Genomic DNA, 225571 nt, shown 5'->3' on the forward strand with positions numbered 1-225571 from the left:
GGGTCGCGGAAGATCAGTTCGTTGGGCCGGAGCGAGGAGACCACCATCCACAGGAGCGGGTAGATCATCAGGGCGCCGGCGAGGATCAGGATGCCGTGTTTGGCCAGGGCTTTGGTCCGCTGTTTCCGGCTGAAGGCCAGGGTCCCGAGGGACTCGCGGGGTTTGGCGGGCTTGCGGCGGTTCGTAGGCTTGCCGGCGCCGGGAGTGTTCTTATCCGGGGCGGGCAGCGTCTGCAGGTCAGTCGTCATAGAACACCCAATACTTGGAAGCGATGAAGTTGATGGCAGTGAAGATGCCGATGATGACCAGCAGGAACCAGGCCATCGCGGAGGCGTAGCCCATGTCGAACTGGCCAAAGCCCTTCTGGTACAGGTAGAGCGTGAAGAACATGGTCGAGTCCGACGGGCCGCCGTTGCCGCCCGAGACGATGAACGCCTGGGTGAAGGACTGGAACGAGCCGATGATCTGCAGCACCAGGTTGAAGAAGATGATCGGGCTCAGCATCGGCAGGGTGATCTTCCAGAACTGCTGGAGTGTGGTGGCGCCGTCAACCTTGGCGGCCTCGTAATACATCACAGGGATCTGCCGCAGGCCGGCGAGGAAGATGATCATCGGGGCGCCGAACGTCCAGACGTGGAGCAGGATGATCGAGCCCAGCGCCGTGCTCGGATCCGAGATCCAGCCCGGGCCCTGGATGCCGAATATTGCCAGGACCTGGTTGACCAGGCCGGTGGTGCCGAAGATCTGCTTCCACAGGATCGCCACGGCAACCGAGCCGCCCAGCAGTGAGGGCAGGTAGAACACCGAACGGTAGAACGGCAGCCCGCGGATGCCCTTGTCCAGGACCAGGGCGATCAGCAAAGCCACGCCCAGCTGCAGCGGGACACCGACCAGCACGTAGGTGAACGTGACGCCCAGGGAGTTATGCAGCCGGGCGTCGCCGAACATCCTGATGAAGTTATCCAGGCCCGTCCATTCCGGCGGCTGGAGCAGGTTGTAATCCGTGAAGGACAGGTACAGGGACATCAGCATGGGTCCGATGGTGATCGCCACCAGACCCACCAGCCACGGCAACAGGAAAATATACGCGGCCTTGTTATCCCGGCCGTTGGCCTTCTTCTCCGCAGCACTCATCGGCCCCTTCCGGCGCTTGAGCGTACTGAGTTCACTGATCGCGCTCATAGCGGGATCTCCATTTCACGCAGCAGGCCCGCCGGCGCCGGCAAGCGTGCCGGGCAAGGCGTCCTGTGGGGATAGGGGAGGGCACCACTGCAGCGTGCATCCAACCCGGCAGTGGTGCCCTGACCATGGCTATGGGGTGGGTGACCCTATTTGATTTCCGAGTTGGCTTCGCTGATCAGATCCTTCGCAGCATCGTCAGCTCCCCGTTTCCCGAACAACACGTCTTGGGAGTAGCGTCGCAAAATGTCCTGGAATGAACCTGCGCCCACCGGGGGCGAAGCGGGCGGAGGGTTCAAGGCAATCTTGCTCAGCTCATCAAGGAAAGCGATCGAATCCGTATCTGCTTTGGTCAGACGGCCGCTATCAACCAGGTTCTGTCGCGTCTTGCTGTTGGCGGGGGCGCCGCGTTCTGTCAGCAGGATGTCACCGGCCTTTTGGTTGTTCACCATGAAGTCCATGAACTTCGCGACCTGTTCGGGGTGCTTGGTCTTTGCCGAGGCGACGTACCAGCCGGTGCCAATGGCGAACTTGCCTTCGGATGCCTTGCCGGCAACGGTGGGCGGCTTGAGCAACTTGAGTTCGACGCCCGAAACCTTGTTCAGGTTTGAGAGCTGATTTGATGCCCACCAGCCCAGCGCATACCTGCCTGTCGCGGTGCCCGACTGCTCGAGGGCGATGCCGGTTTCCTCAGTGACCGTACCCGCCGGAGGAATGGCGCCGTCGTCGCTCATCTTCTTAAGGAGTTTCCAGAAGTCCGCCAATTGCGCCGGGTCGATACCGAGCTTTCCGTCGGCGGTGAAGAGTTCGCTTCCATGCTGCCTGAGCCAAATAGCGAGTCCGTTCTGGTCAAGGCCAAAGGCCGCTGATCCAAATTTTCCGTCGCCAAGCTTCTCGGACAATTCTGAAGAGATTCGTGCATAGTCATCCCAGGTCCACGTGTTGTCATCCGGGATTGCGACCCCTGCTGCTTCGAAGAGCTTCGGGTTGGCGACCACACAGTGTGTATTGACTCCGGATGGAACACCGTACAGCTTGCCTTCGGATGTTCCGGTATTCCACACGGCATCGGCAATGTTGGAGTGATCGATGTTGAGTTTGGTGAGATCAAGGAGGGCCCCGCGGCCCAAGTATTCTGTGAAGAAACCGTCCGGCATCTGGATGATGTCGGGGGCGTTTCCGGCGGCAGTTTGAGTCGCAAGCTTGTCGAAGTAGCCGTCGAAGGAACCCATTTCCGGGGTGATGGTGATGTCAGGGAAATCCGTTTGGAAGGCACCGATGACCTCCTGGGTCATCTTGTTGCGAAGCTCTCCGCCCCACCATGTGAATCGGAGGGCAACTGGTCCACCGGCCGGGTTGCTCGAGGCTCCCCCGCCGCACGCTGTGATCGCAACTGCTGCAGCAGCGGTCAAACCGCCGATCAGGATGGTTCTTCTGGAATATGTCAAGGTAAGTCCTCTTCGACTGGTTTGTTTGCTAAGCCTGGACGGGAGCGTATATGACGACGTTAGGTCACCGCGTTCGTGCAGGTCCAAGCCCGATTTGGAATGGATTCATGTCCGCAACAACATCAAAGAGCTGCGCCCGAGGTTCTTTACAGAACGCGATTGTCATGCGTAGTGTCAGCGGGATGAGAAAACGTTTCCTCGTTTTCGGTCGAGACCAAGGAGTGGCATGACTTCGCCGTTGTTCAGAGATCCGATCCATGATGGGGCGGCCGATCCGACGCTGATTTGGAACCGTGAGGAAAGACTCTGGTGGATGGTGTACACCAACCGGCGCGCAGACGCGCAAGGGCCGCGGCAGTCCTGGTTTCACGGCACCAAACTGGGCGTTGCCTCGTCGCCCGATGGAGGAGTCACCTGGACATACCGCGGGACCCTTGACGGGCTGGACTTTGAGTGGGGCCACAATACGTTTTGGGCGCCCGAGATCCTCTGGCACGAAGGCATCTATCACATGTACGTGAGCTACATTCGGGGGGTGCCTTCCTACTCAGGCAAGGATCCCCGGAGCATTCACCACTACACGAGTAAGAATCTCCGGGACTGGGAGCATCACGGGGACATCAAACTGGACACGCGCCAGGCGATCGATGCCTGCGTGACGCAGGTTCCGGGCGGGGGCTGGCGCATGTGGTATAAGGATTCGGTGGCGGGCCAGCACACTTATGCCGCAGACAGCCCGGATCTCTATGAGTGGACAACCACCGGTCCGGTCATTGCAGACGGGCCCCACGAAGGGCCGAACGTCTTCGACCTTGGGGGATACTCCTGGATGATCGTGGACGCCTGGGACGGGCAGAGGGTTTACCGGTCCGACGATAAATCGGCTTGGGAATACAACGGCGTAATCCTGGGTGATTCAGGATACCGTCCGGATGATTCCGGCCCTGCCCTCCATGCCGACGTGGTGGTCAACGGGGCTGCGGCGTGGGTGGTTTACTTTACGCATCCCGACCGGAAGGGCAAAGCCGAGGCGACCTATTCAGACAGGCGCTCGGCTATCCAGATCGCCATGGCTACCGTCCAGAACGGAAACCTCGTGTGCGATCGAAACGCTGAGGTCGAGATCGATCTCGGAACCCCCTCACTGAACTGATGTCCACAAGGGGTAGCCCTGGACGCCCGTTCCAGCCGGGTACTGCTCGTCATCGGGGGTGCTGGCTGCGAATGTCACTGCTGGCTACTGCTGTTTCAGCGACAGGCGAATGAGTGCCCAGGGTTAGAGGCCCTCCACCATGTTCAGCCGGATGGCCATGTACTGCCGTGCCGGAAGTGCAACGCGGAAGATCCCGCTGCGCTGCCCGTCCAGGGTCTCGATGGTCATGTTCCAAGTGTCGATGATGTCCACCGTGCATGCTGTGTCCGGCGGGAGCATGATGGTCCGGTAGCTGGGACGGTTAAACCCGAAGTAGATCAGTTCGAGGACGCCTGGCACTCCGCCGCGGGGAGCGTCCCAGTCGCCCGGCAGTGGGTCCAGTACTCCTCCGGGAGCCTGTTCGAGGATTTCGGCCAGGAACCCGATCCGTTCGGGGCTGCTGCCCACGAGGTTTCCGCCCTTGGACCACCACAGTTCTTCGGATTCATTCAGGTACGTCTCGCCGTGGCCCACGTAGCCGCCGCGAACGGCGCCTTCCCAGAAGCGCCGCACCATTTCTTCGCCGGTGATGTTGCCCCAGCCCTGATCGATGTCGCCTTCGTAGGCGCACTCATCGATGACCACGGGTTTGCCCCAGGTTTCCCGCCACTGGTCGGTGTTTTCGGCGGTGCGGTAGACGTCAATCCGCTGGGTGCTGGCGTGGGTTATCCATGGTTTGGAGTAGTCGTAAAAGCCGAAGCAGTTGTGGATGGACAGCAGGTGCCCGGTTGGATCGTTGGTGGTGATGACCTCGGCCATGCGCTCCCAGTCGTCCGTGGTCTTGGTGCGGAGGAGATCGTATTCATTGGCGAGTGACCACCAAATATTGCGGTGGGCGGCTAGCCTGCGAACGACGTACCGGACGAATTGATCGTCTGCGTAGGCGCCCATGTCTGAGAAACCCCAGCGGTCATAGGCGTGGAACAGGATGAGGTCCGCTTCGATGCCGAGCGCGGCCAGCTGTTGGATCCGGCCTTCCAGGTGCCGGAAGAACTCGGGTTTGAATCGGGTGAAATCCCAGCCGTCTGCAGTGCGTTCGTAAGGAAAAAGGTCCGGTTCATTGGCGTTGAACAGGTAGGATTTGGGGAACACGCACATTCTGATCTTGTTGAAAGGGGACCCTGCCAGCGTCTGGAGTGTGCGTTCCTGGACCTCGGCCGGCTGGTGCGTCCAGGCGTATGCGGTGGTGCCGATCGGGCTGTAGCGGCGGCCGTCGGCATGCGCGAAATGGAACTTGTCGGCCACCTTGACCGGGCCAAGGTTGCCAGGCGAGGGAGCGGAACAGTCGAAGCTGCCTTCAATCCCATCCAGGGAACGGGCATTCGAGCTCGTCCGGAAAGTCCAGTTCCCGGGTTTGTCGGGCATGAACCGGACTTTGTACGTTCCGTCGCCGTCGTAGAACCCGCCAATCCGCTGCTCCGAGGAATTCGCGTGGGCAAAGACGGCTGTCAGATCCACATCAGTGAATGGGTTGCCGTGCCCCGGCCCATCGATGACCACCTCGAATACATCCCAGCACGCGGCGCTGTCAGCGTAACTGGTCGATGCGGAAGCTTTTCCAACGGATGAGGGCTCATAATCACGCATTGGGGTTCTGGGGTGGACGACTTTTAAGTGACTGCGGGCCTTAGGGAGGTTGGCCAGCTGGCGCCAGAGGTTCGCCAGTTCGTCCGGCCTGTTCGCCAGTTCTGCATTGAGGCCCATAACCTGGCTGATCGGCAACTCTTTGAGCTGCTGCAGCATGGGCGAGTTCAGGATGCCCGCAAGGTACTTTTCGAGAATTGCCCGGGCCTCTCTGTGGTCCAGAACCTTGCTGAGCGAACTGTCGGGACTTAGCATGAATACCTCATAACGGAACGGCGAAGAATGGAAACGGGTCTATTGGCGGTTTAGCCCTTGGGGGACCTGGACAGTCCAGCGTGCTAGAAGGTTATCGAGGTGGAGCTCGAACAGCCCCACGAGGTCCAGTTCGGGCCGGAGGAGCCACTGTAATTCGATGCCGTCCATCAGTGCCACCAAGCCCCTCGCCTCGCTCTCGATCTGTTCCGGGTGCAACTGGAGCTGCCCTGCGGTGACAGCTTGGCGTAGATGGTCGCTCAGATTTGCCACCGTGGTCTCATAGCGGCTTACGATGAATCCCCTCGCAGGGTGTTGGGAATTTGATGCCTCCGTGGCCAGGGTGAGGAAGAGTTCTATGAGGCCACGGTGGGTGAGGTGATAGGCCATGAGAGCGGGGAGCTGACGGATGTGGTCCAACCCTGTGGCGTCGTTGCCTGCGGCCCTGGACTCTTGGTCCCAGTACTCGAGCACGGCCATAAGCAGGGCCTCCTTGTCGCCGAAGTGCCTGATCAGGGCTGCGCTGGTGACTCCCACGTCGTCGGCGATGTTTCGCAGGGAACCTGCATGGTAGCCGTACTGGGCAAAGATACGCGCCGCTGCCCTGATGATTTGTTTCCGGCGCTCTACACCTTTGGGATAGGTGCCTTTCGGGGTTGGCTCCGGTGCCACGTCCGTACCGTCTCTCTCTGGTCTTTTTAAGAAGCTCTTGTCAAAAAGTTACCAGTCGCTTAGTATTTTGAAAAGTAAGCGATCGGTGATTATTTGCCGACCAGCTGTGCCTGGCACTCCCATCGGCCAGAGAAGGGGGTGTTGTCCTACCACAACGGAGTCTTAGGAAGAGAAACGATGAGCATCAGAAGGCGATTTGTCACCACGGCGGTGACGGCAGTGGTGTCCGCGTTGGCTTTCACTGGTTGCAGTGGCACGCCGCAGGAATCGACCACAACACAAGAAGGGCCGGCGACGGCGCCTCTTCTGAAGATCGGTTCCCTTCAGGAGCCGCAGAGCTACGACCCGGCCCAGGCGAACGAGGGGCATCAGGCCCCGATCTACCAGGCTGTCTATGACACCCTCATCAAGCGGGAAGCGGACGGTTCGCTGAGCCCGATGCTGGCCACTTCGTGGGAGGCCGGCGCGGATGGGTTGTCCTACACGCTCAAGCTGCGTGAGGGTGTTAAGTTCAGCGACGGCGCCGTTTTTGATTCGGCTGCGGTGAAGGCGAACCTGGAACATTTCGTGAAGGCGAACGGTCCCCTGGTGGGCACCGCGCGCACGGTAACGGGTGTGGACACACCGGATGCTTCCACGGCAGTGGTAAAGCTCTCTGCCCCTGATCCGGGGCTGCCTTTTTCACTGACAAATGCTGCGGGCTACATCGCCAGTCCGAAGGCGCTGGACACTGAGTCCATCAAGACCAAGCCGGTCGGATCTGGTCCGTACACCCTGGATTCGGCCAACACTGTGTCGGGTTCGAAGATCACTTATGTCCGCAACCCTGATTACTGGGGCGACAAGCTCCCGTATGACAAGATCGAGTTCCAGGTCCTGGCGGATGAAACAGCACGGCTTAATGCGCTGAAGTCCGGGCAGGTTGACGCAGCGGTGCTCAACCGGGCCTCAACCGCCGTCGAGGCCGAAGGTGCGGGCCTCCTGCACAAGCCGTACGCCACTAACTGGGAGGGCATTTTCTTCTTCGACCGTGACGGAACGAAGTTGCCGCAACTGAAGGATGTCCGGGTCCGCGAGGCGCTGTCCTTGGCGATTGACCGTGAAGCACTTCTGCAGGCCGTTGCCCTGGGAAAGGGCGAACTGACGAGCCAGACCTTTGGGCCTCTGACCCAGGGCTACGATAAAGAACTGGACGGCAAGTACACCTACAACCCGGACCGCGCCCGCGAGCTCCTGAAGGAAGCCGGTGCGGAAAACCTCGCGGTGACGCTGCCGGTCAGTGCCGTCTTTGACCCGTCGATATATGACGGGATCGAGCAGAACTGGAAGGACGTCGGAGTAAACGTCACCCGTCACCAGTGGGGACCGGGCCAGGCCATACCCTCGATGCTTCGCGCTGATTTCCCGCTTGCCTACATGTCCCTGGTACAGCGTGATGACTGGCGGCACACACAGCTGCTGATCGCACCGACAGCGCCGTGGAACGCGTTTAAGACCGAGCGTCCGGAACTCACCGCTCTGATCAACAAGGCACAGACCGGCGACGAGAAGGCCATCGGCGAAGCGGCGAAGGAAATTAACCAATACGTCATCGATGAGTACTGGTTCAGCCCGATCTACCGGCTCGAGCAGCATTTCTACCACAGCGACAAGGTAGCCGTGGAAAACCAGGCCGAGCAGGCCGTGCCGTCCATCTACAACTACAAGCCCACCGGCAAGTAGCAGTCCGCGCGATGCCGGGGCCACTGCTCCGGCGTCGCACGGCTACCAGGACATAGGAGTCCCAAGTGATTACTTTTCTGCTGCGGCGTTTACTCTCGGCCGTGGTCCTGCTAGCGGCCGTTTCGTTCCTGGCCTATGTGCTGCTCTATCAGGGCACAGGCGACGTTGCCCGCAACGTCCTCGGTGAGAACGCCTCCGAGGCCCAGGTCGCGCTCAAGAATCAGGAACTCGGCCTGGACCAGCCCATCCTGATCCAATACTTTGCCTGGCTTGGCAAAGCTGTTTCCGGAAACTTTGGTGTCTCGTTCTTCAGCAGCCAGCCGGTGTGGGACACACTGATGATCCGGCTGCCTGTGACCCTCAGCCTGGTAGTCGTGGTGACCCTCCTGACGGGCATCCTCGCTTTCGCGGCCGGCATTTACGCCGCGGTGCGGAAAGGCTGGGTGGACCGTACCTTGCAGATCCTGGCCACCCTTGGTGATGCTTTACCATCGTTCATTGTGGCACTGTTCCTGGTGGCGTACTTCGCCATCCAGCTGAAGATGTTCCCCGCCACGGGCTTCATCCCGCTGACTGAGTCCCCGGAAGGCTGGGCCAGAACCATCACCCTTCCGGTCATCGCCCTCGCGATCGGCGGCGTCGCAGGGGTGGCCCAGCAGGTCCGCTCAGCAACCCTCGGGGTACTCCGCAATGACTACATCCGCACCATCCGCAGCCGCGGACTGTCCGAGCGCAGGATCATTCTGACCTCGGTGTTGCGCAACGCCTCCACAAACGGGCTGACCAGCCTGGCAGTCCAGGTGGTGGGCATTCTTGGCGGGGCCGTCGTCATCGAAGCCGTCTTCGCCCTGCCCGGGCTGGGTTCCCTCACGGTCGAGGCCGCCAGCCGGACCGATCTGCCCCTGATCGTGGGTGTAATTCTGGCCCTCATGCTCATCGTTGTCGCCGTCAACCTCATCGTCGATATCCTCGTCGCCTGGCTCAACCCGAAAGTCCGACTGTCATGACACTTGCGACCGAAGTACCCGCCGACGTCGAACCCGTCGTCCCCCGCTCAGGTATGGTTCGGCGCTTTCTCCGCAACCCCCTGGGGCTGATCTCCATCCTCGTGCTCCTTGCTGTCATCGTGATCGCCATCCTGGTGCCCTTCCTGGGCTTGGCCGACCCCAACGGCGTCAACCTCCGTGAAGCCAACCGCCCGCCAGGCCCCGCGCACCTGCTGGGCACCGACGGCTCCGGCCGGGACATCTTCAGCCGCATCATGTGGGGCACACAAGTACTCCTCATCGGCTCCGGCATCGCCCTGGGCATCTCCCTAATCATCGGCGTGGCCACCGGCCTGATGGCGGGCTACTACGGCGGCTGGTTCGACAGCGTAGCGTCCTGGGTCAACAACCTGAGCATGTCACTGCCCGGCATCGTGGTGGTACTGGCTGTGACCGCCGTCGTGGGACCGTCCGTCTACGTCGCAATGGCCGTCTTCGGCGTCCTCCTCACACCGGCGTTCTTCCGGGTAGTCCGCGGCGCAGTCCAGGCAGTGCGAAACGAACTGTATGTCGACGCCGCCCGCGTCTCGGGCCTCAGCGATGCGCGGATCATCGCCCGCCATATCCTCACGGTGGTCCGGGCACCGGTCATCATCCAGGCGGCACGTGTGGCAAGCATCGCCATCGCCATCCAGGCCGGACTGGAATTCCTTGGCGTGACCGACAATGCGGTCCCGTCCTGGGGCAACATGCTCAATGAAGGCTTCCGTAAGATCGCGCTGAGCCCCGGTCTCATCCTCTGGCCCAGCATCGCCCTGGGCCTGGTTTCGATGGCCCTTATCCTCTTCGGCAACGCACTCCGCGACGCTTTGGAAGACCGCGGCCACAGCACCACACGGGCGGTCCGCCTCCCGACGAAGAGTGCCGCTGGACCCGCCATCGGAACAGCAACCGCAACAGTACCGGTTCCCGCCCATCCGGAAAACGCACTCCTGTCAGTCCAGAACCTCAAGGTCGCCTACGGCACCGGCGGCGGGCAAAAGGAAGTGGTCCACGGTGTCACCCTCCACGTCGAACCTGGCGAAGTCCTGGGACTGGTCGGCGAATCCGGATCCGGCAAGACCCAGACCGCATTCTCCGTTCTTGGCCTCCTGCCCGAGGGCGGCCGTGTCTCCGAGGGGTCCATCCTGTTTGACGGGAAGGAACTCACCACCCTCGGCAACAAGGACCGGACCGCCCTGCGCGGAACAGATATTGCGTACATCCCGCAGGAACCGATGAGCAACCTGGACCCATCCTTCCGGATCGGACAGCAGCTCACCGTCCCCATGCGGACAAAGCTCGGGTTGACCAAACAGGAAGCCACCAGCCGCGCCCTGGCACTGCTGGCCAAGGTGGGGATCGCGGATCCCGAGAAGACCTTCAACTCCTACCCCCACGAAGTCTCCGGCGGCATGGCCCAACGCGTCCTCATTGCCGGCGCCATTTCCTGCAACCCACGCCTGCTCATCGCCGACGAACCCACCACGGCCCTGGACGTCACGGTACAGGCGGAAGTACTAGACCTGCTCCGGGACCTGCAGCGGGAAACAGGAATGGCCGTGGTCATGGTCACGCACAACTTCGGCGTGGTGGCGGACATCTGCGACCGGGTGGCCGTGATGCAGTCCGGGCGCCTCGTGGAAGTGGGCCCGGTGGAGAAAATCCTCACCGAGCCGTCCCAGGCCTACACCCAGAAACTCCTCGACTCCATGCTTGAAGACGGCCCGGCCCGGCCCTATCCCTTCAACGACGACGACCTCGCGTCGCCCCTGAAAGCCAAGGAATAACCCATGACGAACACGAACCGGCTCCTTGACGTCGCGAACCTTGCCGTGGAGTACCCCGGCCACGGCCGCAAACCGGCTTTCCGCGCCCTGGAGGACATCTCGTTCTCCATCCGCCAGGGCGAAACACTGGGCCTGGTAGGCGAATCCGGCTCCGGCAAGACCACCATCGGGCGGGCCATCCTCGGCCTGGCCAAACCCTCCGCCGGACGGATCGTCTTTGACGGCAAAGACATCACCCACGCCGGCCGCAAGGACCGGCGCGCCCTCAGCCGCGACATCCAAGTGGTCTTCCAGGACCCGTACACCTCCCTGAATCCGTCCATGACAGTGGAAGACATCCTCTCCGAACCACTCACCATCCAAGGCGTCAACAGGAAAGACGCCCTTGAGCGTGTCCGCGGGCTCCTTGACCGGGTCCACCTTCCCGCCAATTCGGGCGGCCGCCTGCCCCGCGAGTTCTCCGGGGGCCAGCGCCAGCGAATCGCCATCGCCCGCGCCATCGCCGTCAAGCCGCGCCTGATCGTGTGCGATGAACCGGTCTCTGCCCTGGACCTCACCACCCAGGCCACGGTCCTGGACCTCCTGGTCGAAATCCAGGAAGCCACAAAAGTCGCCTACCTCTTCGTTTCCCACGACCTCAGCGTGATCCGCCACATCAGCCACAACGTCATCGTGCTCTACAAGGGACACATCGTCGAACAGGGCCGCGCAGCCCGGGTCACCTCCCAACCAGTCCACCCCTACACCCAAAAGCTCTTCATGTCCGCACCCGTGCCCCATCCCGCCCAGCAGCGCGAACGCCGTGAAGCACGCCGCCAACTCGTCACTACAACAGCCGAGCAGGCAGCATGAGCGTGGACCTCGCGCCCGAATTCCAGCGCACACCAGACGGAACCGTATTCCGGGACCTCAACGGCAACGGCACCATGGACCCCTACGAGAACCCGGGCCTTCCCGTTATGGAGCGGGTCGAGGACCTCCTGGGCAGGCTCTCGCTTGAGGAGAAGGCCGGCCTCATGTTCCACACCATAGTCAGCGCCGCGGATAGCGGCAGACTGGCAGACGATGAGTCCCGGCCTGGTCGCAACGGGGCGCAAGAACTCGTGTCCGGGAAACTCATCAACCACGTCAATGTCCATAATCTTCCCGTCCCAACGGTTGCAGCTCAGTGGGTAAACGAGTTGCAGCGACTGGCTGTCTCTGCGAGCCCTCATGGCATCCCGGTGACCTTGTCCACAGATCCTCGCCATTCCTTCGCGGAGAACTGGGGCGCCTCGTTCACGGCCGTTCACTTCTCTGCTTGGCCCGAGCCCCTCGGCTTCGCCGCAATAGGTGATGAGCAGCTGGTCCGCCAGTTCGCGGGCATAGCCCGGGCGGAGTACACGGCAATTGGCATACGCGCCGCCCTCCACCCCACACTCGATCTTGCGACCGAACCGCGGTGGGCGCGGCAATACGGCACCTTCGGTCAGGACAGCGACGTGGTGGCCCGCCTCGCACTGGCGTATCTGGATGGATTTGAGGGCGAGCAGCTTGGCGGTGAGAGCGTGGCCTGCATGGCCAAGCACTTTCCCGGCGGCGGACCTCAGCAAGACGGAGAGGACCCGCACTTCCCGTATGGCCGTGAGCAGGTCTACCCCGGCGGGATGTTCGACTATCACCTCGAGCCCTTCCGCCGGGCCATCGAGCGGGGTGTTTCGGCGATCATGCCTTACTACGGTATGCCGGTCGGGCTCGAGCTCGATGGAGCGCCTGTCGAGCAAGTCGGCTTCGGATACAACCGACAGATCATCACCGGCACCCTGCGCGAAAAACTGGGGTACGACGGCGTCGTGTGCACGGACTGGGGTCTGGTGACGGAGTCTAACCTTTTCGGCCGTCAACTGTCTCCCCGGGCATGGGGCGTGGAACACCTCTCCGTTGAGGAGCGGGTCCTCAAGATTGTTGAGGCAGGCTGCGACCAGCTAGGGGGAGAAGAGTGCCCGGAGATAATCGTTGGCCTGGTGCAAAAGGGTTTGGTGCGGGAGGAACGGATCGACGCCTCAGTACGCCGGCTGCTGAGGGTAAAATTCGACCTGGGACTGTTCGACAATCCCTATGTGGACGAGAGGCAGGCGCAGTCAAGGACGGCCCTCCCCGAGTACGTGGAAGCTGGCCAGCGCGCCCAGGCCAGATCTGTCACGGTCCTAAAAAATGACAAGGTAAACGGTGCATCTCTTCTGCCGCTCGCCCGCGGGCTTCGGGTTTACTCCTCGGAGATCAGTCCAGAGGCCCTGAAAACGGCCGGGTTCCTGCCATCGACAGCACCCGGGGACGCCGACGTCGCCATTGTGCGCGTCAACGCCCCATTCGAGTACCGCGACCACTACATGCTGGAAGCCAGCTTCCACGCCGGTGATTTGGACTTCGCAGATGACACCGTTCGCATGATCAGGCGCATTGCTGAGCAGGTTCTTGTCATTTTAGTTCCACACCTGGACCGCCCCGCGGTCCTCACGCCGCTGGAACCGCACTGCGCCGCGATCGCCGCCGTCTACGGGGCATGTGACGCCGCCGTCCTTCGAGCACTGACCGGTGAAATCAATCCCGTCGGCCGCCTTCCGTTCCAGCTTCCCCGCTCAAACGCTTCAGTGGTGGCGTCTCGGCCCGATGTCCCCGGGGATGCCGGAGACCCCCTTTATGAGTACGGATTTGGGCTAAGGCTTTGACAGCGTGCAGACAAAACCTTCCTTATTCAAAAGTGCATTCCGGCCCAAATGCCGCTCCCGGACGCCCCAGCAGACAGGCTTGACATGAACAACCAAAAGATTCCGCGCATTAACAAGAACCGTCGCCTCGGAGTCGGATTCCTTGGAGCCGGGCCGGTAACACAGGCGATCCACCTGCCCAGCCTTGCCCGACTCGGCGACCTTTTCACCGTGAGTCACGTCATGGACGTCAATCCGGCTGTAGCCGAGTCGGTTGCCGGACGTGTGGGTGCCCGTTCCTCGTCCTCAGTGGAGGAATTGCTGGCCGATGAGTCAGTTGAGGTTGTAGCGATTTGCAGCCCCCACCAGTTCCACGCCGAGCAGGTCATTGCCGCCTGCCGGGCTGGGAAAAAGGCCGTGCTCTGCGAGAAGCCCTTTGCAGTATCCGCAGAGGAGGCGGCAAAGATATCAGAGGTGTCAGCAGAGATGGGAGTGCCCGTCATCGTTGGCGCCATGCACACTTTTGACCCGGGCTGGCTGGCCGCTGAAGAGCTCTGGGGCGATCTGCCCGATACAGCGCACTACATACGATCCTCGATTGTCCTGCCGCCCAACGCCCGTTTTGAGGACTTCGCAACCGAGGTAATCACCCGTCCTTCCATGCCCAAACCCGATTACAGCGACCCGGCCGTCGTCAGGGCCCGCTTCGAAGGCATGGTGCTCGGCTTGGCCATTCACGACCTGCCGCTCGTCCGGCGTTTCGTGCCACGGTTCGATGACCTTCAGGTACTGCACGCAGCCATAGCCAAGCCCTTTGGCTACTCCATCACGTTACGAGCGGGCGGTCGCACGATCGAGATGTTGGCATCGATAAACCGGACCTGGAAGCCCGAGTGGACGTTCGAGGCCTATGGTCCAGCCTCAGCGATGAAGGTCACCTTCTCGCCGTCCTACGTCCAGGCCGGTTCCGCGGTCGTGGAATACACCACCGAGGCGCGAAAGGTTGCCGCGGGTCCCTTCAAGCACAACGGATATGAGGGGGAGTGGCGCCACATCTGGGACGTCATCGCCGGGAGCGCCACGGCTCCAGCAGCCCAAACCCTGATCGACGATTTGGGCTTTGCCATAAAGATAGCCAATGCCGCCGGGGAGGCAGCCATAGCCGGGCTTGCCCCGGCCCTAAAACCAGAGGAGGCTCGCGCATGAGCAACCAGTTCTCCGTGGGAGCAGACGAAGCAGCGCGCAAGACAGGCGCCATCGACAGCGTGGTGGCCTCGCTTCCCCTGTCACTGGCCCATGCCACAGCACAACCCGACATCGTCGCCGTCGACGGAAGCGTCCCTGCATGGAGCGAGCGGGCGCAGGAAGCGCTCGACAGCGGAGCGCGGGTGACAGTCATCATCTCGCCGACGCTGATGACTGGTCTGGCGCCTCAGGCAACCGCCCAGATGGTGTTTGACTGGGCGTTTGCCTCCAATCCCGCCGTCCAAAAGGCAGCGGAGGCAGCAACCGCCCTCATCCCGCATATCACGCTCCTCGAGTCCCGCCTCGTTCTACCAGCTGGGGCAGACCTCGACCAGTCCCTGATGGACCAGTTGACAGCAATAGCCCAAATCACGGGAGACAGCGCACTCGCTCCCGGTTCTCTTCGCTGCCTCTTTGCGGATCAGCACGGATACCACTTCGCCGGGGCCCTCAACAGCGGTGCTCCGGTGACTGTTTCTGCAGTCGTCAGTGCCGCGACCAACCCACACCTCGGAATCCGGCTTCTAACTGTGGAAGAGAGCATGACCGTCTACATTCCTGCTCCGGACACAGCAGCGCCGGCCGAAGTCCGCGTGACCACACACGAGGGGGAGCTGCTCCTGCCAACGGAATATGAGGCAGCCCACCGGACCACGTGGCGACGCGCCATCCGGCTGCTCACGGAAGAGACCGATGCAGAAGATTACGCCCAGCTCTTGAAAACTGCATCCGTCCTGAGGAATAGACTCGATCCGTGAATGGATTGCCGCCGAACTGTGGTGCCGTGCTTGAGTGGGGCATCCGTGGGTCGCTGCTGTCGTATATGGAGCGTGACCCTGCTTTCGAGATCGAAACGACGGGCGGGGCCACGTTCTCGCTGAAGGATGGCGTGCACATGGACGGCCGCGTGGACGCCGAAGGTGTGCTGTTCCTCGACGGGTCGGTTGTGCTGCGTGCCCACGCCGGCGCCCTGATCGTGCCTCTGATCGGCGTTCAGGTGAACCGCGAGGCGCTCACGATCGATGACCCGGGGGAGGACCGTGACGAGTTGGCGGCGAAGCCCGGCCGGCTCGCGCTTGTCAAGCTCGAGGAGGTCGCGGGGGCGGATGATGGCACACTCGTATACGGGACGCGCCTCGCCGCAGAGGCGGATGCGCTCTTTATGTTCAACTACATTCCCGACACGCCGTTCGACCCGCTGCGCATCAGACTCAGCGTCCGGTGACGCTTCCGTCGGCCGCCGTCTCAGTGCCTGGTTGGCCATTTCCGTCACCGGCGAGCATCTCTGCCTCGTAGCGCTGCATCGTCTCGGCCGAACTCAGCATCCGAACCAGCAAGGAGTTCAGCTGCACAACTTCTTCGGGAGTCAGGCTCTCGTGGAGGATCTCCTGGCGTTTAAGCGCGATCGGCATGAGGTCGTCATGGACGCGCGCGCCCTCGGCGGTGAGGTAGAGGTGGCGTGATCCGCGGGGGCCATTGATCTGCGCGACGAGGTCGCGACCAAGTAGCACGTTGACGCTCTTGGATGCGATCGACTTGTTGATCCCAAGGATCTCGCAGAGCTCCCCAGAGGTTGCGCCCGGGTGGTTGCCGAGACCGCTGATGATGCGCCACTCATTGGTTCCCACGCCGTGCACGTGATGGATGACGCGGGAGCCGCCCCAGACGAGCACATTGGAGAGCAGCCCAAGCAGAGCCGGAGTGTATTCATCGCGCACGATCGTACCCGGCAGCCTCTTGGTGACGAGACCCTGGCCGGCGGCCCGCAAGTCCACTTCGTCCGATGCTCCTGTGCGCTCGTCCATGTGCTTAACGTCCCTTCGGTGGGCGCTCTCGCCCTCGACATAATTCTACATAGTTTAACTCTAATCATGATTGAATCTGAACAAGATTATATGTACTCTTGTGGTACCTCAGTCCGCGTGAGTTAAGTCACACATGGCCGAACAATGGAGTTTGTATGCAGGACCCGATGATTGCCGGCGATGTTGTCGTCCTTGACGTTGACCCCTTCTCTCGAGAGGGGCTGACCTTTCCGTTCACGATCGACACGGCGATCCGCGAATCAGGGCCCGTGGTCTGGAGTGAGCAGTACGGGGTGTGGTTCACGGGCCGATACGACGTCGTCGACCAGGTCTTCCGCGATTATGAAACCTTCGAATCCTCGGCCGGGACAGGCATCACGAACACGAAGAAGACCGGGAACTGGCGCAAGCCCAGCGTCATCCTGGAGAACGACCCCCCTGCGCACACAAAGTACCGCCGGATCATGACGTCGATCCTCAGCCAGCGAGTCGTCCGCCGCCTCACCGACAGCTTCCAGCAGCAGGCCGACGAACTGGTTGACTCCGTGGTCGGCAAGCTTGAGTTTAACGCCGCGACTGAACTCGCCGAAAAGTTCCCGCTGACAGTGCTTCCCGACGCGGTAGGGTTCCAGCCGGAGGGGCGTGAGCACCTGTTGCCTTACTCCAACCTCAACTTCCAGTCGATGGGACCACGAAACGAGTTTTACGCCGCCGCACTGGCCGCCGCCGACGAGGCATCGACTTTCGTGAACTGGCAGATGCGCCGCGAGGCACTCGCCCCTGGCGGCCTCGGCCATACCATCTACGGATACGCCGACGAGGGAGAGATTACCGAAGAAGATGCCGGGATGCTGGTGCGCACCTTCCTCTCGGCGGGGGTAGACACCACAATCTTCGCCATCCAGTTCGCCCTCAAGGCTCTCGCCGAACATCCGGAGGCTTGGGCGGCCCTGCGGGACGACCGGAGCCTCGCGCGCAAGGTCTTTGAAGAAGCGCTGCGCTGGAGCCCGCCTAGCCCGTACATCGGTCGAACAACGTCGAAGACAACCGTGCTCGCCGGTGTCCGAATCGGTGCCGGCGAGAAGGTCATCATGGCGTTGGCTGCGGCCAACCGTGATCCGCGGCGCTGGGAGAACCCGGACTTATTCGACCTCTCCCGCGACCCCAGCGGGCACATGGCATTCGGCACGGGTATCCACGGATGCGTCGGCCAGATGATGGCGCGGATGGAAGCCACCTGCCTTCTCTCCGCGCTCGCCCGACGAGTCGACACCATCGAACTTGCAGGGGAACCCGTGCCGTTCTTCTCGAACTGGTTGCGGGGATTCGAAGACCTGCCCGTGCGGGTCACCCTCCGATAGCCGCAATCGCCGATATACCGAATCCTCACGTCACTGCACCAACACACACTAGGAGATACCACATGAAGCGACCAGCAAAGATGCTGACCGGGCTGGGCGCGGTCCTCGCCCTCGCCCTCACGGCTTGCAGCTCCGGTACGCCGGAGTCAACAGCGACCACCCCGGGCGGCAGTGGTGGGCTGCAGACCGTGAAAGTCGTTGGCGTACCCGTCGTAGACATGGCTGCCCTGTATGTCGGTGAAGATCAGGGCTTCTTTGCCGAGGAGGGGCTAGACCTGAACATCGAGTTCGGGCAAGGCACCGCCGCGATGATCCCGGCATTGCTCAACGGGCAGTATGACATTCAGTACGGCGGTTCCGTGAACTTGCTCCAGGCTGCCGATGCCGAGCTTCCCGTCGTGGCAATTGCGGCTGGCGGCCGCACGACCGGCGTCCAGGGAGACGACCATGGCGCACTCCTCGTGCTCGAGAACAGCCCCATCCAGACGGCTGCTGACCTTGAGGGCAAGACGCTGGCAGTGAACGCCCTCCGGGGACTCCACGAGGTGGCGCTGTGGGCGTCGGTGCGCAAGGCCGGCGGCGACCCGACAAAGGTCAAGTTCGTCGAAATGGCTCTTCCTGACATGGGTGCAGCGCTGGCAAACGGCCAGATCGACGCCGCATCCGTCTCGGAGCCCTTCCTGGGAGTGATAGAAGGTCAGGGCGCGCGCGTCGTCACTAGTCTGTATGTCGACGCCGATCCTGACTTCGTCACCGCGCTGTACTTCGCGACAGCGGAGAAAGCCGAGAAGGATCCCGCCATGATCGAACGGTTCAACCGCGCGCTCGAGAAGTCATTCGCTTACAGCACCGAGAACCCCGATGCCGTGCGTGCGCAACTGGGTAACTTCACGCAGATCAACTCCGGTCTCATCGAGACAATGATCCTCACGAACTTCAAATGGGGCCTCACGTCCGAGGACCTGCTCCTGGTAGCGAACCTCTCAGCAGACGCCAACTCGTTGGAGGACCCCGAGGGCGCTGCACAGCGGGCCGCTGCCTTCATCGACAGCAAATAGTTACCTACCTTCGTTCGAGAGAACAGCCACACTATGAAGAAGATCATCAACGCCCCCGCGGCGGTTATCGAGGACTACATCAGAGGCTTGGTCGCGGCAAATCCGCACCTGGGCCGGGTTGCAGGCCTCCCCATCATCGTGCGCTCGCCTGAGTCAAAGAAGCAGGAAGACCGAGTCGCCCTGATCTCCGGCGGCGGATCCGGACACGAACCGGCGCACGCCGGATATGTTGGGACGGGAATGCTGGATGCCGCTGTTCTGGGTCCTGTGTTCACATCGCCGTCCGTCGACAACGTGTACGCAGCCATCGTCGCGACCGCGACGAACGCGGGGGCTCTGCTCATCGTGAAGAACTATACGGGGGACAGGCTGAACTTCGGTCTGGCCGCCGAGATGGCGCGCACCGAGGGTATCCCGGTCGAGATGATCATCGTCGCGGACGACGCGGCCCTGGGGGACTCCTCCAGGGCCGGTCGCCGCGGCCTCACCGCCACCGTGCTCGTCCACAAGATTGCGGGGGCGGCCGCGGAGCGCGGATGGTCACCCGCCCGGATCGTCGCAACCATCGAGCGGCTCCTGGCGCGGACGGCCACCATGGGCGTCGCCCTTGGCCCCTGCTACCTCCCGGGCGCCACTGCACCGAACTTCGCCCTTGGCGATACCGAGATCGAGTGGGGCCTTGGCATCCATGGCGAAGCCGGCAGCGAACTTGGCCAGCTTGCCACGTCGGCCGAAATCGCTGAGCGTCTTGTCGGCACCATTGTCGCGGATCGCGGACTGTCCGTCGGCACCGACGTGGTCGCCCTTATAAATTCTCTGGGCGGCACGCCCGACCTGGACCTGCGCATCCTGCAGGGTGACGTCCTCGCGGCACTCGCCGCGCGTGATCTGAAGGTACAGATGACGTGGGCCGGGCCTTTCCTCACATCCCTCGAGATGCCCGGTGTCTCCCTCACCGTTGCCAGCGTCGATGCTGAACTGCTCGAACTGCTCGCCGACGACGCCCGCGTCGCGGCTTTCCCGCAGACGACGCCGCTTCTCAACCCCACGGGTGCGATAACGGTCCCCGCCCCCGAACTTTTCGAGACTGACACCGACGGGGGTGCCTCATCGCTCGATGTCGCTGACATCCATGAGTTCACCGAGGCAATCGCGGGCGCGCTGATAGATGCCGAGTCCGAACTCACGGATCTTGATCGACAGGTCGGTGATGGGGACCTCGGAACGAACCTCGCACGCGGTGCAAGGGCGGTGCGCGCGGCATCCTCACGCCTTCGCACCCAGCCGGACGCCGCGCGTTACCTCACCGCCGTCTCCGATATCGTACGTCGTGAGGTGGGGGGAACGTCCGGTCCTCTGTACAGCCTGCTGCTGCTGGCGATGGCCGAAGGTCTTTCCGGCATCGATGGCGCGCCGAGCGCCGAACACTGGTCGGCAGCGCTCGCCGCTGGCTCTGCGCGGGTGCAAGTCGTGGGGGGCGCCGCTCCGGGCGACAGCACGATGGTCGACGCTCTACACCCGGCCGCCGAATCTTTCGCCACGGCTGGCGCAGCCTCTGCACGCCAGCGGACGATTGATGCCGCCCATGCCGCGCGTTCGGGCGCAACGTCCACCGCGAAGCTTAGGCCGAGCCTTGGCCGCAGCAGCTACGTCGGAGACAGGGCCATCGGTATCCCTGACCCAGGCGCCATTGCCGTTGCTCTCCAATTCGAAGCTCTCGCGCAGGCGTTGGCGATGTCAAGCACACCGACGAACGGAACGGTGCGATGACCGCGACATCGGTGATCGTAACGTCTGTTAAACGGGAGGGTCGGTCTGTCACCCTGGCGCCGTTCCTCTATGGCGCCGCCGGGATCCTGACCCTCGGCGTGCTGCTCGAAGTACTGCCGCAGATCGGGGTCGTCAATCCCCTATACTTTCCGCCACTGCATGAGATCGCGGAGGCGCTGGGCGACCAGGTCCAGTCGCTGGTTTTCTGGCAGTCCCTTGGCGCCACTGTCAGCGGCTGGCTGATCGGCCTGCTGGTAGCCGTGGTTGCCGGGACCGTGCTCGGTGTGGTGATTGCAAGTGTTCCAGTCATCGACCGGATGCTTGCTTCCACCATCGAATTCCTGCGCCCGATCCCCTCGGTCGCGCTAGTACCGATCGCTGCGCTGCTATACGGGACGACGATGCAGGCCACCCTGCTGCTCGTTATCTTCGCGAGTATCTGGCCCGTACTGCTGCAGGTGATCTACGGTGTGCGCGACGTGGACCGCGTCGCCATCGACACGGCCATGAGCTACCGCCTGGGCCGCGCGCGCACCATCCTTCGCGTTGTCTGGCCGAGTATGATGCCGTACCTTATCGTCGGGATCCGGCTCTCAGCCTCTGTCGCCCTGATCCTTGAGATCACCGGCGAGCTGGTGATCGGTTCCCCGGGACTGGGCAAGCTCATTGCAAATGCTCAGTCCTCGGCGGCCGTCTCGAACATGTATGCCCTGGTGCTTGTCGCTGCACTGCTTGGCGTTGTCATCAACGCGGGCACCCGGCTGATCGAGGGCCGAGCGCTGTTCTGGCACGCCTCCGTACGTGCGGAGGTGGTGTGACCATGAAAGCGCCTCGCTGGATCTTCGTCACCTTCGCAGTCCCGGTCGTGCTGATCGTGCTGTGGACGCTGTACGCCGAGATCTCCCGTAGCCTCTACTGGCCCTCTCCCACCGCGATCGTCGGGGTGTTCCCGAAGACGTGGCTGGCCGGCCGGCTCAGCGCAGACGTGTTCCCGAGTCTGCTGCGCCTGTTGATCGGCTACATTTGCGCGCTTGTCATTGGCATCGCCATCGGTATGGTCGTGGGGTCGTTCCGGCGGCTGCGGCTGTACGTCGAGCCAGTGTTCGAGCTCTTCCGGGCGATCCCGCCGCCGGTGCTCGTACCGGTCGTGATGCTCGTCACCGGGATAGGCGCGAACATGCAGCTCACCGTGATCGCCTTTGGCTGTGTCTGGCCGATTCTGATCAACACCGTCGAAGGGGTGAGAGGCGTCGATCTGACACAGATCGATACCGCGAAGTCCTACAGGATCGGTGGCTGGCGGCGCCTCGCGACCGTGGTGCTGCCCGCGGCATCCCCCAAGATCTTCGTCGGTGCCCGCCAGTCGCTTTCGATCGGCATCATCATGATGGTAATCAGCGAAATGTTCGCCTCGACTAACGGCATCGGCTTCAACATCATTCAGTTCCAACGGCTCTTCCAATTCAAGGAGATGTGGAGCGGAATAATCCTGCTTGGCATTATCGGCGTCGCCGCGAACGTCATCTTCAAATTCATCGAGCGTCGAGTGCTGCGTTGGTACGTGGGCATGCAGACCCAGGAGAGGTGAGGGCAATGGCCCAGAACGAAAGCAATGTCATGCTGCACGTTGACAATCTGCGCAAGGTCTACGGATCGGGCAGCGGGGCGGTCGAAGCGATCGGAAACCTCGACTTCACGATCGGAAAGAACGAGCTTGTCTGCATCGTCGGACCCTCGGGCGCCGGTAAGACGACCTTCCTGCGTTGTGTCTCCGGGCTGCTCGCCCCGACATCCGGTCAGGTGCTGCTCGAGGGCAAGCCGGTCAACGGACCGCCCGAGGGCATGGCCGTCGTGCTCCAGGAATATGGTCGCAGCCTTTACCCGTGGCTCACCGTCCACGACAACGTCGAGCTGCCCCTGAAGGCCAAGGGGATCAAGAAGCCCGAGCGTACGCGCCTCGTCACGCACGCGTTGGAGGCCGTCGGTCTGGCCGGTGCCGGCAAGAAGCACCCCTGGCAGCTGTCCGGCGGTATGCAGCAGCGCGTCGCCATTGCGCGGGCGATCGCCTACGAGCCTCACATCCTCGTGATGGACGAGCCCTTCGCGGCCGTCGATGCGCAGACCCGCGCCGAACTCGAGGACCTCGTGCGGCACCTGTGGAGGCAGCTTGGCGTGACAGTACTGTTCGTCACACACGACATCGACGAATCGGTCTATCTTGCGCAGCGGGTGCTCGTGCTCTCGCACGCGCCGACGTTCGTGCTGAAAGAGGTGCCGATCGACTTGCCCACTGACCGCGACCAGCTCACAACCCGCTCGCTCCCCGAGTTCGCTGCGCTCCGTACCGAGGTCTACGAGCTCATCCAACAGGCAAAGAACGTCAATTACCGCACTGCGCAGACCGCACTCAGTGAGTCAACAGCGCGCCCGAAGGGAGAACACGATGCTGACCCTGCAGGTCTCCTCAAGAATCTCTGAGGCAAGCGGGATTGCCGGCCTCGTCCTCACAGACCCACAAGGCAGGGCACTTCCGGAGTGGACGCCGGGGGCGCACATCGACGTGCACATCGACCGCCCGGGGGAGCCGGCGTTTGTGCGCCAGTATTCGCTCTGCGGCGACCCTGCCGACCGTGCGGCTTACCGCATAGCGGTTCTTCTCGAGGAGGCGGGCGAGGGGGGCAGCCGGCACATCCATTCCCAGGTGCGTCAGGGGCAGCTCGTGCGTGTGTCTGCCCCACGGGACCTGTTCGGCTTTGCCGTCTCGGACCGCATGGTCTTCGTGGCCGGCGGCATCGGCATCACCCCGATCCTGCCGATGATCGCCGCAGCCGAGGCTGCGGGCGCGGATTGGCAGCTGCATTATGCGGGCCGTGAGCCTTCGACGATGGCGTTCGGCGCCGACCTTGAGCCCTACGGCGATCGTGTGCGCGTGTACGTGGGCTCGGAAGGCGAGCGGATGGCGCTGCCTGCGATCGTGGCGGAGGCCGCCGGTGCCGCGCTCTACGCCTGCGGTCCTTCGCGGCTCCTGGATGCGCTGGAGGCGGTTGTCGACGGTACGGATGTCGATCTGCATGTGGAGCGCTTCACGAACGAGAACATCGTGGCGAGCGAAGCAGACCACCCGTTCGAGGTGGAGCTGTCGCTGCTCGGCAAGACGATCACGGTCATGCCCGGCGAATCGATCCTGGATCGTGTCGCCGAGGCAGGTGTGGCGGCGCCGTCCTCGTGCCGAGGCGGCACCTGCGGCACGTGCGAGACCTTCGTGCTGGAGGGCGAGCCGGACCACCGCGATGCCGTGCTGAATGCCAAGGAACGCGAAGAGTCCGAGGTCATGATGATCTGCGTCTCACGCTGCAAGGGCAAGAAGCTGGTGCTCGAGCTCTGACTCCCTTCCGCAAGGCCTGTAAGCCCACGCGGAGACAGAAACGGCAGGGGGCCGCTGCGGCCTGGAACTCATCGATCCCTCGAGGAGGCTTCCGGGCCACAGCGGCCCCATGCTGTTTGGTGCCCTAACTGCCGGCATACCTTTGGCGCAGGTCCGCTTTGCGGATTTTCCCGCTGGCAGTCCGCGGCAGGTCGTCCACTATCACCACGGACCTGGGGATTTTGTAGCGCGCCAGGCGTCCGTCCAGGTGGGATCTGACGTCCTCCTCGGTGATGGTGTACCCGCCGCGCACTGTGATGACTGCCTTTGGTACCTCGCCCCACTTCTCGTCCGGGACGCCGATGACGGCCACGCTGCCCACGCCGTCGAGTTCGACGATGATCTGCTCCACCTCGGCCGGGTAGATGTTCTCCCCGCCGGAGATAATCATGTCTTTGAGCCGGTCCGAGATGTACACGAACCCTTCCTCATCGGCGAATCCCATGTCCCCGGACCGGAACCACTCGCCGTCGGCAAAGCTGACTTCGGTGGCGTCGGGCCGGTTCCAGTATTCGCGGATGACGTTGGGGCCCGTGACCTGGATTTCCCCCACGTCGCGGGGGCCTTGGCGTCCGCCGAGGGGATCCATGATGCGGACGTCGGTGAAGAAGTGCGGCAGGCCCACCGAGCCCATCTTGTCCCGGCTCCGGCTCGGCTGCATGCTGGTGGCACCCGGCGCGGTTTCGGTCATGCCGTAGCCGCCGGAGAAGGACAGACCGCGGCTTTCGTAGGCTTCCATCACGCGGACGGGCACGGCCGAGCCGCCGCAGGTGAGCTTCTGCAGCGAGCTGATGTCAGTGGATTCCCAGGTTTCGTGTTCGGCCAGCATCTGGTAGGTCGTGGGGACACCGCTGATCATGGTGGCCCTGTATTTTTCGATCAGGGACAGTGCCCGGCCGGGCACAAAGCCCGGTTCCAGCAGCAGCGTTCCGCCCTTGAGCAGCACAGGCAGGACAGCCATGCCCAGCGAAGCCACATGGAACATCGGCGAGATAACCAGGGCCACGTCGGTACTGAGCACGTCGTAATCCACGAGGACGTTGTAGGAGTTCCAGGTGATGTTGCCGTGGCTCAGCACGGCGCCTTTGGGACGGCCGGTGGTGCCCGAGGTGTAAAGGATGATGGCGCTGTCATCCAGGCTGACCTTGACATCGATGCGCTCAGCAGACGCAGCGGCCAAGGCATCAGCGTAGTCCTGGGAGCCTGCGGAGACTTCGTTGGATGCCGCCTCCCGCACCACTAGCCGGCACCGGACCCCGGTGTCCTGGGAGCCCGAAACGGCCAGCTTGTCCAAGGCTTCGGCGTTGACGAGGGCCACGGCTCCGGAGTCCTGCAGTGCGAACTGGATTTCCGGTGGGGCGAGGCGGGTGTTGAGTGGTACAAAGATGGCGCCCAGGATGCCTGCGGCGAATAACGTTTCTAAGAAGGAGGGATCGTTTTCGCCAAGATAGGCTACCCGGTCGCCCTGCTGTACGCCGCGGTCCCGCAGTGCGTTGGCCAGCCGGTCCGCGCGGTCCGCCAACTCCCCGTAACTGGTGGGGGAGTCGCGGTAGATCAGAGCGGTTTTGGTGGCGGATTTCGGCCTGCGTCGATGCAGCCAGGAACCCACTCCTTGGTTGTACATGTGAGCGTAGCCTTCCTATGAATAGAGAACGGGAGGCGGAGGCCCCGCAACTTTGGCGGCCCTCCGTAATGCGGCGACTGCTAGGCGTAGAAGCGGTAAAGGGAGTGCGCGGCGACGGCGGGCTTGGTGCCGCCTTCAACCTCGATGGTCTGGTCCACGCCGATCTGCACGCCGCCCGCAATTTCGGTGACGCTGGCGATCTTCGCAGTCATGCGGATCTTGGAGCCCACCTTGACGGGGGAGGGGAAGCGGACCTTATCCAGGCCGTAGTTGACCTTGGTCTTCACACCCGTCACGTCCAGCAGTTCGGTCCAGAATGGGATGGCCAGGGACAGGGTGAGGAAGCCGTGAGCGATGGGGGCCCCGAACGGGCCGTCCTTGGCCTTCTCCGGGTCGGTGTGGATCCACTGGTGGTCGCCAGTGGCGTCGGCGAACGTGTTGATCTGGTCCTGCGTTACCTGGATGTAGTCGGTGTAGCCCAGGTCGTGGCCTTCCATGCCGGCCAGATCTTCGAAAGTTACGGTGGTGGTGCTCATTTATGCTCCTTGGATGTTGTTGATGATGATCAGCGGAATGCGCCGAAGCCGGTCAGGGCCCGGCCCACTATGAGGGAGTTGATTTCGTGGGTGCCTTCGTAGGAGTAGACGGCTTCTGCGTCAGCGAAGAATCTGCCCACACTGTTGTCCAGGATGATGCCGTTGCCCCCGCAGATTTCGCGGGCCAGGGCGGTGGTTTCCCTAGCCTTCGCGGCGCACCACATCTTGGCCAGCGCCGAGTTTTCGTCCTTGTAAATGCCGTCTGCCTGCTGCTGGGTCAGACGGACCACCATGCCAAGGGACGCGGTGACGTTGCCCAGCATGGCGGCGAGCTTTTCCTGGATGAGCTGGAACCCGCCCAGCGGCCGGCCGAATTGTTCACGTTCCTTGACGTAGCGGAGGGCGGCCTCGTACGCCCCGGCCTGGAGGCCGGTGGCGATCCATGCGACGTCGGAACGCATGTTCCGCAGAAGGCCGGCAACGTCAGGGAAGCCGTTCACCCTCTGTAGCCGGTGGTCTTCCTGCACCGCAACATCGGTGAGCGTGATGTCCGCGTTCTGCATGATCCGAAGGGACATTTTGCCCTCGATTTTGCGGAGCGCGACGCCAGGGGCGTCGGTTCGGACCAGGAAGGCCTTGATTTGATGGTCTGCCTCGTCGCGGGCAAAAACAGCCATGTAGTCTGCGGTCGACGCGCCGCCGATCCAACGTTTGACGCCGTTGACCACCCAGGTGCCGCCGATCCGGCGGGCACTGGTCTCCAGACCGCCGGCGATGTCTGAGCCGTGGTCGGGTTCGGTCAGGGCGAAAACGCCGCTCATCGTGAAGCTGCGAATGAGCGGGTCCCACGCTGCTGCCTGTTCCGGGCTGCCGCCGAGGCTGACCGCGGTGCGGAACAGCCCGGACTGGGCGTTGTAGAAGGTGGCCACCGATGCGTCCGTGCGGGCTAGTTCAAAGTTCCGGAATCCTCCGTACAGTGCTCCTGGAACGGCACCGTCCCGTGTCAGTTCCGGGGGTTCCATCAGGTTCAGGTCAACCAGCGGTTTGATGATTTGGTCCGGGAATTCACCACGTTCCCAGTAATCGGCCAGCAGCGGCTGGACTTCATGATCAAGGACAGCGCGCAGCCGGCCCAGCACCTGGCGTTCGTCCTCGCTGAGGAGGGTGGAGTAGCCGTACTGGTCAGCAGGGTAGAACTCAGTCATGATGCCGCCAAGGCATCCAGCCCCAACAGCCGGACGGCATTGTCCTTGATGATCTTGGGCCGCACTTCGTCCTTGATGGCGAGGTTGCCGAAATCGTTCATCCAGCGGTCCGGCGAAATCAGCGGGAAGTCCGAGCCGAACAGCACCTTGTTCTGCAGGACCGTGTTGGCCTGCCGGACCAGGATTTCCGGGAAGTATTTTGGGGACCAGCCGGACAGGTCGATCCACACATTGGCCTTGTGTGTGGCAACCGCAATGGCCTCTTCCTGCCACGGCACCGACGGGTGCGCCATGATGATCTGCAGTTCCGGGAAGTCTGCGGCCACGGCATCCAGCAGGATCGGGTTGGAAAGCGCAAGCTTCAGACCAAATCCTCCCGGCAGTCCGGAACCGATACCCGTCTGCCCCGTGTGGAAGATGGCCGGAAGCCCAAAGGACTGCAGGAGCTCCCACAGCGGGTAAAACTGCTGATCGGAGGGATCAAAGTTCTGCACCGTGGGGTGGAACTTGAATCCGCGGACGCCGAAGTCTCCTGCCAGGAGACGGGCCCTTTCAATAGCTTCTGTCCCGGTAGTTGGGTCTACGGAGCCGAAAGGAATCAGCACGTCGTTATTGCGGGCAGCACCCTTTGCGATTTCTTCGCTGCTGTTGGGCTTGTGTCCCAGCGCCCGACGGGCATCCACGGTGAAGACGACGGCGGCCATCTTGCGTTCGCGGTAAATGTCCGCGATGTCGTCCAGCCCCGGGCGAGGGCCGTCCGTCTTGAAGTACTTGCTGGCGGCGTCCACCAATTTCTGCGGGAGGGCGTTATGCCCGTGATCGTCCACCTCCACGTGGACGTGCATGTCGATCGCTGTCAGCGACTCAAGATCGATTGCGGATACGTAGCTCACTTCGACTACTTGACCGGAACGGGCTCGGGACGCAGCTCCGCGGGCAGTTCGGGGAAGTCCTCGCCAACGGGCTGGAGCTTGTCGCCGAAAAGACTTTCAAAGGAGGAGATAAGGTCTTCGTAGCCCCAACCGCCTTCGTGATATTCAGTGGCTGCTGCCTCCGGGTGGGTCCAGAGCTGCAGCCGGTCCCCGCCGGCGCCGATGACTTGGCCGGTGACGCCGGCGGCGTCGTCCGAGGCGAGAAAGGCAATGAGGCCGGCGACGTCGTCGGCCGTGCCAAAGCCGAGATCTTTACGGAAGAAAGTGGGCATTGCCTCGCCGCGCTCTTCGGCTTCTACAGCTTTTTGGAAATACGGGACCGTCTTTGTCATGGCGGTGGCGGCCACTGGGATGACGGTGTTGGCGGTGACGCCAACCTTCTTCATTTCCAGCGCCCAGGTGCGGACCATGCCCACGATGCCGGCCTTTGCTGCGGCGTAGTTGGTCTGGCCGAAGTTACCGCGCTGACCCGTTGGCGAGCCGATGGTGATAATGCGGCCGGCGACGTTGTTTTCCTTGAAATGGGCGAAGGCCTCACGGACGCAGGTGAAGGTGCCCTTGAGGTGGACGTTGATCACCAGATCGAAGTCCTCATCGGTCATCTTCAGCAGGGACTTGTCCCGCAGGATGCCGGCGTTGGTGACCAGAATGTCCAGGCGCCCGAACTTTGCCACGGCCGTCTCCACGAGATGCTTTGCTACTTCACTGCTGCCCACGGGGGCGACGACGGAAACCGCCCGGCCGCCGTCGGACTCGATGAGCGTCACAGCGTCTGCAGCCACGGCCGCGTCCACGTCATTAATGACGACGGCGGCACCCTGGTTGGCGAGTTCCCGCGCGTACGCGAGACCAAGGCCCCGTCCGCTACCGGTGACGATTGCTACTTTTCCTTCGAGGCTCATTTGTCTCCATGGGTTCTACTAAACGTGCCGGGTCACTTGTGCGCTCCGCGACGCACAATGAGTTCGCCTCAATGACAACCCACATAGTTCAAGATGTCAATCATTTGATTTGAAACTATTCCAAAACGAAAGATCTTGTATCCTAGATATAGCCATTTCAGAGGTACGTGAGCTACACGCAAACGAGGGAAGCATGACAGATGTGAATATGGAGACTATGGAGAACCGCAATGCGGCCGCATTTCCCGCGTCGGACCACCTGCTCGCCAGTGAACTGGTCAGTGAAACCGAGTTCCTCGCAGCAAGGACAATCAGCATCGGAACGACACGGGCGAACGAAATGTTGGCGCCGTTGGATCTGAAGGTCAGGCCCTATTCCGTGTTGGCGCTGGCCACCACTGCCGACGGCCCTACGCAGAGAGAAATGGCTGATTTCCTCTGCCTGGCGCCCAGTCAGATCGTGGCGCTTGTGGACGATCTCGAACAGCGCGGCCTGGTGGAGCGCCTGAACGATCCGAACGACCGGCGCTCCAAAGTCATCAGGGCAACCGTTTCGGGCAAGACGCTGTACAAACGTGCACGTGAAAGTGTTCGACAAGCCGAAGACATCTCCCTTCAAGAACTTACTGCCGAGGAGCGCGACCAGCTCCGCAGCCTGCTCCGCAGGACTGCATTCACTCCGGACCGGCCGGAATAGCCACGATGAAAGGTTCTGGTCAGGAACCCTTCGCCAATGAGTCGATCAGCTCCAAGCCATGGCGGGCCCAAGCTATTTCTGTCTCCGCGCGGGCTATCAGGCCTTCGTACGTAAAGATCTTGTACTCAGTGGTGCGCTGATGCTCTGTCTTCGGCGAGACAGCAAGCCGGCGGGCCAGCATGACACTTGTGCCGTTGCGTAGTTCCTCGATCATGCCCTGCCACTGTTTGCGCCGCAGTGCGTGATATTCAATGTGGGCTTCCATATGTGCCCTGGCTGAGTCCGGCTCCGCCCACTCCAGGTAGGCCGCCTTCAGGTGAACCGGATCGCGCTCGCGGAAGTATTCCACCGGTGCATTGACCCACTCCCGGAAGGCTGCCGCACCCTCCGCGGTGATCCGGTATTGGGTCTTCTTGCCGCGTTGTCCCCAGGCAACCTCTTCCCCTTTTAGAAGCCCGCAATCTTTCATGCGGCGTAGCTCGGGGTAGATCTGCGAGTCAGGTGCGTGCCAAACGTAGGCAACGGAGGACTCAAACAGTTTCGATAGGTCATAACCCGTCATGGGTTCGACGGTCAGGAGTGCCAAGAGCGCGTAGCGAAGACTCATACCGTGATCTCAATTCCTCGCAGTTGCAAATAACTATATCCATAGATACTCTGTGGCCCAAGTCATTATTTGGGAGTCGAGCTGGTGGAAACTACAGCGAATGTCCAGGGTCCCGCCACGGGATCCGTGACACTGCGGGCCTTGCGGCTGCTGGAGGCATTCCTCCCGGGTCAGGAAAGCCTGACTTTATCCGATATGGGCCGTTCAGCTGGTCTGCCGCTGAGCACCACTCACCGTTTGGCTCAGGACCTTACTGAGTGGGGTGCTCTGGAACGGACCGACTGCGGCCGGTACCGCATAGGTAGCAAACTGCGTCAGGTCGCCTCGATGGCATCCCGCGGCCGGCTGCTGCGGGAGCTCTGCTTGCCGGTGATGGAGGATCTGGCGGCGTCGACGGGCTACACCGCGCTGCTCGCCGTGCTGGAGGGAAGTGATGTCGCTTTCATCGAAAATGTGAGCGGGCCAAAATTCGATTTCCGTCCGGCAGGGCGGCGTGGACTGGCACTTACTACGGCCGCCGGCCGGGTGCTCGTCGCCTTTTCCAACGCGTCGGTGCAGCGGGAAATCCTGGAAAAAGCGATTCCCGTTCACTCCGGCAGGACTGTCACTTCCCCAAGTGTTTTACGGAAAGAACTGGCGGAAATCCGGCGTACGAGACTCTCGTTTGCGGACCGCCAATCAAGCGAGGCGTTCATCGGTGTCGCCGCACCTATCACCGGCGAGACCGGTAACGTCGTTGTCGCGGCCTTGTCGGTGGCGATGCCCTTCGACGCACCCGACGCCGAGACCGTCGCAGCACTATGTGCCGCGGCCGCCCGAACCGTCTCGCGCTAAGGCGAAGGACACAGGCCTTGTGGGCTTCCGGATGCTGGAAGATGATACGGCGTATTCCGGCACCCGGAATTTCTACCCGTTTCAGCCCGCGGAACCGGTACACCAGAGCTAAGGCTCACGAATGTCGGTCCCTGACCCGCAGGACGTTCGCCCAAGGAAAACCTACTGGAGGGAAAACAATGACCGAGAAACTTGTACCAGCCCCGGAGCGCACTGCGCGTATGACTACGGGGGTCATCGAACGCCTCCGACGGATCGTGGGCGACGACGGCCTCGTACTGGACCAGGAGGAGATGGCAGACCCTGCGTGGCCGCTCAAGGACCCTTACTGGATCCCGGGCGACAGCACCTACGACCCGTCAGTTGCCGTCCTTCCGGAGGACGTTGAACAATTGCAGAACGTCATCCGGCTGGCCAACGAGGAAAAGCTGCCCGTCTGGACTCACTCCCAGGGCCGTAACAACGGTTACGGCGGCCCCTCCCCGCGGGTAGGGGGCTCCGTTAGCATCAGCCTGCGGCGGATGAACCGCATTTTGGAGATTAACGAGGAACTTGCCTACGCGGTTGTCGAACCCGGTGTCCGTTGGTTCGATCTCTACGACGAATTACGCCGGCGAGGTTCACGGCTAATGGTTTCAGTGCCCGATCTGGGTTGGGGCAGTGTCGTGGGGAACTCCCTGGACAACGGCGTCACGTACCTGCCCTATGGCCCGGACTTTGCAGCGCCCTGTGGGATGGAGGTGATGCTGCCCGACGGCGAAATCATGCGCACTGGCTTCGGGGCCATGGAAGGTAATCCCTCGTTCCATCTCTACAAGCGTGGTGCCGGACCCGTGCTTGATGGGCTCTTTATGCAGTCCAACTACGGCATCGTGGTGAAGATGGGACTGTGGCTGATGCCGCAGCCCGAGACGTTTGCGCCGCTGACCCTTACGGTGGCCAACGACGCCGATCTGGCACCGGCAATCGACGCCATCCGCGAGCTCAGGCTCAAGAACCACCTGCGGGGCACCCCATGCCTTTACAACACCATTATGGCGGCGACGATGACGGGGGTCCCCGACGTTATCGCGGCAGGCGACCGCGGCATCATGACGGAAAAGGAAATCGACCGGATCGGTGAGGCGACCGGGCTGGGGCGCTGGTACGTCCGCACAGCCATGTGGGGAGACCGGGAAGAGGTGGATTTCCAGCTGCGCAGCATACGGAAGGTCTGGGAAGCCATACCGGGGGCAAAGGCAACGGTCTCCGGCTACTATTCCCCGGAGGAATACGAGTCGATCGAATCCATCTCGGACCGCATCCTTGCCGGGGTCCCGAACCTGGACGTCATCAAGTACAAGGACAACAGTTTCGCGCACATTGGGATGTCTCCCCTCGTACCGATGCAAGGCGGGAAGGTCATGGAGGTCGTCAATCTGCTCCGTGAGATCACGCATTCCGAAATGGGGCTGAATTTCAAGGCCGGAATTCTGGTGACCGGAGAACGCGCCTGCGCCGTCGTCTCCAGCATCAACTTCGCCCGCGACAATGCTGAGGAGGCCAGGCGCGCCTACGACGTCGCCCGGATCATGATCGGCAGAGTAGCCGACCTTGGCTATTCGGAGTACCGGACGCACGTTGATCTGATGGATGACGTTGCAGAACTTCTTGATTTTAACGACCACTCTTACCGGCGGTTTTGCGAGAAGATCAAAGATGCTGTGGACCCAAATGGCATCCTCTCGCCAGGCCGGTACGGTATATGGCCTGGCCGGGACACCTAGCGGCGGGAGGATCATTGCCTCGCCTGTTGCAAATACCTATCCCCATAGGTAGTCTGTGATCCAGCACACTATCTATGGAGATAGCTAGTCATTGATGGGGTGGCATCGAATTCTCCACGTATCCAGCGGGCGGCGTCACTGCAGACGTTGCCCGCCGAAAGGAAGGAAGAACCGTGACTGCTGTCCGGCCCCAAAGCTCCACCACTAATAAGGTCCTCGGCTACCCGCTGAACGTCTGGTACGTCGCCGCCTGGGACAAGGAAGTGACCCGCAAGCCGATGTCGCGCAAGGTTGCCGGGCGCCCGCTTGCCATGTACCGCACGGAGGACGGCAAGGCCGTGGCCCTGGCCGACGCGTGCTGGCACCGGCTGGCCCCGCTGTCCATGGGCAAGACCCTCGGCAAAGACCAGATCCAGTGCCCGTACCACGGAATCGTTTACAACGCTGCGGGCCGCTGCGTCTCCATGCCTGCACAGGAGACCATAAACCCCTCCGCCACGGTGCCGTCTTTCCCCATTGTGGAGCGCCACCGCTACGTATGGGTCTGGCTCGGGGACCCTACCAAGGCTGATCCTGCACTGGTGCCGGACATGCACCAGCTGGATTCACCGGAATGGGCGGGCGACGGCGAAACCATCTATGCCCCGTGCAACTTCCAGCTGGTCCTGGACAACCTGATGGACCTCACCCACGAGGAATTCATCCACTCTTCCTCGATCGGCCAGGACGAGCTGAGCGAGTCCGACTTTGTGGTCACGCACGACGACGGCACTGTCACGGTGACGCGGTGGATGTTCAACATTGATGCTCCGCCGTTCTGGCTCAAAAACATGCGGGACAAATTTCCGGGCTTTGAGGGCAAGGTGGACCGCTGGCAGATCATCACCTTCCGCTCGCCGTCGGTCATCAACATCGACGTAGGAGTGGCCAAGGCGGGTACCGGCGCTTTCGAGGGCGACCGCAGCCAGGGCGTCAACGGTTTTGTCATGAATGCGATCACGCCCGAGAGTGACAAGTCCTGCCACTATTTCTGGGCCGTCATGCGCAACTACCGGCTGGACAGCCAGCTCATCACCACCCAGTTGCGCGACGGCGTACACGGCGTCTTCGGGGAGGACGAGGCCATGCTCACCGCGCAGCAGGCCGCCATTGATGCCAACCCGGACTATGAGTTCTACAACCTGAACATCGATGCAGGCGGCATGTGGGTCCGCCGCCTGATCGAACGCCAGCTCGAATCCGAAGGCCGCCTGGTCCCGGTCGCCTAGCCCGGGAACAGACAGCAACGAGAACAGGTCTTAAACAGCCATGGCAGCAACAAACATTGAGGTCTGGCAACTGGGAACAGTTGTCGAGGTCCGGGACATCGCCACCGACATCCAACGCATCGTGATCGAACCATCCCTGCCCAAAAAAGCGGAACCGGGCTCCCACATAGATGTGCAGGTGCGCATCGACGGCCACACGGACACACGCTCCTACTCCGTGGTCGAGTCCAGCGAGGACGGCACCCGACTGGCAATCAGCGTGCTGAAGGCACCGCTGTCCCGCGGCGGCTCAGTCTTCATGCATACCCTCCAGCCGGGGGACCAGTTGGAGATTACGCAGCCGTTGCAGAACTTTCCCCTCCGGGTGGGAGCGGAACGCTACATCCTGCTGGCGGGAGGCATCGGCATCACGGCCATGATCAACATGGCCCGTGTCCTGAAAAACCTGCGGCTGGAATACACCTTCGTTTATGCAGGCCGCAGCCGCGCAGCCATGGCGTACCTGACGGAATTGCAGGAGCTGCACGGAGAGAATCTCGTGGTCCACGTCGATGATGAGGGAACATCATTGGACGTAAAACGGCTGGTCGGCGGCGCAGCGGAGGACACCGAACTGTACATGTGCGGGCCCATCCGGCTTATGGACGCAGTGCGCCGCACCTGGACCGAACGCGAGCTCAGCTACCCCAACCTGCGGTTCGAAACGTTCGGCAACAGCGGCTGGTATGACCCCGAAAAATTTGTCGTAAAAGTGCCCCGCCTGAACCTGGAAGTGGAAGTGCCTCAGCACCGGTCCATGCTCGAAGCCCTTGAGGATGCCGGAGCTGACATGATGTTCGACTGCCGCAAAGGTGAATGCGGGCTCTGCGAGGTCAAGATCCTCAAACTCGAGGGCGCCATTGACCACCGCGATGTTTTCTACAGTGCCAGGCAGAAAAATGCCACCGAGAAGATGGCATGCTGCGTCTCGCGGGCCGTCACTTCAAAAACCGGCCTGATGGCCGGGGCGTCTGTCGCCGGCCCGGCAGTGGTGACCATCGAGGTCTCCTGATCCCACCCGTGTTAGCACATCGAAAAGGAATGACGACGGCGGCAGCCAGTGGCGTCGTCATTGGTCTTGGCTGAATTAGGGTCTAGCGCTGTCCTCTCCGACGCCGCGTCAGGCGACGACCAAGTGATTCTGCCTGCCCGGAACCAGCCAGATTGACAGTCTCAATTTGAGACAAATCAGCCGCGAACTGCCACATAGTCTATGTGAGACGCCTCACAGTGGGCTGACGGAGCAACGCGGCTCCGAGTGCGAAAGGTTGTTTGTCAGGCTATGACACAGACCATGGAAACCATGGAATCCCGGGTGATGGAAAAAGTCCGGATTCGAATGCGGGACGGCATTGTCCTTGTCGCTACGGCGTACCGCTCCTTGTCAGCAGAGCCCCAGCCGGTGCTTCTGGTCCGGACTCCGTATGTGGAATCGATGGCGCGGACGCTGCCCGTGGCCCCGGCGCTGGCCGCCGGCTTCGCGGTCGTCGTCCAGAGCTGCCGCGGGACCGCAGAGTCCGGTGGTGTGCTCCATGCCTTTGAAAACGAGTCGGACGATGGCCTTGACACTATTGCCTGGCTCATCGACCAGCCCTGGGCAAACGGACAGGTGTGCATGTTCGGAGCGTCTTACCTTGGGATGGCGCAACTTGCTGTCAGCGGGAAGAACCCCGAAGGACTGGCCGCGATCGTCCCGATCGTAGCGACCAACAACTACCGGGACGGACTGGTCTACAGGCAGGGAGCCATGCAGCTCGGTCAGGGCCTGGGGTGGCACATGCTCAAGACGGCTCAGACGCTGGGGGAGCGCGCACAGCGCGGGCAAGATATTGCTGCGCAGATGGGTGCGTTCCTGGGCATGACACGGGACATGGAAGCGACCTTCCGCACCTTGCCGCTGACTGATCTCACAGCGGTCAGTGATGTCCTGCCCAGCTGGACGACGTGGCTTGAGAAGGAAACTGATAGTGGTTACTGGGACGGGATCAACTACACCAAGGACCGGACTCGAACAGCCGTACCGGCCCTGCACGTCGGCGGCTGGTTCGACCTGTTCCTTGCAGGCACCCTGGACAACTTCACCGCGATTGCCCAAGGAGCCGAGACCGCGGAAGCCCGAAGTAATCAGCATCTGGTCATCGGGCCCTGGACGCACGCGGACCAGTCCGGGGCGGCCGGAGAGCTGCACTTCGCGGCAGGCGCAGCACAGGTTATCCGCTTGGAGGAGCAACAGATGCGCTTCCTTCGCGAAAGTGTCGACAGCATCCCGAGTTCGATTCCGCCCGTCCAGATCTTCGTGATGGGAGCCGACCGCTGGAGGTCGGAGGAGGAATGGCCGCTGGCGCGCACCGACTGGCAGAAGTGGTACCTGCAGCCGGACGGCTCGCTCGGTGACACGGTGCCGGCAGGCAACGCTTCCCCTCTGCAGTACGTCCATGACCCCCATGACCCCGTGCCTACCGTCGGCGGCGGCACCCTCATCAACGGCGGGCCCGACGGCGGCGCGGGCTACATGCCCGGGTCCCGGGACCAACGTGTGCTGGACAGCCGCGATGACGTGCTGCGGTTCTCCAGCTCTGTCCTGGAGCAGGACATGGAGGTGACCGGCCCGCTGAGCGTCACGTTGTTCGCGGCAACTTCGGCCGAGGACGCGGATTTCACTGCGAAACTCGTCAACGTTTTTCCCGACGGACGAGCCATGGGAGTGGCGGACGGGATAGTTCGTGCGCGCTACCGCAATGGCATGGATGCCCCCTCAACCGTGGAACCCGGGGAAGTTTATGAATACACCATCGACCTGGTCGCGACGAGCCAGGTGTTCAAGAAGGGCCATCGAATTCGCATAGACATCGCAAGTTCGAATTTCCCGTGCTTCGACCGCAATTCCGGCACCGGCAAGCTGGCCGGGCATGTGACACAGGACGACTTGTCGCCGGCAACCCAATCGGTCTTCTGCACGTCAGTTTTTCCTAGCCATGTTGTATTACCCGTAATTTCTTCAAAGGAGAAGTAAAATGACTGCTCGACGACGCGCCCTTGCTTTGGCGGCTACCGCCGCACTCATGCTCACCGGCTGTGCCGGCACTGCAGTATCCAATAACGACGCCGGTTCAGCAGGCCAAGGTGCCAAGGCTTTGGTCAGTGTCCCCGGCTTCGACGCCGGGACGAAAACGATCACCGTTGGCTCCATGGTGCCGACGTCCGGCATCTGGGCCCCGGCAGCCACGAACATCACCGGCGCGGAGGCCTACTTCCACAGGGCTACCCAGCCGGGCGGTCCCCTGGAAGGCTTTACCATCAAGGTCAAGAACGTGGACACCGAGTACAACCCCTCAGTTGCAGTTCCTTTGTACAACTCGCTTAAGAACAACGTCCTGATGTTCACCAATGTGCTGGGAAGCAGCATTACGTCCGCGTTGCTTCCGCAGATGAAGACGGACAACATTCTCGCCGTGCCGGCGTCCTCGGACGAAAAGCTGATCTCCAATCCGAACCTCGTTCCTTTCGGACCGTTCTATGCCACCTATCACGCTGCGGGCCTCCAGTACCTGGCGGAAAAGGAAGGCCTCAAAGACGCGACGTACTGCGCCCTGCTGCAGGACGATGACTTCGGAACACAGGTTGAGAACGGCTTCACCTTTGCCGCCAAGGAACTGGGCCTAAAGACCGGCGCAGCCGTGCGTTATCCGAGTGGACTCCAGGATTTCACTCCGCAGATTTCCAAGCTGAAGGAGGCCGGCTGCGGGGTTGTTGACCTCGGCGGAGCCGGCGCCACCATCCAAAACGCGGCCGTTCGCGCCGTGCAGCTGAACTTTGACGCCCGCTGGCTGGCCGGCAACACCGCCTACAATGCCAGCCTCGCAACCGGGCCCGCCGCCGACTACATCAAGCAGAACGCCCGCTTCGTGGTCACCGGCACGGAGTGGGGCGACGCCTCCGCCGAGGGCCAAAAGATGATGGAAGCGGACATCGCGGCCATCAACCCTGAGGCGAAGCCCATGGCCAACAGCTACCAGACAGGGTACATGGCGGCAGTCACCACAGTTGCCGTCCTCGAAAAGGCCGTCAAAGCAGGTGACCTCTCACGCGAGAAGTTGCTCGACGTTGCAAAGTCGCTGGGCACCGTGGACGACATGGGCCTTGCCGGCGGCGCCTTCAACTACGGCCAGAACCTGAACGAGCGAACGTCCGGCAACACCGTCTCGATCTTCACCGTCGACGGGTCCGCCAAGACCGGCCTGAAGCTGTTGGAATACGGCTTCCAGTCCGAGGTGGCGCAGAAATATAACACCTCCGTTCTCAGCAAGTAATCCCATGAGCCTGATATGGCACCACAAGGAGAAACCATGAACAGCGAGAGACGGACCGCACGGCAGAGTCCCGACCGCTCACACGCCGCCAAGGTGCTGTCGGTTGACGACCTCTCCGTCGCCTACAGCGGCGGCGCGATATCCGCCCTCGAGAGTGTGAGCCTTGACGTCTTCGAAGGAGAGATTGTTGCTCTCCTGGGGGTCAACGGGGCCGGGAAGACAACCTTGCTGCGTGCCATATCAGGGCTTTTGGGAATCCATGGCGGCACGATTGCGGGCGGTGCGATTCGATACCGGGACAGCGATGTCTCGGGCCAGAGCGCCTGGGCCCGGGTTCGCAAGGGAATTTCCATCTCCCTTGAGGGAAGGCGCGTCTTCACGGACCTCAGCGTGCGGGACAACCTCAAGGCCGGCGGCTACATCCAGTCCAAGGTGGCCGCCGCGAGGGCCTACGAGAACGTGGTGGACCTGTTCCCTGTCCTGGCGCGGAAGAAGGACCTCCCTGCGGGGCTGCTCTCCGGCGGCGAGCAGCAGATGCTGGCAGTAGGACGTGCGCTCATGCAGGGGCCCCGGCTGCTCCTGCTCGACGAGCCGTCCCTGGGGCTGGCGCCACTGATTGTCAACCAGATCAGGGACATCATCGTTGAAATCAATGGACAGGGCTGCAGCGTCCTGCTCATTGAACAGAACGTGGCGACGGCGATGTCAATCGCCGACTACGCCTACGTCCTGGACAGCAGGCGGGTCCAACACCAGGGCACGGCGGCAGCGTTGCTCGAGGACGACACCCTGCGTGATCTGTACCTCGGAATCGCCGCCCCGGCAGCCGGCCAAAAAATTGAGAACGGAGCAGGTCACTGATGCTGAACGTGGAAGCGGTGAGGCTCGAATTCGGCGGAGTGGTTGCGCTGAAAGACGTGACCTTCGATGTAAAAAAGGACGAGCTCTTTGCCATTCTGGGCCCCAACGGTGCCGGCAAGACGTCGCTGTTCAACTGCCTGAGCGGACTCGTCAGTCCCACCGGGTCGATTCAGATCAACGGGCAGGAGCTCACCGGCAAGAAACCACATGAGATTGCCGGTATGGGCGTAGCGCGGACATTCCAGAACCTCGGGCTGTTCGGGTCAATGACAGTTGCAGAGAACGTCCTGGTCGGCGGTCACCTGCAGATCCGTGGCGGGGCCGTAGCGGCTGCCCTCCGTTGGCCAAGCGTCTTCCGCTCAGAACGGCAGGCCCGGCAACGGGCCGACGAGCTCATGGAACTGATGGCACTGCAGGAGCACCGCAACACCGTCGTGGGCACCCTGCCGTACGGTATCCGGAAACGCGTGGAGATCGCCAAAGCGGTGGCCTCCCAGCCCGAGCTGGTGCTGCTGGATGAACCCGTAGCGGGCATGAACCACGAAGAAACCGCGACGTTCATCGATTATGTGCTGGAGCTTAAGGAACGACTTGGCCTCACTGTAGTGCTGATCGAACACGATGTAGCCATGGTGATGAAAATTGCCGATCGCATCCTGGCCCTTGATTTCGGCGAAGTGATCGGCCTGGGCACGCCGGCGGAAATCCAGCAGAACGAGCGGGTGATCGCTGCCTATCTGGGCGCGACTGATGAGGCCAATGTGCAAACCAAGCTGCTCCTGGAAGGGGCCACCAGTGAATAGTTTCATCCAGCTGACGGCGTCCGGCGTCTCCCTGGGCATCTTGTATGCCCTGGTGGCCATCGGATTCGCCGTCCTGCTCAAGGCCACAGGCCACTTCAACATGCTGCCGGGAGCATTGGTTCTCCTGGGCGCCTACCTGACCTACCAGTTCCACGTGCTGTGGAAGCTCGATTTCACCCTGGCCGTGGCGCTGGCGGCGGTGGGTTGCGCGGCACTGGGGGTGCTGGGGGAGCGGTTCCTCTTTTCACGCCTTAGCGGAAAGGGCCACAAGTCAATCGAGCACATGTCCGTGTTGCTCGTCAGCCTCGGCTTGATCTCCATTGCGCAAGCCGCGGTGGTAAGCATCTGGGGCCCGTTGAACTATCTCATCGAGGACCCGTGGGGCTTGGACGTGGTCCGCCTGGGAGGCATCGCCATCGCTGTGCGGGATATCTGGTGTGTGCTGCTAAGCCTGATGCTGCTGGGCGTTTTCTACTACATCATCCAGCACACGAGGATCGGCGTGGGCATGCGTGCCGCGGCCAATGATCCCGAAGCGGCACGGGCACAGGGCATCAACCCCCATGTAATTTCGGCAACTGCCTGGGCCATGTGCGGCGCCGCCTCGGCTTTGGCGGGAATGATGCTTTCCACCGAGATCGGCGGGGGACTGGTGGCCAACCTGGACCAGGTGGCGTTCACCGCGCTTCCGGCGCTCATTCTGGGCGGGCTCTCATCGCTGCCGGGCTGCGTTTACGGCGGACTGACACTCGGACTGGCGCAGACTTATGCCGCCGGATATGCACCGGACACCTTCGGACAAGGATTCGCCACCACCCTGCCCTGGGTGGGCCTCATTCTGCTGCTGTTGGTCAAGCCGGACGGCTTCGCCAAAAAACTCGAAACTAGGAAGGCGTGATCCCCGTGGCCGTTACCGACCTGGTCAAGCCCCTGACACCGCACCAACCGGCACCCCGCGGCCGGCGTGACGAATCCCGCCTCTGCCGTTCCACCGGCCAGCGAATCATGCTGGGAGTGGCATTCCTGCTCATTCTCATCATTCCGCTCAGCGTCGGCAGCCCCTTCCTGCTCTCCCTCGGCGGCACCATCGGCGTCTTTGCCATCGCCGCGATCGGGCTCAACGTGCTCTCCGGCTACGCGGGGCAGATCTCCCTGGCACAGAGCGTGTTCGTGGGCATCGGTGCCTTCACCGGCGTCGCGCTCGGCAGCATCGCGGAGTTGCCGCTCGTAATCTGGCTTCCGGCAACCGCCATAGGGGGTGGACTGGCAGCAGCCATCATTGCACCCCTGACCCTGCGGCTCAAAGGAGTGTTCCAGATTGTTCTCAGTCTGGGCCTGATCTTCGTGGGCAACTACATCTTCGTCAATACACCTTTCTTCACCGGCGGAAATGCCGGCATTTCCGCGGCCCCCAGCATGTCCCTGGGCTTCGTCGACTTCGGCCAACTCACGATCGGCGGGATGAAGTACACCTACGAACAGGGCCTGTTCATCCTGGTGTGGCTCTGCGTGGCAGCCAGCATGGTGGCCGTGGTAAACATGCACCGAACCCGCTTCGGCCGGTCGATGACAGCCATCCGCGAGGCGGAAACGGCCGCCCAGATTGCCGGCATAAATGCGGGCAGCGTCAAGATGAAGGCCTTCATCATCGCCGGTGCTTTTGGGGGCCTCGCCGGAGGACTCCTCCTTGCCCAGCTGCGCTTTGTCCAGGCAGAGCAGTTTGGCATCAGCATGGGCCTTGAGCTGCTGATTATCGTGGTGGTGGGCGGCTTGGGCTCCACGTGGGGGCCTGTGGTCGGAGCCGCCATCATCAGCTCGATCCCCGTCCTGGCCACGCAGTACGCGGAGTACATCCCGTTTCTACAGGAAGACTTCAGCCAGTCAGGGGCCATTGGCATCCCGGTTGGGCAAGTCGGCCTGCTCGTCTACGGTCTTGCTCTGGTCCTCGTCATGGTCTTTGAACCGCGAGGTGTTTCGCATTTGCTCCGCAGCGGTGGCCGGAAGATCCGCTCCCAGGCACCCCGCAGGCGAAACAGCCCCTGACGGCGTGACCCCCGGCAGGGCAGCAGTTGCAACATTCAATTCAGACGCCGGGCGCCCCTGCGCACGGCTGCAACCTGAAAGGTCCCCGTGATTAATATGAAGGCCGCCGTGGTCAACCAAGCCGGCGGAGATTTCGAACTCGAAGACGTGATGCTGGACGAGCCGCGGGCCGATGAGGTCCTCGTCAAACTCGTGGCGACGGGGGTCTGCCATACAGACCTAAGCGTCCGGAACGGAGTCCAGGCGCCCCAGGTTCTCGGCCACGAGGGTGCAGGCATCATCGAAGCTGTCGGTGAGGACGTCCGCGGACTGGCTCCGGGAGACAAGGTGATCATGTCCTTCGCCTCCTGCGGGGACTGCGATAAGTGCTTTACGGGCACTCCGGCTCACTGCCGCGGCTTTATCCCACTCAATATGTTCGGGACCCGCCCCGACGGAAGCCGCAGCATCCGGCGGGAGGACGGGCAGAAGATTGGTGGAAACTTCTTCGGGCAGTCCTCCTTCGCGGAATACTCCCTGGCGGGACCACGCAACATAGTGAAGCTTCCGGACAACACGCCGATTGAGCTGCTGCGTCTTCTTGGCCCGCTCGGATGCGGCATCCAGACCGGCGCCGGCGGCGTCCTTAACAGCCTGAACGCCCGGGCGGGGAGCTCCATCGCCATCTTCGGTGCCGGCGGTGTGGGCCTGAGTGCGCTCCTCGCTGCGGTTGTCAGCGGCTGCACCACCATTGTCGTCTGTGACGTGAACCAAAGCCGGCTTGAGCTGGCACTGGGCCTCGGTGCCACCCATGTGGTCGACGCGCGCGCTGCGGACGTTCGGCAGCAGATCATCGACATCACCGAAGGCGGGGCCGACTACTCAGTCGAGACCAGCGGAAACATGACCGCTGTTCGGAACGCCGTGGACGTGCTTGATGTCGGGGGCACCGCCGGACTCATCGGGCTCGGCCGGCCAGGCTCGGAGATCATACTGGACCACAGCGTAATGGGCTTCGGACGCCGTCTGGTGGGCATCGTGGAAGGCGACGCCGTGTCGCAAAAGTTCATTCCGGAACTCATTGCCCTCCACCAGGCAGGGCGGTTCCCCTTCGAGCGGTTCGTGGAGCTCTACCCGTTCGACAAAATCCAGCAGGCAGTTGAGGACAGCGCGGCAGGACGCACCGTCAAGGCAATTGTGACCTTTTGAGGAGAAACGGCATGAACCGAACAAAGATGTTTATCGGCGGCGCATGGCAGGCAACCGTGCAAGGCATCCAACATGACCTGGTGAATCCCGCCACCGAGGAAGTCTTCGGGCAGGCAGTGATAGCCACAGCCGAGGACGCCGGGCCAGCCGTTGAGGCAGCGCACAGCGCACTAACCTCCTGGTCGATCACCTCCGGCGCAACACGGGCGGAACTGCTGGAACGCATAGCCCTCGCATGGGAGGAACGGGGTGACGAAATCGCGCATCTGGTCACCAGGGAAATGGGGATGCCTCTGAGGGACTCAGCATTCAATAACGTCGCGGGGCCCGTGGCCGTGTTGCGGTACTACGCCGGGCTCGCCAGAAACCTACAACGGGAGGAACGGCGTGCTCCCTTTGCCTTCACAGGCGAGGTGATCGTGCGAAAGAGCCCGGTGGGTGTGGTCGCAGCCATCGTGCCGTGGAATTATCCGTTGATGCTTATGGCCACCAAGCTGGGCCCAGCGCTGGCTGCCGGCTGCACGATGGTCATCAAACCGGCGGAGGAAAATGCTCTGAGCAGCTACTTGGTCGCCGACATCATGACCGAAGCGCAGGTGCCGCCGGGCGTGGTGAACATCGTGGCCGGCGGACCTGACTTTGCGCGGGCGCTCGTTGCGCACCCGAAGGTCGGGAAAGTCGCGTTCACCGGTTCGACTCCGGTGGGAAGGAGCATTGCCAAGGAGGTCGGCTGGCGGCTCGGCTCGGCTAATCTGGAGCTTGGCGGCAAGTCTGCCGCGATGGTGCTGGATGACGCAGACGTTGTGCACACGTTGTCGCAGCTGCCGACGCTGTCCTTCCTCAACGCGGGGCAGACATGCTTCGCCCAGACCCGAGTTATTGCCACCCCAAAGGTCTACACGGAAATCGTGGAAGGGTACCGGCTCTACGCAAAGTCCCAGGTCCTCGGTTCCCCACTGGACGAGGGCACCACGATGGGGCCGGTCGCATCGGCAAGACAACGGCAGCGGATAAATGAGTTCATTGACCAAGGCGTCTCGGCGGGTGCCCGTTTGGTAAGTGGCGGTATCACTGGCGAGGTTCCCGAAAAGGGCTTCTACGTGAGACCCACCGTTTTCGCTGACGTGGACAACGCGTGGGCCTTAGCGCAAGAAGAGATCTTTGGCCCCGTCGTCTGCATCATCCCGGCCAAGGACGAGGATGACGCCGTCCGCATCGCCAATGACTCCCCTTATGGCCTGGCCGGTTCGGTGTGGACCCGCGACGTGGAACGGGGACTCGCTCTGGCCCGCCGGATCGAGGCAGGATCCTTCGGCATCAACGGCTACCTGCCGGACATGGCCGCGCCCTGGGGAGGCATCAAGGCCAGCGGCTCGGGGCGCGAAAACGGGCCAGAGGCCGTCGAAGACTTCCTGCGCGCCGACACCATTTACAACTTCGACGCCGGGGCCGAGCCGACCGCCTGAGGCTCTCTTTCGCGGAATTCCGGCCCTGCAGGCCGGCTTCTTGACAGTCTCAAAGTGAGACGCAGGTGAGCTTGAGCCGCCGATATTGTGATATCAAATACATCACCTAGTGATGTGGATTACAAAACTTCCACCCACTGAAAGGAACTGTTCGATGCTGAACATCGGGATCAACCTAGGCTTCGGAAAATTGGACGAAAGCCTCACTGACGAGGAAATGTACGACGGCGAGCTCGACCTCGCGGTGCGCGCCGAGGCCTTGGGCTATGACAGCGTGTGGGCCGTCGAGCACCACTTCAGCGATTACTCCATGTGCCCCGACAATCTCCTGCTGATGGCCAACATTGCCGGACAGACCAAGGACATCAAGCTCGGAACCGGCGCCATCATCGTGCCTTGGAACGACCCGCTGCGCGTGGCCGAGAAGGCGCTGATGGTGGACACCCTCTCCAAAGGCCGCCTGCTCCTGGGGGTGGGGCGGGGCCTGTCCCGCAAGGAGTACGTGCCGTTCCGCATCCCCCTGGAAGAAACCCGCGAACGCTTCGACGAAGCGTCCGCGATGATCTTCGAGGCTGTCGAATCCGGTGTCATCGAAGGCGATGGCCGCTTCTACCCCCAGCCCAGGGCTGAACTCCGGCCGGGACCGCGCGGCTCCTTTGCGGACCGCCGCTACTGCGTGGCAGGCTCCCCGGACTCCCTCGTTTCCGCCGTGAACCTGCGTGCCCGGCTGATGTCGTTCATCGTTCGTCCTGTCCCGGACCTCATGGGCAACTTCACCACTTACCGCGAAATGTACGAGGAAAAGCACGGCGTGGTGGCCCCCGCCATCTGCCTGAACGTGAACATGTACTGCCACGAGGACAACGAACTTGCCCAGGAGCGACACTTCGAATACATCTCCCGGTTCTTCCACTCCAACGTGGACCACTATGAGATGGCCGGCGACCACTTCGCCACCACTAAGGGCTATGAGCGCTACGCAGATACGGCAAAGCGCATCCAGGAAGCCGGGCTGCAGGGCGCTGCCGATAAGTACGCCGAAACGGCCCTGTGGGGAAACCCGGAGCACATCCTGGGCCAGATCGAAGCGATCCGGGACACGCTCGGCGATTTTGAAATCATCATCGCACCTTGCTTCGGCGGCATGCCCTACGACCAGGCCCGTGCCAGCCTTGAGCTGTTTGCCCGCGAAGTCATGCCGAAGGCCCGCAGCCTGAACGGCCAGAAGCTCAGCGTGGCAGTCTAGGCCAGGCAGATGCCAGGTGCCCGCCGATGTAGGTCGGCCGGCACCTGGCACCAGAACCCTACGATCGGGCACGGACGAATGAGAGGCATGGAAATGACACAGGACGACAGGACGGCAGGGCATCGCAGCCATGACTGAACAGCCGCGCGTTCTCGGGCTTCCCGTGCCCTCCAAACCAGAGCAGTGGGATCGGATCGTCGAAATCAAGCTGGATGTGATCCAAAAGGATCCGCTGCTGCTGGACCCGCATGACTATCCGGAGGTCCGCCGCGACGTCCTGCTCTCCTGGAAGCGGTCGCTGTTGGCCGGCGTGGACCCTGGGTCCACGGTGATTCCGTTCGATGAGGACTTCACGCCGAAGAGCCGGCTCGCCCAGGTCGCCCAGCCCATCATGAACCGGCTCGAGGACCAGATCTCCGATCTCAGCTCCTGGGGCTTCCTCACCGACCGGGCGTGCAGGCTCCTCACCGCCGTGGTTGGCGATTCGCCGCAAGCAAAGCGCATGCGGCAGGTGGACCTGCGGCCCGGGCTGTGCTTCGCTGAGGACCAGATCGGCACCAACGGCATCGGCTGCGCGCAGGAACAACAGCAGTCCTTCATCATTTCCGGCACCGAGCACTTCCAGATGCACACGGGGATCATCACCACGACAGGCGTCAACATCCGGGACCCCTATACGAAGAGGTTTGTCGGAACCCTGGGGGTCCACTGCCGCCGGGAGTACGGATCAACGGCCCTTCTGCCGCTGGTGGCTGAAATCGGCAGGTCCATCGAGGCCCAGCTGCTGGCCAGCCGGGCTGACGGAGAGCGGGTCTTTTTCGACGTCTTCCTTCGGACGCAGCGGCGCTTCCGCGGCGCCGTCGTCGGCATCACGAAATCTTTGTTTATCACCAATACCCAGTCCAGGGAGCTCGTCGGGGAGGCCGATGAGGAACTCTTGCGCCGCCTCGCCGAAGAGGCATGCGCCCGGTCCAAGCCCCGCACGGTGCGGCGGCGCCTGAGCTCAGGGATTGTCGCATCAGTCCAGATCGCCCCCGTGGAACAAGCTCGGGGGGACTTCGCAGCAGTGCTGACGTTCGAGCCCGAATCCGCCAACCCCTCTGCCCATTTTACCCTGGGCGGCCGCGACCTCGCAGAGCTGGACCGCCCGGACGCGCGGCGCCAGCTCGGGCAGGCCCTGGCGGCGGGCCACTCCGTACTTCTTACCGGCGAACGGGGAACCGGCAAACGGTTCATCGGATCGGAGGCGCTGCGGCGCAACTCGCCCAGCTCCGACGTCGCAGAGATCGACGGCTCCGTGGCACACCTGGATGAGGACCGGTGGCTCAAAGCACTGCAGCAGTCAGTGGAGGACGCGGACTCCATCGTCCTGCTCAGCCACATTGAAGAAATCCCGCTGAGGCTGATGACCACCGTGTCCGACCTCGTGGCGAGGGCCACGTGCTCGCTGGTGGGGACAACGTCGGAACAGGTGGACGACGACAGCCCGTCGGTTTTCGTTCGCGAAAGTTTTCCGGTTGTGGTGCCGGTTCCGCCGCTCAGGGACCGCGCCCACGAGTTCAACGAACTTTGCCGGGACATCCTCCACGAGCTGGAAGGATCCGATGGCAGAGCCAGTTCCCTTGCAGCGAAGTCTGTTGCGGCCCTCGTGGCCAGCGACTGGCCCGGCAACGTCCGTCAGCTGCGCCAGGTACTGGCCACGTCGCGCATTCGTGCGGCTGGCCGTGAGATCAAGCAGGCAGATCTTCCTGCCCGGTACGGCCGCGGCCAGGCCGGCCGCTCCATCGGGGAGATGGAACGCATGGAGCGGCAGGCCCTGATGGTGGCCCTCCGGGACGCGGAAGGCAACCGAAACGTTGCGGCGGAAAGGCTCGGGATGTCCCGGGCAACGGTCTATCGCAAGCTCAAGCGCTACGAACTGCACTGATGCAGGACAGAGGAGAAGTGGACATGAACAGAACCGTGGAATTTTCCGGAGCGACGGCGGTCATCACCGGAGGTGCCTCGGGCATCGGAAAGGGCATCGCCAGGACCTTCCTGGCCAACGGCTCGAACGTGATCATCGCCGACATTGATGACGCGGCCCTCAGGGCTACCTCGCAGGAGCTCGGAGTCCTGGGCGTGCGGACCGACGTGACCGATGCCGAGAGCGTGCAGGCGCTGGCCGACCGGGCGGTTGCCGAATACGGGGAGGTCCACGTGATTTGTAACAACGCCGGTGTTGGGCCAATGGGCCCAATGTCAAAACTGACTCTCCAGGACTGGCGGTGGATGCTGGACGTCAACCTCTTCGGGGTCATCCACGGCGTGCATTCTTTCCTGCCCATTCTGAAAAGGAACCGGGACTGGGGCCAGATCATCAACACGTCTTCAATGTCGGTGCTCTCCCCGCCCTCCAATCTGGGGGCCTACGTGGCGGCTAAGGCCGGAGTTCTGAGCCTCACGGAAGTGCTGTCCATGGAACTGGAGGAAGAGGGGTCGGTGGTTGGAGCCACCGCCCTTATCCCTGGGCCCGTGCGGACAAACATCGCGAACAGCCTGCGCACCAAGCCCGAGTCCGAGTCCAGCTCGCTCTACGACGTGGATATTTCGGGCAACGGCAAGGGCTTCCGTTTCCTGGAAGTGGAAGAGGTCGGAGAGATCGTGTTGGACGCCATCCGCGCGAACCGGCTCTACGCGGCCACCCATGCGGAGTGGCTGCCCCAGGTGGCCAGCCGGCATGCGCTCATCCAGGGCGGATTCCCCGCCCTACAGAACATCTGAATTCGCGGCCCGGCACTGAGGCCGGTCACCGCATCGTCACCGGAGGAGAGAGAACAATGACGAACACCACCACAGACATCCAGGCGGATTCCGCCGCACTGAGCACCCGCGTGCGCGGCGTGCACAGACAGTACCCGACAGGGGTTACCGTCGTCACCGCCGCCGTCGACGCAAAGCCGTACGGCCTGGCCGTGAATGCCTTCTCCAGCATCTCACTGGACCCGCCGCTGGTGTTGGTTTGCGTGAACGAATCCTCCAACTCCTACGGCGCAGTCTTTGCAAGTTCCCACATTGGAATCAATATCCTGGCCGCGGACCAGATTGACGTGGCCAGCGTTTTTGCCAAATCCGGCGGCGACAAATTCACCGAACTGAAATGGGAGTTGAGCGAGCTGGGAGTTCCTGTCCTGGCCGGTGTTGCGGGACATTTCGAGCTGGAAGTCAAATACAAAATCCCGGCATACTCGCACACGATCTTCGTCGGTCAGGTGGTCGAGGCCGCCTCGGCGGACAAGGCGCCGCTGGTGTACCAGGCCGGTCAATTCTTTGACGGGACGCGGCTTGAACCGGTCCGGTAGCGGGCCCTCGACCGAATCAGCAATGGAGAAAATGATGATGAGCATTGACCCGAAGACAACCGAAGAGAACAACCGCCGGCACCTGTTGCTGGCCCTGAGCCACGACGGCCCGCAGGAAGCCATTGAATCCCTGCAGCACTACTACGCCGCGGATTTCGTCCGCCACGGCGACAAGGGCGACTACGACAAAGAACGGCTCGCCGTCGGCTTGAGCAAGCTCTATGCAGGCTTCCCGGATTTGAAGCGGACGCAGCATGACGTAATCGTCGACGGCGATCGTGCGGCCTACCGCTGGGAAGCCACCGGTACCCACAGCGGGGAGTACATGGGCGTCCGTGCTACCGGCAGGCCGATCACGGCGCAGGGTATTGTGATGTGCCGGTTTGAGAATGGGCAGATCGCCGAAGAGTGGGCCTCGTGGAACAAGGCGAGTCTGCTTCATGACCTGGGCATCATTCCACTGGGACGTTAGGGAGACCGGCAAATGAAAGAGTTCAACGGCAAAGTCGCCTTCATTACCGGCGGCGCATCCGGAGCGGGGTTTGGCCAGGCCCAGGTCTTCGGCCGCGCGGGCTGCAGGATTGTCATTGCTGATATTCGCCAGGATGCCCTGGATGAAGCAACGGCGCGGTTGAGCGCTGAAGGCATCGACGCGCATTCCATACGCCTCGACATTTCGGACCGCAAGGCCTACGAGGCAGCCGCCGATGAAGTGAAAGCCGTCTACGGCGGACCGCCCCAGCTGCTGTTCAACACCGCGGGCGTCAACAGTTTCGGCCCGCTTGAGCAAGCCACGTATGAAGACTTCGACTGGATCCTTGGCGTCAACCTCCACGGGGTCATCAACGGCATGCAGACCTTTGTGCCCAGGATGATCGCAAGCGGCCGTGACGGCCATATTGTCACCACCGGCTCGATGGCCGGATTTGAGGGAAGCCCGACGGCGGCCATCTACTCGGCCACGAAGGCGGCGGTCTTCAACCTCATGGAGAGCTACGCCATGGCGCTGCCCAAACACGGCGTGGGTGTGTCCGTCCTGTGCCCCGCGAGCATCCGCTCGAACATCGCGCACGCCCAGGAGACCCGCCCCGAGCACCTGGCCAGCAACAGCGGCTTCCGTTCGGATGAAGAGTTCATCGCACTGCAACACCAGCTGTACAGCAGCGGCATGGACCCGGTGGTGCTCGCGGGGCACGTGAAAAAGGCCATCGAGGACGACGAGCTCTACATCCTTCCATACCCGGAGACGAAGGGCGGACTTCGCAGCCACTTCGAGAAAATCCTGGATGCTTTTCCGGATCTGAACAGCGACCGGGAGGGCGCCGAACAGCGGGCCAAAGCCTTTGCCGACTACCGGGCTGAGGCAGCCAGGTCCGCCGACGCTGAAGCCCGGTTCTAAAGCATTTTGGCCCTTAGCGGCCCGCGCGACCGGATCTGCCGTTGGCGCCGGCCGGGAGCCGACTTTTTAACAGCCCAAACGAAGGAGTTTCCATGGCTGTTGTGCCTTTGAAGGACATCGTGCAGCGCGCATTCGATGAACGCTACGGCGTGCCTGCAATCAACATTTTTAATGACCTGACCCTTGAAGCCGTGCTCGCAGGTGCGGTTGAAGCGAACTCCCCGGTGATCGTGCAGACCTCGGTCAAGACCGTCCGGGCAATCGGGTCCGATGTTTTGTTCAGGATGTGGGAAGGCATGACGGCGGGGATCGAAGTGCCCGTTACCCTTCACCTTGACCATTGCCCCGACCGCGGGGTGATCACTGAATGCCTGGAGCGCGGCTGGAATTCGGTGCTCTTTGACGCCTCTGAACTGCCGGTAGAGGAAAACCTTCGCCAAACTGTGGACGTGGTGGCCGAGGCCCGCAGGTTCGGGGCTCACGTAGAGGGCGAGATCGAAGCCATCACGGGCATGGAGGATGGCATCGGCTCCAATGAGGAGGGCGTGCGCCAGCCGCTGGAAGTGGCGCTGGACTTCATCAGGCAAACCGGCGTGGACGTCTTCGCCCCCGCGATCGGCAACGCCCACGGCACATACAAGCGCGAACCGGTGCTGGATTTCCAGCGGGTCAGCGACATTGTGTCCGCCCATCAAGTCCCGATCGCACTGCACGGCGGAAGCGGGCTTTCCGATGCTCAATTCACCGACTTGATTGCCCGCGGCTGTGCCAAAGTCAACATTTCCACGGCCCTGAAGGTCGAGTACATGCGGTCCAGCCTCGATTTCCTTAAACGCGCCGAACAAACTGACAAGTGGGATCCGCCGTCGTTGTTCCAGCACGTGGGAGCGGACATTACGGACCTGACCGTCTCCCTGGCGAAGCAGTTCGGCAGCGCAGGGAAGGGGTGGTGACCATGCCCGCGCTGATATTCGACTGCGACGGTGTCCTCGCGGACACGGAACGCTACGGGCATCTGCCGGCGTTCAACCGAACGTTCGCCGACTTTGGACTGCCGGTGCACTGGAGCGAGGCCGATTATGCCGACCTGCTCCGCATAGGCGGCGGCAAGGAACGCATGGCCAGCCTGCTGACCCCAGACTTCGTGGCTGCCAACGGACTTCCTGCCGCACCCGAAGCCCAGAAGGAACTGCTCGCGGCCTGGCACAAGTCAAAGTCCCAGCACTATGCGGCAGCGGTTGAGGACGGACAGATGCCGGCACGGCCCGGCATTGTCCGGATTGTCGACGAAGCCCGTTCCGCCGGCTGGCAGCTGGCGGTCGCCTCGACCTCTGCCGAATCATCCGTCCGGGCGGTACTGGAACACGTTGTAGGGCCAGAACGGGCCGCCGGCTTCCGGATCTATGCCGGCGACGTCGTGGCGAGGAAGAAGCCAGCCCCCGATATCTACGAACTTGCCATCGAGGACCTCGGCATCAGCACGAAGGACGCGGTGGTGGTGGAGGACAGTGAAAACGGGCTTCGGGCAGCGCTCGCCGCTGGTCTGAAGACCATCGTGACAGTCAGCAGCTACACCGCCGGAGAAAACTTCGGAGGAGCCGCCCTCGTGGTTTCCTCCCTGGGGGAGATCGACGAGCCGGCCGATATTCTCAGCGACCCGCTTGCCCTCCGCCCGCGCGGGGAAGTCACTCTGGCAACACTCACCGCAATCCTGGAATCACTGGAGGCCAAGGCATCATGACCGCGCAGAGCTTCGTAGACACGGAATTCATTGTCAGGACCATCGCCGAGACGGCGGTCGAGAAGGAGCAGGAGTTCTGCGACTTGGACGCCGTTGTGGGGGACGGCGATATGGGTTATTCCCTGGCCCGCGGCTTTGAGATGGTTCTAAGCAGTTGGGACACCTTCGACCGCAGCGACGCTGGTGCCTTTCTGCGGAGCGTCGCGATGGTGATCTCTGCACGGATCGGCGGCACGTCGGGCCCGATCTGGGGCACAGCCTTCCTCCGCGCCGCCGCCGTCGCAAAGGGCAGACAAGAGCTCACCGGAGCCGACGCCGTCGCGATGCTGCGCGCTGCGATCGAGGGCATCATGGTCCGCGGCGGGGCAGCCGTCGGCGACAAGACCCTGTTGGACGTTCTGGTCCCCGTTGCTGATGCCCTACAGCAAGCGAATACCGATGGCAGGGACGCCTCCAGCGCCGTCGAAATTGCAGCGAAGACCGCACGTGCCGCGGCTGAGGCGACGAGTGCACTGACCGCACGACGCGGCCGGGCCAGCTACAGCGGGGAGCGCAGCATCGGGTCTCCGGATGCCGGTGCCATGGTGATCGCCATCATCCTTGAACGGGCCAATGCCCAGTGGCTCGACCGCCGTCCCCGAATCACCCCTTAACACTCACAACGAAGTGGAGTTTGCTATGAAGAAGTTCGTCAACGATCCGAAAAACTTCGTGCCCGAGATGCTCCAAGGCATCGCGCTGGCCAACCCCGACACACTGGCCTACCTCCCCGAGTACAACCTGATCATGCGTAAAGACGCACCACGCGACGACAAGGTCAGCGTCATCCAAGGCTCAGGGTCCGGACATGAGCCTGCGCACGTGATGACAGTGGGCAGGGGAATGCTCGACGGCGCCTGCCCGGGTGATGTCTTTGCCGCCCCGCCGGCCCATTACGTTTACGAAACGGCCAAGACGCTCGCCTCGCCGAAGGGGGTGCTGCTACTTGTGAACAACTACACCGGCGACCGGATGGCATTTGAAATGGCCCAGGAATTGGCCGAGGCCGACGGGATCAAGGTCCGGATCCTGTTTATCAACGACGACGTTGCCGTGGAAGATTCCACCTTCACCGTGGGACGTCGTGGGGTTGCCGGCAATTTCTTCGTTATGAAAGCCGTGGGTGCAGCCGCCGAGGCCGGCGCGGAGCTCGAGGAGCTCGTACGTATCGGAGAAAAGGTCAACGCCCGCACCCGGACAATGGGCGCGGCGTTGACCGCCTGCACCCCGCCGGCCAAAGGATCCGCGCTGTTCGAGCTTGGCGCCGACGAGATCGAGATGGGAGTGGGAATCCATGGGGAACCGGGCAGGCGCCGCGCCCCAATGACCACCGCGAACGAGATCATCGACGAGCTTCTGGACAGTGTGGTGGAGGACCTGCCCTTCACGGGCGGCGACAGTGTGGCCCTGATGATCAACGGGCTTGGAGGCACCCCGGTCAGCGAGCTATACGTGCTCTATGGGCGGGCTCACGAGCAGCTTGCAGCCAAGGGAATCGCGGTGGGCCGAAGCTATGTGGGAGAGTACTGCACTTCGCTGGACATGGCGGGAGCGTCGGTGACATTGGTTCAGCTTGATGATGAGATCGAGGAGCTGCTGGCGGCGCCGGCGGAAATCGCCGCCCGCATTTTCTGAGCGGTGAAGTGCCCGCACTCGGCAATACCTTCGGGCTGACAGTCCAGGATGGGTCGGGTACCAAGAGAAATCAGTTTCACCCCCGCAGAGAGTCTCTGCACGAATTTGCGTCCGCGCTATGAGTGGCCCATAGGAGTGCCCATGTCAGGAAACCGAGCAGTTGCATACAAGAAGCCGGGCGTCGTCGAGGTAATTGACACCGAATACCCGACATTTGAGCTTAGGGATGGACCCGGTGTTAACCCTGCCAACGTCGGCAGGAAGGTGCCGCACGCAGTCATTCTGAGGACGGTAACCACCAATATCTGCGGCTCGGACCAGCACATGGTAAGGGGCCGCACCACTGCCCCTCAGGACCTGGTTCTCGGCCACGAAATCACTGGTGAGGTGGTGGAAGTTGGCCCGGATGTGGAGTTTATCAAGGTCGGCGATATCGTCTCTGTGCCGTTTAACATTTCGTGCGGCCGGTGCCATAACTGCAAGGAGCGCAAGACCGGGATCTGCCTGAACGTGAATCCGGACAGGCCCGGCAGCGCCTACGGATACGTGGACATGGGTGGCTGGGTGGGCGGCCAGGCCGAATACGTGCTGGTTCCTTACGCAGACTGGAACCTGTTAAAGTTCCCGGACCGTGACCAGGCCCTGGAGAAGATCATGGACCTGACCATGCTCTCGGACATCTTCCCCACCGGATTCCACGGTGCAGTCACAGCCGGCGTCGGCGTGGGCTCCACCGTTTACATCGCCGGGGCAGGCCCGGTCGGACTGGCGGCGGCTGTCGGAGCCCAACTTCTTGGAGCTGCTGTCGTCATTGTTGGAGACATGAATGAGCAGCGGCTCGCGCAAGCCCGCTCCTCTGGGTGCGAAACGGTGGACGTATCCAAGGGTCACCCGAGGGACCAGATTGAACAGATTCTCGGGGTGCCGGAAGTTGACTGCGGTGTTGACGCTGTCGGATTCGAAGCCCGTGGCCACGGCAAGGACGCTTCGCACGAAGCCCCTGCCACGGTCCTGAACTCGCTTATGGACGTCACCGCCGCCGGCGGCGGCCTGGGCATCCCTGGCCTTTACGTCACGGGAGATCCGGGAGGAATCGACGAGCCTGCAAGGCACGGGTCACTTTCGCTCTCGCTGGGCACGGGGTGGGCGAAGTCGCTTTCCTTTGCCACCGGACAGTGCCCAGTCATGAAGTACAACCGGCAGCTGATGATGGCCATTCTGCACGACAAAGTCCAGATCGCCAAGGCAGTCAACGCAAGGGCTATTTCGCTCGAGGACGCTCCCCGCGGTTACGCGGAATTCGACGCGGGAGCAGCAACCAAATTCGTGCTGAACCCGAACGGCTACGTCAAGGCGTAGGTCCTGAATCCGGAGTTTTTCGCTTATCGACGGCACCAAGCGCACTGCTTGGGTGCTGATGGTCTGATGCTGTGGATCAACGGGTTCCGACATGACTTCAGCACCCGAGGAGGCGTCCGATCTCGTCGTCGGCGTTGCCGCCGCCCACTTGTCGTTGGAGATAGCGCAGGAATGATTGCCGCGCACCTCGCTGGACTTTAGCCGCGTAATACTGTGGCCGAACTAGTGAGGTGAGCGAAGGAGGTGTCTGCCGCCATGAAGTCTTTCCTTGTTGAGTCGCCCCGCTGGCATTGGATCGTCCGTTGCCGGCGGGCGGCGTCGACCACAACCAGGACGGGGCGAATGGTGCTGTAGTCCCGGCGCAAACAAGAACCGCGTTCCCACAGTGGGGGAGCGCGGTTGTTGTTTGGTGTCTGCAGCACGCCGACTTTGGGGGGTGCGGACATTGTCCACACTTTGGGTCTCGGACCGGGTCGTTTGAGGGTCGGAACGAGCCGAATTCCTTATGTTTCCGCGGGAGACTAGCCTTTGCAAGGCTCGGAATGCAGTTCGAGTCCCACCTCGGGCACAGTGTTTCCAAAGGTCAGGGGCTTATTGGCCTGACTAGTGTTGACAAAGCTTGACATTTCCCGATTCGGGTGCTCTGTCAGTCATTGATAAGTAGGATGCGGCCGCCCCGCGTAGGGCTACAACCTGCCGCCGACTCTGCAACGTGCGGTAGCTTTCTGGCTGCCGGTCCGATGTGTGGTGCCTGAGTAGGCCTTTTTTGAGGCGATAGAGGTTGCCGGCCAAGCGTCGTGTCGCGACGCGCCTCCAAGCACCTCTTGCGCAGACTATCGTTGCGTTTGAGCTGCATCCGGTCCGGGTGCACTAGAGCGTCCCTCGACGACACGCAGAAATACTGGCACGGAGAATGAAGCGCACTCTAGTCCACAGTCGGGAAACTGCTGGTCAAGAGGTGGTTCCGTGTCAGCCAAACCGCAAGATCAGGGCAGCGATTACGATCGAGACGCCGCCCGCACAACCTGTGAACATGGATAGCTGCACCCACCGATGCTTCTGCCAGGCTATGTCAGCCATGACCACGATCTGCCGGCTGATTACTGGCAGGATCTCGCGTTCCTTGAGTGCAACCTCTAGGTCTGTCGCCTCCCAGTGTTGAGCATGCCCGAAGTAGATGTAGTTGTCCGGTGCTTTGGCCTTCACGCCATCCGACTTGAGTCGAGGGATAACTGCTGTGACGGCGAAGAGCGCGCCGATCAAGATAAGACTTAAACCAATGCCATAAAACCAGGCAGCGGACAAGTCGCTCAAATCACCGAATAGGCGGCCCTTTGCGCTGAGGGCCACAACTGCCACGATGGCTGCTGACTCCAAGCCGAACGCAAAAGATGCTTTGGCGTCAACCTTGCCTGTCCAGTCGGCTTGAGCCGCGTGGATCTTCCAGGCATTGTCGATGGACTCCTTGACCTCCACTCAGACTCCCCAGTAAGCGGAAGAACGGTAGATCATTTCGTTTACTCCGCTGTCGTTGCGGTTGTAGGCCTGATGCCATAGCCGGTTGCCATTGGGCATGAAAGCAACCTCGTTATCCATTGCTTCATAGACGTCTTTGGTAATACTTAGCTGCATATTGCCACGGAGTTCGCTGAGTTTCGCAGCACGGTTAGGTGCTTTACCGACAGAGATCAGGTCGTTGTTGTCACGTACGCCGCCGCGGACAATCAAGGCCTCGCCGGTGTCGATACCTACCCCATGAGTGATGTCGGAGAATTTCTCTCCATCAGACCAGTTCGCCATGATCTTCGGGCGCAACACTTCGAAGACTGCCCAGTTGATGGCCAAGGCTGCACGCACGGCCTTCGTTTCTTTATCTGCCCCGATGAATAAGGCCATGACTCGGTCACCATCGAAGCTCCGGATTTCGCCGCCGAAGTTGCGAAGAATGCGAGAAGCGGTGTTGATGTAGGCACGGATTATCTTGGCCGTCGCCTCTTTACTTAGCGTGTTTGCCATCTTCGACGAGCCGGCCAAGTCGGAGTATAGGTACGTTGCGTCAACGAGCCTTCCACCGTTCTTCATCACGATGTCTTCGGTCTTTGGTACAACACGTCCGTCTGTGATGGACCAAGCCGCCGTAAGGATGTCGCTGACGCTGCTCTCGATTGTCGGATACATGGTTCCCCCTTGTTGATCTGTTGAATCAAGCCTAGTGAGAGCCTCCGACATTCCTGCAACCCTGCGTATCAGTCCGGTGGCCACCGTAACCTTCCACTCCTGGATGCCGGCGATCTGCTGAGGCCCCCAGACGTTCTTCGCTCCGTTGACCATGTCGTATACCGCGGGGCTTTGGCATTCTCGCTGAGATCGATGCCGCCATGGGGCGTACGACGAACCAGGTCCGGCAGTGGCAGCACGCTCATGAGCTCAGCAGACACTTCTTCGGTCATCACCGAGGGTGCGTGTTTGAAGTAGTACCAGGACGCCGCGAAGACGCCGTAGAGGTGCGGTCCGAACTGCGCGTAGTTGAAGTAGAGCTCCATGACATGCTTGGGTGAGAGGGTGTAGCTGAGCTAGTTAGCAAGCCCCGCTTCCAGGCCCTTCTCGTCCTTCATGTAGGCATCAACGCGGGCCTTGCCGGCCCCCCACTCAAATGCGAGCAGCAGTGGCAGCAAAGTCCACGCACCCAGGTGGAAAGTGCAATGAGAACAGTCGTCACGTGCACAGCCCTCGTCTGTAGTTCCACCGAAATTCATTGCGCCGCGACTTTTGTCACTGTTGCCCTTTATTCTTGCGTCCAGACAAGAATGATGTGTCAGGCGGAGCTATCGGATTGGAAATGGGGGACAGGATGCCTCGTGCAAGGGTATTCGCGGGTAATAAATGCGACGTTTGCGGACTGACAATTCCGGCAAATGGCACTACTGTTGCGCAGCAACGCAAGGCACGGTTCTGTTCAATGGCATGCCGCCGGGCCGCGTCCACCCGTCGCGATTCAATCTGCGAGCACTGCAACAAAAGCTTCAGCGTTACAGACTCCATTTCGAAGCAACGTTTTTGTTCTGTTGCCTGCCGCATCGCTTCCGGCCGGAGAGACATAACGTGCGAGCATTGCGGCAAGACGACGAGTTTCAAGGCTAATCGGGCAAGAATCCAACGGTTCTGTAACCGAGCTTGCATGTTTGCCGCCTTGGGCTGTGCGATATGTTCCAAGATCCGGCCAGCCGCCAGACAAGCTGCTGGAGACAAGTATTGCTCTGAGGACTGTGCGCTGACAGCTCGGCTTGAGCAAATCGCGGGCGAAACCGGGACTGTGTTTGCGCGATGTGGCGGATGCAGCAAAATCCGCACCGCGGACCACTTTACGAAAGAACGCAGCAATCGAAACGGGCTGTCAGGTACATGTAAGGACTGCGCCCGTGGCTATTACGAGAAGAATAAGGACAGCTACCGCCTCCGCCGCTACGGCTACCAAGCGGCTCCCGGTGGTGTCGTTATCGAGTTCACGGCAGCTGAAAAGGCATCACGTTTCGAGCTATGGGGTGGGCGGTGCTGGATGTGTGGAATCGAGGCCGCAACTCAAGAAGACCATGTGAAGCCGATTTCGAAGGGTGAATCTCATTGTTTGGCCAATTTGAGGCCTATATGTCACTCCTGCAACTCTTCAAAGGGCGGACGCTGGCCTCTTGGAAAGGCTGAGCTAAGGGCAAACTTCCTGCATCCCTGTCCACGAGCAGGAAAAGACGAGAAGGCTTCCCGGAGACCCCGCGTCACGTGGACTTGCCCGCAGTGCAAGGTAACCTTACTCATCAGAGCGCACCGGATGGAGACCATCAAGTACTGCTCCAAGACATGTACCGATGACGCAAAACGCGCGCAAGTAGTAGTGAAGACGTGTCGGAACGCGCTATGCGCCAAAAAGTTTGAACTGCCGAAGCGAAAAGACACAACGAGCCGGAAGTTTTGCTCTAAAGAGTGCCCCTGGATGGCCCGAGATCGGCCGGCTCACTGGGGCCCAATCGTGGAGGGTCAACTCCTACTGTTCTAGCATCGCAGGCGACCCACAGCACCAAGGCACCTCTAGTCAGCCTTGATGCTGGCAGGGGACGAGCTTCAGATCACCACGCGGGGGACTGCCCCAAACTTAGGGTATATGCGCATCTGACGCGAACGGATTGACAAGCTGTATATCCCTGCCGCCGTAGCCCCTCAGATCGGCGCTTAAGTCAGAAGCGAACGCGTACGACGACCTTGTGATTGCAGGAACCAGAGGGCACGCTCGGCTGGGTAGGTGCTGTAGCGACTAAACTAGGCACCTGCCCCACCTCTCTAACCGAAGGATCGGCTCCTTTTCATGACTTCTTTGCTGCCCGCCACCGAGCTTAGACCGCCGGAGCGGACCTCCGTTGAGCAGGTGTACGGCCACGAACTGCAGAGCCTTGGTGCCCTGCCGACGCGTACTAAGAACTGAGTTACCCCAGTGCCTTCCATCTCCTTTAACTTCACACCTGCCGCGCTGCGCCTTCGGGTCAACGAGCCAGAGACGCCAACAGAGCCTGGTTCAGATCCAGATCCAGCAGCTGACGACGAGGTGAATTATCCCCACGAGCAGCTCAAGCTAGTCCACGCCGAGGTCACAAGGCAGAGGACTGCTGTCGCAACGCGCCTCGGCAGCATGCATACGCGAGGGGTCATTCTGGTGACCGCTTCAGGTCTGACCACCACGGTACTTGCGAATAGCTGGATATCTGGTTGGCAGTTCATCGGCGTTCTGCTCACCCTGGCTGCAGCGATTCTGGGCCTTTGGGCAGTACGCCCCTCTAAGGGCATTGACGCCAATGTGACCCTTCATCTGAACGAGCGACTTCAAGCTGAGCCGTACGAGACCGAACACAGCATCGTCATGGATAGTATCGCGGGCCTTAAGGACGACATGGAGAAGGTCGAGCTTCTCGGAAAGCAGATCGTAGTCGGCTATGGGATACTTGTGGCGAGTTGGATTGCTATGCCCGTCATGGTCGTCCTGGTGAACGCAAAAATTATTTAGAGGATCGCCAATGGGGAAAGACGATAAGTCGCCAAAGTATACGATTGAACCCCGTACGAGGATTCCATCGACTACTGTGCGGGTAACTAAAGAATCGGACTTCTCGAGCAGGGAGCCCAAACAGTATCCGCCGAAGGATACGAAAAATAAGTAGCAAAAAGCTGCACCTCACGATCTTGTCGGGGTGCAGCTTTTGTTTTCAGTAGCAGCGCATAGAATCTACGCGAAAACTCGCCCCGTTGCCCGATAGATCGGTGAAGTCCAGCTGTGCTTGCTCTCCAATATGAAGAGTGCCGGTGCTCCCGACCGAGCTGTACACGGAGAGCCCATTCGCGGCCAGGAATGATACGTTCACACTTAGCCCGGACAGACAGCCGTCCGGTTGCTTGCTAGTGGTGACAACGAAGGATGCGCAGCCGTAGCGGCCAAAGTGTTCGGACTCTGTATCAAGCTGAAGCCGGATTACCGATGGGGCTTGGAACCGCGTGGATCCGAAGAAGGCCAATGCCACAGCCGCCCTGGCACTGTGCCCTAATGCGCCAGACGCTGCCATCCTGCGGGACGTCCTGACCGCCGTGAAGGTCGTCGATGGGACCCACGTCGTCGGTCAACGTATGGAGCCCGGCACCTACCGGACCAAGCCCGCAGCGAATGACTGCTACTGGTCCCGGACCAACGGCGGAGGAGACATCATCACCAACAACTTCATCGGGTTCGCGCCTGAAGGGGTCACCGTCACCGTATATGTCGGAGAAGGCTTCGAATCCCAGCGCTGCGGCGTGTGGACAAAGATCGGCTAAGTCGCCCCAACCAGCTGGAGTAGGAGGGGTTTCTTATGCATTGTGGTAGGTGTAGATGCGTCTCCATGAATTCGGTCGTCCCGGAATCGGGCTTGATGGGACAAGACGAGGAACCAACTCTTACTTCGGAAGCGTTCTGTGGTCCGAGTCTTATGGGGCGAAAATGAAGTGTTGACGATGTCAACACTTTTCCTGTCGGTCTGGGACCTACAGCCGCCAGACTGCCCCTATCTGCGCATGTTCTCGTGTGTTCCCAGTGTTTTCCAGGCCAAGAATGCAGTTCGAGTCCCACCTCGGGCACAGTGTTTCCGCAGGTCAGAGGCTTTTTGTCTTTTTGCTGTTGACAAATCTTGACTTTTGAAGTTAGGCGCACCGTGGCGTTATGTTTTCTGGCGAGGTTGTGCCGCCCTGTCTGATACAGCCTTCGGGCGCACGCTGAGTGTTATTCCTTGACGAGCGTCAAATCCGTTGCACCCCACCGTGCAGATCAACGCATCGTAAGGATCGCATTCAGTTAGAGGACTCGGTTAGATCGATGCGGCGGTTGAGCAGGCTGGCCAAGGCCAGTACTACAAGGCCAGTACTACAAGGCCAGTACTACAAGGCCAGTACTACAAGGCCAGTACTACAAGGCCAGTACTACAAGGCCAGTACTACAAGGCCAGTACTACAAGGCCAGCTGCGGGTCTTCTTCCCTGAACAGCTCATGAGCCTTCGGGTTGCCGATGCCGACCATTGTGCCCCGGAACAGCGCCATGAAACCCTCGCGTTCATCCTGACCGCTCCTTCCGTCCTCTGTGGCGACATCAAGAACGGAGGACTTGGGAGACCGACCGCTTATTTGCCCTACGTATTAGACGGGCGCCCCTTCATCTGTGCGATCCGCTCCAGTTGGATTTCTTCATCCGGCCACACAACCTCGCGGTGATCGATGTAGGCACGCATGGCGACCTGTGTGCGACCCAGCCAGATCTGAACCTGTTTCTCTGCGTTGGTGATCGCAGCCGACTTCTCGTCCTCTGAGCGCATCGAATTTCGAAATGCGCTCTTCTCGATGAGCATCTTGGAAACATTCTTCTTGGTTGCATAAACGTGGCGGTAGACGTCAGGAGCGATGAGACTTACCTCTTGAACCATCGCTTCAAGCTGGTCTTGCTGCTCACCGTAGGACTTGAACGTCGCGTCGGAGATGACGTTGGCCCACGCTTCCTTGCGTTCGATCTCCTGGACTGTGGAGAGGAACCGAACGAACAATGCTGCCTTCTGGTCCATGTTGCGGTCCCGGCGTTTGGCCACAGAATCAAATTCCCATCGCACTTCATCAGCGAGGGCCTTCTTCTTTTCGCGCTTCGCAGTGAAGATCGCGGCCACTATTTGTGCTCCTATTGCACCCGTAGCGCCGACGCCGGCTCCACCTAGTGCAAGCATGATTGCTTCTTGAGTAATTTCCCCGGCCATCTGCTGACTGTATCAACGGAGGGAACTAGAGCACTTGAATCTGGCGCTCGTAGTACCAATTTAGCCAACGCTCTACATCAAGCCCGGCAGACCTTCATCAGATCATCCTCGACAATGAAGAGAGAGCGGCCCAGGTGGATGCCTTCGCTCTACCTGTCATCGGTCTAGGCATCCTCCTCAGCGGCGTGCCGGCTGATCTTGCCGCCGTTCCCTGGCTGGGTGTTTCACTTACGTACCTAAGCCTCTACGCCACCTTTGTTGTGGCCTTACTTGGCGTTAGACGAGGTGCCTGGTCTGCCAAGCTGTCCTAATGGCTGGGGGAGCCTCATCAGTGGAGTCCTAGGGAATTGAATCGCTCTGTTCGTTCGACCCGGCGACCCGGCTTCGCCATCAATACGAACACTGTGGACGAGTTGCCCTGTTACACGTAGTTGAGCCCTCCCGATCTCCACGATGAAAGCTTGTAGAGTCCAGAAATGACGAATGACTTCACCGCAGAAGCGGAACAGCTAACAGGGGTATGCCGCAAGATCTTCGGTGACGAATCTAGGTGGATAACCGCTGACGGTTATCGACATAGCCTGGCTCTGTCCATCATCGATTCCATCTACTCGACTGGTTCGAACTACCAGGCCGTGATCAACGTGGTGAACGAGTACCGCGCATATCGGCGTGCTCAAGGCGGCGACGCTGACCGTGATGGCACGGTGGAGCTGTTGACCACCTTCAAAGAGGCAGGAAGCAGCGGGGGATGGGCTGAGCTAGTCAATAACCGCAAGCCCGCCCACACCAAGGCGAATGCTCCGTTAAAAGCGGAAGTTATCCGTCAAGCCGCCGAAGTACTGCAGAATGAGCTCGGCTATACGACACGAGAAGACCTTCACACCGCCTACGCAAAGGACGACGAGCTGACGGCTTTGAAGGAAGCCTGGCTTCATCTGCCGAGTCAGAGATCCGGCGTCACTTTTAACTACCTGCTGATCCTGGCCGGCTTCCAGTCCGTTAAGCCCGACCGCATGGTGATCCGCTTCATTGAAGAACATGCTGAACTCGGTGGGCGGCGTCCGACTCCCACCGAGGCCGCAGAACTCATCAAGAAGGTGGCCGAGCTTTATCCGACGCAGCCCCGACGGCTTGACCACGTCATTTGGCGCCATGTTTCGGGACGAGAGGTCTTCAGGGAAGAAGAAGTGACTTCTGTTGTGGGTGAGCCTTCCAAGTGACAGACGATGAATGGGCTGATTTGGCCCGACAGCTTATCCAGGCACTACAAGATGATGCGCCTAGTGCCACTGACTGGATCTCAGCAGTCTCCACGGCTGCGACGCTGTTGATCGCGATCGTTGCCGCCGCGATTGCCCTCTTTCAGTTGATACAGGCGAAGAAGCTAGAGCTCGATAAGTCCCAGCCGTACGTTGTCATGACTATGGAAGAGAGCATCGGTCCTGAGTTCATTGACCTAGTCATCAAAAACTACGGCAAACGGCGGCCTATGACGTGAGAGTGGAACTCAGCCCGTCACCGACGAGGGTTCAACAAGGTGCGGAGGACGTGCACCTCCCGGAGGTAATTCCGGTCATGGCTCCCGGTCAAGAATGGCGCACCCACTGGGACTCGGCTAGTGACAGGTATAGTTCTGACCTGCCTGACAGGCACGAAGGAACTATCACTTACTTCGGCGAGAAGGATGTTTACAAAAAACAAATCTCTTCCAAAGCAATCCTAGATTGGTCCATCTACAAGTCGCGACGTCGGATGGTGAAGTATGGAGTGCACGACTTGGCGAAAGCCGTTAGGGGAATCCGCGCTAACCAAGAAAAGTGGACTGAAGATGGGCGAGGCAGCCTAAGCGTATACACGCGCAGCGGTCACGAAAAGGACGGTAAGCTCCGGCAGCAGTATCAAGAGCATCTCCGACAGGAGGAAGCAGACGGCACGGCACCACCGACTCGCCGTCGAGCAATTCGCCGGGAAGAACCATCCAGCGAAAACACAGAGTAACTCCTAGTTCATTAGAAGGCGTCGGAGTTCGGACGCTTTCTTTAGGTCCGTGCACTACGGCCGCTCGACCGAGCGAGGAAAAGACCCGACTAAAGAGTGTCGGCCCCCGCAGGTAAACTTCCGATCTAGTACAGATCCACGCACGTTAGGTGTCTCGAAGTAAATGATCGATCTAGAAGACGCTGCAAAGTCCCCATCAACGCTTCGGCAGGTGCATCTCCTTGGCGAGATCTATCGGCTGTCTGTAGGCTGGAAGCGACGCCAGATTCCCACAGCCGACCTGTACAACGAGGGGCAAGACTGGGGGATTGATGTCTCCGCACTCCGCAGCGACTTCACCGCACTGATGGCTGCTGGCTGGCTCTACTTTGAAGCGAGTGCTGGCGGCGTAGATGAAATCCTTATCACTCAGGAGGGCATTGATGTTGCCTTGGAGTACCAGGCGAAGCGGAGCACTCCTCGCCAGCGAGCTTCGTCACTAAAAACTGCACTTCTAAACTGGCTCTACGATCAGTACCTCGCGGGGGAGGAACCGAAAGACTTTGCGTCCTTCAGGGCCGATTCCGGGGGCAGCTATCTAGGCCTTGCTTACACCGATGATGAGATCACACGTACGGCTAAGTGGTTGAAGGACAAGGGCTACATTCAGGCGTGGACTCCAATAAATGGGGAGGTCATGTCACCCAGAGTCACGGCCAGCGGCATGCACATCGTCGAACTGACAGAATCGGCCGGATCAGCAGCAACGCCCGAAGGAATGATCGTGAACAACAACTTCAACATCCGTGACTCCCACTCGATGAACTTTGCGCTCAACAGTCCTGGCGCTGTGCAAAGCAACACACTCAATGCTGCGCAGGTTGATGAGGCTCGTAAGGTTGTCACTGCGTTTCGTCAGATGTTGCCGATCCTTGGTGTTCCCGAAGACAGCCACGATAAAGCCGTACAAGTAATAGCGGACCTTGAAGAAGAAGCCTCGGCTCCAGAGCCGAAGCAGAACCGCGTCAAGAACCTTCTCTTCAAGTCCTTGGAGCTCATTGCACTTGGCACAGCCGGCGGTGCGGCTGACGCGCTGGGCGCTATGACACAGTCCGCCATCGACGGCTTGGGCTAAGACTCCTCAGCCTGCGGCAAATTATCCAGGGCCTTACCGGTGAACTCGCCAGCCTTCTTACCTGCTTCCCATCCTCCGCTGAGACCAAGTGCGGCGACAATCTTTTCCAGGTCGGGGTACTCCGTGTTGATGTTCAAGATGAAGCACGTGACTGCCATCATTACTGTGAAGCGTACGAACCAGATCGCAACCCTTCGGTCGGTTTTAGACAGCACATACAGGGCGGGAAGCTCTTCGATGGATTCCGCGAGGTCGGGGTGATTCTCGAAGAAGTCATCGGTCAAGTCATCAAGATGCTGCTCAGCTAGTTCGGCGTGGAACCTGATTGCGTCGGCCAGGACGCCGTTGATGTAGGAGGTGTCGATGGATGCAGCTAAGGACTTGGTAAGTGCTGCAACAGGCAACGGGAACCGCTCTTGCAAGCCCAAGCCAGCCACCATGTTGAGCGTAGGATAGAGCCCGCGCATCATCTCGGTGTGGGAGTCGAGGAACATCTTCGCGACGTTACTCACGCCGGAAGCGTCGATGATCATCTTCTGGATGCCGACAAGTTGGGCCGATGGGTATGCCATTTCTATCGCCGATGCCACGGTCTTCGAGATGTCTGCAAGCAGTGGCGACATCATCTTGTTGTAGTCGGGCATGAGGGAGCTCATGTCAAACATGAAGGGCTTCGCCAAAAGAGGTGACGCGTCCATCGTTGCCCACACGCTGGCACGACCGGTCGACGTGGCTGAGTTGAGGATGGAGTTTGTCCCGCGCAGCGGATCATTTGAAATCACCCTTCAAGCGTACTGACGGGTACCGACATATGTGGGACGACTACCTCTGCCGACTGAAGCTTTTGTCGACGTGGAGGCCGCGGCGCATAGTTGGAGACGTCCTGCCTAGGCCGGGTCTTCGCATCTCCGGAAGACTGGAACAACCAGCAAGGCCAACGCCCGGCTCGTCAGGCGGGCTGCCCGTCGGACCTGCTCGCTGCGGACACGGCGGCCATGCTGGCGCTGCCACCGGTTACCGGCTTCACCGCAAGGGTCCGGCTCCCAAGGGATTACTACGTCAGGATGGGATCCAACGACTACTCCGCCCATCCACAGGACATCGGCCAATTCGTCGATGCCAGGCAGTACGTTAGTCTGTGCTCAAAGTCCAAGAAGTGTAGGAGGTAGTCGGGGTTGATTCCTTCGCTGATCCCGGGGGGAGGGGGTCACCAGGTTCTTCCTGCTGGCGCACACATACTCACCTGGCCCGAACTGATGGAGGCGTTTGCCTTTGGACGTCCAGACGAAATGCTGAGACTGTCCCAGCTAAAGGACCTTGGAGACTACGTTCGTTTGATTGGGATGCACGGTCTGACTGTCTCCAGTGTGCTCATTGACGGTAGCTTTGCGTCCGACAAGACGGGACCAAGCGACATTGATTGTTCGCCCATTATCGAGGGCGCTACCTCGTCACCTATCGCAGAAATCAGAAGCCATATCACCGACAATTGGATCGCACCGAGGGACCGCTACAAGCGAATCCCCGTACCGGGTCTTGGGAGGATTGTCAGTCTCGACATCTATGGTGTTGTCAGGATCCCAGCGGACCATCCCAACTACGCTGTTGGGGTCCAGAATGAGATTCACTGGCGTAAGTGGTGGCAGTGTGAAGAAGGTTCCAAAGGTACTGCGACCAAAGGGTACGTGGAGGTGATACTCGATGCCGCATTCTGATCCGGCGCTGAGCCGTTTTCTGCGTGATGTCGAGGACAACCTTGCGGCAGCACAGCTCGTCCCAGGGGATTGGATGTCGGAAGCTACGGTTTCGAGCGTGGCCGCGATTCATGAGCAGGTGCAAGACGCCTGGATTGCCCAAAGGAAGGGTCTCCGGGCGCGATTCCATGCTGGGGCCGTCGTGGGCCACGCCGGACCGGCGAATCAGATTCTGAAGGCCGTCTTGTCACTCAATGAACTCATTGTCCAGACGGTGAATCGCTCGCTCGAGAAGCCGTACAAAGAGATTACAGACACCGTTCGTGAGCAGCTGGGGATGTGGGTAGTGCCTGCCACTCGTGGTTCAGTTGTTCTTGAACTCGTCTGCCCTCCGCCTGCGGCGTCGAGCGATGCTGACACTCACAATGCTGAACCAGGCCAAACTACCGTCGCCGAACTCATCGACGTATCGACGCCAGCAGACGCTGCAGTCGATACGGTCCTTGCTGTTCTCGACACCGTTGTGGCGACTCGAGCTACCGGCCCTGCTCTGCTGGAGGAGAAGCTCATCGAGATTGGGGCGGCCTCAACATCGCAATTAAAGAAGTTTGCCGAGCGATGCGTAGAGCTCGGCGTTGACGTCGATATTGATGACCGCCGGGGCCACGCTCCGGTCTTACTAACGGCAGCGGACAGCCGGTACCTTCGTGACACAATTAGAGCCCTTGGGCTTGATCAAGTTCCTCTTACGCGAGAGGGTGAGTGGCGCACCGGAAGTTTCGAGCGGAACCTCTTCGATCTTAAACTTGAAGACGGCACAGTCATGTCAGGTACGTTACCCAAGAGTCTTCGCGCGCAATCAGCGTCAGCGCTTGGCCGGTTCGTCCAGGTCGAAGTGATGGAATACCACCATGGAGGGGCGGGGCAATCGTCAGTGCGTCGCGTTCTTCAAAGCGTGCACGTTCTCGCGCCGAGTCCGCCTCCAGGCTGGGGCGTAGCAGTCGACAAGGCCCCTGAGTAGCCCGTTTTGGGCAGTGCCCGATCGCCGGGACACCGTCAGGACGATCTCCATCCCTTTGCAACAGCGCTCCGCAAATTCGATAGGCAAGGCCCAAGGGGCGGGATCCGGTTCGGGAGCTCAGTGCATTTCCTGAGAAAACCGGCGGCAGCAACTTACCGTCGTTGGTCCTATGGCTATGTTGTCCTTCGGTCAACCTGAGGCGGGGATGGGTCGCCTTTTGAGGGAGGCGCTGATGCGTTCGGTGCTTGTGAACCAGGAGAGTAGTTGCGGGTCGATGGAGCCGATGACGGTTCGCATGTTGACGAGTTGGGCTGGGACATTGCTGTTGATGATGGGTTCCAGGTGGGCTATCCGGTTCCGGAGGTGATAGACGCCTTCGACTGCGCGTTCGAGCTCTCGGGGAGTCCGGCGTAGATGAGGAAATGCCGTGCGGAGCGCTTCGTCCCACAGGCGTTGTTTGCCGGCGTCATGGCGCCCGGGCAGGATGAATCGCCAGGTTCCGAGGGACATTGCGGCAAGGATGTCTTCGTGTAGGGGTTCACGATGGCCCTGTGGCCTGCGTGTGGTCGATTTCAGTGCGCGACGTCGGGCATCGGGGATGTCGCGGCCTGCGATGCGGAGCAGCAGCGCACTTGGATCGAGGAGCCAGTCGGAAGAGTGCAGTCGTCCGCTCTCAGGTTCGGGCTGGGTGGCGTTCCAACTACAGAGCTGCTCGTCGATGGCATTGCGTAGGACGACTTCGAAAACGTGTAGGGCTTCGTAGACGGCGCCTGAGAGATCTATGTTCCACCTGTAGAGCCGGATGGCTTCATGCAGGGTGGGTGTCTCGCGGATGTACGGTGCCAGGCGCTCGGGGCTGATCCTGTGATGAAGGACCAGTTCGATTGGTGTTTGGTGCGCTGCGGCCATAGGACTAAACTGTAGAGGAAGACAGGGGCAGGTTCCCTGTTATGGATTACTGAGGGTCCCGCGGCCAGGCGCCGCGGGGCCCTCAGCCGTTAACTGCGACTGCAAAATAATGGTCGGCGGATGCCTGGCACGAGTCAGCGAGCGTCCGAAAGCCACCCTTCTCTTTCGGGGCAGTGGGCCTCCTCCGCCAAGGGAACCGGAGAATGTCATAGGTCAGTTTTAGTCTGATGCCAGCCCGCAAGTTTGCGGGTCTAACAGCAGGAGGCCTCATGCTCGTCAGTCCGTACTACTCCATCAACCCAAGCGATCCGGACGTCCACCACAAGCACAGTGACTGCATGAGTGGGAAGCAGATTCCGGCGCACAACAAGCGCCCGGGAACGAACAATTACCCCCTGTGTAAGCACTGCAGGGACAAGTAACACCACGTGGGTGGTAGCGCAGGGCCTGCTACCACCCGCTTGGTCTGCTGCTCCCTATGATTCTTAAGGCACATAGACCCCCTTGGCCCGTATCTCAGCAGCTTCGGCAAGACTGGGGAGACCGATGACGTTCCAGGACCCCGGTAAGGATGCGGTCGAATGAGAAGACAGGTCGAGCGAATTTGGGCCCTTCAGTCCATGAAGGCTGCAGGAGGTTGAACCGGCCGTGAAGATCCTGGAAACCATGTGTGCCCTTGTCCAAAGCTACGTCATGTCCTCGGGAGAGACGTGAACACTTCCAGCCCTGAAATCCCATGCGTGGCAAAGAAGAATCGCATCCCCTGAATGGGGAACGCGGTTCTCACTGGCGTCAGCTTTGCGATTTGGAGTGTTGACAATGTCAACACACCGGGGCTTCGGACTCGGCCATACATCGATCGGATCGGGTGGGATTCCGCACATTTTCACGGGTTTCCAGTGTTTGCAAGGCCGGGAATGCAGTTCGAGTCCCACCTCGGGCACAGTGTTTCCGCAGGTCAGGGGCTTTTTGCGTTTGATGTGTTTACATTGACCCTCCGCGCGTTCCTCTGACTGTGGCCGCGGTCCGTGCCCTGCGTTGCTGTGAAGATGTGTGGGCTGGCGAGGTCAGGGTCCTGGCCGGTGGACCCATGGTTGATGCAACTGACAGAAATGCTGTCGACAGGAACCGTCTATCAGGGCACAACGTACCTTCCGAATCCGGGCGTTGTCTCCTGGCTAGCGGCGAAGATGGGCGAGTGGGATAATTCCGTCATCCTTCAATTAGGGGACCCATAATGGCCGGCCTTAGTGCTCTTCGATCCGGCCGCCGCTCCCGGGCATTCACGCCCCGGCTCCTGGCGGTTCTACTTATGCTCGCACTCGGCGTGCTGTTCGCTGCACCCGCCCGGGCAGTCGACTACGGACATGACGTTTCGTGGCCACAGTGTCTGGGTGGTCTTCCAATGCCGCCGGAAGACACGGAGTTCGTGGTCGTGGGGCTGACGAATGGACTCGCGTTCACCGAGAACCCCTGCCTGGACGTGCAGTTCCAATGGGTGCTCGACCGAGGCGTCCGGGCTCAGGCCTACGCCATGGCTACGTTCCCCACCACTGCGCAATACGACACCTACGGCGACGACGGCCCCTGGCCGGCAAGCACCAGGCCGGACCGGTTGCGCAACGTCGGGTATGCCGAGGGGCGCACGGCCCTCGCGTCCCTCGATGAGGTGGGATGGCGGCCGGAGAGAATCTGGGTCGACGTCGAGCCGCGCCCGCAACAGCCCTGGCCCAGCTCGACAGCGGCCCAGCGGCAGGAGAACCGGTACGTCATCTCCGGGCTCCTGGCCGCACTGGCGGACGCCGGATACCCGCACGGGATCTACTCCTATTTGAGCGGCTGGGAGGCCATCACCGGATCGTGGCAGCTTCCCGACGTGCCCGTCTGGTCACCGGCAGGGCGCCTCGACTTCGCCAGTGAAGCATCCGACCTCTGTGTGAATCCCAGCTTCTCCGGTGGCACCGTCCACCTCACACAATGGACCGATGGCACCTACGACTACGACATGACGTGCATCGGGGTCTACCAGGCTCACGTCGCGACGATCGGCTGGCAGTCGAGCGTCTCGGACGGGGTCACCGCAGGAACAACCGGCCGTTCACTGCCGATGGAGGCGTTGCGCCTGTCGGTGGCAGGAGACCGCCTGTCGGGCGACATTCTGTGGAGGGGGCATGTGCAGAATATCGGCTGGCAGCCATGGACGACGTCGGCGTCCCCGATCGGAACGACCGGGCGTGGTCTGCGCCTCGAAGCGTTCGAGCTGCGGTTGACGGGGAATCTGGCCTCGCAGTACAGCATCAGGTACCGCGCCCACGTGCAGAACGTCGGCTGGCAGCCTTACGGGATCGACGGAGCCACGGCCGGCACCGTCGGGCAAGGTCTGCGGGTGGAGGCCGTTACGATCGAGTTGGTTCCGAAGGTCGCACCCGCATTTACTGCCGTGTACGCCGCCCACGTTCAGGACCTCGGCTGGATGGCGAACGTTCCGGATGGGACCGTTGCCGGGACCACGGGTCAGGCCCTTCGTCTCGAGGCGTTGCGCCTCAACGTGTCAAGCACGGCCGATACCGGGGACATCGAGTGGCGGGGGCATGTGCAGAACTTCGGCTGGCAGCCGTGGACATCCTCGGGGTCCCCGATCGGAACAACCGGGCAAGGGCTACGTCTGGAAGCGTTTGAAATCAGGCTGACCGGTGAGATGGCGAACCATTACAGAATCCACTACCTCGCCCACGTGCAAGATATTGGCTGGCAGTCATGGGTCGCCGACGGCGGAACGGCAGGCACATCGGGTATGGCCAAACGGATCGAAGCCGTGCAGATCCTCCTCGCACCCAGAACCGGCGGTTAGCCCCAATTCCCCTAGAACAACGGCCAGGGCACCGCCGACATCTCACCGCTCGGAGCCGGAAACTGCCCTGCCAAGCGCAACCGGTCGCAGCGCGCGGCGAGCGATCCGATTTCTTCGGCGCTGAGCAAGTCCGCCAGGTTTCGGCCCAGCCCACCACGCAGTCCTCCGCTGACACGGTCGATGCCCTCAAGTTCCTCGGCGGTCAGGGCGTCCCCCATCCACCCCCACAGCACCGTGCGCAGCTTGTGGTCGCGGTGGAAGGTGAGCCCGTGGTCCACGCCGTGCCGGTGTCCGTCCGTCATGGCAAGGATGTGGTCGCCTTTGCGGTCGGCATTGTTCACGACGACGTCGAACACCGCCATGCGCCTAAGCGCCGGAGAGTCCTCGTGAATGAGAGCGACCATCCGTCCGTTCTCATCCTGGCCCTCAAGGACGTGTTTCCAACCGACTTCAGGAACGTCGTCCGACGCAGCGAGGTCCACCGCGTCCTGGCCGGGGTCTTGCTCCTGCCAGAGCTGCACCATCCCTTCGCCGAGAGGCCCATCGCGCAGCCACGTGCGAGGCACCACGTTCCAGCCGAGGACCTCCGAGACCAGGTAGGCGGCCACCTCCCTTTGAGCCAGGGTGCCGTGGGGAAAATCCCAAAGCGGACTTTCGCCTGCTACCGGCTTATAAACGACCGCCACGTCGCCGATGCTGCCCAGAAAAGTTGCGTTTGAAGCCGTCGTGATGCGGCCGGTGAGCGTCAGCTCGGCGGCCATGAGGTCCGGCGCTGGCATCAGACCTCGGGGAGGGTGCAGATGTGACCGTCGGCGTCGATGGGGTAACCGCAGAGCGGACACGCGGGACGCCCGGCGCCCACGATCTCGCGGGTGCGCTTGGAGAACGCGCGGGCGGTACCCACCGGCATCCGCACCAGCAGCATTTCGCTCTCATCAGCACGTACCTCATCAAGGAATTCGTCGTTGTCATCAGCATCGGCATCGGTGATGGGGTGGGCCTCTATGACTACCTGGGCCGTGGTTGGGTCCCAACCTAAGCTCATCGCACCTGTGCGGAACTGCTCCTGAACCGGCTCGAGCTGGTCATTGTCCACAAGTTCAATGGGAGTACTCGTGGGAACGCTGAAGGGGTTACCTTCGACGGTGATGAGCTGGTCGAGAATTTCGTCGATCTTCTCCGCGAGCAGAGCCGACTGCTGTTTTTCCAGGGCAATGCTGACGATCTGCGTCCCTGCGCGCACCTGCAGGTAGAACGTGCGCGCCCCCGGAAGGCCGATGGTGCCGACGACGACCCGATCAGGCCAGGCAAACTCGTGAACTCGTGTAGGCATGTCAGTATTTTAGGCACATGAGGTTCATGGCGCCTTTTGCCCCGCACCGCCGCCCACCGGCGCGTCGCCAGTGTTGATGCCGTTCGACAGCCATGACAGATCGCCCGCGTTGGTATTGGTCGTGTAGACACTTGGCCGGCTAGCGCCGTAGCGCACGATCGATACCGAGGCAGGGTCAACGTTAATACGCTGAAAAAGATCAAGGTGCATGCCGAGCGCATCGGCGAGGATTGACTTGATGATGTCACCGTGACTTACCGCCACCCACACGGCCCCTGGCCCGTACTCGGCTTCGAAGGCTGCATCATGGCGTCGAATCGCTGCCACTGACCGGGCCTGCATTGCCGCCATGGATTCACCGCCGGGAAAGACGACGGCGGACGGTTGCGACTGCACAACCGGCCACAAATCCTCGGTGGCCAGATCACTGAGGGCGCGGCCTTGCCACTGGCCGTAATCGCACTCGGTGAGATCGCGATCCACCGGCGCGTGCGGCGTGCCGGATTGGCGATCAAGGATGAGCCGGGCGGTCTGCCGGCACCGCTCAAGAGGGCTCGACACCACCCCGACGACGGGCACGGCCGCGAGCCGGTCTCCGGTCAGAGCCGCCTGGTCGCGCCCGATCTGGTCGAGGCTGACGCCGGCGGCCCGGCCGGCCAGCAGTCCAGTGGCATTGGCTGTGGTGCGGCCGTGCCGCACAAGAATAACTGTCGCCATCCACCCAGCCTAACCACCCGCCCGATGGGTGTGTGAACCGTACCGGGCCGCGCGTCGAGCAGGCAGATAGGGCAGTGACCGCAGGAGCCATTCCCAATGGGAGATCTCACCCGCTCTTAGCTTGCTGCGGTCGCTTCACTTGTGGAGTCGAGGGGTTGAGCGGTCCAGCTCCGCAGCAGGTTCATGGCGTCGGCGGACGGGGTGGCGGGTTCGGCGAGGTAGGTCATGAGGACCAGGCCGGGAGTCGATGATACGGCCAAGGCTTCATAACCGAGGGTTATGTCACCCACGACGGGATGATGGATGTGCTTGGTTCCGGTGGAGTGGGTCCGTACGGTGTGCCCTCCCCACCAGGTGCGGAACTCGTTGCTGCGGGTCGCGAGCTCACCGACCAGTGCCATCAGGGCTTTGTCGCTGGGATCCTGGCCGGCAAAGAGCCGCATCCCCGACACGGCCTCAAGGGCGATTGTCTCCCAGTCCGGGTAGAACACCCGGGAGCGTTCATCCAGGAACATGTAGCGGGCGCTGTTCAGCACGGGCTTTCCGGCCGGGAAGAGATCAGGGAAGAGTGCACGGCCCAGGGGGTTGGACGCCACAGGGTCCCCGAGCCGGGTCATCGCGATCGCGGGAACATCGCTCATGGCGTCGATCAGCTGGGCGACCCGCGGCGACACCCGCGGTTGGGGTTTCGTCCGGGGCGCGCGGCGCGGCCCGGTCGCCGCACGTGTCAGGTCGAACAGGTGCGCTGTTTCGGCCTCGTTCAGTTGCAGCGCCCGGACGAGGGCGAACAGGACGCTCTCGGACACGCCGCTGAGGTCCCCGCGCTCCATCCTCGTGTAGTAGGCGGTGCTTACCCCGGCCAGCTGGGCGACTTCCTCGCGGCGCAGGCCAGGGACGCGGCGTTCCCCGCCAAAGACCGTCAAGCCCGCCACCTCCGGGGTGATGCGGGCCCGCAGCGCGGTGAGGAACTGCTGCACATCATTCCGGGTATCCATACCCTCAAGGCTAGGCCGGAAAGTGCGGCAGCGGGAGCACCTGACGATAACCCCCAGGGAAGTACGACGCCGGCCCGCGCCGTGGGTGCCTTGCCGCACCAGGGTGCGCTCTGGGGGATAACAACAGTGACTCTCACCCGCACCGGTTTCCTGCCTACCGTTGAAGGCATGACCAACGACCTCACGGACCACGCCTTCCCGATCCCCGAAGCCTGACCTGCATCACATCTCTTACTTCACTTTCTGACAGGAAACACACGATGGAATACACGCAACTCGGCACATCCGACCTCAAAGTCAGCCGCCTCACCCTGGGGTGCATGAGCTTCGGGACACCAAACCCGTTTCAGGACTGGGCCCTCGAGGAAGAGGCCGCTGGCCCGCTGTTCAAGCAGGCCGTGGAGCTTGGCATCAACTTCTGGGACACGGCCAACGTCTACGGAATGGGCAGCTCGGAAGAGATCGTCGGCCGCGCCATGCGCGAATACAGCAGTCGCGACGAAACCATCCTCGCGACCAAGATCTACTGGCCAATGCACGAAGGCCCGACAGGCGGGGGCCTGAGCCGCAAAGCCATCCTCGAGCAAGTTGACGCTTCGCTCGCCCGGCTCGGGACCGACTACGTGGACCTGATGCAGATCCACCGCTTCGACCCCGAGGTCCCCGTCGAGGAAACCATGGAAGCGCTGCACGACGTGATCAAAGCCGGCAAGGTCCGCCACATCGGCGCGTCATCGATGTGGGCCTGGCAGTTCGCGAAAATGCAGAGCGCAGCCGAGCAAAACGGCTGGACCAAGTTCGTCTCAATGCAGGACCAGTACAACCTGGTCCAACGCGAAGAAGAACGGGAAATGCACGGGCTCCTCGCCGATCAGGGCATCGGCAACATGGTTTGGAGCCCCCTCGCCGGCGGCATCGTCGCACGCCCCTGGGGCGATAAGTCCAGCGCCCGGGCGGCCTCGACCCCCGGCCAGGATCAGTTCGGCCGGCCTCTGTTCCTCGACTCCGACAAAGCGATCGTCGACTCCGTGGAACGCATCGCCGCCGAACGGGGCGTCGCCATGGCCACCGTCGCACTGGCCTGGGTCCTGAAGAACCCCGTGGTCGACACCCCGATCATCGGAGCGACAAAGGCGAAACACCTCGCAGACGCCGCCGCAGCCTTGGAGATCACGCTCACCGAGGAAGAAGTAACCGCACTCGAGGGCCCGTACACCCCCCGCCAGCCGACCTTCTTCTAAAGCCCAGCGGCAACCAGCCCATCGGATCACCCGGGAGAGCTGCCATTGGTTTGGGCCGCGGCAGCCTTATGATCCAGGTTCATCATTTCCATTGGGCGAAATTGATGCCCAAACGGCCGTCCGTGACGTCGAGACTGGTATCGGCGCACGGACCGGCCGGGCACCGGTAGGCGGTGAGCCGGCACGCCGACGAAAGGAATGCAGATGCCTGTTTCACGGCTTCGCCTTGAGGACATCCGGATGCGGGACCCCTTCATCCTGGAACCGTTTCCAGGTGAATTCGTCCTTTTCGGGACCACCGACGAGAACGTGTGGGGAGGGGCCGCGACTGGCTTCGACTGCTACCTCAGCGATGATCTGCAGTACTGGACTGGCCCCATCGCCGCCTTCCGCCCCCCGCAAGGCTTCTGGGCGGACACCCAATACTGGGCGCCGGAAGTCCACTCCCTTGGCGGACGGTTCTTCATGCTCGCCACATTCGCCACCTCCACCGGCACACGCCCCCGCGGAGTCGCAATCCTGGTCGCGGACCACCCCACAGGCCCTTACGAGGCATGGAGCGATGGGCCCGTGACACCGGCTTCGGAGCCATGCCTCGACGGAACGCTTTTTGTTGATGACGACTCTGCCCCTTGGCTGGTTTACAGCCGCGGCGCGGAGGGGACACCTGAGAAACCAGGGATCTCTGACGGCGAGATGTACGCCCTCCGCCTGTCCCAGGACCTAAAGGCGGGCGCCGGTGAGCCGATCCTGTTGTTCGCAGCTTCCTCGGCAGGCTGGAGCAGGCCATTGCAATTCCCCGACGGGGTTGAACCACCGGCGGGCCTGAACCTGGCGAAGGACCCGTTGTTCACCGATGGTCCCTTTCTCATCCGGTCGCCCGAGGGCTCACTGCTGATGCTGTGGTCGAGCCACGGCGAGGCAGGTTACGCGATGGGCATCGCCGAATCAGAAAGTGGAACCATCACCGGGCCCTGGATTCAGCACGAGCGGCCCCTGTGGTCCAGCAACGGCGGCCACGGCATGATCCTCCGCACCTCCAACGGACGCGACTACCTGGTCTTCCACTGGCCTAACAACACCCCTGACGAGCGTGTCAAGATCACGGAAGTGGAGATTAAGGGGAATCGGGTGCGGATCCTGTGATGTCTTGCGGGTTGTTCGCTGCCGTGACGACTTCGTCAGGATGGCACTGCTACCGGTCCGCCGCAGCCTGGACGTGCAGTGGGACGTGGCACCCAAGGCGGCGCACCACGCCGTCGAACTCCCCGAGGACCCTACGGCCACGCTGGAACTGACGGTGCAGGAGCGCGTGTCGTGCGGGTTGTGCAGCAGGGGCTGGCCGTCGCCGCTCCGGCACGCGGCGGGAATTTTCGGTCCGGGCCGGCGTTAGGTCTGAGTATGAAAGCTATCGTGTACCGCGCCACCGGTGATCCGTCCGTTCTCGAGCTCATAGACCGTGGCATCCGAGAGCCGGGGCCAGGGGAGGTACGCGTAAGGATCATGGTCTCCGGGGTGAACCCCACCGACTGGAAGTCGCGCCGCGGCGCCAAACCGGGGGAGCCCTTGCCCTTCGCCGACGTGGTGCCGAACCAGGACGGCGCCGGGGTGGTGGATGCCGTAGGACCCGGCGTCGAGCGTTTCCACGTCGGCGACAGGGTTTGGCTGGCTCTGGCCGCCTACCAGCGCGCCGACGGCGGGACAGCCCAGGAGTTCGCCGTCCTGCCGGCTGAGCGGGTGTTTCAGCTGCCGGAGAACGCCGGGTTCGACGTCGGCGCAAGCCTGGGCGTTCCCGCGGTCACCGCCCATCGGGCCCTGACCATCGCCGAGGACGGCCCGCGGCGGCTGCACCCGGGAGCCCTAAACGGCAAAGTGGTTCTGGTCGCGGGAGGAGCCGGTGCCGTCGCTCATGCGGCGATCCAGCTCGCAAAGTGGGCCGGCGCCGTCGTGATCACCACTGTGAGCGGACCTGCGAAGGCTGCGCTGGTTACGGCCGCCGGCGCCGATCACGTCATTAATTACCGGGAAACCGACGCGGCCGCGGAGATCCGCCGGATCGCTCCCGACGGCGTTGACCAGATCGTGGAAGTGGCACCTGCGCAGAACGCTGAGCTCGACCTGGCAGTGATCCGCAACCGCGGCTCCATCGCCGTCTACGCCAACAATGGCGGCGATCTGGTGAGCCTCGATGTGCGCCGGCATTTCAGCCTCAATGTCCGCTACCAGTTCGTGCTGCTCTACACCGTTGGCATGGCGGCGGTGCAGGCAGCCGCCGAGGATATCAATGCGGCCATCGCCGACGGCGCCCTCCCGGTGGGGGAGGACGCAGGCCTTCCACTGCATCGCTTCGACCTGGTTGACACCGCTGCCGCCCACGCGGCGGTGGAAGAGAGCATCGTGGGCAAGGTGCTTATCGATGTGTCAGCTGGTTAGCAGATAGTTCGGTGAAACGGTACCTGCGGTGCGGCGCTTAGTCCTCGGGCAGGGCGGCGAAAGCCTTCTTGGTGTCCCGATACCATCCCATGCCCTTGATCGGGTTCTTCCAGCGCCCCTTCATCGCGTCACGGGCCTCTTGATGAGCTGAGTCGCCGGCCCTGACGGCTTCCTTGAGGTGCTGGTCCTGTGCGTTGATAATCTCGTCCGCAGTATCGCCCCGGAACATGAGCTCGCAGGGGCCACCGAGTTGCTTGCAGGTCATGCTTTTCATGGGTGATTCCTCTTTAGGCATGCATTCATAGTGAAAGCTCTAGGCGGCGAGCCTTCTGACGTGCAAGCTTAGCCTTCGCGCCGAACTCCCGGGGCGCTAGTGCCTGGCTCCTTGTCTGCCCGGCGAATCCCGAAGCGCCCCGAAAGTGTTGATGGCCGGACAGCTGGGATATCTCCGCGATCGGGACTAACTTGAAGGCAGCTGCTTTCCGCGGCTCGACGAAGGGGTCACCATGAGCTACAAAAATCGAACTGTCAAAGTGCGCGGTACGGAGCTGGTTGGAACAATTGCCAGGAAGCACGGGAGTGCAGCTGAGATCTACGAGACGTCCAAAGACCCGAGTACATCGGTGGTTCCGGTGTACTTCGAGGCAACGGGCGAGGTCCGTTTTTTCGATAGGTCCGTGCTGGAGGACGTGGCGGCGCCAGCCACCTGAACAGTTGGCGGGAACCCCAGCTGACGCCGCTGACCCGGTTGGTCTATCGGGCCACTCATGGCTCTTCTATTGATGTGGTGCGAAGGCCATCATTGAGTCATTGAGCGCAGCGATTCAGATGGGAGTTGGCCGTGATCCAAACCATGCTGTGCAAGCTGAATCTCCGACACCATTGGCACGTCGAACATGCTGAGGACGGAGGGCTATACACACGTTGCTTGCGCTGCGGCAAGGATGGCGACAGCGGGGATGGCGCCAATAACGGCTGGGCGCTGACGAGGTGGTGGTAGGCAAATCAATCAGGAGTGCGGGCCGGAAACGGCAGGGAACAACCTGGATTAGTGCGCTGGCCGTGTTGGGCGCATGGCTCTCGGGAGTCATACCGGTGGTTCAGGTGGCCCGCGCTCTTGCCGGCCGTCCGCTTCTGTTCGGTTCGCTGTCCGGCCAGAGCCGCGGACGCCGTTTCGCGGCCACGTCCTCTACCCAGCCGACAGCGAGGAACACGATGGCAAGAAGAAGCCACATGCCGACAAATATGGTCCACTGGCTATCCAGCAGCCAGGGTAGGTTCTCGCCAATCAGGTCAAAGTTCCAGAGCAAATCGACGATTGTGTAAGTGAAGCTCAGCAGCAGGGTATGCCAGAGATAGATGGTGACCGCCCTGTTGTTGATCAACGTGACCGGCTTGTCGAGGAACCTGATCGGCCGGGGCAGCGACTTCCAGGACGGCGAGACCCGCAGGAGCATTGCGCTGAACCCCAGGGCCCACAATCCACCCCCACCGGAAACGTTGTTCAGGTCCCAGGCTGCTTCCTCCAGTTCGGGCGCGACCCAGAGAAGGCCGAGGGCCATCATCACCGGTCCGGCTGAGAAGACGGTCCATATTGGTATCGTGCGCAGCAACCCGGAGTAGTGGGCGAAGCCGAGCACCCAGCAGGAGCCGAAGGTGGCGAAGTCGCTGATGCCGCTCTCCGCCCAGGTGGGCAGTTCCACCCAGCCGGCGACGATGGGTACCAACAGCCCGAGAGGCGCCGCCAGCGTAATCCACGGCAGCCGGCGGAACGCCGCGAGCAACAGCGGAGACAACAGCATGAACCAGAAGTATGCACGGATGTACCAGAGGATGACTCCAGCCTCGTGGGCCCAGTTGCTGTCAAGCAGGCCATCATCAGAACCAACGGTGTCAGGGTAGGGCGGGTCGCCTAGGGGGATGAACCACAAAAGCATTTCGAGCCAGGAGCGGCCTTCTTCCTGGTCCGGAGTCCAGCCCTCCCCGAGCAGAAGAAGCACAACCGTGGCGCTGTAGATCCACAGGGGCAGCAACAGGCGGCGGGTGCGGCTTTTCAGAACACCTAAGGCAGGCCGCTCGAGCGAGCGCGCCATCAGGGATCCCGCGAGGGCGAACATGACACCCATGGAAGGGAAAACCAGAGTGATCCAGGCTACGCCGCTGAAGGTGTGGTAGGCCATGATCCGGAGCAGGGCGATCGCGCGGAGCAGGTCAAGGTACCTGTCGCGCCCGGAAGGGTCCGGGGCGGTAGTCTCCCCGGTGATATCACCCGGTCCTGCCGCACGTCCGGGTGCGGTTGCCGGAAGCTCGGGATTAGTGCTGACTCTCGGTTTCTCCATGCGCCTGGCCCCCCTGCCGTAGCCTGCAGTCCCTGAACGGCGGGCGCATGAGACGCTACCGTCAACCCGGTCCCGAGGCTACCAGCGGTTGCGACCCAAAGCACACGTAACGTGTACTCGAATATTTGGCGGGGGACTACGTGCCGAAACCAGGCCAAATCGCCCTGATAGTAAGCAATCGCTTATCCCTTGACGGAACGGAACGCGCCCTGTAACAGTTAGTCGTGGGCGGATCGATGGAGAACCACCAAGGGACAGGCGCGGCGTCAATCCCCGGTGGGCTTCCTCAGGGTTCCGCGGCCCCCCAGCCACTCTTGGAAGTCCGCGGACTGACCAAAAGTTTCTTCGGCATTCCCGTGCTGGAAGACGCCCACCTCACCCTTCACCGGAGCCAGGTTCACGGGCTCGTGGGAGAAAACGGTGCGGGAAAGTCCACACTGATGAAAGTGCTGGCGGGGGTTTACCAGCCGGACGCAGGAACAGTGCTCCTGGACGGCAAGGAAGTCCAATTCAGCCACCCTACAAAGGCCCACGAAGCCGGGCTGTCCTCGGTGTTCCAGGAGTTCAATCTCCTTCCCGACCGGACAGTGGCCGAGAACATCTACCTGGGCCGGGAGCCCCGCCGCGGCGTCCTGGTGAACAAGGCCCTGATGAACGAAAAAACGGCGGAGCTGCTGCAGTCGCTCGGGATCACCGCCATCCGGCCCACCGCCCAGGTGCGGAGCCTGACCGTAGCCGAGCAGCAGGTGGTGGAGATTGCCAAAGCGGTCAGCTATGACGCCCGGATCGTCTCCATGGACGAGCCCACGGCCGCGCTGGCCGGGGCCGAAGTTGAGCTCCTGTACCAAATCGTGTCCCGCCTCCGGGAACGCGGAACGGCCATCCTCTATGTCTCCCACCGGCTCCGGGAGCTCTTCGATCTGTGCGACGTCATCACCGTCTTGAAGGATGGCCGCGTGGTCAGCGCTGGCCCGGCCTCGGAACTCGACGACGCAAAGCTGGTCCGGCTGATGGTGGGCCGGCCTATTTCCGCGTACTTCCCGGACAAGCTGCCCCGGGCAGCCGGCGACGCTGAAGGCAGAAACGCTGAAGTGACCAGCGCTGAAGGTGCCGACGCCGCCCGAAAACCTATCCTCGAACTGGAGGGTGCCGGTAACGGCCAGCTGGACGGTATCAGCCTCAGCGTTCGGCCGGGTGAGATTGTGGGGGTGGCCGGTCTCCAGGGCTCCGGCCGTACCGAACTGCTGCACGCCATTTTCGGCGCCGCCCCCTTCACCCGCGGCACCATGAAGGTGGACGGCCGGGAGCTCAGGCCCAAGTCCCCGCGGGAGGGCGTCCGTGCCCGTATGGCCCTCATCACGGAAGACCGCAAAGCCGAGGGTCTGAGCCTGAACCAGTCCATCCTGAATAACGCGCTGACCGTCATCAGATCAGTTTTTCCGCGCCGCACCAGGGCGGTCCAAACCGAGATCCCCGGCGTGTTCTCCTCCCTTGAGGTGGTGGCCCGGGACCTGGACCAGGAGGTGCAGTACCTCTCCGGCGGGAACCAGCAGAAAGTGGTCCTGGCAAAGTGGCTGGCCATCCACCCCCGCCTGGTCCTGCTGGATGAACCTACCCGCGGAATAGATGTAGGAGCCAAGGTTGCCGTGTACCGGCTCATGCGCCAGCTGGCAGCCGACGGCAAAGCCATCCTGATGGTCTCCAGCGAACTGCCCGAGGTCATCGGCATGTCCGACCGCATCCTGGTCATGCGCGACGGGAGACTCGCCGGCGAGCTACCGGCCGGAACATCCGAGGAAGCCGTCCTGCAATTGGGAACGGGCGCCAGGACGGCATCCGGAGGAGGGACATGAGGCAGCGCGGCAGCTTTATCGATCGTCTGTCCTCCACACAGATCGTCTATCTGGTGGCACTGCTGACGCTGATCGTTGGCGCCGTCCTGGTCAGCACCATAGGGCGGAACTTCTTCAGTCAGGGCAACATCTCCAGCATCCTGACCGGGACCAGCGTTCTGGGATTCATCGCCATCGGACAGACGCTGGTCATCCTTGCCGGCAGCCTTGATCTCTCGGTTCCCTATGTGGCCAGCCTGGCCAGTCTTATTGCCGCCGGTGTGATGGCCAACAATTCGGGCAACGTCCTGCCCGGCGTCCTCCTCACGTTGGGTGCCGCTGCTGTCATCGGCCTGGCAAACGGTCTGATCGTGGCCCGCCTCAACGTGCACGGATTCATCGCCACCCTCGGCATGGGCCTGATCATCAGCGGCTACCTCGCCACCAATTTCAAGGGCAGCTTCGGCCAGACCCCGCTCTCGTTCAGGCTGATCGGGGCGACGGGCCTGGGGCCTGTCCCCATCTCGACCATCATCATGCTGGCCTGCGCGGGCCTGGCCATGCTGCTGCTCCACCGCACCCGCATGGGCCACCACCTCTACGCCGTCGGCGGCGACATTTCCGTAGCCCGGACCTCGGGCATCCGCATCGACCTGCCGGTCATCACGGCCCACGTGATCTGTTCCGTGCTGGCAGGAATGGCCGGGCTGCTCCTCGCCAGCCGGCTGGGTGTGGGCAGCCCGACGGTGGGTTCCCAGGGCGGCTACGATCTGCTCTCCATCGCCGCCGTGGTCCTCGGCGGCACCCTCCTGGCCGGCGGCAAGGGGACCATCACCGGGACCCTTGGCGGCGTCCTCATCTTCGCCATGCTGGACAACATCATGTCCGTCATGCAGATCAACCCCTTCCTCAAGGACGTGGTCAGGGGCGTGGTGATCGTCGTCGCCGTCGCCGTGTATGCCCGCCGCAGGATCGTCAGCAGACCGGAGCGCTTCGGTTCAACGGGCTCGGAAGCACCTGCCGCGCAGGCGGCACCCGCGGAGGGACCATGAGCACGGCATTGCCTTCCGGGCGCAGTGCAGTTCTCCGGCAGAACCGTGCCAGCCGTTCCCAGCGGCTCCTCCGGGCCGTACGCACCCCCGGCGGCGCAGTTTTCATCCTTTTGATCAGCCTCTTGGCGGCCATTATCGTGCTGAACCCCTCCTTCGGGGAGCCGGGCTCCTTCATCCGCTTCATTGGCAGGACGGCGCCGATCGCCATCGCCGCTATCGGCCAGTACTTCGTCATTGTCAGCGGCGAATTCGACCTGTCGATGGGATCAGTGGTGACCATGCAGGTCATCGTTGCCGGCAACCTCATCCGGCAGGACGATTCACGGGTGATTCCGGTTCTGGTCCTGATGTTTGTGCTCGGCGCCTTCATCGGACTGGTGAACGGACTGATCACCACGCTTCTGAAAGTGCCCAGCTTCATCGTGACGCTGGGCATGATGCTGGCCTTGCTCGGTCTGGTCCTCTACTGGACCGGCGGAGCGGCCCAGGGAAACCCGGCGGACAGCTTCCGCCAGATTGGGCGCGGCGGGATCCAGGACGTCCCGGTCCTGGACATCATTCCCTACCCCGTCATCATCCTCACGGCGGTGGCTATCCTGGCGTTCGTCATGATGCGCCGCCCCTTCGGCCGCATGCTCATCGCCGTCGGCGACAATCCAAGGGCCGCAGAGCTGGCCGGCTCCCGCATCTGGTGGGTGCGGACGCGGGCGTTCATCATCTCGTCGCTGGCGGCCACCGTGGCCGGAATCCTGCTCGTGGGCTACGCGGGAGTACATCCGTCGGTGGGGCGGGGTTACGAGTTCACGGCGATCACCGCCGTCGTCCTCGGTGGCGTAGTGCTGGGCGGCGGCCGCGGCTGGGTGCTGTCCGCGGCGGCCGGAGCGTTCGCCCTGGAGGCGCTGTTCACCCTCCTGAACTTCATGGGCGTCCAGGCCACGTGGCGGGACACCGTCCAGGGGGTAATCATCATTATCGCCGTGGCAGCAGCGTCCAAATCCTGGCAGCGCAAGCGCAAGGGAGCCACTGCCGCGGCCCATGACGAACGGCACCGGCTAAACGCAGAACCCAGGCCCCACGAGGGCACCGAACAAGGAGGAGATCGAGTCTGATGCGCAAACACTCTTTTCGCGCGATCGCACTTGGGGCAGCATTGCCGCTGCTGGTGCTGACTGCCTGTACCACCACGGACCCGTCGGTTACGGAAACGACGGCGGCACCGGGTACCGGCACACCGGCAGCAACCAGCCCGCCGAGCCAGGAATGGTTTGACCAGGCGCTTTACGACGAGCAGTTCAAGCAGCGCTCGGCGACCTTTGAAGGCAACGCGGAGCAGCCCTACCTGCAGTACATTGCCGGCGCCATGACGGACACGGCAAAGTTCGCCGCCTCCGGGCCGCACAAGGTCTGCTTCGCCAATGCCTCCATTTCGAACCCGTGGCGCCAGACCGGCTGGATCACCATGAACCAGCAACTGAAGGTTTTGCAGGACTCGGGGGTCATTTCCGAGATGGAAACCCGTGACGCCAAGGACAATGACAACACGCAGATCGCGGACATTGACTACTTCATCGACGAGGGGAACTGCGCTGCGTTCGTCATATCCCCCAACTCCACAGCGGCCCTGACCCAGGCCGTGGAGCGCGCCTGCCAGACGGGCAAGCCCGTGGTGGTCTTTGACCGTGGCGTCGAGACCGACTGCGCCACCACGTTCATCCACCCGATCGGCGGCTTTGCCTGGGGCATAGACACCGCCACGTTCCTGACTGACAGGCTGAAGTCCGGCGACAAGGTGGTGGCCCTCCGCATCCTTCCCGGCGTGGACGTGCTCGAACACCGCTGGGCGGCGGCAAAGAAGATCTTTGAAGAGAAGGGAATCCAGGCCAGGGAGTACTTCACCGGAGCGGACCCCACCGAAATCAAGAAAATCATCTCCGATGAACTGGCCACCGGCGACGTCAAAGGCGTCTGGATGGATGCCGGGGACGGTGCGGTGGCTGCCCTTGAGGCTTTCGAGGATGCAGGCAAGGACCTGCCGGTGATGACCGGCGAGGATGAGATGAGCTTCCTGACCAAGTGGAAGGAAACCGGAATCGATGCCATGGCCCCCGTCTACTCCAACTTCCAGTGGCGGACCCCGCTGCTGGCCCTGGAGAAGATCTTCAAGGGTGAGCAGATTCCGGCCGAATGGGTTCTCCCGCAGAAGCCCATCCTCGCGGACGAACTGGACACCTGGCTGCAGCGCAATCAGGGGATGCCCGGCGGACACTACGCCAAGTTCGGCGGAGAAGACCTTCCCGGCTATCCGGAGGTCTGGCAGCAGCGGCAGATGCCCTGACATTACCCGGCCGGCGGTTGGAGGGAGCGGCGTGAAGCGACTCATCGGGATCAGCACCTGGGTATGGGAGTCTCCGCTGACTGACTCCAACCTGGGCGGACACCTGGCGAGGATCGCCGCGATGGGGTTCGACGCCGTCGAACTTCCGCTGGAAAACGACGGCGACTTCACGCCCGCCGCCGTGAACGAATCTCTGGCGTCCACGGGGCTTAAACCGTTTGTTGTCGGAGCCATGGCGCCGGGCCGCGATCTGGTGGGAGCGGCCCCGGCCGCCGTCGAAAGGACCCAGGCCTACCTGGTTTCCTGCGTCACCCTGGCAAGCAGCATCGGTTCGCCCACTGTTTGCGGTCCTTTCTACGCGCAGACCGGCCGGGTCTGGCGGATGTCGCCCGGGGAGCGGCGGGAGGCCTACGCCGAGCTGCGCGAGAATCTGCAGCCGGTGGCGGCCCGGGCCCAGGAAGCGGGCGTAGTCCTGGGCATCGAGCCGCTGAACCGGTATGAAACATCCCTGATCAACACGGTGGAGCAGGCGCTTGAGGCGCTGGAGCCGCTGCTTGGCAACGGCATCGGGATTGCCCTGGACAGCTACCACCTTCACATCGAGGAGCGTTCTCTGGCCGCCGCAGTCCGGGCGGCCGGAGAACACATCGTTCACGTGCAGGTATGCGGGAACGATCGCGGCGCTCCCGGCGGCGACCAGACCGACTGGGCAGGCTTCCTGCAGGCCCTGGACGAGGTCGGCTACGGCGGACCGTTGAACATTGAAAGTTTCACCGTGGACAATGCTGCAATCGCTGTTGCGGCCTCAATCTGGCGGCCGCTGGCCCCGAGCCAGGACGAGTTGGCCAGCAGCGGCCTGGCGTTCCTGCGCGGGGTTTGACCGTCACTGCGGGGCGAGTGGGGGAGAGGCCTGCCGCCCTGTGCCCGCGCCAAGACCGTCCAGCATTTCAGTCAGCGCGTCGAGCGACGTCCGCTGTGGCGTCCATTCCAGAAGCCCGCGCGCCCGGGCGGTGTCCATGATCGGTGCGCCGGCTGCCATATCGATCCACCCGCCGTCGGTCGCCTGCAACCGCAGGCGCCAACTGAACTCGACGGCGGCGCGCAGCACCGGCAGGGGCAACGGCAACAGCCGCTTGGTGTGCAATACCCAACCGAGCGCGTTCGGGTCCAGCACGGGCTCGGCTGCGATGTTGAATGCGCCTGCCGCGCGCCTCTTCAACACACGCCAGTAGGCGTCTGCGACGTCGTCGGCGTGTACGGCCTGGAAAACAAGCTCCGGTGGAATGGGCAGTAAGGGAATCGAAGGCTTGCGTGGGACGAGCCGTGCCAGGAACTGCCCCAGGAAGTATCGCCCCACCTCACTGCCGGCCTGGGCACTGAACGTCAATGCAGGCCGGAGCCGTGCCACAACTACGCCCGGGTTCTCGCGGGCAAAGGCATTCAGAAGCCGTTCCTGGGCGGCCTTGTCCACGCTGTAGTGGGATCCCTCAACACCCGCCGCTGGCCAATCCTCGTTGGTCCGATGCTCCTTGGGAGCCGGCGAATAGGCGCCCACCGATGAAGCGCACACAACATGCCCGACGCCGGCTGTCCGGGCTGCCCGGAGAACCTGGTCCGTTCCGGCGACGTTCGTCCGGCGAAGGAGCTCCCGATCGTGGTTGGGCTGAATAAGCCAGGCCAAATGGACCACGGCGTCAGCCCCGGCGAAGGCCCCTTCGAGTGCCGGAAGGTCGGCCGGATCCCCGATGTCCACGCTGTGCCACACCACGTCGCGGTATGGTGCAACGTCCTGGTCCGGTTCGCGGCGCGCAACGCCTACGATCTCCAGATCGGGGCCCTTTTCGGACCGGACCTGGTGAAGGCGGTTCAGGAGCGCCGTGCCAACGTGGCCGGTAGCTCCGGTGATCACAATCCGCATGGTCTTCTCCTCCGTATGGACTGGGGTCAGCAGTACCCGCCCAGCCTAGGAGTGGGCAGGCTGCGATGTAAATGAGCAACTGGATACCCGCCGACATAAGCCCGCTGGCTCCTCCACGCGGAACGCGGCGGAACCGCTTGAACCAGTAACCACAGGAGATGGAGCACACTGGTGTTATGGCTGGTTCTGAAGCGGTGACGACCCAACACTCGACGGTTGAGGACTGGACGCGGGCGTTGGCGGAGTCCGCCGGCTCGCCGGGCGGAGGGGCCGGGACGGGTGTGATGCTTGCCATTGCCGCCGCACTGACGTCAATGGTCGCCGGATACACGGATGCCGGGGACGGCCTGCGTGAGGATCTGGCCGGTCTTCACGCGCGGGCGAATTCGCTCCGGGAAGCGGCTCTGGGGCTCGCCGACGACGACGCGGCGGCCTCCGAAGCGTTCGGTGCGGCGTTCCGGCTGGAGCCCGGGCCGGAACGCGAGAGCGCGATTCGCCGGGCATCGGAAGGGGCCGCAAAGGCGTCTGCGGTCCTTGGCGAGCGGGCCATAGGTGCCGTCGGGGATTTGGAGTGGCTTGCCGCCAACGGTAACCGGGCGCTTGTTGCCGATGTGGTGGTGGCCTTTGGAGCCCTTCGCGCCGCGCTGACAGGAGCACGAACCAACGTGAGCTTCGATCTGGCCGCCCTCACCTCCGCCGGGGCGCCTCTTGAGGAGATCCGGGAACAGCATCCAGCACTCTGGGCGACGGTGAAGCGCCTCAGCACCGCCGTTGAACGAATTGACGGACTGACTGCCGGGATCGATCATCGGGCCGCTCCAACGGATGCCGTCTGACGCACGTGAGCAACATGCCGTGCGCAACACAAGGGGGAGATGTCAGAACTGGTAGGTCCGCCCTGGCGTGACAACCCCATCCACCGGCCTGTCGTGGGGCTCACTTGGCACCTCGTCAAGCAGTTCGTCATCGTAGACAAGGGCGAACACCGGAGGTTGTTCTTCCAAGGATGCCAGGGCCCGGTCAAAGTACCCGCGCCCCCAACCCATCCTCATTCCGGAACGGTCAACTGCTGCGGCGGGGATAAGCAACAGATCCACGCTTCTGAAGACGCTGGGTGCCACGGCTTCGCCGACCATTTCCGATATGCCAAAGAGGCCGGGCTGTTCAGGCCCACCACTCGAAAACACCCAGTCCAGCTGCCCGTTGATCCGGCTGACCGGCACGAGGACTTCCACGCCGTTGGCTGCGGCCCAGCTCAGGAATGGCCGGGTATTGGGTTCATCGCTACCTGATAAATAGCAAGCCACCAGAGAGGGGCCACGCTCACTGACCAAGGCGATCAGCTGTTCCGTCAGGCCTGTTGCCGCTGCTTCCCGATCACCCACGGAGCGGGTCCGCCGTCGGGAACGTATTTCGGCGCGCAGAAGCCTCTTTGCGTCCTTCACTGAAGCGTTCGGCACCATGCCACGACCCTAGCCGCACGCCAGGCCGCATGCCGACGCACCGCCCGAACTGGGACCGCCCCCGTCACGAAACTTCACCGGCATATGCGTGGTCAGGTCCTGGCCGGCAGGTCGAGGAGGAGCCTGAAGCCGTGCCGGTCCAGCGGCGACGCCGTTGCAGAGAGCAGTACGACGGCGGTACCAGCCTCCCGGTCCAGCCCCACCCATGAACGGAACCCGCCGGTGGCCCCGTTGTGGCACGTGATTGTCCGGCCCTTGACGTCGAGACTCAGCCACGCGCTGCCTATCCGTGCGGCGGGTCCGGCGAATCGTGCCACCGGATCCAGGGCAGTATTTCCCGGTGCGGTTCCCTCCAGGAGAGCCATGGTTAGTTTCCCCATGTCCTGGATGTTGGCGCGCCAGCCCCCTGCCGGAGCCAGGGCTTCTCCGGTCCAAGGCTGCATGATGCGTCCTCCCCGGGTCCTGCCTGAAAGTGCCGTCTGCCGGAGCTCGTGAGGGAAACTGGGCGCATATAGCGAAGCCAGTCCGAGAGGTGCCGCAATCCGCTGGGTCATGAGCTCCCGGTAAGGAGTTCCAGCGGCGGCGGCTATTGCGTGGCCTAGCAGCTCAAAGCCTAAATTTGAGTATCGCGGCTTGGGGGAGAGTAGACGCGTCTGCCGTGCCTGGGCGAGCAATTCCTCGAGCGTCTCACCGTACGGATTGGCTCCGTGAAGCCACAAGTTAGCGGTCTTGCGGACGATTCCACTATTTGCCGGCAAGCGGGGCAGCCCGGAAGAGTGCCGGGCGATGGTTTCCAGCCTGACGCCGGCCAGTGCACATCCCTCCAGGGGCAGCAGAGCACCCAAGGTGATGCCGCCGTCGAGCTCGCCACGATGACGGGCGTCCTCATAAAGGAGACCGGTGAGCCCTTTCGAGACAGATCCGATTTCGTAGTCGGCATCGAGCGGAGCGCCTGCGCTGGCAGTCGCCAGCACGCCGTCGCGCACCATGGCGATCGCCGCGGGAGCGGTCCGTCGCCGTGTTTTGGACCGCCCCAGACTTGAGCTCAGCGCTTCCAGAGCTCGGTGATCGCCGTAGCGGCGGACGTCCTGATGGTTGTTCTTCACTTGGCCGTTAGGGACCGCACTCATGCTGACCAGTATTGCAGGACCGGCCGGGTTTCCCGCTCATGTCATCAGAATGCGTAGCGGATGCGGCAGTAGGGTGCGATCTCCTCGATGAGCGCAGTTAGCTGCCGCACGTAGCGGGCCTTGGTTCCTGACCGGTAGCGGACATTCGTGAAGCCGTTGGAGGAGACCTTTGATTCCTGGAGATCCGGACGCCACAGCACGTTCTCGGCTTGGGGATGCCAACCCAAATTGACCTCATGGAGCCGCTCGTTGTGGGTCAGGAAGATGACCTCTGCGGCGAGCTGGGCCTTAGCGGCGGCGGTCAGGGTGGCATCGAGCTGACGCAGCAACACCTCCCAATCGCTGAGCCAGGTGTCCGTGATGATGACGGGGGAGAAGTTCACATGCACCTCGTACCCGGCGTCGACGAAATCGTTGATCGCAGCCAGACGTTCCGCCACCGGCGAGGTACGTACGTCTATCGATTTCGCGAGGTCTGCCGGCATGAGGGAAAAGCGGATCCGGGTGTGCCCGCCATGGTCCCAGCCGAGCATGGCAGGGTTCACGTACTTGGTGGCGAAGGACAGTTTTGCAGTGGGCAGGTCGCGGAAAAGCGTGACGAGGTCTTGAACGTTGTCGCTGATCAGCGCGTCGACGGAGCAGTCACTGTTTTCGCCGATGTCGTAGACCCACAGTTCCGGATCGCACTGGTTGGGCTCCAGCTTGATGCCCTGGCGGGTGACGTGCCGCTCAAGTGCACCTGCGATCTGCTCGATGTTCGCGAACACTGTCACGGGGTTGCTGTACCCCTTGTGCCGGGGCACGTAGCAATAGGCGCAGGCCATGGCGCAGCCGTTCGCTGTTGAGGGCGCAATGTAATCCGCGGAGCGGCCGTTCGGCTTGACGGTGAGCGCCTTTTTGACGCCAAGGACCAGCGCTTCCGTCTTGATCCGGGACCACCGCGGCACATTCGTCTCGTCACCATGGACCTCCGGGATGTTCCAGTGGTTCTCGACAAGCACGACGTCGGCGTCCGGCCAGCGTTCGACGATCGCCTTGCCCCTGGGCAGCTCCAGGGCAGCGGCCTGGGCATAAATACGCCGGATCTGCAGCAGCCGGTTGAATTCCATCCTTTGATTCTCTCAAGACCAGGAAGGGGCCGAAGGCGGTTAAGCCCCCAGCATGGTCAGGAGCGGTTTTCGTTACCTCATGCTTCGGGGCGTGAAGTCAGGTTGCGTTGCACGTCCGTGCATTTCCTCCGGGTTGAAGGCGGCCGGGACGGGTGGTTGGTTGGACGTATCGGCTTTGAAAGGAACGAACATGACGGAACATTTTGATCTCACCCCTCAGCGTCTGCGTCACGTCCTGGGCCACTTTGCCTCCGGGCTGACGGTGATCACCGCAGCAACTGACAACGGGCCGGCGGGCTTCACCTGCCAGTCGTTCTCCTCCCTCTCCCTGGACCCGGCCCTGGTCACGTTCAGTCCCGCCCGCAGTTCCAGCACGTGGCCTTTGTTGCGCAGGGCCGGACGCTTCACGGTGAACATCCTCCCGGCCGAGCACCAGCATCTTGCCGGCCAGTTCGCCCGTTCCGGAACCGACAAGTTTGCCGGTGTGGATTACAGCGCCTCACCGCTGGGAAACCCGGTACTGGATCAGGCACTCGCCTGGGTGGATTGCGAGCTTCATGAGGAATACGACGGCGGCGACCACACCATCGTGCTGGGGGCAGTCCGAGCACTTGGTTCCAGGGACGGGGCGGAGCCGCTGCTGTTTTTCAAGGGCGGATACTTCGCTGGTGTCCCGGCCCGGCCCGGAGTCCTGGAGAGCGTCGCATGACTGACGGAGCAGGACGTTGTGCCCTGCCTGGGGAGACCGTCGACGCGTAGATTGAGGCCGGATAGGGGGTGGATTTCGGATGACCGGGCCGCGCCGCATCGACACGCACCAGCACATCATTCCGCCGGGATATGCGCGCTGGATGCATGAAAAACGCGTCCGCCCAGGTGGCCTGATCATGCCGTCATGGTCGGAGCGCTCCGCGCTGAAGTTCATGGACCGAAACGACATCCAGACGGGCATCCTGTCGCTGTCCACGCCAGGGGTTTACTTTGGGGACGCCATGGAAGCGCGTCGATGGGCCCGCGAGGTCAATGAGTACAGCGCCCAGGTGGTGGCGGGCAGGCCCGAACGGTTCGGGTTTTTCGCTACGGTGACACTGCCGGACGTGGAAGGGGCCCTGACGGAGGCCGGGTACGCCCTGGACACGCTTCATGCGGACGGCATCGCGCTATTGGCCAACCATGACGGCCGCTACCTGGGCGACCCTGACTTTGAGCCGCTGCTGGAGTTCCTGGATGAGCGCCATGCCGTGGTGTTCATCCACCCCGGTGAGCTTCCCGCTCCGGCGGTGCCGGGCATCCCCACCTTCGCTGCGGACTTCCTGCTCGACACCACCCGCGCCGCTATCAGCCTGATCCTGTCCGGTGCGATGGACAAGTATTCGAGAATCAAATTCCTACTGGCCCATGCGGGCGGCTTCGTGCCGTACATCGCGTTCCGGATACTGCTCACGATGCTCAACAACAGGGAACTGGCCCTCACTGCGTTGGCGGCGCTGGCGGATGAGAAGCAATCCATCCTGCGGCGGTTCTATTACGACATCGCACTGTCAGCCACCCCTTCAGCGCTCCCCAGCCTGCTCGAGGTCGCCGACCCTGGCCGTATCACTTACGGCTCGGACTTCCCCTTCGCCCCGGCGATGGCGATCGGGTTCCTGAACATGCAATATGAGCACTACCCGCTGGAGCGATCGTTGCGCGCGGCGATTGACCGCGGCAACGCAGAGGTGCTGTTCCCAAGGCTGAAGCAGAGCCGCGGCTGACTCCGGAGGCCGCCGTCCGGTTCTGTGCGGTCAGTACTTCCTCAGATTAAGGGGTTCCTGCTGGTGCCAGCGTTCCCGGAGGAGGGCCGTGCACGTGCCGAGCAGCCGGTTCAGCTCCTCCGTGCTGTTGGAGAGTGAGCGCAGGACCAGCCCGGTGGTTCCGGCGAGTGTGCGGGTCAGCGAGATGCCGGTGTGGGCTTTGTGGTCCAGGGTCAGGGCGTGAAGTTCATCTGACAGCACCTGGTTAACGCGCGCGTCCACCACCACCAGCGAGCCCAAATGGCTGAAACCCTCCATAAAGCCCATGCCGGTCACATCTGCGGCCAGCGGCCGGATCAGCAGGTTGTCCAAGGCCAGCAGCCGCGCGCCGTCGTCGGTTTCCACCACGATTTCATTCCGCAGCCGTAACTCCTCATACCGGAACGACGCGCCGTCCGGCGACCAACCGGGAGTGATGACCTCAGCCATGACCAGGCTCGACGACGGCCGCACGGTGATGTGCGTGTTCTGCCGGTAGCTGGCCTCCCGGTAGGCGATCAGCTGGTCCGGAGCCAGCTCCAGCCGCGCCCTCTCGCCAAGCCGCAGAGTCATCCGCTGCTCAGCAAAAGACCCCGGAGTCCGGTAAATTTTCGTCGCAGACTGCGTCGTCAGCAACAAGTCACCCCCTTCCGCCACCTCCACATCAATAAGGAACAGATCGGCCCCAAGATAAGCCCCGCCGGGATTTACCAGCACAAAGCAAACCTGCCCGGAATCATCCAGGTAGTGCGGCCGCAACACTCTCAAGGCGCCCTGATGGTACTGATGCACGGCCACCGAACGCTGACCACGCACCGCGACCTGGAGCTCTAAGCGGCCCATTGCGGGCCGATCAGCGGACGCGGGTGATAGGGGCCGCGGCGTGGCGGGCACCGCGGAGCGGGCACGGCCCCTATCACCCGCGGGCGCAGGCCCCGGTGAGATGACCGCCAAAGGAACGGCCGCCGTCGTACTCACGGCGCCAGGTCGAGCATCAGGACGTCGCGCCGCATCCAGGAAATGACGGCGTCGAGGCCTTCGTCGGTCTTCAGGTTCGTGAAGCAGAAGGGCTTGTCGCCGCGGAATTCCTTGGAATCCCGTTCCATGACTGCAAGGTCGGCGCCGACGTGGGGTGCGAGGTCGGTTTTGTTGATGATGAACAGATCGGACTTGATCATGCCCTGGCCGGCTTTGCGGGGGATCTTTTCGCCTTGGGCCACGTCGATGATGTATATGGAGAAGTCCACGAGTTCGGGGCTGAAGGTGGCTGAGAGGTTGTCGCCGCCGGATTCGACGAAGATCACCTGCAGGTCCGGGTGCCGGGCCTGGAGCTCCTCGATGGCTGCGGTGTTCATGGAGGTGTCTTCACGGATGGCGGTGTGCGGGCAGCCGCCGGTTTCCACGCCGATGATCCGGTCTTCGGGCAGGATGCCGTTGGCGGCGAGGATTTTGGCGTCCTCGATGGTGTAGATGTCGTTGGTGATGGCGGCCATGGAGATTTCGCGGCTCATGTGGCGGGTGAGCCGCTCCACGAGCTGGGTTTTGCCGGCGCCTACCGGGCCGCCGATGCCGATTTTGATGGGTTCTGTCATGTGGTCCTCCTGTTAGCTCATGAACATCCGGGCACGTTGACGCTCGTGCCTCATCTGCGAAATTTCCAGTCCGGGGCTGACGGCCCCGAAGTCGTCCGGCGTCAGGTGCGCAACCCGCTCGACGGCGGCAACGACGCCGTCGGCCGCTGTCCGCAGCAGCCGCTGCCCGGCGTTCTGGCCCAGCGGGATGGCGCGGATGGCGTTCTGCGTCACGGACGTGACAGCCGCGAAAAGGTACGCGGCAAGAGCTTCAGCCTGCGGCACGCCCAGGGAACGGGCGACGACGGCGAACGCCAGCGGCTGGTGCCCGGCGGCCGCGCCGTGGGTCACCAGGTCCCGGTACAGTCCCAGCTGCTGTGACGGAAAAGCCTCAGTTCCGATCTCCAACAGCCGCCCACCCATCTTCACGCTCGCCTCCCGAACCTGCCGTGGCAACAAAGAAGCAGAGAGCAGCGAATCCAGCTCCCCAACATCCCTCCCCTCATAGAGGAACCGGATTGCCAACCCGTCAGCGTAGGAAAGCTGCTGCGAAATGAACGCACCGAGCCACACCCCAAAAGTCCCCTCATCAAAGATGACCCCAGCGTCGACATAGGTCTCGAAACCAAAAGAGTGCGCAAAAGCCCCAGTAGGCAACGCGGAGTCGCAAAGCTGCTGCAACGCCAACTGATAAGTCATGGACGGGAACTAGTGGCTGTGTTCAGCATGGCGGAAAGGCACAGGCATGACGCGTTCCTGGCGGTCGTAGGGCACTCCGACGTGGCGAAGGTAGTCCTCGACGGTGTGGTCATACGCGCACACCATGACTTCGGCGCTGTATTCCGAGGCCGCGTCGAAGAACTGGGCCTGCAGGTGCCGGTTGCCTAGCGAGTGTGCCACGACCCCCATCTCGTAGACGGAGCGCGGTGCCACCACGAGGACGTCCGTGGGGAGCACTGACACCACGATCATGTTGGTTTCTGCCACGTGCAGGATGTCGCCGTCGCGCAGATCGCCGGAGCCGGTGGGCAGCCGGATCCCGATTTCTTTGCCGTGGTCGGTGATGACCCGCTGGATGCGCTTGACCAGCTGGGCGCTGGGCAGCACCACTTTTTCGCGGTGCAGCCCGGTGTAGGCGGCGAGGTCTGTTGCGGGCAGCTCGTGCAGGTTGCCGAGGACTTTTTCGATGATCACGTCAGGCTCCGGATGGTGGGGGTCAGAAGAGGAAGTAGCGCTGGGCCATGGGCAGGACGTCTGAGGGTTCACAGGTGACTTCCTCGCCGTCCACGCTCACCTTGTACGTTTCCGGGTCCACCTGGATGTCCGGGGTGGCATTGTTGTATTTCAAGTCGGCCTTGGTCAGGGTGCGGATGCCGGAAACGGGCCGGATGACCTTCTGGAGCCCAAGTTCCTGGGGGACACCGGCGTCGATCGCCGCCTGGGAGAGGAACGTGATGGACGACTGCTGGACCGCCTTGCCGAACGCGGCGAACATGGGACGCATGGTGCGGGGCTGCGGGGTGGGGATGGAGGCGTTGGCGTCACCCATCAGCGCGTAGGCGATCTGCCCGCCCTTAAGGACCAGCTCCGGCTTCACGCCGAAGAACGCCGGATCCCATAGCACCAGATCGGCGAATTTTCCTTCCTCCACGGACCCGATGGAGTCCGCCATGCCCTGCGCGATGGCGGGGTTGATGGTGTATTTCGCCACGTAGCGCTTGAGGCGGAAGTTGTCACTGTTTTCGGAACCGTGTTCGCCGGCTGCGCTGTCCCCCCGGGGGTCTTTCAGGACGCCGCGCTGTTTCTTCATCTTGTCTGCCACCTGCCAGGTGCGGGTGATCACCTCGCCCACACGGCCCATGGCCTGGGAATCGGAGGAGGTGATGGAGAAGATGCCCAGATCCTGCAGGACGTCCTCGGCGGCGATGGTCTCGGCCCGGATGCGGGAATCGGCGAACGCCACGTCCTCCGGGATGTCCGGGTTGAGGTGGTGGCAGACCATCAGCATGTCCAGGTGCTCTTCGATGGTGTTCCGCGTGTACGGCAGTGTGGGGTTCGTTGACGCCGGGAGGACGTTGGGCAGCCCGGCGATCCTGATGATATCCGGAGCATGCCCACCGCCGGCGCCTTCGGTGTGGAAGGTGTGGATGACCCGGCCGTCGATGGCTCGGATGGTGTCCTCCACAAAACCGCACTCGTTGAGCGTGTCCGTGTGGATGGCCACCTGGACGTCGTATTCGTCCGCCACTTTCAGGGAAGTGTCAATGGAGGAAGTGGTGGAGCCCCAGTCCTCGTGGACCTTGAGCCCGATGGCGCCGGCACGGATCTGCTCGGCGAGCGGCTCGACGGCGGACGCGTGGCCCTTGCCCAGCAGGCCGATGTTGATGGGCAGCCCCTCGGCGGCCTGCAGCATCCGCTGGATGTGCCATTTGCCGGGGGTTACGGTGGTGGCCTTGGTGCCTTCGGCCGGTCCGGTGCCGCCGCCCACCATGGTGGTCACCCCGCTGGTAAGGGCGGTGGGAACCTGGTCAGGTGAGATGAAGTGGATGTGGCTGTCCACGCCGCCGGCGGTCAAGATCTTCCGCTCGCCCGCGATGATTTCGGTGCTGGCGCCGATGACGATGTCCACGCCGTCGCTGATCTGCGGGTTGCCGGCTTTGCCGATTTTGAAGATGTGTCCGTCCCTGAGGGCGACGTCGGCCTTGTAGATGCCCGTGTAGTCCAGGATGACGGCGTTGGTGATGACTGTGTCCGGGACGTCTTCCTCGCGGGTTGCCTGGCCGTTCTGGCCCATGCCGTCGCGGATCACCTTGCCGCCCCCGAAGACCACTTCCTCGCCGTAGACGGTGAGGTCCTTCTCGATCTCGAGGAACAGCCCGGTGTCCGCCAGGCGGATGGCGTCACCCGTTGTCGGGCCGTAGAGATCCGCGTACTGCCTGCGGGGAAGATCGAAGCTCACTTGCCACCTTCCTTGCCCGCATCGAGGGGGCCGTTGACGGCGTTGCTGAGGCCGAAGACTTCCCGGCTGCCGGCCAGTTCAATCAACCTGATGGTCTTGCTGTCACCGGGCTCGAACCTGGCCGCCGTACCCGCGGGGATGTCCAGCCTGCGGCCATGGGCGGCATCGCGGTCAAACCTAAGTGCGCTGTTCGCTTCGGCGAAGTGGAAGTGCGAGCCCACCTGCACGGGCCGGTCGCCGGTGTTGGTGACGACGACGTCGATCGCCTGGCGCCCGGCGTTCACCGTCACGGGCGCGGACCTGAGGATGTATTCGCCTGGAATCATGGCATGCCCTATCGGATCGGATCGTGGACGGTGACCAGCTTGGTGCCGTCAGGGAAGGTGGCTTCGATCTGGACGTCGTGGATCATCTCCGGGACGCCTTCCATCACGTCTTCCCGCTTGAGCACTGTGGTGCCGTAGCTCATGAGGTCCGCAACCGTCCGGCCATCCCGCGCGCCCTCGATGAGTTCGTAGCTGATGATGGCCACGGCCTCGGGAAAGTTCAGCTTCAGGCCGCGGGACTGGCGGCGCCTGGCAAGATCGGCCGCCACCACAATCATGAGCTTTTCCTGCTCTCGGGGCATCAGGTGCAATGGTTTTCCTTCCGTAGCCTCGCCGGCGTGTAACCAGAGTAAGCCGCCCAGGTTTCGGGGGAGTTTCCGGATAGCCGCCACCACACGCCGGATCTCGTTTACGATATAGGGCGAGCCGTTATTACCCCCGTATCCTGCCAAGAGACGGACGGACGAATGTCTTGGTTTGCGCCAAACCCGGTAGTGGCCTCATGGTCCCGCCGGCGGTGCAGGCCCTGGATCAGCTAAGTAAGGATCACGGGTGTGAGTATGATGCGGCGCGGGCACCTCCTCAGCGGGCGCTACAGGATAGATGAGCTGATTGGCTCCGGTGCGCAATCGAGCGTCTACCGTGCTGTTGACGAGCTGCTCCAAAGGGATGTGGCGCTGAAACTGTTCCGCAGGAACCGGACCGACGTCGAGCAGATCCGCAGGCAGGAGGATGAGGTCCGCATCCTGGCCGGCATGAGCCACCCCGCGCTGGTGACGTTGTTCGACGCCGGAGCGGATTTCAGCGATCCCCAGGACCAGCACAGCTACCTGGTGATGGAACTGGTCCGCGGTCCTGACCTTCGCGAGCGGGGCAGCCTGGGGTCCATGTCCGCAGCCCACGTCGCGCATATCGGACATGACCTTGCTGACGGTCTTGCCTACATCCACCATCACGGAATCGTTCACCGGGATGTCAAACCGGCGAACGTCCTGCTCGTTGACGACGGCAGCGGGGACAGCAGGCCACGCGCCAAGCTCAGTGACTTCGGCGTCGCGACTTTGCTTGCTAACGGATTCGACACCTTAACGGGCGGCTCGTCGGGTACGCCCCACTATCTCAGCCCCGAACAGGCAGCCGGTGAGCCGTCCGGCACTCCCAGCGATGTCTACTCGCTGGGGCTCGTGCTGCTGGAGGCCTTGACTGGTCGCGTTGTCTATCCGGGGGCTCCCATCCAGTCGGCACTGGCACGGCTGCTGCGGGATCCCCACATTCCGGAGGAGGTAGCGCCCCGCTGGGCAAAGCTGCTGACCTTCATGCTCGCCCGGGATCCCGCTGAACGCCCGGACGCCAAGGACGTGTCCTTGTCCCTGCGGCAGGAAATCGCAACGGGTGCGGCCAGGCACCGCGACGGATCGCAGGAAACAGACACCGAGGACGCCAGGATGCGGGCCGTGCAACGGTACCGGATCCTCGATACCCTCCCGGACGGGACATTCGACCGCGTGGTGGCTGTGGCGGCCCGGATGTTTGCCGTCCCGGTAGCGATCGTGAGCATTGTTGACCACGACCGTATCTGGTTCAAGGCCCGGTATGGGACCGATGTGGAACAGATTGGGAGGGATCCGGGGCTGTGCGCCTCGGCAATCCTCCAGGACGATGCCTGGATTGTGGAGAGCGCCGCTACCGATCCCCGCACTCTGGCCAACCCGCTGGTTGCCGGCGATGCCGGCATGCAGTTTTATGCCGGCGTTCCGTTGCGCACACCGGACGGGTACAACCTCGGAACCCTGTGCGTACTGGACACCAGGCCAAGGGAGTTCAGCGACGAGGACACCAAAACGCTGGAGAACCTCGCAGGGATCGTCATGAATGACCTCGAACTAAGGCTCCAGACGCGGCGCAGCCTCGCGTAGCGGGCCCGGCCGGGAAGCGCCCGGCTTCTTCAGCTGAAGGAGCGCCTACCGGTCAGCAGGTCCTGGCCCGCTGGCGAGCCACTCCTGCACCACTCTGAGGACCTCGTCAGGGTCAGCGGTGGACACAGTCCTTGGACCAGCGCCGGGCGTTCTTCCGTAGGTTATTCTGGCCCGGAAGCCTTGGGGGTGACCGGGCTCGTGCCATCTGCTGATGATCATTGTCTCGGCTGCCGGTGCCTCGCGGTCATCAGCGTCGTCCGTGGCTGACCCGTCGTCGTCGTTCATCATGTCGGCCATCCACCTCCGGTCCGTAGTCCTCAATCACAGCTGCTTAGGATCCTGCTGCAGAAGCATCAGGAGTTGGCCCACCTTTCCGAAATCTTGGCTCAAGATTAGGGGCGCCCCCCGCTGCTCCGGGAACAACCGGGGGCGCCGTCGTCGAGATTGATCAGTTGGAGCCTCCAGTCAGGGTTGCCGCGCCCGCCTCCGCCACTGTCTGGTCCTGTTCGCCGGAGCCTCCGCTGACACCAATGGCGCCGATGACTTTTCCGTCGCGGGTGAGGGGGATCCCCCCGGCGAAGATCATGATTCTGCCGTGGTTGCTGGCGTGGATTCCGTAGAACTGATTGCCGGGCTGGGAGTTGTCGCCAAGGTCCTTGGTCTGGATATCAAAGGCACGTGAAGTGAAGGCCTTGTTGATCGAGATGTCGATGCTGCCGATCCATGCGCCGTCCATGCGGGCGTGGGAAACGAGGTTGCCGCCGGCGTCTACGACGGCGATGTTCATTGGCTGGCCGATTTCCTCGGCGCGCTTTTCGGCGGCGGCGATGATGGTGCGGGCTTCGGCGAGGCTGGGTGAGGTCATTGTTTTACTCCTTGTTCTCGTTGAAATTCAGTTAGGCGTTGACGTAGCCGTTGGGGTTCAGGACGTATTTGGTGGCTGCGCCGGCGTCGAATTCGGCATACCCGCGGGGCGCCTCGTCGAGGGTTATTGCTTTGCCGTTAACTGCCTTGGCGATCTGGACTTTGTCGTGCAGGATGGCCATCATCAGCTGCCGGTTGTATTTCATGACCGGGCACTGGCCCGTGGTGAATGCAAGCGATTTGGCCCAGCCGGTGCCGAGGCTCAGCGACAGGGACCCCTTCTTGGCTGCATCGTCGACGGCGCCCGGGTCACCGGTGACATAGAGGCCGGGGATGCCCAAAGCGCCGCCGGCGGCGGTGATTTCCATCAGCGAGTTCAGCACCGTGGCCGGGGCTTCCTCGGCGTCCCGGCCATGGCCGTGACCGCGCGCTTCAAAGCCCACAGCGTCAACTCCGGCGTCGACTTCGCGGACGCCGAGGACCTGTTCGATCTGGTCCGCGGGGTCTCCGTTGGCGACGTTGATCGTTTCGCAGCCGAAGCTGCGGGCCTGGGCGAGCCGTTCCTCGTTCAGGTCACCGATGATCACCACCGCAGCGCCGAGCAGCTGCGCTCCCGCGGCGGCGGCCAGCCCTACCGGGCCTGCGCCGGCGATGTAAACGGTTGAACCCACCTCGACACCTGCCGTGACGGCTCCGTGGAATCCGGTGGGGAAGATGTCCGAGAGCATGGACAGGTCCATGATCTTTTCCAGCGCCTGGTCACGGTCCGGGAACTTCAGCAGGTTCCAGTCCGCGTAGGGAACCAGGACATACTCCGCCTGGCCGCCCACCCAGCCGCCCATGTCCACGTAGCCGTAGGCGCTGCCGGGCCGGTCCGGGTTCACGTTCAGGCAGATCCCGGTCTTCCGCTCCTTGCAGTTCCGGCACCGGCCGCAGGAGATGTTGAACGGGACCGAAACGATGTCTCCGACCTTGATGAATTCAACGTCCGGCCCGGTCTCCACCACCTCGCCGGTGATTTCGTGGCCGAGCACCAGGTCCGTGGGGGCGGTGGTGCGGCCGCGGACCATGTGCTGATCGGAGCCGCAGATGTTGGTGGTAACGGTGCGGAGGATCACCCCGTGCGGGATCTTCCGGCCGATGTTTGCGGGGTTAACCCCCGGCCCGTCCTTCAGCTCGAAGGTGGGGTATTCGGTGTCAATGATTTCGACCTTGCCGGGCCCTTTGTAGGCAACTGCCCTGTTTCCAGACAACGGGTTCTCTTCTCTTCCGTGGCTGCTGCCCGGCTCAGCGGTCCGTGTGGGTGTGGTGGCGTTATTGAACAACACGTGTGGCCAGCTGGACAAGGTCCCAAAGTCCCCTTGGTCTCTCCGGCCACCGTGCCGGCGGCTCAAAGACCTTCGAAGAGGTCCGTCAGCAATGCACTTCCAGCCGGGCGGCCCGGCCAGGCCAGAACAGCCGCTTCCCGGGACACGATCCTGGCCCAACGGCGCTCGTCCACGCCGGGGTCGATCAGGACATCCCGCTGCGACTTATGCTCCAGCAGGCCTGCCACGGTCCGGTGCGCCACTGCGCTCGTGTCAACCTCGATGTCGATCCGGTCATCGGGGACCGGACGGAGGTGGTATTCGCGGGTTGGATCCCAGGGCGCCAATCCCAGGCGTTGCCGGCTCACGTTCCACCGTTCAAAGGTGGAGGCACGCATGGCACCGTGCACCAGCCGGCGCAGCCCAGGCCCCGGCGTTTTCCGTGCCCGGGCGAAGGCTTCGTCGGTTGCCCTCCCCACGGCGATGTGGTCCCGGTGCCCGGTGATGCCGTCAGGTCCGAAGGTAACCACCACCTGCGGCCGCTCCTGGAGCAGGATCTCCTGGATCCTGCCCACCAGTTCCTCGAAGTCGATTTCCGGCACCCGCCCGTCGTCGTAGTCCAGCCATTCGTGCCGGTCAGGGATTCTGCCGTGGGCCCGCCACGCATTGGCGCTCTCCCGCCGGCGCCAGGCACCCAACTCTGCAGGCGTCGTCGGGACACCGGCACTGATCTGTCCGGCCCCGCCGTCCGTTGCAAGCACCAGGCAGAACCTGAACCCGGGATCGTTCTCGTGCAGGGCAATCGAGCCCGCGCACCCGTACGCATCGTCATCGGGGTGGGCGACCACCACCGCCAGTGAGTGCGGCTCATTCACAAAACCGACGCTAAACCCAACAGCAGGTGAATCACAAGGCCATGGTTTGGCACCCTGTTGCGCCGGCGCTGGATGGAGTAGGTTGCTCGGATGGAGCAGACGTATCAGGTCATCGTGGTCGGGGCCGGATTTGCCGGCCTGACAGCTGCCAGGAAGCTTGGCCGCAAGGGCGTCAGGGTGTTGCTCATCGACGCCAACAACTATCACCAGTTCCAACCCCTCCTTTACCAGGTGGCGACCTCCCAGATCGGCGTCTCGGCCATTGCCCGGCCCATCCGGTCTGTGTTCCGCCGCCTCAAATCGGTCAGGGTGCTCACCGCGGAAGTGGCAGCGGTGGATGCAGCCAACCGCACGGTCACCACCGTTGATGGCGGCACCTTCCAGGCCCGGATCATCGTTATCGCGGTAGGCGCGGTGCCTAACTTCTTCAACACCCCGGGGGCTGAGGCGCTTGCTTTCCCGTTGTACTCGGTCACCGACGCCACCAGGCTCGGCGCCAAACTCACCCAACTTCTGGACCAGGCCGATAGGGAGTCCGGCGGTTCCGTGGACGTGGTGGTCATCGGCGGCGGACCGACCGGCGTGGAGACTGCCGGGGCCATGATGGAAAACGTCAAATACGTGGTGCCCAAGTACTTTTCACCGGAGCTTGCCGCCCGATGCCATGTGCATCTGGTGGACATGATTCCGACCGTTCTGAATGCCTTCTCGGCAAAGTCGCAGGAATACACCCGGCAACGCCTGGAGAAGATCGGCGTCCAGCTGCACCTGGGAGTGGGCGTCACGGAGGTCGGGGCCGACGGCGTGACGCTCGCCGACGGAACGTTCATTCCCGGCCGGGTGGTGGTCTGGGCCGGCGGCTTGAAGGCAGGCAAAATCATCACCGACTCCGGCATTCCGCAGGGCAAAGGCGGGCGGATCGACGTGCACCCGGACCTGACCGCGCCTGAGTTTGATGGCGTGTATGTCCTGGGCGACGCGGCCAACATCACTGATTCGACAGGAGCCAAACTGCCGCAGCTTGGCTCCGTGGCACAGCAGGCCGGGAAGTGGGCGGCGAAGAATATTTATGCCGACCTCACCGGCGGTGAGCGCCAGCCCTTCAAGTACCTGGACAAGGGGTACATGGGGATGATCGGCCGGGGCGCTGCGGTGGCCGAAATCGGGCGCCAGCGGGTCCAGCTCCAAGGGCCGCTGGCCTTCCTGGCCTGGCTGCTGGTGCACCTCGCCCTGCTGTCCGGATTCCAGCAGAAGGTCCGGGCACTGTTTTCCTGGCTCAACGGCTACATCATCCACAGCCCCGCCCAGGTGGTGGTGGGCCGGCCGGAGTGACCGGCCGGGTCACACGGCGGAGGTACCGGGTTAGCTGCCGGTCAGCTGCCCCGATAGGTTGAGTAGGCGAACGGGCTGAGCAGCAGCGGCACGTGGTAGTGCTCGGCGCCCGTCACCGAGAAGACGAGGTCCACTTCCGGGAAGAAGGTGGGTGTTCCGAGGCTCTCGTAGTAGGTTCCGGTGCCGAAGTTCAGGCGGTAGGTTCCCGGCTGAAGCTGCACGGGGCCAATTTCCTTCACGCGCCCGTCGGCGTCTGTGGTGCCGCTGCCCACGGAAGTCCACGTCCCGCCGTCGCGCCGGTACAGTCCGACGGCGACGCCCCCGGCGGGGCGCCCGGAGCCGGTGTCCAGGATGTGCGTGGTGACCTGTGAGGTGCTCATGGGCTGATGACTCCTTGAAGGCGCAATAGGGCGATTTCCCGCAACTGCCGGGCGATGATGGGTTCTTCCTGTTCCGGAGTATTCGCCAGCCTTTCCCGGAGGACCCTGAGGATTTCTTCGCCAGTGCGCCCCGCGGCGCGGATCAGGAACACCCGGCCGAACTTGTCCTCATAAGCGCGGTTCCCGTCAGCCAGGGTTGCTGCCAGGGTTGCGTCCGCCGTGCCCAGCCCAGCCTGCTCGGAACGGGACATGGCTGCCTCGGCGGTGCGCGCCGTCGGGCTCTCCCCGATGCGCGGGTGGTGGGCCAAAGCGGCCTCAACCTCCTCCGCTGTGAACGGATCCGCGGCGTGCCGGGCGAAGTCCAGCAGGTGCTGCTCGGAGGCGAACGGGCGGGCTCCTGCGATCTCCTCCACCCAGCGCTGGACGTCGACGCAAGGCCGCAGCATGGCCTCGGCCTGGGCGGCGGATGCTGTATTGAAGGCAGCAAGCTTTACGTTGCGGCGGAGCAGCTTCCCCGTGGGGATCCGGCCGTCCACCACGCTGCCACGAAGGTAGGTGCGCCGGACCATGCCGGTGAGGGCCTTGCCGTCGTACGGGGTGATGGGGTTCCTGTGCTGGAGCCTGGCCACGTCCACCACGAACGCCTCGTCCGGGGCGAACACGGCGAAGTCCGCGTCGAAGCCGGGCGCGAGCCGGCCCTTGTTGGACACGCGAGCGAGGGTTGCTGGCTTCTCCGCCATCCAGGCGACCACCTGTTCCAGCGGAATGCCGCGCTGCCGCGCCTCCGTCCAGATCAGGGACAGGCCCAGCTGGAGTGAGGACACGCCGCCCCAAGCCACGGCAAAGTCACCGTTGTCCAGGTCCTTGAGGTCCAGTGTGCTGGGGGAGTGGTCCGAGACAATGCAGTCGATGGTGCCGTCCTGCAGGCCCTGCCAGAGCAGCTCGCGGTTGGCGGCTTCGCGGATGGGCGGGCAGCACTTGAAGGCAGTGGCGCCGTCCGGGATTTCCTCGGCTGTCAGGGTCAGGTAGTGCGGGCACGTCTCCACGGTGAGCTTCACGTCGTCGCGCTTTGCCGCCGCAATCATGGGCAGCGCGTCCGACGACGAGAGGTGCACGATGTGCGCACGGGCACCGGTGCGCCGGGCCCGTTCTATGACCTCGGCGATGGCGGTGTTCTCGGCACCGCGTGGACGGGAAGCCAGGAACGTGGCGTAGCTGACGCCCCCGGGGTGGGGTGCGCTCTCGATCTCGTGCGGATCCTCCGCGTGGACCAGCATCAGGGAGTCGAGGGACCCAAGTTCGGCCATGTCCTCTTCCAGTTCGTCCGCGCCCAGGTCCGGGAACTCGTCAACGCCTGAAGGCAGCAGGAAGCATTTGAAGCCGAACACGCCCTCGTCGTGCAGCGGGCGCAGGTCCTTCGTGTTCCCCGGGACCGCGCCGCCCCAGAAGCCCACGTCCACAAACACCTGGTCCTCTGCCACCTCGCGTTTGAGTTTGAGGCCTTCCACGGTGGTGGTGGGCGGGATGGAATTCAGCGGCATGTCGATGATGGTGGTCACGCCGCCGGCGGCAGCTGCCCGGGTGGCGGAGGCGAACCCTTCCCACTCGGTGCGGCCGGGCTCGTTGACGTGGACGTGGGTGTCCACCAGACCCGGGATCAGGATCTCGTCGTCGGAGAGCTCGATCGTTTCGGCCCCGGCCAGGCCGGAGCCGAGCGGTTCGATCGCAGCGATTTTCCCGCCACGGACGCCCACTTCCCGGGGCGAGATGCCGGCGCCGGTGAGGATCCGCCGGGCCCGGATAACCAGATCGTACGTTGCTGCAGGCATTCAGGACTGCCCGGTGAGGCGGATCTGGCGGTTGACGTCCTTGTACAGGAGGTAGCGGAACGGGCCGGGGCCGCCGGCGTAGCAGGCCTGCGGGCAGAAGGCGCGGAGCCACATGAAGTCGCCGGCCTCCACCTCCACCCAGTCATCGTTGAGCCGGTAGACGGCTTTGCCTTCGAGGACAAACAAGCCGTGTTCCATCACGTGGGTTTCGGCGAACGGGATGGTGCCGCCGGGCTGGAACGTGACGATGTTGACGTGCATGTCGTGGGCGAGGTCGTCCGGGTCCACGAACCGGGTGGTGGCCCAGGCGCCGTTGGTGCCGGGCATGGGTCGCGGTTCCACTTCCTGGTCCCGGGTCACGAAGGACTTCGCGGTGAAGCCTTCCAGCGGTTCGTAGGCCTTGCGGATCCACTGGAAGGAGGCTGCTTCGCCGTCCGCGGGGGCAGGGTTCCGGACTTTCCAGTCAGCGCCGGCGGCGAGGTAGGCGTAGCCGCCGGCCTCGAGCCGGTGGATCTCGCCGTCGAGCGTCAGGGCCAGTTCGCCCTTGGTCAGGAAGATGACACCTTCGACGCCGGCCTCGGCCTCGGGCTTCTCGCTCCCGCCGCCCGGGGATACTTCCACGATGAGCTGGCTGAAGGTGGTGGCGAAGCCGGCGATGGGCCGGGCGATGATCCAGGACCGGGTCTTCTCCCAGCCCGGCAGGTTGGAGGTGACGATGTCCCGCAGCACTCCCTTGGGGATGACCGTGTAGGCCTCCTTGACCACGGCGCGGTCGGTGAGGAGCTGGGTCTGCGGCGGCATGCCGCCCTCGGGGGAAAAGTAGGTGCTCATGGATGTGCTCCTTGCGAGGTGGCAGAGTGTGAAGACTCTGCGGAACGGGCGAGCCGGGGGTGCGCCAGGCCGGTCAGCTGGGGGATCCCGACGCCGGCCAGCGCCTGGACTTCTTCGGCGCCCACAGCGCCGCATTGGACGCCGCGCAGGACGAACGCCGCCAGTGCACGGGCGGTGGCTGGCTCGTCCATAACGCCGCCTTCGGTCCGTCCCACATAGTTGTGCAGCCGTGCGGCGGCGGCAGGAAGTCCCTGGCGGTAGAAGGCGTAGGTGGCGGCGAACCTGCTGGGCAGCTGGGCCGGGTGCAGGTCCCAGCCCTGGTAGTAGCCGCGCTCCAGGGACCGGCGGACCAGCCGGCCATGCAGTTGCCAGGCGCTCTCCACGTTGCGGCCCACCGGGATGATGTTGGTGGAGCCGTCCGAAAGCCGGATGCCCGTTCCGGCCACGGCGAGCCGCATGACTTCCTTGGCGAAGTCGGCCACCGGGTGCTCCATGGACTGGTACTCCGCGGAGATCTGCAGCGACGCGGAGTAGTCGTACGTGCCGTAGTGCAGGCCGCTGATCCGCCCGGGGACGGCATGGGGCAGTTGCGCTACCGGGGATGTGCCTTCCGGCCCCAGAATGAGTTGCGGTGTTTCCACCTGGACCTCGAACCTCAGCCGCCCGGCCGGGAGCCCGTGGATCTCCTCCAGCCGGGACACGGCGTAGTCCATGGCCTGCACCTGCGCCACGGTGGTGACCTTTGGCAGGGTCAGGATCAGCCCGGCGGGGAGCTCGCCGGCCGAGGCCAGCCCGGAGACGAAGAGGTCCAGGGTGCGCAGGCCGCGGGGGCGGGTGGCGGCCTCGAAGCATTTGAACCGGATCCCCACGAACGGGGGAGCGGAGCCGGCCGCGACGGCGGTGGCCACGGCGGCTGCCGCGGCACCAGCGGCGGCGTCCTCGGCGTCGTCTCCTCTGTCCCCGTACCCGTCCTCGAAATCGAGGCGGAGGTCCTCGATGGGTTCGGTCTCCAGTTTTGCCTGCACCCGCGACGCCACAACTTCTGCGAGATGGGCGTCCTGGCCCAACAGCCCGCCCAGCCTTTCCAGCCCGCCGTGCGCCGCCGCCGTCGTCAGCGCCTGGGAACCCCAGTCGGCAGCGAGTGACGGAGTGAACCGGTCGGCGGGGACGTAGACGGTGTGGACGGGCTGGCGTGAGCCGTCGTCCCCTGGGTAGTTCCGGTCCAGCAACCGGTCCGTTTCCGCCAGCTGGGCGTCGATGTGGGCGGTGTCCGCCGCGGTGAGGGAAGGCGTGGGGGTGGCGGCCATTCCTCAGTCCAGCAGTTCGTAGGCGGGGGTGGTGAGGAAGTCGGTGTAATCCTCGGACAGGCAGATGCTGGCGATCAGGTGGCTGGCCGGTTCGTAGTAACCCATGAACGCCTCCTCGCCCACTTCGCTGCGGAGCCGTTCGGTTTCCTCGGCCAGGATCTGCTCCACAAGTTCGCGGGTGACGGTGTGTCCGGTGTCGGCGAGGACGGATTTGTTCCGGATCTGCTGCCAGACCTGGGAGCGGGAGATCTCGGCGGTGGCGGCGTCTTCCATGAGGTTGTGGATGGCCACGGCGCCGTTGCCGGAGAGCCAGACTGCGGTGTACGCGACGGCGACGTAGAGGTTCAGGCGCAGCCCGGCCTCGGTGACCTGTCCGCCGGCGGAGGCGATGTCCAGCAGCTGGTCCGCGGTGACGGAGACGTCGGGGCGCTGTTTGTCGAGCTGGTTGGGCCGGCCGCCCTTTTCCGGATCGCCGAGGACGGCGTCGAAGACTTCCTGGCAGGTGGGCACGAGGTCGGGGTGGGCGACCCAGGAGCCGTCGAAGCCGTCGTTGGCTTCCCGGGTTTTGTCCGCGCGGACCTTGGCGAAGGCGGCCTCGGTGACCTCGGGCTGTTTGCGGTTGGGGATCACCGCTGCCATGCCGCCCATCGCGAACGCGCCGCGGCGGTGGCAGGTCTTGACCAGCAGTTCGGTGTAGGCGCGCATGAACGGGGCGGTCATGACCACGGAGGCGCGGTCGGGGAGGACAAACTGCTCCCCGGCATCGCGGAAGTATTTGATAATGCTGAACAGGTAGTCCCAGCGGCCGGCGTTCAGCCCGGACGCGTGGTCCCGCAGCTCGTAGAGGATCTCGTCCATTTCGAAGGCGGCGGGGATGGTCTCGATCAGCACGGTGGCCCGGATGGTGCCCTGCGGGATGCCGAGGTGGTCCTGGGCGAAGACGAAGACCTCGTTCCAGAGCCGGGCCTCGAGGTGGCTCTCCATCTTGGGCAAATAGTAGTAGGGGCCCTGGCCGTTGAGGATGAGCTGTTTGGCCACGTGGAAGAAGTGCAGGCCGAAGTCCACCAGCGCACCCACGGCACGTTCGCCGTCGATCATGACGTGCTTCTCCGGGAAGTGCCAGCCGCGCGGGCGGGCCACCACCACGGCGAGCGGTGCGTCGGTGCGGAGGGTGTATTCCTTGCCCTCGGCCGAGGTGTGGCTCAGGGTGCCGTTGGCGGCGTCGCGGAGGTTCAGGATGGAATCGATGACGTTGCCCCAGGTGGGTGTGGAGGCGTCCTCAAGGTCGGCAAGCCAGATTTTGGCTCCGGAGTTCAGGGCGTTGATGGCCATCTTGGCCGGGGAGGCGGGGCCGGTCATTTCGACCCGGCGGTCCTGCAGTGCCGCAGGCGCCGCCGCGACTGTCCAGCCGCCGTCGCGTACGTCTTGTGTTTCCGGGAGGAAGTCCAGTTTGCCGGTCTCCGCGACCCGCTGGCGTTTGACCGCGCGGGCAGCGAGGAGCTCGTTGCGGGTCCCGGCGAAGCGGGTGTGGAGTTCTTCGATGAACGCCAGCGCCTCCGGGGTCAGGATCTCCTCCGCGCGGTCGATCGGCCGGGGGTCTGTGACAGTGATGGCCATTGCTGGTCCTTTCGTTGGCTGCGAAGACGCTGGGGCTAATCTAACTCAGCAGAAGCCGGCGATTCCTGACCAGGCAGCGGGCGCCGGGGTGGCGTCGTCGCGTTGGACGGTGGCCTCGATCAGGCCGTAGGGGCGGTCTGCCGCGAAGAAGACCTCGTTGGGGTTGTCGAGGCCGAACGGGGAGAGGTCCACCAGGAAGTGGTGTTTGTTGGGCATGGAGAACCTGATCTCCTCGATCCCGCTCTGTGCTTCCAGGACCTTGGTGCCCATTTCGAACAGAGTCTGCTGCAGCGCGTGGGAGTACTTCTCCGTGAAGCCTTCAAGCAGGAGTGCCTTGACGTCGTCGTAGCTTTTGTTGAAGTCCAGGGCGCTGAAGTCGGTCCCGGTCCTGTAGCGCCAGCGGGCGGAAACGTCGGTGGCGAGGATGCGGTCCGTGGTTTCCGGGAGGGTGGTGTATTTGTCCCTGACGAAGCCCACGAAGCCGGACTGCGTGCTCTTCAGAACTGTGAGGTCCTTCAGCCCGGAGGTCAGGTGGGTGGCGGCGCCGTCGCGGACCAGGACAGCGGTCCGGACTTCCTGTCCGTTGCGGACAAAGGAGTGGTCATGTCCGCTGCCGTGGGCCTGGATCCGGTCCCAGCTGTACGACGCAGCTTCCCAGCGGCCGCCGGTGACCCAGCCGAAACCGGACGTGAAGTGTTCGCCCAGGCGCAGGAGGAAAGCTTCGGGTGAGCCGATGCCCTCGCGGGCGAAGGCGTAGATGGTGTTCTTCTGCGTGTCTGTGGCCACAACGTGGGCGTTGTCGCCCTCAAGGTGGGCCGCGGCGAAATCGCCCCGCAGCTGCGAGGTGACGTTCAGGTCCTCGATCTCGTGGCGGTCAGTGTCCCGGGTGATCTTCACAACCCGGACCTCGGCCTTGCCGTACTGGTTCTCGCCGAGGACGATCTTGCTGCTCATGGTCTGTTTCCCAACTTCCGGTAAGTGGAGCCTACGTTCCGGCACTGACATTAAGCGCTCGTTACCAGCGCGTTTCCGGTGTCAGGACACGGGACGGCCCGGCCACTCCTTGCCCGCCCACGGATCGTAATCGGCAATGAGATCCTCCTGCGGGGGACGTTCAGAATCGGGGACGTGCTGCAGGTTCACCCGCACCCGGTACCAGAGCGAGCTCGATCCGCGCATGCCATCGATCATCACGTCTGCGGGGTGCAGGGCAGGGACAACGTCCGCATGGCGCAACTTCCACTCCTCCAGCGCCGCGAGCGCCTCCGGTTTGGTCTTGGTCCGGGCCACCTCGATCAGCGGCATCACCGATTGCCGGCGGCCGGAACCGTCACCGCTGCGTGGCGCCTTCTCGGCGGGACCGAGCTCGGCTGCAAGGGCCAGGAGCCCGTCCAAGGAGCCGACGGCGTCGTCGATTCCCTCGTGGGGATCGCCGATGTCCGCGAACCGCCCGGGCACCGTGAGAACCGTGAACTGTTCCGGCCGGGCGGAACGGACCTCCTCCCAGGTCAGAGGCGTCGAGACCCGGGCATCGGGGAGCGGCCGGACGGAGTAGGCCGAGGCCACGGTGCGGTCCTTGGCGTTCTGGTTGAAGTCCACGAACACACTCTCGCCGCGCTCCTCCTTCCACCACCGCGCGGTGGCAAGGCCCGGCGCGCGGTTTTCGACCTCGCGGGCGAGCGTTTCGGCGGCGAGCCGCACCTCGCGGTAGGACCACTGCGGCTCGATCCGCACCAGGATGTGGAGGCCGCGCGATCCGCTTGTTTTCGGCCACCCCACCAGTCCGACGTCGTCGAGCACCTCCTGTGCCACATAGGCAACGTCCACGATCTGGGACCAGTCCACCCCCGGCATCGGATCCAGGTCAACGCGGAGCTCGTCCGGTTGCTCCAGGACCTCGGCGCGGACAGGATGCGGGTTGAGGTCCAGGCAGCCGAGGTTCACCACCCACGCCAACCCCGCTGCGTCCCGGATGACGGCCTCTTCGGCCGACGTCCCGGATGCGTAGTGCAGCGTGGTGGTGTCGATGAAGTCGGGGTGGTTTTCGGGCACCCGCTTCTGGAAGAACGGCTCGGCGTCGATCCCTTTGGGGAACCGCTTGAGCACCATGGGCCGGCCGCCCGCGCCGCGCAGCGCACCATCGGCGACGGCAAGGTAGTAGCGCACCAGGTCAAGCTTCGTTACCCCGGGCTCGGGGAACACCATCTTGTCCGGACTCGAGATGCGGACCTCGTTGCCGTCAATGATGAGGATCTCGGCCGGAGTCTTCGACGGGTTCATGCCGTCACGCTAGCAACGATCCGATGCCTGGGCCAGAGCCCGGCCCCTGTTGTCAGTTGAGGCTTCCGAGCCAGGAATCTACTTCTCCCGGGGCGTCGTGCATGTCATCCCGGGAGATGGTGAACGCGTTCTGGTTCACGGCTGCACCTGAAAGCGCAGCGGTAATGGTTTCGACCGTTCCGGAAAGCCGGCTCCCGCCGTGTGTGCTGAAGAGGACGATGTTCTTCCCGGTGAAGTCATGCTGTTCAAGGAAGGTGTAGAGGACCATGGGAAGGTCGTACCACCAGATCGGATAGCCGATGAAGATGGTGTCGTACGCTGCAAGGTCCGAAATGGGTGCCTTGACACCGGGCCTGGCGTTTTCTTCCTGTTCCACCTCCGCTTCGTCCGTAAGGGTGTCCATGCTGACGGGCAGTGACTGAGCCGTTTCGATGCGGAAGAGCTGTGCTCCCGTGCGTTCCTGGATGAGCTGGGCTACGTATTCGGTATTTCCCAGGACGTTGCCGTCGACGACGTGCATGCTGTTTTCGACGTCCTCGCGGTTATTCGCGGATTGGTCTGTGAGTGGCACCGAAAAGTAGGAGATCAGGGTGCGGGCGGGATCAAAGGAGAGGGCACCTCGGGAGCCGCCTGCAGCGCCCGGTCCGGTGGAGTTGTTCAGGCCCAACCCGCCGCCGGGGCTGCAGCTTGCGATGGTGATTCCGGTCGCGGCCACTCCCAGTAGCTTCAGGAAGGTTCGGCGTTCTCTGTGTTTCATCTGATTCAGTCCGTTTCAGTGGTTCGGATGCAGCGTGGGCTACATGGTGAGGCGTTCGTGATGGATGCGCCGGGCGGGGACGCCCAAACTTCGCAGCAGTCTCTGGCTGGACAGCACCGCCACGTTCGGTCCGACGATGAAGAAGGCGCCTTTCGAGAGGGTTTCTGCCGGCAACGTGTCGGCGAGATCCTCTTTCCGGTACCTGCCGATGCGGGTGGTGATCTGCAGACGCCCCCCGGATGCGGCCTGATAGTTCTCGAGCATGTCGCGGTAGTAGATGTCTTCGGGGCGGCGCACCGTCCACAGCAAGTGGATGTTGCGCTTTGAGTGATGGGCGGAGGTCAGGCTCAACAGCGGCGCCACGCCGGCGCCCATTCCGAGGAACACGAGCGGCGTGTCTTGTGGTGGTCCTGGACGATTGAGTCGAAGCGGCCGAAGGGACCCTCCAGGCGCACGCGGGTTCCCGCTTGGACGTTGCCGAGGCGGCGGGTGTAATTTCCGTGCTGGCGCATTGTGAACGTGACTTCCTCCCGGTTGTCATCGGTCACTGAGAACGGGTGCCGTTCCCGGCTTACCGCTGAGGATCCCTCGAAGCTGAGAAAGAAAAAGTCCCCCGGCCGCAGGGAGGTCTCTTCCTGGTCGAGGGCCACTGACACTTTCCGGGTGGAGCCGCCGCGCGCATGGTTAGCGACTACTGTTCCGGCCTTGAACGTGTCAGGGCCGATCCACTTCTTCCAGGCGTAGATTCCCAGCACCACAACCGTGTACAGGTCGAAGAGGACCATGAACACGAAATGCTCACTCACCCTGTCCAGCAGGTGGGCGTGCAGCCAGATCATTCCCACGATCACCAGGTTGAGCCGGTGGATCCAGACGGAAAGCTGATGGCGGAAAACGCGTTCAAGAAGCCGCTTGACCTTTACGAGCAGCATCGAGCGGTCCACGAGCCAGCCGCTCATGAAAAACACCGAATAGCAAAGCACCGTCAGTGCCGCGTAGAAGCTCCAGTCCCCGAGCCACCGCGCCCACCGCTCCGGCGCGTACGAGTTCTCTCCATGCACGTAGGCGGCGGCCAGTGCGAGCACACCAAGCATTCCGTGCAGCCCGTAGATGGACCGCAGTCCCACGAGCCTGTCCAGCCACGGTGGCCTGACACTCAGAACGATGGCCAGCAGCCACCACGAGTAGGCCACCAGACCGAGCAGGATGTAGAACTTCAGCCGCCAGGGATCTGAGGACTGGAGGTGGAAGGTGAGCAGCAACGGCACGGGAAATGCCACCGTTACGGTCCAAAACAGTGTTCTATGCAGCATGGTGGTGGCTCCGCCCGGCCGTCTGAACTACCGGTGAACCGGTGCCCGGCACTACATCGACGGCCATGGCCATGCCCGGCCTCCTCCTGGGACCGGTGTCCTCGGAGCTTTGGAGATTGATGACAATCAGGGCCGCCATGACGACGGCGGCTATGGTCACCAGGACGATCTTTTTCGTGTGTTTCATCGGCGGTATTCCCGTTGACCTTTCATCGGTTGTGTATGTGCCAAAAGTGGCAAGAGGACAGGACGAAGAAACCCGGGCCGATGAATGATCGTTGCGGCGGATGCCGTCAGTCGGAGTCTGAGCTGGTTTAGCTGAGCTGGTTTAGCTGCGCTGGTCCCTGCTGTGGGCAGGGTCGGCGGCGGCTGCCCCATGCGGTCCCGCCCGGCCGATGCTCCAGCTCGTCAGGAACGCCAGCTGTTCCTGGGCGTGGCTGGCCGGTTCAGCGGTGTACGCGATCAGGGTCAGGTCCTGGCCGGGAAGGTCGAGAGCGTCCCCTGTCAGTTCGATTTCGCCGATCAGGGGACAACGAAGCGTCTTGCGGGCGCTGCGGTGGAACCGGACATTGTGCTTGGCCCAGCGGACCGAGAATTCATCGCTTCCGGTGGCGAGGTCACCGATGAGTGCGTTGAGGGCCCGGTCATGCGGATGCCTGCCCACTTCCACCCGGAGCGCCGAGGTCAGATCGTCAGCGACGGTCTCCCACTCCACAAAGAAGTCGCGTGCGCGGGTGTCCAGGAACATGAACCGCGCAAGGTTCAGCGGCAGGGTCTCGGGGCCGAGGATTCCGGTGTACAGGGCAAAGCACAGGGGATTGGCAGCCAGGATGTCCATCCGGGAGTTCCGCACATACGCGGGGATGCCGGTCATGCCCGTCAGGATCCGTTCGACACTGGGGCTTACTCCCTGCCGCTTTTGACGGGTCCCTGCCCCCGTGCTCGGCGCTGCGGACCGTGCAAGGTCGAGGAGGTGGGCGCGCTCGGCTTCGTCCAGCTGAAGGGTACTGGCGAGGGAGTCAAGGACGGAATCGGAGACTCCCCGCAGGTTGCCCCTCTCCAGGCGCGCGTAGTATTCGGTGCTGACGCCCGCCAGCATGGCAACTTCCTCGCGCTTGAGTCCGGCCACCCTTCTGGTTCCCCCGTAGGCGGGCAACCCGGCCTGGGCCGGGGTGATGCGTGACCGCCGGCTCATGAGGAACTCGCGGACGTCCTTGCTGTTGTCCATAGCCCTAACGCTACGACCTGCCGCGCCGCCCTAACAGGAACTGCCAGTACACCTCACAGCAGTGACTCCCACATGAGGCACCGGACTGGTTGTCTTGAACAGGTACCCCCGTGGAAAGGAACCCACATGAACAGCGTGACCCTCAACAATGGCGTCCAAATGCCCGTCCTGGGCTTTGGCGTCTTCCAGATCCCGGACGAAGACACCCAGGCCGCCGTCGAAGCGGCGCTCGCCGCCGGTTACCGGCATCTGGACACCGCGGCGTCCTACGGCAACGAAGCCGCCGTGGGGGCGGCGCGTAAAGCCAGTGGAATCGCCCGGGAAGAGCTCTTCATCACCACCAAACTGTGGATCCAGCATGCCCCCACCGGCAGCGTCGAAGAGGACACCAAGCGCGCGTTCGAGAGCTCGCTCCAGCGGCTCGGGCTGGACTACGTGGACCTGTACCTGATCCACCAGCCCCTCGGTGACTACTACAGCGAGTGGCGGTCCATGCAGGACCTCAACAGGGAAGGACTGGCCCGCGCCATTGGAGTGTCCAACTTCCACCCGGACCGGCTGGTGGACCTCATCGACCATAATGAGATCGTCCCGGCTGTGAACCAGATCGAAACCCACCCCTTCCATCAACGCGCAGCCGATCAGGCGCTCATGGTCGAATGCGGTGTCCAGATCGAATCGTGGGGCCCGTTCGCCGAAGGAAAGAATGATCTGTTCACCAATCCGCTCCTCAGCACCATCGCCGGGGAACACGGCAAATCCGTGGCGCAGGTGGTTCTCCGCTGGCTCATCCAGCGCGGCGTCGTCGTGATCCCCAAGTCCGTCCGGCCCGAACGGATGGCCCAGAACCTCGATGTCTTCGGCTTCACCCTCACCGAGGAGCAAATGACCATGATCGCCACCCTGGACACTGGAGCGAGCCTGTACTTCGACCACCGGGACCCGGCCATGGTGAGCTGGCTTGGCGGACGCCGGATCAGCTGATCCGTACGCCACTGACCGGAGGACTCCCAGATGACAAAGAACCAGCGGATTGTCGGCAGGCGCTCGGTCCTGCGCACGGCCGTCACGGGACTGGGTGCGGCCATGGTCACCACCGGAATCTCAGGCTGCAGCGCGGGAGACAGGACCCAGCCCGCCCAGGAAACACCAACGTCACCCAGCGCAGAGAACGCCCCGGCCCTACGGGAAAACGGACGCATCCTGTTGGCCTACTTCTCCCGCGCCGGGGAGAACTACTACTACGGGGGCCGGACCAAACCTGGAGATCGGGAACACCGAAGTCCTGGCCGGCATGATCAGCTCACTCAGCCCGTGCGACGTCCACCGGATCGAGGCAGCGGACCCCTACCCGGAGGAGTACGAGGAGACAGTTGCGCGCAACGTCCGCGAGAAAAGCGCCGACGCCCGCCCGGCCATGGTTGCCCCGTTGCCTGACATCGGCCAGTACAGCACCGTGCTGCTGGCCAGCGGGATCTGGAGCAGCCGCGCCCCGATGATCATGAGCACCTTCGCCGAACGGTACGATTTCGCCGGCAAGACCATCCACCCCGTCACCACCCACGCCATGAGCGGCCTCGGCAGCACCGAACGGGACTATGCCGCATCCTGCCCCGGTGCTGTGATAGGCCAAAGGACTCGCTGTTCAGGGTGAGGAAGTCCGGAACGCCGGGGCCGACGTCGAATCCTGGCTGCGCGGCACCGGACTCCTCAGGAGCTAGACATGCCGGAATGACCGCACACCCTCTTGACATAGCCCACGGTCAGGGGGCTCTTATCGAGTATCGGCTCGATAAGAGAGGGAGTGGTGGCCATGCCTGCCATCCAAACCAGCCAGGAGAAAGAGTCCCGCCTCCGGACCGGGGCTGCGCTGATGGCGATTGCCGGGCTGGCGTTCGTGGGGTACGCCGCTGTCTTCCTGGTCCTTAATTTCACGGGTGCGTTCCTGGAGCTGGGTATCGGGCCCGATGAAGTGGACAAGGGGAAAGCGGAGGTCGAGGCATTCAGCCCGGAACTGTCCCACTACATCAGCCACCTGCACATTGCGCTCAGCGGCTTCATCGCCGCCACCGGGCTGGGCATTGCAGGCCTGTCCTGGTACGGGGTCCGCCGGGGAGAACGGTGGGCATTCGGCACGGCCGTTACCGTTGCCGTGGTGGCACTCGCAGTGTCCGTCCCAGCGCATTATCCGTGGGGCCTGGCCACACTGGGGCACCTCGGCCCGGTTTACGTGGCGGTGGCCATTTTCCTGGCGGGGGTGGCTGTTGCCTACAGCGCGATGCGGAGCCCGGGGACGAAACACGGCTGACACGCCCGGGACAGACCGTGGCGTCGTGGCGGAGCCCACATCCCGGTGCTAATCTCGGAATTGCCAAAGGCGGGCACCCGGACTCCGGGCAGCTATCTACCAGGCGCTACATCACCTCGCAGCAGACGCTGAAGCCTGGTAACCGTCGCATCTGGTCCTACTGGTACCGCAACGGGATACAGGCTTCCTCGCATAGGGAGCCACCATGAGTACCACCGTCACCGCCGAACAGTATCTGGCCCGGTCCATCCAGCTGGCAACAGCAAACGTTCACAACAGCGGCGGGCCCTTCGGAGCCATGATCGTGACCGCGGATGGCCGCACGTTCGACGGCGTCAACCGCGTCACCGCAGACCACGATCCCACCGCCCACGCCGAGGTCACGGCCATCCGCACTGCCTGCCGCGCATTGGGGACACACGATCTCACCGGGGCGGTCCTTTACACCAGCTGTGAGCCGTGCCCCATGTGCCTGGCCTCCGCGCTGTGGGCCCGCATCGGGCGGGTCGTCTTCGCCGCAGACCGCCATGATGCCGCGTCCGTCGGCTTTGACGACGCCCTCTTCTACGAATACTTCGAGAGCCGGGACAGGGAAGCACTGTTGCCCGTGTCCAAGCTTGAGCTGAACGATCCCCAGGCTCCGGCACCGCTCGAGCCGTTCACCACCTGGAACACCCTGACCACAAGGACCGACTACTAGGGAGCCTGCGTTCCCCTGATCGCCGGCGGGGGTACGACAATCTGGGAATCACCGGATTCGACGGATAAATGCAGTTCCGGAAGAAGGAGCGCCGCCATGCTGGACCTGATACCTTCGCTCAGTTCCTGGCCGCCTGCCGTGGCCGGTCAACCGTTCGCTGTGGCCACGATTGTTGCAGCGAGAGGCTCGGTGCCGCTGCCCGTGGGGGCATCGATGCTGGTAGCCCGGTCAGGAGTGATCCTGGGCAGCCTGTCCGGAGGCTGCGTGGAAGGCGCCGTGGTGACGCTCGCCCAGGAAGCAATGGACGACGGCGGCACCTGCCACGGGACGTTCGGCTACAGCGCCGCTGACGCCTTCGCCGCCGGACTCACCTGCGGCGGTGAGCTGGAGATCCACATCGAGCCCACCGGCGGCGGCGCCGGAATCCAGCTGCGGCATGCCCTGGAGCAGCTCGCGTCCGTCCCCCCGGGTAACCCCGTGGCACTGGTGCGCCGGCTGGATAACGGCGGCAGCGGTGCCGTCGTAATCCTGAACCCGGACACGTTCACCGTGGCCGGATCACCGGAGGCCGTCACGCTGCTGGGGATGGCAGCGGAGCCTGGGCTGGACAGCGGCCGGACGGACCACTCCGGTGTGGCGCTGCTGGAATCCTTCCTCCGTGGCGGCGGGACCGGCCTGCTGTCCCTCGCAACACCGGATACCTGCCCTGCCGGCCTCGGCCCCACGGCGCCAACAGTGACAGGCGAGGCCATCACGCTCCTCGTCGAGAGCAGGCTCGCCCCGCCCCGCATGCTCGTGTTCGGCGCCAACGGCTTCGGCGCTGCCCTCATTCCCGTCGGCAAACTGCTGGGCTACCACGTGACCCTGGTGGATGCCCGGCCCGCCTTTACCGCCCAGGCCCGGTTCGCCGGCGCGGAAGAGGTGGTCACAGACTGGCCGCACCGGTACCTCGGGGCGGAAGCCTCAGCGGCCCGGCTCGACCGGCGCACCGTGGCCTGCGTCCTGAGCCACGATCCCAAGTTCGACCTCCCCCTGCTGGAAACCGCCCTGGCCCTCGATCTTGCCTACGTGGGTGCCATGGGGTCGCGCCGCAGCCACCTCCAGCGGATGGAGGACCTCCTCACCGCGGGGGTGCCGCCGGAGCGGATCGCGCAGCTGCACTCGCCTATAGGCCTGGACCTCGGCGCCGTCACCCCGGCCGAGGTGGCCGTCTCGGTCGCCGCGGAGCTCATCGCATCCCGCAGCCGAAGGCGAACGTGCACGCCACTGCGGGACACCTCCGGTCCGATCCACCAGTCCCTCCCAACTGGGGCCGCTGACCCCGCCGTCATCCAGGAGGAGATCGCATGGACATGAACGCCATCGAGGCGGTGGTCCAAACCACCGATCCTGCCGACTGGCGGGACGGCGACGCCTGGCTGGCAGGCGGCACCGTCCTGTTCTCCTACGGCAGCTACGCCTTCGGTCCCGAACCGTTCAAGCGGCTCCTGGACCTCGGCCGGGCAGGCTGGACACCCGTCGCCGTAACGGACGAAGGTATCGAGCTGGCCGCCACCTGCACCGTGGCTGAGCTGTATGCCCTGCCGGACTCACCGGAGGTGGCCCAGCAGGGCTGGCCCGCCCTGGACCTCATCAACCCATGCTGCGACTCCTTCGTGGCATCGTTCAAGGTCTGGAACATGTCCACCGTGGGCGGGAACGTCTGCAGCGCACTGCCCGCGGGACCCATGACCTCCCTCTGTGCGGGGCTCGACGGCGTGGCCACCATCCTGGGTCCCGGCGGCGCCAGCCGCACCATTCCGGTGGCCAGCCTCGTCACGGGGGACGGAACAACCAGCCTGGCACCCGGCGAGCTGCTGCGCGCCATCCACCTCCCGGCGTCGGCCCTTTCCTCCCGGGTGGCGTTCCGCCGCCTGTCGCTGAGCAATCTGGGACGCTCCGCCGTGCTGCTGATCGGCAGGCTCGACGCCGGGACGTCACTGGTGCTGACCGTCACCGCCGCCACCAAACGGCCCGTGCAGCTGCGCTTCGGGCACCTGCCGGATGACGCCGAGCTCGCCGCGGCGCTGGACAGCGCGGTCCCCGGCGAGCTGTACCACGACGACGTCCATGGGCTTCCTGCCTGGCGCAAGGACATGACGTACCGCCTCGCGGAGGAGATCCGCGCCGAACTCGCGGCACCCGAAGGCACCCCGGACCTCCAGGTGTCCGGCGACTTCTGGCCGCCGCGCCTGGCCCGCAAACCGCTGCAGGAAGGGGCCTGAACATGGCTATCGAGATCAACGGCATTCCGGCGGAAACCGTACCGCGCCCCGGACAGTGCCTGCGGACGTTCCTGCGGGAGCAGGGGAACCTGGGCGTCAAGAAGGGCTGCGACGGTGGCGACTGCGGTGCCTGCACCGTGCACGTGGACGGCACCCCGGTCCACAGCTGCATCTACCCGGCCGTCCGGGCCGAAGGTCATGCCGTGACTACCATTGAGGGACTGGCCGGAACAGCCGGAACAGCCGGCGGGGAACTGCATCCCGTCCAGCAGCAGTTCATGGAGCGCCAGGGCTTCCAGTGCGGCTTCTGCACCGCAGGCATGGTGATGACCGCCGCTACGTTCACCGATGAACAGAAGGAGGACCTGCCGCGCAACCTCAAGGGCAACCTCTGCCGCTGCACCGGCTACGGGGCCATCGCGGACGCCGTCTGCGGGCAGGCAGGGCACCCGGAGCCTGCAGGTCAGGGCTCGGGGATCGCGGGGGAGGGACAACCGGAGCCCAGGCCCGGCGGGATGGGCGACGATGTCCAAGCTCCCGCCAGCCGGGCCGTGGTCACCGGCGCCGCCCGTTACACCCTGGATGTTCCCGCAGACCAGCTGCAGGGACTGCTCCACCTGAAGCTCCTGCGCTCGCCGCACGCCCACGCCCGCATCCTCAGCCTCAACACCGGGGGGGCCCTGAAAGTGCCCGGTGTGGTGGCGGTCTTTACCCACCAGGACGCGCCAACGCAGCTGTTCTCCACTGCCCAGCACGAGCTTTTCACCGACGACCCGGACGATACGCGGGTGCTCGATGACGTGGTGAGGTTCATCGGGCAGCGCGTCGCCGCCGTGGTGGCTGAATCGGTCCAGGCGGCCGAAGCGGGCGTCCGGGCGCTCGCCGTCGAGTACGACATTCTCGACGCGGTGTTCACCCCGGAGGAGGCCGTCCGCCCCGGTGCCCCGCTGGTCCACGGGGAGAAGGACGGCCCTACGGCGCGGATCGCCCGGCCCGGGCAGAACGTGGTTGCAGAACTCCACTCCGAACTGGGCAACGTGGAGGAGGGCTTTGCCGCCGCCAGCTTCATCCACGAACAGACCTATCAGACGCAGCGGGTCCAGCACGTGGCACTGGAAACCCACGCCGCGATCGCCTCCGTGGACAGCGACGGCCGGCTGCAGGTCCGCACCTCCAGCCAGGTCCCGTTCCTGGTCCGCCGCACCCTGTGCCGGGTCTTTGGACTGCCCGAGGCACAGGTCCACGTGGTGGCCGGGCGGGTGGGCGGCGGGTTCGGCGGCAAGCAGGAGGTGCTGACCGAGGACATCGTGGCGCTCGCGGCACTGAAGCTGGGACGGCCCGTCCAGCTCGAACTGACCCGGACCGAGCAGTTCATCGCCACCACCACCCGGCATCCGTTCACCATCAAGCTCAAGGCAGGAGCCAACGCCACCGGCCGGCTGACGGCGCTGAAACTGGATGTCCTGACCAATACCGGCGCGTACGGGAACCACGCGCCGGGCGTGATGTTCCACGGCTGCGGTGAGTCCCTGGGCGTGTACAAATGCGACAACAAGAAGGTGGATGCGCAGGCGGTCTACACGAACACTGTCCCGTCCGGAGCCTTCCGGGGCTACGGGCTGAGCCAGATGATTTTCGCCATCGAGTCGGCGATGGATGAGCTCGCCCTTGGCATCGGGATGGACCCGCTGGAGTTCCGCCGCCGGAACATGGTGCGCGAAGGCGATCACATGCTGTCCACCCATGCCGAGCCGGTGGAGGACGTCCACTACGGCAGCTACGGCCTGGACCAATGCCTGGACCTGGTCCGCGATGCCCTGGACCGTGGCCTGGAACGGGACCGCGCCGCAGGGCTGGACCGGCTTGGACCGGAATGGGTCACCGGGGAAGGCGCCGCGCTGTCGATGATCGACACCGTGCCGCCGCGCGGGCACTTCGCCCATTCGAAGCTCAGGCTCCTGCCGGACGGAACGTACCAGGCCGACGTCGGGACCGCCGAATTCGGCAACGGCACCACCACCGTGCACGCCCAGCTGGCCGCCACCGCACTGTCCACCGACGCCTCACGAGTGGCCATCCGGCAGTCCGATACGGACCTGATCGAGCACGACACCGGAGCGTTCGGCTCCGCCGGCACCGTCGTGGCGGGCAAGGCGACGCTTGCGGCCGCGGAGGAACTCGCGGTCCGGATCCGGGCCTTCGCCGCCGGAATCCGCCAGGTCCAGTCCTCCGGTTGCATCCTCGACGGCGACACTGTGGTGTGCGAGGGAACTCCCGTGCCGCTCGCGGAACTGGCGCACGCGGCCGCGGAAGCCGGCGTCGAACTTGCCGCCGAAGGCCGCTGGGGCGGCACACCCCGCTCCGTGGCGTTCAACGTCCAGGGCTTCCGCGTCGCCGTGAACCGCGGGACGGGGGAGCTGCGGATCCTGCAGAGCGTACAGGCCGCCGACGCCGGCGTGGTGGTCAATCCCCGGCAGTGCCGCGGCCAGATCGAGGGCGGGATCGCGCAGGCGCTGGGCGCCGCGCTGTACGAGGAAGTGGTGGTGGACGACGCCGGCCGGGTCACCACGGACATCTTGCGGCAGTACCACATCCCCACCTTCGCGGACGTGCCGCGGAGCGAGGTGTACTTCGCCGACACCAACGACAAGCTGGGCCCGCTGGGTGCGAAATCGATGAGCGAAAGCCCGTTCAACCCGGTGGCACCTGCCCTGGCCAACGCCATCCGAAATGCCACCGGCGTGCGGTTCGCCTCGCTGCCCATCTCGCGGGACAGGATCTACCTTGGCCTGAAAGCTGCCGCCGTGGTTACCGGCAGCTGAGGGGTGAAACGCCTATAGTCGTGGGATGGAACAGCGCAAATTGGGCAAGACCGGCCGGAACGTCTCGATCGTGGGGCTTGGCACCTGGCAGCTCGGCGCTGACTGGGGCAACGTGGACCAGGCACAGGCGCAGGCCATCCTCGCCGCCTCCGTGGAGGCCGGCGTCACGCTTTTCGATACCGCGGACGTTTACGGAGACGGCAAGAGCGAACAGGCCATCGGCAGGTTCCTCGCGGACAACCCCGGATTGGACATCACGGTGGCCACCAAGATGGGCCGCCGCATGGACCAGGTGCCGGAGAACTACACCCTGGCCAACTTCCGCCAGTGGGTGGACCGGTCCCGTAAGAACCTGGGCACGGACAGCCTGGACCTCGTCCAGCTGCACTGCCCGCCCACCGCGGTGTACAGCAACAACGAGGTTTACGACGCGCTGGACACTCTGGTTTCCGAAGGGTCCATCCGCAGCTACGGCGTCAGTGTGGAACGCACGGACGAAGCCCTCGAGGCGATCCGGCACGAAGGCACCGCGTCCGTCCAGATCATCCTGAACGCCTTCCGCCTCAAGCCGCTGGACGAGGTCCTGCCCGCGGCGAAAGCTGCCGGCGTGGGCATCATTGCCCGGGTGCCGCTTGCCTCGGGCCTGCTCTCGGGCAAGTACACCAAGGACACGGCCTTCGCCGAGAATGACCACCGCAACTACAACCGCACGGGCGGATCATTCGACGTCGGCGAGACCTTCTCCGGCGTGGACTACGAACTGGGGCTCAAAGCCGTCTCGGAGTTCGAACAGCTGGTTCCTGACGGTGTAGGGACGGCCCAGGCGGCCATCGCCTGGATCGCAGCACAGGACGGCGTCACCACCGTGATCCCTGGTGCGCGCAACGTGGACCAGGCCATCGCCAACGCCGCCGCGGCTGATGTTTCCCTCAACGGCGAATTCGACGAGGGTGTGCGCTGGATCTACGATCACTACTTCCGCGAGGCCATCCACCCGCGCTGGTAGGCAGCTTTCCTGCCTGATCGGGGGATGAATGACTGAATCCTCGGTCAACGCCTTCGTGGAGCGGCTCGCGGCTGCGCCCTCAGCACCGGGACGCACGAACTTCTTCGAACGCACCGCCCCGGAAAATGCCGTGCGCCGCCGGAACCTGGAGATCTACCTGCAGGAGATGCTGGGCCGCTCGCCAAAGGTGCTGCTCCTGGGTGAAGCCCCGGGTTTCAGGGGCATGAGGATCACCGGGGTCCCCTTCACCAACCGCACCATGTTCGCTGGGCCTGCCAACGGTCTTGGCTTGTTCGGACCTGGAAAAGGTTATGAGCTTCCGGCGGAAGCGGTGGGCGTGGCGGCCGAGCCGACAGCAACCGTGATGTGGGAGGTTCTGACGGAGCTGCAGTTCCTTCCGTTGCTGTGGAGCGCCTGCCCGTGGCACACGCATGTGCCGGGGCGGCCCCGGTCCAACCGCACGCCGACGGCTGTGGAAGCCGGCCTGGGAACAACTTTTTGGCAGGAGCTGACGGAGCTGTTTGGCATTGGCACCATTGTGGCCGTTGGCAATATTGCACATCGCAACCTGGTTCGAAACGGGCTGGACGTTCCGAAGGTCAGGCATCCGGCCCACGGCGGGCGTTCCCGCTTCAAGCAGGGGCTTGAGGAACTCCTCCTGAGCGGGATGGGCGGCGACTAACCCAGCAGGCGGAGCTGCTCCGGAGTGTCGATGTCCTCGCCCGTTGACTCGTCACTGCAGTCCACCTCGTCCACCAGTTCCGGGTGCGCACGCAGGAAGCCGCGTGCGCCGGCGTCGCCCGTCACCGTGCCAGCCACGGCGGCCCGGAGTCCGACGTCGATGAGCAGCGGATGCCCGCGGCGGACGGTTCCGTCCGCACGTCTTTCCGCGTCACCGCCGCTGTAGGCGGCTGCGGTGATCCGGCCCGACCGGTGGGCTGCCAGCAGGCGTCCCACCGTCCGGGAGGTGACACCGGGCTGGTCCACGAGGGCAATCAGCAGGTGGTTCTCCGGTTCGGCGGTGGCGTTGCCCAGCAGAAACGAGCTGCCCATTCCGGATGGCCAGTCCTCATTCGCCACCGTCAGGTAGCTGTCCAGTCTGGCGAGGGAGATGACGTCCTGGGCGCCGGCGCCGAGCACCACCACCACGTCGCGGCAGCCGCCGTCGAGCAGTGCCGCGGCCACTGATTCCACGAGCGGGCGGCCGCGGTAGGGCAGGAGCGCTTTGGGCCCCATCCCCAGCCGCGTCCCGGCGCCGGCCGCCAGGACTACGCCGGTGGTGCGCCCTTCGGGGCGGATGCGCTGGATGGATGCCATGCCTGTATGGTCCCATCACCCGCCGTCCGTGGCGACCCTCGCAACATGGCGAAGCATTTTAGGAATTAGGTAAGGCTAAGCTAATGTTCCACATGTGATTCAGCAAAGGGAACTCTCCGGACTCGAGGCAACCGACCTCGTGCTGCGCTATGGCGAAAGGGACGTGGTCCACGGCGCCGGGCTGCAGCTTGAGCCCGGACGGATTGTTGCCCTCGTAGGGCCGAACGGCAGCGGCAAGTCCACGCTGTTGCGCGCACTGGCCCGGCTGCACGGCGCCTCTTCCGGAACCGTTACCGTCCGGCCTGCCGACGGCGAATCCACCGATGCGCTGATGATGAAGCGCAGCGACTTTGCCCGGCATGTGACATTGCTCTCACAAAGCCGTCCCGTCCCGCATGGGCTCAGTGTCCGCGACGTCGTCGAATTCGGCCGCCATCCGTACCGCGGCCGCTGGCGCTCCGCGGATCCCGAGGGGCCCGCCGCCGTCGAGCGTGCCATGGACCTTACCGGCATCACTGAACTCGCCCACCGCGGTGTCCATGAAGTCTCCGGCGGCCAGCTGCAGCGCGTCTGGCTGGCGAGCTGCCTGGCGCAGGACACGTCCGTGCTTCTGCTCGATGAACCCACCAACCATTTGGACCTCCGCTACAAAGTGGAGATCTTTGACCTGGTTTACGACCTTGCCCGCGTGCACGGCGTGGCGATCGGCGTAGTGCTGCACGATCTCGATGAGGCAGCCGCACTTGCAGACCACGTGGTGGTGCTCTCCGAAGGCCGTATAGCGGCTGCCGGCCCGGCCCACGAGGCGCTCGACGCCGAGCTGCTCACCCGCGTCTATTCCATCCGAATCGTTACCCATACCGACCCGCTCACCGGCAGGCTGCGCACCCGCGCCGTCGGACGGCACAGCGACAGTCACAACCACCAACCCGAAAGGACCACGCGTCCATGAAGATCCACAAGGCCCTGGCCGCCACCGCTGCCCTGGCGCTCCTGCTGACAGGCTGCGGCACCACGGAGGGCCCCGCAAGTTCCGCTTCGAACAGCGCCGGCTCCGGCGAGACAGTCACCGTCACGGACTCCCGCGGCGTCGAAGTGAAGCTCGACGGCCCGGCCAAGCGCGTCGTCGGCACTGAATGGAACGTGGTGGAGAACCTGACCACCTTGGGCGTTCAGCCCGTTGGTGTTGCGGACATCAAGGGCTACAACACCTGGGTCACTGCGGGCAAGCTGGACAGCACCGCCACGGACATTGGTACCCGCGGCGAACCCAGCCTCGACACCATCGCCTCGCTGGATCCTGACCTGATCGTCGCAACTGCCGATCTGGCCGAAGCCGTCATCAAGCAGCTCGAAGACCTGGCCCCGGTCGTCGTGGTGAAGTCGGCCGACGCCAGCCGCCAGATTGACCAGGCCAAGGACAACCTGAAGCTCGTGGCCAAGGCAACCGGCACGGAGGCCAAGGCTGATGAGGCGATCGGCGAATTCGACGCAGCTGTAGCCGCGGGCAAGGAAACCCTGAGCAAGGCCGGGCTGGCCGGGTCTCGTGTGGCTTTCGCCGATGGCTGGGTGGCAGACGGAAAGGTCTCCGTCCGCCCGTTCACCAAGGGATCGCTGCTGACTGACATCAACACCGAGCTCGGCTTGGTCACACCCTGGACCATGGAAGGGGACCCCGCCTACGGGCTGGCCGCCACCGACGTCGAAGGCCTGACGTCCATTGACGCCGACAGCTTCGTCTACATCACCAACAGCGCCGATGGGGACTTCACCGAGGAACTGGCCGGAAACGCGGTATGGAAGTCGCTCCCGTTCGTGGCATCCGGCGAGGTGCACCGGCTCTCGGACGGCATCTGGATGTTTGGCGGCCCGGCCTCGATGACCCAGTACGTCGATGCCATCACCGCGGCCCTGACCAAGTAGCATCACCGCGTCATGACCGAAACTGTGAAGAGGACCGCCCCGGTTCCCCCGCCCGCCCTCGCTGAGCCAACAGCCTTGGTTAGGTCAACGGCAGTGGTGGGGGCGCCCGTTCCGGCACCCAGGGGCGCCCGCGGTCGTCCGCCGGCAGCGCTGGCCGCCGGCGCCGGACTGATCGTCCTGGTCCTTTTCGCACTGATCCACCTCACGCAGGGAACGGCCGACGTCGGCCCTGCGGAGTTGCTGGGCCTGCTCACCGGGAGCGGCTCTGACCAGGAGACCGCAGTACTGGTGGCGTCGCGCGTCCCGCGGCTGATGGCCGGTCTCCTGGTCGGTGTTGCGTTGGGGGTGGCCGGCGCGGCACTGCAGTCGGCCACCCGTAACGTCCTTGCTGCCCCGGACACGCTCGCGGTCAACGCCGGCGCGCACCTGGCGATTGTTGCCGTGGCAGCATTCGGGATAACCCTTCCCGCACTGCTGTCCGGCGGCCTCGCGTTCGCAGGCGGTCTCGCGGCGGCGCTGTTGGTGCTGGCCCTCTCCGGCGGCGGGGGCAACGGCAACGGCGGGCCCATCCGGCTGGTGCTGGCCGGCACCGCGCTTGCTCTGGGTTTGCATTCGGCCACCAGTGCGCTGCTGCTGCTATTCAGCCAGGAAACCACCGGACTGTACGCATGGGGCCAGGGCAGCCTTGCCCAGTCCCGGCCGGACGAACTGCTGCAGTTCACACCGGTGGTCCTGCTTGCCATCGTGGGGTTGCTGCTCCTCGGCCGGCGGCTGGACCTGCTCGGCCTGGGCGATGACGCGTCCCGGCTGGCCGGAGCGGATCCGCGCCTGGCCCGGGTTGCCGCCGTCGTCCTTGCCGTCCTCCTCTCCGCATCAGCGGTGACCGTCGCGGGTCCGATCGGTTTTGTGGGCCTGTGCGCGCCGGCCATCGTGCGCCTCCTGGCGTCCCGCGTCCGTGGACTCGGCCGGCACCGGGCGTTGCTGCCCATCTCCGGCATTGCCGGGGCCGTGGTGGTGATCGGCGCGGACGTGCTGGTCCGTGTGGTTTTCGGCGCACAGGCCGGGGTCGAAGTGCCCACCGGAGCGGTCACCACCGTTTTTGGTGCTGTGTTCCTGGTGGGTCTCGCACTGCGTATGTCCGATTCAGGCCTGAGCGTCGCCGGGGATGCCCTGGCCCGGCTGCGTTCGCGCAGATTCTTCCTGACCGTGCTTATCGTTCTTTTGGTTTTGTTGGCCGGGCTGCTGGCGGCCGGTGCGCTGCTCGGCGACGCAAAACTCCTGCTCGGAGACCTCCTTAACTGGCTCACCGGGCAGTCCGGCAACCGTGTCAGCGCAGTGCTGGGCACCCGTATGCCGCGCGTCGTGGCGGCGGTGCTGGCCGGAGCGGCCCTGGCGATCGCCGGCGCCCTGATCCAGGCGGTGTCCCGGAACTCGCTGGCCGAACCCGGAATCATCGGTGTTTCCGGAGGCGGCGGACTCGCGGCGATCATCGTCATCACCACCGTCCCGATGGCCAGTTCGTGGTTGGTCACCGGCTCGGCCCTGGCAGGGGCGGGGCTTGCCGCGCTGCTGGTCTTCGGGCTGGCGTTCCGCGGCGGGCTGCAGCAGAACCGGCTGGTGCTGATCGGCATCGGGGTGTCCGCCGGCCTGGCGGCGCTGATCACCGTTCTCCTGGTCACCACCGATCCCTATAACCAGACCAAGGCGCTGACCTGGCTGTCCGGCTCCACGTACGGGCGTACCTTCGCATCAACCCTGCCACCGCTGGCGGCGCTGATTATTGCGCTGCCGGTGCTGGCCGGCCTGCGCCGTGACCTTGACCTGATAGCGGTCGACGACGATTCCCCCCGGGTGCTGGGCATCGGCCTGTCCGGGTCGCGGCTCCTCCTGCTCTCCGTCGCCGTGCTGCTGACCGCCGGCGCCGTCTCCTCAGTGGGTGTCATCGCGTTCGTTGGTCTGGTGGCACCGCATGCCGCCCGCAGCCTGGTGGGGGCAAGGCACGTGCGGGTCCTCCCGGTGGCCGCCCTGATCGGGGCCTGCACGGTGGTGTTCGCAGACGTGATCGGCCGGACGGTCATCGCGCCGGCCCAGATACCGGCAGGCATCATGACCGCACTGGTGGGCGCCCCCTACTTCGTATATTTGTTGTGGCGCTCACGCGTGGACCGGCGATAGCATTGCCCGCACACTGACGTCCGTCAACGGCGAGGAGACTGTCATGGGCGAAGCAACGGCGGAACGGGGAGCGGCCGAGCTGATGATCGATCTGATCATCTCCCTTGACGGGTACGCCTCAGCCGAGGGGTGGCCTGGCTGGTGGGGCCTGGAGGGGCCCGAGTACCTGGCGTGGCTGGAGCAGGAGGGGGAGAAGGGCTACACCTTCCTGCTCGGGGCGAATACCTACCGGCTGATGTCCGGCATGTCAGAGGAGGCTGCGGCCGGGGGCTCGGGATATTCGGAGGAGGAAGGTGCCAGCCTGACCGGCCTTGCCGCGTTGCCCAAGGTGGTCTTCTCCTCCACCCTGCCCGGTCCACTGACCTGGCCCAACTCACAGCTGGTCAGCGGGGATGCCGTTGCAGCGGTGGCGGAGTTGAAACGGACTGCCACCGCGCCCTTAAGTACCCTCGGCAGCCTCAGCCTCTGCCGTTCGCTGCTGTCAGCCGGCTTGGTGGACAGGTTCCGGCTGGTGGTCTTCCCTGTCATCACCGGCCGCACCGGGCGGGAACGGATCTACGACGGCTACCCGGACGTTGCGCTGGAGATGGTGGACAGCAGGACGTTCGACGGCCGGCTCCAGCTCCTCGAATACGTCCCCACCGTGCTCAGCGGCCCGCCGGGCAGCGGTCCGGCGTAGCTTCAAGCACCTGGTCGCGGCATGCAGTCGCGGCGTGCAACGGCGCTAAGCCAAACTCTGGCTGCCCAGGCTCCGGTACTTGGCCAGCCGTTGCGGCAGCAGCTCGTCGATCCCTGCGCTGGCCAGGGTTGCCAGCTCGTATTCGATGGCCTGACCCATCCGTTGGCAGAACGCCTTAGGCTCCTGGGACGCGTCCGGGCGTTCATCCACGATGTGCTCAACGAGTCCGTTGGCGTAGAGGGAGGCGACGTTGACGCCTTGCGCCTCGGACATGGCGGGCGCGAAGTCGGTGTTCCGGTGAACGATGGCGCTGGCGCCTTCGGGGGGAAGCGGCGAGAGCCAGGCGTGGTGGGCTGCGATGGTGCGGTCCGCGGGCAGCAGCGCCAGGGCGCCCCCGCCGGCGCCTTGGCCGAGAAGTACCGAGAGTGTGGGGGAGTTCAGGCCGATGAGGTCGTGCAGGGAGCGGGCGATTTCTCCCGCGAGCCCTCCTTCTTCGGCTTCCTTGGACAGGGCTGCGCCGCTGGTGTCGATGACGGTGAGCAACGGCAGTCCCAGTTCCTCGGCCAGGCGCATGCCGCGGCGGGCCTCACGGAGGGAAGCGGGTCCCATCGCAGTCTGCTGCGAGGGCCGGGGCCGGGTGTGGCCGATCACCACGCAGGATTCCTGGCCGAAGCGGGCCAGGGCAAGCTGGAGGCCAGGGTCCTTTTCGCCCTGCCCGGTGCCGTTGAGCGGCAGCACATCCCGGGCGCCGTAGGCGAGCAGCTGCCGCAGGTCCGGGCGCCGCGGATTGCGGGAGATTCCGATCGACTGCCAGGCGCCGGCGTCGGACGGTTTGACCGAAAGGCTCTTCGGCGGCGCGGGCGTCCGGTGCGGCCCGGTGACCAGGATGCTCAGGGCGCGGTCGACGACGTCGGACAGCTGGCCGGGCGGGACCACCGCATCGATCAGGCCCTTGTCGAAGAGGTTCTCGGCGACCTGGACGTTCGCCGGGAACGGTGTGCCGTTTATGGCCTCGTAGACGCGGGGGCCGAGGAACCCGAGCAGGGCGCCGGGTTCGGCGACCGTGATGTGCCCCAGGGATCCCCAGGACGCCATGACTCCGCCCGTGGTGGGGTGCCGGAGATAGACCAGGTAGGGGAGGCCTGCCTGGCGGTGGGCGCGGACCGCCGCACTGATTTTCACCATCGACAGGAAGGCGATGGTGCCTTCCTGCATGCGGGTACCGCCCGACGCCGGCCCGGCTAGGAGGGGCAGTCCCTCCCGGGTGGCCCGTTCGACGGCAGTGACGATCCGTTCGGCCGCCGCCAGCCCGATGGAGCCGGCCAGGAAGCGGAATTCGCTGACAATGACGGCGACGCGGCGGCCGCGGATGTGCCCTTCGCCGGTCAGGACGGATTCGTCCACACCCGTCTTTGCCCGGGCGGCCGCGAGTTCCCCACGGTATTCGGGGCCCGGATCGGGGTCCACCACGGGAGCATCCCAGCTTCGGTACGTTCCCGGATCAAGCACTGCGGTGAGGAGCTCAGCGGCGTCCAAATGCCGCGCCTTCTGCTCTGTCAGCATGGTCAGCGGCCCTCCTTTTCCGGGGCGGGTGCGGCAGAGCCGGTCTCTGTGCTCCCGATTCCTGCCGGCACCAGCCCGAGCCACTGCCGGATCCTTTCCCCGTCCTGGTCCAAAAGCGGCGGTGCGGTGTGCATCTTGAGGGTGGTTTCGGTGGTGTCGGCGTTGCTGAAGAACCGGAGCGGCGGGCCGGGCAGGCTGACGTTGCCCAGGATTTTGTGGTCCACGTCGATCAGGAGCCCTTGGGAGTGGACCTGGTCCCAGGCGTAGACCTCCTCCAGGGTGCGGACTTTTCCGGCCGGGATGCCCGCTTCGTTGAGCTTTTCCAGCAGCGGTTCGGCCTCGAATTCGGCGAAGGCGTGTTCAATGACCTCGATGACTTTGGCCCGGTTGCGGACCCGGTCTGCGTTGGACGCGAACTCGGGCTGCGCGGCGTCGATCCCGAAGGTGGAGGCGAAGGTGCGCCAGAGCTTCTCACTGCCCACACTGATCTGGACGCTGCCCTCCCTGCAGCGGAACAGCCCGTAGGGTGCGATGGAGGGGTGGTGGTTGCCCTGGGCCTGGGGGACCTCCCCGGCCACGGTGGTCCTGGTGCCCTGGAAGGCGTGCACCCCGATGAGAGCCGCGAGCAGTGACGTCCGGACGATCTGGCCCTTCCCGGTCCGCTCGCGCTGGAGCAGGGCCGCGAGGGTTCCGAACGCGCCGTACATACCGGAGAGCAGATCGGCGATGGGGACACCCACGCGCTGCGGGTCATCCGGCCCGGATCCGGTCAGGGACATCAGTCCGGCCTCGCCCTGCAGGATCTGGTCGTAGCCGCTGCGCCGGGATTCGGGGCCGTCGTGGCCGAAGCCGGTGATGGACAGGATGACCAGTGCGGGGTTCAGCTCATGCATTTCCGCGGTGGAGAAGCCGAGCCGGTCCAGGACGCCTGGGCGGAAATTCTCGATCACCACGTCGGCGCGTTCCAGCAGTTCGCGCAAAACTGACCGGCCGTCGTCGCTCTTCAGGTCCAGGGCGATGGATTCCTTGTTGCGGTTGCAGGAAAGGAAGTAGGTGGCCTGCGGGTCATCTTCCGGGCCGACGAACGGCGGACCCCAGCCGCGGGTGTCGTCCCCGGTGCCGGGGTTTTCGACTTTGATGACCCGGGCGCCGAGATCGGCGAGCATCATCCCGGCATGCGGACCGGCCAGGGCGCGGCTCAGGTCCACCACGAGGTAGCCGGACAGCGGGCCTTCAGTCTCGGTTGTTGCTTCGGTGCTCATAGCGGTAGTCCTCTGTTTCACGAGTGTTAGGGCGCGGGCTGAAGTCTTCGGGCGTTACATCCAGCCCGGGACCACCATGACAAGCCAGGCGATAGCGGGTCCCACGGCGACGACGATGCCGCTGTAGGCGAGGATCTGCTTGTAGAACTTGTCCTTGTCCACGTCCTCGGGTGCGTTGGCCAGCACCAGGGCGCCGTTGGTGGAGAACGGGGAGACGTCAACGATGGTGGAGGCGACAGCGAGGGCGGCGATGACGCCCACCGCGCCGATCTCACCCGAGGCCAGGAACGGAACAGCCAGCGGGATGAGGGCTGCGAGGATGGCGGTGGAGGAGGCGAAGGCGGATACCACGGCGCCGATGTAGCAGATCAGCAGGGCGGCCAGAAGGGGCATGCCAAGCTGGGTGACGCCGTCGGAGACGAACTTGATGGTGCCGGCTTCTTCGAGGACCCCCACGAAGGTGAGCATGCCGCAGATGAGCAGGACCGTGGACCAGCTGATCTTGTTCACGGCGCCCTTCTGGGCCGCGGGGGAGACCAGGGCCAGGAAGATCGCAATGGTGATGGAGACGAAGCCGACGTCCACCTTGAAGCCAAGCGAGATGACGGCGAGGGCGATCAGGCCCAGGATGGTGATCAGCTGCGGTATGGAGGCGCGGGCGCCGTTGTCCGAAGCCGCGGAGTCTCCCGTTGCAGTTGTGCTGGTGCCGCCGGAGGTGCCTTTCGCTGAGACGCCGGCTGAGGAGATGTCGGAGCCGGAGCCCTGCAATGTGACTCCTGCTGCGCGGGAACCCAGGCTGACCGACATGCGTGATTCAGCGGCCTGTTCCACCACGCGGCCCGCCTTGGTGGAGCGGAACCTGTTGCCGCCGAGGACCAGGGACAGGACCACCGCGATGGCGAGGTTGAAAAGGAAGCTGGCCAGGAAGATCGCCGTGGGGCTGGCTTCCAGATCCGTCTTGGCAATGATGCCGTTGACCGTCACGCCGTAGACCGCGATGGGGGAGAAGCCGCCGGCCTGGGCCCCGTGGATGACCATCATGCCCATCATGAGCGGATTAATCTTATGTTTGGCCGCAAAGCTCAGGGCGATAGGCGCAATGATCGCGACGGCGGCGGGAGACAGTGCACCCACCGCGGTAATGACTGCGGTGATGGCGAACATGACCCAGGGAATGAGCGCCACTTTGTTTCCGACCAGCCGGACAGCGCCCCGCACCAGCAGGTCGATGGTGCCGTTGTTCTGGGCGATGGCGAAGAGGTACGTGACGCCGACGATGGTCAGGAACAGGCCGCCGGGAAAGTTGGCCAGGATGTCGTTGGTGGACATGCCGAGCACAACCGACCCCAGCAGGAACGCTCCCACAAAGGCCAGGGCGCCCATATTCAGGGGCAGCACCGTGGCCAGCAGGAACATCGCCGCCAGGATAATGATGGACAGTACGGGAGCGGACATCATTGTGCCTCCGGATCGGAACGGAAAGTGAAGTGGATCACTGGCCTAGCCTCCTAGACACTGGGTGTCTTTGTCAATAGTCATCCGGTAGTGTGGGAATGTAAAACCCGAAAGGACGCGCATGGCAAAGCAGGCAGCGACACAACAGATCTCCCGCGTCTCACGGCCCCGGCTCTATGAGCAGCTCGTTGAACAGATCATGGACTACATCGAGGCTGCCCAGCTGGCTCCCGGGGATACGCTGCCGCCCGAGCGTGAGCTGGCCGAACGGCTGGGGGTTTCTCGGGCTACCCTGGCCCAGGCACTGGTGGCGCTGGAGGTGCTTGGTGTGATCGACGTCCAGCACGGCACCGGTGCCGTACTGGTGTACCGCCCCAATGTCCCCTCGGTGATCAAGGGCCTGCGCGAGCACCGCAGCAGGCTGCCCGAGATCGTGGAGGCGCGAAGCACGCTGGAAGTAAAACTCGCTGAACTCGCTGCTGCCAGGCGCAGCGACGGGGACATGGAAGCCATCGACGCGGCGCTTGAGGCAATGGCCGAGGAAGTAGCCTCCGGAGCGAAGGGCGCCCATGGTGACGAGTTGTTCCATCAGGCCGTGACGGCCGCCGCCCATTCTGCGGTGCTGGGCCAGCTGATGACCTTCATTGCCGGGATGGTGCTGGAAACCCGCCTCGAGTCGCTTGGCCAGCCCGGCCGCCCGGAGCAGTCGCTCGCCTCGCACCGCAGGATCGCCGACGCCATCCGGGCCCAGGATCCGTCTGGTGCTGCTGCGGCAATGCTGGAGCACATCGAACTGGTGTCCGACGTCGCCCTGCTCAAGAGCAGCTGAGGTCCCCGACGCCTGAACGGCGAGGTCTGGCCGGACCTAGAGCTCATCTTGGGGTTTTCCCGCGAAATCACAGGACAACACCGTGAAGGGCTAAGTAGTGAGGAATGCCCGTGCCTGGAGGATGGCCTGTTCGACGTCGTCGCGCTACAGGTAGACCTGCCGTGCCTAGGTGGCGGTGGACGTTGCCCCCGGGGGAAGGCTCTGGCCGGCAAGCTGAGCGATGAAGACTATCAGTGGTGGCAAAACGCGAACGCGTGGTAAGACCTCGCCTATCCCGACCGGAACCTCATCGATCCCACAGTTTACGACCGTACTCATAACCTGTACGCCCTCGCCAGGACCAAGAGTCGGCGGAACTCCCGCGCATTCAGCTGCCGGCGCTCCACCGACCCCGTTTTCGACCGTCACGGACAGTTCTGACTCATTCTTCGTTAGGGTGAGGCTACATGCGCGGCAGTACGTTCTGACTCACCGGTACAGCCATCGCATCGAGCTGGGGGCGCGCCGCCCTCGCGCGTCTTCTGACATTGGACAACCGTGAATACGAATCTCCGTGGCCTCGCCACAGCATTCGCTGCGCTGCTGCTGACCGCATGCTCACCGTCCGCTCCCCAGACAGCACCCGTAATCGCCACACCGGCCCCGGCTTCAGCCAGCCAGAGGGCTACAACCCCTGACTCCATTCCCAGTGCCACCCATGCGCCGGACAGGACTGCAGACTTCACCACAGCTAACGCCAGCGCGTCCTGGGTGGGTCAGGTCAAGTCTGTGACTGAAACCGAGCCGGGCACGTTCCGGGTCCACACCAGTGTGGTTGACCCGCGAGGTGCCAACGGCAGCGAGGTGGCCATGACCGCGATCGCCATCTGCGAGTCCGTAGTTGGCCTTTTCGGGCCAAATTTTGTCTCCGTGCTGGAGGATGACGGAACAAACTTTGTCCTGTTCGGACATCCATCAGTACCTGTGGGTGCTTGCACAGAGGTCTGACCGCGGCTCCGGAAACCGACGCGGCATGGGCTGGACTCATCTTGGTGAAAAAGGTAGCTCTGCGCCTTGGGGGAAAGGCAGAACTCCTTGTGCGGGAGTCATGGTGAACCACTCGCCGTTCTGCATATTCGCGAAAATGATGACCCTCTGGTTGGGATCGAGCGGGTCGCCTTCCGGGTAGGAGCCTCCCACAGTGCAGGTCGGGGGCATGGAAGAGATGCGAAGGTCCCCATCTCCGAGTTCCCCCTTCAGTACCTGCTCGACTTCTACAAGGTGGGTTGCAGCCTTGTGACCGTAAATGCTGGTCTCACCCGCCCGGCTTACAGACTTTCCGATAAGCACCAGGCCAGCCTGGTCGAACTGGTCTTGAGGGGTCTCGAACCGGACCCAGTCAACGCAAGCTACGGCGCCGTTGTTGGGGGATGCGGAGTTAGTGGGGGCGGACGTGGCCCCCTGAGTTCCACCTCCACCTGCCATCTCGTCACCGCATGCTGTCAGCGCCACGGAGAGGACTAAGAAGGGAACTATGCATTGCCACCACCGAATGCGTTTCATGGCCCTCCCTTCATGCGTGGATAACTTCGATCGAGCCAGTCGCCCAATAGCGCGGCCAATAGTTCGGGGCGCTCGTGCATGAGCGCATGGCCGGCGTCGTCGATGACTGCCAGGGTGGCGCGCGGGTAGTGTTCGAGCAAGTCGGCCGCGCCGGCATACCCGGCGATCGAATCGCGTCGTCCCGCCACGACCAAGGTCGGCGCAGCGAAGGCGGCAGAACCGACGTCGACCGTCCACCCCGCGAAGATGCGCCCCAGCGCAGCCTCGTCCACAAGCGCCATGCCCGGTGCAACGTGGTCGCGGTACCGTCGGGCCGTGGCCTGTGTACGCACCACAAGGTAGTCCTCAAACCCTGCCCGCAGTGCAGGGTCGAGTTCGCCGTACGCATCGGCGTCCTGACGGACCACGGTGTGGTCCGGCACGCTACGCGCCCGTTCGGCGACGGGGCACAACAACGCCAGACCGAGCACGATTTCCGGTCTCCGGGCGGCAACTCCCCGAGCCAGGTAGGCGCCGTACGAGTGCCCGAGCAACATCACCGGTCCCGCGTCCAAGTGGTCAATGAAATCACCAAGCAGCGTCACCACATCGTCGTTGCAGGTCAGGCCTTCGGACGTCGAGTGGCCCATCCCCGGCAGATCCGGGTAGATCCGCCGGTAGCGCGAGCCGGGGAAGACGGCCTCGACCGCCGCCTCGATCTCTCGATGATCAACACCGGCGCCATGCAACGCCATGAGCGGCACACCCTCGCCGTGCTCGACGTAGTGGACCAGGGCATCGTTGATCAGGCACGCTGGCAAGCCGGCCTACCTGGCCGTGCGACGAGTGAAGACCAGATGCACAACTCCGGCCGGGGAAGGGGTCGCCGCTATTTCAAAGCGCTGCTCGAGACCCTCGAGTCCATCCCAAAGGCGCTCGCCCCGGCCCAGGACGATCGGCACGAGGACAAGGTGCATATGGTCGATCAGGTCGGCCTCGAGGAACTGCCGGATCGTACTGACGCCGCCGCCGATCCGGACATCGAGGTCGCCGGCCAGGGCGCGGGCCTGCTCAAGCGCGGTAACTGGATCGGCGTCAACGAAATGGAAGGTTGTCCCGCCTTCCATCTCGAGTACCGGCCGGGGATGATGTGTCAGAACAACCACCGGGGTGTGGAAGACAGGGTTATCGCCCCACCATCCCTTCCATTCCTCGTCCGCCCACGGCCCGCGTTGATGGCCGAACTTGTTGCGCCCCATGATCTCGACGCCGATCCCGGGCCCCCACTGGCTGGCGAATGACTCGTCGACGCCGAAGGATCCCTCCGATTCCCCGTGGAAGCCCATCGCCCGGAAGGTCCGCGTCTCGAAAGCCCACTCCATGAGCCGTGAGCCGGCGTGACCGAACGGAGCCTCGAATTGCTGCCCCTCGCCGGTTCCGAATCCGTCAAGGGAGACCGAGAAATTGTGCACGCGGACTAAGGACATGTCATCTCCTGAAGCACTCGTCGTAAGCAATCACTCTAGGGTGATCGAACCCAGCGGCTCAAGACCGACGGCGGGAGAAGCGTGGCTGCCTCAGCCGAGGACCGCCCACCCCCGCGGCGGCACCACGGCCGCGTTCGCGCCGACGTCGACGGTCGCGTGCCCGGCGACGACGGCCGTGGCGCCCGCCGCGCTGACCCGACGCGCTTCGTGCGAGAGATTCAACGCAACGACGAGTGAATCGGCGTCGTTCGCGACGCGGTACGCAAGCACCTCGTTGGAGAGCTCGACGATGTCTGTGGTGGCGCGGTGCAGCCAGGGTTTTCGGCGCCGCAGCCCAATGAGCTCCTTGTGCACGGCGAAAACGGGGCCTCCCAGCGCCGAGAAATGGCCGGGGGAGGGCGGGAAAAGCGGCCTGACGTCGTCGTCACCGCCTGCCCGGTCCTCCTTGACGCCCCGGTAGCCCTGCTCGTCCCCGTAGTAGATGGACGGCGTTCCGCCGACTGTCATCAGGACGACGACAGCGTGCGGCACCAGTGCGGCGTCGTTGAGCTTGCTCGCGATCCGGGTGACGTCGTGGTTGCCGATGAAGGTGAGCGGCGCGTATGAGCCCAGGAGCACGTTGTGCCGTTCGAACGCGGCCGCGATTTCGAAGAAGTTCGCGTCGTTGAGCGAACTCCAGACAGCTTTCCAGAGCTCGTATTGCGTGGCTGAATCGAGGCCGCCGGACCGGACCTCGGCCGCATAGTCGCCGTGGATGTACTCGCCAACGAAGTACGCGTCCGGATGGGATGAACGGACGCGCCCGGTGACACGAGCCCAGAACGACGCCGGGACGGCGTAGGCGGCGTCGAGTCGCCAGCCGTCCGCACCCCGGCGCAGCCAGTAGTCCATGACCTCGACGACGAAATCGGCGACGGCTGGCTCATCATGGTTGAGGGCAACCAGGTGGTGGTGGCCCTCGAAGTCGCGGTACGCGGGTTCGTCACCGGGACCGGCCTCGTCGGGCCAGTCCAGCGAGAACCAGGAGACAGTGTCCGCCGCCGGCCCGCGGGCCAGGACGTTCTGGAACGGCGCAAAAGAGCGGCCGGTGTGGTTGAAGACGCCGTCGAGCAGTATGCGCAGACCACGGCCGTGTGCCTCGGCCACCAGCGTGTCGAAGTCCTCCTCGGATCCGAGCCGCGGATCGATCCGGAAGTAATCGGTGGTGTCATACCCGTGCGTCTCTGACGCGAAGATGGGGCCAAGTGCCAGCCCTGACGCGCCGAGTTCGACGGCGTAGTCCAGCCACGGGACAAGGTCCAGCAACCGGTGTTCAGCGGCGGGATCCGGCGTCGCGGTTTTCTCCGCGCCGACGAAGCCGAGAGGATAGACCTGCCACCAGATGGCGTGCTGGACCCAGTCAGGTTCGTTCATGGCGTTGCGGCCCTTCAGTCCGATCCCGGATCGCCCGGGAAAGGCGACGGGTTGACCCGGCCTGGGCCAGCGTCCCTTCAGCCTATATCGGCCCGAAGGTGTGCGACTACTGGAGCTATCCGGCCAGGCTCGGTAACGTGCAACGCATGGCCATCAAATTTGAGAACGTCGGAATTGCCGTCCGCGATCTCGAAGCAACGATCTCCTTTTTCTCCGACCTCGGTCTCACCGTCGTGGGCCGTGACACGGTCAGTGGCGAGTGGACCGACACTGCCGTTGGCCTGGACGGCAACCACGCCAAGATAGCGATGCTGCAAACGCCGGACGGTCACGGCCGCCTTGAGCTCTTCGAGTACATTCACCCGGAAGCCATCGAGTCGGAGCCCACCCGGCCCAATGACATTGGCATGCACCGCGTCGCGTTCTCAGTCGACAACATCGACAAAGCCTTGGCGATAGCCGCGAAGCACGGCTGCCATCCGCTTCGGGGCGTGGCGACTTATAAGGACGTCTACAAGCTGACCTACGTCCGTGGCCCAAGCGGCATTCTGGTGATGCTCGCCGAGGAACTGAAGAAAAGCTGATCGTTCTGGTGCTTATGCCCGGGTCATGAACTGGAGCTGGATGAAACCAAGTTCGGCGCGTGGAAGGACGGCAGTAACGGTTCCGCCGTTCGGTAGTCCTGCGCCGATGCCGTAGACGAATGGGCTTGTGTCCACCTCCACAGCGGGCACCTCCAGCCCATCTACGAAGACAGTGGCTTGGTCATTGATCGTCAGGCCGGTCGCAGGGGACGGTGGCTGGTCCCACGGATTGCCCAGTCCAAGTTCCCGCCGAAACTGGTTCATGAGAATGTGGTTGACGTGTTCCAGCAACACATTCCCGACAGAACTACGCTCGGAACGCTCTCGGTGCCAGGTAGTGCGAACCGCCTCCATCAGTTGCGGGTATCGCAGCCGCTCCACGTACTCGACCAGCCAGGCGGGCCGAGGCCAGGGCGGGACATCTTCGATCGACCTCCGTGTCTGCTCGTCGAGGTCGGCGAGGTTGATCGGGTCTGAACGGTCAAGCGGGTTCCGCCACAATGTATACGTGACACTGGCTGTTATTTCGCTGTAGCCGCGGGCCCCCTGAACATAGGTGAGGCCCACGCTGTCGGTGTCTTCCAGCGATGGCTGGGACACGAGACCCATGACAGGGATGGGCATGAGTTTCAGACGCTCAGCCAGCTCCACACGTGGGTCGGGCGCATCCTCCGGAAGAATACCGCTCAGTCTCATTCCTCATTATGAACCTAAGGCGCCTTCAGAAGCCTCGTGCTCCTGAAAACTTGCGTGACGTTCCGCAAGTTTCCCAAACCGGACGTAGGCCCAAAACAAAAACAGCGATTTAGCTGCCGAGGAAGCGAGGATGAGCGGCGTAGGGTGTCGCTTAGGCACAACTATTGGGGGATTACCTGTGACTCAAGTATTTGGCATCGGGGCCGTGCTTTATGTGATTGTGATGGCGGTACTAATCGGCTTGGCGGCTTATGTCCTGATCCTGGTGATCACTTTCCTTCGGCTCCGCATTGCGGAACTGAAACGCACTGCCCCACCAAAAAACAGCATTAATGGCAGTGACTGAAACTCATAGCTGCTAGACCAATGGGTTGCGAACCACGAGCGGAAGGCATGTGATGCTGCAGGAAGTCGCTGAGGGTGTGCTGGTTCACGAGAGCGAGTTCATCCAGAGTAATTGCGTCGTGGTGCAGGGGAGCGACGGCGTGTTGCTCATTGACCCCGGCATAACCCGCAGCGAAATGGCGGCCCTCGCGGACGATATTCGGGGATTGGGCCAGCCCATCGTGGCCGCCTTTGCAACGCATCCCGATTGGGACCATGTGCTCTGGCACCCAGACTTCGGCGACGCGCCCCGTTACGGCACCGCCCGCTGCGCCGCCTCCATCCGCGACTTGTTGTCGAAAGCGGACTGGAAAGCCCGCGTCGCCGAGGGACTCCCTCCGGAGTACTCCGAGGAGATCCCGACGGAGCTGCTGGGCCTCATAACCGGGCTTCCTCCCGATTCGGCGAAGATTCCGTGGGATGGCCCCACAGTGCGGATCATGGAGCATCGGGCCCACGCCCCGGGACACGCGGCACTGTTGATCGAAGGGAGCGGCGTCCTTGTCGCCGGCGACATGCTCTCTGACATCCTGATGCCGTTCCTGGATCTTGAGGCCGCTGACCCGGTCGAGGACTACCTCGTCGCGCTTCGGTTGTTCGAGAGTGTTGCGGACGGTGTTGAGGCTGTTATCCCCGGTCACGGCTCAGTCGGACGGGCCCATCAGGTACGTGCGCGGATCAAACAGGATCGCGAGTATGTCCAGGCCCTTCGCGACGGCGGTGTCCCCGACGACCCGAGGGTTGGCCCGTCGGCCACCCTGGATTGGCTGCCTGCTGTGCATGAATGGCAAATACAGCAGCTTGCCATGAAGGGCGAAGGAACGCGAGGCTAGGATGGAGAATGTCCGCACGAGCGATGTTCTCAGGTCTCAGCCAGTGGCGCTTTTCATGGTTTCCGGCCGGTATTTCCTGCCGCTATCCGCAGATTGCCGGGAACGGGTGGGCCGCGCGTTTGCCAGGATGGGACATGAGCATCAGCGCCGAGGTTGCAGCCTTGATGGTTCTCACGGGGCGCCCTGAGACTCGGCAGGCAGCAGCGCCTCAACAGGTGAAAGCGCGAGTCGTCACAGCAGTTTAAGGCCGATGACCTCGGTGGTTTGTTCCTCGCCTGCCGGCCCGCCGTAAAGCAGCGCGTAGCGATAACGGGGCACCGGCCGGCCGTTCATGCGGGAACGTCGATACGGCTGTGACCGAAAAACGTTTAGAGATTGGATTGGTAATGCAGCTCGAGAACAAGGTCGCATTCAATCACCGGCGGCGGATCGGGAATCGGTCTTGCGACCGCAAAGACTTTCATTGCCGAGGGTGCGAAGGTCATGATCTTCGACTTCATCCCAAATCACAGGAAGTCGCCAACGAGATCGGCGCAAAGTTCGTGCAGGGTGACGCCTCCAAGCCGAGAGCTTCCAGGTCGCCGTTGCGAAGACAGTCGAGGAATTTGGCAACCTCGACCATTGCAGTAGCCTCCGCGGGCGTCGGCGGCGAGGGTGACGTTGTTACCTCGACCGTCGAAAACGGGGAGCGCACCAACGGCATCGACTATTCAGGTGTGTTCTACACCAACAAGTTACGTCATCGAGCAGCTACTCAAGCAGGGCCGGGGTGGCGTTGTGGTCAACCTTGCCTCGATGTTAGGCCTGGTGGCCGTCTCGAATAACATCGCCTATTCGGCCTCAAAAGGCGGCGTTGTGAACATGACCCGCGCCGCCGGGACGATGTACGCGAAGGAGGGTATTCGTGTGAACGCGGTGGCGAATGCCCCTGTGCCAGCACAGCGTCCCCTCGAACCAGAAGGGACGCTGTTCGTTTGCCTGAGCTTGTGGCGCTTTGCCCTCGTGCGCCGGTGCAGTGAATAGGACTAATTGAGGGATTGTCAACCTAGCTAGATCGTGACACTATCTAGATATGGACGAACTGGACTTTGACCACGAACTCACCCGGGCGGCGCTCCCGCAGGCGGTGCTCGCGGTGCTGAGCCATGGTGAAAGTCATGGCTACGCCATTGCAGAGGTCCTCCGGCGGCACGGTTTCTCACGCATCAAGGGGGGCACGCTGTATCCGCTCCTGAAGAGACTTGAGGACAACGGCTTTGTGATGCACGTCTGGCAGCACGACCAGGCGGGTCCGGGCCGCAAAGAGTTCACACTCACTGAACGCGGCCGCGACGAGCTTGCCCGTTCGTCCGAAGCCTGGCAGCGGATGAGTCAGTCCCTCACCGAAATCCTTACAACCCGACAGGAACAGTCATGAGCTACGAGCGAAAACTCACCTTCAACCTGCGAGTCCGCGGGTTGTCCGAATCCGAGATCGCGGAAGTTCTCGAGGACGTGCGGGCTCATCAGGCATCGGCAGGGACCCCGGCGGCGGCAGAATTTGGCACGGCCGAGGAATATGCGCAGCAGTTCCCAAAGAAGAAGCGGCGCACACTGGGGAAGAGCATCACAAGTGCCGGGACAGCATTGGCGCTTGTCTATATTCTCCTCGCGGTCCTCCTGATGCTCCTATTCAAAATCGACATTCGCGACGTCGTTGGTCCGATCACACTGCAGCCGGCGGCCCTACTGATTCTCGCCAGTGTCCTGGCCGGATTCCTGACCGACTATTTCCTGCCCGCACAGAGCTCCACCGCAGCAAGCTAACCCTTCCGGAACCGGAAGGGGCGACGTTCAACGGACGACGGCGTCACCAACCACCGCGCGTCGGCGTATGTCCCTTGCGGGCATTGTCGGGCATTGCCATTTCGGCCCGGAGGCCGAGGAGCCGGATGGGTCGGCCCGCCTCAATTACGGCTGCGAGGTCCAAGGCCCGGGTGAGGATTTCGTTCCGGTCGTATGTCTCAGGAATCTTCTTCGCGTGCGTCTTGGTGAGGAAAGGCGCGTACCGGACTTTAAGGGTCAGCCCGATCACTGGCCGCCCCTCGGCCACAACATCCTCAAGGACGCGCGCTGTCAGCTCCCTGACGGCGTGCTCCACTTGGGCCGGCTCGGTCAGGTCGCGCTGGAAGGTGGTTTCCCGGCTGTGCCCGCGGGCAACCCACGGGGTGTCGTCCACCACGCTGGCGCCGTCTCCGCGTCCGAGCTCCGCGTACCAGGGACCCATCCGGGGGCCGAACTCCGGAACGAGGTCCTGCGGGTCCGAGGCGGCGAGCTCGGCCACCGTGTTGATGCCGATCTTGGCCAGCCGGCCCGACACTTTGCTTCCGACGCCCCACAGGTCCTTGGTGGGCCGGCTACCCATGACCTCGAGCCAGTTTCCCGCAGTGAGGCGGAAGACGCCGGCCGGCTTTCCGAAGCCTGTGGCGACCTTGGCCCTGACCAGGGTGTCGCCGATGCCCACGCTGCAGTGCAGCCGTGTCCGCTCCATGACGGCTGCCTGCAGCTGCCGGGCGTAGGCTTCCGGGTTCTCTGTCTCGGTGCCGACAAATGCTTCATCCCAGCCCAGCACCTGGACGGTGGCCCCGGGCTGCCCGCGCAAGGTGGTCATCACTGATTCAGAGGCTTCGAGGTAAGCCTCGTGATCAACGGGAAGAATCACGGCGTCGGGTACTTTCCGGGCCGCGATGCGTAAAGGCATTCCGGAACCTACGCCGAACGCCCGGGCTTCGTAGGATGCGGTGGACACCACTGCCCGTTCCGTGGGGTCGCCACGGCCGCCCACAATGATGGGCTTGCCCGCAAGCTCCGGCCGGCGAAGTACTTCGACCGCAGCGATGAACTGGTCGAGATCGACGTGCAGTACCCACCGGATTCCGCTCACGCCACCAGTCTGCCCTAAACAGCCCTGGCAAGCATCGGAGAAGCTGTGTACAGGTACCTGATCTTTTCGGGCTGGGATTGTCGGGTCTGCCGGCAGGGACTCTCGTACCGTAGTACAGGAAGGGGGTAGCCGTGCAGGAATGGAACCGGGCCATCGAGCTGATCGAAGTGGATCTCGCCGCGCCGATTGACGTCGGACAACTGGCACAGGTTGCCCTCACCTCGGAGTACCACTTTCGGCGCATGTTTGCCTCCCTCGCGGGCTTGCCGTTGTCTGAGTACATCAGGCGCCGGCGGCTGACCGCGGCAACAGCGGAAATTGTTGCCGGGCAAGCCGTACTGGACGTGGCGGTCCGGTACGGGTACGGATCGGCCGAGGCGTTCACCCGGGCCTTTAGAGCCATGCACGGCATCACTCCATCCCAGGCGCGGCGACCGGGCGCGGTGCTTCATTCACAACCGCAATTAAGAATCCATGTCCGAATCGAAGGGAGTGCTGACATGAAGCACCGCATAGTGAAGAAGGAATCCTTCCGGCTCATCGGGCTGAAGACGCGCGTCCGGCTCGTCTATGAGGGCCCCAACCCGGAAATCGAGGCCTTCGAACGGAGCCTGGACACATCAGTCAGGCCGCGATTGGCAGAGTTGTCAGACACTGAGCCGCTCGGGCTGCTGGCAGTCACCGAGAACATCGAGGAACCGGGAACCGAGGGAAGCGAACTGGACTACTGGCGCGCTGCTGCCTCCTCACAGACAGCGCCGAACGGATACGACTCTGCGGATATCCCTGCCGGTATATGGGTCGTATTCGAGACTGAGGGCAAGTTTCCAGAGTCCCTGCAGCATCTTTGGGCTGATGCAGCGGCGCAGTGGTTCCCCGCCAATCCATACCGTTGGGCGCCCGGGCCACAAATGCTGAGCGTTCAACCGGAACCGGACGGTTCCCGGGGCCGCGGACAGCTATGGATCCCCATCGAACCAGACCCCGCCAGTTAGTTCCCGCCTTTGCGGGCCACAGTTCAGGTATTTCCTGCCGCAACCCTGCTCGCTAGGCTGTGTCCCATGAACGGGAAACAAGCCATGAACGGACGCTCCTATCCGGAAGGCGTCCCGAGTTGGATCGACACAGAGCAACCTGACATTGATGCCGCCGCTGAGTTCTACTCCGGACTGTTTGGCTGGATATTCGAGGACGTGATGCCGCCCGGAGCACCGGGCCGCTATCGGATAGCAAAGCTTGATGGCAAGGATGTGGCCGGGCTGGCGGGCGGCAGTGGTGGAACCACGAAGTGGAGCACCTATGTCGCCGTCGATGACGCGGATGCGGCAGTGCAGCGACTGACTGCCGCGGGCGCCACGGTGCTCGAGGCACCGGCGGACGCGGGGGAGGGAGGGCGCAGCGCGGCACTGACCGATCCCCAGGGTGTTGAGTTCCGCCTCTGGCAGGCTAAACGGCGGTTAGGTGCGCAGGTGGTTAACGCGCCGGGGTCCTGGAACTTCAGCGACCTCCACACAGACAACCCCACCGCAGCAGTTGCGTTCTATGGAGGCGCATTCGGCTGGCAGGTCGACGACGTCGGATTCGGCATGATGGTCCGCCAGCCGGGTTATGGTGACCATCTTGCGGCGACATCCGATCCCGATATCAGGGAGCGGCAGGCAGAATTCTCCGCCCCACCAGGCTTCGAGGACGCCATCGCGTGGGTGGTGCCCACTGACCCCGGGGAACCGCCGCACTGGCACGTCACGTTCGCCGTTGCCGACCGTGATCAGACGGTAGAGGACGCGAAACGCCTTGGCGCCGAAGTCCTTGCGCAGCGCGAGACCGACTGGACACGCGATGCCCTGATCCGGGACCCGCAAGGCGCCGAATTTACCGCAAGCCAATTCACGGCCGGCTAAGTGGCACGAATGTTCCCCGTCTAACGGGCCTGATCCCTCGACCTGCCAGGGCCCCGCCGTCGACATGGAGAACGTCACATAGCGGCACTAAGGCATACTGAACAGGAGTTTTAGGGACCCGTCAGCTTTTGGCTGACGGGTCCCTGCAATGTCCTTGAAGAAACGAACCAATGTGGGTTTGCCTGGCGGCGGTTACGCGCGCCGGGCTTTTTGTATGGATAAGGGAGAGTGAACGTGACACGTATTGGCATTGTGGCCGAGTTGGGTCGCGAGAGCCGGGTGGCGGCGACGCCCACCACGGTCAAGCAGTTGTTGCGGTTGGGCTACGAGGTTGTGGTCGAGAAGGGCGCGGGGGAGTCCGCGTCGTTCCGTGATGAGGCCTATGTTGAGGCCGGCGCCCTGATTGTCGGCGCCGATGAGGCGTGGGGGTCTGAGGTGGTGCTGCGGGTCAATCCGCCCACCGAGGAGGAGATTGACAGGCTGGCTCCCGGTGCGACGCTGATCGGTTCGCTGAGCCCTGGCCTGCGCCCTGAACTGGTGGAAGCCCTGGCCGCGCGCCCGATCACGGCGCTGGCGTTGGATGCGGTGCCACGCATCTCGCGGGCGCAGTCCATGGACGTGCTGAGCTCCATGGCGAACATCGCCGGGTACCGTGCGGTGATTGAGGCCGCGCACGAGTTCGGCCGGTTTTTCACCGGCCAGGTGACCGCTGCGGGCAAGGTCCCGCCTGCGAAGGTCCTGGTGGCCGGCGCGGGTGTTGCCGGTTTGGCGGCGATCGGGGCCGCGTCCAGCCTGGGCGCGATCGTCCGGGCTACGGATCCGCGCCCTGAGGTTGCCGACCAGGTGAAGTCGATCGGCGGGACCTACCTCAAGGTTGAGATGGAGGAGGAGATGAAGTCCTCCGACGGGTACGCCAAGGCCACGTCCCAGGCGTACAACGCCCGGGCCGCGGAGATCTACACGGAGCAGGCGGCTGATGTGGACATCATCATCACCACCGCCCTGATCCCCGGCCGCCCGGCCCCCAAGCTGCTCACGGCCGAGGACGTGGCGGGCATGAAGTCCGGCAGCGTGATCGTGGACATGGCCGCCGGCCAGGGCGGCAACGTGGAAGGCTCGGTTGCCGGGGAACGGATTGTGACGGAGAACGGTGTGGTCATCCTGGGCTACACGGATCTTCCGGCCCGGCTTCCTGCCCAGGCGTCCCAGCTGTACGGGACGAACATGCTGAACCTGCTCAAGCTCCTGACCAAGGACAAGGACGGAGTGCTGCGGATCGACTTTGATGATGTGGTCCAGCGGTCGGTGACGGTGGTCCGCGACGGTGAAAAGACCTGGCCGCCGCCCCCGGTCCAGGTCTCCGCCGCCCCGGCGGCCACGGCCCAGGCCCCGGCCGCCGACGCCACCGCGCCAAAGAAGAAGCAGGGCCTCAGCGCCGCCGGCAAAGCAGGACTCTTTGCGGCCGGCATCGCCGCGCTGTTCCTGGTCAACGCGGTGGCCCCGGCGCCCCTGCCGCAGCACTTCACCGTGCTGATGCTCTCGATCGTGGTCGGCTTCTACGTGATCGGGAAAGTCCACCACGCCCTGCACACCCCGCTGATGTCCGTCACGAACGCGATCTCCGGAATCATCGTCGTCGGTGCGCTGCTGCAGGTCACCTCGGACAATCCCGTGATGCAGGTGCTCGCGGCCGTCGCGGTGCTGCTGGCCAGCATCAACATCTTCGGCGGGTTCGCTGTGACCCGGCGGATGCTCGCGATGTTCTCCCGCGGCGACGGGGCCCGTAAATGAGCGCCGTACCCGAAGCCGCAGCCCGAATCGTCTCGAGGAGCCTTACCGTGTCTGACACCGTCTCCGGTCCGTTGACCGCCGACACCATCGCCGGAGCTGCGTACATCGTCGCGGCCCTGCTGTTCATCCTGTCCCTCGCGGGGCTGAGCAAACACGAAAACGCCCGCGCCGGCGTCGTCTACGGCATCACCGGGATGGTCATCGCCCTCGCCGCCACAGTCTGGCTGACCGTGCAGGGCGCCTGGGGCACCGGCCACGGCCTCACCGGCCTCGTGTTGCTCCTGGCCGCGGTGATCGTGGGCGGGGCCATCGGGCTCTGGCGCGCCCGGGTGGTGGAAATGACCGGCATGCCCGAACTGATCGCGCTGCTGCACAGCTTCGTGGGCCTCGCGGCCGTCCTCGTCGGCTGGAACGGGCACCTCGAAGCCCCGGCCCTGTCACCGGAGCTGACAGCCGTCCACCACGCCGAGGTTTTCATCGGCGTGTTCATCGGCGCGGTGACCTTCACCGGCTCGATCGTGGCGTTCCTGAAACTCTCCGCCCGGATGAAGTCCTCACCCCTGATGCTGCCGGGCAAGAACGCGATCAACCTCGGCGCCCTCGCCGCGTTCATCGCCCTGACCGCCTGGTACGTCAACGACTCCCAGCTCTGGCTCCTCATCGTCGTCACCATCCTCGCCCTCGGGCTGGGCTGGCACCTGGTCGCCTCCATCGGCGGCGGCGACATGCCCGTGGTGGTGTCCATGCTCAACAGCTACTCCGGCTGGGCCGCAGCCGCGGCAGGTTTCCTGCTGAACAACGACCTGCTCATCATCACCGGCGCCCTGGTGGGTTCCTCCGGTGCGTACCTGTCCTACATCATGTGCAAGGCCATGAACCGGTCCTTCATCTCCGTGATCGCCGGCGGCTTCGGCATCGCAGCCCCGGCAGCGGCGGACGCCGAATACGGGGAACACCGCGAAATCACCGCCCAGGCCACCGCCGAGATGCTGACCAACGCCTCAAGTGTGGTCATCACCCCCGGCTACGGCATGGCCGTTGCGCAGGCACAGTACCCCGTCGCGGAACTCGCGCACCAGCTCCGCGAGAAGGGCGTGAACGTCCGGTTCGGTATCCACCCGGTCGCCGGGCGCCTGCCCGGACACATGAACGTCCTCCTCGCCGAAGCCAAAGTCCCGTACGACATTGTCCTGGAAATGGACGAAATCAACGACGACCTCGGCGGCACCTCCGTGGTCCTGGTCATCGGCGCGAACGACACCGTCAACCCCTCCGCGGCAGAAGACCCCGGAAGCCCCATCGCCGGGATGCCCGTCCTAAGGGTCTGGGAAGCCGAGAACGTCATTGTGTTCAAACGCTCCATGGCCGCCGGCTACGCAGGAGTCCAGAACCCCCTGTTCTACCGCGACAACTCTCAGATGCTCTTCGGCGACGCCAAAACCCGCGTCGAAGACATCCTCAAAGCGTTCTGACTGATACTGCGCTGAAGGCAGCGGGCGACGGCGGGAGGTTTCCGCCGTCGCCCGCTGTTCCGTTTTGGTGGGGGTGCCCGTTATCAGGCGACGACGGTGACCTCGTCCCGCCTTTCGGCGGTTGCGGGAGCGGAGGCAGCCAGGCTGACGGTGACGGGTTCGAAACCGTCGGCGCTGACGTGCACGGTAATGTCCCCTTCTGCGACGGGCCTGACGACGGCGAGCAGACGGCCATCGAACGAGGTGTGGCTGTCCTCCGTGAACATCTCTTCAGTGTCGGGGCGGGCGCTGCCCAGGCCCTGCAGCACGCCGGCTCCTTCGACCGTCACGGTGATGCGGTGTTCGATGTTCGTGGCCAGGTTGCCGCGTGCATCGCGGAACTCGATGGTCACGTAGCTGAGGTCGGCGTGGTCGGCCACCAGCTCGGTGCGGTCGGCATCGGCGGTGAGGCCGATATCTCCCGCTGCCGTGCGGAGTGTGGTGCGGGCCTGCTCTACCCCGTTGATGTAGCCCACAGCCACCAGCTCACCGGGCTCATAGGTCAGCTCGAAGTGTGCACGGAACCGGTGCGCGGCTCCGGCAGGGGCCCTGCCCACGGCGGATCCGTTGAGGAGCAGCTCCACCTCTTCGGCGTCGCTGTAGACCTCAACCCTGACCGGGGAACCCTCGGCGACACTCCAGCTCCAGCTGGAGATGCAGTCCGTCCAGGTCCACGGCCCCATCCCGTGTTCACGGGCGTAATTCTGCGGGCGCTGGACGGCGATGTACGGCTCGTGCCGGAGCCCGAAGACCGTCTCGCGGTAGTAGGAGGCGGGCCGCCGGTAGCCGGTGATGTCGATGTCGCCGCACCAGGCGAGCAGCCACGGGTACGGCGCACCAAGAGCGGGCTTTCCGTCGGTCCCATCGGTGTACTGCACGCGGCCGATGCCGGCTTCGCCGAGGTAGTCCCAGCCCGTCCAGGTGTAATCGCCGATCACGTGCGGGTTTTCCTCCACCAGCTTCCAGAGGACATCGATCCGGTCAGGGAACGTTTCGGTTCCGACCATGATCCTGTTGGGGAAGAGCTCCCTGTCCATCACATAGCGGCCGTCACCGTAGTTGATGCCGGCCACGTCCACGGCTGCGTGGGATTCGGCCGTCCGTTCCGAGACAAGCGGGGAGGAGCTGATGCGGCCCATCGCCTCACCGGCCCCGCTCATCATGGCGTTGACGCCCTGGCTGTCGTCGCCCGCGCCGGCCTCTTTCATCATGGTTGCAGCATCCGCGATCACGGAGACGAACCCGTTGATCCCGTTGGTGGTGTAGCGGGTGGAGTCCAGGGACCTGATCTTCTCCGCGATCTGCCGCCCCCAGCCGGAGCCGAGGCCGCTGCCCGTTTCCGGGATCTCGTTGCCAATGGAGTAGAGCACCGCGCTGGGGTGGTTGAAGTCTTTCGCCACCATGGCCTCGACATCGCGTTCCCACCATTCTGGGAAGGACAGCGAGTAGTCGAACGCGGACTTTCCTTCGGTCCACACATCGAAGGTTTCGTCCATGACCAGCATTCCGTGCTTGTCGCAGGCGTCCAGCATGGCCTGGCTGACCGGGTTGTGCGCACTGCGGATGGAGTTGAAGCCGGCTTCCTTCAGCAGCTGCACCCGGCGCTCGTCCGCGCGGGAAATGGTGGCTGCGCCGAGGATGCCGTTGTCGTGGTGGATGCAGGCGCCGCGGAGCTTGACGGTCTCCCCGTTGATCTGAAGGCCGTTGAAGGGGTCCAGCTGGAGGGAGCGGATGCCGAAGGTGGTGGTGTCTGCCTGCAACACCTCCAGTTCGTCGCGGAGCTCAGTCCGCGCCGAGTAAAGGTGCGGGCTGTCCAGCCCCCACAGGCGGGGCTCGGTGATGTACAGGCGCTGGCGGACGACGGCGGTGCCGCCTGCCTTGAGCGTCACGGGGGCGGAGCCGACGGCGACAACCGCGCCGTCGCCGTCGTACAGTTCCGTTCCCACCGTCACCGTGGCAGTGGACAGGCCCTCGTTCTCCACGGTGGTGGCGACGTCCACGACGGCACGGCCGGCGGTGATGTCCGGCGTCGAGACCCTCACGCCGTTGGGAGCGAGGTGAACCAGTTCTGTTACGGACAGAAAGGTGTCCCGGTAGATACCGGCGCCCGAATACCAGCGGGAATCCTGGTGGACGCGCGCATCAACACGGATGGTGTTCTTCTGGCCGTACTTCAGGAAAGGATCCAGCCGGATGGTGAAGATGGAGTAGCCGAAAGGGCGTTGGCCGGCGAAGTCCCCGTTGATGAAGACCATGGCATCCCGGTAGACGCCCTGGAACTCGAGCGAGACGCGCTTTCCCCGATAGTCCTCGGGCACCTCGAAGGTCTTGGAGTATTCGAACGTGCCGTCGGGGGAGTAGCCGGCGTGCGAACCCTGGACGGAATCGGCGGAGCGCGGCAGTCCGATCAGTGCGTCGTGCGGCAGGGTGACGGGCTGCGGTGGAATGACCGGTCCGTCGAACTCGGCGAAGAGGCTGACCTTCGGCCGTACCGCCCATCCGGCATTGAAAGAAGTGCGCGTCATTGAGGTTCTCCCTGGATCTCGTATCACGTGTCACAACAAGGAGATCACAGCGAGGTGACACGTGTCAATGAACCGTTGGGTTCCGGCCGGAGGGCTAGGCCGTTTCTCCGGGCACAACGGCGACTTCGGGCAGGGAGGCGGGCTGCGGTGCGGAGGCCTCGGCGCTGCTGAGGGCGGCAAGGTCCGCGGCGATTCGCTCCATGAGCGGTGCATTGTGGATGCGGATGGTGGTGAGCCGGGGTGAGACAAGCTGCCCGATGGCCGTGGCATCGACACCCACCACTGAGAGGTCATCAGGGATCCTCAGCCCAAGCGCCCTGCCGGCGGCCACCATGGCGAGCGCGACGTCGTCGTTGTAGCAGCCCACAGCTAGCGGGGCGTCCTTGGCTTTGACGGCAGCGAGGGCTGCGGTGGCCCGTGCGAGCTCGAGCGGGATCTCGATGCGTTCAGGTTCCGGCAGGCCCTCAGCGCGGGCCGCTGCCTTCAATCCCTCGAAGCGGCCTGGCCCGAAGGGGTCGAGCCGCTCATCCAGCAGGGCTGCGTAGGCCAGCTGCCTCGGACCGTTCCGCAGCAGCGTCTTTGCCATGGTCCGCCCGATGATGTGGTTGATGTCGTGGGTGGGGTCCTCAGGCTCATGGATCCGGGGAATGACCGCCGCCCCGGAATTCTGGAGGACCTCGCGTTCGTCCGCCCCGAGGATTCCCATGTCCACCACGGCAACGGGCCGGAAGTGCAAAATGGCAGCGAGCGTTTCGCCGGGGTTGCTGCCGGCGAAGCGGACCACCACGCTCAGGCCGTGCGCGGCTGCATGACTTGTGACGTTGTCAACGAGATCCTGGAGGTTGCTTCCGAACGTGGTGTTGGGGACGAGGATCACCAGAATGTCGCTCCGGCCGGTCACCAGCGCGCGGCCGGCGGGGGAGGGCTGATAGTTCAGTTCCTCGGCCGCCTTTAGGACTTTGGCACGGGTCTCCTCGGGGAAGCGGGAACCCTGGCCGTTCAGGACATGGCTGACCGTTGCGCGGGATACACCAGCCCTCTTGGCGACATCAAAGCTGGTGGGGCGCTTGGTCGGTTTCGTTTCCGGGGTCACCTTTTGATCATCGCACAGGGTGGGTTGACACGTGATACTCACTGTGTGAACCGCCAGCAGGTGTCCCGGTCAGAGGAGCCAGCGCCACCAGCGTGGCCGCTCCGGTTCCGGTTCCGGCGTCGGTTCCGGTTCCGGCTCCTCGCCCAAGGCCAGCGCGGCCTCGACGAGGTCGTCCGCGGTGAGCGTCATGACGGCCTCACGATCGAGCGCGTCGAGACTTTGTTTTTCGTCGAGCGACAGCCGTAGTGCCTGACGGTTGAGCGCCTGCTCGAACAGCGTGCGGGCGAACCTTGCGTTGCCGGAGTCCTCGCCCGCGTGCAGCCCGATGAAGATGCGGCGCAGCACCTGGTCCGCACCCGGCTCCAGCCTGTACTCGTGCTGGGCCAGCATCCGGTGGAAGATCGTCTGGAGTGCGTCGACCGAGTAGTCGGGGAACGTGATCTCGCGGGCGAACCGGGATCGCAGTCCGGGGTTCGAGAGCAAGAAGGACTCCATCAGCCGCGGGTATCCGGCCACGATCACGACCAAGCGGTGGCGGTGGTCCTCCATCCGCTTGAGCAGGACCTCGATTGCCTCGGGGCCGAAGTCCATCCGGCCGTCCTCAGGGGCCAGCGCGTAGGCCTCGTCGATGAACAGGACGCCGTCCAGCGCGCGCCGGATCACCCGGTCCGTCTTGATGGCGGTGGTGCCGACGTACTGCCCCACCAAGCCCGAACGGTCGACCTCGACCAGATGGCCTTTCTGCAGCAGGCCGACCGCACGGTACATCTCGGCCAGGAGCCGCGCCACGGTGGTCTTGCCCGTGCCCGGGTTTCCGAGGAACACCAGATGTTGTGACGTGGCCACCTCCGGCAGGCCGTGCGCCTTGCGGCGGGCCTGGACCTGGAGCAGTGCGACGAGCGCCCGCACCTGTTCCTTCACTGTCTCCAGTCCAACCAGCGCGTCGAGCTCGGCCTGCACCTCGGACAGCGGCCGGGCTGGCCCGGGCCTCGCACCGGTGAGATCACCGACCAGGTCGTCAACGCGCTCCGAACCGCCGGGCAGCTTGAGCTGATCGGCCAGTCGGCCGATGGTTTCGCGCAGGTCGTCGAGCGGATTGCGGCTGGCAGCCATGCAACCACTGTAGTACTCGATTCCTGACCGGGATGGGGTTGGCCTCACCAGGAACAACTCCCTTTTGGGAGTAGTACTCGCGCAATGGCCAGGATAGCCACGGGTATCCTGGCCACACCGATCGGTGCCAGCACCAATACCGCCACGACACCGAGGACTAGCCCCAACGCATAGTCCTGCTCATTCATGTCCCCCCGAATCCTGTGCGAACTACAACCGGTACAACGGAAAGCAGCCGCTCCCCGGACGTCGGAGCTCAGTCACACTGAAGCGCTTCCCCCGGCTGTAGAATGCGCCAGGCGCGGTAATGACACCAACCATGGGAGCAGCGGATGACCTACACCTGACTTGGGTGACTCGAAACCTCTGTGCCTCGAAACCCAAGGGTTTTGAGGCACGGAGGTTATGAGACACAGGGATTCAGCTGCCCGTAAGGGGATCGGCTTACGGACATCTAGTTACATCATTGTTCGGCTTCATGGGGTTGGACCCTCCTGTTTGAAGCCAGAAAAACAAAAAGAGAAGGCTAGGGAATGTTGCCGGCTGTGGCTCATTCTGAGCGACTCCTCTGCTGCGATTGGGAAGGATTTTCGTTCAATAAGGCGAGCACGGCCCGGAATGGTGCGGCGTCGAATTCGATACGCCGACGAACGGACCAGGCTTCGGCTGCGTCCACGGCATCCCCGATGGAGTGGACGCAGTATGCATACGGATCACCCGGGGGGTCATTCGGTACCGCTATCTGAATCTTCAGGTGGCGGTCTGCCTTGCGGAACGTCCCGGTGCGAACTCCTTGGAAGTCAGGACTGGTAATGTGCCCAGGGACTTGGAACTCGAAGTTGATTCTGAAGTTTGACTCAAGCTGACCCGCTATGCCTGACAGGTCCCTGGATAATCGCGTGAGTGTCTCCCGCCAAACCTTACTCTCGGCAGTTACGCCGCCGACGATGACTCCAAGGGAGATTGCTTTGGGCCGGTCTGGGATTGGTTGAGTCACTCTGTCCATACTTTGATTATGGAACCAGTAAAGGACATACTGCGCCCTCGGGATAGCTAGGTTGACCTCGCGGTTGCCCGGTAAGGATCCCTCAGCGGGCAGGATCGTCTGACTAGCAGCAGAGGTAGGGTCATCTGCATGATGTCGAGAGGAGTTTGATTCGAAATGAATACGATTCATCGCAGTATGAGCCAACAGCGCAACTGGCTGAAGATACTTCTTTACGGCTCGATCGCCAGCGGAGTGTTGGCGCTACTAACGGCAGGATTGACTTTAATTCTGTTCCAGGAAATTGAGAGCAGGGGTGACGTTACCAACGCGCATGATTTCGGGTGGCGCGCAGTCGCGCTTGCCGTGTTGTCCCTCGTGCTCTTCACTGTCTACCTCATCCGTCGCAATGCGCAGCGTAGGAGGTCCCCGCAAACGTAGAAGAATGGATCCAACCCGGTGACGTGATCATGGTGCCGACACAACGAGTAAGTGAGGCACTCTTCTGCAGGACCCCGAGCTTAGGCGAGGGTGTCCGCATGAGGTTCTATGAGCGATCCATTACCGGACGCCGCATAATTGCACCTCAGCTGTCACATGGACCGGCTTCGAGAACGTCGAAGCCCGGTAGAGTGCGATTCATGACATTGGGGGATGCCACACCGAACGTAGGCCGCCGACCGTGGGCGTTCGCCGCGGTGTGCGTGATGGTCGCCTCGCTGGCGCTGCTGCTGGTTGGACTGTCCCAGGTGCCGGCGGACCAGCTGCTGCCTTGGTATGTGGCCGCTTATCTCCTGGTAGGGGCGTGTATCTTCGTCCCGACCGGGAAGCTCCCTTCGCTGCGACAGGTCGGAGGGTTCCTGCTGCCCGGCGCCCTGCTCGTCGTCCTGGCGCTGCTGAACCTAGGCTTCTGGGCCGGCGGCTGGCTGCTCGGTCTTCCGGCCTGGGGCCTCCTGCTGAGTCGATGGACGCCGGAGAGCCGGCTTCCCGTTCTGAACGTCCTGAAGTTCTTCGGCCTGCTGGTGTTGGGCCTGGTTATCTTCATGTTTAACGGCATCTTCCCGTTCTTCAGCCTGGGCCTGTTCCTGCTGCCGATCATCCCCTTGGTTCGGCTGGCCTACCCCGACTACCGCGCCCGTCCGTTGCAAGCCGGCGTGGAGGTTCTGCTGGGGCTCGCGGTGGTCGTGGTCGCCTTCATGATCCCCACTCCGGAAGGTGCCTGGTCGTCACCCTGGGTTCACGCTGGAGGGGCCGCGACAGCCGGGCTCATGATCGCATTCTGGGCCCGCGGGCTCCCGCGCCGCTCCAAGCACATGCAGCTCAACAACGGAGCCATCGTCTAGCCACTGCCCCTGGAAATCTCACCCGACGTCCGGTAAAGGATCCCCCTCCGGACAGCCGAGGTGCTGCGCAGCCTTACCTAGATCCACACAAAGAAGCCCTTCCCGGGCCATCCGGGAAGGGCTTCATGGTGTCCAGGTTCAGGCTGAACCAATACTTAGTCACCACCACCGCCTCCACCGCCGTCAGCACCGCCAACATCCGCATCAGTGCTGCCACGTTCGTCGGAAGACGCAGCCGCACCTCCTGCGACCACGCCGGAGTCACCGTGACCTCCGCCGGTACGGGTGGATCCCGAGCCCCTGGAGGCCCGGCGGCGCCGCGTGATCTCGCCTGAAACGAATAACACCATTGCCAGCGCTGCCACCCCGATGAAGAAAGCCAGCATCTTCATTTCGCCTTCGTCCACGTCAGAATCCATTCAGAAAGTTCAGCGTGAGGACCAACCCCACCGTCCAAGTTTTACGTATGGCCTCGGGATTACACCGCCGCAAGCGCCGTGTTCTGGGTGGAAGTCCTGCGACTGGTGTGCGGTTGTGGATCCTTTACCGGGACACCGAGACCTCAGCTCCCCTGACTTCGGTTGGCGCGGTAGATCCATTGGAGTGCGTCGGGAAGGAGGACGCCGCCGTGGTTAGGGCTGTGGCCTCCGTCGCCCTGGATGAAGCGGAAGTCGTACCCGGCTTCGGCGAGGGCGGCTGCGACTCGAAGATTGTTGGCGAACCAGTTGTGTTGAGGCTTGTTCCAGTTCAGATCACGGTGGCCAGCCTGCATGAAGATCCGCAACGGTTTCACCGGTGTCACGGACAGCAGGTCGGGGTACGGGTTACCTCCCGGCATTTGCGTAAAGCTGGACAGGAAGCCAATGACGCGGCGGAACTTGTCGGGGCGCAACCATGCGGCCGTGAAGGCACAGTTTCCGCCGCTGCTACCGCCGCAGATTCCCCAGTTCTCCGGATCTTCTGAAATCACATACCGGTTGGTGACTTCCGGGATGATTTCAGTCAGAAGGAACGTGGCGTAGCGGTCATCGAACGCGTCGTATTCGATGTTTCGGTTCTTTGGATTCTCGGCGCCAGCTATGACTCCGGGATCGACGAAGACCCCGATCGTGACCGGGATATGGCCTTGATGGATGAGATTGTCCAGCACGATCCCGCCCCGGACTTCGCCGTCGGGGTCCAGATACAGGCGCCCGTCCTGGAAAACCATCAATGCGGCTGGCTCGGCTGGATCGTACTGTGCCGGCACATGCACCCAGAATTTTCGTGATGTCCCTGGGTAAACGGTGCTCTTGTTCCATTCGAATTCCAGTGTTTGGCCAGCAGGAACGCCTGGCTGCACATTCGAGTCTGGGCCGTGTAGGTAGCGGACACTGGATTGGATATGCGGCAACGGGAGGAATGGAACTTCAACGGTCACAGCTGGAAGACTACGGCACCACGGCCAGAGTGTCGGCCCAGATCGACGTGCCGGAAGCAAGTGGTGCACTCGAAAGGGGATCGATCACCGTACTCTTAGTGCCCGTTAGCCGAACCCTCTGCGGCACGGTCCACAAGGAATCCTTGCTCGTGCCGGGGGCCAGCTACTCACTTGGCGTGCCGTCCGATCCGTGTAACGATCGGGATTGTGATGACCCATCCCTTGTGGCGCCCGTTCGAACCCGACAATAACGCCCGTCGTCAGGCTGGACGTGTCGCTCACCGACAAGTCCAACCCGGTCCGCTTGAGGAACATAACCCGTCATGGGTGAGGCAGTTCGCATCGATGCATGACTTGGTCAGCCGGACGATCCCGGATCAAGCGCTGTGCATCCGTCATGTCGGGTCGACAGCTGTTCCCGGTCTCCTGGCTAAACCCGTCATCGATATCGACCTGACCGTCCCCGATCCGACTGCTGAACCTAGCTACGTCCCTCGGCTGGAGTCAGCGGGATTCAGGCTCATTTTCCGGGACGACGTGGCGGGGGACGCGCATCGACACCTCACCTTCAGCGAGCCGAACACCAGTCTGCACGTCTGGGCCCAGCACGCTACGGAACCTCGACGGCATGAGCTTTTCGCCGCGTGGTTGCGGTTACATGAGCAGGACCGGCGGATCTACGCTGAGGCGAAACGCGCTGCGGCGGATGTTAGGGACTCACGTCGATACAACGACCGCAAGGCAGCGGTCGTGTACGACATCTACGAACGGATTTTCCTCACCGATCCGTCCCATCATCATTCTCCGCAACCCCGGACCCGGCCCGACAACGACGACCTAGACGAACAGTGATGGGTTCGGTGAGGGATCCTCCTTCGCACGCGTCTTAGAGCCTGCCCGCAAGCAGGTCATTTTCGGTGCGACTCGTGAAACGGACTACCGTCGCTTTATGGGGATGCACGAGGGGGAGCTGCACATTGATGAGGCCGTTGTCGGCAGGCTCATCGCTGACCAGTTTCCACAGTGGCGTCATGAGCGCGTCCACCGCATGGTCACGGCGGGCACGGTAAACGCCATCTTTCGAATCGGTGCCGACCTCACCGCCCGATTCCCACTCCTTGCCACTGATCTAGTTACAACCAGGTTTCAGCTCACTCGCGAAGCCGAGGCCATGCGAGAGCTTAGCGGGGCCTGTCCTTTCCCTACGCCGGTACCAGTTGCGCTTGGAAACCCCGGCTACGGCTATCCCCTGCCGTGGTCAGTACAGACCTGGCTGCCTGGAACTGTTGCAACGCCCGACGGTTCGGCACAGTCCGACCGATTCGCCCATGACCTCGCCGCACTGATCCGCTCCCTCCGCGCCGCAGACACCAAGGGCCGGAAATTTACCGGATCCGGACGCGGCGGGGACTTGCAGGACTCCGATGAGTGGATGGAGATTTGCTTCCATAAGAGCGAGGGCCTGCTGCCGGTAGACCGTCTTCGCAAGCTGTGGGCAGCTTTCCGAATCCTGCCAGCTGCTGGATCTATCGTGATGAATCACGGGGATCTGATCCCCGGCAACCTGCTCGTTGACGAAGGCCGGCTGGTTGGCGTGCTTGATGGTGGAGGGTTCGCCCCTGCTGATCCTTCGCTGGATCTCGTCGCGGCATGGCACATGCTCGATCACAAAAGGCGGACACTCCTGCGCAAGGATCTAACCAGCGATGATCTTCAATGGTGGCGCGGAGCTGCATGGGCATTCCAGCAGGCGATGGGTTTGGTCTGGTACTACCAGGAATCAAACCCGGGAATGAGCACACTCGGACGAACTACCTTGAGTCGCATTGCCAACGACCCCCTGTTCTCACAACCTCGGCACTCTCACTAACCAGTTCGTTAGAGGATCCTTTACCGGGCGTCCAGAAATCCTGTCAGCGCCTCTATCCACTGTTCGAACGCGTCCAGATGCGCATCGTGCGATCCCCGGGCAAGGTCGATGCGTGTGACGTCGTTACCCCGCTCCGTAAATTGTGCCTTTTGCTCCTCTGTAAACATCCCGTCGGCGGCGTAGACGACAAGCGTGGGCGCCTGGACGCGCCCCCACTCCGCCCATCGAGGTTCTGCGAGAGGCGTATGCGCGGCGACCATCACCTCCGGGTCAAAGCGGGGATGCAGCCCGTCCTCCCGGTATTCCATGTCCTCGACCCAGGCACGCTGCAGCGGGCCGCCCCCCAGGAATCTGGCCGCCGTGGAACGGTCAGGGAACGGCACGGGCCAGCTACGAAAGTATTCACCGAGAGCTGCATGCTCTTGATCGCTGCCGCTCCCTTCGCCACACTCGAGGAGCACAAGGGCCCGGACGAGATCCGGACGGGCAGCAGCGGTGAGCATCGCGGTGTGGGCACCCATCGAGTGCCCGACCAGATGAACCGGACTGGAGGCCTCGCCATCAATGACCGCGACAAGGTCCCTAACGAATGCCTCACGCGAGGTGTCCGAGGGCAACCGCGTGCTCAGGCCGTGACCCCGCTGGTCGACCAAGATGACCTTCCGACCTGGCAGCGCACGGGCAGTAGAGAGAAACTCCTGCCCACTCCCGGCCAGGCCGTGGAGGATCACAACAGCAGGCTCAATCCCGTTAATGACGACGTAGCTGATGTCGACGCCATCAGCTGTGCGGATGCTGCGCCTTTTTTGATCCATCCAGTGATCCTACGTAATGACATAGCAACGGCCCGTAAGCCCGTCTTTCCACTCCAAAGGACCGCGCCTGTTAGCGTGATCAGTTGTGGAACCCCTTGAACCTGAGCGCCGTGTCATCGATGCCGCAGAGGCCTTAGCGCGAACCCTCGGGGAGAGCGACAACCACACGGTCGCCGCCGCCACGATGGATATTGACGGGAACATCCATCAGGCAGTGAACGTCTACCACTTCAACGGTGGCCCGTGCGCCGAACTGGTCGCCCTGGGCGTTGCGGCAACCGCAGGGGCGAAACAACTGCTCACGATTGCAGCGGCTGGCGACAGGGGGCGCGGTCTTATCCCCCCGTGCGGACGATGCCGGCAGGTACTTCTTGATCACCATCCCGACATACTGGTCGCAGTGCCGGCAGAATCCGGTCCGGTCGTCCGGCCCGTTCGCAAACTCCTGCCTGACACCTACTTCTTCCCAGATGCTAATGGGCGACGAATTGTTCGATTCAACAAGCGGTATCACGACCCCGTGATGTCAGGCGAGAAGACTACGACCATCCGTTGGGATGACCCGATCGCCGTGGGACCTGCGACATTTGTCTTCGAGGACCACCCTGATTTTGCCCACGCTGAGGGCGAGATCCTCTCAGTGGAACGGGTCCGTTTGATCGACCTCGATCCCGATCACGCTGCCGGCCTCCAATCGCACTACCCATCCATGCCCAAAGACGCCGAGCTGTCGCGTGTCACCTTTCGCCTCAGCCCGTCCTAGTGCCAAGGCGGTCGGGCGCTCCACTCCAGCATTCATGTGGCTGCGCAGCGAGGATGATTTGGGGAGTCTCGTCAGAGGGCGCCTCGAACAAAGCCTTCTTGGAGGTACCCACCTGACATGCCGAGTACCTCCTTTGCGAGAACTACGAGATCCTGTGGGTCGCGTTTCGGGCCCCTCGCCCACGCCAGCAGGCGGACGGCCAAGTCATGGTCACTCTGGGCCAGCCTGCGAATGACCCATTTACCGGCACCGAGCCAGTTCCCGTTCTCGAGGAGCAACAGATCGGCCGCCTCGCGAAGGACCTCTGCAGTCAGTATGAAATCTTCCGCTGCCGACTCACTGCCTTCGAGGTCGTCTACAAGAGCGCTGAGATTGTAGCGACGGGAATCTCGTTCTTGGTCTGTGAGCGGTTCAGGCCCTCGGGCTATTTCAGCTTGAGCTCCGGCCTGCCAAGCAGCACCGCTTCCGTCGTCCGTTAGAAGCAGGCCACTCGCGCATAACGCTGCTATCACCGGTCGACGATCCTGGGCTTCCTTGCGGTACCAGAACTGGAGGCTCGCCGGTGTGTGTACGAAGGTTTCTACCAGCCAGCCCCGGTATCGGGTGGTCTGGGCGTAGTTGGAGTGACCGTTCGGATACAGCAGTGCGATGTCTAGATCTGAGGTCGAAGTTGCTGTTCCGGCCGCGGCGCTTCCGCCGAGAATCGAGGCACATGCCTCAGGGTGGTTTTCCTCCACGAAGGCTTGGGCGACGTTACAGATGCTTTCTTGGTCCACATATCCAGAGTCATCGGCGAGAGGTATGTCCATAGCACCAGTGTTTCAGCCCGAACGCATTACGACTGTCCACATGGAGTAAACCAACATGGACAGGATCTTGCCCGTGGAGCATCCTTCAACAGCGAGCGGTTACTCGTCGTAGCCGCTTGCTCGGCGCAGGTCGACGGTTAGAGCGCGGGAATTGTTTATCTGTCCAACCGCCTCAGGCTTGCTCGGAACCTGACCCCAAGGGCGGACGAGGCCGTCTCCTTGATATCGAGGAATGAGGTGAACATGCAGGTGAAAAACGTCCTGCCATGCCGCCGCGCCGCTGCTCTGAATTAGGGTCATTCCTTGGGGATTCAGCTGTCGCTTGAGGATGCTGGCAACGCTCCGGACGCCTCGCATAGTGGCTGAAAATTCGTCACTTCCCACATCGAACACGTTGACCGCGTGTATGCGTGGCACGACCAAGGTGTGCCCTCGAGTCGCTGGGGCGATATCGAGAAAAGCCACGACGTCATTGTCGGCAAAGAAAATTTGGTCTGCGGGATCGCGCTCCGCGATGCCGCAGAACAGACAATCGTCCCGGTCGGATTCTTGAACTTCTAGTCCCATGCTCCATGTGTACACGACTGGAAACGTGTGCCGTTAGCCGGTCCCTTAGCGCGACAACCCGGATTTGACATTCGGTTTTACAGGGGTGGAGTTTGAGATGTCCCGTATACCCCGCCCGCAAAACTGCCCGGTGAAGGGGCCATAAACGCTACACGCACGCAAGCGTCTCAAAGCCCTTGGGATACGAGACGAGTCCCCGCTTGTGCATGTTTTCCAGACAAGCGCTGAACCCTGACGATAGGGTTGAGCATCACTAGCTGCAACTTCTTGGGGGAAGCGATGATCATGGCACTCTCGACACAGGACGCAAGCCCACTGGTGCCGTCCTGGGGCATCTTGGGAATCGTGCTGGCGCTGAACGCAATCCTGTTGATTACCGCGCTGGTGAGTATTGCCCGCAATAAGATTCATACCACGGGCATCAGCATCGTATGGGCTCTGATTGTCCTTGCGGTACCAGTGCTCGGTTCGGTTCTTTGGTTCCTGATCGGACGCAGGGAATTATCTGGTTTTCGTCTTCGCGATCAAACGAGATAGCCGGGCATTCTTTTGATCAGGCCCCTCGCGGTCTGCCGTAGCTACGCTTCGTGGGTTGTCGGAATGTCCTGGGATGCCGCCCATTCGCCCACGTCGCGGCGCTCGATGGCAGCGGCCATCAGATCCGGGAACAGGTCCGGCGTGCAGGCGAATGCCGGAACGCCGATTCCGGCCAGGGCCGCAGCGTGGTTCGCATCGAAGGAAGGGTGGCCGCTGTCGCTCAGCGCGAGGAGGGCGATCATGGTGGTCCCGGCTCCCACGATCGAGGCGGCACGCCGCAGCATCTCCTCGGCGATCCCGCCCTCGTAGAGGTCGCTGATCAGCACCAGGATGGTCTCCGTGGGCTGGGTGATCTTGTCCTGGCAGTAGGCCAGGGCGCGGTTAATGTCCGTGCCGCCGCCCAGCTGGACGCCGAACAGCACGTCCACGGGATCGTCCAGCTCGTCCGTCAGGTCAACCACCGCGGTGTCGAAGACCACCAGCCGGGTGCGCACCGACCGCAGCGAACTGAGGACCGCCCCGAACACGCTCGAGTACACCACGGACTCTGCCATCGAGCCGGACTGGTCGATGCAAAGGATGATTTCCCGCTGGATCTCGGTGCTGCGCCGGGCATGGCCCACCAGCCGCTCGGGCACGATGGTCCGGTACTTGGGCTGGTAGTGCTTGAGGTTCGCGGCGATGGTCCTGTTCCAGTCAATGTCCCGGTGCCGCGGCCGCCGTGTTCGCGCAGCCCGGTTCAGCGCTCCGGAAACAGCCTGGACTGTCCGCGCCCGCAGGCGCTCTTCGAGTTCATTGGTCACCTGCCGGATGACGGCCCGAGCCGTCTTGCGTGACTGCTCGGGGATCACCCGGCCGAGGCCTATCAGCGTGCTGACAAGGCCGACGTCGGGCTGTACCGTGCGCAGCATCTCCGGCTCGAGCAGCAATTGCCGCAGTCCGAGCCGGTCCATGGCGTCGGCCTGCATCACCTGCACCACCGTGGAAGGGAAATAGCCGCGGATGTCGCCGAGCCAGCGGGCCACCCGAGGGCTGGACGCACCGAGGCCGCCGCGTCCGTTCTTGTCCGCCCCGTACAGGTCCTCCAGCGCCTGGTCACGGCGGGCATCGGCGGCGGAGAGCTCCACGCTGTTCCCGTCCGCCGTGATGCCGTCGGCCTCATTCCCGCCGAGCACCAGGCGCCAGCGGTTCAGCCGGCCGCGGCCAGTGCCACCATCGCGTCCGTCACCGCCATCAAGGTCCGAAGCACTCACGCGACCGCCTCCCATCCGAGGTACTTGGCCATAGTCCGGATAGCGGGGCCGGCAGCCGCCAGATCCAGGGTGGTCTCGCTGGCCGCTGGCGAAGCGTCGCCGATACGGCTGACCTGCTCGCCGATCTCCCGCCGCTCCGGCCGGCTGAACGCCGAGAAGGTTCTCCGCAGGAGCGGCAGGACGTCGTCGAAGATCTCGCTGTCCACGCCGGCAACCCAGCCGTCGACGATCTCCAGGAGCCTCCGGTCGTAGACCAGCAGTGTGGCGTCGCCGGAGAGAAGTCCGTCCAGCCAGGCAGCGGCTTCCCGCGCCGGCGTGGCGATCGAGAGCCGGCGGCTGAGGCTGGCCGCGACGTCGTCCCCGTCAACCAGGCCTGCGTCCAGCAGCAGCCGGGTGGCCCGCCCCGCCACCGAGCCATGGATCCGGTCCGACCCCGCGACGGCGGCGAGCGCCCGGTGCCAGTCATCCAGTGGCAGGTCTGGCAACAGCGACAGCCCCTGCTGGGCAGAGTCGACCGCGCGCCGCATGGCCCCGGCGGCTTCATCGTCCAGTCCGGCGCAGGCCGTGGGCAGTCCCACGCAGGCCCGCACCACCGTGGTGTCCAGGATCTTCCGAACCCCCGTGACATCAACGCCGCGCACGTTGCCATACCGGCAGGTCCGGGCCAGGGGCGCAATGGTTTCCAGCAGCGGCGCCACGTCCTGCTGCAGGGCGGTGCGCTCGGCCAGGACCGAGACGACGGCGCCGATACCGTCCGGCAGATCCGCAAGAAGGCAACCCGCCAGGAGCCCGCTGAGCTCCGTGAGGCTGCCCGAGTCCTGCGCCTTTTCGGAGACGTAGGCACCGGCGGCCGAGGCAACCGTGGTGCCGTAGCGGCTGGCCTCCACCAGGTCGAGGGCCAGCTCCGGCTGCCACTGGAGCGTCCACACCTCCTTGAAGGTGCCCGTGGTCCGGCCGGTTTCGGTCTGCGCCCCCCACCCCACTCCGAGCAGTACCAGCCGGTGCAGCAGGACCGAGCGGGCCAGCTGGTTCGGCTTTCGCAGGTCCAGGGTGAGGACTTCTTCCATGGCGCTGGGTTTCCAGCGGAGCCTGCGCTGGGTGGCGGTGAGATCGGCGGCCAGGGGCAGGGTCGGCGCGGACTCCGGCACGTTCCCCAGCTCATGCCCGACCGTGAGTTCGCGGTGCACCAGGGCCAGCGGAAGGGGTGAACCGTCGCACAGGACCGCCTGAGCGGCGTCGTCCAGTTCCGGCAGTCCCGGGCTGGGCCGCCCCCGGACAGCCGCAAGGGCGGTGGCCATCCGGCTGGCCTCCACGATGGAGGCCGTTGAGGCGTCGAGGTCTTCCCCGCGGAGGGCGTGGGCCACCCGGACCAGCCAGGTGGTAGCCACATCCGTGTCCGCATCCGTGTCCGGATCCTGCGCCATCCAGTGGGCGAAAAGATGCTGGTACCAGCCAGGCGCCGTGACGCCGGCGCCGTATCCGCTGCGCAGGCTGAGCCTGCCGGAGGTCCACGGGACCCAGGTGGCGGCCACCTTGGCTTTGGGAAGGCCGGCGAGTACTTTGTTGTCGGCAGCCAACGACGGAAACGTCGAAGGCACCAGCGCGGGAGCGTGATACGCGCCGCACACCACGGCGATCCGTTCATGTCCGTCGCGCATGGCTGCCCGGATCAGGCGCCGCATCCAGGCTTCCCGGCGGTTGTTCTCCAGCACATCAGGATGGTGGTCCGGCCTGTCATCGGCCGCCCGGATCTCCGCAATGGCCTCGGTCAGCGCCGCGAAACGCTCCACCGGGTCCGCGTTCCGGTGTTCGACGGCGTCCTCCCACCACCGCTCGGCGTCGCTGTATCCGGCGGCGCCGGCCAGTATCCCGATCGCATCGGGCCGGTAGGGCTGCTGCGGCAGGGCGGGAGGTTCCGTTCCCTCGGCGGAGGTGCCGCCGTCGGATTCTTCCCCTTCCGCGTCCTCTGACGACGGACCGGACGACGGACCGGACGACGGCGGCCCGGCAGCTGAGGCGGCCAGCCGAAGTCCCAGCGTGTGCGCCGCGGGCAGGTCGATGGCCCGTACCTGGGCGCCGGTGGACAGCGCCCAGCGGATCGCCACCCACTCCGGCGAAAAGCCTGCCATGGGGTAGAAGGACGCCAGCCGGGGTTCGTCCGCCGCGTAGAGCAGCCCGGCGACAGGCGGAACCATCTCCGGATCGGACAGCAGCGGGATCACCTGGTCAAATTCCGGTGGGCCCTCCACCAGCACCAGATCCGGGCGCAGGATCGCCAGGGCTTCGGCAACGGAGCGCGCCGAACCCGGGCCGTGGTGCCGGATCCCCAGGACGTGGACGTCGGTCATGGTCTCAGTTCGGGGATTCGAGGTCGCGGCAGGCCCGGTAGAGGTCCTTCCACTCCGGCCGGTTCCGGACCACGGTTTCCAGGTATTCCTGCCAGATCACCCGGTCCTGCACGGGATCCTTGACCACCGCTCCCACCAGGCTGGCCGCCACATCGTGGGCCCGTACCGTCCCGTCACCGAAGTGGGCGGCGAGGGAAAGTCCGTTGGTCATCACCGAGATCGCCTCGGCAGTGGAAAGCGTCGCCGACGGCGACTTGATGGTGGTGCGCTGGTCCTGGGTTACGCCGGCCCGCAGTTCCCGCATGACCGTGACCACCCGGCGGATCTCGGACAGCGCGGCCAGGTCAGCCGGCAGTTCCAGGGCGGTGCCGAGGCTGCGGACCCTGGTGGTGACGATCTCGACTTCCTGCTCGATGCTGTCCGGGAGCGGCAGCACCACAGTGTTGAAGCGGCGGCGCAGTGCGGAGGAGAGATCGTTGACGCCCTTGTCCCGGTTGTTGGCCGTGGCAATGATGTTGAAGCCCTTACGCGCCTGTACCTCCTCGTTGAGTTCCGGAATGGGCAAGGACTTCTCACTGAGGATGGTGATGAGGGAGTCCTGCACATCGGAGGGGATTCTGGTGAGCTCTTCCACCCTGACCAGGCTTCCGGTCTCCATGGCGCGCATCACCGGGCCCGGCACCATGGCCGCCCGGGACGGGCCGTCGGCGAGCAGCCGGGCATAGTTCCAGCCATACCGCAGTGCCTCCTCCGGGGTACCTGCGGTGCCCTGCACCACCAGGGTGGAGGAACCGGAAACGGCCGCGGCGAGGTGTTCTCCGAGCCAGGTCTTCGCCGTGCCCGGTACGCCGAGCAACAGCAGGGCCCGGTCTGTGGCGAGAGATGCCACGGCGATTTCCACCAGCCGCTCGGAGCCCAGGTATTTGGGCGTGATCTGGACCCCGTTCGGCAGGATGCCGCCGAGGACGTAGGTGGTCACCGCCCACGGGGACAGCCGCCAGCTGGGCGGCCGGGGCCTGTCGTCCACGGCGGCCAGGGCGCTGAGCTCATCGGCATAGGCGTTCTCGGCGTGGGCCCGCAGAACATCTGTGCCGGTCTGGGCATCGGTCATTGGAAAGCCTCCGTCAGGGATTGTCGGAATGATTGGTATTGAACGGCATCACGGAGCACACGGCGGCGCCCGGCGTCGTCGTCGGACTGTTCGAGCAGGCGCCGAGCCTGTTCGGCAGCTTCGGGCGGCAGCGCGGCAGGGAGAACGTCGGCAAGCATGCCCGCCAGGCCGCTGCCGTTCTTGGCGAAGAGCTGATCCAGCACTGTCCCGGCCAGGTGAAGACCCCAGGGCCTCGGCAGGGCACGAAGCGGTTCGACCAGGCTGAACGGGTGGTCCGTGCCCGCTTTGATGTGCCGGATCAGGATGTCTTCGCGCTCGTTCCGGGGGAGGCAGTTCAGCAGCCGCAGGTCCGTGCGGATGTCGAGCAGCGCACGCACCCAGTCAAGGTCCGCCCGCTGGGCAGCGGTGGTGAGGATCGCTTCGAGGATCCGGGTTTCACCCTTGAGCTGGGCAAGTGTTGCCGCCGGGCTCCGGCCAGAGGCAGTGGTCCAGACCTCGAGTGGGGCACCGCGCACGACGGCGTCCAGCCGGGCCAGGCGGTCCGGTTCACCAGTGCGCCGATCAGCCGGGATCCCGTCGCGCAGCGCAGCCGCGTCAGGTTCGGGCGGCAGGCCGATCTCGAATTGTTTGCGTAGCACGCCCTTGAAGTGGAGCAGGGGACGGAGCCGGTCAGCCATCCGCGCGGCGCGGGCGCTGGCGGGAAGCGCGTCGAGCAGGCCCGCGGCGACGTCCCGCACGCTTTTGGCCTTGTCATCGAGGGCGCGCTCCAGCAGTTCCTCGTCCCCGTCACCGAGGTTCGTGGCGAACGTGGCCAAATGGGCGGCGCGCTCCCGGGCGGCCAGGGTGTCCCAGTGTGAAGCCAGTTGTTCGCGGGCGGCTGCCGGATCTTCGCGGCGGAGCCGTTGCAGCTCAGCGGTGGCGTCAGCGCTTTTCAGCTCGGTCCAGTCAGTGGATGCCGGGCGATCCGCGACGGGGACGCCGGCCTTCAGGTCCTCGAGCCAGCGGCCCCGGACACCGATGGCCGGGTGCAGGTGTTTCGCTACGGCGGGCCTGGTGTGCGCGAGCTCGAGCAGCCTGGGCAGCAGCCGGTGCGGAACCCGCAGTGCGGAGGCTTCGGCGAACCGGAGCCAGTCGGTCACCAGCTGGTTTCGCAGGTCCAATCCCACAGGCGGCTGGGTGAGCAGGAGGTCCAGCAGGCGCGCAGCGTCCCCGGATGCCAGTGGAGAGTCGTCAGGCGGAGCCGGCTCCGGAAGGTCAGACGCGTCCAAGGTCGTGGCGCGCCGGGCGGCGCGCGTGGCGGCGTCCGCCAGGGCCGCCTGTTCCAGCAGCGATTCCTCGGAGGAGAGGCCGTCCGGCGGAAGGACGCCCAGTTCCGCTGGCGGTGCCGGTGCCGGGTGCCGTGAGGTCCCCACGAGCGCGGAAGTTCTGAGCTCGGTCAGCCACGTCATGGCGTCACCACCGCCCCGCCGATGACCGCGGAAAGCGGCCGCACCCGGCCTTCCTCAAGCTCACCAAAAACGTCCACGGGATGGCCGCCGGTGAGGGCCAGCAGCGAGTCCAGGGGTGCATCCACCAGGGGGAGTGCAGCTCCGGACCCGTCCCGGAGCCAGCCCTGGCCGCCGGGGGAGACACGCACGCCGCCAAGCAGGACCGGGTGGCGCTCCCGCCAGGGGGATAGGGCCACGGCAGCCGATTCAGCGTCTAACGCTTGCTGGATGCTGCCACCCTGGCCCAGATCCGTTGCCGTGCAAAGGGGTGCAACCGGGCTGGTGAACATGGCACGCTGTGGTGCGGAACCGGGGTACCGCGCGACGGTGGTGTCAAGGAGTGCGCCCGCGAGCTGCGGCGTCGCCAGCTGCTCACTCTGGGCGGCAAAATCGAGGACGACGACGGTTGTTCCGTCGGGTGCCCGCAGCCAGGTCCGCTGCTGCTGGAGCCGGCCGTCGTCGCTGCGGTGGGCGCCGAGCACCAGCCACGGGCCAGGCAGTCCTTCGGTGCCCTGGACATCGGAGGCCGGGACTGCCCAGCCCACCGCCACCCGGAGGTCCGCAAGTTCAGCGGGAGCTAACGTGTCGCGTTTGCGCCATGCCTTGGTCACGGCCCACCAGCGGCCGGCCCGGAGCAGGAGGTGGTCCGCCCAGTCCGTGCGGGCGTGGACGTCCGAACCCATGTTCCGTACCTGCTCGGCCAGGCCTGGAAGCTGTGCGTCAACCAGCCGCGCAGCCACGCCGTCCCACCAGGAATAGGGCTGCGTGCGGGCGGCGGCCAGGCCGGTCCGCACCAGGTCCGTCAGCCACCGGGAAAAGTCGTCAATCCCCGCGTCCATCAACGCCATCCGGTCCGCGAGCCGCTTGGCCTGGGCCGCCGGATCGGCCGGCTGGTCACTCTGGCGCTGCTTCCGCACCGTGGTCCGTTCCGCCCGCTGCGCCGCCCATTCCCGGGCGAATTCGGCGGTCTCCGCGCCGCCGTCGGCCGCTTCCCCCCGGGACCACAGCAGGAGGAGCGCGAGGGCGTGCTTGCAGGGAAACTTCCTGCTGGGGCAGGAGCACCGGTAGGCGGGGGCGGCGGTGTCCACGCTCACCTGGTAAGGGGTTTTTCCGCTGCCCTGGCATTTGCCCCAGACCAGGACGTCGTTGCTGCCCGTGTCGGACCAGGGGCCTGGAAGCGCAAGCTTACGGGCGGCCGCCAGGGAGGATGCGTCGGGCGCAGCGCTGACCACCCGCTCCTCGCTCCAACGCCCCATGATGCACATTGTGCCCGAGGTCTCAAAAACTGCCAAGGAGGCAGGACGGCGTGGCGGCCTCAGCCGGCTACTCGGCGGACGGCCGCTGCCGTTGTTTCTTTGTTGCTGACCGCTGTTGCTTGGTGGCCAGTCGCCGACGGTCCGAGCCCCGGGTTGGCTTGGTCGGGCGGCGGCGGGGTGCACCCGGGGCAAGGCCTTCTGTGATGAGCTCGGCGAGCTTCCCCAGGGCGATCTCGCGGTTACGGAGCTGGGACCGGTGTTCGGAGGCGGTCACGGTAAGCATTCCGGTGATGAGTCGCTGTCCAAGCCGGCTGAGCAGCATGGTCCGTAGCTGGTCGGAGAGCACGGCCGAGCCTGCGATGTTCCAGGAGAGTTCGACCCGGGTGTCCGTGGTGTTGACGTGCTGGCCGCCCGGGCCGGATGAGCGTGAGAACCTCCAGTGGAGTTCTGAGGCGGGAATCGTGAGCGTTGGCGACACCTCAAGATCCATAAAGCAAGTGTTGCATGGATGGTCAGACGGGTTCTTAGGTGCGGTCCTCGTCAACCAGCCGTGCCACATGCAGCGTCAGATAAGTGACCTCGTCGTCAGTCAGCGGTTCGCCGAGCCTGAGTTCAAGTACCGCCTGGAGCTTGAGGGCTGTGGCGTGGGCGTCAGGGTAGGAGTCCTTGATGGCGGTGCGTAGCTTGCCGGCTCCTTCGTCGAGCTGCTTGCCGCTGCCGGCGCGGACAAAGAAGTAACGCAGGTGGGTGATGAACCGGGCCGCATTAACGGTATCGCGGTCAAAAGGGCGGCCGGAAGCCTGCTCCAGCACTTCGAAAAGCTGGGTGAAGACGCCCGTCATCTGGTAGGTGAACGAGAGGTCGCCGGTCGCGAAACCGGCATTGACCAGGTGCAGCGCGATCGCAACTGCCTCGTCGTCGGCAAGAGGCGCTTCGAGGGCTGCGTTGACATGGTCCAGAATGCGCCGGGCAGCCCTCAGCTCCGCAGGGTAGAGGTGTGACACTTCTGCGCGCAGCGGATAATCGAACTCAATGCCTTGGCGGAGGCGCTTGATGGCAAAGCTGAGGTGGTCCGCCAATGCGACCGAGAGCACCGAGCTGTGGGGAATGGACAGCTCGGCACGACCGGCTTCAAGCGCCTGCTCAGCCAGCAGGAGATGCTCGGGCGGGATGGCGGCCACCATGGCTCCCAGGGTGTCGGGGTCGCGGCCGTCCTCCGGAACAAACGTGCGCAGCACCTTCGCCGGGTCGATCTTCTGGCCTGGTTTGGCCTGGAAGCCCAGCCCCCGGCCGGTGAGGATCACCTCGCGGCCCGCGCCCTCCCGGGCAAGGACCACGTTGTTGTTGAAGACGCGCAGGACTTCCACGTCGTTGTTTCTCCTGCCTTGTTGGTGGCGGGCGGAGGCCGCTGAAGACCTCCGCCCCGGAACGGTCAGCGCAGGGCTGCGCCGTTGCTCGAAATCACTTCCTGGTACCAGCCGAAGGACTTCTTCCGGTACCGGTTGAGCGTACCGGAACCGTCATCGTTGCGGTCCACATAGATGAAGCCGTACCGCTTGCTCAGCTGCGCCGTGGAAGCGCTGACGACGTCGATGCAGCCCCACGCGGTGTAGCCCAGGACTTCGGCACCGTCGGCAATCGCCTCGCGCACCTGCACGAGGTGGTCGTTGAGGTAGTCGATCCTGTAGTCGTCAACCACGGTCAGGCCGTCCTCGGTGTCCACGAGGACGTCCTTGGCGCCGATGCCGTTTTCCACCACGAACAGCGGCTTCTGCCACCGTTCCCAGTAATCGTTGATCACCACACGGAGGCCCTGCGGATCAATCTGCCAGCCCCACTCTGATGCTTCGAGGGTGGGGTTAGGCACTCCGCCCATGATGTTCCCGGGACCTTTCTCCACATCCGGGTCCGCCGATTCGCAGATGCTCATGTAGTAGCTGAAAGAGACGAAGTCCACGGTGTTCTTCAGGTCCTCACGGTCCTGGTCCGTGATCTCCAGGTCAATGCCGTTATCGCGGAAATAGCGTTGGAGATAGCCCGGGTAGGCTCCGCGGCAGTGGATGTCGCCAAAGGCGTAGCTGGCATGGGCGGTGTCCATGGTCCGGACCACGTCATCCGGTGATGGCGTGAGCGGGTAGACCGGAAGGGCCAGGATCATGCAGCCTACCTTGGCGGCCGGCATGATCTCCCGCGCCAGGCGCGTCGCCCGTGCCGAGGCCACGAGTTCGTGGTGGATGGCTTGGTAGAGGTCCGAATCGGTCAGTTCGGCGCGCGGTGTGGGGATGCCGCCGGACATGAACGGTTCGTGCAGGACCGAGTTGATCTCGTTGAATGTCAGCCAGTATTTGACCCGGCTTCCGAAGCGCTCGAACAGCACTCGGCAGTAGCGCTCGTAGAACCCGATCAACCGCCGGTTGGTCCAGCCGCCGTAGCTCCGGGCCAGGTTCAGCGGGGTTTCGTAGTGGCTGATGGTCACCATCGGCTCGATGCCGTGCTTCTCCAGCTCGTCCAGCACCCGGCCGTAGAAGGCCAGGCCTTCCTCGTTGGGCTGTTCGTCGTCGCCGTTGGGGAAGATCCGGCTCCAGGCGATGGAGAACCTGTAGACCTTGAAGCCCATCTCGGCGAAAAGCGCGATGTCCTCCGCGTAGCGGTTGTAGAAGTCGATGGCCGTTTGCTTGAGGTTCTCCGGCGTGGGGCCCTCCGTGGGCCGCTCGGTGATTCCCCGGGGCATCACATCCTGGATGGACAAGCCCTTGCCGCCGTCGGCGTAGGCGCCCTCCATCTGGTTGGCGGCGGTGGCACCGCCCCAGAGGAAGCCCTGGGGGAACGGTCCGGTGGCCGGTTTGGTAGCTGCTTGAGTCATGCTGCGCTGTCCTATCGTTGCGGGTCAGGTTCTAGAGTTCGACGTCGAGCGCCGCGGCGCCGCGCGTCAGGCGCGTTCCGCCCAACGGCACGACGGCGGTCAGCTCGCGGGTGTTGGTGACCACCATGAGCGTTGTGGAGTCGTAGCCGGCCGCCAGAATGCGGGCACGGTCAATGGTGGCCAGGAGCTCGCCGGCCTCGACGCGCTGTCCGCGGGTTACGGCGGCTTCGAAGCCCTCGCCCTTCATCTGGACGGTGTCGATGCCGATGTGCACCAGTACTTCCACGCCGTCGTCGGTCTTGATGCCGTAGGCGTGCCCGGTTTTCATGACGGCCTTGACTGTGCCCGAGACGGGGGAGTAGACGCTGTCCTCTTCGGGAACAATGCCGATCCCGGAACCCATCGCACCGGAGGCGAAAACCTTGTCAGGCACGTCGGCCAGGGCGATGACTGAGCCAGTGACCGGGGCGAGGACGGTAACGCTGCCGGCGGGCTGCCCCGTCGCAGAACCGGGTGCCGCAGCGGCGGCTGTGGCCGCCGTCGGGCGCTCATCCTTGGCGGCAGCGGAGCCCGCATCTGCATCCGTGGTGGCACCGGCGTCGTCCTTGGCTGCGTCAACTGTCTCGCGGGGGCCGAACACAAAAGTCAGGATGAAGGCGATCAGGATGGCCACGCCCGTGCCGATGAGCAGCAGGACGAAGTTTCCTACCGAGGCGAAGGCCGGGAGGGCAAGGACGGAAGGGAAGACGAAGGCGCTGGCCGCGCTGGCGCCCATGGAGGCAATCGCGCCACCTACCGCTCCGCCGGCAATGCCGAAGTAGAACGGCTTCTTCAGCGGCAGGTTCACGCCGTAGATGCCCGGCTCGGTGACGCCGGCGAGGAACCCGGAGATCGCGGCGGGGGCGGCTACTCCGCGCCGGGCGGCGCTGCGGGTGCGCAGGGCGACGGCGGTCATGGCGGCGGCCTGGGCCAGGACGGCCGGAACCAGGGGCGCCATGAGGAGCGAGTAGCCGATGGTTGCGAGGTCGTTGGTCATGATGGGCACAAAGCCCCAGTGCAGGCCGAAGAGGACGAAGACCTGCCAGAACGCTCCCATCAGCGCGCCGGCCAGCCACGGGGCGAAGCCGAAGATTGCGGTGATGCCGGCGGAGACGCCCTGTGAGAGCAGCGTCGTGGCGGGGCCGACCGTCAGGAGTGTCAGCGGAACCATGATGGCAATGGTGAGCAGCGGGGTGAGGAAGTTCCGTATGGCGGAGGGGAGGAACTTGAGCAGGAAGCGCTCCAGGTAGCCCTGCAGCCAGACCGCCACAATGATCGGGATCACGGAGCTGGTGTAGTTCATCATCACTAGCGGGATGCCGGCGAAGTCCACAGGCTGTCCGGCGGTGCCGAGGGCAACGATGCTTGGGTACACCAGGGCACCGGCTATTGCCATGGATGTGAACTGGTTGACTTTGAACCGCCGTGCCGCCGTGACCGCCAGGAACAGCGGCAGGAAGTAGAACAGGGCGTCCGCGGCGGCAGAGAGGATCACGTAAGTGTTGTTCGTGGGCGAAACCCAGCCGAACGTGCCTGCCATGCTGAGGAATGCTTTGAGCAGGCCAGAACCCGCCAGTGGCCACAGAATGGGCGAGAAGATGGCCGAGACCATCTCGATGAAGCGGTTGAACAGGTTGCCCTGCGCGGGGGCCTCCTCGGCGCTGTCCTCGTTGCCGAAGCGGCTGATCTTTCCAAGTCCGGCGAAGACCAGCGGAACATCGTTGCCGATAACCACTTGGTATTGCCCACCGGCCTGCATGACCGCGATGACGCCCGGCAGCTTCTCGACGGCGGCCGTGTCAGCCTTCGACTCGTCCCGCAGCCGCAGCCTCAGCCGTGTCGCGCAGTGGGTGGCACCCACCAGGTTCTTCTCGCCTCCGACACCCTCGAGGATGTCTGCGGCCAATGTCGTGTAATTCACCGAAACCATGGCAGTCCTTTCTGTCATTGCGTCTTTTCGGGCACAAAAAAAGACCCAAGCCGCACGTTTCCGTACGTCTCAGGTCTTGCCTCGTGTCCGAGTAACAATCCTTCAGGCTGCATCGCCTGCTCGAAGAATCATACCCATGATTCAGGTCACAGGCAAAATCATGCGCGGCTCAGAAGAGGCCGAGCCTGGCGAAGGCGTCCACCAGTCCTTCACGGTGCGGCGGCGCGGCCGTGTGGTCCGCCAGGGCGAGGAGTTCCGGGGAGGATCCCTCAATGGCGATGCCCACCCCTGCGAACGCGATCATCTCCAGGTCGTTCTGGCCGTCGCCGACGGCGATGGTGTTTTCCCGGCTGATGCCGAGATGGGCGATGGCGGCAGCGACGCCGTCGGCCTTGCTGATGCCGCGCTGGTACAGCTCGCCGGCGTGGCGCCCGTCGTCGGCGATGGAATTGGCGACGACGGCGATGTCCGCGCCGATCTCCAGGGCAATCTGCTCCATCGGGACGGGGGCCTCGAAGACAGAGATTTTCGCAAATGCGGTGTCCGCGCGGTTTGCTGTCAGCTGTACGGAGCCCAGGATGGCTGACGAGCCGCTGGCCCGGCCGTCCGGGGCGCGCCGGAAATGCTCTTCGATGATCAGCCGGAGCCTTTCCTCCCTTTCGGGGGCCACGTGGAGCGAGTCCTGCGCTTCCAGGATGTAGACAGCGCCGTGGGCATCGAGGGCGGCCACTGTCCTGGCCGCGAGGTCGGCCGGGAACCGGCGGTCCAGCAGGACTTCCCCGTCAACCTCCGCGTAGGCGCCGGCGCTGGCCACCAGTCCGTCAAAGCCGGCGGCAAGGATGCTTTCCGGCAGCATGGACACCGGACGTCCGGTGCACAGCAGGACCTTGTGCCCCGCCGCCCGTGCTGAGCGGACCGCCTGCACGTGGCCTTCGGGAACGATGCCATAGTCCGCATAGGTGCCGTCCACATCGAGGAAGACCGCATGAATGGTTGCTGTGGGGGTGCTTGGCATCGAACTCATGATCTGGAATTCTACAGGCGCAGGACCGCTCGGCTGGAGCCGGGACTGCTGTGTAAATACACGATCGTCCATATAGTCGCGCTTTTCTGCCATGGGACCGGGCCGCTTCTGTTCCTAGACTTGCATCCGTGATGATCGCCGACGAGCCCCAGAGCCGAATCAACCTGCCCGACGCTCCTCCGGACCAGCAGGCCATCCTGGCCCAAGGCGGAGTTGCCTGCTGGAGCGAGCCCGTCTCCATAGACACCTACGCCCCGGGGGAGCCGGACCGGTATCCGCTGTTCCTGGACCGGCGTGTTTATCAAGGTTCCAGCGGCAAGGTGTACCCGATGCCGTTTATTGACAGCATTGCCGCCGTGAAGGAGCCGCGCCTCTGGCAGGCGATCCACCTGGAGAACGAATATGTCCGGCTGATGCTGCTCCCGGAAATCGGTGGCCGGATCCACATCGGGTTTGATAAAACGGCGGGCTACGACTTCTTCTACCGCAACAACGTGATCAAGCCGGGCCTGGTGGGGCTGGCCGGGCCATGGATTTCCGGCGGTGTCGAATTCAACTGGCCGCAGCACCACCGTCCCGCCACCTTCCTGCCGGTGGAAACCTCGGTAGAGCGTGGCGATGCCGGCCAGGTCACCGTGTGGCACAGCGATATGGATCCGTTGCAGCGGATGCGGGGCACCCACGGCGTCCGGCTCCGGGCCGGCAGTTCGCTGGTGGAGGTCGAGGCCCGGCTCTACAACTGCACGGACGTGCCACAGACCTTCCTGTGGTGGGCGAACGTGGCGGCCCGCGCACATGAGCAGTACCAGTCCTTCTTCCCCACGGATGTGCACTATGTTGCTGACCATGCCAGGCGGGCCATCACGGCGTTCCCGCAGGCTGACCGGCCCTACTACGGCGTGGACTACCCGGCGCTGGCCGCGGCGGGGAACCCGGATGCTGACCGGATTGATTTCTACGCCAACATTCCCGTCCCCACCTCCTACATGATCACCGATACGAAGGACAGCTTCTTCGGCGGCTATGACCATGACGCACAGGCCGGTTTTGTGCACTGGGCAGACCGTTCCATCTCCCCGGGCAAAAAGCAGTGGACCTGGGGTGACGGACCCGTGGGCCGCGCCTGGGACGCACACCTGACGGACGACGACGGCCCTTACGTTGAGCTGATGTCCGGCGTCTTCACGGACAACCAGCCGGACTTCAGCTACCTGGCGCCCGGTGAAACCCGTACCTTCAGCGAATACTGGTACCCGATCCGGCAACTGGGTCCGGCCCACCAGGCAAACCCGGACGCCGCCGTCGCCTTGCAGTTGGACGGGGAAGGACGCACAGCCACGGTGGGCGTGGCCACCACGGCCGATCGCGGGCAGGCAACCGTCCTGCTCAAGCTCAAGGGCACCGCCATCCGCTCGTGGACAGTCCGGATCTCGCCGGCCCACCCCTTCCACGAGGCAGTGGACCTCGGCGTCAGCTCCGAGGCAACTGACCTCACCGTGCAGGTGCTTGACGGCACCGAGGAACTGATTTCGTGGACACCGCGCAAACCAGTGGAAAGCGGCAAGGCGCAGGAGCCCTGGGCGGCCACGGAGCCGGACCTTCCGGCGGCCATCGGCAGCCAGGACGAGCTGTACGTCACGGGAACCCACCTGACGCAGAACCGGCACCCCACCCGGTCACCGCTGCCGTACTTCGCGGAAATGCTCCGCCGTGACCCGCTGGACTCACGCGCCGCCACCGCCCTCGGAGCAGCCGTGTACAAAATCGGCGACTATGACCAGGCACGTGAGCTGCTGGAAACCGCTGTGGCCCGGCTGACCCGCCGCAACCTTAATCCGCTCACCGGGGAGGCCAGCTACCGGCTCGGCCTGGTCCTTGAGCGGACCGGGCACTTGGAGGAGGCCGCGGAACGGTTCGGGAAGGCAGCCTGGGACCGTGCCTGGGCTCATGCGGCACACCTTGCACTGGCACGGCTGGCTCTGAGGTCAGGACGGGCCGCCGAGGCGCTCCGGCATGCCGAAGCTGCGGCCGTTCCGGACGCGGCGAGCCCCGAGGCCAAGCACCTGCGGGTCCTGGCACTGAGGGGCCTGGGACGCACTGACAAAAGCCGTTCATTCCTGCACAACATCCTGCTCGCGGACCCGCTCGACCCGGTGGCGTTGGCGCTGGACGGTTCGCTTCAGGCCAGTGATCCCAAAACTGCCATCGCCGTGGCGTGCTGGCTTGCCCGGGCAGGGCAGTGGCAGCTGGCCCTGGACCTCACGGAGCGGACCGTCCCCGGGGGCCACAAGGTGTTCGGCAACCCCGAGCCCCTCCGGCACTACCTCCGGGCCGGCTGGCTGGAGGAACTCCTCGAACCGGGGGCTGCGTCCGCGGAGCGGTCGGCGGCCCGGCGCGCCGACACCACCTATGCGTTCCCTTACGGGCTTGACGATTACGACGCGCTCCACCGTGCCCTCGAGGCTGACCCGCTCGACAAGGTGGCGCACGGGCTGCTGGGGTGCTGGCTGCTTGACGCCGGCCGTAAGGAAGACGCGCTGAAGCATCTGCGTACAGCCATAACCCACGGCTCCGAGGACCCTGTGGTGTGGCGGAACGCGGCCATCGCCACGGTCAACACCGGCGGTGACATGGCCACCGCCGACTCGTACTTCGAACGCGCCCTCGAACTAAGCCCGAATGACGCCCGGCTGGTCTTTGAACGTTCCGTCCTGGCGGGCGTGAGGGGGAGGCCAGTCCAGGAGCGGATCGCCGGGATCGAGCGCCACGAGCGTTCCGTCCTGAGCCGCGACGACCTTACTCTCCTCTACGCCAACCTGCTGATCGACGCCGGGCGGGCTGACGAGGCGCTGGAGATCCTGTCCACTCGCAGCTTCCAGCCCTTCGAGGGCGGCGAGGGAATGGCACTGGCAGCCTATGACCGGGCGGCGGTCCACTGTGCACGCACGCTGATGGAGCAGGACCCGACGGCGGCCATCACCCTGCTGCGTGAGGGGATCGATGCTCCCGGGAACCTGGGCGAGGGCCGGCACCCGGCGGACAGCATGGCTGAGCGGCTTGTCGCGCTGGGCGACGCCCTCCGCCTGACCGGGGATACCGGCTCTGCAATTGGTGCCTGGGACCAGGCTTGCCCGACCGGGAATGCCCTGGCAGTCCACGCCGCACCCGCTGGCCCGTCAGACTTCTGGCGGGGCATGGCCCATGTGAGGCTCGGAAGGCACTCAGAAGCCGAAGGCGTGTGGCGAAGCCTGGAAACCCGCGCCGTTGAGCTGGAATCAGCACCGGCAACGCCGGACTATTTTGCGACGTCCCTGCCTGAACTGCTGCTCTTTGAGACATATACCGCTGCGGCCCGGACGGCAACGGCGCGGTCACTCCGCGAACTGGCCGCCCAAGGCCGCCTGGAGCAGCAACGAGGGCGCCAGGAAGCCGACCACCAGAAGGAAGAGGCAACCCTGTGACCGAATCACCGAGGTATCTCGGATCAGGGACCACCGAAGTAGACACAACCTCCCTAACCGGGGCGCCGCCGTCGCACCTTCCCTCCCGGCTGACCATCACCCTCTGGGACTTCTCCTGGTACACCCGGGCCGAGGACGGCGGGCCCTACGCCGATCTTGACGCGGCCTGCGCGAAGGCCGCTGACCTGGGCTACAACACCATCCGGATCTGCGCTGCCCCGTTGCTCCTCTTCGGCAACCTCGGCCTCGATGACCTGGCCGCGGACCTCGATATTGAAGGGCTTGGGAAAGCCCCCGACGGCGGCATCTACGGCAGGGGGACGCGCTGGTATGACGCGCCCGGCGGCTACCGGCTGAACCTGCAGGCGAGGCTCCTGGAACTCTTCGACGCCGCTGCCCGGCACGGGCTGGTCATCATCCTTGCCAGCTGGGAATACCAGCAGTCCACCGTGTTCGCCGGCTCGCCGCGTTGGTTCGATGCCATCGATGCGGTGCCGCTGGACCGCAGGTACCGCCTCCTCGCGGACGCCTGGGACCGCCTCATAGTGGCACTCACGGCGGCGGGCCACCGGAAGCGCATCGCAATGGTGGAGCTGCACAACGAGGTGGACTTCTCCATCCTGCCCGCGCTGTCAGCCGGCGGCACGGGGCAGCTGCGCCGCCTGCGGGAGCTTCACCCGGACCTCCTGGTCACCGCCAGCTATGGCAAACCGCCGCACCTGGCCATGCACACCGTGCCGGACTGCCCGGGGGCAGCGCAGTTCCACGTCTACAGCTACGGCGTCCTGGACGCACTGCAGCAGCAGATTGACATCCGCTCCGAGGGGACCTCAGATTTCCCCAACCCGGCACTGCACGCCCTGCTCCGGCCCGACGCTCCGTCGGTGGAAGAATACGGACGCCTTGCCAGCTGGAAATACCGGGCAACCGTAGTCACCGACCAGATGTTCTACGGCTACGACTGGATTGACCCGGACGCCTGGGACACCTGGCTCTGCAACGAATACGGCCCTTACCGGGAGGTCATGCGGCGGGAGATCGATTCCCGTGTGATCGCCATCGCCGAGTGGGCCCGCTGGAAGGAAATTCCGGCTGTCGTGGGGGAAGGCTGGATCGGTTACACCCCGCTCCACGGCACCTTCGAGGAAGGCCCCATCGGCCGCGACCTTGCCGAACGGGGCATCCGGACCGCACTAAACCAAGGCATCTGGGGGATGGTCCTGTGTTCCAATGCCGCGCCGCATCACCCCCTGTGGGCCAACGAAGCCTGGCAGCGCCGCCTCAACCACTTCATCCTCGCTTCCCCCACCAACTGAGAGACTTGCAACATGCGCCTGGAACCAACCACCCTCGAGATGCTCTCCGCCACCCACCGGCCACACGAGACGGCACTGCAGTCCCCGCCCATGAGCAACACAGTGGATCAGCACGGCAGGTGGCGGCTGACCAACCACTACATCGAGTGCGGCGGAGTGCCCTCGGTCCCCGTATCCGGCGAGATACACTTCAGCAGGCTGCCCCGGTCCCGCTGGGAGGAACGGCTGCGGCTGATGAAGGCCGGCGGCATCACCGTGGTGGCCTGCTACGTCTTCTGGATCCACCATGAACGGACCGAGGGGGATGTCCGTTTCGATGGCAACCTGGACGTGGCCGCCTTTGTCCGTCTCTGCGCCTCCATCGGCCTGGACGTCGTGCTTCGCATCGGGCCCTGGGCCCATGGCGAGGTCCGCAACGGTGGTTTCCCGGACTGGGTACAGGCTGCCGCCGTCGGACACCGGACCAACGATCCCGCCTACCTTGCCCTGGTGGAGCGCTGGTTCCACCGCATTGGTTCCGAGCTGCAGGGCCTCACCGGCCCGGGCAGCAACGTGGTTGGCATCCAGCTGGAGAACGAACTCTACGACCAGCCCGGGCACATCACTGAGCTCAAGAAGATTGCCCGGGCTGCTGGACTGAGTGCTCCCCTCTGGACGGCAACGGCCTGGGGCGGGGCGGACATCCCTGAGGACGAGGTCCTGCCCGTCTTCGGCGGCTACGGCGATGGATTCTGGGTGGACGCCGCGGCCCCCTGGGACCCGACCTTCCGGCAGCATTACTTCTTCAGCCACCAGTGGGATGACCCCGGCATCGGCGCTGACCTGCGGGAACAGCTGTCCGGGATCGATGCAGCACCGCCGCGTTCCCCTTCGGTGCTCTACCCGCCGGCCACCTGCGAGCTGACCGGAGGCATGGCCACTGCCTACCAGCGGCGGCCCTGGCCGGAAGGCAAGGATGTTGCCGCCGTGGCCCACAACAAGATCGGCAGCGGCTCGGGCTGGCAGGGCTACTACATGTTCGCGGGCGGGACGAATCCGCCGGGCGGACTGCAGGAATCCCAGGCGACGGGTTACCCGAACGATCTTCCCGTCATGGACTACGACTTCCATGCCCCCATCGGCGCCGCCGGCAGGCTTGCACCTGGCTTCGCCCAGCTGCGCAAGCAACACGCCTTCCTCGCAGCCTTCGGTGACCGCCTGGCGCCCATGCCGTCAACGCTGCCTGACCGGCTCCCCGCCGGAGTGGACGATTCCGAGACCCTTCGCTGGGCGCTGCGCAGCGATGGCCTATCCGGCTTCGTGTTCACCACCTGGCACCAGCCCCACATGCTGCTGCCTGACTATCCCGCCGCGCAGTTCACGCTCGCGCTGGCAGAGGAGACGGTCAGCTTCCCGCACACGCCGCTGGCCATCCCCGCCGGAACCATCGCCCGCTGGCCCATCAATCTGGAGGTAGCCGGTGTGTGCTTGCGCTGGGCCACGGCTTCGCCCCTGACCGTGCTGGGTCCGGAATCATCGCAAACCCTGGTCCTCGCCGCTGAAGAAGGCATCGAGGTCCAACTCTCCCTGCCAGAGGGAACCAGCCTTGAAGGCGCCGCCACTCCACTCGGCGGAAGCGCTTATTCCGTGGACGCGCGGCAGCCGGTCACACTGACGGCTACGTCAGATGGTCACTCACTGAAGATCCTCGTCCTGCCTTCCCACCTCGCGGATCAGGCATGGGTCCTGGAGACGGCCGACGGCCGGGAACTGGTGGTCTCCCCGGATCCGGTGTGGTCAGCTGCCGACGGCGGCCTGGCCGGCAGGTCAGAGGGGTCGCCGGAGGTCACGCGATACTCCGCCGGGACCGGGCGTTTCGAACAAGTGCTGGCAGTTGGGGTTGACCCGGGCCAGCCGCGGCTCCTGGTGGCTGCAGAGCTGCTCCGTGCCGCCCTGCCGGTGCCCGCCTCCTTCGGCTCACTGGCGGGCCGGGCGGCCGCACCGTCCGAGGACGTGATGGACGAGCTGGCGGCGGTTTACCGGCTGGACCTGGCCGCGGCATCCGCATCCGCATCTGAAGGAGGGCGAACGGAACTGGAGATAGCCTGGGACGGCGATGTTGCGCGGCTGTTCGTTGACGGCACCCTGGTGGCAGACAGGTTCTGGGACGGCTCACCGTGGGTTATTGAAACGCACGACGCCGGGATCGGCGCCGGCGCTGAGGTCCTGCTGCAGATCCTCCCGCTGTCCAAGGCTGCCGAAGTGGGGCTGCCGGTGGCGGCCCAGGAGCGGAGAGACAGCGCGGCGGGCGACCTCGCGTCCCTGGAGGCAGTGGAACTGATCCGGTGGACCACCTGGACCGAAGAGCGCACCAGACAGGGCGGGCCGCCCGTGGCGTAGCATGGACATTCCGTCATGGAGGGAGTGCCGCATGGAGCTGGCAACAGGGTTCCAGAACCAGCGCCTGGTGGTGGTGCCGAGGCCTCTGGTCGGGGATGCCCTGGCCCGTCCAGTCACGCGCCGCCTGGTGGTCACCGACGCCGGGGTCTTTCCCGTGGCGAAGGCGCACGGGCGGCGCCGCCCCCACGGCGCCAGGGAGACCATCATCATTCTCTGCGTTGCGGGGACAGGCTGGATTGAAGCGGGAGGTTCCCGGTTCGACGTCGGCAAGTCCACGGCCGTCGTACTCCCGGGGGACACGGGGACGGCGCATGCCTATGGCGCCTCACCCGATGACCCATGGACGATCTGGTGGTGCCACGTTCTGGGCTCCGATGTCCCGGAACTCGTTGGGGAGGCCGGGGTACGCCCGGACCGTCCTGTCATTCCACTCGTTGCGGTGGACCGGCTGACGGCCATGTTGGATGAGATCATCACCGCACTGGAGCAGGACCAGTCGCCGGCCCGCCTGGTGGCCACGGCCGGAATGGCGTGGAAGCTGCTGACCACCCTGGCCGTGGACCGCCGCCTGCCCGAGCACGGAACGCCCCTGCAGCAGGCCATGAAGTTCCTCGAGGACCGGGCGGATGGGGCCATCCGGCTGCCCGAGTTGGCCAAGGTGGTGGGCGTCTCGTCGTCGCAACTAAGCAAGCTGTTCCGGGAGGCCACCGGCGGGGGAGTGCTGGCCCACCACACTGCCCTGAAGATGGCGCGGGCCAGGCTGCTGCTGGATACAACCGAGCTCCCCATCGCAGAGGTGGGACGGGAGATCGGACTCGCCGACCAGTTCTATTTTTCCCGCCAGTTCCGCCGGCTGCATGGCGTCAGCCCCAGCGCCTACCGGGCGGAACGCAAGGGCTGAGGGGTGTCACTGGACCCTGAACACGGAATTATCTGCGCTGGCCAGGAGGCGCGATCGGAGCGTAGGAACGCCTGGGCCGGCAAGCTGGTCAAGGTAAGTTTCGCGGCCAGCCATGCCCATCACCAGAGCGAGGGTCGATCCAGTGACCAGAGGGCCGGTGCCCGCAGCGAGCCGCCCGTCGTTTGCGCGCAGCGTCAGACCGGCCGCGTGGGTACGGCTGGCAACGGTGAAGTCACGCCGGGCGAAGAATTCGGCCACGGGCGTCAGCGCCTCGATGCTCGGTGTGCGGGGAAGTCCCAGGGGCTGGCGGATGTCTTGGGCGTGCACGACGACCTCGCCAAGGTAAGCCGGGGTGTGTCCTGAGGGTGCAGTGGTACTCACGATGACGGAGCGGAAACGGTCGAGTGTTTCTTCGGGGGTCTTGCCGAGGTGCTCGGCCATCCGGCGCTCGTTGTGCACGTCGGGACGGAAACGCGCGCCGAGCATGCTGCGCAGCCACTGCCACTGGTTCAGGCTGGCCGCGGCGGTAAGGTGCGCGATGACCTGCTCGACGTTCCAATGCCCGCACAGAGTACGGTGCTGCCATTGCTCTGCGCGGAGGCTTGACAGGTCCTCCGCCAGGGCGGTGCGTTCGGCGTGTGCCAGCGCCCATAGGTGGTCGTTCTGCGATCTCGCCATAGCGCTCCGGTCACTTCTCATCGTTGACGCGATTGATGTGTAACCGACGTGGCTGCGGCGGCGAGGCGGGATGCTCCGCAGCCTTTGAGGCGCTCCGGGTCCACCCGGCGCCCGGAAACCGCGAGCAGCAGATCAAGCGGTTCCGCCTCGACGTCGTCTCCGTGGCCCCGGGCCGCCCCGGTCTTCCGGTCGATCAGCCGAAGTCCTGCGGCACGCTCGCGTCCTCCGCCAAAGGAGACGCGCGTGCGCAGCTGGTAGTTCAGGGCCTGAATGACCGCAGGTTCCGGGTAACTTCCGGCGATGCCCAAGGGCCGCCGAATGTCTTCGCCGTGCACTATGGCCTCCACCAGGCGTGTTGCGAGGCTCGCCGGCGGCGTCCGTGTCAGGCCGGCAGCTTCCCTCAACGCGTGGATCGTGTCCTGCGGGTCCTGCCGCTTCTCCCGGGCGATGCCGTTCTCGTTCGAGCGATCGAAGTCCATGCGGGCCGTCAGCAGGTCACGGACGAAGGAGAGCCTGCCGGTTCGCGCAGTGTCCACCAGATGCGCCAGAACATCGTGGACATCCCATCCCGGGCAGAGGGAGGGTACGCGCCATTGTTCGTCGCGGAGTTCGGCGATATCCGCGGCGAGCCGCCACCTCTCAGAGTGGACGGTCTGCCAAATTGCTGCTGCCTTGCGGATGCCGGTTCCTTCCCCACGGGGACTCGGTATGTAGCACTACGGATGCTTGAAGTAGAGACTACTTTATTCGCGGTAGCCCGTGTCGATGGCCATCCAGCGAGGCCAGATTGGAAGCGGACCCGCCGTTCTGACTGAGCCCCTTCATGAGCTGGAGGCCGGCGCTCATCGATGTCCTACCTGGAAGGCTAGGGGGGGAGTAGTGACGGGGCTGCCGCATGGGTTGAACGGGTCCTCCTTCGTCCATTTCAGGTCGTGCTCCTGCTCGGCCAGCACTGTGCCGTCTGAGGCGAGGGCCCTGAGGGTGACGCGGTCAGGGGTACCGTTGCGGGCCCTTGCGGGATGGAATGCCCACTTGCCCGCGGAGGGCTTGAAACTGAGGAACGGTGCGTCCGGATAGGTTGGCGCCGGAGGGTCCGGCCCTGGCTTCGGGGAAAAGCCACCACCGGGCAGCGCAACCCAGCCGTCGGGAGTGGCCATCGGTCGGGCTGGCGCCGCCGGGGGTTCCGGCTCGGAGCATCCCTCGTCCGTGCACAACTGGACCTCGTGGACAGCCTCCGTGTCACCCTGAACGGCGACCTGGATGGTGCTGACGTAGCCAATCGCCGGACAGGCGGTGCTGCAGCCGGCAGCCGGCAGCGTCACTGCCACCAGTGCGGCCATTCCCAGGATCCCCCAACCCGTGTTCATGGCACGAGTCTAGGTTGTAAAGGAACCGCGGGAGCAGTCGACGGACAGAATCTGCGCGCCGCTGGACACCAAGGGCTGCTATTCGGGATTGATCAAAGTCCTTGCCGGTCGCCTCTCGGGAGGGATGGGCTAACGGACTCGAGCCATCATTTTTGATGGCTCGGTCAGCCTTGAGAAGCCGTATTGGGCGTAAAGTCCGTGAGCATCGCCCGTTGACAACAAAATTCGTTTCAGCTCTAACGGTTCCAGGTCCGCCATCACACCAGCGGCCAGCATCTTGCCGATGCCTTGACCGCGGACTTCGGTTTCGACGAACACGTCGCAGAGCCAAGCGAACGTAATACCGTCAGTCACGACGCGACCGTAAGCCACCTGCTCTCCAGAGCCGATGCGGTACACCCCGTAGTTCCGTGATGCGTCGATAGCGGCATCCTGCTTCTCACGAGCCCGGCCCTGCGCCCAATAGGACTGCTCGCTGAGCCACTGATGCACGCGGGCACGATCGACTCTTTCCGTTTCGGAGGAGAAGAAATAGCGCTCAGTCATGACAACACCCTAGGGGTATGGGGCAGGTCATCTCGAAACAGCGCATCCCACCTCACGACACGTTCAGGGTTCGGCCACGGGGCACCAGGGTGCAGTGATCGATCGGCTTGCAGCCCATCATTGCGGTCTGTCAGTTCGCCTATTAGCCGACTCCTTGCGCTCTCATGAGTGGCAGGCATCATCATCGAGCGCAGTGCTATCTAAAGCGCCGGTAGGACGACAATCGTATTCCCGTATTCGAGAGTTACCTCGCGCGTGACGTCGACCTCCTGGGGGGTCCTGATCACATACGTACGCGGAACCAAGTCTGCTGTGCAGTTCGGACCACCGCGAGTGTCGATACCAAGCCTCAGGTGATGGGGATCGACGACCTCGACAGAAGAGGGAAAAGCAGGACAACTTGAGCTTCCGCCCAGGACGACAGCGAACTTCGCGCCGGCATCGAGCCAGCCTGCCTCAGGGAAAGGAAATAGTGGACTCTGGGAAGAGCTTGGCTTTGCAGTGATTGCTTCTGCAGGAAGCCCGCCCTGACGTTCGGATTCAACGACCGAAGTGGGCTCGACCGAGCATCCGGTCAACATCGCGAACATCCCTACAACCAACAGCCGAGTAATCTTCCCCATGGCACGAGACTACGCGCTGACCGTCAGGAAAATGATCAGAGCCTGGCAGCCTGACCTGCACGAACAGTATGTTGGGGCGCCAGGCCGCCGGCCGCTATGCTGCGGGTATGGGGCATTGGGGAAAAGATGGGCAGCGCTCGGCTACATGGATGGGAGTGGCCGGATTGCTGCTCGTAGCGGGCTACTCAGTTGCCGGTACGCTGCAGGTTCTTTTGTGGAATCCTCTGGCCGCTGTCCCAGGCGCCACGCTGGCTGAAATCCATAAAGTGATGGACGGGGCGAATGAAACACTTGGCGCGCCGCCGGTTCTTATATGGGCAGCCATTGGAATTCTCTTGGCGGCAGTAGTTCTGATTGCAGCAATGAGGCGTTCCATCTCAGGAGGAACCGCTGCAGCCCTCGACCTGTTGCTTCTGGTGCTGGCGGCACCATCACATTGGATGGCCTCTTTTCCAGCCGGCATGGGACTCGCCGATGCCTTCGCAATATCGGGCGGGGATTACGCGCCCTGGGGCAAGGTTCTCTATACGGTCAGCGCCCTGTCGTTGGTGGGGCTGCTCGCGGGCGTCGTCCGACGGGAACGCACCCAACGCGCGCAATCCACGTGACGGTCCCCATCACGTCCCCTCACAGAGCACCTCGGCTGCGGGCGAGAATTGCCCCGTGAGATCGCTGCCCGGTGGTTGTCCGTGCGTGAGTCTCGACGACGTCGAAGCCCGCGGCTACCAGCTCGTCGCAGAGATCACTCGCCGGCCACTGGTATGCCGGGACGACCGCATGATCGAACTTCTCGACGACGTGGCCATCGAAGAAGCCGATCAGCAGGGCGCCTCCAGGGCTGAGTACGCGGCTGAATTCCAGGAGAGGTGTGCGGATTGTGTCTGGCTCATGGTGGATCAGAGAGTACCAAGCGAGCACTCCACCAACTGTCCCGGTCCGGACATCAAGGGCGTCGAGGCTGCCTGTCCGGAACGGAATGCCGGGATAGGCACCGCGGGCCTGCTCGATGAACTCGGGAACCAGGTCCACTCCGAGTGCAGGAATCCCAACTTCATGGAGAAAATTTGTCCACTGGCCCGGACCGCAACCGGCGTCCAGTACCGCACCTTCGATACCGTCCGCCCAAGTCGCCACGAGTTGACGATCCGAGGGGTGCACAGCACCCATTGAACCAAAGCGTTCCACGTATTCCGCCGCTCTGCTCGAATACGCATCTCTAACACCGTTGACCATGCATTCGAGTCTAGGAACGCAACGGACAGATGCATGCCAGGGGCCGGTCACACACGCTGTTATTCAGCAGGCGGGTGTTCGGCCACGCAGAAGAGGTTCCCCTCCCGATCAGCAAGGGTGGTCCACTGCACGTGTGGGACTTCGTCCAGGACGTCCCACCGGTGGGTGGCGCCGAGCCTGACGAGACGTTCGACCTCCGTCTGTCGGGCCCCCCACGGGACGGTCAGGTCCAGGTGGGCTGCCTGGTGTTCGGGGCGAGGGCCGGTCATAGGCTGGAAAAACATTGCGAACCCTCCGGGGCCAGCGGGTGGCAGGTAGACGCTATCACCACTGGGTGACGGCGTGGCGCCGGTGACCGATGCCCAAAATTCGGCAAGCGCGGTGGGATCCTGGGCTTCCATGTTGATTGCACCCAGGGTGATCTGATGAGTCGTCATGGTTGCAAAGCTAGCAGGACTCCAAGAGGAGGTAAGCGCCCGTAAGGCCGGCGCCGATTCTGAAGATGGCGTTCGCGGTGCCGTGCAACTCATCGGCCGCGGGCCCGCTGACGCACCGAAACAGAGGCAACATTGCCGCAATCTTGACCCAACCTGACACGTATCGGCACCGATGCCCGTTTAGGGTGGGCCTAATGATTCATGCAGCTGGATCAAACCACCAGTGTTCGGAGTGAAACAACGTGGCCGAGAAAAACGAATACCCGCCTTCACCGCAGAGTGACAAAGAGCAGGACGCATCGGACACAACCGCAGAACACGCCGAGCATCCGAAGGCTCCCGAGCCGACGGATGAACAGCGGCCCAGGCCCCGGCTTTACGGGTATGACAAGGACCTGTGGCCCTGAGCAGTCAGCTCAACGCCGCTTCCGTTTAGTCCGTTGTTCCTCCTGCCGTTCTGAGTGATCACGCTCAGCGGACCGTTGCGATTTCCCTGCCACCACCACCTTCTGGTGCCACTCGCGTTGATAAGCCCTGCGGGCGGCGGCATCGGTGCGCCGGGCCAGAGCGGCAAGTTCGCGTTGCATTTTTTCGTAGCTGAGCCACCTTCGTTCCTCCAGCGTCCCGTCCGCCAAGGCTGCCTGCACCGCGCAGCCCGGCTCGCTCTGATGGGCGCAGTCAGTGAACCTGCAAAGGCCTGCCAGCACCTCCACATCGCTGAACATCTCCGTCAGGCCCTCGTCGGCGTCGAACAGTCCGAATCCGCGTACTCCGGGAGTGTCCATCAGGACCGCCCCGTTGGGCAGCGGGACAAGTTCCCGGGACGTGGTGGTGTGCTTGCCCTTGAAATCTCCCGAACGGACTTCGCCGGTGTGCTGCACCTCGCGGCCCACCAGCGCATTGATGAGGGTGGACTTGCCGGCGCCTGACGGTCCGAGGAGAACCAAAGTCCCGTGCGGTGGCAGGTGCGCCAGCAGCGCGTCGATCCCATCACCGTTCTCGGCTGAGGTGGTGACCACTTCCACGCCTGCCGCCTGCAGAATGACCTTCCCGACGACGTCGTCCGCTATGTCCGCCAGGTCCGCTTTGGTGATGATCACCAGCGGGACCGCGCCGGAATCCCAGGCGGCCACGAGCGTGCGTTCCAGGCGGTTGTGCGTGAGGGGGCGGTCCACCGGCACCACCACGCCCACCACATCCATGTTGGCGGCCAGGACCTGTGCCTCGGAAGAATCCTCAAAGGCACGTTTCCGGCTGAGTTCGGACCTGCGCGGGAGGATCCCGGTGATCTGGCGGGGGCCCGCGCGGTTGGGCCCGATCCAGACCCAGTCGCCGGTGACCGGCACTCCGGCGTCCAGCGGATAGGGCAGGTGGAGCAGTTCGCTGCCCACGGCGACGAGGACCAGGCTGCGGTCCACGCGGACCACCCGCCCGCGTTCGCTCTGCATGACCAGTTCCTCGCGGGCATGGTGTTCGGCTGGGTCGGCGTCGAAATGTGCGGCGACGGCGGGGGAATAACCGTACGCTACCGGCCCGTCGTGGCCGGTGGTGGATGCGGCAAAGCTATCCAGGCTGATGCCTGACGAATTGTTCAAGGTGATTCCTTAGGGGTGGTCCCCAGGCGCCGGATAGTGCGCAGACCCGCGGCAGGAACTTCTGCCGGCAGTTGCTGCCGCGGTTAAACCGGGCTGTTGCTGGAGACGGGGGTGTTGTGTTTGATGTGTGCGGAGCACTCTGGGCGCGCGGCTGCAGCAGTCATCAAAACCACCTCCCTGCCTCTTCCGGTGTCCGGATTTCGTCACGGACTCTCGGTTCCTGATTCTAGCCACGCGAACGCCTGTTGTGTAGGGCGCCAGGAATTGCTGAGTTGCTCGTCAAACTGACGCGCAGCTCATCCCGCGGCGGGGACGCTGAGGAGCTGCAAGAAGTCCCGCAGTGCCCCGGCCATGTCCACGGAAGCGTCGTACAGCCAGGCAAGCTGCACGCCCTCGATGAGCGAGGCTGTCTGGCGGGCAAGGACAGCCGGGTCAAGCTGAGCTACCACCCGGCCGGCCCCGATTTCACGCTCAAACTCAGCCCGCAGTGAAGAGATGAGCTCCTGGTCGCGCCGCAGGATGAACGCGTGGGCAGGATGGTCCGGATTGACGCCTTCGGCCCGCAGTGTGGCGTCCAGCTGGATCACACCCCGGATGCCTGCGTTATGGCGCATGACCTCGGGCACGGTCTCCAGCAGGCCCTTCTCCTCGAGCAGGGTGCGGCGCCAAGGACCTTCACGCTCCTCCCGGCGGACAAGGACAGCCTCAAGCAGGGAGTCTTTGCTGCCGAAGTGATGCAGCAGTGCGGTGTGGCTGGTGCCGATCTCTTCCGCGATCTGGCGGATCGACAGGCGCTGGAAGCCCTTTTCGGCGAAGACAGAGAAAGCGGCATCCACCAGTTCAGCGCGTTTGCGCTCACCGTTGGCGTATGGAGCGCGCCTTCCGCTGCGGGCCGGCTGCCTTGTCAGTGCTGTCATCGAGCCCTCCATGCTTTCGTCGTATTACAGCCTATCAAGTTTCCTTTCCACCTTGGTAAAGATTGCAGGAGGAAACTGTTCCAACTTGGAAAATGTTTGCGTATTGTTGTAGCCAGCCGCAGGGCAGGCGCCTTCCACGAACGGCAGGGCTGCCCAACGCACCACTGAAAGGCTTTTCCATGACTGAACTCCAGCACTTTCCCGCCAACTTCCTCTGGGGCGTCGCCACGGCCGCCCACCAGGTGGAGGGCAACAACACCAATAACGACACCTGGTTCCTTGAGCACCTCCCCGGCACCATCTTCGCGGAGCCGTCAGGAGACGCCATCGACCACTACCACCGCTACCGTGAGGACATCGCGCTGATCGCGTCACTGGGATTCAGCACCTACCGCTTCTCGCTGGAATGGGCGCGCATCGAACCGGAAGAGGGCCACTTCTCCGTCGCGGAACTTAACCACTACCGGCGGATGCTCGAAGCGTGCCACGAGCATGGCCTGACGCCGGTGGTTACCTTCCACCACTTCACCTCACCGCTGTGGCTCCTTGCCGCCGGCGGCTGGGAGGACCCGGCCACGCCGGAACGCTTCGCCCGCTACTGTGACCGCGCCACCGAACACCTGGGTGACCTGATCGGCGTCGCCTGCACCCTCAACGAGCCCAACCTGGCCTGGCTCCTCACAGCGCTGGGCATCGGCGGCGAACCGGCGGAGCACCGGGGCCAGGTTCCGCTGTGGTCCGCGGCCGCTGAAGCCCTGGGCATCGAGGCGGCAACGGTTGCGCCTTTCCAGTTCACGGCTTCCGATGCGGCCTTCGACGTGAAGCTCGCTGCGCACCGTGCAGGCCGGGACGCGATCAAGGCCCGGCAGCCCGAACTGATGGTGGGCTGGACCCTCGCCAACTCTGACATCCAGGCAGCCGAGGGTGGCCAGGAGCGGGCGGACCAGGTCCGGCGGGACGTCAACGAACGCTTCCTGGAAGTCTCCCGCGGTGACGATTTTGTCGGGATCCAGACGTACGGGCGGACGGTCTTCGGGCCCGACGGCGTGGCCCCGGCTCCCGCGGGCGCCCTCACCAACCAGCTGGGGGAGGAAATCTACCCGCAGGCCCTGGAGACCACCATCCGGGAAGCTCACCGCATCGCCGGAATCCCTGTCATGGTCACCGAAAACGGCCTGTCCACCAACGACGACACCCAGCGGCTTGCCTACTTCGAAACGGCGCTGGCTGGAGTGAAATCCTGCCTCACCGACGGCATTGACGTGCGCGGCTACATCGCCTGGACCGCGTTCGATAACTACGAATGGATATTTGGTTACGGTCCCACGTTCGGAATCATCGCCGTCGACCGCGCCACCCAGATCCGCACCCCCAAGCCGAGCGCGTACTGGCTCGGCGGTGTGGCACGGCAGGCCCAGGAGCGGCTGAGCACCGTGGGCTGACCAGCCCGCGGGGGCGCCTACGCGCGCATGCTCACGCTGTCACTGGGGCCGGTGTTGTAGCCGAGGTTTCGGGACACGGCCCTTGCCGTCGCCTGGACCGCGGGTGCCAGGACGTTCGGGGGAGTGGCGCCATCCGGCACCACGATGGACAGCGCGGCCACCACCACGCCCTGCGCATCAAAAATCGGCGAAGCCACCGACACGGTCCGGGAGGGCGCGGACCTGCGGATCATGGCAACACCTGTGCGGCGGACGTCGGAAAGCGTCCGCCGCAACTGGCCTTCCGGCATGGCATCCACCCCCGATTCCATGTCCGGAGGCTGCCTGATGACCGCCTCCTGAAACTCTGCGTCCGCCCCCGCGAGCAGGACAAGGCCCACCGCCGTCGATCTCAGCGGCGCCCGCCCGCCGACGCGGTAGGCCACCTCCGTGGCCTGTTTCGATGACAGCCGCTCAATGATGACTGCCTCGTTCTTGTCCCGGACGGCCAGCAGGACGTGGTGGCGGGTCACGGCAAAAAGGTCCTCGAGGTAGGGAAGTGCAATCTCGCGGACGCCGTGGCCGCGAGGGGAGAGGGACGCCACTTCCCACAGCCGCACCCCCACCACATACCGGCCGTCATCCAGCCGCTCCAGTGCCCCCCACGCCACGAGCCTGGCGATCAGGCGCAGTGCTGTGGGTGCGGGCATCTCCGCCAACCGTGCCATTTCAGAAAGTGTCAACGCACGACGGCGGTCGCTGAACACAGCGAGCAGGCTCAACGCCCGGTCAATGACCGGTTCGCCCTGCTTGGGACGCCTGCCGCGCTGCGGCTTTGCCGCGTCCTCTCCAACTTCAACCGTCACGTTTTGTGCTCCTTTGCCATTCATGTCGGGTGACCCCCACCACAATACTGTTTCAACCAATGAAATCTCCATGGGGAGCCGGTACCCGCGCCAGCGATTGTTGAAGAAGCCGGTTACCGGGGCCATCTGACGAGAGGGCACCGACGGATCGGCCCGCAGCGGTCACAGCCGACCACGAACGGGCCGCCGGTCCCGGACCCTACTCACGATTCCCATCACGAATGCGAAGGCGCACATGAAACTCCTGACCTCCCCCGCACGACGGAGCGCGGCCGTTCTGGCCGGGGCCCTCGTCCTTGGTTCCCTGACCGCCTGCGGCGGCGGAACCAGCCAGACTGCAGCCAAGGTTGACACCAGCACCCTGACCCTCGCCATCGACAGCGACTCGGCGTCGTTCGGCTACGACCCGCTGCGCGTGTCGTCAGCGCAGCGCCAGTTCTTCGAAGGCCTCTACGACAGCCTGATGGTGCTGAAAGCTGACGGCTCTGCAGGGCCCGGCCTGGCCAGTGCGTTCGAGTACAACGCCGACAACACCGTCCTGACGCTCACCCTCAAAGAGGGCGTGACCTTCACCGATGGTTCCACACTGGACGCCGCGCTGGTAAAGGCAAACCTCGACCGCCGCACAGATCCGGCCCTGTCCGCCTACTCCGCCGTGGCCAAGGGCGGCGCCCAGGAAATCACCTCCGTGGACGTGGTCAGCCCCACCAAGGTGTCCCTGACATTCGCCAAGGCGCAGCCGGGGTTCGAGAAGAACCTCGCGTCCACCACGGGCATGATCGTCGGCAAGGCCGGCGTTACCGATACCGCAACCCTCGCCGCGACCCCGGCCGGCTCCGGGCCGTACATCATTGACCCCTCCACGGTGAAGGGCAACAAGTACGTCATGGTGAAGAACAGCAAGAACGCGGACACCGCAAAGTACCCGTTCAGCAAGGTCATCTTCAGCATTGTCCTGGACCCCCAGGCCCGCGCCAACGCCCTGGTTTCCGGCCAGGCGGACGTCGCCATGCTGACGTCCAACACGGTGGACTTCGCCAAGTCCAAGGGAGTAGGCGTGTCCCAGATCGGCGGCACCGTCAACACCATGATTTCCTTCGACAAGATCGGCAAGACCGCCCCGGCGTTCGCCCAGGAGAAGGTCCGCCAGGCCATCCAGCACGCCATTAACCGCCAGGCCCTCGTGGACGCCCTGCACAAGGGTGATATCCCGGCCTGGAACGCCCTGCCCAAGGATTCCGCAGGCTTCACCACGGATCTGGAAACCAGGTTCGCGTACAACCCGGAGAAGGCCAAGAGCCTGTTGGCTGAGGCCGGCTACGCCAACGGCTTCGAATTCACCATCATCGCGGGCGCCCAGACCCAGACGGACCTGCAGGCCGTCCAGAAGGATCTTGCCGCCGTCGGAATCACCATGAACGTCAAGATGGCAGCCTCCACAGACGAAGCCTTCGCAGCCGTTGCCACCACCCCGCTCGGCTACTCCCCCCTGAACTGGGACAACCCGGTGGGCATCATGTACGGCGTGGTCCTGAACGGTTTCACGAATGTCCAGAAGGCCACTGATGAACAGCTGAGCGCCGCAACGGGCGAAGCCGCAGCGGCGAAGGACGACGCCGCCAAGAAGGCAGCACTCACTAAACTCAACACCCGCCTGGTGGAATCCGGCTGGATGATCCCGCTCTATGAAGCCCTCACCAACCAGGGCTACAACACCAAGAAGATCAAGCAGGTTGAGTTCGCAGGCACCAACGCGTACCCGCTGCTCTCTTCCTACGCACCGGCCAGCTAATACCCGAACCGTTCCGGGCGGCCGCCCCGCGGGGAGGCCGCCTGGAACGTTCTGACCGATGGAGGTCACCATGGCACTATTCATCACCAAACGCCTGCTGATGGCGTTGGCCACCGTGCTGGTGGTCGCGGTGCTGGCATTCCTGCTGGTGCACGCGATGCCCGGCAGCCCCGGAGCGGTCTCGCTCGGAGCAGGCGCGTCCCAGGAAGCGATCGACGAGGTCAATGCCCGCCTGGGCTGGAACGATCCGCTCCTGACGCAATTTGTCCGCTGGCTCGGCGACGCGGTCCAAGGCAACCTGGGGATCTCCCTTATCGATGGCCGTTCAGTGTCCGATGACCTGGCCAGCCGGCTGCCGGTCACGGCCTCCCTGGCGGCCGGCGCCACCCTGCTCAGCGCCGTCTTCGGAATCGGACTGGGCGTGAGCGCAGCCGTACGCGGCGGCCTGGTGGACCGGATCGTCGGCGGACTCTGCGGCCTGGCCGTGGCATTGCCGGCCTTCTGGATCGGCATCATCTTCGTCTACCTGTTCGCCGTCCAGTCATCCGTTTTCCCCGCCACCGGCTACGTTCCGTTCGAGGTGTCCCCGCAGGACTGGGCCATGTCCTTGGCCCTGCCGGTGATCACCCTGGCGGTTGGCGGCGCGGCATTCATAGCCCGCCAGACCAGGGCTTCCATGCTGGATGCCCTGCAGCAGGAACACATCAGGACCCTGCGGGCCACTGCTACGCCCACCTGGAAGATCCTCTACATCCATGCACTGCGTTATGCCAGCCTGCCGATTGTGGCCGGCATCGCCCTGCAGTTCATGGGCCTGTTCGGCGGCTCAGTGATCGCGGAACAGCTCTTCGCCATGCCAGGCCTGGGCCAGGCAGCCCAGAGTTCGGTCAGCACGCACGATGCCCCCGCTGTTCAGGGCGTGGTGGTGATCGCCACCGTTGTGGTGGTTGCAGTGAACCTGGCTCTCGAACTCGCCACCAAGTTCCTCGACCCGAAGTTGCGTGCCGCATGATCCCCAACGTTGCACCCGCCCCCGCCGACAGCCCGGTTGAAGGCACGGCCACTGCAGTCCGGCCCGCCCCGGGCCTCCCCACTCCGGGCTCGCCCAAGCCCGGCCCGAAGAGTGCAGTCACCAAACTGTCGGGCCACCGGCTCTTTTCCTCCCCCGGCGGGGTGGCCGGCCTGTTGTGGCTCGCCGCCCTGGTGGTCGCCTCGGTGACTGCCCCCTGGTGGCTGCCGTTCAAGACCGAGGACCAGGACTTCACCGCTGTCCTCTCCGGGCCCAGCGCCGCCCACTGGCTGGGAGCGGACGAACTCGGCCGGGACATCCTCAGCCGCATCTTCGCCTCCGCCGCGGGCACCCTGGGCACTTCGTTCATCACGGTATTGGTTGGCATCGGGCTGGGAACCATCCTGGCCATGTCCGCCGCGGCCTCCCACCGCGCTGAGGGAATCATCAGCCGGACCACGGAGATCATGATGTCCCTGCCGTCTACGGTCATCATCCTGGCCGTTATCGGTGCAGTGGGGACCAACATCCCCTTCATCATGGCCGTCCTTGGCTTCTTCATGTCCGCCGGCGTCTACCGGGTGATCCTGGGCCAGGCCAAGTCGCTGCAGTCCCAGCTCTATGTGGACGCCGCCAAAGTGGACGGTGTCAGCGCCCTCGGCATCAGCCTGCGCCATGTCCTGCCCGGCCTGACCAACACCATCGTGGTCCAGTCCGCCCTGATCTTCGCCGTCGGCATGCTCATCCAGGCCGGCCTCGCCTTCATCGGCTTTGGCCCGCCACTTCCGGCCCCCAGCTGGGGCGGGATGATCCAGAGTGCCTCCCAGCACGTCTACGACGCCCCGTGGCTGATGGTCCCCACCGGCGCCGTGCTTGCCCTGACGGTCCTGGCCGCCAATGCCATCGGCAACGCCCTGGGCAAGGCACCGAATGCCACCGCCTCCCACCTGCCCTCAGCGGCTGCCCGCCGCCAGCGCGCCAGAGCTGTTGCCGCCGTCGGAGCTGCCCCGTTGGCCGCTGCCGCTGTCAACGCCCCTGCTGCGGGCCAGCTCAGCGTCCGCGGCCTCTCGGTAGGGGTCGACGGCGGCCCGCGCCTGGTCACGGACGTCTCCTTCGACGTCGAACAGGGCACCGTCCTGGGCCTCGTGGGAGAGTCCGGCTGCGGCAAGACCATGACAGCGCTGTCCCTGCTGGGCCTCCTGCCGTCCGGCGTGGTGGCCACCGGCGGGCAGATCCTCTGGAACGGAAAGAACCTGGCAGCCGCCTCCGACAGCGAGATGGAAGCCATCCGCGGCCGTGACATCGCCCTGATCTCCCAGGAGCCCATGCGGGCGCTGGACCCCATGTTCACCGTGGGCTACCAGCTCGTCTCCGCCATCCGGCGGCTCCGGAAACTGGGGAAGGCGGAGGCCCGGAAGGAAGCACTCAGCCTGCTCGAGAAGGTGGGCATTGTGGACGCGGAGCGCATCCTCAAGACCTACCCGCACCAGATCTCCGGCGGCATGGCCCAGCGTGTAGCCATCGCCCTTGCCCTTTCCGGCCGGCCACGCCTGCTGGTGGCCGATGAGCCCACCACTGCGCTGGACGTGACGGTCCAGGCTGAGATCCTCTCCCTGCTGCGGTCCCTGGTGAAGGACACCGGGATGTCCGTGGTCATGGTCACCCACGATCTCGGCGTGGTGGCTGACATCTGCGATCAGGTGGCCGTGATGTACGCGGGCCAGGTGGTGGAGAACGGCAAAACCACTACCATCCTGGACAACCCGCGGCACCCCTACACGCTGGCTCTGCTCGCCGCCGATCCGCACGCGAATACCGCAGCAGACATGCCGGAACGGTTGGCCACCATCAGCGGCCAGGTTCCGCAGCCCAAGGACTGGCCCTCCGGCTGCCGCTTTATGGCCCGCTGCCAGTTCGCCGGCTCGGCCTGCGCTACACCTGTCCCGCTGCTGCCTTCCGGCTCGGGTGAGGGCCTGGTGCGCTGCGTCAAAGCCGACGAACTGGCCGTGGAAGGCCTCGAATGGGTGGCCACCGAGGTCCCCAGCCACCGGCTGCTGGACATCACCCCCAAACCAATGCACCGGGTTGAACCGCTGAACATTGTTGAAAAGGACATGGCATGAGCATCGCGACCCATCCCCGTCAGGAAGCACACAACGCTGTCCTTGACGGCCCCATGCTCGAGGTCAAGGACCTCGTGGTCCGTTACGGCCGCGGCCGCAAGGCCGCTGCCGCCCCGGCCGCCGTGGACGGCGTCAGCTTCTCCATCCGGCCCGGCGAGACCGTGGGCCTGGTGGGGGAGTCCGGCTCCGGAAAGTCAACCATCGGCAAGGCCATCCTGGGCCTGCAGAAGACCGCCGGCGGAACCATCAGCTACCAGGGCAAGGACATCACCCACGCCGGAGCAGCCGAACGCCGCGCCCTCGGCGGGGAACTGCGGGCGGTCTTCCAGGACCCCAACTCCTCGCTAAACCCGCGCCAGACCATCGGCGCTTCCCTGGCCGAGCCGCTGCGCCTCCGCGGCGTCTCCGCCGGGGATGCGCGGGCCAAGGCCGGGGTCATGCTGGAACGCGTGGGACTGCCCCGCGAGGCGGTTGACCGGTACCCCAGCCAGTTCTCCGGCGGCCAGCGCCAGCGCATCGCCGTGGCCCGGGCCCTGATCTGTGAGCCCAAACTGGTGGTCTGCGACGAAGCTGTCAGCGCCCTGGACCTCTCCACCCAGGCACAGGTGCTCAACCTCCTCGCCGACCTCCGGGACGAACGCGGCCTGAGCTACCTGTTCATCGCCCACGACATTTCCGTGGTGCAGTTCCTGGCCCAGCGCGTGGTGGTCCTTTACCGCGGACAGGTTATGGAAAGCGGACCGGTAGCCGCTGTGACCGAGTCACCCAAACACCCCTTTACGCAGGCCCTCGTTGCTGCCTCTCCAGTGCCCCGCCCTGCCGAGCAGGCCGAGCGTCGGAATCTCCGTGAATCCATGGGCGTCCGGACGGCTTCGTCCGTTTCCGCGACGCCGGGCGGCTGTCCGTTCCGGCAACGCTGTCCGCTGGCCACCGAACTCTGCGCCGCCGAACGCCCGGCACTGCGCACGGTGGGCCAGTCCGACGTCGCCTGCCATTACGCCTGAACGGAACCCCTTGAACAAGCCCACCCGCCTTCGAACTGACCACCTGCGCCACGCCTTCGGCATCACCAACCCCGCCCCGCGGTTAAGCTGGACGCCGCCGCAGGGAACCGTCCGGCAGACTGCGTACCAGCTGACCGCCAGCAACGGCTGGGACACCGGCCGGGTGGAGTCGGCTGCCCACAGCCACGTCCCTTACGCCGGGCCGGACCTTGGGTCACGGAACCGCTTTGAATGGACAGTCAGGACGTGGAACGTTGACGCCTGTGGCACCGAGCAGGCGTCCGGCTGGTCTGAGCAGATGGTTGTGGAGATCGGACTCCTCCACCCAGAAGACTGGTCCGCGAAATGGGTCGGTCCCACAGAAGCAGTGGTCCCCGCGCCGGCGGAGCGCCCTGGCTACGCCCTGCACCGCGACTTCACCCTCGACGCCGCTCCGGAGTCCGCCCGGGCCTATGCCACCGCGCACGGCATCTATGAGTTGTTCATCAACGGCCAGCGCGTGGGGGACCAGGAGCTGACCCCCGGCTCCACGAGCTACCACACCACCTTGCAGGTGCAGGCATTCGATATCACCGCCCTGCTCCGCGCTGGCACCAACACCGTCCGGGCAGTCCTCACCGATGGCTGGTTCCGCGGCACGTTCGGGTTCACGCGCGACGTCGATATGTACGGAATGCAGACTGCGCTCCTGGTGCAGGTGGAACTTGAGTCGGCGGGAGTGCGGAGCGTCATCGGCACCAACGAATCGTGGCTGGTGTCTCCAACGGAGATTGCCGCCGCGGATCTGATGGCCGGCCAGCAGGTGGACTTCCGGCGCCTGAGTGATTCAGGTGCCCACGGCCACGCCGTTCTGCGGGAAGGCAGTTTCGCTACCCTTACCGGTCCCGTTGCTCCGCCCACCCGGATTGTGGAGGAGCTGAACCCCGTCAGTATCACGCGCCTCCCCAACGGCAACCAGGTGGTGGACCTCGGCCAGAACATCAACGGCTGGGTCAGGCTGTCCCGGCTCGGCGCCCCGGGCCAGAAGGTCACACTGATCTATGGCGAGGCCCTGGGCTCCGATGGCGACGTCAGCCAGGACCACCTGCGCCCCATCGACTTCAGAAACCCCGGACAGTTCCTCGCGGCGGGGCAGGTGGATTCGGTCACCGCGTCCGCCGCCGCCGGTGAGGTCTTCGAACCGCGCCACACGGCCCACGGGTTCCAGTATGTCTCCGTCCAGGGCCTGGCAGAAGACCTGCTTTCCGCAAACATCGTGGGCTGCATGGTCCAGACCGATCTCGAACGCCTGGGTACCTTCAGCTGCAGCGACACCCGGCTGAACAAACTGCACGAGATCGTTGAGTGGAGCTTCCGGGACAACGCCTGCGAGGTCCCCACCGACTGCCCGCAGCGCGAAAAAGCCGGCTGGACCGGCGACTGGCAACTGTTTGTGCCCACTGCCGCGTACCTCTTCGACGTGGCAGGCTTTACCCGGAAATGGCTCAACGACGTCCGGGCCGACCAGTGGGAGAACGGGGTGGTCGCCAACATCTCACCTTCACCCGGACCCGATGTCATCAGCGCCGACTTCATGGCCTTCACCAACGGCTCGTCGGGCTGGGGAGACGCCATCATCATGGTGCCCTGGGAGATTTACCTTGCCACCGGCGACGCCACAATCCTTGAAGAAAACTGGGAAGCCATGAACCGGTGGCTCGGGTTCGTCCGCGGCACCGCGGAAGGGAACCGGCACCCGGCCAGGGCTGCAGCGTGCGCCACGCCTGCCCCGCACGAGCAGTACCTCTGGGACACCGGCTTCCACTTTGGGGAATGGATGGAACCGGGTGGACCCGCGCCGGACCTTTTCGCCGCCAAATCCGCGGACAACGGCATTGTGGCCACGGCCTACTACCGGCATTCCGCCGCCATCCTTGCCACGGTGGCCGCCATCCTGGGCAAAGATGCGGCGGCCCTGGAACTTGCTGAACTCTCGGAAAACGTCCGCCGCGCCTGGCAGCGGGAATACCTGCTGCCGGATGGAACGGTCGGCGGCGGGACGCAGGCCAACTGCGTCCGCGCCCTGGCTTTCGGCCTCGTTCCGGACGCCAAGCGTGCCTGCGTCGCAGACCAGCTCGCGGTCCTGGTCAGGGACGCGGGCACCCATCTGGGGACCGGCTTCCTGTCGACGCCATACCTGCTGCCGGTCCTCGCCGATAACGGCTATCCGGACCTGGCCTACGAACTGCTGATGCAGGACTCGGAGCCCTCGTGGCTGGTGATGGTGGACCGCGGTGCCACCACCATGTGGGAAGCCTGGGACGGCATCGCCGCAGACGGATCGGCGCATCAATCGCTCAACCATTACAGCAAGGGTGCCGTGGTCTCCTTCCTGCACCGCTACACGGCCGGTCTGCGTCAGGCCCCCGGCAGCGCAGGCTGGCAGGACATCATCATCGAACCCCGCCCCGGTGCCGGGCTGACGTCCGCCAGCACCTCGCACCAGGGCCCGCAGGGCCTCATCCACGCTGAATGGATATCCGCCGACGGCGGGCTGACGCTCACCGTCACCGTGCCGCCCGGCACCGCTGCGGACGTCAGGTTGCCCGGTGAGCCAGCCACCGCCGTCGGGCCTGGCACCCATACCTTCACCGACGCCGCCCCGGCCGCCGGGGCAACAACATCTTCCGACCTTGCAAGGAGTGCGCTATGACACCGGAGACCACCACCACGGACAGCCCGCGGCGCATGCCGGCGCCGCCGCCGTTTCCGGCCTTCGGACGGCTGCGCGACCCCGAGGAAGTATCCGCGCACTCGCTGGTGCACCGCGAAGTCAGCTACGCGATCGCCGTCGGCTTCCGCCGGCTGGCCATGGACATCTGGCTGCCGCGGCAGGCCACCGCCCCGGCGCCGCTGGTGGTGTGGATCCACGGCGGAGCCTTCCAGCTGGGCGACCGCCGCGAACTGCCGCCCACGTTCGCTCCGGATTCCGTGTTCCGTCTGCTGAACGAGGCAGGCATTGCGTGCGCCACGGTGGATTACCGGCACGCCCTCGAAGCGCCCTTCCCGGCCCAGCTGCACGACATCAAAGCCGCGGTCCGCTACCTTCGCGGCCACGCCGGGGCCTTGGGCATTGACCCGGAACGGATCGGAGCGTGGGGCGAATCCGCCGGCGGGCATCTGGCAGCTTTACTCGGCGTCACGGGCGACCGCGCGGACCTCGAGGGCGGCCTGGGTGTTCAAGGGCAGTCGAGCGCCGTCAGCGCCGTGGTCGACTTCTACGGAGTGTCCTCCCTCCCGGACATGCCGCCCATGGATACGCCACCCGGCCTGATGTCAGGCCCCTTGGTGGCCGCCGTTCCGCCGGGCATGTCCATGGAACCGGGATCCATGCTGGTGGGCGGAACCGCCGATCCCGCCCTGCTGGCAGCCGCCAGCCCCCTGGGCTACGTCACTGCCGGGGCGCCTCCGTTCCTGCTGATCCACGGCGACAGCGACGGCCTGGTCCCGCTGTCGCAGAGTGAACTTCTGTCCGACGCCCTGACGTCCGCCGGTGTGCGCAATGACCTGATCGCCATCGAAAGCGGGGACCACTGCTTCTTCTTCGCCGAGGATCAGCTGGACGGGATACTCCGCACCACCGTCGAGTACTTCACCCGCGAACTCAACCCCACTTCTGGAGCTACCCGATGACCACTACCCCCTCAGCCCTCCGCTTCGAACACCACGAGGAGCCCTTCGGCATCGGCGAGGACCGGCCGCGGCTGTCCTGGCAGGTCACCACTGACACAGACGGCTGGGTCCAGGCTGCCTACGAGCTGGAACTTGGCCCCGACGAAACGCAGTTGGTCAGCTACGGCAGGACCGGCTCGGCCGAACAGCTCCTGCAGGAGTGGCCCGCGCCGCCGCTGGCCAGCCGGCAGCGTGTCGCCGCCCGCGTTCGGGTCTGGGGAACGGACGACGACGGTCCCTCCGCGTGGAGCCCTGTCGCCTACGTGGAGGCCGGACTCCTGAGCCCCGAGGACTGGCAGGCTTCCATGATCCGGCCTGCCTGGGACGAGGCCAGCGAATCTATCGAACCGGCGGCCCGCCTGAGCCGGACATTCGAAGTCACCGGCCCGGTGGCCTCGGCGCGCCTCTACGCCAGCGCCCACGGCGTCTATGTGGCCTCGATCAACGGACGGCGCGTAGGCCGCGACATCCTGGCGCCCGGCTGGACCAGCTACCACCACCGCCTGCGCTACCAGACCTACGACGTCACCGACCACCTGAAGCCGGGAACCAACGTCATCGGCCTGGAGGTCGCCGACGGCTGGTGGCGCGGCTACCTGGGCTTCCAAGGCAAACGCAACACCTACCACCACCGCACCGCGGTGCTCGCGCAGCTCGAATTGACCAGCGACGGCGGCACCGTCACCGTCCTCGGAACGGACAGTGAGTGGTTGGCCGGCCGCAGCCCGATTGTGGCCGCAGACCTTTACGTCGGAGAAACGTACGACGCCCGGCTGGAGGATGACGGCTGGGCCGGCTCGGGCCAGGACGATTCTTCCGGGTTGCATCCTGTTGAAATCGAGTCCTTTGACGCGGCGGTGCTCGTGGCCCCCGACGGTCCGCCGGTCCGCGCCACGGAGGAGCGGGCTGTTGCTGCCGTGCTGGCCTCGCCGTCCGGGAAGACCATTCTGGACTTCGGGCAGAACCTGGTGGGCCGGGTCCGGATCACGGTCAAGGGACCCGCCGGCACGGAGGTGACGCTGCGGCACGCCGAAGTCCTGGAGCACGGGGAACTGGGAGTCCGGCCGCTCCGCGAAGCCAAACAGACGGACGTCTATGTTCTTAACGGTGCTGCGGACGGCGAGACCTGGGAGCCGGAGTTCACTATCCACGGTTTCCGTTACGTGGAGGTGAGTGGCTGGCCCGGCGACGTTGACCCGGAAGCCTTCACCGCCGTCGTGATCCATTCAGACGTGGTGCGCACCGGCACGTTTGAGTGCTCCGATCCGATGCTGAACCAGCTGCATTCCAACGTGGTGTGGGGGATGCGCGGCAACTTCGTGGACGTGCCCACCGATTGTCCGCAGCGCAACGAGCGTCTGGGCTGGACCGGCGATTTCCAGATCTTCGCGGCCACCGCGTCCTTCCTCTACAGGATTCCGGGATTCACGACGTCCTGGCTCAAGGACATGGCTGCGGAGCAGGGAACCGATGGTCCGCCGCCCCTGGTGGTTCCTGAAGTGGTGGCCGAGAAGCCGCCGTTCCCGGACCGCCCGGTCATGGCCGCGTGGGGTGACGCCGCCGTCCTGGTTCCCTGGGTGATGTACCAGCGCAGTGGTGATCTGGAGTTCCTGCGCCGTCAGCTTCCCGGAATGAAGGCGTGGCTGGACGCCGCGGCCCAGGCTGCCGGCCCGGAGCTCAGGTTTGAACACGGGTTCCAGTTCGGTGACTGGCTGGACCCCGCCGCGGCGCCGGACAAGCCGGGTGATGCCCGGACTCCGTGGCAGCTCGTTGCGCAGGCGTACCTCGCCTACTCGTCCCGGATTGCCGCAGAGTCCGCGGAGCTGCTGGGGGAGGATTCCGCTGGCCTGCTCAGGCTCTCACAACTGGCCGCCGCCGTGTTCCGCGAGCGCTACGTTGCCGACGGCGGCAGGCTGAACCCGCCCACCCAGACGGCTTACGCCGTGGCGCTGACCTTCGGGCTGCTGGAGCGCGGGGAGGAGGCCGTGGCCGCGGCGGGGCTGGCTGCAGCGGTTGAGGACGACAGCTACAGGATCGCCACCGGCTTCGTGGGGACCCCGCTGGTCTGCGACGCACTGACCGATCACGGCTACACGAACGCGGCCTACCGCCTGTTGCTCCAGACCGAATGCCCGTCCTGGCTCTACCCGGTGACCATGGGTGCCACCACCATCTGGGAACGCTGGGACTCCATGCTTCCGGACGGCAGCATCAACGAGGGCGAGATGACGTCCTTCAACCACTACGCCCTCGGTGCCGTGGCCGACTGGATGCACCGCAGCATTGCCGGGCTCGCCCCTGCTGAACCGGGCTACCGCAAACTCCTGGTCAGGCCGCGGCCGGGCGGCAACCTGGACTGGGCCGAAGCGCGGCACGAGACCCCCTACGGTGTGGCCTCGGTGCGTTGGGAGCTGGCCGGGCAGGACTTCACCCTGGACGTGACCGTCCCGGCGGGCAGCACCGCCACGGTAACCCTGCCGGACGGTTCCGATGCGGTGGAGGTTGCATCCGGGACCCATTCCTTCTCTTGTGCCTTCCGGCCGGCTGAGGATGGCGCCGCTGCCGGTGCTGACGGCCTTGAGGGCCCGGCAGGTGCCGTCCGCGGTAAGCCTGAGCCGGTGCTTCAGCCATGACCCTGGCTCCGGAGTTGGCGGATGTGATGGGGCATGTGGCGGGAGCGGGCTCCTTCGCTGAGCTGCTCGCTGATCCGTCCGGCTCCGCCCGGCTGGAGGCCTTCAGCGGCGGAGGGTTGCCGTATTTGCCACCCGACGTCCCGGTCCTGGAGATCAGTGCGCCGGGACCCAACGGGCCCGTGCCCATGCGGGTCTATGGTTCCGGCAGTGCGTTGCAGCCGGGGGCGTCCGACGGCGGCGTCCCCGGCCTCGTATGGCTGCACGGCGGCGGTTTCGCCGGCGGCGAGCTGGACATGCGCGAGGCCGACCAGTTGGCGCGCGAACTGGTGGAGCGGACCGGCGGCGTCGTGTTCTCGGTGGACTACCGCCTGGCGCGGGACGGGGTGCACTTCCCTATACCCCATGAAGATGCTCTTGCAGGCTGGCTGTGGGCGGCAGCGAATGCGCGGGACTTTGGTGTGCTTCCGGAGAAGCTGTGCATCGGCGGGGCCAGCGCCGGTGCGAACCTGGCGGTGGGAGCGGTGATGTACCTGAACGACGTCGGGCGACCGCTGCCGGCCAAGATGCTCCTGGCTTACCCGCTCCTGCACGCAGTGCCGCCTCCCGTGGACGACCCTTCCGGAGTTCTGTCCGCCCTTCCCCGCATCCTGCGGTTCAGCGCTGATGACTGCCGCGCCATGCTGGAGAACTATATTGGCGGTCCGGTGGCCATGGCCTCCTCCTACGCCGTGCCGGGCAACGCGGACCCGTCCGGGCTGCCGCCCGCTGCCATCCTGGCCGCGGAATATGATGATCTGCGCCCCTCCGCCGAGCTCTACTCGGACAGCCTCCGCCACGCAGGAATCCCTGTGGAATACCGGGTGGAGAGCGGTGCCACCCACGGCTACCTCAACCACTCGGCGGCCATGGCCGTAGTCCAGCAGGGCTTGTCCTTCCTGGCAACGGAACTGTCGGCGGCGAAGCCGTTTCAATGATTGGAATATGCTGTTCAGGTCCGGCCGCGGATCCGACAGTCTGGACTAACACGCCGGGACATCGAGGATCCGGTACAAGACACAAAGGGAGTCAACGATGACGGAAGGTCGCGTGTTAAAGGGCGTGGAGTTCGCCCGCCCCGGCAGCGACGACTCCCGTCCGCTCCTGCTGGACCTCTACCTGCCGACCGCGTACCTGCCTTCCGCGCAGGAGAAGCTGCGTCCCGCCGTCGTGCACTTCCATGGCGGCGGCTGGCGGATGGGGGAGCGGTCCTCCCTGGGGCCGGTGTGTGACGGCTTTGGCCTGACTCCGTTCGACGTGCTTACGGAGGCCGGCTTTGTGGTTGCCTCCGCTGACTACCGGCTGAGTTCGGAAGCACATTTCCCGGCCCAGCTGCACGACGCGCAGGCGGCCGTGGAATGGCTACGAAGCCACGCTGCCGAGTACGGGGTCGATCCCGCGAAGATTTACGCGTGGGGTGACTCCGCAGGCGGACACCTCGCCAGCCTGGTGGGCCTCACCGGCGTGCGCCACAACAGCGTCGCCGCAGTCGCCGCGTGGTACCCGCCCACCGACCTGGACTCCATGGCGGAGCAGGCGCTGCCCAACGCAGTCTCGCGGCCCAGCGATCCAGGCTCCCGCGAGGAACTGCTGATCGGTGCGCCGCTGGCCGGCAACCCGGAGTTAGCCGCCGCGGCAAGCCCCATCAGCTACGTCGCCAAAGCCGGGGGCCCGGCGGCCCCGCCGTTCCTCCTGATCCACGGCACAGCAGACCGCTTCGTTCCGGCGGCCCAATCCGAATCATTGGCGGCAAAACTGCAGGACTCAGGCGCCGACGTCGAACTCCTCATCATCGAAGGCGCAGACCATATGTGGTCCCTGCCCGACGGGAGTTCAGCCGCGGCTGAAAAGGCGCTGGCCGCCACGGTGTCGTTCTTCCTGCGCCAATCCGGCCTCCCGTAGTTCTTCTGCTCCACCCCGCTTCGGCACAGCCCGCCAAGGGTCTCATTGCCGTGCCCTCCTACCGATAACCGCCCCCGGGCGAACCTGAAAGGCCCCTCATGCAGTACATAGGCATTAACCACGACGGCGACACCTGGGTTGCGGCCCTCAACGGCACCCGGGTTTTCCCCCTGGCGCCGGTGACGGATTTCTGGGCCGACGCGGCCGGCTGGCAGGACAAGGCGGCGGCGCTGGTCTTGGACGCAGCAGCAGGCCGCGAGAAGGCGGACGTCACAGAAGTGCCGCTGGTACCGGTGTCTGCCCGGGTGATCTGCGTAGGCCTCAACTACAAGGCGCACGCAGCGGAAGGCAGCTTCAAGGACCAGGATCTTCCGCCCTATCCCACCCTGTTCGGCCGCTGGACGGCCTCGCTCTCTGTCGGCCAGGTCCCCGTTCCCGTCCCGGGCGGGGAAGCCGGCCTGGACTGGGAAGGCGAAGTTGCCGCCTACATCGGCAGGCGCGTGGAGTCTGCAGACGAGGCTACTGCCGCGGACTCCGTCTTCGGCTACTCAACCTTCAACGACCTCACGGCCAGGCGCGCCCAGAAGCTGACATCCCAATGGACGCTGGGCAAGAACGGCGACTTCACCGGGCCGCTCGGCCCCCTGGTCAGTCGCGACGAAGTGGGTGACCTCCGCGATGGACTCCAGGTCCGGACGCGCGTCAACGGCACCGAGGTCCAGAACGGCAACACCCGGGACATGATCTTCTCCGTGCCGGCCATCATTTCCCTGATCAGCGAAACCTTGACACTCCACCCGGGCGACGTCATCGCCACCGGCACCCCCGACGGTGTCGGCTACGCACGGACCCCGCAATGGCTCCTGCAGGCAGGGGACACAGTGGAGGTCGAGATTGAGCGGCTGGGTACCCTGGTGACCCCCATCGGCGAACCTTCACTCCGGGCGAGGGCCTGATGGCTGCCGTCAATGATGCCGGCCTGGCGGACCTGCCCGCGGACATCCCGGTCCTGATCTCGGGAGGCGGACCCAGCGGACTGTTCCTGGCCCTGGATCTGGCCCAACGGGGGATCCGCAGCACCGTCATTGAGCCCCGCATCGCCATCGATCCGGACCGGCCGCGTGCCAAGACCACCAACGCCCGCACCATGACCCACCTGCGGCGCCTTGGCTTGGCAACGGCACTGCGTGACGCGGCGCCGCTGCCGGTGGGGTTCGCGCAGGACATCATCTTCTGCACGTCCCTGACCGGCCACGAAGTCCGCCGTTTTGAAAACGCCTTCCAGCTCGAAACCGGCCGCTACGAACCGCAGCCCGAATGCGGGCAGCAAGTGCCCCAGCCTGTCCTGGAAACCGTTCTTCGCGACGCCGTGGCAGCCTCTGAGTACGCCACCCTGCTGACCGGCCTGCACGTGGAAGGCTACGCCGCTGCCAGTCCAGGGGCCGCTCAGGGCGCCGTCCATCACGTAACCGTCGCAGATGCCGCGGGTGCCCGCCGGACTGTGGATTGCACGTTCCTGGCCGGGGCTGACGGCATTTCCTCCACCGTCCGGCGCGGCCTGGGGCTGCGGCTTGAGGGCGGTTCCGCGGCACTGTCCAACATCAGCATTCTTTTCCGGTCCGCCGACCTCGCCGCCACCATCAGCCTCGACCCGGCCGTCCAGTACTGGGTCCTCGGTCCCGGTGCGGCGGGAATGGTGGGCAGGATGGACCTGGACCAAACGTGGTGGGCCATCATCCAGGGCGTTGATGCCCACGACGACGGCTCGCCGGACCTTGATCCCGTGGCCCTCGTCCGCTCTCTGGTGGGGGCCGACGTCGAAGTTGACGTCATCGCCACCGATCCGTGGACGGCACGCATGCTCCTCGCCCCCTCGTACGGGCACGACGGCGTGTTCCTGGTGGGCGACGCCGCGCACCAGAACCCGCCCTGGGGTGGCCACGGCTTCAACACCTGCATCGGCGACGCCGCCAACCTCGCCTGGAAAATCGCAGCAGCCCTTGACGGCTGGGCCGGCCCCGGGCTGCTGGACAGCTATGAGCTGGAACGCCGCCCCGTGGCCGAGCGCACCATCAACGATGCCGCCGCCAACGGCAAAGCCCTGGCCTACCACTTCGCCGATCCGGCCCTCGAGTTGGCGGGTGCGGACGGAGTAGCCGCGCGCGAGCGGGCCCACGAGGCGCTTGCGGTGAAACGCAGCGAGTTCGATTCCCTCGGGCTGGTCCTTGGCTACAGCTACGCGGCATCCCCGGCAGTGGTGCCGGACGGTTCCCCGGTTCCCGCCGAGGACCCCATCCGCTACATCCCTTCTGCCAGCCCCGGCGCCCTGCTGCCGCACGCGTGGCTGGAGGGCCCGACGTCGGTCTACGACGTTTTGGGGGACGGCTTCACTCTGCTGGTGGATGCCGGCGCCCTGGCGGGTGCCGCCGTCGAAGACCGTTATGCAGCCGTGGTGGCTGCCGCAGCCGGACAGCGGATTCCGCTGACGGTCGAAGCTGTGGGGCCGGACAGAAACGGCGTGCCGATGGCTGATCTGTGGGCCGCCGAAGCCGTGCTGGTCCGCCCGGACCAGCACGTGGCCTGGCGGGGGAGTTCGGCAGGGGCTGCCGCCCACGCGCTGTTCGTCGCGGCCGGCGGAAGCCGGAACGAACCGTCCGGTACCGAAACCTTGAAGATCCAGGAGAGCAGCCATGTCAGCGCCGTCGTTTCGTGATCACCTGTTTCAGCCGGACCACCCCCGGGTAGCGGCCATCCGCGGTCTGGACGCTCGGTCCTACGCTGAGGCGGCCAAGGACGATCCTTTTGCCGGGCCCATGATTGAGGGCTGGAAGAAGCTCTACCCCCAACCCTTCACCGGGGTGACCAGCGACGGCGTGGTCCGCGAAGGCCTGTTCCCGCTCACCGGGGCCCGCCCCGGAGAGGAGGCGCCGACGCCGGACATGGTTGCCTCCGCCGAAAAGCTGCTGGCCCTTGCCTCGCTGGAACAGGTCAGCCGCCTGAGCTACGTTGTTGGCGCGCCTGAGTGGCAAAGCTGGGCCAACCCGGAATTCATGCAGCACGATACCGGGCTGCGCCTGGACGAGCTGGATCCAGCTCTCCGCGACGCCGCATTTGCCGTGGTGGAAGCGAGCCTGAGCCCGGAGGGTTACGCGCTGGCCCGGAACCTGATGCGGATCAATGGCTTCCTCGGTGACCTCGTTGACCTGCCGCTGCTGATGAACGAGTACAGCTACAACTTTGCCCTATACGGCGTCCCTTCAGAGACGGAACCGTGGGGCTGGCAGCTGTTCGGGCACCATGTTGCCCTCAACTGCCTGGTGGCCGGGACGCAGCTGGTGGTCACACCGGTTTTCCTGGGCGCCGAGCCGGACATCATCGACGCCGGACCACACCAGGGTGTGAAGGTGTTCAAGGAGCGCATCCAGTGGGCCCGTGGGCTGATGGCGGCGCTGCCGGACTCCCTGCGCCGGGACGCTGTGGTGTACGAGCACATGCAGGACCCGGGCATGCCTGCGGGGCGGATGCATCCGGGGGACGAACGGCACCTGGCCGGCTGCTTCCAGGACAACCGTGTCATTCCCTACGAAGGTATTCCCGTCAGTTCGATGCCTGCAGAAGCAGTGGCTTTCCTGGACAAGGTGGTGGAGGACTCCATCGCGTACCTGCCCGCCGGTCCACGCGCCGCACGCCGCCGCGAAATCCAGGAGCATTACGCCGAAACGTGGTTCTCGTGGATCGGTGGCTGGCAGGGTGAGGAGCCTTTCTACTTCCGCATCCAAAGCCCCGTGGTCATCCTGGAACTCGATCACCACACCGGCGTCTTCCTCGACAACGACACCCCGGCACCGTTCCACATGCACACCGTGGTGCGGACGCCCAACGGCAACGATTACGGCCGCGCTTTGGTTAAGCAGTACCCGTCCTCCTAAACCAACGCGTTGGTCTTAAAGCGAATGGCCCGGACTTCCTTTTCGAAGTCCGGGCCATTCTGTGTTCTTGGAAGCGCTAGGAGATTTCCAGGGCGGTGCGCCGCTGCGGCGGGGGTCCCACCACGGTGAGGTCCATCTCGGCCTGCGCCCTGCCGAAGCCTTCCATGTCCATGTACGGTGTGCCGCCTTCGGTGTACATGTAATCCTCGGTGGGCTTGTTGAAGTACTCGAAGAACCCGTTGAAGACCGACGGCGTCAGGAAGCCAACCATCTGGGTGTTGTGGGAGTCAAAAGCGAACGAGTGGATGGTGCCGGCGGGAGCGTGGACAAAGTCGCCCTTGGTCAGCAGCATCTCGCGGCCGTTGGCATACAGCCACATCCGGCCCTCGGTGCACAGGAAGTTCTCCGTGTGCTCGGAGTGGAAGTGCAGCGGGATGTACGGGGACTTGGCGCCTTTGGTGTGAACGGCAAAGTAGTTCGAGCCCGTGTTCGCTGGCCGGGAGAGGTAGGTGAACATGGTCTGGTAGCTTGCCAGGCGTTCGCCTTCTCCGGCGCTGAGGAAGTACGGGCTCTGCTTTGGCGGCAGGCCGGCGTCGTGCTTGAACGTGGGGGTGACCCGCTCAACGTCCGGGAACGTGATCCCGAACTCGGCACCCACCTCCGCCTGCTCCTGGAGGCCGGCAGTGTGGCCGGCACGGACGGGCGGCACATGCGAATCGATCGGGGTGCCCACGCGTTCGTAGTAGGCCTCCGCTCCGCCGGGGGTCATCCAGTTCAGGAAGCGCGTGTAGTGGCTGGCCATCCGGTAGGCGTGGGGCGTACCCGGCGGGATGACCACCGAATCGCCCGGGGTGAGGATGCGGCTTTCACCCGGCAGCCAGACATGGAGGATGCCGTCGAAAACGTAAAGGGTTTTGTGCTCGATCCTGTGGGTGACGAACGGCGATTCTGCCCCCATGCCGCCGGAGATGTAGGCGGCGCTGAAGATCCCACCGGTGTCGGCTGCGCGGGCAATCACGGTCACCAGTTGGCCGTTGACCTCGTAGCGGGCGCCCTCCCCGGAGGCCATGTAGTAGGGAACGGCCTCGCCCGGCAGGGCATTGGCCACGGGCAGCTGTTGGTTCATTTCCTCAACGCTGAGGGACATCGGTTCCTTCTTTCCTGTGCTTCGCCCGAAACGGGTCCTGCGAATCAGCATGGCGGATCCTCCGGCTTATGGTGAGCCGGTATTTCATTGGTTGGAAGCCTCGAGCGATTTGCTTCCGCGCGTCCGGTTACTCCCGGGACCGGCCGCAAAACGTACGGGTCCTCCGGCCCTGAACCGGATGAACCCCGAGCCATAACATCGCGCCATGGGCAGGAGACATCCGCCGGCCCCTGAGCAGACTCCTGGCCAACCAATGCGGTTCATTTATCTGGACGATCTCAAGGTCATCCTGATCGCGGCGATCATCGCCATCCACGGTGTTCTGGGCTACGCGGGATTTGATCAGTACTGGTCCTACGCCGATGTCCAGGAAACGGTGCTTGAGCCGGTCACGGAGTTCGTACTGCTGGCGTTCATTGGGCCGTTCGCGTTGTTCATGATCGCCTTGCTGTTCCTGGTGGCAGGCCTGCTGGCGGCGCCGTCCGTGCAGCGCAAAGGGACCCGGCAATTTGTCCGTGACCGCCTGCTCCGGCTGGGAGTTCCGTTCGCCGCATTCACCCTGGTTCTCTGGCCGCTGCTGATGTATTCGCTGTACCACCCGCTCGGAGAGGCGCCCGGCAGTTACTGGGAAGAGTTCCTCAGTGACGAAGGTTACCTCGACGCCGGTCCGATTTGGTTCGTCGGGGTGCTGCTGATCTTCTCCCTGGTTTACGCGGCGCTAAATCTGGCTGCTGAGTCGTACAGCCAACGACGACGGCGACCGCCGGGGGTGCGGACGCTGCGGATTGAGAGGCAGAACCTGAGCAGCGGGCCTCGATTCGTCCACCTATTGCTGCTCGCCGCCGCCGTAGCTGCAGCCTCTTTTTTGGTCCGCCTGGCCTACCCCTTCGGGACAGAGACGGTGACCGATCTCAACCCGTGGGAATGGCCCGCCTGCGTGGCCCTCTTCGGCTTGGGCATCGCCGCTTCGGGCTGGGAGTGGCAGGTGAAAGTCCCGGACGGACTCCGCCGGGCCTGCCGTAACCTGACGCTCGCTGCAGCCGGGGCGGCACCGGGGCTCCTGTTCCTCGCGTACACAGGAGAGGCGATCCAGGACATGCTGGGCGGCTGGAACTGGCCTGCCCTCATTTTCGCCGGAGTTGAGAGCATCCTTTCCGTCTTCGGACCAGTGTGGATCCTCGGCGCAGCCCAACAGCACCCCGGACCACAGCACCACGGACGGTTCGGCCGCTGGGGTCCTGCCCTGCGGCGCAGTTCCTACGCCGCGTTCCTGGTCCAGGGCCCGGTTCTGATCGGCCTTGCCCTGGCACTCCGGCCTGTCCCTGTGCCGGCCGGGGTCAAGGCCGTGGTGGTCGCCCTCGGGGGAGTTGCAGGTTCGTTCGCCTTGGGCTGGCTCCTGATCAAGCGGGTGCCCGGGCTGGCCAAGGTCCTCTGAATGGAAGGCCCGGGTTAGCGCGGAGAGCCCGGTGCACGATGAACGCAACGAAGCGGGCCATCCCAGGGCTTTAGCGCTTGACGTTCAGCTTGAGCATCTTGGCAATCACGCAGCAGTTCCTGCAGCACCTGGTTCCCCGAGCTTTCGCAATTTCCCGGTGGAAGAGATCGTCCGCCTCCACAATGCTGAAAGGTCGTTGAGGGTCGCGGTCATGGCAAAGCATCCGGTCGCTGTTGCGGATCTGGGTGGACCGGCCCTCAAGGAGCACCGGGAAAATTTTTTATGGCCTCGAGGCGCATGACGCCGAAGCGGTCGCCAAAACCATGGGTTCGCACATGCGGACCGCATCACGGCGGCTGCTCGCCGGATTCGACGCGTCGCAGTAGGCTCCTTAGACGATCGGTGCGCTTCACCAGTCGGTCAATCGCACAAGCCGCGCCGGGTATCCGTGCCAGAGCAGAGAGCAGTCCAGTGTCTTTCCAGCCCTCCACCCAACAGCCGGAACCATCCTCATCCGTCCAGTCTAGGCTCGCTCCTCCCGTGCAGCCACTGTCCGCGGGACCCTGGACTGCCCTGCTTGTCGGCGACGAACTTGCCCGCCTTTGCTATGGGGGCCGTCCGGTCCTGCGTGCGGTGAAGGCCGTGGTCCGTAACCAGGACTGGCGGACACCGCGGCCATCCGTATCCAACGTGGAAGTCACCCAGGCTGCTGACGGACTTCATGTCCAGTGGACCGTCAGATATTCGGGCTTTGGCGTGGAGTATATAGGGCTCCTGGCGGCCCGCTTCACCCCGGCAACGGTTGAGGTCGCTTTCGAAGGCACTGCAGCGAACTCGTTCCAAAGCAACCGTATTGGCCTGGTGGTGCTCCATCCGCCCGCCGACGCCGGGCGGGACGTCACCGTGGAGCACTCAGACGGCAGCATCACAGCATCGCAGTTCCCCCGCGAGATCAGTCCGCACCAGCCCTTTGTGGACATCTCGGCCTTGGAATGGGCCGACGCCGGGACGGCCTTTCGGCTGGAGTTCACCGGCGACGTCTTTGAAACCGAAGACCAGCGCAACTGGACCGATGCGTCGTTCAAGACCTACAGCACACCGCTGGAACGGCCCATTCCTGTTGACGTCGCCGAAGGGGACGCCGTCCGCCAGTCAATATTCCTTGAAGCTGCGTCCTTCGAACCCCAGGAGGCTGTCGAAGCAGCCGCGGGTCTGGCCTTGCCCGGTTTCGGTACATCGCAGCAGGTACGCGCCCGGTTCGGCAATGTTGCGGGACACGTTCCCGCCCTGGCAATGCGTGCCGGAGCAAACCCCGGGGTGCTTCCTGAAATCCCCGGACTGGACGCCCTCGTGGTGGAGTTGGCGGATGTTCCGGGAGAGGCTTCCCGGTCCGGCTGGGCAGCCCAGCTGCAGGCGGTGGCTGCCGCCGCTGCTGTCCATGGGGCCGGCATCGACATCCGTGCAACCACAGCGAACCCCGTCACCGCCGTGGCGGACCTTGCGTCTTTCCTGCCCAGGGCCAAGCGGCTGGCGATATTCGATTCCGGCACGGAACTTACCGAGCCGGGGAGCTGGCAGGAGGTCAAGGATGCGGCACGCGCCGCTGGGTTCCGCGGCAGCCTCCTGGCCGGTTCACGGTCCCACTTCACGGAACTGAACCGGAGCAGCCGCCGCCTCCCGTCGGACTCCGATGGCCTCACATTCAGCATCACGCCGCAGGTGCACAGCACTGAAACAGCCCACATCATCGACAACGTTCCCATGCAGAGGCTCGTCGCCGAGAGTGCTTTGAGGCTCGGTAGTGGGCGGCCGGTCCACGTGGGCCCGGTCACCCTCCTGCCGCGTCGTAACGCCGTAACCACACCAGGCGAAGCGGCGGAGCCGGAAGCAGACGAACTCCAGCACCTGCCCTTCACGGCAGCTTGGCTGCTGGCCAGCATCAGCGCGCTGACGGTGGACGGCGTGGCGTCCGTCAGCTACTTCGACGCGTCCGGCCCGACCGGCATCTGCGACGACGCCGGCCGGGTGGATCCTGCAGGCGAACTCCTCAGGGAGCTCGCCGCAGTCCGGGGGAGTGAAGTGCTGTCAGTTGACGTCGGTGCTGCAGTGCCAGGGCGCAGTTCCCCGGTCACGCTCTACCCCGTGCAGTCGTCGGTTGCCCTGCTGGTCTTCGCCGCCAACCTCTCCGGTACCGCTGTGGACATCGATTTCCAACTGCCCGCCGGGATAAGCGCCGCGCTCGTTGAATGCAAGGCATTTGGGCGGGAAGCGGGATCCAACGTTGACTTTGCTGCCACCGACGGCGTCGGCCCCGCAGAAGGGAAGTTGACCCTCGGACCCTGGTCCGCCCGCGTCGTGCGTTTTCCGGCACCCAGCTGATGGGTCCCTCCCGCTGACCACAGCACGGCCAGCATCTTCACCGCGCCTGCTCACACGAGCGGCCACGGGTAGCGCCGGCCGGTGTGGTCCATCGGCAGCACGCCGTCGTGGAGCACACGCTGCACCCGGCGTTTCAGGGCTGCCACCTCCGCGTCATCCAGCAGCTCGGCCATTTCGGCCGGCACGTCAGCTGTCAGGGGAGTGATGTCCTCGAGCAGGGCGGCAGGGATGGGTTCGCCGGCGAAGTCCCAGATCACCGTCCGCAGTTTGAAGGGCGCCGAGAAACACAGCCCATGGTCAATGCCCCACCCCAGGTGTTCGCTCAGCAGGTAGGCAGCGCGTTCGCGCCGGAACAGTCCGGGTTCGAAATCGGAAAGCGGCCGTTCGCCGGCCTCCGGTTTGTAGACCGCAAGGGACTTCCCGACGGCGGCAGTCACCTCAGCGAGGAATGTCTCGTTGCTGCTGCGCGGAATGCGTCCGAGCAGCTCCACCCGGCCCTCGGCGAGCAGTGTCAGTTGCCGTCCCGGTGCAGGCTGACCCATGTCACGTGGCCCTCAGCCCGCTCAGGGGCTCGGTGGTCGAATTTACTGTCAGCACCGCCGGCGCCTGGCCGTCGATGTACGAGATGGCCGATACCGAGCCCGGGCTGATGAAGATCCGCTGGAAGAGGTCCAATGGGGTGCCCAGGGCATGGGCGACGGCGGCCTTGATCGGATCGGCATGGGAAAAGCAGACGATGACGCCCCCGGTGTGGGCTGCCCGCACCACCTCCAGCGCTCCAACGATCCGTTCCTGCATCTGCGTGAAGCTCTCTCCGTTCGGGAACCGGAAAGCGGACGGGCTCTGCTGAGCGGTACGCCACTCCGGTAATCCTGACAGGTCCGCCAGCCGGGCGCCGGTCCAGTCGCCAAAATCGCACTCAACCAAGCCCGCCTCTACGAAGACCTTCAGTCCCGTGCGGATCGCTGCGGGCTCCGCCGTCTCGCGCGTCCGTTCCAGCGGTGAGGAGTAGATGGCAGTCACCGCAAGGCCTGTGAGCCGTTCCGCCACCCGTTCGGCCTGGTCCCGGCCCCGGTCGGAGAGGTGCAGTCCCGGCGCCCTTCCGGGCAGCACCTGGCCCGTGGTGGGTGTTTCCCCGTGGCGCACCAGAAGGAGGAGCGTGCTCGGGGGTATCGACTCGAGTTCGGCCGGCGTTGCTGCAGTCATCAGAAATCCAGCGTAAGGGAATTTTGGAAAGCCGCTCGATTCCCCGCGGGCTCGGGCTACCGTAGAAGGGTGACTGATCGCCCCGATATCTTCACTGTTGGTGAACTGCGTGCCTCCGGCCACGTCCACAAAGACCTGCGCCATGAAATCCGTGACAACCTGCTCGCCGCGCTGGCAGCCGGCCGCGATCCGTGGCCAGGGATCTTTGGTTTCAGCAGGACAGTCCTTCCCCAGCTTGAGCGCGCCCTGATTGCCGGCCACGACGTCGTCCTGCTCGGCGAGCGGGGCCAGGGCAAGACCAGGCTCCTGCGCACCATGGTGGGGCTGCTCGATGAATGGTCCCCGGTGATCGAGGACTCCGAGCTGAACGAACACCCCTACGAACCCATCACCGAGCACTCCCGTGCCCGTGCCCTCACCGACGGCGACCGGCTGCGGGTGGCGTGGCGGCACCGCTCCGAACGGTACGTCGAGAAGCTCGCCACCCCGGACACATCAGTGGCCGACCTGATCGGCGACGTCGATCCCATGCGCGTGGCTGAGGGCCGCCGTCTCGGTGACCCGGAAACCATCCACTATGGCCTGGTCCCGCGCTCGAACCGGGGCATCATCGCCATCAACGAACTCCCGGACCTCGCCGAACGGATCCAGGTTTCGATGCTGAACGTGATGGAGGAACGCGATATCCAGATCCGCGGGTATGTTCTGCGGCTGCCGCTGGACGTGCTTGTTGTCGCGTCCGCCAACCCTGAGGACTACACCAACCGCGGCCGGATCATCACGCCCCTGAAGGACCGCTTCGGCGCCGAGATCCGCACCCACTACCCGATCGAACTCGATGACGAGGTCTCCGTGATCCAGCAGGAGGGCCGGCTGGTGGCTGATGTCCCGCCGGTCATCCTCGAGATCCTGGCCCGCTACACCCGCGCGCTGCGGGAGTCCCCGGCCATCAACCAGACCTCCGGCGTCTCGGCGCGGTTCGCGATTGCGGGCGCCGAAACGGTGGCCGCTGCAGCCCTCCGCCGGGCAAGCGTCCGCGGGGAGGATGAGGCTGTTGCGCGGATCATCGACCTGGAGACTGCGGTGGACGTCCTGAGCGGAAAGATCGAGTTCGAATCAGGGGAGGAGGGGCGTGAGCAGGCCGTCCTTGACCACCTCCTGCGCACAGCAACGGCCGAGGCGGTGCGGGCGCACTACCAGGGCCTGGACCTGGGTCCGCTCGTGGCTGCCCTAGACGGGCACCGGACAGTGACCACCGGGGAGCACGTCACCGCGCGCGAATTCCTGGAAGGACTCCCGTCGCTCAACGGATCGGGCCTCTACGACGAAATCAGCGGACGCCTGGACGCTAAGAACGACGGGCAGCGGGCCGCGGCCATCGAACTTGCCCTGGAAGGGCTCTACCTTGCCCGGCGGATCTCCAAGGAGTCCGACGACGAGGAAACCATCTACGGTTAGCCGGACGAGGACAGGGGTAGCGCTGATGAGCGGGCACAACCGGGCCAGGTACGGCCGGTACACGGGTGGGCCGGATCCGCTTGCCCCGCCGGTTGACCTCGCTGAAGCACTAGACGCAGTCGCCGAGGACGTGATGGCCGGCTATTCCCCCCGGCACGCCCTGCAGGAGTTCCTGCGCCGCGGCGGCCGCAACCGGGAGGGGCTGGACGATCTCGCCCGTCGGGTCCAGCAGCGCCGGAAGGATCTGCTGGGCCGGCACAACCTGGACGGCACCCTCAACGAGGTGAAAAAGCTCCTGGACACGGCCGTACTGGAGGAACGCAAGCAGCTGGCCCGCGACGCCCTGATGGACAACACCGACCGTGCCTTCCGGGAGATGCAGCTGCAGAACCTGCCGCAGTCCACGGCGGCCGCTGTGAACGAACTCGCCTCCTACGATTGGCAGTCCACCTCGGCGCGGGAAGCCTATGAGCGCATCAAGGATTTGCTGGGCCGTGAGGTACTCGACCAGCGCTTCGCCGGCATGAAACAGGCCCTCGAGAACGCCACCGAGGAGGACAGGGCCGCCGTCAACGAGATGCTGCGCGACCTCAACGGGCTCCTCGGGAAACACCGGCGCGGCGAAGACACTGACGCGGACTTCCAGGAGTTCATGGCCAGGCACGGCCAGTTCTTCCCGGAGAATCCCCAGTCCGTTGAGGAGCTGATCGATGCCCTCGCCCAGCGAGCCGCCGCGGCCCAGCGGCTCCTCCAATCGATGTCGCCCGAACAGCGCGGGGAACTGATGCAGCTGTCCGCCCAGGCCTTCGGCTCGCCCGAACTCATGGCCCAGCTCGCCCAACTGGACGACACCCTGCGCGCGCTGCGGCCCGGCGAGGACTGGACCGGCTCCGAACGCTTCGAAGGCCAGGACGGCCTCGGGCTCGGCGACGGGACGGGGGTGCTTCAGGACGTCGCCGAACTCGATGAGCTCTCCGAACAGCTGTCCCAGTCCTACAACGGCTCGCGTCTGGACGATCTTGACCTGGACGCCCTGGCCCGCCAGCTTGGGCAGAATGCCGCCGTGACGGCACGGACCCTCGCGGACATCGAGCGGGCCATGCAGGAGGGCGGCTACCTCCGCCGGGGGGCCGACGGCGATCTGCGGCTCTCCCCTCAGGCCATGCGGCGGATCGGAAAGTCACTGTTGCGTGACACCGCCAAGCAGCTGTCAGGCCGTCAGGGGCGGCGGGAGACGCGGGTGGCCGGAGCCGCCGGCGAGCTGACCGGCTCCAGCCGGCAGTGGCAGTTCGGGGATGCCGAACCGTGGGACGTCACCCGCACCATGACCAACGCCATCAGCCGCACCGCCGCCGACGGCGGTGACCCTGCCCGGGGGCTTCGCTTGCAGGTGGACGATATCGAGGTAAGCGAAACAGAGGCCCATACCCAAGCCGCCGTCGTCCTGCTCGTCGACATCTCTTACTCGATGGCCGCGGAAGGGCGGTGGGTGCCCATGAAGCGCATGGCTCTCGCCCTGCACCACCTCATCTCCACCCGCTTCCGCGGGGACCGCCTGCAGATGATCGCGTTCGGCCGGTACGCCCGGTCCATGGACATCGGCGAACTCACGGCGCTGCCCTCGCGCCGCGAGCAGGGGACAAACCTGCATCACGGCCTGCTGCTGGCCAAACGCTTCTTCCGCCAGCACCCGGCCATGCAGCCTGTCCTTCTGGTGGTCACCGACGGCGAACCCACGGCGCACCTGCTGCCAGAGGGGGAAACCTGGTTCGATTACCCGCCGGACCCCGAGACCATCCGCCTCACCATCACCGAGCTCGACCGCCTGGGACGGGCGGGTGCCCAGGTGACTTTCTTCCGGCTGGGCGGCGACCCCGGCCTCGAGCGGTTCGTCCAGCGGATGGCCCGAAGGGTGGACGGCCGCGTGGTCGCGCCCGACGCCGGAGACCTGGGGGCCGCCGTTGTGGGGGAGTACCTCAGGGCGCACTTCCGCGGACGTGCTTTCGACGAGGACGATTGGGCCTCCTAGCCTCCTAGCCTCTGAGGCTTGAAGCTCAGCGCGCTGACTACGACAACTGCCAGACATCCCATTCCAACCAAGGCTCCTCGAGCGGAGCCGTGGGCGTAAGCGCAGAAGGCCATGGCGGGTCCTCCGACAACTCACTTGTCCACTGTGCTGGCAGTTGTGGTGGTTCCCAGTCGGGTTCTTCGGTGGCGTAGTGTCTGCCGGTGGGTGAGATCCAGCCTGGTGGGTGGTC

General features: G+C 64.2%; 210 protein-coding genes and 3 pseudogenes. 120 read left to right on the plus strand and 93 right to left on the minus strand.

What is annotated here, in order from left to right; translation table 11 throughout:
• The 3 genes and pseudogenes from ACP7AX_RS10155 to ACP7AX_RS10165 form a co-directional block, all read right to left on the minus strand.
• Positions 1 to 248 (minus strand): annotated as a pseudogene (locus ACP7AX_RS10155) (carbohydrate ABC transporter permease); the annotation flags it as partial.
• Complete coding sequence (locus ACP7AX_RS10160) at positions 238 to 1182, minus strand: carbohydrate ABC transporter permease (RefSeq protein ID WP_426226341.1); 945 nt, start codon at positions 1180 to 1182, stop codon at positions 238 to 240. The pseudogene ACP7AX_RS10155 and the gene ACP7AX_RS10160, both read right to left, overlap by 11 nt.
• A gap of 146 nt (positions 1183 to 1328) precedes the next feature.
• A complete protein-coding gene (locus tag ACP7AX_RS10165) occupies positions 1329 to 2474 on the minus strand; it encodes an ABC transporter substrate-binding protein (RefSeq protein ID WP_426226342.1) in 1146 nt (381 codons plus the stop codon).
• Between the two features lie 379 nt (positions 2475 to 2853).
• On the opposite strand from ACP7AX_RS10165, the gene ACP7AX_RS10170 reads away from it, so the two are divergent.
• Positions 2854 to 3780, plus strand: coding sequence for a family 43 glycosylhydrolase (locus ACP7AX_RS10170; RefSeq protein WP_426226343.1), 927 nt, complete (start codon positions 2854 to 2856; stop codon positions 3778 to 3780).
• A gap of 123 nt (positions 3781 to 3903) precedes the next feature.
• Here the strand turns inward: ACP7AX_RS10170 and ACP7AX_RS10175 are convergent, their stop codons facing one another.
• Both ACP7AX_RS10175 and ACP7AX_RS10180 read right to left on the minus strand, forming a co-directional pair.
• On the minus strand, positions 3904 to 5658 hold the full coding sequence (locus tag ACP7AX_RS10175; RefSeq protein WP_426226344.1) for a DUF5605 domain-containing protein: 1755 nt from the start codon (positions 5656 to 5658) through the stop codon (positions 3904 to 3906).
• 39 nt (positions 5659 to 5697) lie between these two features.
• A complete protein-coding gene (locus ACP7AX_RS10180) occupies positions 5698 to 6327 on the minus strand; it encodes a TetR/AcrR family transcriptional regulator (protein ID WP_426226345.1) in 630 nt (209 codons plus the stop codon).
• A 177-nt stretch (positions 6328 to 6504) separates the two neighbouring features.
• Here ACP7AX_RS10180 and ACP7AX_RS10185 point away from each other — a divergent pair, with 177 nt between their 5' ends.
• The 8 genes from ACP7AX_RS10185 to ACP7AX_RS10220 all read left to right on the plus strand — a co-directional run bounded on the left by ACP7AX_RS10185 (position 6505) and on the right by ACP7AX_RS10220 (position 16021).
• Positions 6505 to 8049: an ABC transporter substrate-binding protein gene (locus tag ACP7AX_RS10185; protein WP_426226346.1), complete on the plus strand. Its 1545-nt coding sequence runs from the start codon at positions 6505 to 6507 to the stop codon at positions 8047 to 8049.
• A 65-nt stretch (positions 8050 to 8114) separates the two neighbouring features.
• Positions 8115 to 9056 (plus strand): ABC transporter permease, encoded by a 942-nt coding sequence (locus ACP7AX_RS10190; protein WP_426226347.1) that lies wholly within the window; start codon positions 8115 to 8117, stop codon positions 9054 to 9056.
• Positions 9053 to 10864, plus strand: coding sequence for a dipeptide/oligopeptide/nickel ABC transporter permease/ATP-binding protein (locus ACP7AX_RS10195; protein WP_426226348.1), 1812 nt, complete (start codon positions 9053 to 9055; stop codon positions 10862 to 10864). The genes ACP7AX_RS10190 and ACP7AX_RS10195 overlap by 4 nt, the downstream gene beginning before the upstream one ends.
• Before the next feature lie 3 nt (positions 10865 to 10867).
• Positions 10868 to 11716 carry an ATP-binding cassette domain-containing protein gene (locus ACP7AX_RS10200; RefSeq protein WP_426226349.1) on the plus strand — a complete coding sequence of 283 codons (849 nt, stop codon included), beginning with the start codon at positions 10868 to 10870 and terminating at the stop codon, positions 11714 to 11716.
• Complete coding sequence (locus tag ACP7AX_RS10205) at positions 11713 to 13572, plus strand: glycoside hydrolase family 3 protein (protein ID WP_426226350.1); 1860 nt, start codon at positions 11713 to 11715, stop codon at positions 13570 to 13572. Before ACP7AX_RS10200 ends, ACP7AX_RS10205 begins: the two co-directional genes overlap by 4 nt.
• Positions 13573 to 13656: 84 nt before the next feature.
• Complete coding sequence (locus ACP7AX_RS10210; protein ID WP_426226351.1) at positions 13657 to 14757, plus strand: Gfo/Idh/MocA family protein; 1101 nt, start codon at positions 13657 to 13659, stop codon at positions 14755 to 14757.
• Positions 14754 to 15554: a hypothetical protein gene (locus ACP7AX_RS10215; RefSeq protein WP_426226352.1), complete on the plus strand. Its 801-nt coding sequence runs from the start codon at positions 14754 to 14756 to the stop codon at positions 15552 to 15554. Before ACP7AX_RS10210 ends, ACP7AX_RS10215 begins: the two co-directional genes overlap by 4 nt.
• Positions 15551 to 16021 carry a hypothetical protein gene (locus ACP7AX_RS10220; RefSeq protein ID WP_426226353.1) on the plus strand — a complete coding sequence of 157 codons (471 nt, stop codon included), beginning with the start codon at positions 15551 to 15553 and terminating at the stop codon, positions 16019 to 16021. Before ACP7AX_RS10215 ends, ACP7AX_RS10220 begins: the two co-directional genes overlap by 4 nt.
• Here the strand turns inward: ACP7AX_RS10220 and ACP7AX_RS10225 are convergent.
• Positions 16008 to 16601 (minus strand): MarR family winged helix-turn-helix transcriptional regulator, encoded by a 594-nt coding sequence (locus ACP7AX_RS10225; RefSeq protein ID WP_426226354.1) that lies wholly within the window; start codon positions 16599 to 16601, stop codon positions 16008 to 16010. The genes ACP7AX_RS10220 and ACP7AX_RS10225 overlap by 14 nt on opposite strands.
• A 155-nt stretch (positions 16602 to 16756) precedes the next feature.
• Here ACP7AX_RS10225 and ACP7AX_RS10230 point away from each other — a divergent pair, with 155 nt between their 5' ends.
• The 7 genes from ACP7AX_RS10230 (at position 16757) to ACP7AX_RS10260 (ending at position 24175) form a co-directional block, all read left to right on the plus strand.
• Positions 16757 to 17962, plus strand: coding sequence for a cytochrome P450 (locus ACP7AX_RS10230; RefSeq protein ID WP_426226355.1), 1206 nt, complete (start codon positions 16757 to 16759; stop codon positions 17960 to 17962).
• A gap of 62 nt (positions 17963 to 18024) precedes the next feature.
• Complete coding sequence (locus ACP7AX_RS10235; protein ID WP_426226356.1) at positions 18025 to 19020, plus strand: ABC transporter substrate-binding protein; 996 nt, start codon at positions 18025 to 18027, stop codon at positions 19018 to 19020.
• A gap of 33 nt (positions 19021 to 19053) precedes the next feature.
• Complete coding sequence (locus ACP7AX_RS10240; RefSeq protein ID WP_426226357.1) at positions 19054 to 20790, plus strand: dihydroxyacetone kinase family protein; 1737 nt, start codon at positions 19054 to 19056, stop codon at positions 20788 to 20790.
• Positions 20787 to 21608: an ABC transporter permease gene (locus ACP7AX_RS10245; RefSeq protein WP_426226358.1), complete on the plus strand. Its 822-nt coding sequence runs from the start codon at positions 20787 to 20789 to the stop codon at positions 21606 to 21608. Before ACP7AX_RS10240 ends, ACP7AX_RS10245 begins: the two co-directional genes overlap by 4 nt.
• 2 nt (positions 21609 to 21610) lie before the next feature.
• A complete protein-coding gene (locus ACP7AX_RS10250; RefSeq protein ID WP_426226527.1) occupies positions 21611 to 22378 on the plus strand; it encodes an ABC transporter permease in 768 nt (255 codons plus the stop codon).
• Between the two features lie 5 nt (positions 22379 to 22383).
• Positions 22384 to 23268, plus strand: coding sequence for an ABC transporter ATP-binding protein (locus ACP7AX_RS10255; RefSeq protein ID WP_426226359.1), 885 nt, complete (start codon positions 22384 to 22386; stop codon positions 23266 to 23268).
• Positions 23234 to 24175: a PDR/VanB family oxidoreductase gene (locus ACP7AX_RS10260; protein ID WP_426226360.1), complete on the plus strand. Its 942-nt coding sequence runs from the start codon at positions 23234 to 23236 to the stop codon at positions 24173 to 24175. The genes ACP7AX_RS10255 and ACP7AX_RS10260 overlap by 35 nt, the downstream gene beginning before the upstream one ends.
• Before the next feature lie 124 nt (positions 24176 to 24299).
• On the opposite strand, the gene ACP7AX_RS10265 is transcribed toward ACP7AX_RS10260, so the two are convergent.
• From ACP7AX_RS10265 to ACP7AX_RS10285, 5 genes are all read right to left on the minus strand, one after another.
• Positions 24300 to 25838 (minus strand): acyl-CoA synthetase, encoded by a 1539-nt coding sequence (locus ACP7AX_RS10265; RefSeq protein WP_426226361.1) that lies wholly within the window; start codon positions 25836 to 25838, stop codon positions 24300 to 24302.
• Positions 25839 to 25918: 80 nt separating this feature from the next.
• Entirely contained in the window at positions 25919 to 26374 is a 456-nt protein-coding gene (locus tag ACP7AX_RS10270) for a MaoC family dehydratase (RefSeq protein ID WP_426226362.1), read from the minus strand.
• A gap of 29 nt (positions 26375 to 26403) precedes the next feature.
• Positions 26404 to 27579, minus strand: coding sequence for an acyl-CoA dehydrogenase family protein (locus ACP7AX_RS10275; protein WP_426226363.1), 1176 nt, complete (start codon positions 27577 to 27579; stop codon positions 26404 to 26406).
• Positions 27576 to 28424: an amidohydrolase family protein gene (locus ACP7AX_RS10280; protein WP_426226528.1), complete on the minus strand. Its 849-nt coding sequence runs from the start codon at positions 28422 to 28424 to the stop codon at positions 27576 to 27578. The genes ACP7AX_RS10275 and ACP7AX_RS10280 overlap by 4 nt, the downstream gene beginning before the upstream one ends.
• 53 nt (positions 28425 to 28477) lie before the next feature.
• A complete protein-coding gene (locus ACP7AX_RS10285) occupies positions 28478 to 29413 on the minus strand; it encodes an SDR family NAD(P)-dependent oxidoreductase (protein WP_426226364.1) in 936 nt (311 codons plus the stop codon).
• Positions 29414 to 29606: 193 nt separating this feature from the next.
• Between ACP7AX_RS10285 and ACP7AX_RS10290 the strand changes: the two genes are divergently transcribed.
• Positions 29607 to 30110, plus strand: a complete 504-nt coding sequence (locus ACP7AX_RS10290; RefSeq protein ID WP_426226365.1) for a MarR family winged helix-turn-helix transcriptional regulator — start codon at positions 29607 to 29609, stop codon at positions 30108 to 30110.
• Positions 30111 to 30129: 19 nt separating this feature from the next.
• Here ACP7AX_RS10290 and ACP7AX_RS10295 read toward each other — a convergent pair whose 3' ends face one another.
• Complete coding sequence (locus ACP7AX_RS10295; RefSeq protein WP_426226366.1) at positions 30130 to 30696, minus strand: PadR family transcriptional regulator; 567 nt, start codon at positions 30694 to 30696, stop codon at positions 30130 to 30132.
• 162 nt (positions 30697 to 30858) lie between these two features.
• On the opposite strand from ACP7AX_RS10295, the gene ACP7AX_RS10300 reads away from it, so the two are divergent.
• From ACP7AX_RS10300 to fdhA (ACP7AX_RS10410), 23 genes are all read left to right on the plus strand, one after another.
• The gene (locus ACP7AX_RS10300; protein ID WP_426226367.1) at positions 30859 to 31551 is read left to right on the plus strand and encodes an IclR family transcriptional regulator; all 693 of its coding nucleotides are present in this window, start codon (positions 30859 to 30861) and stop codon (positions 31549 to 31551) included.
• Between the two features lie 221 nt (positions 31552 to 31772).
• Positions 31773 to 33317, plus strand: a complete 1545-nt coding sequence (locus ACP7AX_RS10305) for an FAD-binding oxidoreductase (protein WP_426226368.1) — start codon at positions 31773 to 31775, stop codon at positions 33315 to 33317.
• A 173-nt stretch (positions 33318 to 33490) separates the two neighbouring features.
• Positions 33491 to 34585 (plus strand): aromatic ring-hydroxylating dioxygenase subunit alpha, encoded by a 1095-nt coding sequence (locus tag ACP7AX_RS10310; RefSeq protein ID WP_426226369.1) that lies wholly within the window; start codon positions 33491 to 33493, stop codon positions 34583 to 34585.
• A 40-nt stretch (positions 34586 to 34625) separates the two neighbouring features.
• Complete coding sequence (locus ACP7AX_RS10315; protein WP_426226370.1) at positions 34626 to 35636, plus strand: PDR/VanB family oxidoreductase; 1011 nt, start codon at positions 34626 to 34628, stop codon at positions 35634 to 35636.
• 270 nt (positions 35637 to 35906) lie between these two features.
• Entirely contained in the window at positions 35907 to 37637 is a 1731-nt protein-coding gene (locus tag ACP7AX_RS10320) for a CocE/NonD family hydrolase (RefSeq protein ID WP_426226371.1), read from the plus strand.
• 1 nt (position 37638) lies between these two features.
• A complete protein-coding gene (locus tag ACP7AX_RS10325; protein WP_426226372.1) occupies positions 37639 to 38934 on the plus strand; it encodes an ABC transporter substrate-binding protein in 1296 nt (431 codons plus the stop codon).
• A 36-nt stretch (positions 38935 to 38970) separates the two neighbouring features.
• The gene (locus ACP7AX_RS10330; RefSeq protein ID WP_426226373.1) at positions 38971 to 39795 is read left to right on the plus strand and encodes an ABC transporter ATP-binding protein; all 825 of its coding nucleotides are present in this window, start codon (positions 38971 to 38973) and stop codon (positions 39793 to 39795) included.
• Positions 39795 to 40598 carry an ABC transporter ATP-binding protein gene (locus ACP7AX_RS10335; RefSeq protein WP_426226374.1) on the plus strand — a complete coding sequence of 268 codons (804 nt, stop codon included), beginning with the start codon at positions 39795 to 39797 and terminating at the stop codon, positions 40596 to 40598. Before ACP7AX_RS10330 ends, ACP7AX_RS10335 begins: the two co-directional genes overlap by 1 nt.
• Entirely contained in the window at positions 40591 to 41496 is a 906-nt protein-coding gene (locus tag ACP7AX_RS10340; protein WP_426226375.1) for a branched-chain amino acid ABC transporter permease, read from the plus strand. The genes ACP7AX_RS10335 and ACP7AX_RS10340 overlap by 8 nt, the downstream gene beginning before the upstream one ends.
• Before the next feature lie 5 nt (positions 41497 to 41501).
• The gene (locus ACP7AX_RS10345) at positions 41502 to 42641 is read left to right on the plus strand and encodes a branched-chain amino acid ABC transporter permease (protein WP_426226376.1); all 1140 of its coding nucleotides are present in this window, start codon (positions 41502 to 41504) and stop codon (positions 42639 to 42641) included.
• 96 nt (positions 42642 to 42737) lie between these two features.
• A complete protein-coding gene (locus ACP7AX_RS10350; RefSeq protein WP_426226529.1) occupies positions 42738 to 43829 on the plus strand; it encodes an NAD(P)-dependent alcohol dehydrogenase in 1092 nt (363 codons plus the stop codon).
• Positions 43830 to 43840: 11 nt separating this feature from the next.
• On the plus strand, positions 43841 to 45295 hold the full coding sequence (locus ACP7AX_RS10355) for an aldehyde dehydrogenase family protein (protein ID WP_426226377.1): 1455 nt from the start codon (positions 43841 to 43843) through the stop codon (positions 45293 to 45295).
• Positions 45296 to 45449: 154 nt separating this feature from the next.
• Positions 45450 to 46541 carry an LLM class flavin-dependent oxidoreductase gene (locus ACP7AX_RS10360; RefSeq protein WP_426226378.1) on the plus strand — a complete coding sequence of 364 codons (1092 nt, stop codon included), beginning with the start codon at positions 45450 to 45452 and terminating at the stop codon, positions 46539 to 46541.
• A gap of 130 nt (positions 46542 to 46671) precedes the next feature.
• Positions 46672 to 48468, plus strand: a complete 1797-nt coding sequence (locus tag ACP7AX_RS10365; protein WP_426226379.1) for a sigma-54-dependent Fis family transcriptional regulator — start codon at positions 46672 to 46674, stop codon at positions 48466 to 48468.
• Positions 48469 to 48491: 23 nt separating this feature from the next.
• Positions 48492 to 49304 carry an SDR family NAD(P)-dependent oxidoreductase gene (locus tag ACP7AX_RS10370; RefSeq protein ID WP_426226380.1) on the plus strand — a complete coding sequence of 271 codons (813 nt, stop codon included), beginning with the start codon at positions 48492 to 48494 and terminating at the stop codon, positions 49302 to 49304.
• Between the two features lie 56 nt (positions 49305 to 49360).
• Complete coding sequence (locus ACP7AX_RS10375; RefSeq protein WP_426226381.1) at positions 49361 to 49882, plus strand: flavin reductase family protein; 522 nt, start codon at positions 49361 to 49363, stop codon at positions 49880 to 49882.
• Positions 49883 to 49919: 37 nt separating this feature from the next.
• Complete coding sequence (locus ACP7AX_RS10380; RefSeq protein ID WP_426226382.1) at positions 49920 to 50354, plus strand: ester cyclase; 435 nt, start codon at positions 49920 to 49922, stop codon at positions 50352 to 50354.
• A 12-nt stretch (positions 50355 to 50366) separates the two neighbouring features.
• The gene (locus tag ACP7AX_RS10385) at positions 50367 to 51281 is read left to right on the plus strand and encodes an SDR family NAD(P)-dependent oxidoreductase (protein WP_426226383.1); all 915 of its coding nucleotides are present in this window, start codon (positions 50367 to 50369) and stop codon (positions 51279 to 51281) included.
• A gap of 92 nt (positions 51282 to 51373) precedes the next feature.
• A complete protein-coding gene (locus ACP7AX_RS10390; protein WP_426226384.1) occupies positions 51374 to 52234 on the plus strand; it encodes a class II fructose-bisphosphate aldolase in 861 nt (286 codons plus the stop codon).
• Positions 52235 to 52236: 2 nt separating this feature from the next.
• Positions 52237 to 53022, plus strand: coding sequence for an HAD-IA family hydrolase (locus tag ACP7AX_RS10395; protein ID WP_426226385.1), 786 nt, complete (start codon positions 52237 to 52239; stop codon positions 53020 to 53022).
• Complete coding sequence (dhaL, locus tag ACP7AX_RS10400; RefSeq protein WP_426226386.1) at positions 53019 to 53675, plus strand: dihydroxyacetone kinase subunit DhaL; 657 nt, start codon at positions 53019 to 53021, stop codon at positions 53673 to 53675. Before ACP7AX_RS10395 ends, dhaL begins: the two co-directional genes overlap by 4 nt.
• A 25-nt stretch (positions 53676 to 53700) precedes the next feature.
• Complete coding sequence (gene dhaK, locus ACP7AX_RS10405; protein ID WP_426226387.1) at positions 53701 to 54696, plus strand: dihydroxyacetone kinase subunit DhaK; 996 nt, start codon at positions 53701 to 53703, stop codon at positions 54694 to 54696.
• 141 nt (positions 54697 to 54837) lie between these two features.
• Positions 54838 to 56055, plus strand: coding sequence for a formaldehyde dehydrogenase, glutathione-independent (gene fdhA, locus ACP7AX_RS10410; RefSeq protein WP_426226388.1), 1218 nt, complete (start codon positions 54838 to 54840; stop codon positions 56053 to 56055).
• Between the two features lie 969 nt (positions 56056 to 57024).
• Here the strand turns inward: fdhA (ACP7AX_RS10410) and ACP7AX_RS10415 are convergent.
• The 3 genes and pseudogenes from ACP7AX_RS10415 to ACP7AX_RS10425 all read right to left on the minus strand — a co-directional run.
• Complete coding sequence (locus ACP7AX_RS10415; protein ID WP_426226389.1) at positions 57025 to 57531, minus strand: Pycsar system effector family protein; 507 nt, start codon at positions 57529 to 57531, stop codon at positions 57025 to 57027.
• Positions 57532 to 58386: an adenylate/guanylate cyclase domain-containing protein gene (locus ACP7AX_RS10420; RefSeq protein WP_426226390.1), complete on the minus strand. Its 855-nt coding sequence runs from the start codon at positions 58384 to 58386 to the stop codon at positions 57532 to 57534.
• Positions 58302 to 58607: pseudogene (locus tag ACP7AX_RS10425) on the minus strand (transglycosylase domain-containing protein); the annotation flags it as partial. The pseudogene ACP7AX_RS10425 and the gene ACP7AX_RS10420, both read right to left, overlap by 85 nt.
• Positions 58608 to 59611: 1004 nt before the next feature.
• Between ACP7AX_RS10425 and ACP7AX_RS10430 the strand changes: the two are divergent.
• The 3 genes from ACP7AX_RS10430 (at position 59612) to ACP7AX_RS10440 (ending at position 61902) form a co-directional block, all read left to right on the plus strand.
• Positions 59612 to 60103 carry an HNH endonuclease gene (locus ACP7AX_RS10430; RefSeq protein ID WP_426226530.1) on the plus strand — a complete coding sequence of 164 codons (492 nt, stop codon included), beginning with the start codon at positions 59612 to 59614 and terminating at the stop codon, positions 60101 to 60103.
• A gap of 432 nt (positions 60104 to 60535) precedes the next feature.
• On the plus strand, positions 60536 to 61102 hold the full coding sequence (locus ACP7AX_RS10435; protein WP_426226391.1) for a hypothetical protein: 567 nt from the start codon (positions 60536 to 60538) through the stop codon (positions 61100 to 61102).
• Positions 61103 to 61587: 485 nt separating this feature from the next.
• Positions 61588 to 61902 (plus strand): hypothetical protein, encoded by a 315-nt coding sequence (locus ACP7AX_RS10440; protein ID WP_426226392.1) that lies wholly within the window; start codon positions 61588 to 61590, stop codon positions 61900 to 61902.
• A gap of 667 nt (positions 61903 to 62569) precedes the next feature.
• On the opposite strand, the gene ACP7AX_RS10445 is transcribed toward ACP7AX_RS10440, so the two are convergent.
• Both ACP7AX_RS10445 and ACP7AX_RS10450 read right to left on the minus strand, forming a co-directional pair.
• Complete coding sequence (locus ACP7AX_RS10445; RefSeq protein ID WP_426226531.1) at positions 62570 to 62743, minus strand: TIGR02391 family protein; 174 nt, start codon at positions 62741 to 62743, stop codon at positions 62570 to 62572.
• A 5-nt stretch (positions 62744 to 62748) separates the two neighbouring features.
• Entirely contained in the window at positions 62749 to 63360 is a 612-nt protein-coding gene (locus tag ACP7AX_RS10450) for a hypothetical protein (RefSeq protein WP_426226393.1), read from the minus strand.
• 476 nt (positions 63361 to 63836) lie between these two features.
• Here ACP7AX_RS10450 and ACP7AX_RS10455 point away from each other — a divergent pair, with 476 nt between their 5' ends.
• The 3 genes from ACP7AX_RS10455 (at position 63837) to ACP7AX_RS10465 (ending at position 66475) form a co-directional block, all read left to right on the plus strand.
• On the plus strand, positions 63837 to 64583 hold the full coding sequence (locus tag ACP7AX_RS10455) for a hypothetical protein (RefSeq protein WP_426226394.1): 747 nt from the start codon (positions 63837 to 63839) through the stop codon (positions 64581 to 64583).
• Positions 64580 to 64861, plus strand: coding sequence for a hypothetical protein (locus tag ACP7AX_RS10460; protein WP_426226395.1), 282 nt, complete (start codon positions 64580 to 64582; stop codon positions 64859 to 64861). Before ACP7AX_RS10455 ends, ACP7AX_RS10460 begins: the two co-directional genes overlap by 4 nt.
• A 663-nt stretch (positions 64862 to 65524) precedes the next feature.
• On the plus strand, positions 65525 to 66475 hold the full coding sequence (locus ACP7AX_RS10465; protein WP_426226396.1) for a hypothetical protein: 951 nt from the start codon (positions 65525 to 65527) through the stop codon (positions 66473 to 66475).
• On the opposite strand, the gene ACP7AX_RS10470 is transcribed toward ACP7AX_RS10465, so the two are convergent.
• Positions 66472 to 67257: a hypothetical protein gene (locus tag ACP7AX_RS10470; protein ID WP_426226397.1), complete on the minus strand. Its 786-nt coding sequence runs from the start codon at positions 67255 to 67257 to the stop codon at positions 66472 to 66474. The genes ACP7AX_RS10465 and ACP7AX_RS10470 overlap by 4 nt on opposite strands.
• Positions 67258 to 67470: 213 nt before the next feature.
• Between ACP7AX_RS10470 and ACP7AX_RS10475 the strand changes: the two genes are divergently transcribed.
• Genes ACP7AX_RS10475 through ACP7AX_RS10485 form a run of 3 tightly spaced genes read left to right on the plus strand, consistent with a single transcriptional unit; the run spans position 67471 to position 69190 of the window.
• The gene (locus ACP7AX_RS10475) at positions 67471 to 67644 is read left to right on the plus strand and encodes a Mu transposase domain-containing protein (RefSeq protein WP_426226398.1); all 174 of its coding nucleotides are present in this window, start codon (positions 67471 to 67473) and stop codon (positions 67642 to 67644) included.
• A 6-nt stretch (positions 67645 to 67650) separates the two neighbouring features.
• Positions 67651 to 68190, plus strand: coding sequence for a DUF6932 family protein (locus ACP7AX_RS10480; protein WP_426226399.1), 540 nt, complete (start codon positions 67651 to 67653; stop codon positions 68188 to 68190).
• Positions 68177 to 69190, plus strand: a complete 1014-nt coding sequence (locus ACP7AX_RS10485) for a hypothetical protein (RefSeq protein WP_426226400.1) — start codon at positions 68177 to 68179, stop codon at positions 69188 to 69190. Before ACP7AX_RS10480 ends, ACP7AX_RS10485 begins: the two co-directional genes overlap by 14 nt.
• Positions 69191 to 69379: 189 nt before the next feature.
• Here the strand turns inward: ACP7AX_RS10485 and ACP7AX_RS10490 are convergent, their stop codons facing one another.
• The gene (locus ACP7AX_RS10490) at positions 69380 to 70099 is read right to left on the minus strand and encodes a hypothetical protein (protein ID WP_426226401.1); all 720 of its coding nucleotides are present in this window, start codon (positions 70097 to 70099) and stop codon (positions 69380 to 69382) included.
• A 1405-nt stretch (positions 70100 to 71504) separates the two neighbouring features.
• Here ACP7AX_RS10490 and ACP7AX_RS10495 point away from each other — a divergent pair.
• On the plus strand, positions 71505 to 72950 hold the full coding sequence (locus ACP7AX_RS10495) for a hypothetical protein (protein ID WP_426226402.1): 1446 nt from the start codon (positions 71505 to 71507) through the stop codon (positions 72948 to 72950).
• Between the two features lie 11 nt (positions 72951 to 72961).
• On the opposite strand, the gene ACP7AX_RS10500 is transcribed toward ACP7AX_RS10495, so the two are convergent.
• The 4 genes from ACP7AX_RS10500 to ACP7AX_RS10515 form a co-directional block, all read right to left on the minus strand.
• Positions 72962 to 73729 carry an SCO1664 family protein gene (locus ACP7AX_RS10500; RefSeq protein WP_426226403.1) on the minus strand — a complete coding sequence of 256 codons (768 nt, stop codon included), beginning with the start codon at positions 73727 to 73729 and terminating at the stop codon, positions 72962 to 72964.
• Positions 73729 to 74283: a DUF3090 family protein gene (locus tag ACP7AX_RS10505; protein WP_131681631.1), complete on the minus strand. Its 555-nt coding sequence runs from the start codon at positions 74281 to 74283 to the stop codon at positions 73729 to 73731. Before ACP7AX_RS10505 ends, ACP7AX_RS10500 begins: the two co-directional genes overlap by 1 nt.
• Before the next feature lie 24 nt (positions 74284 to 74307).
• A complete protein-coding gene (locus ACP7AX_RS10510; protein ID WP_426226404.1) occupies positions 74308 to 75000 on the minus strand; it encodes a histidine phosphatase family protein in 693 nt (230 codons plus the stop codon).
• 116 nt (positions 75001 to 75116) lie between these two features.
• Entirely contained in the window at positions 75117 to 75995 is an 879-nt protein-coding gene (locus ACP7AX_RS10515) for a helix-turn-helix domain-containing protein (protein ID WP_131681629.1), read from the minus strand.
• 260 nt (positions 75996 to 76255) lie between these two features.
• On the opposite strand from ACP7AX_RS10515, the gene ACP7AX_RS10520 reads away from it, so the two are divergent.
• The 4 genes from ACP7AX_RS10520 (at position 76256) to ACP7AX_RS10535 (ending at position 79669) form a co-directional block, all read left to right on the plus strand.
• Positions 76256 to 77236: an aldo/keto reductase gene (locus ACP7AX_RS10520; RefSeq protein WP_426226405.1), complete on the plus strand. Its 981-nt coding sequence runs from the start codon at positions 76256 to 76258 to the stop codon at positions 77234 to 77236.
• A gap of 204 nt (positions 77237 to 77440) precedes the next feature.
• Positions 77441 to 78382: a glycoside hydrolase family 43 protein gene (locus tag ACP7AX_RS10525; protein ID WP_426226406.1), complete on the plus strand. Its 942-nt coding sequence runs from the start codon at positions 77441 to 77443 to the stop codon at positions 78380 to 78382.
• A gap of 40 nt (positions 78383 to 78422) precedes the next feature.
• Positions 78423 to 78629: a hypothetical protein gene (locus ACP7AX_RS10530; RefSeq protein ID WP_426226407.1), complete on the plus strand. Its 207-nt coding sequence runs from the start codon at positions 78423 to 78425 to the stop codon at positions 78627 to 78629.
• An 8-nt stretch (positions 78630 to 78637) separates the two neighbouring features.
• Complete coding sequence (locus ACP7AX_RS10535) at positions 78638 to 79669, plus strand: NADPH:quinone reductase (RefSeq protein WP_426226408.1); 1032 nt, start codon at positions 78638 to 78640, stop codon at positions 79667 to 79669.
• Positions 79670 to 79706: 37 nt separating this feature from the next.
• Here ACP7AX_RS10535 and ACP7AX_RS10540 read toward each other — a convergent pair whose 3' ends face one another.
• Positions 79707 to 79943, minus strand: a complete 237-nt coding sequence (locus ACP7AX_RS10540; protein ID WP_426226409.1) for a DUF1059 domain-containing protein — start codon at positions 79941 to 79943, stop codon at positions 79707 to 79709.
• Positions 79944 to 80175: 232 nt separating this feature from the next.
• Here ACP7AX_RS10540 and ACP7AX_RS10545 point away from each other — a divergent pair, with 232 nt between their 5' ends.
• Positions 80176 to 80379: a hypothetical protein gene (locus tag ACP7AX_RS10545; protein WP_426226410.1), complete on the plus strand. Its 204-nt coding sequence runs from the start codon at positions 80176 to 80178 to the stop codon at positions 80377 to 80379.
• Positions 80380 to 80769: 390 nt separating this feature from the next.
• Here the strand turns inward: ACP7AX_RS10545 and ACP7AX_RS10550 are convergent, their stop codons facing one another.
• Positions 80770 to 82008 carry an acyltransferase family protein gene (locus ACP7AX_RS10550; protein WP_426226411.1) on the minus strand — a complete coding sequence of 413 codons (1239 nt, stop codon included), beginning with the start codon at positions 82006 to 82008 and terminating at the stop codon, positions 80770 to 80772.
• A gap of 236 nt (positions 82009 to 82244) precedes the next feature.
• Here ACP7AX_RS10550 and ACP7AX_RS10555 point away from each other — a divergent pair, with 236 nt between their 5' ends.
• Genes ACP7AX_RS10555 through ACP7AX_RS10575 form a run of 5 tightly spaced genes read left to right on the plus strand, consistent with a single transcriptional unit; the run spans position 82245 to position 88107 of the window.
• Positions 82245 to 83861: a sugar ABC transporter ATP-binding protein gene (locus tag ACP7AX_RS10555; RefSeq protein WP_426226412.1), complete on the plus strand. Its 1617-nt coding sequence runs from the start codon at positions 82245 to 82247 to the stop codon at positions 83859 to 83861.
• Entirely contained in the window at positions 83858 to 84892 is a 1035-nt protein-coding gene (locus tag ACP7AX_RS10560; RefSeq protein ID WP_426226413.1) for an ABC transporter permease, read from the plus strand. Before ACP7AX_RS10555 ends, ACP7AX_RS10560 begins: the two co-directional genes overlap by 4 nt.
• Positions 84889 to 86001 (plus strand): ABC transporter permease, encoded by a 1113-nt coding sequence (locus ACP7AX_RS10565; protein WP_426226414.1) that lies wholly within the window; start codon positions 84889 to 84891, stop codon positions 85999 to 86001. The genes ACP7AX_RS10560 and ACP7AX_RS10565 overlap by 4 nt, the downstream gene beginning before the upstream one ends.
• On the plus strand, positions 86001 to 87227 hold the full coding sequence (locus ACP7AX_RS10570) for a substrate-binding domain-containing protein (RefSeq protein WP_426226415.1): 1227 nt from the start codon (positions 86001 to 86003) through the stop codon (positions 87225 to 87227). Before ACP7AX_RS10565 ends, ACP7AX_RS10570 begins: the two co-directional genes overlap by 1 nt.
• Before the next feature lie 31 nt (positions 87228 to 87258).
• Positions 87259 to 88107, plus strand: a complete 849-nt coding sequence (locus tag ACP7AX_RS10575) for a sugar phosphate isomerase/epimerase family protein (protein ID WP_426226416.1) — start codon at positions 87259 to 87261, stop codon at positions 88105 to 88107.
• Positions 88108 to 88110: 3 nt separating this feature from the next.
• On the opposite strand, the gene ACP7AX_RS10580 is transcribed toward ACP7AX_RS10575, so the two are convergent.
• The gene (locus tag ACP7AX_RS10580) at positions 88111 to 89145 is read right to left on the minus strand and encodes an NAD-dependent epimerase/dehydratase family protein (protein ID WP_426226417.1); all 1035 of its coding nucleotides are present in this window, start codon (positions 89143 to 89145) and stop codon (positions 88111 to 88113) included.
• Between the two features lie 176 nt (positions 89146 to 89321).
• Between ACP7AX_RS10580 and ACP7AX_RS10585 the strand changes: the two genes are divergently transcribed.
• Positions 89322 to 89981, plus strand: a complete 660-nt coding sequence (locus ACP7AX_RS10585) for a cyclodeaminase/cyclohydrolase family protein (protein WP_426226418.1) — start codon at positions 89322 to 89324, stop codon at positions 89979 to 89981.
• A gap of 42 nt (positions 89982 to 90023) precedes the next feature.
• On the opposite strand, the gene ACP7AX_RS10590 is transcribed toward ACP7AX_RS10585, so the two are convergent.
• The 3 genes from ACP7AX_RS10590 to ACP7AX_RS10600 all read right to left on the minus strand — a co-directional run bounded on the left by ACP7AX_RS10590 (position 90024) and on the right by ACP7AX_RS10600 (position 92847).
• On the minus strand, positions 90024 to 90608 hold the full coding sequence (locus ACP7AX_RS10590; protein WP_426226419.1) for a 5-formyltetrahydrofolate cyclo-ligase: 585 nt from the start codon (positions 90606 to 90608) through the stop codon (positions 90024 to 90026).
• A 92-nt stretch (positions 90609 to 90700) separates the two neighbouring features.
• Positions 90701 to 91738: a serine hydrolase gene (locus ACP7AX_RS10595; protein ID WP_131681614.1), complete on the minus strand. Its 1038-nt coding sequence runs from the start codon at positions 91736 to 91738 to the stop codon at positions 90701 to 90703.
• 44 nt (positions 91739 to 91782) lie between these two features.
• Positions 91783 to 92847 (minus strand): spore photoproduct lyase family protein, encoded by a 1065-nt coding sequence (locus ACP7AX_RS10600; protein WP_426226420.1) that lies wholly within the window; start codon positions 92845 to 92847, stop codon positions 91783 to 91785.
• Between the two features lie 190 nt (positions 92848 to 93037).
• Here ACP7AX_RS10600 and ACP7AX_RS10605 point away from each other — a divergent pair, with 190 nt between their 5' ends.
• Both ACP7AX_RS10605 and ACP7AX_RS10610 read left to right on the plus strand, forming a co-directional pair.
• Positions 93038 to 93556, plus strand: coding sequence for a flavin reductase family protein (locus ACP7AX_RS10605; RefSeq protein WP_426226421.1), 519 nt, complete (start codon positions 93038 to 93040; stop codon positions 93554 to 93556).
• A gap of 79 nt (positions 93557 to 93635) precedes the next feature.
• Complete coding sequence (locus ACP7AX_RS10610; protein WP_131681611.1) at positions 93636 to 94601, plus strand: amidohydrolase family protein; 966 nt, start codon at positions 93636 to 93638, stop codon at positions 94599 to 94601.
• 30 nt (positions 94602 to 94631) lie between these two features.
• Here the strand turns inward: ACP7AX_RS10610 and ACP7AX_RS10615 are convergent, their stop codons facing one another.
• The 7 genes from ACP7AX_RS10615 to ACP7AX_RS10645 form a co-directional block, all read right to left on the minus strand.
• The gene (locus tag ACP7AX_RS10615) at positions 94632 to 95462 is read right to left on the minus strand and encodes an urease accessory protein UreD (RefSeq protein WP_426226422.1); all 831 of its coding nucleotides are present in this window, start codon (positions 95460 to 95462) and stop codon (positions 94632 to 94634) included.
• A gap of 131 nt (positions 95463 to 95593) precedes the next feature.
• On the minus strand, positions 95594 to 96211 hold the full coding sequence (ureG, locus tag ACP7AX_RS10620) for an urease accessory protein UreG (RefSeq protein ID WP_426226423.1): 618 nt from the start codon (positions 96209 to 96211) through the stop codon (positions 95594 to 95596).
• 12 nt (positions 96212 to 96223) lie between these two features.
• The gene (locus tag ACP7AX_RS10625) at positions 96224 to 96889 is read right to left on the minus strand and encodes an urease accessory protein UreF (protein WP_426226424.1); all 666 of its coding nucleotides are present in this window, start codon (positions 96887 to 96889) and stop codon (positions 96224 to 96226) included.
• 9 nt (positions 96890 to 96898) lie between these two features.
• A complete protein-coding gene (ureE, locus tag ACP7AX_RS10630; protein WP_426226425.1) occupies positions 96899 to 97384 on the minus strand; it encodes an urease accessory protein UreE in 486 nt (161 codons plus the stop codon).
• Positions 97385 to 97406: 22 nt separating this feature from the next.
• Positions 97407 to 99149 carry an urease subunit alpha gene (ureC, locus tag ACP7AX_RS10635; protein WP_426226426.1) on the minus strand — a complete coding sequence of 581 codons (1743 nt, stop codon included), beginning with the start codon at positions 99147 to 99149 and terminating at the stop codon, positions 97407 to 97409.
• Complete coding sequence (locus tag ACP7AX_RS10640) at positions 99146 to 99475, minus strand: urease subunit beta (RefSeq protein ID WP_426226427.1); 330 nt, start codon at positions 99473 to 99475, stop codon at positions 99146 to 99148. The genes ureC and ACP7AX_RS10640 overlap by 4 nt, the downstream gene beginning before the upstream one ends.
• An 8-nt stretch (positions 99476 to 99483) precedes the next feature.
• Positions 99484 to 99786: an urease subunit gamma gene (locus ACP7AX_RS10645; RefSeq protein WP_131681604.1), complete on the minus strand. Its 303-nt coding sequence runs from the start codon at positions 99784 to 99786 to the stop codon at positions 99484 to 99486.
• Between the two features lie 249 nt (positions 99787 to 100035).
• Between ACP7AX_RS10645 and ACP7AX_RS10650 the strand changes: the two genes are divergently transcribed.
• Complete coding sequence (locus ACP7AX_RS10650) at positions 100036 to 101391, plus strand: protein kinase domain-containing protein (protein WP_426226532.1); 1356 nt, start codon at positions 100036 to 100038, stop codon at positions 101389 to 101391.
• Positions 101392 to 101436: 45 nt separating this feature from the next.
• On the opposite strand, the gene ACP7AX_RS10655 is transcribed toward ACP7AX_RS10650, so the two are convergent.
• The 4 genes from ACP7AX_RS10655 to ACP7AX_RS10670 form a co-directional block, all read right to left on the minus strand.
• Positions 101437 to 101688 carry a hypothetical protein gene (locus ACP7AX_RS10655; protein ID WP_426226428.1) on the minus strand — a complete coding sequence of 84 codons (252 nt, stop codon included), beginning with the start codon at positions 101686 to 101688 and terminating at the stop codon, positions 101437 to 101439.
• Between the two features lie 151 nt (positions 101689 to 101839).
• On the minus strand, positions 101840 to 102256 hold the full coding sequence (locus tag ACP7AX_RS10660; protein ID WP_426226429.1) for a GlcG/HbpS family heme-binding protein: 417 nt from the start codon (positions 102254 to 102256) through the stop codon (positions 101840 to 101842).
• 31 nt (positions 102257 to 102287) lie between these two features.
• Positions 102288 to 103508, minus strand: coding sequence for a formaldehyde dehydrogenase, glutathione-independent (gene fdhA / locus ACP7AX_RS10665; RefSeq protein ID WP_131681891.1), 1221 nt, complete (start codon positions 103506 to 103508; stop codon positions 102288 to 102290).
• A 137-nt stretch (positions 103509 to 103645) separates the two neighbouring features.
• A complete protein-coding gene (locus ACP7AX_RS10670; protein ID WP_131681601.1) occupies positions 103646 to 104437 on the minus strand; it encodes a PIG-L family deacetylase in 792 nt (263 codons plus the stop codon).
• A 90-nt stretch (positions 104438 to 104527) separates the two neighbouring features.
• On the opposite strand from ACP7AX_RS10670, the gene ACP7AX_RS10675 reads away from it, so the two are divergent.
• The gene (locus ACP7AX_RS10675) at positions 104528 to 105769 is read left to right on the plus strand and encodes an NAD(P)/FAD-dependent oxidoreductase (protein ID WP_426226430.1); all 1242 of its coding nucleotides are present in this window, start codon (positions 104528 to 104530) and stop codon (positions 105767 to 105769) included.
• 41 nt (positions 105770 to 105810) lie between these two features.
• On the opposite strand, the gene uraH is transcribed toward ACP7AX_RS10675, so the two are convergent.
• From uraH to ACP7AX_RS10740, 13 genes and pseudogenes are all read right to left on the minus strand, one after another.
• The gene (gene uraH / locus ACP7AX_RS10680) at positions 105811 to 106149 is read right to left on the minus strand and encodes a hydroxyisourate hydrolase (RefSeq protein WP_426226431.1); all 339 of its coding nucleotides are present in this window, start codon (positions 106147 to 106149) and stop codon (positions 105811 to 105813) included.
• Positions 106146 to 106673, minus strand: coding sequence for a 2-oxo-4-hydroxy-4-carboxy-5-ureidoimidazoline decarboxylase (uraD, locus tag ACP7AX_RS10685; protein WP_426226533.1), 528 nt, complete (start codon positions 106671 to 106673; stop codon positions 106146 to 106148). The genes uraH and uraD overlap by 4 nt, the downstream gene beginning before the upstream one ends.
• Positions 106647 to 107978 (minus strand): annotated as a pseudogene (allB, locus tag ACP7AX_RS10690) (allantoinase AllB); the annotation flags it as partial. The gene uraD and the pseudogene allB, both read right to left, overlap by 27 nt.
• Entirely contained in the window at positions 107979 to 108809 is an 831-nt protein-coding gene (locus ACP7AX_RS10695) for a bifunctional allantoicase/(S)-ureidoglycine aminohydrolase (protein WP_426226432.1), read from the minus strand.
• Positions 108806 to 110116: a DUF6986 family protein gene (locus tag ACP7AX_RS10700; RefSeq protein ID WP_426226433.1), complete on the minus strand. Its 1311-nt coding sequence runs from the start codon at positions 110114 to 110116 to the stop codon at positions 108806 to 108808. Before ACP7AX_RS10700 ends, ACP7AX_RS10695 begins: the two co-directional genes overlap by 4 nt.
• A gap of 3 nt (positions 110117 to 110119) precedes the next feature.
• A complete protein-coding gene (aceB, locus tag ACP7AX_RS10705; RefSeq protein WP_426226434.1) occupies positions 110120 to 111733 on the minus strand; it encodes a malate synthase A in 1614 nt (537 codons plus the stop codon).
• Between the two features lie 45 nt (positions 111734 to 111778).
• Entirely contained in the window at positions 111779 to 112687 is a 909-nt protein-coding gene (gene pucL, locus ACP7AX_RS10710; protein ID WP_426226435.1) for a factor-independent urate hydroxylase, read from the minus strand.
• Between the two features lie 81 nt (positions 112688 to 112768).
• Positions 112769 to 114013 carry a non-homologous end-joining DNA ligase gene (ligD, locus tag ACP7AX_RS10715; RefSeq protein ID WP_426226436.1) on the minus strand — a complete coding sequence of 415 codons (1245 nt, stop codon included), beginning with the start codon at positions 114011 to 114013 and terminating at the stop codon, positions 112769 to 112771.
• 52 nt (positions 114014 to 114065) lie between these two features.
• Positions 114066 to 114728 carry a flavodoxin gene (locus ACP7AX_RS10720; RefSeq protein WP_426226437.1) on the minus strand — a complete coding sequence of 221 codons (663 nt, stop codon included), beginning with the start codon at positions 114726 to 114728 and terminating at the stop codon, positions 114066 to 114068.
• A gap of 81 nt (positions 114729 to 114809) precedes the next feature.
• On the minus strand, positions 114810 to 115157 hold the full coding sequence (locus tag ACP7AX_RS10725) for a hypothetical protein (protein ID WP_426226438.1): 348 nt from the start codon (positions 115155 to 115157) through the stop codon (positions 114810 to 114812).
• Complete coding sequence (locus tag ACP7AX_RS10730) at positions 115118 to 116050, minus strand: FAD-binding oxidoreductase (protein WP_426226439.1); 933 nt, start codon at positions 116048 to 116050, stop codon at positions 115118 to 115120. The genes ACP7AX_RS10725 and ACP7AX_RS10730 overlap by 40 nt, the downstream gene beginning before the upstream one ends.
• 22 nt (positions 116051 to 116072) lie before the next feature.
• Positions 116073 to 116270: a hypothetical protein gene (locus tag ACP7AX_RS10735; protein ID WP_426226440.1), complete on the minus strand. Its 198-nt coding sequence runs from the start codon at positions 116268 to 116270 to the stop codon at positions 116073 to 116075.
• Between the two features lie 141 nt (positions 116271 to 116411).
• The gene (locus ACP7AX_RS10740) at positions 116412 to 117311 is read right to left on the minus strand and encodes a helix-turn-helix transcriptional regulator (RefSeq protein ID WP_426226441.1); all 900 of its coding nucleotides are present in this window, start codon (positions 117309 to 117311) and stop codon (positions 116412 to 116414) included.
• Positions 117312 to 117437: 126 nt separating this feature from the next.
• On the opposite strand from ACP7AX_RS10740, the gene ACP7AX_RS10745 reads away from it, so the two are divergent.
• The 9 genes from ACP7AX_RS10745 to ACP7AX_RS10785 all read left to right on the plus strand — a co-directional run bounded on the left by ACP7AX_RS10745 (position 117438) and on the right by ACP7AX_RS10785 (position 127093).
• Positions 117438 to 118295, plus strand: a complete 858-nt coding sequence (locus tag ACP7AX_RS10745) for an aldo/keto reductase (protein WP_426226442.1) — start codon at positions 117438 to 117440, stop codon at positions 118293 to 118295.
• A gap of 310 nt (positions 118296 to 118605) precedes the next feature.
• The gene (locus ACP7AX_RS10750; protein ID WP_426226443.1) at positions 118606 to 118965 is read left to right on the plus strand and encodes a flavodoxin; all 360 of its coding nucleotides are present in this window, start codon (positions 118606 to 118608) and stop codon (positions 118963 to 118965) included.
• A gap of 159 nt (positions 118966 to 119124) precedes the next feature.
• The gene (locus ACP7AX_RS10755) at positions 119125 to 119619 is read left to right on the plus strand and encodes a hypothetical protein (protein WP_426226444.1); all 495 of its coding nucleotides are present in this window, start codon (positions 119125 to 119127) and stop codon (positions 119617 to 119619) included.
• Positions 119620 to 119824: 205 nt separating this feature from the next.
• On the plus strand, positions 119825 to 120319 hold the full coding sequence (locus ACP7AX_RS10760; protein WP_426226445.1) for a nucleoside deaminase: 495 nt from the start codon (positions 119825 to 119827) through the stop codon (positions 120317 to 120319).
• A gap of 96 nt (positions 120320 to 120415) precedes the next feature.
• Positions 120416 to 121675, plus strand: a complete 1260-nt coding sequence (locus tag ACP7AX_RS10765; protein WP_426226446.1) for an XdhC family protein — start codon at positions 120416 to 120418, stop codon at positions 121673 to 121675.
• Entirely contained in the window at positions 121666 to 122583 is a 918-nt protein-coding gene (locus tag ACP7AX_RS10770) for an FAD binding domain-containing protein (RefSeq protein ID WP_426226447.1), read from the plus strand. Before ACP7AX_RS10765 ends, ACP7AX_RS10770 begins: the two co-directional genes overlap by 10 nt.
• Positions 122584 to 122585: 2 nt before the next feature.
• Positions 122586 to 125405: a molybdopterin-dependent oxidoreductase gene (locus ACP7AX_RS10775; protein ID WP_426226448.1), complete on the plus strand. Its 2820-nt coding sequence runs from the start codon at positions 122586 to 122588 to the stop codon at positions 125403 to 125405.
• A 25-nt stretch (positions 125406 to 125430) separates the two neighbouring features.
• A complete protein-coding gene (locus ACP7AX_RS10780) occupies positions 125431 to 126411 on the plus strand; it encodes an aldo/keto reductase (protein ID WP_426226449.1) in 981 nt (326 codons plus the stop codon).
• 28 nt (positions 126412 to 126439) lie between these two features.
• Entirely contained in the window at positions 126440 to 127093 is a 654-nt protein-coding gene (locus tag ACP7AX_RS10785) for a uracil-DNA glycosylase (RefSeq protein WP_426226450.1), read from the plus strand.
• On the opposite strand, the gene nboR is transcribed toward ACP7AX_RS10785, so the two are convergent.
• Entirely contained in the window at positions 127090 to 127728 is a 639-nt protein-coding gene (nboR, locus tag ACP7AX_RS10790; protein ID WP_426226451.1) for a nicotine blue oxidoreductase, read from the minus strand. The genes ACP7AX_RS10785 and nboR overlap by 4 nt on opposite strands.
• A 94-nt stretch (positions 127729 to 127822) precedes the next feature.
• Here nboR and ACP7AX_RS10795 point away from each other — a divergent pair, with 94 nt between their 5' ends.
• Genes ACP7AX_RS10795 through ACP7AX_RS10810 form a run of 4 tightly spaced genes read left to right on the plus strand, consistent with a single transcriptional unit; the run spans position 127823 to position 132505 of the window.
• Positions 127823 to 128680: an ABC transporter ATP-binding protein gene (locus tag ACP7AX_RS10795; protein WP_426226452.1), complete on the plus strand. Its 858-nt coding sequence runs from the start codon at positions 127823 to 127825 to the stop codon at positions 128678 to 128680.
• Positions 128677 to 129651, plus strand: a complete 975-nt coding sequence (locus ACP7AX_RS10800; RefSeq protein ID WP_426226453.1) for an ABC transporter substrate-binding protein — start codon at positions 128677 to 128679, stop codon at positions 129649 to 129651. Before ACP7AX_RS10795 ends, ACP7AX_RS10800 begins: the two co-directional genes overlap by 4 nt.
• Before the next feature lie 12 nt (positions 129652 to 129663).
• Positions 129664 to 131826: an iron ABC transporter permease gene (locus ACP7AX_RS10805; protein ID WP_426226454.1), complete on the plus strand. Its 2163-nt coding sequence runs from the start codon at positions 129664 to 129666 to the stop codon at positions 131824 to 131826.
• A 43-nt stretch (positions 131827 to 131869) separates the two neighbouring features.
• Positions 131870 to 132505 carry a dihydrofolate reductase family protein gene (locus ACP7AX_RS10810; protein ID WP_426226455.1) on the plus strand — a complete coding sequence of 212 codons (636 nt, stop codon included), beginning with the start codon at positions 131870 to 131872 and terminating at the stop codon, positions 132503 to 132505.
• Between the two features lie 45 nt (positions 132506 to 132550).
• On the opposite strand, the gene ACP7AX_RS10815 is transcribed toward ACP7AX_RS10810, so the two are convergent.
• From ACP7AX_RS10815 to ACP7AX_RS10825, 3 genes are read right to left on the minus strand one after another with little or no spacing between them, the layout of a single operon-like run.
• Entirely contained in the window at positions 132551 to 134068 is a 1518-nt protein-coding gene (locus ACP7AX_RS10815) for a carboxyl transferase domain-containing protein (protein ID WP_426226456.1), read from the minus strand.
• Positions 134069 to 134070: 2 nt separating this feature from the next.
• Entirely contained in the window at positions 134071 to 135330 is a 1260-nt protein-coding gene (locus tag ACP7AX_RS10820) for a CaiB/BaiF CoA transferase family protein (RefSeq protein ID WP_426226457.1), read from the minus strand.
• Positions 135331 to 135384: 54 nt separating this feature from the next.
• Positions 135385 to 136785, minus strand: a complete 1401-nt coding sequence (locus tag ACP7AX_RS10825) for an SLC13 family permease (RefSeq protein WP_426226458.1) — start codon at positions 136783 to 136785, stop codon at positions 135385 to 135387.
• A 121-nt stretch (positions 136786 to 136906) separates the two neighbouring features.
• Here ACP7AX_RS10825 and ACP7AX_RS10830 point away from each other — a divergent pair, with 121 nt between their 5' ends.
• The gene (locus tag ACP7AX_RS10830; RefSeq protein WP_426226459.1) at positions 136907 to 137614 is read left to right on the plus strand and encodes a FadR/GntR family transcriptional regulator; all 708 of its coding nucleotides are present in this window, start codon (positions 136907 to 136909) and stop codon (positions 137612 to 137614) included.
• 537 nt (positions 137615 to 138151) lie between these two features.
• The gene (locus ACP7AX_RS10835; RefSeq protein ID WP_426226460.1) at positions 138152 to 138601 is read left to right on the plus strand and encodes a hypothetical protein; all 450 of its coding nucleotides are present in this window, start codon (positions 138152 to 138154) and stop codon (positions 138599 to 138601) included.
• A 551-nt stretch (positions 138602 to 139152) separates the two neighbouring features.
• Here ACP7AX_RS10835 and ACP7AX_RS10840 read toward each other — a convergent pair.
• From ACP7AX_RS10840 to ACP7AX_RS10850, 3 genes are all read right to left on the minus strand, one after another.
• Positions 139153 to 139956 carry an alpha/beta fold hydrolase gene (locus tag ACP7AX_RS10840; protein WP_426226461.1) on the minus strand — a complete coding sequence of 268 codons (804 nt, stop codon included), beginning with the start codon at positions 139954 to 139956 and terminating at the stop codon, positions 139153 to 139155.
• Between the two features lie 6 nt (positions 139957 to 139962).
• Entirely contained in the window at positions 139963 to 140622 is a 660-nt protein-coding gene (locus ACP7AX_RS10845) for a dihydrofolate reductase family protein (RefSeq protein ID WP_131681575.1), read from the minus strand.
• Between the two features lie 90 nt (positions 140623 to 140712).
• Complete coding sequence (locus ACP7AX_RS10850) at positions 140713 to 142035, minus strand: alpha-amylase family protein (protein ID WP_426226462.1); 1323 nt, start codon at positions 142033 to 142035, stop codon at positions 140713 to 140715.
• A 146-nt stretch (positions 142036 to 142181) separates the two neighbouring features.
• Between ACP7AX_RS10850 and ACP7AX_RS10855 the strand changes: the two genes are divergently transcribed.
• Positions 142182 to 142619: a VOC family protein gene (locus tag ACP7AX_RS10855; protein WP_131681573.1), complete on the plus strand. Its 438-nt coding sequence runs from the start codon at positions 142182 to 142184 to the stop codon at positions 142617 to 142619.
• A 12-nt stretch (positions 142620 to 142631) separates the two neighbouring features.
• Here the strand turns inward: ACP7AX_RS10855 and ACP7AX_RS10860 are convergent, their stop codons facing one another.
• Positions 142632 to 143315 (minus strand): hypothetical protein, encoded by a 684-nt coding sequence (locus ACP7AX_RS10860; protein ID WP_426226463.1) that lies wholly within the window; start codon positions 143313 to 143315, stop codon positions 142632 to 142634.
• A gap of 178 nt (positions 143316 to 143493) precedes the next feature.
• On the opposite strand from ACP7AX_RS10860, the gene ACP7AX_RS10865 reads away from it, so the two are divergent.
• The 6 genes from ACP7AX_RS10865 (at position 143494) to ACP7AX_RS10890 (ending at position 146338) form a co-directional block, all read left to right on the plus strand.
• The gene (locus tag ACP7AX_RS10865; RefSeq protein WP_426226464.1) at positions 143494 to 143661 is read left to right on the plus strand and encodes a hypothetical protein; all 168 of its coding nucleotides are present in this window, start codon (positions 143494 to 143496) and stop codon (positions 143659 to 143661) included.
• A 52-nt stretch (positions 143662 to 143713) separates the two neighbouring features.
• Positions 143714 to 144532, plus strand: a complete 819-nt coding sequence (locus ACP7AX_RS10870; RefSeq protein ID WP_426226465.1) for an MBL fold metallo-hydrolase — start codon at positions 143714 to 143716, stop codon at positions 144530 to 144532.
• A 414-nt stretch (positions 144533 to 144946) separates the two neighbouring features.
• A complete protein-coding gene (locus ACP7AX_RS10875; RefSeq protein WP_426226534.1) occupies positions 144947 to 145162 on the plus strand; it encodes a hypothetical protein in 216 nt (71 codons plus the stop codon).
• 84 nt (positions 145163 to 145246) lie between these two features.
• A complete protein-coding gene (locus ACP7AX_RS10880; RefSeq protein ID WP_426226466.1) occupies positions 145247 to 145555 on the plus strand; it encodes an SDR family NAD(P)-dependent oxidoreductase in 309 nt (102 codons plus the stop codon).
• Positions 145556 to 145604: 49 nt separating this feature from the next.
• Positions 145605 to 145949 (plus strand): PadR family transcriptional regulator, encoded by a 345-nt coding sequence (locus tag ACP7AX_RS10885; RefSeq protein ID WP_426226467.1) that lies wholly within the window; start codon positions 145605 to 145607, stop codon positions 145947 to 145949.
• Complete coding sequence (locus ACP7AX_RS10890) at positions 145946 to 146338, plus strand: hypothetical protein (protein ID WP_426226468.1); 393 nt, start codon at positions 145946 to 145948, stop codon at positions 146336 to 146338. Before ACP7AX_RS10885 ends, ACP7AX_RS10890 begins: the two co-directional genes overlap by 4 nt.
• Before the next feature lie 43 nt (positions 146339 to 146381).
• Here ACP7AX_RS10890 and ACP7AX_RS10895 read toward each other — a convergent pair whose 3' ends face one another.
• Positions 146382 to 147455 (minus strand): DNA polymerase IV, encoded by a 1074-nt coding sequence (locus tag ACP7AX_RS10895; protein ID WP_426226469.1) that lies wholly within the window; start codon positions 147453 to 147455, stop codon positions 146382 to 146384.
• Between the two features lie 131 nt (positions 147456 to 147586).
• Here ACP7AX_RS10895 and ACP7AX_RS10900 point away from each other — a divergent pair, with 131 nt between their 5' ends.
• The 4 genes from ACP7AX_RS10900 (at position 147587) to pntB (ending at position 152619) form a co-directional block, all read left to right on the plus strand.
• The gene (locus ACP7AX_RS10900; protein ID WP_426226470.1) at positions 147587 to 148450 is read left to right on the plus strand and encodes an AraC family transcriptional regulator; all 864 of its coding nucleotides are present in this window, start codon (positions 147587 to 147589) and stop codon (positions 148448 to 148450) included.
• A gap of 66 nt (positions 148451 to 148516) precedes the next feature.
• The gene (locus ACP7AX_RS10905) at positions 148517 to 149356 is read left to right on the plus strand and encodes a VOC family protein (protein WP_426226471.1); all 840 of its coding nucleotides are present in this window, start codon (positions 148517 to 148519) and stop codon (positions 149354 to 149356) included.
• 234 nt (positions 149357 to 149590) lie between these two features.
• The gene (locus ACP7AX_RS10910) at positions 149591 to 151147 is read left to right on the plus strand and encodes a Re/Si-specific NAD(P)(+) transhydrogenase subunit alpha (RefSeq protein ID WP_426226472.1); all 1557 of its coding nucleotides are present in this window, start codon (positions 149591 to 149593) and stop codon (positions 151145 to 151147) included.
• Positions 151144 to 152619 carry a Re/Si-specific NAD(P)(+) transhydrogenase subunit beta gene (pntB, locus tag ACP7AX_RS10915; RefSeq protein ID WP_426226473.1) on the plus strand — a complete coding sequence of 492 codons (1476 nt, stop codon included), beginning with the start codon at positions 151144 to 151146 and terminating at the stop codon, positions 152617 to 152619. Before ACP7AX_RS10910 ends, pntB begins: the two co-directional genes overlap by 4 nt.
• Positions 152620 to 152702: 83 nt before the next feature.
• On the opposite strand, the gene ACP7AX_RS10920 is transcribed toward pntB, so the two are convergent.
• The 3 genes from ACP7AX_RS10920 to ACP7AX_RS10930 form a co-directional block, all read right to left on the minus strand.
• A complete protein-coding gene (locus ACP7AX_RS10920; RefSeq protein ID WP_426226474.1) occupies positions 152703 to 155183 on the minus strand; it encodes a glycoside hydrolase family 2 TIM barrel-domain containing protein in 2481 nt (826 codons plus the stop codon).
• A gap of 94 nt (positions 155184 to 155277) precedes the next feature.
• Positions 155278 to 156276 (minus strand): LacI family DNA-binding transcriptional regulator, encoded by a 999-nt coding sequence (locus ACP7AX_RS10925; protein WP_426226475.1) that lies wholly within the window; start codon positions 156274 to 156276, stop codon positions 155278 to 155280.
• Between the two features lie 69 nt (positions 156277 to 156345).
• Positions 156346 to 157389 carry an AAA family ATPase gene (locus tag ACP7AX_RS10930; protein ID WP_426226476.1) on the minus strand — a complete coding sequence of 348 codons (1044 nt, stop codon included), beginning with the start codon at positions 157387 to 157389 and terminating at the stop codon, positions 156346 to 156348.
• Positions 157390 to 158551: 1162 nt separating this feature from the next.
• Between ACP7AX_RS10930 and ACP7AX_RS10935 the strand changes: the two genes are divergently transcribed.
• The gene (locus ACP7AX_RS10935) at positions 158552 to 158815 is read left to right on the plus strand and encodes a hypothetical protein (protein ID WP_426226477.1); all 264 of its coding nucleotides are present in this window, start codon (positions 158552 to 158554) and stop codon (positions 158813 to 158815) included.
• A 200-nt stretch (positions 158816 to 159015) separates the two neighbouring features.
• Positions 159016 to 159717: a hypothetical protein gene (locus tag ACP7AX_RS10940; RefSeq protein ID WP_426226478.1), complete on the plus strand. Its 702-nt coding sequence runs from the start codon at positions 159016 to 159018 to the stop codon at positions 159715 to 159717.
• A 155-nt stretch (positions 159718 to 159872) separates the two neighbouring features.
• On the opposite strand, the gene ACP7AX_RS10945 is transcribed toward ACP7AX_RS10940, so the two are convergent.
• Positions 159873 to 160136 (minus strand): hypothetical protein, encoded by a 264-nt coding sequence (locus ACP7AX_RS10945; protein ID WP_426226479.1) that lies wholly within the window; start codon positions 160134 to 160136, stop codon positions 159873 to 159875.
• 143 nt (positions 160137 to 160279) lie between these two features.
• Complete coding sequence (locus ACP7AX_RS10950; protein ID WP_426226480.1) at positions 160280 to 161137, minus strand: alpha/beta hydrolase; 858 nt, start codon at positions 161135 to 161137, stop codon at positions 160280 to 160282.
• A 210-nt stretch (positions 161138 to 161347) separates the two neighbouring features.
• On the opposite strand from ACP7AX_RS10950, the gene ACP7AX_RS10955 reads away from it, so the two are divergent.
• Entirely contained in the window at positions 161348 to 161989 is a 642-nt protein-coding gene (locus ACP7AX_RS10955) for a GrpB family protein (protein ID WP_426226481.1), read from the plus strand.
• 97 nt (positions 161990 to 162086) lie between these two features.
• Positions 162087 to 163007 (plus strand): aminoglycoside phosphotransferase family protein, encoded by a 921-nt coding sequence (locus ACP7AX_RS10960; RefSeq protein ID WP_426226482.1) that lies wholly within the window; start codon positions 162087 to 162089, stop codon positions 163005 to 163007.
• Between the two features lie 20 nt (positions 163008 to 163027).
• Here the strand turns inward: ACP7AX_RS10960 and ACP7AX_RS10965 are convergent, their stop codons facing one another.
• Positions 163028 to 163822, minus strand: coding sequence for an alpha/beta fold hydrolase (locus ACP7AX_RS10965; RefSeq protein ID WP_426226483.1), 795 nt, complete (start codon positions 163820 to 163822; stop codon positions 163028 to 163030).
• 85 nt (positions 163823 to 163907) lie between these two features.
• On the opposite strand from ACP7AX_RS10965, the gene ACP7AX_RS10970 reads away from it, so the two are divergent.
• Positions 163908 to 164585 carry a hypothetical protein gene (locus tag ACP7AX_RS10970; RefSeq protein ID WP_426226484.1) on the plus strand — a complete coding sequence of 226 codons (678 nt, stop codon included), beginning with the start codon at positions 163908 to 163910 and terminating at the stop codon, positions 164583 to 164585.
• Positions 164586 to 164656: 71 nt separating this feature from the next.
• Here ACP7AX_RS10970 and ACP7AX_RS10975 read toward each other — a convergent pair whose 3' ends face one another.
• Both ACP7AX_RS10975 and ACP7AX_RS10980 read right to left on the minus strand, forming a co-directional pair.
• Positions 164657 to 165394 (minus strand): nucleotidyltransferase domain-containing protein, encoded by a 738-nt coding sequence (locus ACP7AX_RS10975; protein WP_426226485.1) that lies wholly within the window; start codon positions 165392 to 165394, stop codon positions 164657 to 164659.
• Between the two features lie 99 nt (positions 165395 to 165493).
• A complete protein-coding gene (locus tag ACP7AX_RS10980) occupies positions 165494 to 165961 on the minus strand; it encodes an HIT family protein (RefSeq protein ID WP_426226486.1) in 468 nt (155 codons plus the stop codon).
• 285 nt (positions 165962 to 166246) lie between these two features.
• On the opposite strand from ACP7AX_RS10980, the gene ACP7AX_RS10985 reads away from it, so the two are divergent.
• A complete protein-coding gene (locus ACP7AX_RS10985) occupies positions 166247 to 166498 on the plus strand; it encodes a PLDc N-terminal domain-containing protein (RefSeq protein ID WP_131681543.1) in 252 nt (83 codons plus the stop codon).
• A 41-nt stretch (positions 166499 to 166539) separates the two neighbouring features.
• On the opposite strand, the gene ACP7AX_RS10990 is transcribed toward ACP7AX_RS10985, so the two are convergent.
• The 10 genes from ACP7AX_RS10990 to ACP7AX_RS11035 form a co-directional block, all read right to left on the minus strand.
• Positions 166540 to 167751 (minus strand): VWA domain-containing protein, encoded by a 1212-nt coding sequence (locus ACP7AX_RS10990; RefSeq protein WP_426226487.1) that lies wholly within the window; start codon positions 167749 to 167751, stop codon positions 166540 to 166542.
• Entirely contained in the window at positions 167748 to 170099 is a 2352-nt protein-coding gene (locus tag ACP7AX_RS10995) for a DUF5682 family protein (protein WP_426226488.1), read from the minus strand. The genes ACP7AX_RS10990 and ACP7AX_RS10995 overlap by 4 nt, the downstream gene beginning before the upstream one ends.
• 4 nt (positions 170100 to 170103) lie before the next feature.
• Positions 170104 to 171210 carry an ATP-binding protein gene (locus ACP7AX_RS11000; RefSeq protein ID WP_426226489.1) on the minus strand — a complete coding sequence of 369 codons (1107 nt, stop codon included), beginning with the start codon at positions 171208 to 171210 and terminating at the stop codon, positions 170104 to 170106.
• Positions 171207 to 172658, minus strand: coding sequence for a DUF5691 domain-containing protein (locus ACP7AX_RS11005; RefSeq protein ID WP_426226490.1), 1452 nt, complete (start codon positions 172656 to 172658; stop codon positions 171207 to 171209). Before ACP7AX_RS11005 ends, ACP7AX_RS11000 begins: the two co-directional genes overlap by 4 nt.
• Entirely contained in the window at positions 172655 to 173953 is a 1299-nt protein-coding gene (locus ACP7AX_RS11010) for an SWIM zinc finger family protein (protein ID WP_426226491.1), read from the minus strand. Before ACP7AX_RS11010 ends, ACP7AX_RS11005 begins: the two co-directional genes overlap by 4 nt.
• A 67-nt stretch (positions 173954 to 174020) precedes the next feature.
• A complete protein-coding gene (gene arfB, locus ACP7AX_RS11015) occupies positions 174021 to 174443 on the minus strand; it encodes an alternative ribosome rescue aminoacyl-tRNA hydrolase ArfB (protein ID WP_426226492.1) in 423 nt (140 codons plus the stop codon).
• 34 nt (positions 174444 to 174477) lie between these two features.
• Positions 174478 to 175320 carry a PRD domain-containing protein gene (locus ACP7AX_RS11020; RefSeq protein ID WP_426226493.1) on the minus strand — a complete coding sequence of 281 codons (843 nt, stop codon included), beginning with the start codon at positions 175318 to 175320 and terminating at the stop codon, positions 174478 to 174480.
• 65 nt (positions 175321 to 175385) lie between these two features.
• On the minus strand, positions 175386 to 176816 hold the full coding sequence (locus tag ACP7AX_RS11025; protein WP_426226494.1) for a glycoside hydrolase family 1 protein: 1431 nt from the start codon (positions 176814 to 176816) through the stop codon (positions 175386 to 175388).
• Between the two features lie 31 nt (positions 176817 to 176847).
• Positions 176848 to 178785 (minus strand): beta-glucoside-specific PTS transporter subunit IIABC, encoded by a 1938-nt coding sequence (locus ACP7AX_RS11030; RefSeq protein ID WP_426226495.1) that lies wholly within the window; start codon positions 178783 to 178785, stop codon positions 176848 to 176850.
• A 169-nt stretch (positions 178786 to 178954) separates the two neighbouring features.
• Complete coding sequence (locus ACP7AX_RS11035; protein WP_426226496.1) at positions 178955 to 179809, minus strand: HAD-IIB family hydrolase; 855 nt, start codon at positions 179807 to 179809, stop codon at positions 178955 to 178957.
• Between the two features lie 131 nt (positions 179810 to 179940).
• Between ACP7AX_RS11035 and ACP7AX_RS11040 the strand changes: the two genes are divergently transcribed.
• The 4 genes from ACP7AX_RS11040 to ACP7AX_RS11055 are packed head-to-tail and all read left to right on the plus strand — an operon-like array spanning position 179941 to position 187866.
• Positions 179941 to 183270, plus strand: coding sequence for a DUF5107 domain-containing protein (locus ACP7AX_RS11040; protein WP_426226535.1), 3330 nt, complete (start codon positions 179941 to 179943; stop codon positions 183268 to 183270).
• Positions 183267 to 184586 carry a cellulase-like family protein gene (locus ACP7AX_RS11045; protein WP_426226497.1) on the plus strand — a complete coding sequence of 440 codons (1320 nt, stop codon included), beginning with the start codon at positions 183267 to 183269 and terminating at the stop codon, positions 184584 to 184586. Before ACP7AX_RS11040 ends, ACP7AX_RS11045 begins: the two co-directional genes overlap by 4 nt.
• A 12-nt stretch (positions 184587 to 184598) precedes the next feature.
• Positions 184599 to 186965, plus strand: a complete 2367-nt coding sequence (locus ACP7AX_RS11050; RefSeq protein ID WP_426226498.1) for a beta-galactosidase — start codon at positions 184599 to 184601, stop codon at positions 186963 to 186965.
• A 31-nt stretch (positions 186966 to 186996) separates the two neighbouring features.
• Positions 186997 to 187866 carry a helix-turn-helix domain-containing protein gene (locus ACP7AX_RS11055; RefSeq protein ID WP_426226499.1) on the plus strand — a complete coding sequence of 290 codons (870 nt, stop codon included), beginning with the start codon at positions 186997 to 186999 and terminating at the stop codon, positions 187864 to 187866.
• A gap of 6 nt (positions 187867 to 187872) precedes the next feature.
• Here the strand turns inward: ACP7AX_RS11055 and ACP7AX_RS11060 are convergent, their stop codons facing one another.
• The 5 genes from ACP7AX_RS11060 to ACP7AX_RS11080 all read right to left on the minus strand — a co-directional run bounded on the left by ACP7AX_RS11060 (position 187873) and on the right by ACP7AX_RS11080 (position 191080).
• Positions 187873 to 188544: a maleylpyruvate isomerase family mycothiol-dependent enzyme gene (locus tag ACP7AX_RS11060; RefSeq protein ID WP_426226500.1), complete on the minus strand. Its 672-nt coding sequence runs from the start codon at positions 188542 to 188544 to the stop codon at positions 187873 to 187875.
• A 17-nt stretch (positions 188545 to 188561) separates the two neighbouring features.
• Complete coding sequence (locus ACP7AX_RS11065; protein ID WP_426226536.1) at positions 188562 to 189254, minus strand: maleylpyruvate isomerase family mycothiol-dependent enzyme; 693 nt, start codon at positions 189252 to 189254, stop codon at positions 188562 to 188564.
• A gap of 132 nt (positions 189255 to 189386) precedes the next feature.
• Positions 189387 to 189911, minus strand: a complete 525-nt coding sequence (locus tag ACP7AX_RS11070; RefSeq protein WP_426226501.1) for a hypothetical protein — start codon at positions 189909 to 189911, stop codon at positions 189387 to 189389.
• 129 nt (positions 189912 to 190040) lie between these two features.
• Positions 190041 to 190457, minus strand: coding sequence for a GNAT family N-acetyltransferase (locus tag ACP7AX_RS11075; protein ID WP_426226502.1), 417 nt, complete (start codon positions 190455 to 190457; stop codon positions 190041 to 190043).
• 200 nt (positions 190458 to 190657) lie between these two features.
• Positions 190658 to 191080 carry a hypothetical protein gene (locus ACP7AX_RS11080; RefSeq protein WP_426226503.1) on the minus strand — a complete coding sequence of 141 codons (423 nt, stop codon included), beginning with the start codon at positions 191078 to 191080 and terminating at the stop codon, positions 190658 to 190660.
• A 155-nt stretch (positions 191081 to 191235) separates the two neighbouring features.
• On the opposite strand from ACP7AX_RS11080, the gene ACP7AX_RS11085 reads away from it, so the two are divergent.
• Positions 191236 to 191688 (plus strand): hypothetical protein, encoded by a 453-nt coding sequence (locus tag ACP7AX_RS11085; protein WP_426226504.1) that lies wholly within the window; start codon positions 191236 to 191238, stop codon positions 191686 to 191688.
• Positions 191689 to 191707: 19 nt separating this feature from the next.
• Here ACP7AX_RS11085 and ACP7AX_RS11090 read toward each other — a convergent pair whose 3' ends face one another.
• The 4 genes from ACP7AX_RS11090 to ACP7AX_RS11105 all read right to left on the minus strand — a co-directional run bounded on the left by ACP7AX_RS11090 (position 191708) and on the right by ACP7AX_RS11105 (position 195262).
• Entirely contained in the window at positions 191708 to 192313 is a 606-nt protein-coding gene (locus ACP7AX_RS11090; protein WP_426226505.1) for a class I SAM-dependent methyltransferase, read from the minus strand.
• Between the two features lie 59 nt (positions 192314 to 192372).
• Complete coding sequence (locus ACP7AX_RS11095) at positions 192373 to 192750, minus strand: VOC family protein (RefSeq protein ID WP_131681526.1); 378 nt, start codon at positions 192748 to 192750, stop codon at positions 192373 to 192375.
• Between the two features lie 416 nt (positions 192751 to 193166).
• Complete coding sequence (gene rsgA / locus ACP7AX_RS11100) at positions 193167 to 194345, minus strand: ribosome small subunit-dependent GTPase A (RefSeq protein ID WP_131681525.1); 1179 nt, start codon at positions 194343 to 194345, stop codon at positions 193167 to 193169.
• Between the two features lie 296 nt (positions 194346 to 194641).
• Positions 194642 to 195262 (minus strand): TetR/AcrR family transcriptional regulator, encoded by a 621-nt coding sequence (locus ACP7AX_RS11105; protein ID WP_426226506.1) that lies wholly within the window; start codon positions 195260 to 195262, stop codon positions 194642 to 194644.
• 179 nt (positions 195263 to 195441) lie between these two features.
• Here ACP7AX_RS11105 and ACP7AX_RS11110 point away from each other — a divergent pair, with 179 nt between their 5' ends.
• Positions 195442 to 196704 (plus strand): glycoside hydrolase family 1 protein, encoded by a 1263-nt coding sequence (locus tag ACP7AX_RS11110; RefSeq protein WP_426226507.1) that lies wholly within the window; start codon positions 195442 to 195444, stop codon positions 196702 to 196704.
• A gap of 17 nt (positions 196705 to 196721) precedes the next feature.
• On the opposite strand, the gene ACP7AX_RS11115 is transcribed toward ACP7AX_RS11110, so the two are convergent.
• Positions 196722 to 197549, minus strand: a complete 828-nt coding sequence (locus ACP7AX_RS11115; protein WP_131681522.1) for an IclR family transcriptional regulator domain-containing protein — start codon at positions 197547 to 197549, stop codon at positions 196722 to 196724.
• A 235-nt stretch (positions 197550 to 197784) separates the two neighbouring features.
• On the opposite strand from ACP7AX_RS11115, the gene ACP7AX_RS11120 reads away from it, so the two are divergent.
• From ACP7AX_RS11120 to ACP7AX_RS11175, 12 genes are all read left to right on the plus strand, one after another.
• A complete protein-coding gene (locus ACP7AX_RS11120; RefSeq protein WP_426226508.1) occupies positions 197785 to 199341 on the plus strand; it encodes an ABC transporter substrate-binding protein in 1557 nt (518 codons plus the stop codon).
• 58 nt (positions 199342 to 199399) lie between these two features.
• The gene (locus tag ACP7AX_RS11125; RefSeq protein ID WP_426226509.1) at positions 199400 to 200353 is read left to right on the plus strand and encodes an ABC transporter permease; all 954 of its coding nucleotides are present in this window, start codon (positions 199400 to 199402) and stop codon (positions 200351 to 200353) included.
• Entirely contained in the window at positions 200350 to 202473 is a 2124-nt protein-coding gene (locus ACP7AX_RS11130) for an oligopeptide/dipeptide ABC transporter ATP-binding protein (RefSeq protein WP_426226510.1), read from the plus strand. Before ACP7AX_RS11125 ends, ACP7AX_RS11130 begins: the two co-directional genes overlap by 4 nt.
• Positions 202470 to 203477, plus strand: a complete 1008-nt coding sequence (locus tag ACP7AX_RS11135; protein ID WP_426226511.1) for an oligopeptide/dipeptide ABC transporter ATP-binding protein — start codon at positions 202470 to 202472, stop codon at positions 203475 to 203477. The genes ACP7AX_RS11130 and ACP7AX_RS11135 overlap by 4 nt, the downstream gene beginning before the upstream one ends.
• A gap of 10 nt (positions 203478 to 203487) precedes the next feature.
• On the plus strand, positions 203488 to 206169 hold the full coding sequence (locus tag ACP7AX_RS11140; RefSeq protein ID WP_426226512.1) for a family 78 glycoside hydrolase catalytic domain: 2682 nt from the start codon (positions 203488 to 203490) through the stop codon (positions 206167 to 206169).
• Positions 206166 to 207149 carry an alpha/beta hydrolase fold domain-containing protein gene (locus tag ACP7AX_RS11145; RefSeq protein WP_426226513.1) on the plus strand — a complete coding sequence of 328 codons (984 nt, stop codon included), beginning with the start codon at positions 206166 to 206168 and terminating at the stop codon, positions 207147 to 207149. Before ACP7AX_RS11140 ends, ACP7AX_RS11145 begins: the two co-directional genes overlap by 4 nt.
• On the plus strand, positions 207146 to 209821 hold the full coding sequence (locus ACP7AX_RS11150; protein ID WP_426226514.1) for a glycoside hydrolase family 78 protein: 2676 nt from the start codon (positions 207146 to 207148) through the stop codon (positions 209819 to 209821). Before ACP7AX_RS11145 ends, ACP7AX_RS11150 begins: the two co-directional genes overlap by 4 nt.
• A complete protein-coding gene (locus ACP7AX_RS11155; RefSeq protein WP_426226515.1) occupies positions 209818 to 210795 on the plus strand; it encodes an alpha/beta hydrolase in 978 nt (325 codons plus the stop codon). The genes ACP7AX_RS11150 and ACP7AX_RS11155 overlap by 4 nt, the downstream gene beginning before the upstream one ends.
• Before the next feature lie 97 nt (positions 210796 to 210892).
• Positions 210893 to 211759, plus strand: a complete 867-nt coding sequence (locus tag ACP7AX_RS11160; RefSeq protein WP_426226516.1) for an alpha/beta hydrolase fold domain-containing protein — start codon at positions 210893 to 210895, stop codon at positions 211757 to 211759.
• Between the two features lie 98 nt (positions 211760 to 211857).
• Positions 211858 to 212715: a fumarylacetoacetate hydrolase family protein gene (locus tag ACP7AX_RS11165; RefSeq protein WP_426226517.1), complete on the plus strand. Its 858-nt coding sequence runs from the start codon at positions 211858 to 211860 to the stop codon at positions 212713 to 212715.
• The gene (locus tag ACP7AX_RS11170; RefSeq protein ID WP_426226518.1) at positions 212715 to 214472 is read left to right on the plus strand and encodes an FAD-dependent monooxygenase; all 1758 of its coding nucleotides are present in this window, start codon (positions 212715 to 212717) and stop codon (positions 214470 to 214472) included. The genes ACP7AX_RS11165 and ACP7AX_RS11170 overlap by 1 nt, the downstream gene beginning before the upstream one ends.
• Positions 214450 to 215688 carry a DUF3500 domain-containing protein gene (locus ACP7AX_RS11175; RefSeq protein ID WP_426226519.1) on the plus strand — a complete coding sequence of 413 codons (1239 nt, stop codon included), beginning with the start codon at positions 214450 to 214452 and terminating at the stop codon, positions 215686 to 215688. Before ACP7AX_RS11170 ends, ACP7AX_RS11175 begins: the two co-directional genes overlap by 23 nt.
• 76 nt (positions 215689 to 215764) lie before the next feature.
• Here the strand turns inward: ACP7AX_RS11175 and ACP7AX_RS11180 are convergent, their stop codons facing one another.
• Positions 215765 to 216835 carry a quercetin 2,3-dioxygenase gene (locus tag ACP7AX_RS11180; protein ID WP_426226537.1) on the minus strand — a complete coding sequence of 357 codons (1071 nt, stop codon included), beginning with the start codon at positions 216833 to 216835 and terminating at the stop codon, positions 215765 to 215767.
• A gap of 205 nt (positions 216836 to 217040) precedes the next feature.
• Between ACP7AX_RS11180 and ACP7AX_RS11185 the strand changes: the two genes are divergently transcribed.
• From ACP7AX_RS11185 to ACP7AX_RS11195, 3 genes are all read left to right on the plus strand, one after another.
• Positions 217041 to 218270, plus strand: a complete 1230-nt coding sequence (locus ACP7AX_RS11185; RefSeq protein WP_426226520.1) for an acyltransferase family protein — start codon at positions 217041 to 217043, stop codon at positions 218268 to 218270.
• 233 nt (positions 218271 to 218503) lie between these two features.
• The gene (locus tag ACP7AX_RS11190) at positions 218504 to 218656 is read left to right on the plus strand and encodes a hypothetical protein (RefSeq protein WP_426226521.1); all 153 of its coding nucleotides are present in this window, start codon (positions 218504 to 218506) and stop codon (positions 218654 to 218656) included.
• 154 nt (positions 218657 to 218810) lie between these two features.
• Positions 218811 to 220649 carry a hypothetical protein gene (locus ACP7AX_RS11195; RefSeq protein WP_426226522.1) on the plus strand — a complete coding sequence of 613 codons (1839 nt, stop codon included), beginning with the start codon at positions 218811 to 218813 and terminating at the stop codon, positions 220647 to 220649.
• A gap of 50 nt (positions 220650 to 220699) precedes the next feature.
• On the opposite strand, the gene ACP7AX_RS11200 is transcribed toward ACP7AX_RS11195, so the two are convergent.
• Both ACP7AX_RS11200 and ACP7AX_RS11205 read right to left on the minus strand, forming a co-directional pair.
• Complete coding sequence (locus ACP7AX_RS11200) at positions 220700 to 221191, minus strand: hypothetical protein (RefSeq protein ID WP_426226523.1); 492 nt, start codon at positions 221189 to 221191, stop codon at positions 220700 to 220702.
• Between the two features lies 1 nt (position 221192).
• A complete protein-coding gene (locus ACP7AX_RS11205; protein WP_426226524.1) occupies positions 221193 to 221855 on the minus strand; it encodes an MSMEG_4193 family putative phosphomutase in 663 nt (220 codons plus the stop codon).
• Between the two features lie 69 nt (positions 221856 to 221924).
• Here ACP7AX_RS11205 and ACP7AX_RS11210 point away from each other — a divergent pair, with 69 nt between their 5' ends.
• Both ACP7AX_RS11210 and ACP7AX_RS11215 read left to right on the plus strand, forming a co-directional pair.
• Entirely contained in the window at positions 221925 to 223313 is a 1389-nt protein-coding gene (locus tag ACP7AX_RS11210) for a sigma 54-interacting transcriptional regulator (protein ID WP_426226525.1), read from the plus strand.
• A gap of 25 nt (positions 223314 to 223338) precedes the next feature.
• Positions 223339 to 225342, plus strand: a complete 2004-nt coding sequence (locus ACP7AX_RS11215; RefSeq protein ID WP_426226526.1) for a vWA domain-containing protein — start codon at positions 223339 to 223341, stop codon at positions 225340 to 225342.
• The last annotated feature ends 229 nt before the right edge of the window (positions 225343 to 225571 follow it).

This window comes from Pseudarthrobacter sp. DSP2-3-2b1 (assembly GCF_049895945.1).
Lineage (GTDB): Bacteria > Actinomycetota > Actinomycetes > Actinomycetales > Micrococcaceae > Arthrobacter.

Excerpts from the sequence above, each read along its gene's own strand:
- ACP7AX_RS10160 (WP_426226341.1), bottom strand. The coding sequence starts at position 1,182 with ATGAGCGCGATCAGTGAACTCAGTACGCTCAAGCGCCGGAAGGGGCCG.
- ACP7AX_RS10165 (WP_426226342.1), bottom strand. The coding sequence starts at position 2,474 with ATGACCCAGGAGGTCATCGGTGCCTTCCAAACGGATTTCCCTGACATC.
- ACP7AX_RS10170 (WP_426226343.1), top strand. The coding sequence starts at position 2,854 with ATGACTTCGCCGTTGTTCAGAGATCCGATCCATGATGGGGCGGCCGAT.
- ACP7AX_RS10175 (WP_426226344.1), bottom strand. The coding sequence starts at position 5,658 with ATGCTAAGTCCCGACAGTTCGCTCAGCAAGGTTCTGGACCACAGAGAG.
- ACP7AX_RS10185 (WP_426226346.1), top strand. The coding sequence starts at position 6,505 with ATGAGCATCAGAAGGCGATTTGTCACCACGGCGGTGACGGCAGTGGTG.
- ACP7AX_RS10195 (WP_426226348.1), top strand. The coding sequence starts at position 9,053 with ATGACACTTGCGACCGAAGTACCCGCCGACGTCGAACCCGTCGTCCCC.
- ACP7AX_RS10200 (WP_426226349.1), top strand. The coding sequence starts at position 10,868 with ATGACGAACACGAACCGGCTCCTTGACGTCGCGAACCTTGCCGTGGAG.
- ACP7AX_RS10205 (WP_426226350.1), top strand. The coding sequence starts at position 11,713 with ATGAGCGTGGACCTCGCGCCCGAATTCCAGCGCACACCAGACGGAACC.
- ACP7AX_RS10210 (WP_426226351.1), top strand. The coding sequence starts at position 13,657 with ATGAACAACCAAAAGATTCCGCGCATTAACAAGAACCGTCGCCTCGGA.
- ACP7AX_RS10215 (WP_426226352.1), top strand. The coding sequence starts at position 14,754 with ATGAGCAACCAGTTCTCCGTGGGAGCAGACGAAGCAGCGCGCAAGACA.
- ACP7AX_RS10225 (WP_426226354.1), bottom strand. The coding sequence starts at position 16,601 with ATGGACGAGCGCACAGGAGCATCGGACGAAGTGGACTTGCGGGCCGCC.
- ACP7AX_RS10230 (WP_426226355.1), top strand. The coding sequence starts at position 16,757 with ATGCAGGACCCGATGATTGCCGGCGATGTTGTCGTCCTTGACGTTGAC.
- ACP7AX_RS10235 (WP_426226356.1), top strand. The coding sequence starts at position 18,025 with ATGAAGCGACCAGCAAAGATGCTGACCGGGCTGGGCGCGGTCCTCGCC.
- ACP7AX_RS10240 (WP_426226357.1), top strand. The coding sequence starts at position 19,054 with ATGAAGAAGATCATCAACGCCCCCGCGGCGGTTATCGAGGACTACATC.
- ACP7AX_RS10245 (WP_426226358.1), top strand. The coding sequence starts at position 20,787 with ATGACCGCGACATCGGTGATCGTAACGTCTGTTAAACGGGAGGGTCGG.
- ACP7AX_RS10250 (WP_426226527.1), top strand. The coding sequence starts at position 21,611 with ATGAAAGCGCCTCGCTGGATCTTCGTCACCTTCGCAGTCCCGGTCGTG.
- ACP7AX_RS10255 (WP_426226359.1), top strand. The coding sequence starts at position 22,384 with ATGGCCCAGAACGAAAGCAATGTCATGCTGCACGTTGACAATCTGCGC.
- ACP7AX_RS10260 (WP_426226360.1), top strand. The coding sequence starts at position 23,234 with ATGCTGACCCTGCAGGTCTCCTCAAGAATCTCTGAGGCAAGCGGGATT.
- ACP7AX_RS10265 (WP_426226361.1), bottom strand. The coding sequence starts at position 25,838 with ATGTACAACCAAGGAGTGGGTTCCTGGCTGCATCGACGCAGGCCGAAA.
- ACP7AX_RS10270 (WP_426226362.1), bottom strand. The coding sequence starts at position 26,374 with ATGAGCACCACCACCGTAACTTTCGAAGATCTGGCCGGCATGGAAGGC.
- ACP7AX_RS10275 (WP_426226363.1), bottom strand. The coding sequence starts at position 27,579 with ATGACTGAGTTCTACCCTGCTGACCAGTACGGCTACTCCACCCTCCTC.
- ACP7AX_RS10280 (WP_426226528.1), bottom strand. The coding sequence starts at position 28,424 with ATGCACGTCCACGTGGAGGTGGACGATCACGGGCATAACGCCCTCCCG.
- ACP7AX_RS10285 (WP_426226364.1), bottom strand. The coding sequence starts at position 29,413 with ATGAGCCTCGAAGGAAAAGTAGCAATCGTCACCGGTAGCGGACGGGGC.
- ACP7AX_RS10290 (WP_426226365.1), top strand. The coding sequence starts at position 29,607 with ATGACAGATGTGAATATGGAGACTATGGAGAACCGCAATGCGGCCGCA.
- ACP7AX_RS10305 (WP_426226368.1), top strand. The coding sequence starts at position 31,773 with ATGACTACGGGGGTCATCGAACGCCTCCGACGGATCGTGGGCGACGAC.
- ACP7AX_RS10315 (WP_426226370.1), top strand. The coding sequence starts at position 34,626 with ATGGCAGCAACAAACATTGAGGTCTGGCAACTGGGAACAGTTGTCGAG.
- ACP7AX_RS10320 (WP_426226371.1), top strand. The coding sequence starts at position 35,907 with ATGACACAGACCATGGAAACCATGGAATCCCGGGTGATGGAAAAAGTC.
- ACP7AX_RS10325 (WP_426226372.1), top strand. The coding sequence starts at position 37,639 with ATGACTGCTCGACGACGCGCCCTTGCTTTGGCGGCTACCGCCGCACTC.
- ACP7AX_RS10330 (WP_426226373.1), top strand. The coding sequence starts at position 38,971 with ATGAACAGCGAGAGACGGACCGCACGGCAGAGTCCCGACCGCTCACAC.
- ACP7AX_RS10335 (WP_426226374.1), top strand. The coding sequence starts at position 39,795 with ATGCTGAACGTGGAAGCGGTGAGGCTCGAATTCGGCGGAGTGGTTGCG.
- ACP7AX_RS10350 (WP_426226529.1), top strand. The coding sequence starts at position 42,738 with ATGAAGGCCGCCGTGGTCAACCAAGCCGGCGGAGATTTCGAACTCGAA.
- ACP7AX_RS10355 (WP_426226377.1), top strand. The coding sequence starts at position 43,841 with ATGAACCGAACAAAGATGTTTATCGGCGGCGCATGGCAGGCAACCGTG.
- ACP7AX_RS10360 (WP_426226378.1), top strand. The coding sequence starts at position 45,450 with ATGCTGAACATCGGGATCAACCTAGGCTTCGGAAAATTGGACGAAAGC.
- ACP7AX_RS10365 (WP_426226379.1), top strand. The coding sequence starts at position 46,672 with ATGACTGAACAGCCGCGCGTTCTCGGGCTTCCCGTGCCCTCCAAACCA.
- ACP7AX_RS10370 (WP_426226380.1), top strand. The coding sequence starts at position 48,492 with ATGAACAGAACCGTGGAATTTTCCGGAGCGACGGCGGTCATCACCGGA.
- ACP7AX_RS10375 (WP_426226381.1), top strand. The coding sequence starts at position 49,361 with ATGACGAACACCACCACAGACATCCAGGCGGATTCCGCCGCACTGAGC.
- ACP7AX_RS10380 (WP_426226382.1), top strand. The coding sequence starts at position 49,920 with ATGAGCATTGACCCGAAGACAACCGAAGAGAACAACCGCCGGCACCTG.
- ACP7AX_RS10385 (WP_426226383.1), top strand. The coding sequence starts at position 50,367 with ATGAAAGAGTTCAACGGCAAAGTCGCCTTCATTACCGGCGGCGCATCC.
- ACP7AX_RS10390 (WP_426226384.1), top strand. The coding sequence starts at position 51,374 with ATGGCTGTTGTGCCTTTGAAGGACATCGTGCAGCGCGCATTCGATGAA.
- ACP7AX_RS10395 (WP_426226385.1), top strand. The coding sequence starts at position 52,237 with ATGCCCGCGCTGATATTCGACTGCGACGGTGTCCTCGCGGACACGGAA.
- dhaL (WP_426226386.1), top strand. The coding sequence starts at position 53,019 with ATGACCGCGCAGAGCTTCGTAGACACGGAATTCATTGTCAGGACCATC.
- dhaK (WP_426226387.1), top strand. The coding sequence starts at position 53,701 with ATGAAGAAGTTCGTCAACGATCCGAAAAACTTCGTGCCCGAGATGCTC.
- fdhA (WP_426226388.1), top strand. The coding sequence starts at position 54,838 with ATGTCAGGAAACCGAGCAGTTGCATACAAGAAGCCGGGCGTCGTCGAG.
- ACP7AX_RS10420 (WP_426226390.1), bottom strand. The coding sequence starts at position 58,386 with ATGGTCAACGGAGCGAAGAACGTCTGGGGGCCTCAGCAGATCGCCGGC.
- ACP7AX_RS10430 (WP_426226530.1), top strand. The coding sequence starts at position 59,612 with ATGTGTGGAATCGAGGCCGCAACTCAAGAAGACCATGTGAAGCCGATT.
- ACP7AX_RS10450 (WP_426226393.1), bottom strand. The coding sequence starts at position 63,360 with ATGGCCGGGGAAATTACTCAAGAAGCAATCATGCTTGCACTAGGTGGA.
- ACP7AX_RS10455 (WP_426226394.1), top strand. The coding sequence starts at position 63,837 with ATGACGAATGACTTCACCGCAGAAGCGGAACAGCTAACAGGGGTATGC.
- ACP7AX_RS10465 (WP_426226396.1), top strand. The coding sequence starts at position 65,525 with ATGATCGATCTAGAAGACGCTGCAAAGTCCCCATCAACGCTTCGGCAG.
- ACP7AX_RS10475 (WP_426226398.1), top strand. The coding sequence starts at position 67,471 with ATGCTGGCGCTGCCACCGGTTACCGGCTTCACCGCAAGGGTCCGGCTC.
- ACP7AX_RS10485 (WP_426226400.1), top strand. The coding sequence starts at position 68,177 with ATGCCGCATTCTGATCCGGCGCTGAGCCGTTTTCTGCGTGATGTCGAG.
- ACP7AX_RS10490 (WP_426226401.1), bottom strand. The coding sequence starts at position 70,099 with ATGGCCGCAGCGCACCAAACACCAATCGAACTGGTCCTTCATCACAGG.
- ACP7AX_RS10495 (WP_426226402.1), top strand. The coding sequence starts at position 71,505 with ATGCCGCCGGAAGACACGGAGTTCGTGGTCGTGGGGCTGACGAATGGA.
- ACP7AX_RS10500 (WP_426226403.1), bottom strand. The coding sequence starts at position 73,729 with ATGCCAGCGCCGGACCTCATGGCCGCCGAGCTGACGCTCACCGGCCGC.
- ACP7AX_RS10505 (WP_131681631.1), bottom strand. The coding sequence starts at position 74,283 with ATGCCTACACGAGTTCACGAGTTTGCCTGGCCTGATCGGGTCGTCGTC.
- ACP7AX_RS10510 (WP_426226404.1), bottom strand. The coding sequence starts at position 75,000 with ATGGCGACAGTTATTCTTGTGCGGCACGGCCGCACCACAGCCAATGCC.
- ACP7AX_RS10515 (WP_131681629.1), bottom strand. The coding sequence starts at position 75,995 with ATGGATACCCGGAATGATGTGCAGCAGTTCCTCACCGCGCTGCGGGCC.
- ACP7AX_RS10520 (WP_426226405.1), top strand. The coding sequence starts at position 76,256 with ATGGAATACACGCAACTCGGCACATCCGACCTCAAAGTCAGCCGCCTC.
- ACP7AX_RS10525 (WP_426226406.1), top strand. The coding sequence starts at position 77,441 with ATGCCTGTTTCACGGCTTCGCCTTGAGGACATCCGGATGCGGGACCCC.
- ACP7AX_RS10530 (WP_426226407.1), top strand. The coding sequence starts at position 78,423 with ATGGCACTGCTACCGGTCCGCCGCAGCCTGGACGTGCAGTGGGACGTG.
- ACP7AX_RS10535 (WP_426226408.1), top strand. The coding sequence starts at position 78,638 with ATGAAAGCTATCGTGTACCGCGCCACCGGTGATCCGTCCGTTCTCGAG.
- ACP7AX_RS10540 (WP_426226409.1), bottom strand. The coding sequence starts at position 79,943 with ATGAAAAGCATGACCTGCAAGCAACTCGGTGGCCCCTGCGAGCTCATG.
- ACP7AX_RS10545 (WP_426226410.1), top strand. The coding sequence starts at position 80,176 with ATGAGCTACAAAAATCGAACTGTCAAAGTGCGCGGTACGGAGCTGGTT.
- ACP7AX_RS10550 (WP_426226411.1), bottom strand. The coding sequence starts at position 82,008 with ATGGAGAAACCGAGAGTCAGCACTAATCCCGAGCTTCCGGCAACCGCA.
- ACP7AX_RS10555 (WP_426226412.1), top strand. The coding sequence starts at position 82,245 with ATGGAGAACCACCAAGGGACAGGCGCGGCGTCAATCCCCGGTGGGCTT.
- ACP7AX_RS10560 (WP_426226413.1), top strand. The coding sequence starts at position 83,858 with ATGAGGCAGCGCGGCAGCTTTATCGATCGTCTGTCCTCCACACAGATC.
- ACP7AX_RS10565 (WP_426226414.1), top strand. The coding sequence starts at position 84,889 with ATGAGCACGGCATTGCCTTCCGGGCGCAGTGCAGTTCTCCGGCAGAAC.
- ACP7AX_RS10570 (WP_426226415.1), top strand. The coding sequence starts at position 86,001 with ATGCGCAAACACTCTTTTCGCGCGATCGCACTTGGGGCAGCATTGCCG.
- ACP7AX_RS10580 (WP_426226417.1), bottom strand. The coding sequence starts at position 89,145 with ATGCGGATTGTGATCACCGGAGCTACCGGCCACGTTGGCACGGCGCTC.
- ACP7AX_RS10585 (WP_426226418.1), top strand. The coding sequence starts at position 89,322 with ATGGCTGGTTCTGAAGCGGTGACGACCCAACACTCGACGGTTGAGGAC.
- ACP7AX_RS10590 (WP_426226419.1), bottom strand. The coding sequence starts at position 90,608 with ATGGTGCCGAACGCTTCAGTGAAGGACGCAAAGAGGCTTCTGCGCGCC.
- ACP7AX_RS10595 (WP_131681614.1), bottom strand. The coding sequence starts at position 91,738 with ATGAGTGCGGTCCCTAACGGCCAAGTGAAGAACAACCATCAGGACGTC.
- ACP7AX_RS10600 (WP_426226420.1), bottom strand. The coding sequence starts at position 92,847 with ATGGAATTCAACCGGCTGCTGCAGATCCGGCGTATTTATGCCCAGGCC.
- ACP7AX_RS10605 (WP_426226421.1), top strand. The coding sequence starts at position 93,038 with ATGACGGAACATTTTGATCTCACCCCTCAGCGTCTGCGTCACGTCCTG.
- ACP7AX_RS10610 (WP_131681611.1), top strand. The coding sequence starts at position 93,636 with ATGACCGGGCCGCGCCGCATCGACACGCACCAGCACATCATTCCGCCG.
- ACP7AX_RS10615 (WP_426226422.1), bottom strand. The coding sequence starts at position 95,462 with ATGGGCCGCTTAGAGCTCCAGGTCGCGGTGCGTGGTCAGCGTTCGGTG.
- ureG (WP_426226423.1), bottom strand. The coding sequence starts at position 96,211 with ATGACAGAACCCATCAAAATCGGCATCGGCGGCCCGGTAGGCGCCGGC.
- ACP7AX_RS10625 (WP_426226424.1), bottom strand. The coding sequence starts at position 96,889 with ATGACTTATCAGTTGGCGTTGCAGCAGCTTTGCGACTCCGCGTTGCCT.
- ACP7AX_RS10640 (WP_426226427.1), bottom strand. The coding sequence starts at position 99,475 with ATGATTCCAGGCGAATACATCCTCAGGTCCGCGCCCGTGACGGTGAAC.
- ACP7AX_RS10650 (WP_426226532.1), top strand. The coding sequence starts at position 100,036 with ATGATGCGGCGCGGGCACCTCCTCAGCGGGCGCTACAGGATAGATGAG.
- ACP7AX_RS10655 (WP_426226428.1), bottom strand. The coding sequence starts at position 101,688 with ATGGCCGACATGATGAACGACGACGACGGGTCAGCCACGGACGACGCT.
- ACP7AX_RS10660 (WP_426226429.1), bottom strand. The coding sequence starts at position 102,256 with ATGACCTCACCCAGCCTCGCCGAAGCCCGCACCATCATCGCCGCCGCC.
- ACP7AX_RS10675 (WP_426226430.1), top strand. The coding sequence starts at position 104,528 with ATGGAGCAGACGTATCAGGTCATCGTGGTCGGGGCCGGATTTGCCGGC.
- uraH (WP_426226431.1), bottom strand. The coding sequence starts at position 106,149 with ATGAGCACCTCACAGGTCACCACGCACATCCTGGACACCGGCTCCGGG.
- ACP7AX_RS10695 (WP_426226432.1), bottom strand. The coding sequence starts at position 108,809 with ATGAGCACCTACTTTTCCCCCGAGGGCGGCATGCCGCCGCAGACCCAG.
- ACP7AX_RS10700 (WP_426226433.1), bottom strand. The coding sequence starts at position 110,116 with ATGGCCGCCACCCCCACGCCTTCCCTCACCGCGGCGGACACCGCCCAC.
- aceB (WP_426226434.1), bottom strand. The coding sequence starts at position 111,733 with ATGGCCATCACTGTCACAGACCCCCGGCCGATCGACCGCGCGGAGGAG.
- pucL (WP_426226435.1), bottom strand. The coding sequence starts at position 112,687 with ATGAGCAGCAAGATCGTCCTCGGCGAGAACCAGTACGGCAAGGCCGAG.
- ligD (WP_426226436.1), bottom strand. The coding sequence starts at position 114,013 with ATGAACCCGTCGAAGACTCCGGCCGAGATCCTCATCATTGACGGCAAC.
- ACP7AX_RS10735 (WP_426226440.1), bottom strand. The coding sequence starts at position 116,270 with ATGAAACACACGAAAAAGATCGTCCTGGTGACCATAGCCGCCGTCGTC.
- ACP7AX_RS10740 (WP_426226441.1), bottom strand. The coding sequence starts at position 117,311 with ATGGACAACAGCAAGGACGTCCGCGAGTTCCTCATGAGCCGGCGGTCA.
- ACP7AX_RS10745 (WP_426226442.1), top strand. The coding sequence starts at position 117,438 with ATGAACAGCGTGACCCTCAACAATGGCGTCCAAATGCCCGTCCTGGGC.
- ACP7AX_RS10750 (WP_426226443.1), top strand. The coding sequence starts at position 118,606 with ATGATCAGCTCACTCAGCCCGTGCGACGTCCACCGGATCGAGGCAGCG.
- ACP7AX_RS10755 (WP_426226444.1), top strand. The coding sequence starts at position 119,125 with ATGCCTGCCATCCAAACCAGCCAGGAGAAAGAGTCCCGCCTCCGGACC.
- ACP7AX_RS10760 (WP_426226445.1), top strand. The coding sequence starts at position 119,825 with ATGAGTACCACCGTCACCGCCGAACAGTATCTGGCCCGGTCCATCCAG.
- ACP7AX_RS10765 (WP_426226446.1), top strand. The coding sequence starts at position 120,416 with ATGCTGGACCTGATACCTTCGCTCAGTTCCTGGCCGCCTGCCGTGGCC.
- ACP7AX_RS10770 (WP_426226447.1), top strand. The coding sequence starts at position 121,666 with ATGGACATGAACGCCATCGAGGCGGTGGTCCAAACCACCGATCCTGCC.
- ACP7AX_RS10775 (WP_426226448.1), top strand. The coding sequence starts at position 122,586 with ATGGCTATCGAGATCAACGGCATTCCGGCGGAAACCGTACCGCGCCCC.
- ACP7AX_RS10780 (WP_426226449.1), top strand. The coding sequence starts at position 125,431 with ATGGAACAGCGCAAATTGGGCAAGACCGGCCGGAACGTCTCGATCGTG.
- ACP7AX_RS10785 (WP_426226450.1), top strand. The coding sequence starts at position 126,440 with ATGACTGAATCCTCGGTCAACGCCTTCGTGGAGCGGCTCGCGGCTGCG.
- nboR (WP_426226451.1), bottom strand. The coding sequence starts at position 127,728 with ATGGCATCCATCCAGCGCATCCGCCCCGAAGGGCGCACCACCGGCGTA.
- ACP7AX_RS10800 (WP_426226453.1), top strand. The coding sequence starts at position 128,677 with ATGAAGATCCACAAGGCCCTGGCCGCCACCGCTGCCCTGGCGCTCCTG.
- ACP7AX_RS10805 (WP_426226454.1), top strand. The coding sequence starts at position 129,664 with ATGACCGAAACTGTGAAGAGGACCGCCCCGGTTCCCCCGCCCGCCCTC.
- ACP7AX_RS10810 (WP_426226455.1), top strand. The coding sequence starts at position 131,870 with ATGGGCGAAGCAACGGCGGAACGGGGAGCGGCCGAGCTGATGATCGAT.
- ACP7AX_RS10815 (WP_426226456.1), bottom strand. The coding sequence starts at position 134,068 with ATGCTGACAGAGCAGAAGGCGCGGCATTTGGACGCCGCTGAGCTCCTC.
- ACP7AX_RS10820 (WP_426226457.1), bottom strand. The coding sequence starts at position 135,330 with ATGAGCACCGAAGCAACAACCGAGACTGAAGGCCCGCTGTCCGGCTAC.
- ACP7AX_RS10825 (WP_426226458.1), bottom strand. The coding sequence starts at position 136,785 with ATGTCCGCTCCCGTACTGTCCATCATTATCCTGGCGGCGATGTTCCTG.
- ACP7AX_RS10830 (WP_426226459.1), top strand. The coding sequence starts at position 136,907 with ATGGCAAAGCAGGCAGCGACACAACAGATCTCCCGCGTCTCACGGCCC.
- ACP7AX_RS10845 (WP_131681575.1), bottom strand. The coding sequence starts at position 140,622 with ATGTCCTTAGTCCGCGTGCACAATTTCTCGGTCTCCCTTGACGGATTC.
- ACP7AX_RS10850 (WP_426226462.1), bottom strand. The coding sequence starts at position 142,035 with ATGAACGAACCTGACTGGGTCCAGCACGCCATCTGGTGGCAGGTCTAT.
- ACP7AX_RS10855 (WP_131681573.1), top strand. The coding sequence starts at position 142,182 with ATGGCCATCAAATTTGAGAACGTCGGAATTGCCGTCCGCGATCTCGAA.
- ACP7AX_RS10860 (WP_426226463.1), bottom strand. The coding sequence starts at position 143,315 with ATGAGACTGAGCGGTATTCTTCCGGAGGATGCGCCCGACCCACGTGTG.
- ACP7AX_RS10870 (WP_426226465.1), top strand. The coding sequence starts at position 143,714 with ATGCTGCAGGAAGTCGCTGAGGGTGTGCTGGTTCACGAGAGCGAGTTC.
- ACP7AX_RS10885 (WP_426226467.1), top strand. The coding sequence starts at position 145,605 with ATGGACGAACTGGACTTTGACCACGAACTCACCCGGGCGGCGCTCCCG.
- ACP7AX_RS10890 (WP_426226468.1), top strand. The coding sequence starts at position 145,946 with ATGAGCTACGAGCGAAAACTCACCTTCAACCTGCGAGTCCGCGGGTTG.
- ACP7AX_RS10905 (WP_426226471.1), top strand. The coding sequence starts at position 148,517 with ATGAACGGGAAACAAGCCATGAACGGACGCTCCTATCCGGAAGGCGTC.
- pntB (WP_426226473.1), top strand. The coding sequence starts at position 151,144 with ATGAGCGCCGTACCCGAAGCCGCAGCCCGAATCGTCTCGAGGAGCCTT.
- ACP7AX_RS10920 (WP_426226474.1), bottom strand. The coding sequence starts at position 155,183 with ATGACGCGCACTTCTTTCAATGCCGGATGGGCGGTACGGCCGAAGGTC.
- ACP7AX_RS10930 (WP_426226476.1), bottom strand. The coding sequence starts at position 157,389 with ATGGCTGCCAGCCGCAATCCGCTCGACGACCTGCGCGAAACCATCGGC.
- ACP7AX_RS10935 (WP_426226477.1), top strand. The coding sequence starts at position 158,552 with ATGAATACGATTCATCGCAGTATGAGCCAACAGCGCAACTGGCTGAAG.
- ACP7AX_RS10940 (WP_426226478.1), top strand. The coding sequence starts at position 159,016 with ATGACATTGGGGGATGCCACACCGAACGTAGGCCGCCGACCGTGGGCG.
- ACP7AX_RS10945 (WP_426226479.1), bottom strand. The coding sequence starts at position 160,136 with ATGGATTCTGACGTGGACGAAGGCGAAATGAAGATGCTGGCTTTCTTC.
- ACP7AX_RS10955 (WP_426226481.1), top strand. The coding sequence starts at position 161,348 with ATGACCCATCCCTTGTGGCGCCCGTTCGAACCCGACAATAACGCCCGT.
- ACP7AX_RS10960 (WP_426226482.1), top strand. The coding sequence starts at position 162,087 with ATGGGGATGCACGAGGGGGAGCTGCACATTGATGAGGCCGTTGTCGGC.
- ACP7AX_RS10965 (WP_426226483.1), bottom strand. The coding sequence starts at position 163,822 with ATGGATCAAAAAAGGCGCAGCATCCGCACAGCTGATGGCGTCGACATC.
- ACP7AX_RS10975 (WP_426226485.1), bottom strand. The coding sequence starts at position 165,394 with ATGGACATACCTCTCGCCGATGACTCTGGATATGTGGACCAAGAAAGC.
- ACP7AX_RS10980 (WP_426226486.1), bottom strand. The coding sequence starts at position 165,961 with ATGGGACTAGAAGTTCAAGAATCCGACCGGGACGATTGTCTGTTCTGC.
- ACP7AX_RS10985 (WP_131681543.1), top strand. The coding sequence starts at position 166,247 with ATGGCACTCTCGACACAGGACGCAAGCCCACTGGTGCCGTCCTGGGGC.
- ACP7AX_RS10995 (WP_426226488.1), bottom strand. The coding sequence starts at position 170,099 with ATGACCGACGTCCACGTCCTGGGGATCCGGCACCACGGCCCGGGTTCG.
- ACP7AX_RS11000 (WP_426226489.1), bottom strand. The coding sequence starts at position 171,210 with ATGACCGATGCCCAGACCGGCACAGATGTTCTGCGGGCCCACGCCGAG.
- ACP7AX_RS11005 (WP_426226490.1), bottom strand. The coding sequence starts at position 172,658 with ATGACGTGGCTGACCGAGCTCAGAACTTCCGCGCTCGTGGGGACCTCA.
- ACP7AX_RS11010 (WP_426226491.1), bottom strand. The coding sequence starts at position 173,953 with ATGGGGCGTTGGAGCGAGGAGCGGGTGGTCAGCGCTGCGCCCGACGCA.
- arfB (WP_426226492.1), bottom strand. The coding sequence starts at position 174,443 with ATGGATCTTGAGGTGTCGCCAACGCTCACGATTCCCGCCTCAGAACTC.
- ACP7AX_RS11025 (WP_426226494.1), bottom strand. The coding sequence starts at position 176,816 with ATGACTCAAGCAGCTACCAAACCGGCCACCGGACCGTTCCCCCAGGGC.
- ACP7AX_RS11030 (WP_426226495.1), bottom strand. The coding sequence starts at position 178,785 with ATGGTTTCGGTGAATTACACGACATTGGCCGCAGACATCCTCGAGGGT.
- ACP7AX_RS11035 (WP_426226496.1), bottom strand. The coding sequence starts at position 179,809 with ATGAGTTCGATGCCAAGCACCCCCACAGCAACCATTCATGCGGTCTTC.
- ACP7AX_RS11040 (WP_426226535.1), top strand. The coding sequence starts at position 179,941 with ATGATCGCCGACGAGCCCCAGAGCCGAATCAACCTGCCCGACGCTCCT.
- ACP7AX_RS11050 (WP_426226498.1), top strand. The coding sequence starts at position 184,599 with ATGCGCCTGGAACCAACCACCCTCGAGATGCTCTCCGCCACCCACCGG.
- ACP7AX_RS11055 (WP_426226499.1), top strand. The coding sequence starts at position 186,997 with ATGGAGCTGGCAACAGGGTTCCAGAACCAGCGCCTGGTGGTGGTGCCG.
- ACP7AX_RS11060 (WP_426226500.1), bottom strand. The coding sequence starts at position 188,544 with ATGGCGAGATCGCAGAACGACCACCTATGGGCGCTGGCACACGCCGAA.
- ACP7AX_RS11070 (WP_426226501.1), bottom strand. The coding sequence starts at position 189,911 with ATGAACACGGGTTGGGGGATCCTGGGAATGGCCGCACTGGTGGCAGTG.
- ACP7AX_RS11075 (WP_426226502.1), bottom strand. The coding sequence starts at position 190,457 with ATGACTGAGCGCTATTTCTTCTCCTCCGAAACGGAAAGAGTCGATCGT.
- ACP7AX_RS11080 (WP_426226503.1), bottom strand. The coding sequence starts at position 191,080 with ATGGGGAAGATTACTCGGCTGTTGGTTGTAGGGATGTTCGCGATGTTG.
- ACP7AX_RS11090 (WP_426226505.1), bottom strand. The coding sequence starts at position 192,313 with ATGGTCAACGGTGTTAGAGATGCGTATTCGAGCAGAGCGGCGGAATAC.
- ACP7AX_RS11095 (WP_131681526.1), bottom strand. The coding sequence starts at position 192,750 with ATGACGACTCATCAGATCACCCTGGGTGCAATCAACATGGAAGCCCAG.
- ACP7AX_RS11105 (WP_426226506.1), bottom strand. The coding sequence starts at position 195,262 with ATGACAGCACTGACAAGGCAGCCGGCCCGCAGCGGAAGGCGCGCTCCA.
- ACP7AX_RS11110 (WP_426226507.1), top strand. The coding sequence starts at position 195,442 with ATGACTGAACTCCAGCACTTTCCCGCCAACTTCCTCTGGGGCGTCGCC.
- ACP7AX_RS11120 (WP_426226508.1), top strand. The coding sequence starts at position 197,785 with ATGAAACTCCTGACCTCCCCCGCACGACGGAGCGCGGCCGTTCTGGCC.
- ACP7AX_RS11125 (WP_426226509.1), top strand. The coding sequence starts at position 199,400 with ATGGAGGTCACCATGGCACTATTCATCACCAAACGCCTGCTGATGGCG.
- ACP7AX_RS11130 (WP_426226510.1), top strand. The coding sequence starts at position 200,350 with ATGATCCCCAACGTTGCACCCGCCCCCGCCGACAGCCCGGTTGAAGGC.
- ACP7AX_RS11135 (WP_426226511.1), top strand. The coding sequence starts at position 202,470 with ATGAGCATCGCGACCCATCCCCGTCAGGAAGCACACAACGCTGTCCTT.
- ACP7AX_RS11145 (WP_426226513.1), top strand. The coding sequence starts at position 206,166 with ATGACACCGGAGACCACCACCACGGACAGCCCGCGGCGCATGCCGGCG.
- ACP7AX_RS11150 (WP_426226514.1), top strand. The coding sequence starts at position 207,146 with ATGACCACTACCCCCTCAGCCCTCCGCTTCGAACACCACGAGGAGCCC.
- ACP7AX_RS11155 (WP_426226515.1), top strand. The coding sequence starts at position 209,818 with ATGACCCTGGCTCCGGAGTTGGCGGATGTGATGGGGCATGTGGCGGGA.
- ACP7AX_RS11160 (WP_426226516.1), top strand. The coding sequence starts at position 210,893 with ATGACGGAAGGTCGCGTGTTAAAGGGCGTGGAGTTCGCCCGCCCCGGC.
- ACP7AX_RS11165 (WP_426226517.1), top strand. The coding sequence starts at position 211,858 with ATGCAGTACATAGGCATTAACCACGACGGCGACACCTGGGTTGCGGCC.
- ACP7AX_RS11170 (WP_426226518.1), top strand. The coding sequence starts at position 212,715 with ATGGCTGCCGTCAATGATGCCGGCCTGGCGGACCTGCCCGCGGACATC.
- ACP7AX_RS11175 (WP_426226519.1), top strand. The coding sequence starts at position 214,450 with ATGTCAGCGCCGTCGTTTCGTGATCACCTGTTTCAGCCGGACCACCCC.
- ACP7AX_RS11180 (WP_426226537.1), bottom strand. The coding sequence starts at position 216,835 with ATGTCCCTCAGCGTTGAGGAAATGAACCAACAGCTGCCCGTGGCCAAT.
- ACP7AX_RS11185 (WP_426226520.1), top strand. The coding sequence starts at position 217,041 with ATGGGCAGGAGACATCCGCCGGCCCCTGAGCAGACTCCTGGCCAACCA.
- ACP7AX_RS11200 (WP_426226523.1), bottom strand. The coding sequence starts at position 221,191 with ATGGGTCAGCCTGCACCGGGACGGCAACTGACACTGCTCGCCGAGGGC.
- ACP7AX_RS11205 (WP_426226524.1), bottom strand. The coding sequence starts at position 221,855 with ATGACTGCAGCAACGCCGGCCGAACTCGAGTCGATACCCCCGAGCACG.
- ACP7AX_RS11215 (WP_426226526.1), top strand. The coding sequence starts at position 223,339 with ATGAGCGGGCACAACCGGGCCAGGTACGGCCGGTACACGGGTGGGCCG.